Genomic DNA, 230,686 nt, shown 5'->3' on the forward strand with positions numbered 1-230,686 from the left:
CGGCGTACCCGCCGTAGGTGGGCATCCCGCCTAGTGGCTCGTAGCCACTTTGCACGGCCAGCTCATCGCCAAAAATGTAGCTCCGAATCACGTTGAACCCCGTTTTGTGCAGGCCATTGGCAATCAGTGACTTGGCGGCGTCCAGCATCGTGTCGTCAAACTGTGTTACGTAATAGCCAACCACCTCTTCGCCAAACAGTTCCGCTGCAAAGGATTCTGCCATGCCTTCTAGCACGATGTACTCGGCCACGGTTGTGGTTTGCGGATTGAAAGGGAAGACACGGAAGCGCACCAGATGGTGCATCTCGTGCGCGACCAGCCCCGCCAAGTGGGGCAAATTGCGCTCGTCCGGTTCCCAAAATTGGCCAATGTAGCGGGGTGCAAACCAATCCGTTGCTCCTGTGTAGCCCGGTTGCGGGTCGTTGGCAAAGAAAGCCGGATCGGCTAAAACCAGCCAACCCTCAAACGTGTCAAAGTTGAAACGGTCTGCGTAAGGAGCGAAGCGGGCAGCAGCTTTGGCAGCGGCAGCTTCACCGATTTCCCAGGCGTTTGCATGCTCCATTTTTTGCAGCAGTGCTGCGATTTGCTCAGTTTGGTGGGGCAGCAGCCAGCCCCAGGTTTTGGCACCGGCAAAGGAATCGTTTGAATCCATGCCGGGGCGTTGCATCATGTTCATCATTTGTTGCCACGGCCGTATGAACAAATCCAGGTATAGCTGCTCACGTTTGGCAACGTCTGGTTCTGTTAGGAGACGGCCGTAATAATCGTTGGTCGGTATCCAATTGCTTTTCATGATTTTTCCTCAAGGTGGACGAGGACTGGCAGTCCTTCAACTTAATCAACGGACTCGATAGAACTAGGACTGCCAGTCCTCTGCAAACTAGCTATTGTTGTCACAGTAGACGGTAATTGCCGCTTGCAAAAAGTCTGGCAAATCGGGGTGCATGGCTTCAAACTTAGCGCGGAAAGCGGGGTCATTGGCATACCCTTGCCCCAAACCACGCAGGGTGGCAAAGCTCGGCTCGTAGAAGTGCCGTGTGTGCTGATGCCAGCGAGCCACAATCGCCTGAACGTCTTCACTGTCTGGTAGATTGCCTAGCTGCTTGACCATGTCCAGGTAAATCTGGTTGCCCTCTTGCATGATGGCTTTTTGTTCATCTTTGCTGAGCCGGCTCCAACGCTGGTTGGATTCACGCACTAATTTGGGATCCCAGCGGCGCTCCGCCTCTTTAGCGTACTCTTTTTGTTTGGCTTCATCGAAGCCTGCAAATAAATCTTTATTGTCCATCTCAATTTTTCCTTCCAAATGCAAAATTGTATTGTCAATCGTTTCGATGAGCTGATTCAGCCGTTCCGCCTGTTGCTGGAGCGCTGCTTTTTGCGTTTGTAGCGATTGCAGCGCGTTAAAATCGGACCTGTCTAGAATTGTCCGAATTTGCTCCAGGCTGAAATCCAACTCCTGGTAGAAGCGGATTTGTTGCAGCCGCAGCACCGTTTCCTGGTTGTAGTAGCGGTAGCCGTTGTCGGCAACGGCCGTTGGCTTCAAAAGATCAATCTGATCGTAATACCGCAAGGTGCGGCGGCTCACGTTGGCCAAATCGGCGAGCTGTTTGATTGTGTACATGTACATCTCCAAAACGAATCTGGCACTATGATAAGGTATGACGTTACGTCAATGTCAAGGGGGAAAATACAAGTGCCAGTCACGGGGCGGACAGATTTGCAATAACCAAGTCCGTTCCGCCCTGTGACTGGCACTTTGAAAGCTAATCAGCAACCTGGCAGAAGCGGAGGATGGTGAGAGCCAGGGTTTGGGTACAAATTTTGAGATCGGCCAGGGAGACGTGCTCGTCCGGCTGGTGGGCTTTTCGCACGTCGCCGGGGCCAAATATGATGGTGGGAATACCACCCACATTGACCAGCAGGCGCATGTCGGCACCGTAAGGCATTCCCTGTAGCTGTGGCTCTTTGCCCGAGATTTCCTGGAAGGAAGCGGCCGTTTCCCTCACAATCTCATGCGTCACCGGAATCTCGGTTGGGTCAAACTGTGCCCCCCACCACTCAATGACGGGCGGGTTTTCTCGCAGCCAGGGGTCAGATTGAACGGCCGTTTGTACCCACTCCTCCAACTCTTTTTTGGCTGATGCTGGCTCTTCCCCAATCTTCACGCCGTACCGCCCCTCGAAGGTGAGCGTTTCCATCACGGTAGATGCCCAAACGCCCCCTTGAATCTTGCCCGCGCAGATGGGGTACGGCACGGGATAGCTGGCAAATAGCGGGTGATCTACGTCTGCGTTGCGGACTTTCTCTAAATCCAAAATGGCTTGGTAAACCAGCAAAAACTTCTCCAGCGGATCCACGCCTTCAAAGCGCATAGCGCCATGCGCCGCCTTGCCGGGGATGGTGATGCGAAAGTTGTAGGCACCTGCCTGCGCCGGGGCAATCGTTAGCTCCGTTGGCTCCACAATGATGGCCGCATCGGCTCTGGGCGCTTGCAAAACGGCCGCTAACGTCCCCGCCCCGCCATCTTCCTCACCAATCACCGCCTGGATAGTCACCCGCCCCTTGAGCTGAATTCCAGCGTCAATAATCGCCTTGACGGCAAAAATGGCACAGCAAAGCCCGCCTTTCATGTCCAATGTGCCACGGCCGTACACTTTGCCATCCGCCGGGTTGTAGGTGGCACGCCAGGGCGGGAAATGCCAGCGGCCTAGCTCACCCGCAGCCACAACGTCGGTGTGGCCGTTGAGGATGAGGCTGGGGCCGTTCCCCTGGCCGTAGCTGCCCAACACGCCCAGCCCGGAATCGCGTTCCACCTCGGCGGTGTAATCTGGGTGCTGGGCAAGTTTGGGGAAATCAATTTCCCAAGTGTCTACCTTGAGGCCGAGGGATTGCATGAGAACGGCCGTTTCCTCCTGAACCGTCCGCTCTTCCACCGACCCATCCAGGCTAGGAATCTGCACTAGTCGGTCTAATGCTTGCAGAAGACCGTCAAAATCTAATTTATCGAGCACATTTTTTTCAATTTGGTTCATAGTGGGTGAAGGTTGTTTTGGAACACAGAGTCAATGGAGAATACAGAGTGACACAGAGATTCACGGAGAAAATCTCTGTGTCTCCTCTGTGCCTCTCTGTGTTCCTATTTTTATAGTTCCAGCTTCCGCCGCTCAATGAAGTCACGCAGGGCGTCGTCGGTGGCGGGGTCTAGCTGGGGTTGCTCGTACTGGCGCAGTAGCTGCTTGTATTTGGCGTTGGCACGCTGAATCGAATCAATGCTGCCGTTGGCTTCCCAAGATTCGGCCGAATCATAATCAAACAGACCCGCACGGTAAAAAGCGGTGCGATAGTGACGCATGGTGTGGCTGCTGCCCAGATGATGTCCGCCGGGCGGAACCTCGTTGATGATGGCTTCCATCGCCCACTCATCATCCTCCCAACTAACATTTTGCAGATAACGATGGTACATGCCTAGCAGTTCACAATCGAGGACGAACTTTTCATACCCAACCGTCAGGCCACCCTCTAGCCAGCCCGCTGCGTGTAGAATGAAATTCGGCCGTACCAACAGCGAGGGGAACATCGCCATGACGCTTTCGTACGCACCTTGAGCATCAATAATTTTGGAGCTAGCGTAGGCGCCCGCCGCACGGAAGGGCAAATTGTACATGCGGGCAAGCTGGGCACTCAGGTATTGTGCCAACTGGCTCTCCGGCGCACCAAAAACAGGCGCACCGCTTTGCAAATCCAGCACCGCCTGGAAAGAGCCATAAATGCAGGGCGTGCCGGGATTCACCATCTGGGCAAAGACAATGCCGGCCAACGCTTCGGCATTAAGCTGGGCCACGGTGCCTAAAATAGAAACCGGCCCCATCGCCCCAGACAAAATGAATGGCGTCACGTCTACAATTTGGTTGTGGCGGGCAAACTCAATGAGCAGCCCCAACATGCGGTCATCCAGGCGGCGCGGGCTGCTGACGTTAACCACGCCATGCAAAAAATGGTTTTGGCGCATCGCCTCCTCGCCATGCACAACTTGAGCCATCTTCACCGCATCGGCCGAAATAGGCCCAGTGTGGTAAATGCCCATGACAGGCTTGTCGCCAAAGGCCAGCAAAGCGTACATCGTTTCCAGATGGCGGTAGGCGATGGGAATATCTGACGGAACCACAATTTCGGCTCCCAGGCTGTGCAGATAGGGCGAATGCTGACTCAGCTTGATGAAGTTTTGCAAATCGGCCAGCGTGCCGTCGCGCCGCCCCCGATCCAAATCGCGCACAAAAGGGGGGCCTACCACCGGGGCAAAGATGACGTTATCGCCGCCAACCACCACGTTGTGCGCCGGGTTACGCCCTGACCAAACAAATTGAGAGGGCGCTTTGGCCAGCCATTCCATCACCTGGGCGCGGTCAAAGTAAGCAATCTGGTTTACAACCTTGACGTTGTGCTGCTCTAAAATGCGAACCGCCTCGTCATCGTAAAAAGCGATGCCACCTTCTTCTAAAATCTGCATGGATTTGTCGTGGAGGAGCTGGAGTTGTTCAGTGGAGGCAATTTCGTAGGGGGGCAGGGTCCATTTGGGCTGGGTGATTTTGGCGACTTTTTCGGGGTTGGGGCCGTGCGGGCGGGGGCGGTTGCGCCGACGCTTTCGGGTCATGGGGTTGTCTCCGGGAGGTGGGTAATGAGAAAAAGATTTCAAAAGTCTTTTTAGCTAATCGTTTTACACCATAGAGAAGCAAGACTTTTGAAATCTCACCATTTTTTAGGCGGGTACGGCCGTATCCAAAAAGCTATCCATATCCAGTTTCATCTGCATGAGCGAGGGAAGATGCGCGTACATCATGTGCCCTGCTTCGTAGTAGTGCATGGAGATGTTGTCCATCAGCGTGGCGTCAATATCCAGATGGTTCATGGTGTACTCTGTGGCCAGGAACGGCGTGGCCAAATCGTAGTAGCCGTTGGCGACGTACACCTTCAGGTAAGGATTGATGGTCATCGCCTTCCGCAGCGTTTCGGCGACGTTGGCAAACTCGTTCATGTGCGGCTCATAGTTCCAGGGCCATACTTTGCCGGTTAAAATTTCGTAGGGCAGGTCACTCTCAAATTTTAGCTCCTGGCGCACGTAATCGTTGAAGGTGGCGGTGTACGGTCCCTGGATGACGGCGTAGCTGGGATCGTACTCAAAATATTCACCCGCCGCGTCTCTGTCTATGCCCAAAAAGCGGCTGTCTAGCCGCCCGACGGTGCGGTGCTGGTCACGCAGTAGCTCTTTGCAGAAGCGGAAATATTGGACACGCAGGTTAGATCGCTTGACATAATCCAGTGAAATACCAAGGTAGCGAGCCAGCTTCCTCTCGATCTTGACCTTTTCTTTTTCTGGCAAAGCTGCCCCCTGCATCAACGCGAGCGTGTACTCTTTCATAGCAAATTGGCGCACCTCTTCGATGGTATCTTCCAGGCTGGCCTGGAGCTTGGCATCGAGCTTGTTATGATACCAGGCGGTGGCGGTCATGGTAGGCAGGTATAAAATGTAAGGCAAATCGTTGCCAACGGGAAAGCGAATCGTCTGGAAGTTGAGCACAACGGAGATGAGCATGATGCCGTTGAGGTACATGCCGTGCCGCTCTTGCAGGTAGCCAGACAGCCCAGCGGCGCGGGTGGTGCCATAGCTTTCGCCTGCCAGGAATTTGGGGGAGGTCCAACGGCCGTACCGCGAACAGTAAAGCCGAATAAAATCACCCACGTACTCAATGTCCTTTTTGAAACCGTGAAAATCACGCGGCTTTTCGCCTTCGACGGCGCGACTGTAGCCCGTGCTTACCGGATCAATAAAGACCAGATCGGTTTTATCTAAAATAGAGAACTCATTTTCGATCAGCTCGTAGGGCGGCTGGAGCAGGTTCCCCACGTCATCGGTGACAATGCGGCGCGGGCCAAGCACGCCCAAATGCAGCCACACGGACGAAGAGCCAGGGCCACCGTTGAATGAGAAGGTAAGCGGCCGCTTCTTTTGGTTCTTTATGCCATCGCGGGTGTAGGCAATGAAGAAAATCTCGGCCTTCGGCTTGTGCCCCTCCGCTTTACCATCTTTTTCGGTTTCCTCTTTCAGCACGATGGTGCCAGTGGTGACGGTGTAGTTAACTTTACGGCCGTTTATCGTCACCACATGATTCGTTTCAACCAAATTGTCTTTCGGTTCCGGCTTTTCTTTGCCGTTCTCTTTTTTCTCTTCGTTTTTTGACTCGTCTGCCATCTTTCACGCTCCTTAGGATTGGGTGGGTAAATTATACCATTTTGCGATTGCTTGCCAGAACAGCGATAATAGCCACACACGCCCAGAAGGAGGCATCAAATGCGAATTGCAATTTATTCTGACGTTCACGGCAACTTGACCGCGCTGCAAACCGTTTTGGCCGACATCAAAAAGCAAGCCCCCGATCTCATCGCTTTTGCGGGAGATTTGTGCCTGATGGGGGCGCGGCCTCGCGCTTGCCTGGAACTGGCCCGCAGCGAGACCGATATCTTCGTGTATGGCAACACCGACGAGGCCATTCACACGCCGCCCCAAATGCCGGATGATGTGACCGAAGCACAGCAAAAACAGTGGCAAACCTTTTTGGATGCGGCCGTTTGGACCCACGAAAAATTAGGCACAGAGAACGTGGATTGGTTGGCTCGTTTGCCGTTTAGCCAGCGCATTGGGCCAACGGCCGTTCCCAGCGACGATTTGCTCATTGTTCATGCCAATCCGCTGGACGTAAACCGGATGATTGCCCCAACAGATGAGTTCCAGCAGGAAGTTTTGGGGGAAGTGCAATGGCCGGAAAATGATTGGGATATACGGCCATTGCTGGAAAGCACCACCGCAGGCATCATCGCTTTTGGTCACCTGCACGTACCCAACGTGCGCCGCTGGGGCAAGATAACATTGGCCAACATCAGCTCCGTAAATTTGCCTAGCGATGGTGACAACCGGGCCAAATATGGCCTGCTCACCTGGCGCAAAGAGGAAGGCTGGACGGTAGAAAAGCAACTAGTCGCCTACAACACCCACCAAGAACGGGAAGTTCTCTCCTTCATCAAGCCCCCCAACTGGGAATATTTGCGGGACAGTTTGCCAAAATAGAATCGTAAGTGCGTCATTGGATGATTAAGTAATTCCGTAGAAACCGCAAGAAAAGTCAAGAAACGGCCGTTCTTCTACCGTATAATCCCCTTATGACTCGCCCAAAAACGTTTAACCCCAACCACCAAACGGCCGCACTCTTGCCCATTCTGGCTCACATTCAATCCCACCTGGATGAAGATTTATCGCTGGCACAACTGGCAGAAAAAGCGTCACTGTCGCCCTACCACTTCCACCGCCTGTTCCACGACACCATTGGCGAAACGCTAAAGCAGTACACTCAGCGGCTGCGGCTGGAGCGTGCCGCGTTTGACCTAAAAATTCGGGATGCAACGATTTTGGAAATTGCCCTCAACTGGGGCTTCAACGCACCAGAGACCTTTACCAGAGCCTTCAAGCGCTGGTTCGGGGTAACGCCGAGGCAATATCGGGTTTCATACGGCCGTATCCTCGATCAGCAGCGGCAAATGAACCCCACCTTACTCAATGAGCTGGCTACCGAAACCACCTGCTCCCGCGTTACGATCCAAAAATTGAAGCCCATCCCGGTGGCCTTTGTACGCAATTTGGGCGCCTACGAAAACGTTGCCTTCCAACAATATGATCGTCTCATCGGCTGGGCAGATGCCAACGGGCTGTACACAGGAGACAACCTGCTGCTGGGCGTTGGCCACGACGACCCCAGCATCACGCCCACCGAAAAAGTGCGGTTCGATATGTGCCTCAGCGTGCCAGAACCGTTCCAGCCAGACGGCAACATTGGCTTCCAAACCATCTCTGGCGGCTACTTTGCCACCATGAGCTACATCGGCCCACTGGATGCCACCTTTAACCAGGTGTACCACCACTTTTTTAGCCAACTGGTGCAATTCAAAAAGATCGAGATCATCGGCCTACCCGTCATCGAGATTTACCGCACCACCCGTATCAACCCAGCCTACGCCCTCAACGAGACGGATATTTACATCCCCGTAAAAAAATTAGACTCGTAGGGGCGAGGCGACCGGAAAAAAGTCTGCTTAAGCGGGCAATCGTCTCTCCGGTCGCCTCGCCCAAGTTCACCCAAAAAGGAGAGCAAAATGAACTACACACAATTAGGCGGCATCCACCCAGAAACCGCCACGATGACCAATGTATTAGCCAACCAGGGATTTGTGTCGCCGCACAACGGCCGTCCGCTCAGCGAGGCGATGGTGCTGGGTATTGCCGGGGGCTTGGGCTGCGGCTACATCCTGTGGGAGTTCAAAAAGTACGAGGCGGCCATTTTGGTGATGGGCTTCCAAAACAAATGGAACTACACCACCCAATTCATGCAAAATTTTTGTGACCGCGTGGGCGTGAAGGCGGAATTTCTGGAGACTGGTGGGGCAAAAACGGCCGCAAAACATTTAGACGATGCCCTGGCAGACGGCCGTTTCCCCATCGCCTGGGTGGATCAGGAAAAGCTTCCCTACTTTTACCTGCGCCCCATGTACAGCGGCTGCTTTGGTCACTTTGTCACCGTTTTTGGGCAGGAAGACGGCCGTTACCTACTGGATGACCGCTCCCAAAAGCCACTTACCGTAGATGGCCAAACATTGAGTGATGCACGCAAACGCATTGGCTCTTACAAAAATCGGCTGCTGCTGCTGGAAGCCAATGGCAGCGCGTTTGACCTGCCTGCCGCCATCATGGCCGGGCTGGAAGATTGCGTAGATTACCTTAGCCAAAGCTCGCAAACATTTGCCCTGCCCACCTACAAAAAGTGGGCCAGGATGATGACCCACACGAAAAATAAAAAAGGGTGGCCCGTTGTGTTTAAAGAAAAGGTGGGCTTGTACAGCACGCTACGCTCGTTACACGAAGGGATCAAGCTCTTTGGCACGGCCGACGGTGGCCTCCGTGGCGTCTACGCAGACTTTTTGGACGAGGCCAGCGCGATTTTGAACCAGCCCTCTTTAAGCGAAGCGGCAGAACAGTATCGTGGGGTAGCAACCTTGTGGCGCAATTTTGCCGATGCCGCCCTGCCCGATGAGATCGCCCCGCTCAAGGAAACGAAAGCACTGTTGGCCAAAAAATATGACACCTTCCTCAAACACGGCACCGAGGCAGACACAGAACTGCGCCAGTTGAGCCAGCAGTTGCAGGATATGGAGGTGGAGCTAAACGGCCGTTTCCCCATAACAGACAACGCCATGCACGCTCTCTTTGCCGAGATGCAGGGCCATTTGGAGCAAATTTACATTGCTGAGAAAGAGGCGTTGGCCACTCTGGCTGGCGCCATTAGCTAATAAAAGAAGTTGGAGATTGGAGACTAGAGACTGGAGATTAAGCACGCAGTCTCCAATCTCCAGTCTCCGTTTTTACCGTGTAACAACTGGCAAATAGGTGTAGAAATAATCTGAGAACATCACCATCACGCTGTCGCTGCCCATGACGATGACCTGACTTTGCACCGTGCTGCTGCTCTTTTCCCCACCGGGATCATCTGGGTCGGCGGCTTGAGCCACGTTGTTAATGGTAAGTTCTCCCGTGGCTGTGGCCGTCGTCGGGCCTTCTGTACTGCCTAAGTTGTTCGGACAAATATAAACTTGGCTAGCACCTGGCCCTAATGTCTGTGGCACATTGAGAGCCGGTGTGCAGTTAATCAGGTTGGGCGTGGTGGCTACTTCAACATTGTCTAGGCTCAAGCTGCCGTGGCTGTTGGTTACGGTGATGGTGTAGGTGGTAATTTCCGTGCTGGAAATCACGGTGGGAACGGCCGTAATCTCCACATCCAGCGCCAATGAAGGATCAACAACGGCCGTACAGCTATAACTCATACTGCTAGATGGATTGATCGCCACCGTGTCCATCAAATCGCCGGAAACGCCGTTACACGATGGATTGGTTAAGGCCGTTGCAAAAGTATCGGTGATGACAGCGTTGCTGGCCGGTGCCGTCCCCACATTTTCAACCGTAATCATATAGGTCAAGCTATCTCCAGGCGAAACGCTGCCAGTAGGATCAACCGTTTTGTTCACCGTCAGCGACGGATCGCCACCTGCACCCAACTGGATGGTGAAATTTGCGTCAGAAATATCAAAGAAGATATTGTCGGCGCAGCTAACGCGTACGCGGGCGCTGCTGGTGCTGATGTTGGGAACGAAGACAGCCTGATCTCCGTCGTTTGGGGTGTTCATCTCTAAAACGGTGGGGTACGTAAAGCCACCATCTGTAGAAAGCTGAATGTTGACGTTGGCACAGCTAATAGGAGCCTGATCCGTGCCGGCGATGTTCCAACTGACGGTTTCCATCGTGTTGCCCGTCCACGTCTCATTTGTGTTGGGATCCGTTACCAGGAAAGGGCCCGTGCCGGAAACGGCCGTTACCGTCGTCGAATCATACGCCACCCCACCGGCAGGCACCTGGTTGTCCCGCACCGTTAGCCGGAAGTTCATGGTACGGCCGTAGCTCGGCAAAATCTCCCCAATGGTCTGCGTATTATTCACAATGTCAGAAATTTGCGGGAACGTGCGCGAAGGCGAAGTCGTCGCTGGGAACGAGCGGAAAATCGGCGCATCGCCAACAGGTGCATTAGGATGCCCCGCTGGCCCCGTATCAAATTGCTCCCAATTGTAACTAAACACCGCATCGTTATCAGGATCAGTTGCGGAACCTGTGAGCGTGAAGGGGGTGTTCAGAGGGATATTGTAACTGGCACCAGCCTCAACCGTGGGTGGTGTATTGCCGGTAGCTGTCACAGTGCCGCAACTGCTGCCCGACCCCACAGTTGTGTAAGTAAACATTTCTTCAATGCTGCTTCCATGAAAGTAATCATCACTATTCAACTGAATATTTTGTGTAGGGCAAATACCAGCATAGGCCATGATCGTCGTACCGCTGCCTGGCTCAAACGCGAGGTGTGGCCAAATCGCCCCCGAACATATTGAGCTGTTAAATGTATGACCTGCCCCTAATTGATGCCCTATTTCATGGGATACATAATCAACATCAAACGGATCGCCGATGGGATCATCAGTAGACGTCATGCCCTGTGCCTTAGAGCCGCTAACACAGGTGTCTCCCGGCGCATACCCCCCATCCCCAGTGCCAAAAACATGGCCAATGTCATAATTTGCATCAAGAATTACTGAATCCAGCCTGCTTTGGTTTTGGCTAACCATTGCGACGCTGTCACCGTTTGTATAGCCATCCGGTTCGGCCGTGTGAATAATCAGATCATTATTGGCAATAAGTTCAAAAGTAATCGCCACATCTCGCTCATAAATACCTGTTACACGATTAACTGTGGTTACGACTGCCGCCAAACCTTCCGCAACCGTCGGGCTGCCTGCGCTATGGTAGGCTGTGTATTCCACAGTTGTAGCCACTGCCAAACGGTATGTCCGGCGCTGAGAACCTGAAACTATCGTTCCCATGATTGAGCTAAATTCTTCCACTTCTGAAAGATCGGTATACGGTGGCTCAATAATCCCGGATTTTGTTGTCGCAAAATCATCTTTGAAATAGCTGATATAAGCTCCAGTTTCTTCTTTGCTATAAGGATCAATAAAAATTGTACCGTTTGCCGATAAAATCATGGCGTGAAACCCTTTGGGCGTGGTGTCCAGCCGGGCATAGGCGGTGGGATCATCCAGACCAACGCCTGCGTATGTTTTAATTTCTGGGAATTTGGCGGCGAGGTCGGGGTGCATGACGGCCGTTTGGTAAATTTGGAAACGGCCGTAACTCCCATCCGGCAACGGCAGAGCCAGAACAACCTCATCCGCCACCGCAGCGCTTTCTGGCGCATTGGCCAATACGCCATCCAGGGCATCCCAATTGAGCGAAACGGTGCGGTACGCCGTTGGCACAATCACCCGCTCATCCGCCACGCGCAGCAAAGTCTCATCCACGTCCTGCCAGATGCCGTCTGCCGATTGGGTGCCAGTCGGTGCGGCCGTTGCGTTGTGCTGCCTGCCAGCCATCGTTAGCAAAATCAGCAGCAAGATTAACCCAACGAATCCTAAAAACAGTAATAAATTAAAGTTCCTCTGATTTGTGAAATTCATAAAATAGCTCCTTAGCTCAGTTTTGGCCTACGCTGCTGCCAAGTTACGATAATGACACCCGCAAGAACGGCCGTTCCCCCAATAAATCCTTGCCACGTTGGGCCTTCGCCAAACAGCAGCAGCGACCATAGAATGGCAATGACCGGACTAAGCGTTAGCAAAATGGCGTGATGGCTCATCTGCAAACGGCGCAATGCCAAATAGTACAAAACGCGGCTGCACACCACATCCACTGTGGCCACCAGCAGCAGCACCAGCCAGGCCGTGTTGCTGGGCGTTTGCCAACTTTCCTCCCCCTGAAGCAGTACAAAAATGAGCAAAAAGAACGTAGTGCCCCCTACTCGAAACAGAAAAAAGTTGGCAAAATCAAGTTCTTGCCCGTACCGTTTCACCACAGCCGCATGGAGCGCATACAAAAAAGATGAGGCCAGCACAATCAGCGACCCCAACCGCAGCACGTCCCCTGGCTGGAAGCTAACGACAAAAATACCCAGCAGCGCGATACCTGCCCCAAGCAGCTCTAGCCGCTGCAGCTTTTCACGCAGCCAAAACAGGCCAAATCCTAAAGCAAACAGGGTGGTCGTTTGGGCCAGCATCGAGGCCGTACCGGCATCCACATAACGCACCGAGGCAAAACTGAGCGAGGTTGCACCAGCCACCAGCAACCCAACGGCCGCAAAAAACCAGATGTTGTGGCGCAGAACCTTTAGCTGAATTTGGCGCTTCCAGGTGAGGAAAACGGCCGTTTCCAACGTGGCAAATCCCAAAACAAAAAGCGCCGCCTGCACGGGTGGCAAATAAATCCGCAGTAGCCGGGCAAAGACAAAATGCAGGCTATCCAGCAAAAGCAAAATGGTGAGCACCAGGGGAACGTTGTTTAGCAGGGGGAATGCGCCTGGGGGGGAGTTTTGTTGTACCATTGCGGGAAACAGTGTAGCGGTTGGCGGAACGGCCGTCAACAAGAGAAAGTAATAGCGGCTGGTGGCTAGTGGCTAGTCATCAGTACCAACGACTAGCTACTAAAACTATCCACACTGGAGGCAAATGAATATGACCCATTGGCAACCAGATATGCTGCGGGGGCAAACGGCCGTTATCACTGGCGTGAGCCGCAAAATTGGCATTGGTGCGGCCATTGCCCGCGCTCTGGCCGAAGTGGGCTGCAACATTTTCACCACCTACTTTCGGCCGTACGACGCCACCATGCCCTGGGGCAGCCAGGCGGACGAAGCCACCGAAATCATTGCGGACTTGCAGCAAATGGGGGTAGAAGCTGCCGGGCTGGAGCTGGATTTGAGCCAGCCCACTGCCCCGGCCGAACTGTTTGCTATGGTGCAGGAGCGGTTTGGTCAGGCCAACATTCTGGTTAACAACGCCACCCACTCGGTGAACGGCAACATTGAAGAGCTAACGGCCGTCTCCCTGCAAAACCATCTTGCCGTCAACGTGCAGGGGATGGCCTTGCTGTGCCAGGCGTTTGTGCAGCAATTTGATGAGGGAGCTTGGGTGGAAAACGGCCGTATCATCAACCTCAGCTCTGGGCAAAGCCACGGCCCCATGCCCGATGAACTAGCCTACGCTGCCAGCAAAGGCGCGGTTGAAGCGTTTAGCCTCAGCCTGAGCGCAGCCCTAGTCAACCGAGGCATCACCGTCAACGCCATAGACCCCGGCATCACCGACACTGGCTGGATTCCCGACGATTTACACCAGCAATTTGTGGCCCAGGCCCCAATGGGGCGCATTGGCACGCCAGAAGATGCCGCTCGTCTGGTGCGGTTCCTAGCCTCGCCTGAAGCAGGCTGGATTACCGGCCAGCTTATTCGCTCGCGGGGGGGTCTATGAGGCAGTACACATCAATCCGCACGTTAAACGGATCGTCTACGCAACAAAAGCGCATTGGGACGTACATTTCTGTGTCTTCTGGCGTATGGCACGGCTTGCAGCCAGCAGCAATGAGCGCATCGTACAGGCGGTCTACCTCGCCCGGCTCCGCCACCTGAACGGCAAACTCCGTATTGGCCGGCCCCTGCCTCGGCACAGTGCCACCCCTGCTTTCAAATAGCGTCAGCCAGGTTGCCCCCAGCTTCCAGCCGTAATGTGGCCCCTCTTTGTAGATTTGATCTGCTGGGCCGAAAATGCCTGTGTAAAAAGCGGCCGCTTCCTCCAAATCCAAAAAGTAGAGCGAGACAAAGTTCAAATCTACAATTTTGTACGGTTTATCTGCCATATCTGCTATTTCTCCTTATACGCACCACGCAATACGCTTTTTTTATCAGCCAATAATCCGGTCATTGGTGCCTGCAAGTTGGCGCAGAAGCTCTAGCTGGCCCGTGTGGTACGTTTCGTGCCAATGCAGGCCAGCAATCCGATCAGCTACCGTTTGTTGATGCTCTTCATTAAATATCTCGGCTAACTTTTCAGCAGAGACTGTTTTTAGGCCAGCTTCAATGCGAGCCTGAGATTCCCGGATGGCGTCTAGGAGCTTATTGCTGTGTACGGCCGTTCCTACCTCAATCACTGGTTCCGAACCTGTCTTGTACAAAGCCACCTCATCTTCACTAAAAATGGCTTCCTGCCCCAGCAACGTCAGCACCTGATCGCGGTTGGTGGCAATATGACCTAGCACCCAATTGAAACAGTTGCCCCGAAACGGTAGCTGCAAAAGCATCTGTTCGTGGCTTAAGCCCTCGGCTTGCTTGTTGATAATCCAGGTCGTCGTTTGAAATGATTGAATCAATTTCTGTACAGCTGACATCTTTGTCTCCTTTTGTAAAAGCGGGATAGGTCTTGAAAATTAGCAAACAGCTTCTACATAAACGACGCGCAACCCGCCTCAGAATCGACAATTTTGATTCTCATGCTCGCATGAATTGCTCCATTCAACTGCACAATCTACAATCTTCCCTATACGCTCCACAATAGTAGACCATACGTTCTGATTCCGCAACCATTTTCCTGCCCTTTAGGTGCGATTATTTTTTGTGTAAGCAGGCAGACTACAAAAGTCTCTGGCTGAATTTTTTGCCTAAAATCACTGTTTCATAAGACTTTTGTAGTCTTTTACACAACTTTTCATCGCACCCCTGCCCTTTTGGACAGGTTATTTACGGCCCCTTTGACCAATGCTAAAATCGAATACTTTTACAACAATTACAATTTGTGTGAGAGTCAAAAGTAATCTGAGGTAAACATGACATCCAAACTTACTGACGACCAATTTATCCAGCTAATGACGCAGCTTGCCAATAGTTGGACAACGCAAAACAGCCAAGCAGCACTCGATTGTTTCACGCAAGATGCCATTTACATGGAGCCACCTAATAGTCAACTTTACATGGGGCATGAACAGTTACGGCCGTATTTTGCTGCCCTCACCCCAGGAACCTACATGACCTTTCACAATCTATGTTTTAATGAGGCGACACAGGTGGGCATGGGCGAGTTCAGCTTCGGGCTGCTCGGCAAGGAACTGGCTGATGTAGGGATTGCAGTTGTACAAATTGAAAACGGCAAAATAGCCCATTGGCGAGAGTACCACCGCAAAGGGCCAGCCAATTTTGCTGAATTTATTGCCCATGAAGGGAAAGAATTTGAGTGGCACATTGGCAACTATCCATAGGGCGGAAAAAACCATGTCAAACATACCCTTTCGCGTACAACAAATTGATCACGTAGAGCTGTTCGTACCAGACCAGTACGAAGCAGCCCAATGGTATGCTGACGTTCTCGGCCTGCACATCATCCCAGAGTTTGAATTTTGGGCAAAAGATGGCCCGCTTATGCTGACCACAGCCAACAGCAACACCAAATTGGCGCTGTTTCAGGGCGAACCAAAAGGTAATCGGCCTACGGCTGGGCATCACCGCGTCGCCTTTGGCGTGGATGGTGCTGGCTTTATGCAGTTTCTAGCTCGGCTAGAAGAAATTGTCGTGTACAATCAGCAAAATGAACGGCTCACCCGCGAGCGTGTGGTTGATCACGGCCTCGCCTGGTCCATCTACTTTTGCGATCCATACGGCCACCTTTATGAAATAACCACTTATGATTACGACTTAGTAAAACACACTTTTAGCCCTCGGAGAAATTCATGAACCAAGAACCGCTTACCCAAGAACAAATTCGCAATTTTGTCCTGCCCGCACACGGCAATCTGGAAGTTGTGCAGCAAATGTTGGCCGCCGAGCCGCGTCTGCTCAACGAAAAATATGTAGAATTCGACGAAACTGCGCTGGAAGCTGCCTCCCATGTGGGTAACCGCGCCATTGCTCAATTTTTGCTTGATCAGGGCGCACCCATGAACATTTACACTGCCGCCATGTTTGGCCTAAAAGAAGAAGTTGAAGCCTTTCTGGATGCCTCTCCTGAGTTGGCGAATGGCAACGGCGTACACGGCATTTCGCTGCTGTTTCACGCCGCCCTCAGCGGCAATGTGGAGCTGGTGGAGATGCTGGCAGCGTGCGGCAACACGCAAAGTCCTGACCAACCTTTGCTCGCGGCGGCGATGTACGGCCGTCACGCAATGGCAAAATGGCTTCTGGAACGCGGCGCAGACAAAACGGCCACTAACTTCCGTGACCAAACCGCCCTGGACATTGCTGAACTACGGGAAGATGAGGTGCTGATTGCGCTTCTTTCTGCGTAGCTTTAGGGGTAGCAACGGCCGTTGCAACCTGAGCATCCGGTGCAAGGACATTAAGCGTCTAATACTTTCAAATAATCAGCAAGAACTTCGTATGGGCAGCCGGTGCGGTTGCCCATCCTCTTTCCCACCCCGTGCCACCCACCGCCCCATTCGGTACAATTGGCTTTTGAAAATAACAGCGTGGCAACGCATACTTGCGCCTTAATGCACATATCATGGGAGGTAATAATGAAAACAATTACGTTCACCGACTTTCGGAAAAAAGCTTCTGGGTTTATTACCCTGGTTGAACATGGTGAGAGATTTGTCATTGTACGGCATGGAAAACCAGTTGCCGAAATGATTCCGTTCTCAGATAAGCCCGCAAAGACACCTGCCTGGAAACAAAAAGGGGTTCAACTTCAGCTCCAAGGAACTGATTTGTCTTACGCCATTCTTGAAGACCGAGCCGATAGCACATGAAATTGACCATAGACTCTTCAGCGGTCGCAAAAAGGTATATCCAAGAAGTTGGAAGCGGCCGTTTATTTCAAATTCTGCAAGATGCTACCGAACTGGCAATTTGTGTGATTGTCGTTCCTGAGATTATTTCTGGAAGGAGTCATCATGAAATTAGGTCATCTGGAAATCTTTGCCCAAAATCCCCTTGAATTACAGGCATTCTACCGGGATATATTGGGGTTTGATCTGGTTACCATTCAAAATGAACAATTTTTTTGGCTCAAGAATGGCCAATTAGAAATCCTGATTCGGCCTGGGCACAAACAGACAGCGGCCAATCGGTATGAAGATACGAATGTTGGCTTTGTTATTTATACAGATAATGTTGAACAACGTTTGGCGCATTTGCAAGAAAAAGGTGTGAAAATGAAAGGCATAGTGGATTCAGAGAAATGCTACACGTTTACAGACCCTGCTGGAAATTGGTTTCAGCTTGTAAACCCCAACGATCATTGAGCCGTTTATTTCAAATTTTTAACGTCTACCAAAACCAATTTGATGCTGCAATGAAGGCTGAGATTCGTTCGGAACTAATCGGCCAACAAATACATTAAGACGGCTACGCTGTAGCCAACGCCCCGCCGTGCCACCCACCGCCCCATCCTGTACAATTGGCTCTTGAAAATAGCGGCGTGGCGAGACGCCATGCCGCAGCCAAATAAAGTTTTTCGCTTTCTAAAGACCATGTCGAAGCGCAGGAAAACTAATCATGAATCGAAAAACCCTCGTCGCTCTCGTTACAAGAGGTTTTGATCTCCAAGTAGCAACCCAGCTCTCAAAGGATGGCTATACCCTAACTCGACTGAAAGCCATGGACGAATCAGCTCTTAAGTCGATCGGACTCCCTAGTGAATATATTGACATTATTCTTCGTGAACGAAGACCACCTATACCCTTGGCGATTTTAGGCAAGATACTATACGAAAGCAGAATGACTTGCTGTGTTTGCCGTGACCGGACTCAAGGGATAATTGTCCATCACATCAGAGAATTCAGTGATTCACGCAGTCACGATGAAGAGAACTTAGTTGTTCTGTGTTTAAATCATCATGGCGAGGCTCACACTACGCGGGAACTTCAACTCAATCTGACCGCAGAGCGTTTGATCGATCTCAAACAACGATGGCTGGCAGATGTCAGGAAACACGACATACAGGAGGCATTGAAATTCAAATCAGTTTGGTCCCAAGATATGCAAAGGGAGATTGCCAATGCAATTCAATACCTAACGTCTTTCAAAAGTGAACAGAGCACGCTCAAATTTAACCTCAAATCCGTAGAACAGGAATCTGGACGAATATTGCGTTCACTCGTCGAAGAGAATACTGAAGTAACTGTCTGGGAATTGATTCAGTTTCCTGACAATGGGTATGCAAGTCAAACACTGATCTATAGAGATCAACTCGTCATCAGCAATTTTGGGTCAAGTAGCTTATCATTCTACAATCTCGAAGAAAAGCATTTCTCCAAGATGACATTAGATAGTTACGAGCCTGAAGCTCTTGGCCTAGTACCAGAACGGAGGGGACCAGACAACCCGCCCACCATCAGATATTTTCCGCCTGGCGACATCATGATGGTCGGCGATAAGCTATTTGTAGGACAGACTTTTTCAGAATTTGTTGTAGTGATCGATTTAGCCACCAAGCAGATTGTCAAGCGAATAGGTGTGGGAGGCGAAGGTAAGCTAGCATATTGTAAAAAATCTGGCTTAGTTTTTTTTGCGAGTAACAATCTAGATCATCTTGCCATAATTAATCCAAAGGATTATCGATTCAGGATTGTATCCTACCCAGAGGCAAGGCTCCGTGTAGGTGCGATATCGTGCCATCCAGAAACAGGCATGATTTACATTGGCTTACACAGGACAAGCAAGACAGATAAAGTACAACGACTAGGAGAACGGCTTGATGTTCCAAATAGTTTTGTAGCTGTCTACGATCCGATTAGAGAACAATTTATTTCAAAAATCGATCTTGTATTAGAAGGCGATGACAAATGGGAGCGTGGATGGCCATGTGCCATGGCTTTAGCTAAGAAAGGTCATTTACTTTATGTGGGGATGCTCGGTTTGTCAAAGAACATTCTCGTCATAGACTTGCACATGAACAAAGTTGTGAAGTTTATCCACACGCAACCAAAAATTAAGAACAAGCGACGTGGCGTAGATACTTTGTCTTTAGCACTTCATGACAATTATTTATTTGCTGTAAATCGAGCAAATTTTGAATTAGCCATTTACGATCGGAATGATTTAATTCACCAGCTGAGTTTGCCGTTGGGTGGAGTGAACAATGGTCCAAGTCACATTTCGGTTTCAGGGAACCACGCATATATAAGTCACTCTGAATACGATGGAGTGATAGATATTGATCTCTCTGCAGTGATAGACATGATTCCAAAATGATAAAGAAAAAAAGAAAAGCCCATTAGACTAGATTGCCAACAGGCTTTTTGTTTACACATGCTCGCAGGAAACCACTACGCTTGGTCTGCTTGGGCGGCGGCGAGGGTGAGGAGCTGCTGGATGCGCGGCAGGATGTCGGCGGGGTTGGGGTGCAGCCCTTCTTGGATGAGCGCGCTATCGTAGAGCTGCTCGATGCCCAGGTTAATGAGCGCGTTGTCGGGATCGTTTTCCACAAGATTGGCTAGATTGGCAACCAGCGGGTGGCTGCGGTTGACTTCCAGAATGCGCTTGGGAATTTCGTAATCCTGGTTGAGCAGCCGCTGGATGCGATCCATCTCCTTGTTTTGGGCGTCAACGGGGGCAACTAGGCGCACGGGGCTATCCTTAAGCACCTTCGAGGCACGCACTTCGATGACTTTGTCGCCTAGCGTGGTAACGCAGCGACCTACAAATTGGTTGAATGCTTTCTCTGGCAGCGTCTCTTCGCTTTCTTCCTCTTTGGCTTCATCTTCCGTTTCTGGCAGTTCAATATCGGCGTCGTCAATGTTTTTAAACGGCGTTTCTTTGTAATCCATCAGGCCGGGGGCGATGAGTACGTCCAGCGGGTCTACCCAGTAGAGCACCTCTAAATCCCGCGCCTTGAATGGGTCCAGGTGGGGGCTGTTGGCGACGGAGGTGACGGAATCGCCGGTGACGTAGTAGATTTCGGTTTGGCCGTCTGGCTTGCGCTCCAGGTAGTCGTCCAGCGAAGTGAGTTCGCCATCGGATTTGGAGGTGTGATAGCGGAAGAAAGGCAGCACGTCGTCTTTGGCGGTGGGGTCTATGGCGATGCCTTCTTTGAAGTAACGGCCGTATTCGCCCCAAAACAGCGCATATTTCTCTGGATCATCTTTGGCCAGCTTTTTGAGCTCACGCAGGATGCGCCCCTTGATCATCTTACCCAGTTGACGCATGAGGCGGTTGTTCTGCACTGTCTCGCGGCTCACGTTTAGGGGCAAATCTTCCGAATCCACCACGCCATCCACAAATTCCAGCCATTTGGGCAGCAAATCGGTGCAATATTCCTGGATGAGGACGTTGTGCGAGTAGAGCATCACGCCAGGGTCTTTGCGCGAGGCCAAAATGCCCGGCTCTCGCTTGGCGGGGATGAAGAGCAACGCCCGCACATTCACTGGCGCATCAGAGCTAAAGTGAACAGTGAGCAGCGGCTCTTCAAAATCCATCGTCATTTGGCGGTAAAAGTTACTGTAATCTTCGGCTTCGATTTCGGACGGCCGTTTCCGCCAAAGCGGCGTCTGCTGGTTCACCTGCTCCTCGCCAATGTAGATGGGGTAGCGTACAAAGTCAGAATGCTTTTTGATGATTTGTTTCAGCTTCCACTCGCTGGCCATCTCTGCGGCATCTTTCTTGAGGGTGATGTGCATTTCCGTGCCGCGATCTGCTTTGTCGGCGGGTTCGATGTGGAACTCGTCAGAGCCGTCAGAGACCCAGGCGGCAGCTTTGGCCCGCTTTTTGTGGCTGCGGGAAACCACGCGCACCTCATCGGCGACCATGAACACGGAGTAGAAACCGACGCCAAACTGCCCAATCACGTCGCTGGGGTCTAGCTCATCGTTTTCATCCAGCCTGGCCAAAAATTCGCGCGCGCCAGATTGGGCAATCGTACCCAGATTGGTGATCAATTCATCTTTGGTCATGCCGATACCGCTGTCTTTGATGATGATCTTCTTTGGCTCATCATCACCCACCTCGGGGATTTCGATGCGGATGGCAAGCTCGGCGTCGGGGTCTAGCACGTCCCTGTTGGTGAGCATTTCAAAGTGAAGCCGCGTCATGGCGTCGGAGGCGTTCGAGATGAGTTCGCGCAGGAAGATGTCTTGCTCTTTGTAGAGGGAGTGGACAAGGATTTGCAGTAGCTGCTTCACCTCGGCCTTAAAGCGATAATCAGCAGTTGGGGTCTTCTCAGCAGTTGTCATTTGGCATTCTCCTCTAAAAAAGTGATTTTGCCACAGAGGTCACAAAGAAAAAAGAGGAAACCTCTGTTAGCAGTCCATATAGTTTTGTGAATTATTCAGTGGTTGGGTTCCGTTAGGCTAATTTGCCAAGAACGGCCGTAATAATACCCCGCTTCTGTTAGACGTGCATAAGAGAATTGACGGCCGTTGCAAATATTGAACCACAGAGCCCACGGAGAACATTGAGGAAGGGAAAAAACTCTGTGATCTCTGTGCCCTCTGTGGTAAATTTTGGTTGTGGCTTCGCCACTTTATGCAATACGCAATATTTTCGAAGGAGAAAAAAATGAGCCGAGACAATCTTAAAGAAGCCGTTGCCAACTATTTTGCCGCCATTCGCAACATGGATACCGATGCGTTTGTGAACGTTTTTGCCGCCGACGGCGAAAGCCACGACCCGGTCGGTGCACCGCCATTTCAGGGGCATGATGGGCTGCGGAAATTTTTCAGAGGGATTGAAGCCACATTTTCCCAACTTACCATGACAGAAACGGCCGTCTACATCAATAAAAACGAAGCGGCCGTGCATTGGCAGGCAGAGGGCATTGGCAAAAATGGCAAAACAGCCCAATTTTCTGGCATCAATCTGTTTGTCTTTAACCCGGATGGCGAAATTAGTAACCTGCGCGCCTACTGGAACCCCCGCGCAATGATGGCTCAACTAAAAGAGTAGTTAACGGCGCAGCAAAAGCGCCAGGAAGCAAAAGCTAGCCAGAACCAGCAGTAACCAGAGGCCATTTTGGTTCAAAAAGGTACGCCAGGCAGGTGTAGGCGATTCGGCGGCCAGCCATTCCACATTGAGCTCTGCCGACGACATTTCTAGCGTTTGGGTTAATCCAGCTTCGCAGCTCGCCCCTGCCAGATAAGCAGCACCCAACTGCCGCAGTGCTTGATCCCCAAACTGGGCCTGAATGTAGCGGAGCAGCGAAACGCTCTGCGCCTGTGCCAGTTCAATCGTGTTGTCATCTGCCAAAGCACCTAGACACAAGTTGAGCAAGGGCAAGGTTTGTTGGTTGGCAACGGCCGTTGCCACCAATTCATCCCCCGCAGTTAGGTTTGCGGCTAGCAGCGCCATCCCTTCCTCGTACCAAAGCGGCACGTCTGCGTCTTCGTTGCTTGCCGCCAGTTGGTACAGCCGCAGATGGGTTAGCTCATGGGGGATGGATTGGCTTAGGTCGTTGGCGGCAGTGAGGGGATTTACGGCCGTAACCAGCAGCACACCCAAATCGGGGTCAGCGTGGCCATCTTGCCAATCGCGCCCTGCCAACCGCAAGCCTGTCCGTAAATCGCCAGCAGCAGGGTAAATGTAGACGTTGAGGGGAGAAACGGCCGTTTGCGGCAAAATATCGTCCAGCAATTGGCGGCTATCGGTGACAATTTCTGCTGCCACCTGCCCCAATTCAGCATCGTTGCCCGTCCAGTGAATCGTCACATCCCCTATCGCCAGTTCGCGCCAGGTAAACCGGTTGTCTTCGTAAAAGAACGTTTCTTCGGGAACGATGATGGTGTCGCCACCGCTGGTTTGCAGCTCCCACCAAAAGCGCACTTGGGCAAAGGGCGGCAGTTCCGCCACGGTGGGGTCTATATCCACAGCGGCTTCTAGCTGGCCACCGGTTTGATTAACACGGATGGCTTCTACAGTGAACGGCCGTTCCACCTGTGCCGCCTGAATAAACAAATCTACCTGCTCAATTGGCGCAGCCATCTCACCGTGTAAGGTAAATGCAATATTTTGAGCATATTCCACAACGGCTGTGCTGATAAACGCATCGCTTTGTGCCCTGACAACAGGCTGGCCGCTCCAAAGCAGCAGCAACAAAAATAGCCCGGAAACCCAACCGACCAATCGCTTCATGTCAAAATTGTACACGGCATTAGGGTTTTGACCTATTGCAACTAGATACTGTGCTTAATTTTTCGCCATCTCAGTATTGCGTATTCCGTTAATTCTCTAAGCTACGCAATATAATCATAAATTTAAGAGGGTAATGGCGGTGGCAATGGTCAGTGGGCTTAACAGGGTAGAAAGCAAAACGATACTGGTAACGGCCGTTGGTTCCAAATCAAATTCGGTTGCCAAAATAATGGTAAACACAGCCGGGGGCATACTGGCTTCAATAATGGACGTGGAACGCCCCAAGCCAGACAATCCAATGAGGGTAGCAAGCAACAGCCCAACCAGCGGCCCCAACAGTAAGCGTAGCCCCAACGCAGGCAACGCAAAGCGCAAAGAGGCCACCGTTTTGAGATCGGCCAACTGCATTCCCAGCACCAGCAGCATCACCGGAATAGCTCCTGCGCCAGCTACCTCAATGCCACGCAGCAGCGGGACAGGCAGTGGAATCTGGAAACTGTACACAATAATGGCAAGAACGGCCGCATACACCGCCGGGAATCTTAGCAAGCGGCGCAACGCCGTCCGCCACGGCATCTTTCCCATCGAAGAAATAAAAATGCCGATGGTATACAGCATGATAGTGCTGGTGGTGTAATAAACCACGGCTCTCACCAACCCTGGATCGCCGTAGCGGAGTTGATTGAGGGTCATGCCGTAGTTGCCGCCATTGACAAACATGGTAACAACCATGAGCGCAATCGTTTGGCGACGCGGCAGCCGCAGCACCCTGCCAGCCAAGTACGCCACGCTTCCCATCAGCAGCACGTTGGACACTGCAAACAGGGCCAGGCTCGCCAGCTCATCCCCAGGCAATTGAGACCCAACCAGTGAGGAAAACACGAGACAAGGACTCAACACATTTAGCACGATGGTGGATAACGGCCGTTTGTCCACGCCAAGCCACCGCTGCAAGGCAAACCCAAACCCTGCCACCACAAAAATGGGCAGGATGTTTTGGGTTAAAACAAAAATAATGTCAGCCAAGAGGGGAGCCCTTAGAAGAGGTAATTGGGTAATTAGCAATCGGGAATAATAACTATTTACCCAATTACTTAATTACAGATTATCAATTGGATCGCCATAGGGGAAATCGGCAAAATCGAAATCGCCAGCCATCATCGCCGCCTCTTCCATGGCGGCCTCAACGACCTCAAGCAGCTCCTCGTTTTCCTCAACTTCAGAATCATCTAGCATATCAGCCAGAATGCGCTGCACTTCATCGCCACCAATTTGGCCTAAGGCGGTGACTGCGGCCGTTTGCACAGCCAAATCTTCATCATAGGCCAAAGCAGCCAACTGCGGCACAAAATCGCTGTTGCCAATGGCACCAGCAGCACGGGCAGCCTCGGCACGCATCTCTTCATACGGGCTTTCCATCTCACCCAGTATGGTGACCGTCCAACGCCGGTCGGCGGAGTTGCCCATGGCAAAAACAGCGCTTAGCTGCATCGCCTGATCGCCATTTTCATACGCTTCGGCAATGAGCGTACCAATGCGGGGATGATCTGCAGCACCCAATCCTTCTAGCAAAACACGCTGCACGGGAACGGCCGTTTCCACATTTTCATACGCCGCTAACATGGTGCCAACTAATTCTGGCAAAATTGATTCTGGTAGCTGCCCCCACTCGGCCAGTAACACATAATGCCCCAGTGAACCAGCAGCTGCTACCCGCACCTTTTCATCAGGATCAGACTTCATCATCTTTGTCAATGGGGCAATCAAATTCAGGTCGGTTGAGTCCCATAAACCATCCAGTGCCGCGATCCGCACGCCCGGCAACCTGTCTTCTAAAGCAGAGACAAAAATTGGCGAAAAATCTACCACAAAATTATCTTCACAAATATCTGCCAGATGGCGCACAATCGCTTGCCGACGCTCATCGGAAACAGAAACCCAGCTCTGCCAAAACTGCTCGGCACCCTCATCTGGCATATCAGACAGCCGGTAAAGTTGGGCAATAGGCAGCGGATCTGCTGTAAAAATCTCATTCAGCACAACCTCAATTGGCTGTTCTTCTTTATGTTCTTTTATCATATTCATTTTCACTCCAGGCAAATACAAACCGCGCAAAATAATACGAGTCAAGCGAACTCTACGGTTTGCTTGTGTAAAAGCCAACTTTGTTCTAAAACCAAGAAAAGTTTTTCGGGCTTTTACAAAGAATGCCCTTCTAATATTTAGAAGGGCAAAATCTACAGAAACAATACTGATTTGTCAATGACGTCAACGGGGATGAATGATAAAAGCATCTGACGGGTTACGATACCTTACCCTTTATCAGATGCTTTGTGGTGTGCAATTCTTACGCTTTTCGGCTAAAAGATGGGGTTCACAATATCTTGCACAATGAGCAAAACCATCAGCCCGAGCAGCACCAACATGCCCACAATGTGAACCATCCCTTCCCGCTCTGGCTCAATGCGACGACCACGCACTGCTTCGATAATCACAAACAGTATGCGACCACCATCTAATGCGGGGATGGGCAGCAAGTTGGTAAAGCCCAATGCCACGCTAATGAAAGCCACCATGTTCAAAATTGGGAACAGGTTGCTATTGGTCACTGAAACTTCTGCTGCCTGGCCTGCAATTTGGCTAATGCCAACGACGCTCACGGGGCGAGCCTCGCTGGGGGAGATTTCGCCATTGATGAGCATCGAGGGGACACTCACAGTAAGGTACACAATTTCCCACATGGAGCGACCCGACTCCACGAATGCTTCGCCTGGCCCGCGCGTGATGCGACGGCCGTCTGGATCAGCCATCAGGCCAACACCAATCGGGCCCTCTTCTATTGGATCATATTCATCCAAAGTGCGAGGAATGACGGTGAGCAAAGCGGTGCCCTCGCCACGCGCTACCAGCACTTCCACTGGCTCGCCCGCATTGGTACGCATAATGTTGGCAATAACGCCAGACGATTCAGCCCGGACGCCGTCCACTTCTAAAAACACATCCTCTGCCTGAAAACCGGCCACATCTGCGGGCGTCTCTGGCACAACCTCTGAGATGGCAACCGCAGGCATACCGATCATAAACGCAACCCAAAACACCACAAAAGCCATCAAAAAGTTTGCGCCAGCTCCGGCAAATAGCACAAACAGTCTGGCACGCTTGGAGGCAGAGGCCAAGCCGCCCTCAACGGTGGGATCATCTTCCCCAGCCGGACGTACAAAGCCACCTAGCGGTATCCAATTTAAGGTGTAGATGGTGCCATTCCGTTCAGCCAGCTTGGCGGCGCGTGGTGGAAAGCCCAGGCCAAATTCCTCAACCCGAATGTTTGACAGGCGGGCGGCAAAAAAGTGCCCCAGCTCATGCACCAGGATAATAGGGGTCAATACGATAAAAAAACCACCAAGTGACCATAAAAATGATGAAGACATATTTTCACCTATTCAGTAAAAAAATTGGTCAGGGCAATTAGCCCTGAGCCACGGGCTGCATTATACGACTGGATAAATGTGAATCGCAACCAATCTAACCACTCTCTAACGGTACAATAGCCCCGGGGTCAATGGCTAGCTGGATGGTTTGGCCGATGGGGGGGAGGGTAACGGCCGTTTCCAGTTCAAACTTCAGCCTGAGCGGTGGCTGGTGGCTGGTTTCGATAGTGATGAGCTGATAACGGCCCCGGAAGGAGTGTTGGATGAGACGGCCGTTTAGTATATTGGCTGCTTTTGTTCCAGGTTTTATCAAGCGGGCGGCTTCGGGGCGAATAAGGAAAAAGCTAGAATGGTTAATTGTTAATGGTAAATGGTTAATGGTTAACAGGTCAGTCTCTAGTCCCCAGTCTCCAATCTCCAAGACAGCCGGATTAGTCGCTATCACACGCGCCTCAAAAATATTCTCCATGCCCAAAAAGCGAGCCACGAAGAGGGTGGCGGGGCGGCGGTAGACGGTTTGGGGTGAGCCAGTTTGTTCGATACGGCCGTTATTCATCACCACCAGCTTATCTGCAATAGCAAATGCTTCGGCCTGATCGTGGGTAACGTAAACGGCCGTCATTCCCTCAGGCCGACCCAACACATTCCCGGCATCCTTCAAAATTTGGCGCAAATCCAGCATAAGCCGCTCACGCAAGGCGCGATCTAGCGCACCTAGCGGCTCATCCAGCAGGATGAGCCGGGGCGCAGGAGCTAGCGAGCGTGCCAAGGCCACCCGCTGCTGCTCCCCGCCAGACAGTTCATGAATGGGCCGCTGGCCAAAGCCAGATAAACCCACCAACTCCAAAACCTGCCCAACCCGATTTTGAATCTCTGCTGGCTGCCAATTCAGCATTAGCAAGCCAAAGGCCACGTTTTGGAAAACGTTTTTGTGCGGGAACAGAGCATATTCCTGAAACACCATGCCCAACCCGCGCTGGTGGGCTGGTTGATTGGTAATGTCTTGATCGTTGAGATGGATACGGCCGTTATCTGGCACCGTCAATCCCGCGATGATCCGTAGCAATGTCGTTTTACCACAGCCGCTCGGCCCCAGCAGCACCCCGATCTCCCCGACCTGCAAGGCAAGCTCAACCTGGTGCAAAACCTGCTTTTTTCCATAAGATTTTTCGACATTTGCGCAGCGCAATACCATGCACGCAACTTTACCCCGTTTGGCGTGCGTGCCAAGAATTTGAACGGGATTGTGCTAGAATTAGGCTGCATCATTTGGATGATATGGCAAGAGGGAAATTATGAAAATCGCAAAAATCATCTCGTTTTTAGGCGTAGTGGCCATGAGTGCAGCCATTGGCTACGCTTTTGCCGTCGGCGATTTTGGTGGCGAAGGCAGCCAACTGCTGGCAATGCCCTGGGGGATTGTTTCATTAGTGGATTTGTACGTCGGCTTCTCCCTCTTTGCTCTGTGGATTTTCTACCGTGAATCAAACAAGTTAACTGCTACCGCGTGGATCGTGTTGCTGATGGTGCTGGGCTTTTTCACTGGCAGCCTCTATGTGCTTTTGGCGTTGTTCAGAAGCGAAGGGGATTGGGATCGATTTTGGCACGGCCGTTCCACCTAAAGGGAATAAGTAGATGAGCAAAATAGTCAGGGCAAGTTTATGGGGTACGGCCGTCTTTTTTACCTACAGTCCATCGGCCTAATGGCTGAACTCGGCCCCGGCTACCTGTACGACCCACAAGACAACCCGGAAGAAGTCTGCTTCCAAAGCACACGCATCGTCGAAAACTGGTACGATTGCAGCTTGAAATAAAAAAAAGAGCACAATTTTCACCCTTCAGACGGACACGAAACCATGAAATTAGAATATCTGATAATAGTTAAGCAAGCCGACACATTTTGCAATTCTAAGAAAGCCTTTTTGAATTTTCTTGGGGTTGATTCTAGCATAAAAATATCTGGTAAAAATATTCGATTCCATAACTTACAAAAAAACTTTGTAATTAATGCAGAACTATATGTCACAACAGGACTAATACCTGCAAAGAAAGAAAGGTATTTTCACCTAACACTAGTCTCAGACCAAGAGAATGTAGAGCAAGAATTTACAGATTTAGCCTTAACATTAAAAAGTATTGCTTCAAAAATCAAACCTGGATTAACTCGCATAGATACGCTTTGGAACGACGTTGGAAGAAACTATGCAATTCAAGCCTACCCACTCATCTATGAAATAGAAAACTTGATGCGAAAGTTAATTTCAAAGTTTATGCTTATTAATGTAGGAATGGATTGGTCGCAAGAAACTATACACAGCGATATTCTAGCAAAAATTGAAAACCGACACGGAAAACAGAATTCATATCTAGATATTTTGCATAAAACAGACTTCATACATTTGTCAGACGTTCTATTTAGAAAATACAGAACCCTTGCTCTAAATGATCTCGATAGAATATTGCAAAAGGAAGAATCCTCAACAGAAACCTTCGAAAAAATCAAGAAAATATTACCTAAGTCAAACTGGGAAAGGCACTTCTCAAAGATAATAGATTATGAGGAAGAAAAACTAAAAACGAAGTGGCAACTGTTATACGAATTACGCAACGATATTGCTCACAACAGATATATTGACCATTCTGATTTCGCAAAAATTAAAGGTCTTGCAACAGAAATAAAGCAAGTATTGATAGAAACTATAAATAAATTAGATAAAATCGACTTAACCGCTGATGAGAAGGAAAACATCATTTCCTCGTATGAACCAAACTCTTTATCTGCACAAAACATCCTTGCGGAATCATCCGTTACAGATTGGTATATAAATAATTACGAACCTGTATCCCTAGAACCCTCATCACACCCTATGGATCACTTTGATCTTCTCATTGAGTCAGATGCTAGTAAAATTGCTGTTGAAATTAAGCACGTTTTCCCTAAGCAAGTAAACAAAATGCTCAATCTGATTAGAAATAGATACATTGGGCGAGCAAACAAAATGCTCAATGAAAGCGTTGTTTCAGAATTTCATGTTGTATTGGTTATCAGAAATTTAGAATTCATAAATGAGGAAAATACGAAAAATATTCTTTGGCACATTGCAGATTTGCAGCGTACGGTCAATTCCCAGATCAAAATAATTCCTGGATTTATCAATGATGAAAACAGGTTCACGCCCCTTCAATATTGATATGCGTATTATAGTCTTCTGATTATTTTGTCAAATTCGCCAACGGCCGTTTGGCTGTTATAATTGCCCTTCGGTTTTCAAAAGAATAGCGAGAAATAGGAGCAAGGTTGGTAGACCCCGGCACGGTGGCTTACCAACCTTTCATGCGTATGAAATTATCGGTGATTATTTGTTGCTACAACGAGATTGCAACGATTCAAGATGTCATTGCCCGCACCCAGGCGGTGGATTTGGGCAATGGCTGGACGCGCGAAATTATCGTCGTGGACAACTTTTCCACAGACGGCACCCGTGAACTGCTGCAAAAAATTGATGATCCAGAAATCAAGGTCATTTACCATGAGCGCAACATGGGCAAGGGAATGTCCATTCGCACCGGCATCAACAACATCACGGGTGATTACCTGATCATCCAGGACGCTGACAAAGAGTACGATCCCGCAGAGCATCCCAAATTTTGCCGAAAGGTAGAAGAGACAGGGGCAACGGCCGTTTACGGTTCCCGCATTTTGGGCGGGGATGTCAAATACGAATATGCCCATGCCTACCTCGGGGTTCGCGTTTGGACGTTCGTGACTAACCTACTTTTTGGCAGCAAGCTCACCGACGTCGGCACCGGCACCAAGATGGTCAAAGCTGATGTTGCTAAATCGCTCCACCTAACGCTTACTGGCTTCAACCTGGAGTTTGAGCTAACCAACAAAGTGCTACTCAGCGGCCACGAAATCGTCGAAGTGCCCATCAACTACGATCCGCGCACCTACGCCGAAGGCAAAAAAATCACCATCGCCGATGGCTTCAAAATCATCATGACCATGCTGCGCGACCGCCTAAAACTCAGCCCCATATTAAAAAAGGCCACAGAGAACACAGAGTCTGAAGAGAAATATAGACAGCAGTCTGCGTAATTTAGAAACCAAATTAAAAGTGAAATGTAGCTAGAAATGAAAATTGTTGTAACCGGCTCCATTGCCTACGATTATCTCATGTCCTTCCCCGGCAAGTTCACCGACTCGCTGGTGGCCGATCAGCTTCACACCGTTAGCCTCAGCTTTTTGGTAGATTCACTCAACCGACAGCGGGGCGGCACGGCCCCCAACATTGCCTACACGCTGGCTTTGCTAGGCGGCAATCCCACCGTCATGGCCACCGCTGGGCAAGATTTTGGCGACTACCGCACCTGGCTAGAAAGTCACGGCGTAGACACCGGTGCCATTGTCGAAATTGAAGACGATTTTTGCGCCTCCTTTTTTGTGAACACAGACCAAGCTCAAAACCAGATCGCCAGTTTTTACACGGGCGCGATGGCGCACGCCGGGCGTCTCAGCTTTGCCAAGCACGCCGCTGATGCTGACCTGGCCATTATTTCTCCCAACGCGCCAGACGCAATGGGCAATTACGCCGCCGAATGCCGCCAGTTAGGTATCCCCTTCATTTATGATCCCAGCCAGCAAGCCGCCCGTTTTAGTGGCGACGAGCTACTTCACGGATTGGAAGGGGCGCACATGCTCACAGTCAATGAGTATGAACATCAACTCATCCAGGAAAAAACTGGCTTAAATGAAGACCAGATTTTGCAAAAGGTGGGCATTCTGCTGGTTACGCTGGCTAGTGAAGGGGCGCGATTAGTAATTGATGGTGAAGAAATTCGCGTTCCGGCCGTGCCGCCTGAAGCTATCACCGATCCGACAGGCGCGGGTGATGCCTTCCGGGCTGGCTTGATGCGTGGAATGCAGCTTGGGCTGCCCTGGGAAGTGGCGGGGCGCATGGGCTCCCTGGCAGCCACCTACGTTTTGGAACAGATGGGACCACAAAACCATCATTACACCCCTCAAGATTTTATGGCTCGTTTTCGGCAGCATTTTGATGATGACGGGGTGTTGGATGTTTTATTAGTTGATTAATTTACCCTCACCCTAGCCTACGAGGGAACTGGCTCCCTCTCCCTCGTAGGGAGAGGGCTGGGGGGAGGGTCATTTTTTGCAAGGAGACTTTTTCTAATGGAATTTGATATTAAAAATCCTGATCTTGCCCCCGGTGGGCGATTGCGGATTGAGTGGGCATCGCAGGAGATGCCGGTTTTGCAGGGTGTGTATGATGAGTTTGAGAGTGAACGGCCGTTCACAGGACTACGAATCAGCGGTTGTATGCACGTTACCACTGAGACTGCTAATTTGGTAGTGGCACTGCAAGCAGGTGGCGCAGACGTGATGCTGTGCGCCAGCAATCCACTCTCAACTCAAGATGACGTGGCCGCTTCGCTCGTTTCTCATTACGAAATCCCCGTTTTTGCCATTAAGGGCGAGGACAATGAAACGTACCACAAACATATTCAGGCGGTGCTAGACCATAAGCCAAACATCATCATGGATGACGGCTCTGACGTCACCAGCACCATACATAAAGAGCGCCGCGATGTGATGAGCCATGTCATTGGCGGTACGGAAGAGACCACTACGGGCATCATCCGCCTGCGGGCGATGGCCGCTGACGGTGCACTGGAATTCCCCATGATGGCCGTAAATGATGCCCAAACCAAGCATCTTTTTGATAATCGCTACGGCACAGGGCAATCCACCATGGATGGTGTGGTGCGTGCCACCAATTACCTCATCGCCGGCAAAACAGTTGTCGTGGCTGGTTACGGCTGGTGCAGCCGGGGCATTGCTATGCGCGCAAGTGGCTTGGGCGGTAATGTCATCGTAACGGAAGTTGATCCGCTGAAGGCACTGGAAGCGGTCATGGACGGCTTCCGCGTCATGCCGATGCTGGAGGCTGCCCCTATTGGCGACATTTTTGTGAGCGCGACGGGCAATATCCATGTCTTTGATCGGCATCATTTTGAAGCAATGAAAGATGGTGCCTTGCTGGCCAACTCTGGCCACTTTGATGTAGAGGTAAACAAGGAAGCACTGCTCGACATGGCAACCGGTGAACCAAAGCGGGTACGGCCGTTTGTAGACCAATATGTTATGAAAGACGGCCGTAAGCTCAACCTGCTGGGTGAAGGCCGCCTCATCAACCTGGCTGCTGCCGAAGGGCATCCCGCCTCAGTCATGGACATGAGCTTTGCTGGGCAAGCTCTCAGCGCTAAATATTTGGTAGACAACAAGGGTAATCTGGAAAACAAAGTATATACCGTCCCCGAAGAGGTAGACCAACGCATTGCCAGCCTCAAACTGCAAGCGATGGGTGTGAACATAGACACCCTCACGGAACGCCAGACACGGTACCTGAACTCCTGGCAAGAAGGCACATAACGGTTTTCAGGTGAATAAGTGATCAGGTTTTCAGGTTGAAAATTCACTTGAAAACCTGATCACCTGAAAACCTAAACAGTTCTTCAATGAATCTCCCCCCTCTCGACCAACTCGCGCAAAACCGTACCGGGCTGGTTAAAGCCGCTCGTATTTACTCCAATGTGGTCAGTCCGCCGGTGATGTTTGCCGTGGTGGGGCTGGCTTTTGGTTTGTATGCGCTACCTAGCTGGATCGGTTTTTTCTGGGCGGCCGTTTACGGCCTGCTTGTTTCCCTGGCACCGATTTTGGTGGTGCTCTTTTTGCTTAAAACGGGTCGCATCGCCGAACTACACATGAGCAACACCCGCGAGCGCAACATTCCATATATTTCTGCCATCTTGTTTGCAGCAATCGCCTACGGCCTCATCGCTGGGTTTGACGGGCCGGAGCTGTTGCGTTGCTTAGCACTGTTCAACGTTATCGAGCTGTCGGCTTTGGCACTCATTAACCATTTTTGGCTGATTAGTTTGCACGCAACTGGGGCAATGGCAACGGCCGTTTTGCTTTGGCTTGTGTTTGGCTCGCAGGCAGGACTAATTGTAGGGATTCCGCTAGTTGGCACGGTTTGTTGGGTGCGCCTCTTCCTCAAGCGGCATACGGTGGCGCAAGTCATTGCGGGGCTGGTGCTAGGGGCAGCCGTGGTTCTTAGCCTCACACCCTTTGGCTGCTTTATTTCTTAATCGGCCTATCCTGCCAACTGCGAATCACGCTCACGGCGGCGCAACATTTTATCAATGAGCGTCTCAGACACACCGGGCTGGCCGTAGGGGCAAACGGCCAAACAGATACCGCAGCCCATATTCTCATTAAAGTACGGCACGCATTTATCAAAATCCACATACCACTTTAATTCACCCCGCACCCACTGCTTCTCGTTAAAGATTGCGCCCGGCGGGCAGGCCTTTGTGCAAAGCTGGCAAAGTTTGCAAAAATCATCTACGGCAATATCAACTGGCTCATCTACAATCAGCGGCAGGTCGGTGAGCACGTAGGCCATACGAAACATTGGCCCAAATTCCGCATGAATGAGGGAGCCATGCTTGCCAAGCTGCCCCATGCCGCCGCGTTGCGCTGCATGAACGATGTTGAGCGGCGTCCCCATCGGCGTGCCAAAACCGCGCGCATCGTAGCCCTGTTCACGCAGCCAATTGGCCAGCTTCTTGGCCTTGACGTTGCCCTGTAAATAAACCTGCATGGCTTCTAAAAGGCTGGGGCGGAATTTACGCTCAGTGCTTTTATGAATCTTCTCATAGCGCATTTGGCTTGCCAAAATGATGGCATATTTTTCAGGAATGGTGTCGCGGTCAAAGATTAAATCTTCCGTTATGCGGACAACACGAACATCGCTCACGCCTAGCGCTTCGGCTTTTTGGCGAATGCGCTCTGTCCACTCATGCGGTGTGCCCGGCACTGGCTTGGCAGCAATGGGTACTGGTTCACGAGCATCCAGGATATTGCTCTTGATGAAACACATAAAGGCGGGCATATACAAGGCAATACGGCCGTAAAACGCTTCTTGCACCCACCGCCAGGGATGCCACCAATCTTGCCGATGGTAAACAGGTGTCGGCCGTCGTTTTTCTTTTTCCCCCAGCCCATTAATCTCATTGCCAGTAATGGCCGGCTTCATCCGCCGATGCCACCATGAGGGTGCATAACCATCCTCTGTTTCCTTGCCCCAAATGATTCCCATGATTTTTACCTCTTTCCATTATCAGAATTAGTTCTGTAGAAAAGAAAAATTTCCTCTATTTCAACTTCGATTTGAGAAGGTGATGTCCCAGAAAACCTTTGCTCACGTCCAAAAAAACAATTCCACCGTTTGTCAGCACATGATGTTAAGATATATTTAGCAAGTTCATAAATAGTAATTGAAGACATATGATTAGTATACAAAAAATATAGTCTCCTCAAAGGGACATGAACATGAAAGTTGCCATTTTGAATGCAATCGATCCTGCCAAAAGCCAGGTAAATTGGGGCGGCTCGCCCATTGATGCTTATATTCGCTTCTTGCAAAATGCCCCCGATGATTTTGCTTTTACTGGCTACACCGTCGCCCTAAATCAGTTCCCAGCCGACCCCGATTTGTACGATGGGTACGTCATCACCGGCAGCCCTAGCGGTGCATATGAAACCGATCCATGGATATTGACGTTGATGACCTTCATTCGCCAATGCTACCATTTGGGCAAGAAGTTAGTAGGTATCTGCTTTGGGCACCAGATCATCGCTCAGGCACTGGGTGGACACGTAGAAAAATCAGCCAAAGGATGGGGTTTGGGGCTAAAACCGTTTGCCGTGAACAGCAGCAAACCGTGGATGACAGAGCCGTCGCCCCACTGTTCGCTATACTTTGTGCATCAGGATCAGGTGATTGATTTACCACCGGGAGCAGAGCAATTGGCTGGTAATGATTTTTGCCCCAATGTGATGTACGCCATCGGCGAGCAGGTGCTCGGTGTGCAGGGGCATCCCGAATTTACGCCGGAAATTATGGAAGGCATATTGGCCAGCCGCAACGAGATGGAGAACTCTGAGGTATACGAAACGGCCGTTGCTTCGGTAGCAAACGGCCGTCCCGATAACCAACTTTTTGCTCAATGGATTGTAAACTTCCTCCAGGAGTAAGATTTTATGTTTGAACAAGATCGGGTGCTGGGACGATTGCAGCAGCGGGTGATGAGTGAAAGTGATATTGTGGCCTGCTTTTTGTCAGGGTCTTACGGCCGTCGCACAAACGATCCCTACTCTGACATGGATGTGGCCCTCGTGTTTGCTGATGAAGCCGCTCGCGAACGCGCCTGGCGGCAGCGGCGCGACTTTGTTCAGTCGGTAATGCAGTACGTGCCTGCCAAGTCGTTTGATGGGGAGCATGTACGGCCGTACTTTCACATCGCCCTCTACAGCAACGGCACCAAAGCCGACTACCGCTACGAACTACAAACTGAACTGCGACCTAACCCGTGGGACCGCGATATTCGCATCCTCAAAGATCAAGATGGCTGGGCGGAGCAGTTCCAGGCCAACTGTGGTCGCGCTTTGATGCCACAGCCCCGCCTCACCGCTGCCGAGCTGGCTACGCTAGACGAACGATTCTGGGTGATGCTGTGGGACTCATTCCGGCTGCTGCTGCGCGGTGATAACGATAAGCCGTTCACCATTTATCTAGAACTGCTGCATTTTACCCTGCCGCCTTTGCTCCATGTGCTGCCACCGGAAGACCCAGCCCGCGCCCCGCTGCTGCATGCCCAATTTAACCAGGACACGCAGGGAACGGCCGTTCACCTTGCCAACCTGCTCCAAGCATATTTGAATGCCCGCACGGCCGTCGTCGAACGCCTGCACCTAGATTTTTCACCCGACACGCGATTTGAAACGGCCGTGCAAAACCTAATCAGAAGCAAATTTTAAAGAGGCTGGAGATTCCGAGACTGGAAATTAGAACTCCTCCAGTCTCCAATCTCTAGTATCCAATCTCCTCATGACGCTAATCCTCTCCTCCCAAGACCAGGCCATGCTCTACGGCCATTTTGGTGACGCCACCAAAATGGCTATGCGAATTTTAACCACAATGGCCAACGTCTACGGTGCAACTAAACTGCTTGATATTGAATCGGCACACATTGACGGTTGTCTGTATCACGGGCAATCCGGGTTAGATTTTGCCGAGCGGCTGGTAGCTGGCGGCGCACAGGTGCGCGTACCCACCACCCTCAACGTTGGCGCAATTGACCTAATGCACCCAGAGCAATTCCAGGGCAGCGCTGATTTAGCCAGCCGTGCTAGCCGACTAATGGCAGCGTACCAGCAGATGGGCTGCGCGCCAATTTGGACCTGCGCTCCGTACCAGACTATGCACCGTCCCACCTTTGGCACACAAATCGCCTGGGCCGAGAGCAACGCTATCGTTTTTGCCAACTCCGTGCTTGGTGCACGCACCAATCGGTACGGCGACTTCATTGACATTTGCGCCGCGCTTACGGGTCGTGCACCCGCTGTTGGCCTGCATCTGCCGCAGAACCGGCGCGGCCAAGTTGTATTTTACCTGGATAGCATTCCCAAGAAATTGCTACACGAAGATGTATTTTTCCCAGTGCTGGGCTACTACATCGGGGCCAATAGCCAGAATCAGATTCCGGTGCTTGTGGGCTTACCGCCAGAAACGACTGAGGATCAGCTAAAGGCGCTGGGGGCGGCGGCAGCCTCTTCTGGCGCGGTGGCCTTGTTCCACGCGGTGGGCATCACGCCAGAAGCCCGCACCCTGGCTGAAGCCCTGCATCATCAGCCACCCACAGCGGAACGCACCGTGACGATGGCTGAGGTTCGGGCAACGCTGGGAAAATTGGCGACGGTTGCGGACGGCCGCATCCAAGTTGTCGCTCTCGGCAGCCCCCACTTCTCGCTACACGAATTTGAGAAGCTATTGCCACTCATCGAACAGCATCCGCCCCATCCCAATGTGGATTTCATTGTGTGTACCAACCGACTGGCGCTGGGGGCTATGCAACAGCGGGGCTGGCTGGCGCAGCTACACGCCGCTGGCGTGCGCGTGATTGTAGACACTTGTGTGGTGGTTACGCCCATCGTGCGCCAGCATGGCGTGCTGATGACTAATTCTGGCAAGTTTGCCCATTACTCCCCGGGCAACATTGGCCTGGAGGTGGTGTTTGGCAGCCTGGAAGAGTGTGTTCGTTCGGCAGCACAAGGCACGGTGTGGCGGGATGAATCGTTGTGGATAAATAAAGAGAGTGGAGATTAGAGATTGGAAATTGGGCAAAAGTTTCAGGCGACGGTTTTGGTGGCGGGTACGGCCGTTGGCGAGGCGTTGGTTCTAACAGAGCCGCTCAGTTTGTGGGGTGGCTTAAACCCGGAAACGGGGGAAATTATTGACAAGCGACACCCCCAAGTGGGGCAAATTGTCACAGAGCGGGTGCTGGTTTTGCCCGCTGGCCGCGGGTCTAGCAGTGCCAGCAGCATCTTGCTGGAAGCAGTAAAGCAGCAAACTACCCCCGCAGCCATCATCACCGCAGAGGTGGATGGCATTTTGGCCTTGGGTGCAGCCGTTGCCCGTGAAATGTACGACCAATCGCCGCCCGTGCTGGTTTTGGCGAGTCATGATTACGCCCAAATTCAGACGGGTCAGCAGGTAAGCGTGGAAGCTGATGGGCTCGTCACGCGTAAGCTTTAGCCATCTGAATTGAGCGTGGCAGCCAGCGCTTTGGCCTCATCTAGCCAATCCTGAATGTTTACCGATTGCCAGTTGCGCTTTTTGATGATACTGGCCACCTGCTCCGGGTCACAGTCGGCCAAATCGGCAAAGGTTTGGATGCCAAACTCATTAAGGCGTCGGGCGTAGGTGGGGCCAATGCCTCGGATGAGCTGTAGCTGGTTTTTGCCGCTATAGCTCATTTTAGTCTGCACGTCATCCATCTTGGTTTGCAGGTTTTGTAAATTGGAATCGGCCGTTTCCAAATTTGCCTCAGCTTCAGACAGTTTATCACGCAGCAAATCCATCTCAACAAGTCGCTGCTGCAAATTGGCCAGGTGTGCGCTTTGCTCAACGGCCGTCTGTTCCGCTTGCTCAAGTTCCCCCAGGGCTGCATCTTTTTGGCTTTCAACGGCCGTTAGCTGCGCTTCAACCGCTACAATTTTTTGTTCCAAATCGCTCGATTTGGCTTCAGCCACAGTTAAATCATTTGTCAGGGCTTCGGCTTTTTCTTCCAGCAGGGCAACTTCGCCCTGTAGCAGCTGCAGGTCGGTGGCAAGCTGGCTGTTTTCGGCAACGGCCGTTGCCAACTGCTCCTCCGTAGCAAGATGTAAACTATCTAGCTCTTCCAGCCGCTCCTGCGCTTCTTGTGCATTTTCTTTGAGTGCTTCGGTGGTTTGGATGGTGGTTTGTAGCTGGCTGCGGCTGGCTTCAATCTCTTGCAGCTGCCGAGCGATGGTTTCTTCGAGCTGAGTACGTTCAGCAACGGCCGTTTCCATGTCAGCCTGGGTCAATTGCACCTTTTGTACCATCGCCTGCTGCTGAATCTGCGCTTTTTGCAGCCCAGCATGTGCCTGCTGCTTTTCAGCATTCGCCTCCTGGATGCGCCGCACCAGCGTCTGGTTGTCAATCAGCAACGCCACCAGCACGCCGATGATAAAGCCAACAACGAGTGCCAGAATCAGTTCAAAAGACATAGATTACCCGCCTCACTGGTTTACAGTTTGCGCTTCTGCCAAAATGTTTTCGGCACGTCCCAAGCGCACCTGCAAAATGTCGGCCAGCTTTTCTGCCGAGAGCGCTTTGAGCTGCTCTATGGTTTGCACCCCTGCTGCTCGCAAACGGCCGTTAAACACGTCGCCAATTCCCTTCACCCGCGTCAGATCGTCTACCTGGATCGTAGCGCGACTTTTTTCTAAAAATGACGGGTATCCAGTCGGTTGATCGGGTAAGGGAATGCTGCGTAAAACTTCCGGCACCGCACCACGGCCTGTCATTTCCGTTTTCAATTCACGAACCCGCCTTTCGGTTGCAGCCAGTTTATCCAAAAGCGCCAGCGCACCGTCCTCGGCAGAGGTGCTTTTTTGCCAATACCAAAACAGCAACCCCACCAGCCCACCAATCAACAGGCCTATCATGAAGTTAAAAGAATGTTTTTGTTTCATAGGGAACACCCAAATTTGCTAAACATAACACACGGCTTTAGGCTGATTCTAATTGTTTCCGGGGATTGACGCAATATGTATTGCCAACTGCGTCTTCCGTAAAAAAACGCAATATGGAGTACGCACTACACTCAGGTTACGAAAAATCGCTATTTGCCTTGATCGCGTAGAAGGTGATTCAGCGCTTCGCGGGCGGCGGGGAGGTGCTGCATAGCACGCCAATTGCCCAGGATAGCGGCCGGGGTTTCCAAATTGAGGAGCAGTTGAAAGGGATCGGTTTGGGTTTGTTCACCGGCGGCTTTGGTTTGTTGCCAATACGGCCGTAACGTTTCTTCCCACCCCTCATAGTGCCGTCGCAGCCAGAGCCACACCTCGGCAAAGATAGGCTCCGCCTCCTCAATTGTCATCTTTTCTCGATACACCTGCACCACAACTGATTCCAACTGATCCCACCACGCCACAAATTCGTTGAGGGGGCGGTTTTTAGACCATTGTTTTAAAAATCCTGAAAATGGATTCATAGCAACCAACTAGCAGAAAAAATACAAAAATCCTAGTGACGGCGACTAAAAATCAAAGATAGCTCAAACTTTTGCATTCTCGATTCCAGTTATCGGCAAATGAGGATGGGCTGCTTATATTCCAGCAATACTTGGTTGAGCGTGCTGCCCAACATCAAGGTTTTCATTGAGCTGTTGCCAAAGCCGCCCATAATCATGAAATCGGCCTGTTGGCTGGCGGCTGCCTCAATTAAAGCTGAGGCAGCAGGCTCACCAGGCAATATATAATCTGCTTTCACACCAGCCACGCTCAGGTACGTTTTGGCACGGGACTGAACACGGTTGGCCGTATCCAGTTTGCCATTGCCGCCGCCAACAGTAACAACAGAAAGCTGAATTTGCCAACGGCTGGCTAGGTAGGTGGCTACAAACAACGCTTCTTCTGCTTTGGGGCTACCGTCATAGGCCAGCAGCGCGTGCTGCATGGGCGAAAAAGTGGGCACCACCAGCACTGGGCGCGGTGTACGCTGCAAGATCGTTTGCACACCAGAAGCAAGTCGCTCCAAAATGGAAGAACCCGGTGGACAGTTTAAGGCCAACATCATTAAATCGGCAAAAGCAGCCCGTGCCACAACTTGGCGAGCTACATTCCCCCACTCCACGCTAAAGTCGGCCTCAATGCCGGCCTCAGCCGTAAGCCACTCAAATTTATCCCGAATTTCTGCAACAGTAGCCTGATCCTCATCTTCTTTTTTCTTTGCAGCCACATGCACACCGAGCAAACGGCCGTTCTCACGCTGCACCATCATAATGGCCTGATCCAGAACCCGCCAATCCTCTGGTTCACCAGAGATCGTTACCAGGATGTCATTAAACAGATTGCTTACTTCGCGCTTGGCAAGCCGCTCCTCCCGCCAAAGGCCAGGGGCCGGACCAGATTCCAGCTCATCGGGTACAACAGCCTCAATCACGCGAGCGATGGCCGCACCCGGTTTTTTCTTGCGCTGGATGTCGGAAACGGCCGTTTCCGTGCCAACATCCCAGCCCAAAGCCTCCTTCAACTCAGCCCGATGCTCGGATAGCAAAACGTACATATCCGCTTCAGTCCGCTCTGGAAAATGACGCATAATGCCCTGCTCGCGCACCATTTGCACCACTGGCAAATAAACTTCATCGTACCAATGAGCCACTGCATCCTCGTAAGAAACATTTTGCTGCAAATCCAACCCCATATAATATTTGTGTCCGTCAATATGGTCTAGCAATAACGAATAATGGGCGCAAAAAGTCATCAGCAAATCTGCCTCAGGCCTTAATTTGTCCAGGTTCGTTTTCTCTAAAAATTCAGCATACCGGCTCTTGCAAATAATTTCTTCTGGATCATCATCTGCCGTAAAGGGAACGCGCGTTTTCACCTCTGTTACGTACGCAGAAATGGTAGGGACTTCTAAACGCTGGGCAATGGAGACACGATGATTGCCATCAATCACAAAGTAGGCATCACCTAATTGGTACACTTCAATTGGCGGCAAGCCAACCAAATCAGATGTAGCTGCCTTTACGCGCGCCCATCGTTCACCGCTGATTGTAATTGGCAAAAAACTGCGCGTGAAATCTTTATATCGTCCAACGCTGCCCACAATTTTATCAACAGGGATCTCTTGCAGACCTCGCTTACGCATGTTGGTTGCTTTAAGTTTTTGCCGGATGTCATCATACGAAAGCAGCTCAGTTTGCTCGCCGGTAAATCGGGCCAACAATTGCTGCATTGCCGCCTGACGGCGCGCCTGATGAAAATCCTCAAGCGCGGCTTGATAATAAGTATTTTCCATAGCTTTTTATTTCTTATTCACTCATCCTACATAGAACAGCCACTTACCGACAGATCAATATCGGATGTTTAAATCGTCTTAAAATAGTGTCCACCGTGCTGCCCAGCATTAAGTGCATCATTGGCCGAAAACCAAATCCGCCCATAATTAAATAATCTATGTTGTGAGCAACGGCCGTTTCCAAAACCGCATCAGCAATGGGCATCTGGCGCAAAACAAAGTTCGCATCGTTTACACCGTTCTCTGTTAAATACGTGCGTGCCCGATCCAACGCCTCTGCTGATGTATGCTCCGTTTCTACCGTTACCACAGTTAACGACAAAGGCCAGCGGCTAGCCAAATAAGTGGCTACAAACAGCGCTTCATCCGCTTTGGGACTGCCGTCGTAGGCTAACAGCGTCCGCTCCATCGAGATTTTAGCATAGCTGGGTACAGCCAAAATGGGGCGCGGGCAGCGCTGCACCAGTTGGCTAAAGCGGTTACCCAGCCGCTCGCGCGGTTGCGGCCCCGGCGGGTGCGCCAAATTTAATACTACCAAATCGGCAAAGACGGCTCGCTTCACAATCGTGTCGCTAATAGACCCAACTTCGATAGCAAACTCACCAGCTAGCCCAGCATCAGCACAGGTTTGCAAAAAGCGTTCCCGTATTTGGGCAACGGTATCGCTTTGGCGCTGGCTCTCCTGGCGTACCACATGCAGCCCTAGCAGACGGTCGATGTCGCGCTGGGCCAACCGAATAATTTCATCCAGCATCAGCCAATCAGTTTCGCTACCGCGAATGCCTACCAGGTAGTCGGCAAACAGGCGTCCTCTTGCTCTGGTTTCCTGAAACTCTCGCCAGCGACCAGGCGGTGGCCCTTCAACAAGCTCCGGCGGCACAAGTGATTGCAGCCAGCCGGCAAAGCCTTTAGGGCGTTCTAGCTCATCGCTCACTAGCTGGGAAACGGCCGTTTCCGGTTCAATCTCCCAACCCAACGCAGACTCCAGCTCGGCCCGCCGCTCAGAAAAAAGAATGTACATATCGGCGTAGGTCCGCTCTGGAAATAGCCGCATGATCCCCTGCGCCTGGATGTGACGCACGACGGGCAGGTACACTTCATCATACCAACGGCAAACGGCCATTGCCTCATCCACTGGCTCACCTTTTTCTGCCAAAAGCGCTGCGTGCGCCTCAATCTGATCTACAAATTGATGGTATTGGCCACAAAAAGTCATCATCAAATCAGCCTGCGGGCGTAAATTGTCAAGGTTTGTGCGCTCCAAAAACTCTGCGTAACGTGCCTTGCAGATGATCTCGTCTGGATCATCATCCGCAGAAAGCGGCACGCGTAGCTGCACTTCAGTCACGCGGGCGGTGATGGTGTCGCTCCCCAACTGCCGGGCAATGGAAACCCGGTGGTTGCCATCAATGACAAAGTAGACTTCACCTACCTTGTACACATCAATGGGGGGCATACCGACCATATCGTTGACGGCCGTTTTCACCCGCACCCACCGCTCTTCGTCGCTATCATTTTTAGGCCAAAAAGCACGCGTAAAATCTTGATAGCGTCCCACACTGCCCACAATGGCGTCTAGCGGGATTTCATAGACGCCCTGAGTAACCTCATCAGCAGACTTCACGGCGCGACATACATCTTCATAGGCTAGTAAATCAGCCGACTTTCCCGTCAGACGCGCCATCATCTGCTGCATGGCTGCCGACCGACGCGCCCGCTTGAAATCTTCAACGGCCGTATTGTAAACAACTGTTCCAGGAATAGACACGGTTCAACCTACCTAAAAATTAGTGAGAATTTTCGCACATTATACACATGAGCGCGAAATCTTTGATTAAAAATCTAAGTGATGCACCAAGCAAAGCCCCCATCAACCCATTAAGGACAACTGCTATTGCAAATTTTTTCATATCGTTCCCTCTCTAATTTTGCCCAAAATTTGTAACGCCAATCCCATTAAGTAACATTTTAACCGAAATCAACTACCATAGGGCAAAAAATTCAGGAGACTTTAGATGAAACGAACTGATATTCGCTTGGCACTTCCCAGCAAAGGTGCCTTGCACAAAGATGCGTTTGAATTTTTAGAAGCGTGTGGTCTAAAAATTTTCCGTCCCAATCCCCGCCAGTATGAGGCCAAAATTCCCAGTTTGCCAGAACTAACCGTCATGTTCCAACGCCCCGGCGACATCGTCACCGGGGTGCGGCAGGGGAGCATTGATTTTGGCATTACGGGGTTGGATATTCTGTCTGAGAAGGCTTACGGCCGTTCCCACACCATCCTCATTTTGCACGACGCACTAGGGTTTGGTCCCTGCACCCTCAACTTGGCCGTTCCCGAAGAGATACCTGTCCGCACCATGTCCGATTTGGCAGCATGGGCCAAGGAATTGGGGGGAAACGGCCGTTCCCTCCGCATTGCGACCAAATTTATCAAAATCACCGGCGCGTTTTTGGAAAAACATGGCGTCGTCCCTATCAAGCTCATCAATGTAGAAGGCACCCTGGAAATTGCCCCCAAAATTGGGTATGCCGACGTCATTGCCGACCTCGTTTCCTCCGGCATCACCCTACGCGACAACCACCTGCGCCAAATTGATGATGGCCTCATTTTAAGCTCCCAGGCATGCCTGGTTGCCAACAAAGCCGCCCTGAAAGAGCGTCCAGAAGTGCTGTCGGTGGCGCGGCAGCTAATTGAGTACATCGAAGCTCACTTGCGGGCAGAAAACTCTTATTTGATCACAACTAATGTGCGCGGCAGCTCCCCAGAAAGCATCGCCGAAAAGATGCTAAACCAGCCCCACCTGCGCGGTTTGCGCGGCCCCACCATTGCCCCTGTTGTAGCCCGCCACCACGTTCCAGACGGGCCCGACTGGTTTGCTGTAAACATTGTGGTACAGAAGCCGAATCTTTTTCAGGCAATTGCAGAACTGCGGCAGATTGGCGGCAGCGGCGTGGTTGTTTCCCCCTGCAAATACATTTTTGAAGAAGAGCCAGAGCGGTATCGGGCGATGTTGACGGCGCTGAACGGTAATCAGTAAGTTGGTAATTGGTAATCAGTTATGCTTATTTTGTCATTCCCGCTTGCGCTGCTTTATTGAAAACATCTTATCTTTACGATTGCGCTTTGGTGTGTCACTAGTATGATAAAGCAAAGACGAAAGGCCGACTGTCATTAGGTGCAAGAAACCGTGCGGGAGATGTGGCCCATCGTGAAAAAGATAAAACAAGCAGCCAAAAAAGCGACCATTTGTTAGGATTGCTCCAGCTTGGTAGGCCGATGTCATTGGCAACCAGCCGCGCAGGAGCGCAGGTCACCGAGCCAAGAGATTCAGCGAGAACCCGAACAGTTGTTGGGACATTGCAGTCCGTATCATTGCTAGTGCGGGTCACAAAGGAGTACCTGATGGCAAAGCAAACCGAAGAAACCTTTTTTGGCATTGACGTTTCCAAAAACCACCTGGATTTAGCCCAGTGGGGAATCGAAGAAGTGTTGCGACACGATAATGACGCAACCGGTATCGCCACCCTGGTGGAAATAATGTCAACGAAAACGGCTGTCACCTTGATAGTGGTTGAGGCCAGCGGTGGATTCGAGCAAGTTATGGTTACAGAACTGGCCGCTGCCTCTCTGCCCATTGTCGTCGTCAACCCGACACGAGTGCGTAACTTTGCTCGTGCCAAAGGGCAAGTAGCTAAGACAGACAAGATCGATGCCCAGATGATTGCCAGCTTTGCCCAGGCGGTCCGTCCAGAGGTACGTACTTTGAAGACGCAAGACCAGCAGCTCATCAAAGCATTGGTCACGCGTCGTCGCCAACTGATCGATATGCAAACAGCCGAGAAGAATCGGCACACCACGGTCAATCCAGAATTGCGGCCTCGTTTGGAGAAGCACCTGGATTGGTTAGCTACTGAATTAGCTGAAATTGAGGAAGACCTCAATGATTGGATCAACAAAAATGCCCAATGGCGCGAAAAACGAACCAGTTTAGAAAGCGTGCCCGGCGTGGGCCAGGTCACCTCCTTTACGTTGCTGGCTGAATTGCCCGAATTGGGTACATTGTCTCGACAAAAAATCGCCGCCTTAGTTGGCCTGGCTCCCTTCAATCGGGACAGCGGCTGTTCTCGCGGACGACGCCATATTTTTGGCGGACGTTCAGATGTTCGTTCTGTTTTGTACATGGCTGCTCTTTCAGGCATTCGTTATAACCCGGTTCTCAAAGCCTTTTATGACCGTTTGATTGCGAAAGGAAAACTCCCCAAAGTCGCTCTCACGGCCTGTATGCGTAAATTGTTAACCATTTTGAATGCCATCGTCCGTGATGGCTCTGCTTGGATATCAGCTTAACGAAATGCGCTTTTTGCTCTTGACTTTTATCACAGTTGCTCCCGCGCAGGCGGGAGTCCACTGGGTGCCCGCGTAGGCGGGCATGACATTTATCATATTGGCGCATCTTTTCAACAGAGCAGCTTGCGCGGGAATCCAGGAACTGTTTTTGATGATTAAACTTTTTAATGTGCAAGAAGCCAAAAAAACGATTCTGCGGCGGGACGGTTCGCTAGAGCCAGATGTGCCGCCCGCACTCCAGGCCAGCCTGGGCAAACTATTTGGGGATGGAGCCACACCAGAGACGGCCGTTACTATCATTCTAAAAGATGTGCAAAAGCGAGGCGACACCGCCCTGCACCACTGGACAGAAACGTTAGACGGTGTGCAGTTGGCAACTTTGCAAGTAGGCAAGGCCGAGATTGATACGGCCGTTTCCCGCATTCCCACCGATTTAAAAGAAGCACTGGAACTGGCCGCTCACCGCATCGAGGCGTTTCACCAGCGGCAGCCGCTGCCCAACTGGCAAACTCGTGAGATGGGCGGCATTTTGGGTCAACGCGTCACGCCAATTGACCGCGTGGGCGTCTACGTCCCCGGCGGCACGGCTCCATTGCCCTCATCCCTGCTCATGTCCGTCATTCCCGCCAGAGTGGCAGGCGTACGGGAAATTGTGGTGGCTACTCCGCCTGGGCATGCGGACGGCCGTATTCCTGACGTCATTTTAGCGGCAGCGACCATTGCTGGCGTAGACACCATCTACACGCTGGGCGGCGCACAGGCCATTGCTGCACTCGCTTTTGGCAGCGAAACCGTCACCCGTGTAGACAAAATTGTTGGCCCCGGCAACCTGTTCACCACCCTGGCCAAGCGGCAGGTGTACGGCATTGTAGGCATCGACGGGCTGTACGGCCCCACCGAAACAGTGGTCGTGGCCGACGAGACGGCCGATCCCGCCTGGGTTGCCGCCGACATGCTCGCCCAAGCTGAGCACGACGTGCTGGCAACCGCCATCCTGTTCACACCGTCCCACAAGTTGGCTGAGGCGGTACAGGTAGAAATTTCGCGCCAAATGGAAGATTTGAGCCGCAGCGAGGTCATTGCTATCTCGTTAGCCAACAGAGGTGGCATCGTCATTACGGCCGATTTAGATGAAGCGTGTCAGCTCGCTAGCGATTTTGCCGCCGAACATACTTGCATTGCCACTGCCAATCCAGAAGCATACATTGGCAAAATTCCCCACGCCGGGGGGCTGTTTGTCGGCGAGCGTAGCTTTGAGGTGCTGGGCGATTACGTCGCCGGCCCTAGCCACGTCATGCCCACTAACGGCACGGCTCGCTTTGCTTCGCCGCTCAACGTGCTGGACTTTGTGAAGATCAGCAGCATCGTGCAGCTAGATGATCAAACATCTGCCCAAATTAGCGCGGCGGCGGCTCGCATTGCCCAAGCAGAAGGGCTAGATGGCCACGCCAACGCCGCGCGTAAACGAATAGGATAAAATTAACCGCGGTTAAAAAATAAGGAAGCCATTATGAACCACAAATTTGTGCGCCCAGAAATTGCAGAGATGGAAGCGTACACGCCAATTGTGCCGTTTGAGGTGCTTTCGGCGCGATTAGGGCGCACTCCAGAAGAAATTGTGAAGCTAGATGCGAACGAAAATCCGTATGGCCCTTCACCAAAAGCGTTAGAAGCGTTGCGAAACGGCCGTTTCTTCCACATCTACCCCGACCCTGAATCCAACCAACTGCGGGATGCTCTGTGCGACTATGTACAAATGCCCAAAGAGCGACTGCTTACCGGCATGGGTGCTGATGAGCTAATTGATTTGGTGCTGCGCGTGGTGCTCTCCCCCGGCGATATGGTGATTGATTGCCCGCCGTCGTTTGGCATGTATCCATTTAGTACGGCCGTCAACAGCGGCCAATATGTGCAAGTGTGGCGCAAGGATGATTTTAGTTTGGATGTAGCGGGGATAGAAACAGCCGTCGCCCAAAACCCCACCGCCAAAATCCTCTTCCTCTGCTCCCCCAACAACCCAGACGGCAGCACCATCACAGACGCCGACCTGCGCCGCCTGCTGCAACTCCCCCTCCTCGTTGTGCTGGATGAGGCTTATGTAGATTTTGATTTTGGCCACAGAGAGGAAAGAGATAAAAACTCAGTGTCCTCTGTGGTAAATTCTTCCAGCCGAATTCATTGGACGCTGGAATACGACAATCTAGCCGTGTTGCGGACGTTTAGCAAACTGGCAGGATTGGCTGGGCTGCGCGTGGGCTACGGCGCATTCCCGGAATGGCTGCTGCCCCATATGTGGAAAATCAAGCAGCCGTACAATATCAATGTCGCCGCCTCGCTAGCAGCAATGGCTTCAATAGAAGACAAAGCATGGCTCCATGAGAAAGTACAGCTTTTGGTGGCCGAAAGAGAGCGTCTTTTTGCTGAATTGGGTACAATTAGCTACCTGAGCCCATTCCCAAGCCGCTCAAACTTTGTTTTATGCCGAGTCATTGGCCGTGATGCCCAACAGCTAAAGCTGGATTTGGAGCAAGCGGGCATTCTGGTGCGCTACTTCAACAAGCCAGGTGTAGATAACTGCATCCGCATCAGTGCCGGACGGCCAGAGGAAACAGACAAACTCTTAGTAGCTTTAAAAAATCTATTATGAGATTGGAGACTAAAATCAATCTCCAGTCTCCAGGCTCTAAAATGAGTAGAAACGCAGAAATCCACCGCAAAACTTCAGAAACAGATATTTTGCTAACAATCAATTTAGACGGCCGTGGGCATCACAAAATTAGCACGGGCGTAGGTTTTTTTGATCATATGCTTACGGCCGTTTCCGTCCACGGCCTGTTTGATTTAACGGTGCAGGCCACGGGCGATCTGCATATTGACACCCACCACACCATCGAAGACGTGGGCATTGTGTTGGGACAGGCACTGAACCAGGCGTTGGGTGACCGCAAGGGCATTACGCGCACGGCGCACGCTTACGTACCAATGGACGAAGCACTCGGTTTTGTGGCCATTGATCTGGGCGGACGGCCGTACACCGTCTTTCAAGGCTCCTGGCACACGCCTGCCATTGGCCAGATGCCTATCGATTTGGTGCAGCATTTCTTTGAGACGGTAGCGATTCATGCCAAAATGAACCTGCACGCGCGGATTGCATACGGCCGTAACGACCACCACCAGGCCGAAGCATTGTTCAAAGCCTTTGCCCGCGCCCTGCGAACGGCCGTCACCCTTGACCCTCGCCGGATAGACGTGGCCTCGACAAAGGGAACGCTTACGGAGTGAGCAGTAATCGGTGTTCAGTAAGTCGGTAAACGGTTTACCGTTCACGGATTACCGTACGCGAAGCGGTCGTGCAGCGACATTGCGGATTACGGAAAATGACAAAGATCACTATGATTGACTACGGTGCGAGCAACATTCGCTCCGCCCAAAAAGCATTTGAGCACATTGGCGCAGAGGTGCATCTGACCAAAGATCCAGACGTGGTGCGCCGCGCCAGCAAGCTGGTGCTGCCTGGCGTTGGCGCGTTTGGCTCTGGCATGGCGGGTTTACGGCAGCACAACCTACCTGAAGCCATTCACGAATCCGTAAAGCGTGGCGTCCCCTTTCTGGGCATCTGTGTAGGGATGCAGCTCATGTTCAGCGAAGGCCACGAAATGGGCGTTCATCGTGGATTAGATTTGCTGCCTGGCAAGGTGGTGCGTTTCCCGGAAAAATTGCAAATAGTTAATGGTAAACGGTTACTGGTTAATAAAGCCGACGAGCTAACAATTAGCCATTCACAATTAACCCCTAATCATTTGAAAGTGCCACACATGGGTTGGAACCAGCTAGAACCTGCCTGGGGAAATCCGCTGCTGGACGGTGTGCAGACAGGCGATTACGCTTACTTTGTACATTCCTACTATTGCGATCCAGCGGAGGCAACGGCCATACTCGCCTGGACCGATTACGGAATTCCTTTTGCATCTGTGGTCGCCAAAGACAACATCTATGGCCTACAGTTCCACCCCGAAAAAAGCCAAAGCATAGGGCTGACCATCCTGAAAAATTTTGTGGAGCAAATTCATTAAACCATCAATCAAAAAAGAGAAGCATTTTATGAAGTTCACCATTTTCCCGGCAATAGATCTGCGAAACGGCCGTATCGTGCGGCTAGAACAAGGCGACCCCGATAAAGAAACCGTGTTTGGCACTGATCCAGTAAAAATGGCCCAAAGATGGATTGAGGCTGGTGCAACCTGGCTACACATTGTCAACCTAGATGGCGCATTTGACGAAGCGGGTGCAGCCAATTGGGAAGCGCTACCAGCCATCTGCAAACTAGATGCAAAAGTCCAGTTTGGCGGCGGCATTCGCAGCCTGGATGATATTGAACGCGCATTGAAAGCAGGTGCCAAGCGCGTCATTTTAGGCACCGTAGCCATTGAAAAACCAAGCCTGATTAGCAAAGCAATTGATAAATTCGGCAAGAACAAAATCCTGGTGGGCATTGATGCCCGGAACGGCCGTGTAAAAACACGCGGCTGGCTAAAGGATACGGCCGTAAATCCTGTGGGGCTAGGGAAAGATATGTTCAATCGCGGCGTTCGCACCATCGTTTATACCGACATTGGCCGGGATGGGCTAATGAGCGGCGTTAACATCTCAGCCACTGCCCAGTTAAGCCGAGCCACGGGACTGCAGGTCGTTGCTTCCGGCGGCGTAGCCACCCTTGAAGATATCCAACGCAGCCACGCACAAGCCGCCAACGGCGTTGTTGGCGTTATTACGGGGCGGGCTATTTATGACGGCCGTATTGACCTGGCAGAAGCCATCAAAATTGTCCGCGATGCTTAAATCTCAAAACTCTCTGTGGCAAAACAAAAAAAGGAACAACCCACCATGCCCTACAAATGGCTCCTTTTTGATCTAGACAACACCCTGCTCGACTTTGACAAAACCGAGGCGTTGGCCCTGGAAGCCAGTTTTGCCCAACATGGCCTTGCTTTCTCCACCAAAGCAAAGCAAAGGTACCATGAAATCAACCAACGCTACTGGCAACGCTTGGAGCGGAAAGAGATCACGCCTGAAACCTTAAGAACCGGCCGCTTTCAGGATTTATTCGATGAGTTGAGCATCCGCTACGATGCCGCAGCCTTTGCCAGCAGCTATTTGGCCCACCTGGGTCAGCAAGCCCCGCTGGTTGATGGTGTTGCAGACCTGTTAGAGAAGTTGAACGGCCGTTACCAACTCGGCATCATTACCAATGGCCTGGCAGACGTACAGCATCCCCGATTAGAAAAATCCGGCCTCAAACGACAGTTCTCACCCATCATCATTTCCCAGGAGATTGGCATCGCAAAACCCAACCCAGGTATCTTCGACGCCGCCTTTGCCCAGATGAACCAACCTGCCAAAAATGAAGTCCTCATCATCGGCGACAGCCTCTCGTCAGATATGATCGGAGGCATTACCTATGGCATCCATACCTGCTGGTACAATCCCAACGGCAAAACCACTAACCTCCCCATTACTCATGAAATCAGTCAACTCAACCAGCTATCTCACATTCTCAACGGGGCAGCTGTATGAGGATCGAGCATATTGCCATTTGGACTCAGCAATTAGAAACGTTGCGTATCTTTTATGAAAAATTTTTTAACGGCCGTTCCTCATCTCGTTACACCAATCCTAAAACTGGATTTACCTCCTACTTTTTGTCCTTTGAGAGTGGTGCCAGGCTGGAACTCATGCAGCGCCCAGATATTATTAGCGCAGTTTCGCCAGCCGAACAGATGGGGCTTGCTCATTTCGCAGTGAGTTTAGGGAGCGAACCGGCCGTTGATACATTAACCAAGCAACTACATGAAGCTGGCTATCAAATTGTCAGCCAGCCACGCACAACAGGCGACGGCTACTATGAAAGTGTCGCATTAGATCCAGACGGTAATCGCCTTGAACTAACGGTGTAAGGCTAAGACAAAAAAGAGAGCATCTCATGCTAGCCAAACGCATTATTCCCTGTTTAGACGTAAAAGACGGCCGTGTTGTCAAGGGCATCAACTTTGTAGAGCTGCGCGATGCAGGTGACCCTGTGGAGCAGGCCAAGCTGTACGATAAAGCTGGAGCCGACGAACTCGTCTTCCTGGACATCACCGCCACCCACGAAGCCCGCAAAACCGTCATGGAGTTGGCCCGCGCCGTGGCCGACCAGGTGTTCATCCCCTTCACCATCGGCGGCGGCATCTGCACAGTCGGCGACATGCGCGGCATCCTCCGCGCTGGAGCCGACAAAATCAGCATCAACTCTGCGGCCGTTCGCAACCCAGAAATCATCAGCCAGGGCGCAGAAGCGTTTGGCAGCCAGGCGATTGTGGTGGCCATTGATGCAAAAAGGAGACTAGAGACTGGAGATCGGAGATTAAAAAGCGAACCAATCTCTAAATGGGAAGTTTATGTAAGCGGCGGGCGCACCCCAACAGGGCTAGACGCCGTTGAATGGGCCAAAGAGGCCGAACGGCGCGGCGCCGGTGAAATTTTGCTCACCAGCATGGACGGTGACGGCACGCAAGAAGGGTATGACATCGAGCTCACCCGCGCCATTACCGATGCAGTCGGCATTCCCGTCATTGCCTCTGGTGGTGCAGGCACGCTGCCCCACTTCACCCAAGCGCTGACAGAAGGTGGCGCAGACGCAGCCCTGGCCGCCTCACTCTTCCACTACAAACAACTCACCATTGCTGAGGTGAAGGATTACCTTGCTCAAAAAGGGATTCCAGTGAGGCAGTAAAACATTATGCTCATAGACAATTTGAAATTTGATGAGAAGGGGTTGATTACGGCCGTTCTCCAACACCACACCACCCGCGAAATCCTCATGGTTGCCTGGATGAACGCCGAAGCATTGGCACTGACGCTGCAAACCAGCGAAGCTCACTTTTGGAGCCGCAGTCGCCAGGAGCTGTGGCACAAAGGCGGCACCTCCGGCAACGTCCAGCGCGTTACAGAAATTCGCGTAGATTGCGATGGCGACACCCTGCTGCTACAAGTAGACCCCGTTGGCCCCGCTTGCCACACTGGCGTAGTAAGCTGCTTTTTCAGGAAAATAGAGATTTGAGACTGGAGATTGGCGACTAATCTCCAATCTCTAGTCTCCAGTCTCTCTTTGTAACGGAGCAATCCCATGAGTGATTTTATTGACCAACTATTTGCCACCTTACAAGACCGCAAAACCAGCCCAAAACCTAGCAGCTACACAGCCAGCCTACTGGCCGGTGGCGAGGATGAAATTGTTAAGAAAATTGGCGAAGAAGCAGTCGAGGTAATTTTGGCTGCAAAAGGCCAGGGCAATCAGCGAATTATCGAAGAATCGGCCGACCTTATTTATCATCTGCTCGTCTTGCTGGTTTCTCGTGGCCTTAGCTGGGACGATATCTGCCAGGAGTTGGCGTCGCGCCACAAATAAATGCCTATTGTGTGTTAAAATCGCCGCAAATAAACCTCTGGAGAAGATTTGAGTAACGTGCAAAAGCAATGGGAACGAGTAGTTGATTTAACGCAAGGGCAGGCAATGGTCGTAACAGACCTGCATGGGGATTGGGACGCCTATCAACGCTACCGAGACAAATTTTTTGAGCTGCGCGCCCTGGGCCAGGCCGATTTCCTGATCATCAATGGCGACATGATTCACGCCAGCACACCTGCCAACCAAGATAAATCTGTTGACATTGTGCTTGAGTTGATCCGGCTCAAGGAAAAATTAGGCGATAGTTTAATTTGTGTGCTGGGTAACCATGAAATCCCTCATATTTACAGCATCACCCTGCAAAAGGGAGATGATCTGTTCACGCCTCGTTTTGAGTTTGCAATGGGCAAACACCGACAACAGGTTGTTTCATTTTTCCACAGCTTGCCTTTTTATGTGCGTACGCACGGCGGGGTTTCCATCTGTCACGCGGGGGCGAGCACGGCACTGGGCGAAACCAACGGAATAAAGCGGCTGTTTAACCTTTCTCATCAGGAAGTTTTAGATCGCACACGCGCTCAAATTACCGAGGAGGAACGCCCAGAACTCATCCGGGCCATGCGTAGGAAACACGGCCGTACCTACAATGAAATGTCTCGCAAATGGTTTGCTGTCACCGGGCTAGAGGATCCTCGCTATGATGATTTCCTCGTCGGCACACTCGCAACGTCAGATGAAGATTTTGAGCTTCTTTGGCCTGCTATGTTTTCCCGCAATGAAAAAGAGTACGGCAACAACAGCTATGTGGTGTTGCTAAATACCCTGTTAAAATCATTATCCACTGGCTATGAACGGCAAACGGTCTTGGTAACAGGGCACATTGACGTGCGCGGAGGGTACAAGATTGTCAATCGGCGTCAGCTTAGAGTGGCAAGTGCCAAGCACGCCTCACCGCGCGAAGCCGGCCTTTACTTGTTGTTCAACACGCGGGAGAAGTTTGACAAAGCGGAGGATTTGATACCCAATCTCCGATCAGTTTTCCGTAAGTAATCGCCATTACGACTCTAGCAGATTTTGGAAGAAGCCGGTTGACTTCCCCTTGTTGTTTTTAATGCGTCGCAACATTGCTTCGGATCGGTCCTGCATGGTGGTGTCATTGATACGGCCGTACAGCTTAAACGCCAGCTTGGCATGCGGCTCGGCCTTATCCCAGCGGGCTTGCTTGCACATCACCAAAGCCAAACGATAGCTCACATTGGCCACAACCCGGCTACTGCGAGACTTTTTTGCCGCCTCCAGACTGCGCTCTAGCTCCCGCACCGCCTGCCGCTTCTTGCCCGTCTCAAAAAAGCTCATGCCCATCCCACTCAAAGCGGCCGCTTCTTGCAAAGCAAGTCCATGTTCCTCAGCCAACTCAAGCGCGTCTTTATAAAAATCCATCGCCTCAGAATGCGCCCCCATAACACGAGACAAATCCCCCAAGTCAGACAATGTTTCTGCAACCACTCCGTGCTCATTTAATGATTGAGCCAGCTCCAGGCGCTTTTCATATGCTTCCTCGGCAGGTCGGGGCTGGTTTAGCTTGCGGAATAGCTGTGCCAGTTCACCCCAATGCAAAATTTGGGCCAATACGTTCTCATCAGCCTCCACCATCGCCAAACTTTGCTCCAAGTAAGTAACAGCGCGGCTAAAATCCCCCCACAGCTCATACGCTTTGGCCAGCTTTTGCAGCATGAGCTGCTCAACTTCACGGTTGTTCCGCTCGCGCGCCAACAGCAACCCTCGCTTATACATTCGCCCTGACTCAGTGTAATTGCCTTGCACATCAAACGCTTCACCGAGCTTGCCAAAAGCAGTTAACTCCTGAACCTGATCGGTAATCTCCTGAGCCGAAATCAACCCATTTTCATAATGAGCCAACGCCTCATCAATGTCACCATTTCTTAGATAAAGATCGCCCAAACGGAGCACGTTTTTGATTGTTTTACGGCGATCATTGCTCTCGTGGGCGATGGTGAGTGCATACCCATAATATTCAATAGCCCTATCTATATGACCAGACGCAAAATAAAGTTCTGCCAAATTGCTCAATACTTCACCTTCACCCACACGATCCCCAATTTGGCGAGAGATGGTTAAGGTTTGCTTGAAAAGCTGGGCTGCTTCTTTAAATTCGCCAGAATCCAGAAACACTTTGCCCATGCTGTTGAGAATGCGCTCCAGGCGCGTTCGGTCACCAATATCGCGGGCAATGGCCAATGATTGCTTATAATAATCCTCGGCACGAACGGCATCCCCAAGCTGCCGGTAGGTTTCGCCCAGATTGTGCAGCGCCTCAGCTTCTTTGAAGCGGTTTGCCAGGCGTTGAAAAATCTGCAACTCTTTTTCATGAAAACGGACGGCCCGTTCAGGTTCCCCTTTTTGGCGATAAACCAGCCCCAAATTCCCCTGCGACCGTCCCTGTTCAGCACGATCTCCCAGCTCGCGTGCGATGGCCAAATGCTCCTCGTGAAACTCAATGGCGCGCTCGGTGTAGCCCAGAGCGGCGTAGGCCAAGCCTAAGTTGCCCAGCCCTTTGCCTTCCAATTCGCGGATATTTTCAGCACGCGCCACGTTGACTGCTTGCTCAAAGTACATGACAGCGACGTCTAATTTGCCAATATCCAAGTAAGATAGCCCCATTGTGTTATATGAATTGCCAGCAGCACGCCGTTCATCGGGGGTTTCTTCAGCGCCATCCCATTCTGGTGGAGATGGTTCGCCTGTGACTTGGGTATAAACGGCCGCTAATGCTTTCTCTGCCTCTGCCCAATCACGATACCGCTGTTCGCGGGGGATTGACAGGACGCGGTTAATAAAGTCGCGCAGTGGCAATGGTAGGGCAGCGTCTAACGGGGGGATACGGCCGTTCAGATGAATCTCGCGCAAATCCTCCCTGGATTCCCCCTGTGCAGCAAACCGTCCGGTCACCATCTCATACAAAATGCAGCCCAGAGCATAAATATCGGCGCGGGCATCGAGCCCTTGATGCTGCCACTGCTCCGGTGCCATGTAGAGTGGCGTTCCGGCAACGCCCTGCGTCAACTGGGTACGGCCGATGTTCTCGCGGCTGTTCTCCAATGAACCCACGGTAGACCCAGGGCTATGACCCGATAATGTGCTAGCTAGGCCAAAATCAGTCACACGCGCCACATGGTCGTACCCAATGAGAATATTCTCTGGCTTGAGGTCTCGATGCACCAGGCCAGGAATTTTTTGCGTGGCAAAGCGCATCCCCCTGGCAACGTGCAACGCAAAAAGGATAGACTCTTCCACCGGCAATGGGGATCCCTTTTTTAGCCAGGACCGCAAGGAAGGTGTCTTCTTATCCTGCGGCTGCACAATCCACTCCAGCACCAGGTAAACTTCCCGCCCATCCCCCACACGCTCAACGCGATACGCCTGGACGACGTTGGGATGACGGCCGATTTCCACCCACATAGTTCCCTCACGCAGAAAAAGGTCGCGGGCGGCACGGTGCGATAAATATTCAGGTTTGAATGTTTTCAGGGCAACAAGCTCAGAGGTGAAATGGTCTCGGCACAGATAAACCAGCCCCATGCCGCCTTCCAGCGTGTTCACAACCTCGTACCGCTCGGCGATGTACCGCTTGGCTTGCTTGCGGTTTGGCTCTGTCTGCCCGAGGTCTTCAATTGGGGAGCGGGTGGCAGTTTCTGACATGGCTTGGATTATCGTTTTGGATACGGCCGTTACAAAAGCAGTACGTTTTCACCGTAGTATATCATCGCCGGTGGCATCTTGTCATTGTTGGCCTAACAATTGCACAAGATAAGTAAATCTTATGATTTTTTCCCATAATTGCACAAAGTAGGATACAATTTCGGCACATGCCGCAACTTGATAGGAAGAGAATGCAGCAAACTGGAAAACCCACACAATGAAAACCTTTTTCATTATTTGGCTGATCTTGGGGCTAATCGTCTCAGTTTTTGTTGTTGCTGCCCTGATGCGCTCTTCTCAACTGAGTCAGCAAGAAGGAATTTCTGAAAGCTACGAAGATTGGAAAGCGCCAGAGCAAGCCCAGGAGCTTTATCCCAGGCAAGCAGAATAGCAACAACTATAGGCCCACTTAAAAATTCCCCACCTCCGCGCAGCCCGATACCTGGCAGGGTGCTTGTGGTTGCATCCACGTTATAATCCCAACTTATGTGGCCAAAACGATTAGAAAAAGTGCTTGCCTTGCTGGCGCCACTCAGTTTGGGGTCATTTGCTGGGCGGCTGCTCAGTGAACAATGGGCAATCCATTACGCGGTTAATTCGGTGGCTGCCAGTTGGGGTATTGCCATTGGGCTAACGGCAATGCTCTCTGGTTTGGCACTTTTTAGCTTACGACGCCACACCATCAACCAAACCTGGCCGTTGCTGCTGCTGCTTGGCTATGTTTTTTATCCTTACCCGGACTTTCGTATCGTGGCGCTGGTTGTTTTGCTGGTAACGGCCGTCCTCCTGCAAATTCTCCCCGTTCCCGCCCAAATAGTTGCCCCCGCTCACCGCTTAAAAGTGGGATTGGTCGGCACATGCCTCATATTTGGCCTGCTTTACTTTTTCACGTTGGCGCCAGGTCTGTTGCCCGCCGACAATGGCGAGTTTCAGCTCATCGGCACAACGTTGGGGATGGCACATCCGCCGGGCTTTCCGCTTTACACATTGTTGAGCAAGCTGATGACCTGGCTGCCAATTGCCGCTTCTGCCGCCTACAAAATCAACCTCCTTTCCTTGCTAACCAGCACAGCCACCCTCGGTTTGGTTTACCTGATTGTGTTTGACCTAACACAAAAGCAGTTCGCGGCGGGAACAGCCGTACTCGCCCTGGGAACCGCTACTACTTTTTGGGCACAGGCCACCACTGCCAACATTCGCAGCCTGACGGCACTGTTTGCTGCCCTGGCTATCTTTGCCCTCATCCACCATCAGCGCCAAAAAGCCAATACAGACCGCTACCTGGTTCTGTTTGCCGCTGCCCTCAGCTTTGGCTTTACTCACCATCTTTCTCTGGCGTTCATGGGGCTGGTTTTTTGCGTGAGTTTGCTGCTTATTGATCCCGCATTTTTGCGAACGCCATCACGTTGGAAACGGCCGTTGCTAGCTGCACTGGCTGGTCTACTCCCCCTACTCTATTTACCCTTGCGTGCCGGGGCCGATGTTCCCGGTGCCAGCGACGGATTAAACACGCTTTCTGGCTTTTTAAACCACTTTTTGGCGCTAGGCTTTCAGGGAGATTTCTTTTATTTCATTGAGCCAGTTGTTCTTTGGCCTCGCCTGCAAGTGATGGGCAACGTCCTCACCTTCCAATTTTCTCCCTGGCTGCTGGCAGGGGCAGTTCTAGGGCTGATTTGGCTGCTGCGGCGGGATTGGCGGCTGGGGCTACTGCTGGGCGGCTCCTTCGCCTTGCATACGCTCGTTACCGCCACCTACCGCGCTCCGCAAACGGTGGAGTACATGTTGCCTGCTTACTTGCCTGTGGCTATTTGTGTAGGCTTGGCCAGCGGCTACTTGAGGGAGCTTGTAGCACAGCGACCAAATTCGTGGCGCGAGGTGCTGCTGGTGGCAACGGCCGTTCTCCTCACTGCTGCTATCTTCCAGGGCTGGCAGCGTTGGCCCAGCTTTCGCTGGCTGCACACCAATGAAGATGCTCATGACTACGCGCAAACAATTCTCGATGGTGCACCACCAGACAGCCTGATTTTGGCAAATTGGCATTGGGCAACGCCGCTGTGGTATTTGCAAACAGTGGAGGGCCAACGCCCTGATGTGGAAATTGAATACGTGGCACCCGGCGAAGATCCCTATAGTCAGACGTGGCTGCAGCGGATTGAGGAGGGGTTGGGAAACGGCCGTAACGTCATCACCACCTACATAGACGAAGCCGCCTACAGCACACTCCGCCCCGCCGAACCGCTAGGCGAAGCCCTGCTATTCCGCCAAACGCCACGCACTGAGCTACCCGCAAACTTCACCACCTTAGGTGCCACGCTAAACGAAAACATAGAAATAGCAGGCTATCATATAGAGTTGCCAACCGTTGAAATTGGACAAGAAACTACCATCACGGTTGCCTGGCAAACGTCTAACCCTTCAGTCCAGTTTTATTTACACCTACGGGATAATAACCAGAATATTGTGGCTCAAGATGATGTGACCGTACGCTCACAGCTAGGTGGGCTGACGCTTACCCGATTCCGCCTAACGCCCCGTAGTCGAGAGGGCTTACATATATTGCATCTGGGCAGCGATTTAGAAACTGTCGAGTTAGGTGAGGTGGTTGTTGTCCCCACCGCTTTGCCACCGGCTACAAATCACCCAATTCACCGCCCAGTTATACGAGGCGACTATAATTTGACGCTAGTAGGGTATGATTGGGACACTACCCTACTGGGGCAACCTCGCCTTTACTATCACTGGCAATCTAGCGTTGGATACATCAGCACTGTCGCGGATGAACCTAACCTGCAAACTATGTCCGAAATTGTTATGCCCTGGGGCATTCCTCAACCGTACTGGATTGTGCCACCACCACAGCCAGATGACCATTATGTGCCGCTGGGTCAGGGCATTGTGTGGACGGGGGGATCATTGAGTGATTTGCAAACGGCCGTCTCACCAGATCAACAATTCGCAATGCCAATACAATTTATAAACGGCCGTCCCCTCCTGCGAGATTACGTAATTTCTACTCGTCTAGTGGGGTATGAGGAAGACAATTTCACTTGGGCCTGGTGTGATTTAGTAGATGGCGTCCCAGCAATGGGGGGCATTCCTACCTTAAAATGGATAGGTGGTTCGCAGGTTCAGTCGCCACGCACCATCATTTTTCCGCCGCACACGGAGCCAGCAAACTTCACCGACTTTTGCCAAAGCGAAAAGCCCGCCCCTGGTGCACCTATCTTGTACGTGGACAACAGGGCCACCGATAGCCAAACGGTTGGCGGGTTGCTAATTCTCTACGACGCCTTCACCAACCGCCCCTTACCCATTTTGGACGAGCGGATTACGGCCGTTACAAGCTGGATACCATTTGGAGAAATTACAATTACAGATGAGTGATAAGAGTGAAGAGGAGATGGGCCTGCCAGGATTCGAACCTGAAACCGATCGGTTATGAGCCGACTGCTCTGCCATTGAGCTACAGGCCCGGTTTCAGTAAACAGTAATCAGTATTTTGATCCACTGATTGCTATTTACTGTAAAAGAGCGGCAGACGGGATTCGAACCCGTGATAAGAGCTTGGAAGGCTATTGTGTTACCCCTACACCACTGCCGCATTGTCGGGGCGGCCAGATTTGAACTGACGACCTCTCGGACCCAAACCGAGCGCTCTACCAAGCTGAGCTACGCCCCGAAATGCGTAACGACGGAATAGTATACTGTTGCTGAATGGCTGCGTCAATAGCAGCTAAGTAGCCGTTTGGAACGAACCTAGGACTAAAATTTGTAGCCGAATGGGTGCTAATCGCCCTCATAATGTATATAGGGTTTGGGCGAATTATCTTCCTGGCTTTGCCGCCACTGGTGTGTCACCATTCTAAAAATGTCAGATTCAGTGATGATTCCCACCAAGTTGCCTGCGCTGTCCACAACGGGCAAACCGCTGATTCGATGAGTCAGCATTAGATCAGCCGCCTCGCCAATGGTTGCATCTGGCAAAATGGACACAGGTTTCTTGGTCATTATTGCTGCCAAGTTCAAGCTAGCCAGCAAGTAGTTCATCTCCCAAGCGCTTGATGAGGTCGCGTCAGGCGGCTTTGCTTCACGGATATCCCCGTAAGTGACAATGCCCACAAGACGGCCGTTTTCCAAAACAGGCAATCTGCGAATTTGATGCTCTTGTAATAACGCATCTGCCTCCAAAAGACCCATGGTAGGAACGGCCGTTACCACATCCCGGCTCATCCAATCCTTCACCAACTCAAGACGCATCTTCTGCTCTCCCCGCCCTGGCACGGCGCAGGTAACTTAACGCCAAGCCGAACAAAACCACCACCAAAACGGCCGAAACCACACAGTATTGGCAAAAAGCATGGATTATAACTGCCTCAACAATGGTAAGCCCCAACGAAAACAAAAAAGCAATCCCTGTCACCGCCACCATAATTTCTGGTAAATAATCCATCAGGGGATGATCCCAATCTTGCAGCCAGGTGAGCAAAAAAATGGTTGCATACCCTACTAAACCAATAAACGCAACCGGCACCGGCCCAATTGAGGCATATGGCGCACCAGGCCCACTCACTGCCCCGCAATCAAAAATGCTCCCTACCTTGCAACCGACAATGAGAACGCCTTCATGGAACAGAAACAGATAATAAGCCAGCAACATGCCTGGCACAGACAACAGTTGAATAAGACGGATCTGCCAATCTTGTTTCATATGCTTATGATCCCAACAAAGAATTTAACCGTTGTTGAAAAACAGACAATGGCTGATTGCCTGGCAATAAATTGCCATCAACGAAAAAACTTGGGGTTGAACTAACGCCAGCTTGTTGAGCCATTGTTATATTTTCCAAAATAATATCAGCATACTGGTTATCATCTAGGCAGCTACTAAAAGCGGCCGTATCCATTTCCACAGAATCTGCCACCTGCAAAAACCCAGCTTCTGTGTTGAAGCTGGCCGTTCCCTGAAGCGCAAATAACGACTCATGAAACTCAGAAAAGGCACCTTGTTCATTGGCACACATGGCCGCTACTGCAGACGGCATGGTTGTGAAACCACCAGCCTGGTTTTGTAAGGCAAAAGGCACCACAATCCATTTTACTTCACCAGGTTCTACATATTGTGCATTCAGCAAAGGGCCGGTTTCAAGATTAAAATCGCGGCAATGGGAGCAACCATAATCAGACACCTCCACAACTGCAACATCTGCATCTACATCCCCCACAACAATACAGTTATCGGGATTATTATTGCAGTAACTCAGTAAGCTTAACCGATTTGGTTCACGAAAAGCCAGGGCAACCAGCCCCACAAAAATTACAATGCCGCCAACAATCAGGCCACCAATAACAAGCCAATTGGTTTCCTTTTTGGCCGATTTGCGAGTTCTTGCACGTTTTGCCATGAATCTAGTTCCTTTTCTAAGCTATGCCGCTTATTCTAAATTTTCTTTCTGTAAATTGTTTACCATCAGTGTATCTCGCTGATTATAACTAACGAGTGTTGGAAGTAACAATTCAGTCCTGACATCTGTCATCGCTGGTAGATTTTTTATAAATCGGCTAACATTCAGCACGAGGAGAAAACAATGACAGATTTAACGACAAGATATCTCGGCATAACGCTCAAAAACCCGCTAATTGTTTCTGCATCTCCCTTAACGGCTTACATTGACAATATAAAACGAATGGAGCTGGCAGGCGCAGCGGCCGTTGTGCTGCCGTCGCTTTTTGAGGAGCAAATTGAGCTTCAAGGGTTGGGTGTGGATAAAGTCACGCCTATGAATCAAGGAACGTTGCCAGACGCGCTGCAACATTTACCAGAAATGAAGGGGTATAACCGGGGGGCGAATGGCTACTTAGCCCATATTTATCAGGCTAAAAAAGCGGTGAACATTCCGGTCATTGCCAGCTTAAATGGATATTACAGCGGCGGTTGGGTGCAATATGCTCGGCTACTTGAAGCAGCCGGGGCAGATGCCATGGAGCTAAATATTTACTACCTGGCAACCAAGCCAAACATTAGCGGGCAAGAGATTGAAGAGATGTATTTGCATCTGGTTCGTGATGTGAAAACGGCCGTAAAAATTCCGGTTGCCGTGAAAATAAGTCCTTACTTTAGTGCCCTAGCCCACATGGCCAGCAGCCTGGACAAGATTGGGGCTGACGGATTGGTCCTCTTCAACCGCTTCTACCAGCCAGATATTGATTTAACCACACGGGAAGTTGTATCGAGCCTGGATTTGAGCACACAGGCAGAATTACGATTGAGGCTACGCTGGACGGCCGTTTTGTCCAGCATTATCAAGGCAGACCTTGCGGTTACAGGGGGTGTTGAAGCCGGCACCGATATTATTAAATGTATGATGGCGGGGGCAAAAGTAACGGCCGTTGCCTCTGTGCTGCTAAAACATGGCATCGAACACATCAAAACCATGTTGGCAGAAGTTGAGCAGTGGCTAACAGACAATGACGAAGAGAGTATAGCTGCGCTTCAAGGAGCAATGAGCCAACAACAGGTCTCTGATCCAGCCGCATTTGAACGAGCCAACTATATGAATGTTCTAAAATCCTTGGAAGAGTAAAAGGAGTATTTAGAAGCGGTCTTGCCGCTCCTGGTGGTGATTTTCTGCCAACAGCCTGATTTCTGCAATCAGTTCCGGTGTGTTTATATTTTTCAGACGATAATCGCTGGCACCTGCAGCCAAAACCAATTCACGCGCCATAACATCTATATAAGACGACAGAGCTAAAACGGCCGTACCCCCTTGCACAAGCTGTTCTACCAACTCCACCATCTCTTTCAACTCATCATTCTGGCCAGTCAAACCAAGCAATGCAACATCTGGCTGCAAATCACTTTGAGCCAACTGGCGAGCTTCATCTGCATTTACAGAGCCGACAATAGTGATGCCTAACGCTGAATCTAATCTTACTCGTAAAGCAGCACGAACGCCTGTATGTTGGTCTATGATGATGAGGCGAATTGGTTCCATTAAACTAAGCATTTTTACTATAAAGCCTACTTATCCATATTAAAAAAAAGAATAAGTTCTTGTGATTGTAGCAACCAGTGACAATTGTCACGAAAGTGCAGGCACATTGTCACCCAGCTCCATAAATAGCCATAAACCGACTAAACGTTTTATACCCCAAAAGCTGGCCAACATTTTCTCATTTTAGTAGGAAAAAGGTGAAATTTCTGCCGAAGAAAGTCATCTGCCATTCATGACATTTGCCACAAGTTACCATAATCGCAATCATTTACACTGCACTTACTGAAGAATCCCACAAGAAGCCAAACAGGAGAGTGGCATGGTTACCGTAAATGATTTGATGACTGTCATTCCAAGTAGTATTGCCCCAAACACCCCGATGCGAACCGTGATTGGTGTCATGAAAACAGAAGGATGCCGCCAGCTACCCGTGTTAGAAAATGGGAAATTGGTTGGCATTATTACAGATCGGGATGTGCGCCTGGTGATGAACTCACCCGTTGTGCTGCACGGCCGTTGGCAAGACGAAGATTTACTAGATAACGTAACGGCCGAAAGCTGTATGACACCTAACCCAATTACTGTAACGCCAAGCACCCCAGCTTACCGAGCAGCAGAAATGCTCAGTATCTATAAATTTGGTGCTTTACCTGTTCTGGAAAATGACACAGTTGTGGGGATTATTACGGTGACAGACTTTTTGGATTATGCTGCACGCGTCTTGGCAGAAGACGTAATTCCTGGCTAAACTTTTAGTCTGTCATCAAATCAGTAAGCGGAAACGCAATTTTTAGCTGAGTTCCTTTACCTGGCGCAGACTGAATGTCGAAGGAACCACTCATATCCTCGGCACGGGCGCGCATGTTAGACAAACCATGCCCTACAGAATAATTTTTTGAGGCCATATCAAAGCCACGCCCATCATCAGAAACCCGCAAAATCACATTCCCCTCTTGCATATCAATATGAATGAGAACTTGCTCTGCATTGGCATGGCGAGCAATGTTGGCCAGAGCTTCTTGCGTTGTCAAAAAGAGCGAACGCGCTACAGAAGCTGGAACCTGTGATAAATGATCTTGCTGGGCAGAGAGTGAAACAGCCACCATCGTGTTGGCCTGAAATTCACGAACCAATCGGCCCAACCCTTGCTCCAAGTTTCCTTGAAAGCGATGCGGCCGTAAATCTAATATGAAGTTACGAATATCACGAATGGTGGTGTTCAGCGCTTCAATTGCGTGAGTCAGCAAATAATCGGCATCATCAGGGTTAGTGTGCAAGGATAGTTTTGTAGACTCTAGCGTCAGCCCAACGGCAAAAATAGATTGGATAATGCCATCGTGTAAATCCATACCAATGCGGGTACGCTCTTCCACAATAGCCAATCGGCCAACTTGCTCATACAAACGCGCATTCTGAATGGCAACGGCCGCATGTGCAGCCAGCAGTTCCACCAAATCTTGATCCGTCTCAGTAAACTCATTGGCTCCAATTTTGTTGGTTAAATACAGGTTCCCCAATATCTCTCGTCCGGCAATAACTGGCACGCCCAACAATGGCACCATGGGCGGATGCCCTTCTGGGAAGCCTACAGACCGAGGATCGTCAGAAATCCGGGGAATCCGAATGGTCTTCTGCTCTTTAATAATGGCACCCAACAAGCCCAGCCCTTTAGGTAAATGTGGGATTTGTGCAGATATTTCCGGGTCTATGCCGCTATCTACAAACGTATCCAAAGAGCCGTGGCTGTTCGGAACACCCAAAGCCGCATATTGAGCATCGGCTAGCTCACGGGCAGCATCTACAATTTGCTGCAGCACCTTATCTAAGGTTAGCTCACCAGAGATAGCCATTGTGGCTTTGTCTAGGGCTGCTAGCTGCCGATTCTTTTGTTGTAGCTGCTGTCGGTCAGCGCGGTTGGATTCTATGAGATGGGCATTTTGAATGGCAACGGCCGCATGTGAGGCAAATAGCTGCAAAACTTGCTCGTCGGTAGAGGTAAAAGGTTCCTCATCGAGCTTATCGGCAAGGTAAATACGGCCGTAAACAACCCCACCCTTCACAAGCGGCATCCCCAAAAAAGCGTTCATCTCTGGATGTCCGGCAGGAAATCCACTAAAGCGGGGATGCGCTTTCAGATCATCAATACGAAACGTCTGTTTTTTTTCCGCGATATCGCCTAACAAACCAATCCCCATAGGCAAATGAGCAATTGCTTTCGCTTGAGCAGGATCAATGCCAGAATAAACAAAGCTAGACGATATTTCACCTTCGTTAAAAGTAGCCAAAACAGCATATCTCGCAGCCAGAAGCTCACGGCCAGTATCTACTATCCGCTGCAACGTTTCCGGCAAATTACCTACCTCAGAAATTTGTAACGTCGCTTGGCAAACGGCTTCCAGAAGCGAATCAATCGTTCGGCTATTTTTGAACATATAGATTCTTTTCCTTAATTACCGAAGTTACTAATTTAGATAATCTTTTAGGTGATGCTGAATAGCGTAAGCAGCTGCCTCGGCACGGTTAGAAACCTCCAGCTTTGATAAGATACCGCTTACATAGTTACGCACAGTTCCCTCACTAAGATATAATGCCTCAGCGATCTCCCGATTTGTTCGACCTTCAGCAATTAACGACAAAACTTGCATTTCCTGGGATGTTAAATCGCTAAAAGCCGCAGACTCCTCTTGCTGAATGGACCGACGCATTTCGTTAAAAATTCGTTGCGTGAGCGAAGGGTCTAGGGTTGCCTCGCCACGAGCCGCAGCTTCAATTGCCCTAATCACGTCATTACTGCCCACCTGCTTCAACACATAGCCAGAAGCGCCCGCCCGAATAGCTGCAAACAACATATCATCTTCTGCATAAGAAGTTAACATAATGACTTTAGTTTCTGGCAGGTTAGCCATGATTTGTTCGCAAGCTTCAATACCGCTACCACCGGCCAAGCGTATATCCATTAGCACAATATCTGGTTTATGTGCTAGCGCTTTATTTACAGCTTCTTGCTGGGCAGAAGCTTCAGCGATCACTTCAAAACCGGGATTTCTCTCAATCAGGCTTTTTAAACCCAAGCGAACTACTTCATGATCATCTACTAGGAGGATGCGTAATCGTGACATAAGCATAAGTATAGCTTTTTCTATCTGGTTCAACAAAATAAGGCTTCGTGCTCTATAAACAAATGAACATTCGCAATGATGCGTATGATGTTGTTCACTATTCATTTCATCTCCAGCGAGATATTCTTTACAACTGAAAATGAACTACCCCGCTGCAAGCAGACGGGGTATCCAAAAGCATTAACAAAAAAGACGCAGCAAGCTGCGGGGAATTAGACCCCCGCTATTTATTAAAACTGAAATGATTGAGGTCGAATGTTTTCACAAGCCACACTACAAATCCCACCCAAACCTGAATTATTTGCGCTAATGAAAACCAGCACCTTATTTAAATCGCTCGACGATTCGGCAATAAAAGCAATCTATGAAGCTGGAGTTTTAGAGAAGTTCCGCAAAGATAGCTTTATTTTCCATCAAGATGAGCCTGCAAAAACCATTTCTATTCTTGTTCATGGCGTTGTCCATTTAAGCCAGCTTACGGTAAAAGGGCAACAAGTCATCATGCACTACCTTGCCCCTGGCGACGAGATGGGTATTTTGGCTCTGTTTCCAGACCAAGTGTATCCGGTAACGGCCGTTTCTGCCGCAGACTGCCTCCTCCTGAGCTGGCCCGATAAAATATTAGCCGCCCTCATCAAGCAATTTCCCCAGCTAGCCCTCAATGCGCTACAAATGATGACAAATCGCTTTGTTGTATTGCAAAACCAGTATCGTCAACTGGCAACGGAGCGAGCCGAACAACGTATCGCCCGTACATTGCTGCAAATTGCCCAGAAAAGTGGTAAAAATGACTCGCAAGGCAGTTGGCTATCCCCACCGCCATCCCGACAGCAAGTTGCCGAAATGACAGGTACAACGCTTTACACAGTTAGCCGAATTTGCAGTAAATGGGAAAAAGAAGGGATAATTGTAACCAGCAGAAAGTGGTTGCAAATAAAAAAATATGATACTCTCCAAGTGATCATTGAAGATGGTTCCCCTTTGTCACAGTAATGTCTGACTCCTTTGGAGTTTCACTTAAATTCACCGGTAGATTCTAAACAGCTTCATAAAGTACGGCCGTTCATTGCGCCACCGCAAAGAAAAAAATTCACAAACCCCTTAAACTGACCCCTACGGGGCATTTTGCCTTTGGCGATTTATGAAAAATATCCACAGGAGGATAGTTTATGAGTCAAGAATCATCTACCAGTAGCAGCTCATCCAGACTGCTCGTTCTCGGTATTATTGCTGTGGTGATTGTCGCAGGGCTAACCTTGGCAATCATGGCTATAAGCAATTCCGGCGAGCGTGCAAGCAGCGATGAGCCAGTTAACGTACTCGCAGACAGTAATGACGAATGCGTTGTTTGCCATGCACGTAACACACCAGGCATTGTTGAACAGTATGGGCACAGCACCAAAGCAGCCGCAGAAGTCACCTGCCGCGACTGCCATGAAGTTGACGCCGATTACCCCGGTGCGGTTGAGCACGAAGAAACATACGTGCTTGGTTCGCCAACCAGTGCAATGTGCGAAACCTGCCACGAAAACGAAGTAGCCCAATATAACCAGAGCCGTCACGGGCTACCTGCATACGTGGCATACGCCGGGCAAGAGGTTCTTTCAGAAGACCTGCTAGACCTTTATTCGTCCATTCCAGAAGGTGGCTATAACGATGAAAAAGTGCGAGCCAGAAACTCGCTGCACGCCATCGAAGGAGCAGCCATTACCAAATTTGCTTGCGAAAGCTGTCATGACATCGGCAAGCCAGCCGAAGACGGGTCTGTTGGCCAATGTCAGGATTGCCATTTGCGCCATGAGTTTAGCCTAGAGCAGGCACGCCGACCCGAAACGTGTAACGCTTGCCATATCGGCCCAGATCATCCGCAGTGGGAAATTTATCAGGAATCACCGCATGGCATTGCTTATGCAACAGATGGCCATACCTGGGACTGGGAAGCAGAACCAGGCACGCTAGATACAACCAACTTCCCCGCGCCTACCTGTGCCACTTGCCACATGAGCGGTTTCGGCCCCACGGCAACCACACATGATGTCGGAGACCGTCTCACCTGGAATTTGGCTGCGCCAATTAGCAGCAGACGACCTGCCTGGCAAGACAATATGACCCGGATGCAGGGCGTATGCTCTGAATGCCACAACAGCAACTTCATTGAGACATTCTACGATGATGCTGATCGCGCTGTGGAACAGGTTAATGCCTGGGTGATTGAAAGTGACGAGATCATTCAGCCATTAAAGGATAATGGATTGTTGACAGCCCAGCCATTTGATGAACCAATTGATTTTGTCTACTTCAATTTGTGGCATCATTGGGGGCGGACAGCCAAATTTGGCGTGTGGATGCAAGGGGCAGATTATGTGCAATGGCACGGTGCCTATGAAATTCTGCATGACCGGGCAGAGCTGATCGAAATGGTAAATGAAAAGCTGGAAGAAGCTGGCATGGAACCAATTGATCCCGGCCCACCAGGCCCTATTGAGTAACAATCTTTAAGACTCAGACCTGTCAGGTTTAGAAAAACCTGACAGGTCTCCTTTTGACGACAACTTATATGAACTATTTAGCAACTGTTTTTCCAAGGGCGCGGCGGCGGCGTTTTCCTATCTCCAGAGATCAGGCGATGCTGCTTATGGCTGCGTTTAATGAAGTAATGCTGGGGCTGGACACGTTGTTGGCACATGTGCTCAACAATACAATTCAACCCCGTGAATGGATTCCGATAATCTTTGGGCCGGTGGCCGGGGTTTTGCTGCTGTTTTCAGGGCTAATTGCTTTGCGAAACCGAAAGCAGGCTACCTGGATAGCAACGACCGTTTTTCTCGCCAGTATCGTTGTGGGAATTTTAGGTGCCTACTTCCACCTGGTTCGCGGGATATTGCCGACTGCACCTCTTGGGTCGCGTGTGACACTAAACCTGCTGGTCTGGGCACCCCCTTTCCTTGCTCCGTTTGCTTTTGCCGGTATTGGTTTATTGGGCATCAGTGCCGCCTGGGAGGAAGTGCCTACAGGAAGTGGGCGACTCCGGTTGCCATTTGGGCGCACTGTGCAAATGCCTTACAGCAAAACCCGTGCTTATTTCTTTTTAGTAAGTTTAGGTACGCTTGTGGCGCTAGTGAGCAGTGCACTGGATCACGCACGCCATCCGTGGGAAAACCCGTGGTTGTGGGCACCGGTTGTGGTTGGCGTTTTTGCTACGGCCGTTTCTGCTGGTATGGGTGCGGCCAACCGAAAACTCACAGCCGATGATGTGGCTATCTACATGGCAGCCATGATCTTGCTAATTGTGGTGGGACTTATCGGCACGTATTTCCATGTTCAGGCAGATTTAACCGCGCAAAGCACCATCGTACCAGAACGCTTTTTACGTGGTGCGCCGTTCATGTCTCCGCTGCTGTTTAGCAATATGGGCATGGTTGGACTGCTGGCACTGTTCTCGCCGCGGGAAGAAATCGAATAACAATTTCTTTCCATCATGTTTTTTCAAGGCAACGGTCAATTACGGCCGTTGCCTTTTTTATTAGAATGTGAAGCGAATGATGAGCGGCACGACAACGGCCGTTAACGCCAGCGTAATGATGACCCCAGCCGCCCAGCAAATAGCGCGTGCCATAGTTAGACACCAGTTGCGAATCATAATATTTTTCAACCTCATTGTCGTGGTACATGCCCACCAAGCCATTCAGCAGTAGACTGCGCGTACGCCGTCCCAAAAACAGCGCCGACACAGCAATGATATTCAGCAAAATGGTCATTATCATGAAGACAGCCAAAACGAGATCGGCTGCCGCTGGTGCATCTGTTTCGGTGGCTCCGGTTGCTACCCAGAATTAACCCCCAGCACAATGAGGTTGAAGACAACGGCCGTTACCACAAAAATTGTGTCCGTCCGGCTACTCTGCCCCAGCTCATTCACAATATGATTGTGGAGTTCGTTTAGCATGAGCATCTCCCTGTAGCCTTATTCATAAATGGAAAGGCTACATGTTCCCTAAACTATATCCTACACTTTTTGAGGTAAAAATATAGTGATAAAAACCATCACTCATGTGGATAAAAATAATAAATCAAAAACTGGCAACAATTTGAACCTATCCTCACAATAGAATAAAATTCTGCAACGATCACCCCTTCACTTTTAGGATTTACCATGACACCGCAACGAATTGGACGCTACAAAATAATTGAAGAAATTGCCAGAGGCGGCATGGCCGCCGTCTTTTTGGCAGAAGATCCACTCATTCGGCGCAAAGTGGCTGTGAAAGTACTGTCAAACAAACTGCTGGAAGATGACCCTAACTATTACGATCGCTTTCAGCAGGAAGCTGAAACCATTGCTGCGCTAGAGCACTCAGCCGTCATTCCCATCTATGATTTTGGGCATCAGGGCGAACTCACCTACATTGTGATGCGCTACATGCCGGGTGGCACGTTGGAAGAGCGACTGCAAAACGGTGCACTGCCGCTGGAAGAAGTTGGTTTTGTCATGGAACGTGTTGGCTCGGCGCTAGCGGAGGCGCATGAAAAAGGCATCCTGCACCGGGACATTAAGCCAGCCAATATTTTGTTTAACGGCCGTAACGAACCCTTCCTCTCTGACTTTGGCACAGCCAAAAATTTGCAGGCAGCCAAAGGAATCACTGGCACAGGTGTGATGATTGGCACGGTGGAATATATGAGCCCTGAGCAAATACAGGGGACGAAGGAATTGGACGGCCGTACCGACATCTACGCCCTCGGCATCGTTCTCTTCTTCATGCTCACTGGAGACCTCCCATTCAAAGGCGATTCCATCGTTAGCATTGTAATGGCCCACTTGAACAATCCCATTCCTAGTGTGCAAGCAGCAATCCCCATTCTACAACCACCCTGGGACGAAATCTTGCATAAAGCACTAGCCAAAAAGCCAGAAGACCGCTATCAAACCGTGGACGAATTGGTACAGGCGGTAAGAGAACTGGTAAAGAGAAGTTAGCGAAAGTAAAGTGAGGAAAACGGCCCGCTTTTACTCTTTCACCTATTACTTTTCCTAATTTGACACCAAAATCCCCTAGAAAATATGGTCTCATCCGAATTCAGACAAATACCTTATAGCTTAGTTTATTGCACTAGCAAAGACGTCTTTGGCTATTCTCTAAGTTTCAGGAATATCCCCAATTACCTCCGACGACTGGGCTTGAAAAACGCAATGGCGTCATTGATCAGAATAGCTTGGTTTCTGGATGAATCTGGTGAATCAGATATGATTGCACAGCTGGAACTTTCAAGACAATTGTTACCTTCACATAGGCAGAATGCTGCTAAACAGTTGATTTTAGAGCAAGGTAGAATCATTTTCTTTAGAGCACAGGTTTATATTCTTCTCAAATACCTCATCTTATACGGAAATGACGAAGATAACGATGTTGAATCCAAAGAACTTCAGTCTATCGGCTCATGCCTCCTTTCTGTAACAGAATTGATTAGTAGCCAAGTTAAAGAAAGAAAGAGCATTCAGCGCAATGAAACACAGTCTCTAAATGCTCTTACACATGAAATTGTTACGAACTCGTTTATTCTAGGTAAGTTTAGTATTCCAGCAGTAAGGCTCCTAATGGTTCGTGCAAGATATATGTTCAAAACCATCCATCTACGACTGAAAAATAATTCAAAGGCAGAAATTGACTTTTTAGATATAGACCATTTTTTTCAAGAATCGGTAGGAATCCAACTAACTGAGTATTTAAATTTCGGGACATCATTAATCGTCTATTTTTTACAGTTTCTGCAAAAAGATTCGGCACTCCAGGAAAAGGGGTTCCCTTACATTTACCCTCAAAAGCTATTTGAGAAGTCTAATGTACATAGGGAAAAAGTTAACATCTTCTTTGACCTTCTGAGTATAACTTTATCCCAAGCAAAGACAGACTTGCAGGCTTCAATTGCTCTTGAACATAGAAGAGAATTTATTTATGATTTTCTCTTCATGAAATCCAAACCTCTCGTGCAATTCAGTTCCGATTTTTTAATTCCATTCTCTATTCCGTTTCTATTCGAAAGAATTACTAGTGGAATATTCTGGCAACTATTAGATCATTTAAATCAGAACTATGATCGAACAATTTCGGATCAGTTCACAAGGTATCATGGAAGGATCTTTCAAGAATACGTTGAAGAATTTATTCAGGAAATTCACAAACAACACCCTGTTGAAGGTGAGCGAATAGTCCAAGAGCAAACTTACAGAATCGGGAAACAAGAAGGCAAAACCTCAGACATCATGATTTTTGGCTCAGATTACGCAATTTTCGTTGAAGCTTCAGCAACCCGAATGCAAGCAAAGGGGACAATTAGCCAAGGTACAAGGACAGCCTTTGACAGCGATTTCAAAAAAATGATTCTGCATAATGCAAAATCGTTAGACAATTTCATCAAAAAATTTAGGAGTGGCTCGATAACAATTGAAGGCATTGAGTCGGAGAAAATTGCAGTCTACTATCCCGTTATTATTACAATGGAGACCTTCGCCGGACAAAATTCGATCATTCACCCTTTCCTAAAAAGCACATTGGAGAGTGACAAACTATTTGCCAACAAAGACATTGCAGGGCTATCAGTTCTTGAAATCGACGATATTGAATATCTAGAAGGTTACATCAATGCTACTTTGATTAGTATATTGAAATCTTGGCACGGCCAGTCAAATGATCTTTTACCAAAAGACCACTTCAAAGATCACCTGAAAAATTTCCCTGAAAAAGATGAATTGTCTAAAACTTTGCTATTGAAGATTACTGGCGCTGCATTAGACGAAGCAACACAGTTCATGTTCAATAAAAGCTCATAACGAATTAAGCACAATGGAGACACCAAATGTCTATTTTACTGAATGTCAACAATAAAGATCATGAAATATCAGCCAATCCCACCGATACCCTGCTTTCCGCTTTGCGCGGTGCAGGCTTTTTTAGCGTGCGCTTTGGCAGTCATGATGGGCAAACGGGGGCTGCGGCCGTTTTGGTTGACGGCCAATTAATGAACAGCGATGTGATGCTGGCCGGGCAAGCTGTCGGCCACAAAATTGAAACGGTAGAGGGATTAAATCCAGGTGTGAATGAACTGCACCCAATTCAAAAAGCGTTCGTTGAAACGGGAGCCATTCAATCTGGCTACAGCACCCCCGCCATGATTTTGGCAGCGAAGGCATTGCTGGAGGAAAACCTCAACCCCACCGAAGCCGACGTGCGCGAGGCATTTTCCGGCGTTTTGTGCCGCGAAACGGGCTACGTGAAGCCGGTAGAAGCCGTTCTCCGCGCCGCTGCTTACCTGCGTGGCGAAGACGTGCCACCTTACGACGGCCCCCCCATTGTTGATGCCACTTTCTTTGCCGAACAACCACCCGCCCCTGAAGATGATGGGCCAGAGCTAGCTGGAAGTGGCAACCCTACAGCCACGCAAACGAAACCCCAAACTGACATTCTTTTGACTTCTGGCGTGCCGGAAACGGCCGTTGTCGGTAAACCAGAAACCAAAGTAGACGCGGTTAAATTAACCAAAGGCAACCCCGCCTTCGTGGATGACATCGAGATGCGCGGAATGCTGTACGCCAAGCTGCTCACCAGCCCGCACGCCCACGCCCGCATTTTAGATATAGATGCCAGCGAAGCCGAAGCATTGCCTGGCGTCCATGCCGTCATCCATTACAAAAATGTCAAGCGCGTCAAATATGCCTCTGGCGGACAAAGCTACCCCAACCCGCCCCCACTCGATCAGGTCAGCTTTGATAACAAAGTGCGCTACGTGGGGGATCGCGTTGCGGCCGTTGCCGCCGAAAGCGAAGCCATCGCAGAAGAAGCCCTTAAGTTGATTAAAGTGGAATATGAAATCCTACCTTCTGTCTTCGACGAAAACAAAGCTATCAAGCCCGGTGCCCCCATCATCCATGATGAAGATGACACCGAAAAAATCCACGACGCCAGCCGCAACATTGTGCACCACATTCAGGCCGAAGTGGGCGATGTGGAGCAAGGCTTTGCCGAAGCCAATCACGTTTTTGAGCACACCTACTACGTCCATCAGGTGCAGCAAGCACCGATTGAACCCCACGTCGCCATTAGCTGGTGGGACGCCGACGAGCGGCTGGTAATTCGCACCAGCACCCAAGTGCCGTTCCACGTGCGCCGCATGGTGGCACCGCTGCTGGATTTGCCCGTGCGCCGCATCCGGGTCATCAAGCCGCGCATCGGTGGCGGCTTTGGCGTGAAGCAAGAGATGCTCATCGAGGACATCGTAGGCCACCTCACCATTGCCACAGGTCGGCCGGTGCGAATGGAGCTAACCCGCAGCGAGGAGTTTCGCAGTAGCCGCACGCGCCATCCCCAAACTATCACCTGGAAAACGGGCGTCATGGCCGACGGCACGCTGCACAGTATGCGAATGACCGTCATCGGCAACACGGGTGCTTATGGCACGCACGGCCTGACGGTACAAACCGTCACCGGGCTGCGCGGTCTGAGCAGCTACAACTGCAAAAATCGGGAGTTTGACTGCACCGTGGCCTACACTAATTTGCCTGTCCCTGGTGCATACCGCGGCTACGGTGGACCGCAGGCGCTCTTCTCGTTAGAGTGCCACATGGATGAGATTGCCGCCATGCTCAAGCTTGATCCGATTGAGTTTCGCCGAAAAAACTGGGTGCAGGCTGGCGACCCCATGCCCATCGCCCCGCTGCTGGGCGAAGGCGAAAAAGATACCGTCATTACCGTGCCACTCATTGAATCGTGTGGCCTGAATGAATGTTTTGAGCAGGGGATGAAAGCAATCGGTTGGGAACGGCAGTTTGAGTCGGGCTGGTACGAAGTGCCGGGCAAACCCCACCTGCGGCGTGGCTTAGGCGCGGCCATGTGCATGCACGGCACGGCCATCCCTGGCCTGGATATGGGCGGTGCATCGGTCAAAATAAATGACGATGGCTCGTTTAATGTCCTCGTCGGCGCGACTGATTTGGGTACAGGGTCAGATACGGTACTGAGCCAGATTGCGGCCGAGGTGCTGGGTGTGCCATTAGAGGACATCATCATCTACTCCAGCGACACGGACATGACGCCGTTTGACACGGGGGCTTACGCCAGCAGCACGACGTATATTTCGGGAACGGCCGTAAAACGCGCTGCCGAACAAGTAGCAGACCAAATCAAGGAACGGGCAGCCCTCATGCTGGAACTGGATAGCTGGCACGATATTCGGTTGGAGAATAGACATGCCGTGGCGGGAGACGGCCGTAGCGTCAGCATGGAAGCAATCGGCCTACACAGTTTGCACCAAGACCAGCAGCGGCAAATCATGGCCACCGCCAGCTACGTCAGCATGGATTCCCCTCCCCCCTTCGCCGGGCAATTTGCCGAAGTGGAAGTGGATATTGAAACCGGGCAGGTCACCGTCACCAAGCTGGTGATGGCCGTGGATGCGGGCGTACCTATCAACCCCATCACCGCCAGCGGGCAGGTAGAAGGCGGCATGGTGCAAGCATTAGGCTACGGCCACTGCGAAGAGATGATTTACAACGAAGCGGGCAATTTGGTCAACGATCAGTTTGGCCCCTACCACATCTACCGCGCCGACGAGATGCCCTGGATGCAGACCATCCTGGTGCAAACCAACGAGCCTACCGGCCCCTTTGGCGCCAAAGCCATCGCCGAAATTCCCAAAGATGGCGTGGCTCCAGCCATTGCCAACGCCATCACCAACGCCACCGGCTCCCGCCTCCGCCGCATTCCCTTCACGCCGCCAAAAGTGTATAATGCTTTGCAAAGGATCGTCTAATTCAAAAACCTCTCGCCCAATAAAAAAGAGCATTGCGCTCAAGCTACTTATCAAGTGCGACGCACCTCGCACTTTTGTTTTGGTAGTTTGGCAAGAAAACTTTGAGGCAATTTCGGAAAGTGGCAAGGTAGGACGCCTGCCACAGCACAGAGAGAAGACCCACCTATAGCTACAGCTCAAAAACCAGCAACAAATTGACATAACCTTGCAAGTCTTGAATTATTTTCTGTGGCTTGCATATTCTGGTATTATTGTCGTTATTCATATGGCAATATGTAAAAGCCAAAAAAAATCTTGAATTAGATTGAGCGCATAGTTGGCTTTTGCTTGAGCAAACCACAGAGAAATCGCGCTTAGGTTTTCAAAATATTTTCTGTGGTTTGCTTAATCCCACTGGGTAAAAATCTGACGCATGTCCAGCGACCGACTTTATTATCAGAACGCATACACAACCCGCTTTGAAGCGTCTGTTGTGGAACGCCTAAGAGATGACAAGCAAACGGCCGTCATCCTGAACCAAACCTATTTCTATCCCACCTCAGGCGGTCAGCCCTACGACATTGGCACGCTCAACAATATCCCCGTTTGCAATGTAACCATCCGTGAAAAAGATGCGGCCGTTCTGCATTGGCTAGACATTGCCGATTTATGGCAAGATGAAGTCAGCGGTCACATCAATTGGGCGCGCCGCTTTGATCATATGCAGCAACACACCGGGCAGCATATTTTGTCCCAAGCCTTCATTCAGGTAGCAAAAGCTGAGACCGTTGGTTTTCACCTAAGCGACAATACGCTCACCATAGACCTGCATACAAGCAAACTAAGCCCCAAACAGGTTGAGGACGCTGAATATTTAGCCAACCAGATCATTTGGCAAAATCGCCCCATTCACATTCGCAATGTATCGTCGGTGCAAGCCAAAAAGTTACCGCTGCGGAAGCTACCACCCATGCACGAAGGGAAGCTGCGCCTGATCGAAATTGAACAGTTTGACCTGACGGCCTGCGGTGGCACGCATGTGCAAAATACAGGCGAGGTTGGCGTTATCAAAATTGTGAAGTTGGAACGCCAAAACAACCAGCTAAGGGTATCTTTTGCCTGTGGGCAGCGGGCCTTGCACGATTACCGACTCAAAAATAGCATCGTCAACCAGCTTTCTGCCGAGCTAACCACCGGCATTGATGAGATTGTGCCCAGTGTGCAGCGCGCAAAAGAAGAAAATAAGGATGCCCGGCGACGGCTGAAAAAGCAGCAAGGGCAACTGCTCTTTTTTGAAGCAAAATCATTAATTGAACAAGCCAAAACGATTGGCAAAACGGCCGTTGTCACCCGCGTTTTTAACCCAGACGAGATCGATCCAGGGCAACTGCGGGTTTTGGGCAGCCGTCTCACCCAAAATGACCAGGTCATCGCCTTACTCGGTTTGGCAGGCAAAAAATCACAACTGCTCTTTTGCCGCTCAAAAGATGCCCCAGGCGAAATGAACCAGCTTATCAAACCCGCTCTCAACATACTCGGCTCCGCCGCTGGTGGTGGTTCTGCCATAATGGCTCAAGGCGGTGGGCCTGGTACAGATCGGGCACGCGTTCAGCAAGCCATTGACAAGGCAGAACGGCTGCTCATTGGCCAAATTCGTTAAGCAAAAGTTGTTTTTGCAAACTACAGGAACGTTATGCAAGAAATCGCGGAAAATGTTTTCATAGAAACTGAGTACGACGGTGTGAACGTTGGCGCCATTCGTACCCGACGTGGCATCATCGCTATTGATGTGCCCTCGTACCCACGGCAAGCGCGTGACTGGGCCATGCGGCTCCATGCACTTTCCCCCCGCTCAGTTCAATACACCATTCTCACTGACTATCATGGCGACCGCATTTTGAATGCCCGCTGGCTAAATGCCCCTGTCATCGCCCACGAGGCAACGGCCAACAAGCTACGCAGCTATGACAAGCGGTACCCGCAACTATTGCTAGAAAGTCTTTCCAGCCGCAACCCGGAGTTTGGCCGCGAATTGAGCCAAAGCCCAGTTGAACATGCCAGCCTGAGCTTCACTAAATTTATGCAGCTCTGGAAAGGCGGCACGCAGGTTCAACTAATTGCCACACCTGGCCCCACAACGGGCAGCATTGCTGTTTACCTGCCAAAAAGCGGGGTTTTGTTTGCTGGGGATTGCGTGGTGGCAGATATGCCCCCGCTGCTGGTTGAAGCGGATACGGCCGTCTGGCTGCAAACCATCAACCACCTTCAAAATTGGCCAGACCCGATCCACCACATCGTACCGGGTCGAGGAAAACTGTGCGACTTAGCGGGGCTAACGGCCGTTGCCAACTACATCGAGGCCATGCGTCAGCGCTTGCAAAACCACATCATAAATCAGCTTCCCAGAGAAGAAATCTACAGCTATCAGGCAGATTTTTTGAGCCAATTCTTAAACCCGCCTTTGCCAGTAGAATGGCTAAAAAAGCAAGTAAAGTATAGTTTGGATCATGTGTATGATGAGATACAATTGGCAAATGAATAACCCACAGGCACAGGAAAGAAGCCATGAGACACAAAAAATACGCTGCTAAACAAGCACTCCAGCTTGTTCCATTTTTCAACAATTTGCCGGATGATGAGGCGACCAGCCTCTCAAAGCGGCTTGTTTTACGCCGTTTTGGGCCTGATCAGGTCATTTTTCACCATGGTGATCCCGGTGGATTGCTCTATATCATCATCAAGGGGAAGGTGAAAATCACCCACTCCACCCTAGATGGACAAGAAGCAATGCTGGCGATCTTTGGGGCCGGGGATTTCTTCGGTGAGCTGGCTCTGCTAGATGATTCTCCCCGTTCGGCAACGGTTGAAGCGTTGGAAGAAACGGAAACGCTCACCCTGCATCGGGAAGAGTTCATCCGCTACATTGGCGACAACCCCGACTTTGCCCTGCATGTGCTGCACACGCTGGCGCAACACATTCGTCGGCTCAACAACCAGATTAGCGATATTTTCTTCCTCGATTTGCCTGCACGCCTGGCACGGCAGCTGCTCCAGTTGGCTGCTCAACACGGTAAAGAAACCGACGATGGCATCCGCATTGAGCTTTCTCTGACCCAAACCGACTTGGCCGAAATGACAGGTGCCACTCGCGTAAGCATTAACAAGGCACTTGGTCGCTTCCGGCGGGCGGGCTGGGTAAAAGTGGGCGGTCGCAAATTCACCATCCTGGATGAAGAAGAGCTGCAAAACCTGATCCAGATTTCCGGCGGATCCATCTAGACGGTAATCAGTGATCGGTAATCCGCTCACGGTGTTTTTACTGATTACTGATAACGGTTTACTGATTACGGCTCAATGCGTTTGCTCGCCATTAGCGACCTGCACCTGAACCACGCCGAAAATTGGGCGGCATTAAGCCGAATGCCCGCCCACCCTAACGATTGGCTTATTGTGGCGGGGGACATGGCCGACAAGCTCAAGCATTTCCGGCAGGGAATGGATTTATTGAGCCATCGCTTTGGCAAAATTTTCTGGACGCCCGGTAACCACGACCTGTGGACAATCCCCTCTGATAAAGAAAGCAAACGCGGCTTGGCCAAATATTTGCAACTGGTGGAAATTTGCCGAGAATTTGGCGTTCATTCGCCGCAAGACCCTTTTGTGCAGTTGCCAAACACAGATCCGCCCTTGTTTATTGCCCCTACATTTACGCTTTACGATTATAGCTTTCGGCCAGATGACATCCCTGCGGATGAGGCGCTCGCTTGGGCAGAAGCATCTGGCGTGGTGGCGACAGATGAGATTATTTTGCACCCAGACCCGTATCCATCGCGGCGAGCCTGGTGTGAGGTGCGCTGCCGCTACACGGAGAAGCGTTTGGCAGAAACGGCCGCACACGGCAATATCATCCTCATCAACCATTACCCCCTGCGCTACGATCTGGTTAACTTGCGCTGGATTCCCCGCTTTTCGCTCTGGTGCGGCACAAAACTGACGGAGGATTGGCACACGCGCTTTCCGGTAACGGCCGTTGTTTACGGCCATCTGCACATTCGCGGCACGCACTACCGGGATGGTGTGCGTTTTGAGGAAGTGTCGCTGGGCTACCCGCAAAATTGGCAACCAGAGCGCGGCATCGAACCATACCTACGCCAAATCTGGCCGTTTATTTCTATTTGAAGAAGGTACATGTCCGTAAGTATGCTATTAGAATTGTTAATCATTTGATCCGCTCTTCCTCTTACGAACCAATCCAATGATAGAAAAAATCACACCGCTCCCAAATAAAATGCCGATAACTTCCCAAAACGTTATCTTATAAACTTGAGAACTAAAAATAATCTTAATGCTATCTAAATTCTGCGTACCTATTTTCATTGCATCATATGCTGTTCTAACCTCAGAATAAGGCCTCCCTACTGCAATTTCGATTTCTCTTTCAAGTTGATCAATTTGTAATGTAATATCATCAATTGCATCCGCTTTTTCTTCCGAGGACAAGTCAGCATCCGAATCAGTGATTTGTTGGATCTCATTCTCATAATAAGCTATCAACGTTAACCATAAAACTATGTCTGTTTTGGAATAGTCCCAATTAACAATATTTGTTTCACTGTCCCAGTTAATGTTAACCAAGGTGAAGAAATCAGATGCTGCAGTAGGCTCCGTCTTTACCTCCTGAACACTTCCAGGAAGGACTATTCTTATTCTCCTAAAATCCTTCAAAACGGGGATGGCCACTCCTGGCTCGCTAAAATAAAGTTCGTTATCAATCTCTAAATCTACTTCTAGTTTATATGTGTCGAAAATAATGCCCTCGTCAACTTTAAGTGGCTGAAATGTAAGCGAATCACTAAAATTCCCCAGACACTCTAGTGTGTCAGCAAATCTTCCTTGGGTTGAGTTAATCGCCGTTGCAGTCAAGACATATAAGCTACCGCCAACTGGATCGGGTCTACTAACCTGGTAGTAGCAAGATTCCGCATAAAACTGTGCTTCATTTAATTTATCTAATATTTGCTGGCGATATTGCTCGTTTATAAACTCATCCAGGGTGCCATCTTCGTTGTAAAAAAGCGTAAATTCCTCATGCAAAGAAAAACTGATCGTGGTTTCATGCCTATTTTTTACATCAATTGTTAAATCTTGATTACTTCGAATTTGTTCAGTCTCCCCCCCACACCCTATAAATAGGATTAGTAAAACTATATACAGCCAACATTTTTTTGCTTTCATACTAACTACCTCATCAAAATAAAGTAAAAAACAACCTTAAGGGTTTGAACGCACAGAAGGCTTTCTAACGAACGACGTTATTAGCCTTCTCAATAGAAGGGTATTTCTTAATCAAGAAAAGTTATCCACAATACAAACCCAACAATTGAAAATGCCGAGCATTGGATATGAACCACCTACATTAAAGAATTTATATTTTGTTCAAAGGATGAACTTAGTTGACAGTATGAGCACTTAGATTGTACCAACCCTAGCATAATAAAAAGACAAATGTCAATTCAACTCGGCATAACGCAACGATTTCGCTAAAATAACGTCTTTGCTTAACTAAATCTCAAATTAAGGTAAGCAAACTGTAAGGGTAACTGTGTATAAAAGATGAATGCCTTCTGGAAAATTGATTACCTATGACGATTGAGGAAGAAAACAAGCAGGAACCGACCCCTGAAACGGCCGTTCCAACCCCAACCGACACCGAGGAAATGGCGGTGAAACGGCCGTTCTCCTGGGAATCAATCAGCGTACTGCTTTTGCTGCTTATCCTGGTGATGGCAGGTTATTTTCGCTTTACCGGGCTAACCTGGGGCGAAGGCAACTTCCTCCACCCCGACGAATTCTTCCTGATGGACGTGGCTAGCCGCATCCGCCCGGCTGAGAGCTTTGGCGAATATTTACGCACCTCAGAATCCCCGCTGAATCCGTACAACGTGGATAAGGGGTTTTACGTCTACGGCAATTTCCCCATGACGTTCACCCGCTACTTTTCGGAGTGGGCAACCTCGTTCTGCAACAACTATGCTGATTTGTGTACCCAAACCTATAACAGCTTCTACGGCTTGCAGCAGAGCGGCCGTTTCCTGTCTGCCCTGGTTGATTTGTTCACCGTTTTCCTCACGTTTTTAATTGGGCGACGGCTTTATAGTTGGCAGGCGGGCTTGCTGGCAGCCTTTTTCCAGGGAACGGCCGTCATGGCCATCCAGCAATCCCACTTTTTCACGATGGACAATTGGGCGGCATTTTTTGTGGCGTTGGGGGTGTATACGGCCGTTCGCGCCGCCGGATTTGGGGACGAAAAGCAAAAGTGGCAGCTACAGTGGTGGATACTGTTTGGTCTCAGCCTGGGGCTGGCCGTCGCCTCCCGCATCAACGTCGCACCGCTGGCAATCATTATCAACATTTCGGCCGTGGCCTGGCTAGTGCGGCGCGGCCACACCTGGCGCAGGCTGCGCCAAACCAGCCACGGTGCGCTCGATTTTCAGCGCGTCTTTTTGGGCGTGCTGGTCGCCGCCACCGTCTCGCTGGTGGTCTTCCGCCTGGCCCAGCCCTACGCCTTTGCCGATGCCACCATCGCCCGCAACGAGGTCATTAGCCAAACTGGCGAGGAACCGGGTGCAGTTTCGGTCTGGCTGCGCTCGATTATCGGTTTCAACCCGCAGTGGCGCAGCAACCTGGATGAAATCCAGCAGCAGCAAAGCCCGGAGGCGGTCTTCCCCCCCGCCCTGCAATGGACAGATCGGGACGCCATCGTCTTTCCGTTTACCAACATGATCCTGTACGGCATGGGCATTACCGCCGGATTGGCAGCCTGGGCGGGCCTTTTTTGGGCGCTGTGGCGCATTGTGCGCGCTCGCCCAGACTGGCTGGTTCACGCCATCCCGGTTAGCTGGAGTCTGCTCTACTTTTTGTTCATGGGCACGCGCTGGGTCAAATCAATCCGCTACTTTTTGCCAATTTACCCCACCCTCTTTTTGCTGGGCGGCTGGGCATTATGGGTCATCTGGCAGCGGGCGCGGCAGAGCGAACAGCGGCGCAACCTCAAGCAAGCCCTCGCTGCTGGGCTGGTTGCCCTGGTGATGATTCCCAGCTTTTTGTGGGCCAACGCTTTTGTGCAAATTTACAAAGAGCCAATCACCCGCATCGCCGCCTCGGCGTGGATGTTTGAGAATATTCCCACAGGTGCCACGCTTATTTATGAAGCCAACGGCGAAACCAAAGCGTATGCCTTGCCACTCAAAGGGTACGATTTTCAGGTGGAGGGTAACCCGCTCTTTCTGCCCGTCATTTTGCCGGAGGATGGGATGTTAACAGCCGTTCGCCTCAACATGCTGTCCATCCCCACCGACCCGGCTGGCGTTCGCACCGGGCAAAGCGAGCCAATTACCCTGCAGGCCGGGCTGCACAATGGCCCCACCGAGACAACCGATTTGGTCATCACGGAAACGGAAGCAAGTTATCTGCTGGATTTGCCGGAGACGGCCGTTGCCGCCAATAGCCCCCTGCAAATCGTGTTAGAAATGACGGCGGGCAGCACACCAGTCCGCGCCCAAACCAGCCTGCTCATGAACGAACATTGGGATGGCATATTGCCTTACGACGTGAACGGCCGTTCCGCCTACGGCGCCCACTTCACCGAAGTCACGGGCGGGCAGCGCCCCATCACCAATCCAGATGACCCAATCAAGCGGGACGAGATGGTGCAGTGGCTGGAAGAGGCAGATTACGTGGTGTTGAGCAGCCAACGCGCCGTCTGGTCGCTGCCGCGCCTGCCGCTCACCTACCCCATGACCACACGCTACTTCGAGGCCCTGTTCAGCGGCGAGTTGGGCTTTGAGCTAGTGGCTGAATTCCACGCGCCGCTAAAAATTGGGCCGCTGCACATCAGCGACACCACCGGGCAGATTGGCTGGGGCGAAATGCCAGAAGTTGGTTGGCCGCCACCGGGCGATTTGGCGGCGGAAGAAGCGTTTAGCGTCTACGACCATCCGCCCGTCTGGATTTTTGCCAAGACCGACGCATACAGCCGCGAAAACACCGTTGCCATTTTGGGCGAGGTGGATTTGAGTCAAGCGGTGTTTATGAACCCCGGCCAGGCCACGGAAGCGATGAATGGGCTGATGCTGTCGGAAACGGCCGTAACCACCCAACGCGCTAACGGAACATTCAATGACATCTTCAACCCAGACGGTGCACTCTCGCAAAATCCGGGATTGGCGGCGTTGATTTGGTGGCTGGCAGTCATCGCGTTGGGATTAGTCACTTTCCCGCTGACCTTTGCCATCTTCCGCTGGCTGCCCAGCCGGGGCTACGTTTTGTCGCGCATCCTCTCCATTTTGCTCATTTCTTACTTTGTTTGGCTGACGGCCAGCGCAGAACTGTTCCAAAATTCGCGGGGTACGCACCTGCTAGCGCTGCTGGTCATCATCATTTTGAGTGGGCTGGTGCTGCTGCGGCGCGGTGGGGAAATTCGTAGTTGGGTGCGGCGTAATCTGGCGTTCATCGGCGTGGTGGAGCTGATTGCGGTGGGTCTGTACCTCATCGCTATCCTCATTCGCGTACGCAACCCGGACGTGTGGGACGTGATTTGGGGCGGCGAAAAACCGATGGATCTGACTTATTTTACGGCCGTACTCAAATCCACCAGCTTCCCCCCCTACGACCCCTGGTTTGCAGGCGGCTACATCAACTATTATTACTACGGCTTCGTTTACACAGGTGTGCTTACTAAGCTGCTGGGCATCATCCCCACCGTGGCCTACAACCTGAATTTGTCCATGCTGTTTAGCTTTACGGGCATGGCGGTGTTTAGCATTGCATATAATCTTGTTGTTTCATGGCGAACTGACCCCCTCCCTAACCCTCCCCCTGACAGAGGGAGGGAACAAAGCCCCCTCTCCCATGAGGGAGAGGGCTGGGGTGAGGGTAGATTCCTTCACAAAAAGGGAATATACGCTGGCGCAATCGCCATCACTCTTGCCATCCTACTGGGAAACCTGGGGCAAGTTGGGGTGTTGGTGGATGCCTGGTACAAGGCGGGCAATCCGACGCTGGAAGAGAGTGTGCCGCTGGTGGGTACGGCCGTTCGCATCTTGGATGGCGGTTTCAAAGTGATCAGCGGTACGCCTGCCCCCATTTATCCTGGTGACTGGTTCTTCCTGGCCTCCCGCGCCCTCAACTTTGACGAAGGTGAAGCCGGTCCCATCACCGAATTTCCCTTCTTCACTTTCCTTTACGGCGATTTACACGCCCACATGATTGCCCTGCCGCTGACGATGCTGGCATTGGCGTGGGCGATCTCACTGGTGTTCAAGGCAAGGCAAAAGTCGGAAACGCAGACAACTGCCTGGTGGGAGACGGCACTCATCTGGTTCGTCGGGGCGTCGTCTATCGGCGTACTGCAAGCGACCAACATTTGGGATTTGCCGACTTACGCAGTCATCGGGGTGCTGGCAGTGGTTTATGCGGTTGTGGAAGAAAACGGCCGTACCCTCAACCTCCAAATTCTGGGGCAAATTGGATTGAAAACGGCCGTGCTCATTGGTCTGGCCTTCCTGCTTTTCTGGCCATTCAGCAGCAACTTTGGCGCAGGCTTCAGCTCCATTGTCCCGTGGGATGGCTCGACCAGCTTCCTGGGCAACTACTTAGTTGTCTACGGTCTGTTTTTATTTTTCGTGCTTACGCATCTGGCCCGCGAGTTCCGCGCCTGGACGCGCACCTGGACGCAAGAAGGCTTGCGCCAGTGGGAATCCGCTGCCGCACCGCTGCTGTTAGCCCTCGGTTTATACATCATTTTGCTGCTCATTTTGTTCCGCATGGGGTATTGGATTGCTCCGGTGGTGCTTACGCTCACCGTCGTGGCCGGACTGCTCGGGCTGCGCCCCAATTTACCCGCTGCCCGCCGCATCATCCTCATTTTGATCGCCTCGGCGCTGGGCATTACCCTGTTCGTAGAGTTTTTTGTGGTGGAAAACACCGTAGGGCGGATGAATACCGTCTTCAAATTTTACATGCAGGTATGGCTGATTTTGAGCGTGGTTGGGGGCGTTACGGCCGTTTGGGCGTGGCCCTCCATCCAAAAGAAAGAAACGAGTCGCAAAGCATGGTTGGCGGTGCTGGGCGTGCTGGTCGCTGCCGCTGCGCTGTATCCCATCCTGGCCACCAAAGCCAAGTGGGACGTGCGCCTGAGTCAGGAAGCCCCCATTACGCTGGACGGCATGGCCTTCATGCCCTACGCCAACTACGCCGAAAGCCAGGGAGCCGGGGGCAATGTGCCGCTCTCCTTCGATTATGAAGCCCTGAAATGGATGCAGATGAACATACCCGGCTCGCCCGTGGTGGCCGAAGGCTACAGCGACAACTATTATCGCTCTATCACCAATCGGGTCTCCATGTACACGGGTTTGCCCGGGATTATTGGCTGGAGCGGCCACCAGCGGCAGCAGCGCGCCATTTTGCCCGGCCAATTTATTGACCAGCGTCTGCGTGATGTGGCCACGCTGTACAACACGACCAACGTGCAGGAAGCGCAAAACATCCTGGCAAAATATGATGTGGGCTACGTCTACGTGGGGCAACTGGAGTGGGTGCTGTACAGTCCGCCCGGGCTAAATAAGTTCGACCAAATGGTGGAAATGGGCATTTTGGAAGAACTGTACCGGAATGCTGGGACGAGTGTTTATAAGGTTTTGGATAGTGGGAATATTTCTTTGAGTAATTAAAAGGTTATGTGTTGAGGTGTTTAAGTGTTCAAGTAATCATTAAGCCACTTGAGAACTTGAACACTAAAACCATCAAGGTTTTTTATGCTAGCTTGGGCAGACATTTTTGCGGCAATTAGATGGTGGAGCGTGCTGTTTCTGTTGGGAACGGCCGTAACCCCTCTCGCCTTCTCCCTCTTCAAAAAACTGCCGGATCGGGGCTATGCTTTTGTGAAGATGCTGTCGCTGCTGTTGGTGAGCTATCTCTTTTGGTTTTTGGGTAGCCTGGGCTTTTTGCAAAATAACCTGGGCGGCATTCTGGTAGCTATTGCACTAGTCATCGGTCTTTCTTACTGGGCGTATCGCCGCACCGGAGCGGAGCTCCGCGCCTGGATTTGGGGGCGGTGGCAGCACATCTTGCTGACGGAGCTTGTATTTGCCCTGCTGTTTGGCCTGTGGGTGTGGGTACGCGCCCAAAATCCGGCCATCGTCGGTACCGAAAAACCAATGGAATTTGCTTTTCTCAATGCTGTCGGGCGCAGCACCAGCTTCCCGCCAGTTGACCCCTGGCTCTCTGGCTTTGCCATCAGCTACTACTACTTTGGCTATGTGATGACATCGGTGCTGGCGCGGTTAGCGGCCGTTTCTGAACCAGTCGCCTTTAATTTAGGTATTGCCTGGCTACTTGCAGGTACGGGCGTAGGTGCATTTGGGCTCGTTTATAATCTTGTGCTCAGTTATGGGCAGCACCTCAAGCAGGCAGCATCTCGCCTGGCACTAACTTTGGGGTTAATAGCGGCGATTGCTTTGCCTATAGCCGGAAACCTACAGGTCATTCTGGAAACGTTACACGGGAATGGTATAGGTTCCGCCGAATTTTGGGCATGGCTCGACGTACGCAACATTAACGGCCCGGCAGTTGATCTAGAAAGTCCACGATATTTATGGTGGTGGCGCAGCTCCCGTGTTATTAATGAATATTCCTTGTCTGGTCAGATGATCGAAGGGCTGGAACCCATTGCGGAATTTCCCGGCTTTAGCTTCATTTTAGGCGATATGCACCCGCACGTTCTGGCCTTGCCGTTTGCTTTTTTAAGTTTGGCGGTGGCCTTTTTGTGGTGGCTGGAAGAAGAAAGGGAGATTGGAAATCGGAGATTGGAGATTAAACGAAATCAATCTCTAATCTCCAATCCTTCGGCTACGCTCAGGACAAACCTGCAATCTCTAATCCCCAACAGGCCTTTGTGGCTCATCACTGTGCTAATTCTGGGCGGATTGTCCTTCCTTAACACGTGGGATGTGCTGATTCACCTGTTTGTGGTGTTGGGGGCGTTTGTGCTAAACCGCTGGCGACGGTTTGGCTGGCGCAATCAATGGATCACGGAGGCAATTTGGCTGGCCGCTTTGCTGGTGATTCCGGCAGTTTTGCTTTACTTGCCATTTTATTTGGGCTTTCGCTCGCAGGCAGGCGCACCCTTTTTGCTGCCAACGCTGGTACGCCCCACCCGCCTGCCTCACTTTTTGATTATTTTTGGCCTGCCGCTGCTGAGTATTTGGGTATTGGTGTTGAGTTTGGTTAGTCGGTATAAGTTTAAGCAGTGGAAGTCTGGGCTGGTTACGGCCGTGACCCTTATCGTTGGGCTGATGATTGTGGCCATGTTGTTGGGGCTCGTTGTGGCCAGCAGCGCCGACGGTGCCGGACGCATCCTGGGCCTCGCGAATGAACTTGGCATCTTACTGCCCGATCGACCGGAAGGATCCATAGCCTTTGGTTGGGGATTTACGGCCGTCTTTGCCATCTTGCCCACCGTTTTAAGTGCCAAATTTACTACCCCTAGCGTCACGCTCATGCTGGCAGCACTGCTTGGCTTGGTCGTGATGGTTTGGCAAGGCTTACTAAATAAAAGCGGAACACAGAGTGACACTGAGGAGGCACAGAGTTTCACAGAGGAGATCGCCCCTCCCTTCACCTCGTCACCCACTCACCTGGTCACCCACTCACCCAGTCCCTTACCATTTGCGCTACTGCTCATCGCCACCGGTGCTCTGCTCACTCTGGGGCCAGAGTTTGTCTATTTGCGAGATAATTTTGGGGTGCGGCTGAACACAGTGTTCAAATTTTATTATCAGGCTTGGGTGATGTTTGGCGTGGCTGGACTGTTCGGTTTGTCTTATTTATGGCTAGCGGCGCGGGAAAGTGGTCGCAAATTGATTCCTGCCGGGGTAACAGTGGTTTATACGGCCGTTTTCGTTGGCACTTTACTCTTCCCCTACTATGCCGTCCAATCTCGCGCCATTGAGTTTCGTGGCCCAGTGGAATCGGCCAGTCGGCAACCACCAACGCTGAACGGATTAGCACAAACGGCAGCTTTCAACCCGGATGAGTATGCGGCAATTATGTGGTTGCGCGACAATGTTGATGGCACACCAACCATTGTTGAGGCGGTTGGTGGGCAATATTCGGCATACGGCCGTATCTCCGCCAGCACTGGAATCCCTACCCTGCTGGGCTGGGCTGGGCATGAGTACCAGTGGCGCGGCTATACCACACCAGAACCCGCCGAGCGCGATCCGGTAGTGCGCGACATTTACACGTTACCCGGCTGGGATAATAACAATATCGCCAGCGTGCTGGATGTGTATAGCGTAGATTACATTTATGTGGGTCATTTGGAACGCAACACCTATGGGCTGGACGGCCGTTTGCCCGGCAGCAACAAATTCAGCGAGCAACTAGAAGTTGCTTACCAGAACGGCTCTGTTACCATTTACCGCTGGCAGAGCAGACAGTAACCAGTAAACGGTAATCTGTCATCAGTTACTAATTACCGATCACCGATAACTGATTACCGATTACGGATAACAAATGGAGATTTTCCCGACACCCCAAGCAATACACAGGCAGCCTGTAGCAGGTTGGTTGAGCCGCCTGACGGTGGCAGATGGGCTGCTGGGGATTATTTTGCTGGCAGCGGCCGTTTTGCGGCTGGCTAATTTGGGATATTTGCCGCTGTCAGATGCAGAGGCAGCGCAGACGTTGGCCGTCTGGAGCTTTTGGCAACCAGAAACGGCCGTCATTGCCCCCGGCAGCCCCGCTTATTTCAGCTTGACGGGCTGGCTCACGCAGCTATTTGGCTTTGGCGATGGCGTGATGCGGCTCGTCTCGGCATTGTTTGGTATGGGGCTAGTCTACCTGCCCTGGCTACTGCGCCATCGTTTGGGGACGCAAGGGGCGTTGGTAACGGCCGTTCTGCTTACCATTTCCCCGCTTGGCACCCTTGTTTCTCGCACGGCAGGTGGCGATAGCATCGCCCTGTTTGCCTTGCTGCTGCTGCTCATCGCTTTCATTCGCTACCAGGAAACGGCCGCTACCCGCTGGCTCTACACACTTTTTGGCGCACTCGGTTTGGGGCTGGCGAGTTCGGCACTGTTTTACAGCGGTCTGGCCACGCTGCTGCTGGCCTGGTTTGTTCATGCGCGGCTAGGGCTATCGCTGTTTGTGGCGGGCTGGCAGGTGCAGCCCACAGAAACCAACTGGCGCAAGGGAACGGCCGTTGGCCTGGCAATTTTCCTGCTGTTGAGCAGCTTCTTTTTGCTGCTGCCCACAGCCCTGGGCGCGTCCGCCGGATTAGCCGGCGAATGGTTCCAGCAGTTTGGCGGGGAACTTACGCTCGATCCGCTGCTGGCCTTTGTGCGCTATGAGCCAGCATTGGTGGTTTTGGGATTGGTTGGCCTGCTGTGGGCCATTGTGCGCGGCTATCCGCTGGCGCTCTTTGCCGTCTACTGGTTCAGCGGTGGCCTGATTTTGCTGCTGCTCCAGCGCAACTTTATGAGCAATGCGCTGCTGCTGACGCTGCCAACTGCGCTGCTGGCCGGGATTGTGGTAAATGCAGCCTGGCGGCGGCGCTGGGGCTGGTTTAGCGGCATCACGGCGATGGTAACGTTAGGTGGCATCTTCGTACTGCTGGTCAATATAGCCAGACTGGGTCGCATCGCACAAATCAACCCGCAAGAGAGCACCCTTTATTTAATTGTGATTTTGCTAACGGTTTTGTTTGTGGGGCTGGTGCTTTACTTTGCAGCTTCTGAGGAGGCAACGGCCGTTTCGCAAGGCATCTTGCTGGCGCTGTTGGGCTTTGCTATTTTTTACCAGTGGGGGGCGGGCTGGTGGTTGGGGCAGCAGGCGGCCAACGATCCGCGTGAACGCTGGGTGCAAACCGGCACCGACCTGGCCATTCGTGAATTGGATGAGACTGTACAAACCTTGTCTCGCCAGCTAGCCAACTCTGACACTGCGCTACAAATCGGCACGACGCTGAATGTTCCAGCCTTAAACTGGTATTTGCGTGAATATAATCAGCTTGAGCAGCTCGATGCGCTGCCGCTTGCGCCAAATCAGCAGGTCATTATCACCGATTTCAACCCAAACTCACGGCTGGCAACAGGCTACAGCGGTACCGATTTTGCTATCCGGCGCAGCGAACCGATTCCGCCAGACGAACGCCCGCCAACGGCCGTCTACGACACATTCCGCTGGTGGTTTTTCCACGACAGTACGGCCGTTGCCCCTGCGGAACGCGCCATCGTTTGGGTACGGGCAGATTTAATTAACGGACAACCGTAAGATGAATTTTATTTTTTGGAACACAGAGTTACACGGAGGAGGCACAGAGCTTCACAGAGCAAAAACTCTCTGTGAAGCTCCGTTTATCTCTGTGAAACTGTTCCTGCTTTTTACTCATGAGTAACTTTTCTGAGCAAACCTTGCAGCCGTGGCAGGTTGATCTGCCCACCTATGCCGACCCGCAAAGTCAGGCGCTCATTCAACGCTGCCTGGCGGGTGAGGAAAGTGCCTACGTAGCGCTGTATAACGGGTACGCCGGGATGATTTACCGACTGTGCATCAGCCTGCTGCAACACCGGGAAGATGCGGAAGAGGTGCTGCAAGACAGCTTCGAGTACGCCTTCCGCCGCTTGGATCAATATGACGCCAGCAAATCTGCCTTCAAAACGTGGCTGTACCGCATTGCGGTGAGCCGCTGCCACAACAAGCGGCGGCGCAAATGGCTGCCCACCTTTTCGCTGAGCCAGCTCATCCAGCAGGGGCAAGACGTTACGGACAGTGACACCCCCACCCCGGCAGAAACGATGCAGCTTACGGAAAAACAGCAGGTCGTTTGGGCAGCAATTCAAAATTTATCTGGCAAGCTGCGGGAAACGGCCGTGCTGCGTTATTACGAAGGATTTACATTTGTAGAAATCGGCCACATTTTGGGCATTCCCACCAAAACGGCCGAATCCCGAATGCGGCTGGCGCACAACGCCCTGCGTAAAGCGCTGGCGGAGCAAATTGAACGATGACGATGATGCCTCAGGAACAACAGGTGCGGCAGCTAGTGCGTGAGACGCTGACCCAAGTTGGGCAGATTGAAAACGGCCGTCTCACCCAACTGATGCCCGCTATTCCAAAGAAGAAACGGCCGTTTTGGCAAAATTGGCTTGCTCAACCGTTAGCAGGTCAACTAGCTATAGCGGCAATGCTGTTTGTGCTGCTGCTGGGTGGCTGGCATTGGGTCAACAACGGCAGCAATGCCGTTTGGCAAGCGCTGCCCACCAGCGTGGCCGTCACTGCCACCACCACCAACACGCCCACGGCTACCCAAACGCAAACGAGGGTGATGGTCACGGAAACGGCCGTCAGCCAACAACCAGCGCCGGCCATCGTGCAAACCCCGGCACCGCTACCCACGCCGGTAGCGGCCGTACCCATCAATCAGATATTAAGTAATTGAGTAATTGGGTAATTATGTAATTGTCCAATTACCCAATTACTTCCCAATCGAATGCAGAAATTTTATGAGTGAACTAACAACACCTGAACCCAAAACCGACCTGCTATCACGGCCTTTGTTGGCCAGCATGAATATTGATTGGGAAAAAGCCGCCTATCTGCTGATTTTGCTGGCCGCCATCGTTACCCGCTTTTGGGGGCTGGGCGACCGGGTGATGAGCCACGATGAAAGCCTGCACACCCAATTTTCCTACCAATTTTTCATTGGCGATGGTTTCAGCCACACACCCCTGATGCACGGGCCGTTTCTGTTCCACATCACGCCCATTTTTTACTGGCTGTTCGGGGATAGTGACTTTTCGGCGCGGGTGCCGGTGGCTATTTTTGGCATTATTTTGGTGGCCATGCCTTACTTTTTGCGCCCCTGGCTGGGCAAAATTGGGGCATTGGTCACGAGCTTCCTCTTCCTCATTTCCCCCTACCTCACCTACTACTCCCGCTACATTCGCCATGATATTTACGTCATCGTCTGGGCAATGATCATTTTCATTGCCATTTGGTATTACTTCCAAACCAAAGAGGACAAATATTTGTGGTGGTTTGCCGCTGGCAATGCCTTAATGTTCTCTACCAAAGAGGTTTCTTTCATTTATGTGGCAATTTTTGGCAGCTTTTTGATTATTCGGCTGCTGCCGCAGGTTTGGCTGGCTCCCTGGCTGCGGAACAATTTAAGCAAGCTCACCTCGCCCGTGCTGCTGGCACTGCTGGGCCTGCTGATGGTAAGCGGCGGTCTGTTGGCAGAGCAGTTCATCGCCGGGCAAGAGGCATCGACCCTGTCTGAAGAAACGGGCGTTTTTGCGGCCGATCCTGAGGAAGATGCCCTGGTTGTCACCAGTGGCGAAGAAGCCAGTGCGGTAGAAACGCGCCTAGGCTGGGTAGAAATTATTGGCATTATCGCTTTTAGCGCGGGTCTGTTTTGGATGGCGGCTCGGTTTCGGCCGTTTTTGAAGAATTACGCCGAATTTGATCTGATTGTGCTGTTTACCACGCTCATTTTGCCGATGGCCTCGCCGCTGCTTGTGGTGTTGGCGGGCGGCAATCCGCTGGATTACACCAATCAGATGAATGGTTGTTTGGTAGCCGGGCAAGAGACGATGACGGCCGTTCAAATCTTCTTTGCCCGCGTTTTCAGCCTCACCTGCTGGGGCAGCTTCGTCAACTCCTCCCTCTTTTTAACGGCACTGTTCCTCATAATCACAGCGGCAGCTGCCATCTTGGTGGGCCTGTGGTGGGACCAACGGCGCTGGGTTATTGCGGCACTCATTTACCACACCATCTTTTTTGTGCTGTACACTTCTGTTTTCACCAACATTGGGGCGGGCTGGACCAGCGGCACGATTGGCTCGCTGGGCTACTGGCTGGAGCAGCAGGAGGTCCAGCGCGGCAATCAGCCAGGGTTCTACTACTTCTTTGTGGTGCCATTTTACGAATTTTTACCGCTAATCTTCTCGCTGTTGGCCATCCGTTTCTGGCTATTGAAGCAAAAAATCAATCAGGTGACGGGGTATTGGCTGACGGCCGTTCTCCTCGCCTTGTTAGGGTACAGCCTAGGCAACTGGGTGTTCAACTTAGAGAATCTTGCCAACGATTTGCCCACTAACCGCCTGCCGGGAATTTTGATTGGCCTGCTCATTCTGGGCGTGGCAATTGTAGCTTGGCTCATTATCCGGCGGGGGCAAATTTTGCAGGCACATGGCCTGGAAAGCAACCTATTTGGGCTGTTGAGCAAGGACATCATGTGCGATTTTGTGGCCTTTGCGAGCTGGTGGCTGGTTCTCACCTGGGTCGCCTACACTGTCGCCGGGGAGAAAATGCCGTGGCTAAGTACCCATTTTGTTATTCCGATGGGTCTGCTGGCGGGCTGGTACGTTAACGAACGCTTTAAGGAATTTGAATGGCGCGATCTGTTCTCGCGGCAGGCGTTGCTATTTGCCGGATTGACTTTGGGATTGATTGTGGCCATTTTTGTGGCACTGGGGCCTGTTTTGCTAGGCCGCGTGCAGCTTGGCAACCAGCAGCTTGGCAACCTGACCCAGCTTGGGCAATTGCTGGGCGGCATTGCCCTGGCAGCCATCGTCTTTTGGTTTTGGCAGCAGGCGCGGGAGGAGGTAAACGGCCGTCTCCGCCGACCCCTCGTCATTTTGAGCGTCTTCATCTTGCTCAGCCTGCTCACCATTCGCTTTACCTACCTCTCTAGCTGGCCCAATGCCGATTATGCCCGCGAATTTATGGTGTATGCCCACGGCGCACCCGCCGCCAAAAGCATGGTGCTAGACCAGATCGAAACGCTTTCCACGCGGATGCACGGCGACAAAAGTTTGCGCGTGGCCTTTGGTGGCAGCGGCGTTTCCTGGCCGTTTACCTGGTACATGCGCGAATATCCCAACCGCGTCTACTTTGGCGAAAGCCCGTCGGCCACGTTAAACGAATCGCCCGTGGTGATTGTGGGACGCAGCAATTGGGACGAGGTTGATCGGCTGCTGGGGAACAATTACACCTACCGCACCTTCACCTACCTTTGGTGGCCGATGGAGGAGTATCGTAACATTAACTGGGCCGCCATTTTGGGTGATCCCAATCGGGACGCGGGGGTAGAGCGACGCGGCTTGCTCAACCCGGACGTACGCCAGGCACTGTGGGACATCTTCTTCTACCGCGATTTCAGCACCTACAGCCAGGTTTTTGGCGGCACGCTCACCGACGGCCAATGGCCGCTGCGGGACGATTTGCGCCTGTACTTACGTAAGGATGTGCTGGCCGATTTGTGGGATTACGGGGTAGAAACCGTCGGTGCGCCAGGTTTGGAAGTGCCTTACGAAGAGGGTGAAATCCAGATGGTGCCGGAGCTAGTCATTAACCCCAGCGGCATTGCCGGTGTGGCGGATGACCAGCTTTTTGCCCCGCGTGATGTGGTGGTGGGTGAAGACGGCCGTATCTACATTCTCGATTCCGGCAACCAGCGTGTTCAGATTTTTGATGCCACAGGACAACTGGTTGATAGCTTTGGCGGCCCCGGCACGGGCAACGGCCAGTTCAATCTGGAAGGGCAAGGGCCGTGGGGTCTGGCCATTGATGAACAGTTTGTGTACGTGGCCGATACCTGGAACCATCGCGTACAGCAATTTACGCTAGATGGGCAATTTGTGGGCAGCTACGGCCGTCCCGGCAACAGTGTTGATGATCCGCAGGGGCAAGGGCTGGGGCTGTTCTTTGGCCCGCGCGACCTGGCTCTTATTGACGATAGGCGTGTCCTGGTAACAGACACGGGTCACCATCGCATTCAGGTGATGGATGCAAACGGAAACTTCATCGGGCAGCTTGGGGCTGGCAGCGACCAGTTTGGCGCAGCGTTGGGGCAGTTCTACGAACCAGTGGGCATTGCCACCGGATCCGATGGGTTTGTGTACGTGGCTGATACGTGGAACGGCCGTATCCAACAGCTTACCGCCGACTTGATTCCAGTAAACGAATGGCTGCTGGACACTGGCTGGCCAGCCAACACCTCGGTGAACAATAAACCGTACCTGGCCGTAGACAGCGGGGGCCGCGTTTATGTTACGGACCCAGAAGCGGCGCGAGTGCTCATTTTTGACCAGACGGGCAACTACATTGGCAAATTTGGGCAGTTTGGCACGGATACCAACAGCTTTAACCTGCTCAACGGCATTTTCATTGACCAGCAAGACAATATCTATGTGGTAGATGCGGGCAATAACCGCGTACTGAAATACCCTCCGATTTTTGGCCCGGCCATACCCGTTGAAATTCCGCTGGAAGAGTCGGTTGAAGAGGAGCCAGAAGACACCATTGATGAAGAGGCAGAGGACGCGCCACTGGAAGATGCCGAAAATGAGGACGATGCCGAAGAAGAGCCGCTAGAGGAGGAAGAAAGTGAGGATGAGACGGCCGTTGACCCCACCGAACCGCCTGCCGATGAGAGTGACAATTAGACGGCCGTAATTTGATAGGGGTTGGTAGGGGCAAGGCAGTTGGCCACGATCCCCCGATTTTCGACAAAACACCCTCTCCAACTGCCTCGCCCTTACTTCAATCGGAGGACGCATGGATTTTGCAGGCAAGGTTGTTTTAGTCACAGGCGGGTCGCGGGGCATTGGCCGGGCGATCTGCCAACAGTTTGCCCAGCATGGCGCACAGGTGGTGGTCCATTACAACCGCAACCAAGCCGCCGCCGAAGAAACGGCCGCAACCCTTGCAGGCCAAAACCACCACATCGCCCAAGCAGAAATGGCCGATCCCAAAGCGTTAGAGCGGTTGGTAGCAGAGGTGATGGAGAAGTACGGTCGTATTGATATCTTGGTGAACAATGCGGGCATCTATAAAGAACATCCGCTGGCAGAAGTAAGTTTTGCAGCGTGGCAGGCGGCATGGCAACAAACGTTGTCCGTGAATCTGGTGGGCGTGGCAAACCTGAGTTACTTGGTAGGGCAGCAAATGATTCGGCAGGGATACGGCCGTATCATCGCCGTTTCCTCGCGGGGTGCCTTCCGGGGCGAACCCACCGCCCCAGCCTACGGTGCCAGCAAAGCGGGGCTGAACGCCATGAGCCAGTCGCTGGCAAAATACTTGGCACCGTACAACATTTTTGTCGGCGTGGTGGCTCCTGGTTTTGTAGAAACCGACATGGCCGCCGAGCATCTAGCAGGCGACACAGGCAACGCCATTCGCAGCCAAAGCCCCCTTAACCGCGTGGCTACGCCCGATGAAGTCGCCTACCCCGTCCTCTTCTTAGCTGCCGAAGGCACTCAATTCCTCACTGGAGCCATCGTAGACGTCAACGGTGCATCCTACCTCCGCACCTGATCCCCTCAAACCTGTCCGGTTTTTTCCGCTGGCTTGCACAAAGTTGCCCCATTGCCTAAACTCCGAACAGCTCGATTTCTTCAACACAAAGGTGGTTAATGACTGTCAAAAATAATCACAATACAGCCCAGGCAGGACGATTTGGCACGTTTACAGGTGTCTTTACCCCCAATATTCTCACCATTTTAGGCATTATCCTCTTCCTGCGCGTGGGCTGGGTGGTAGGCCAAGCTGGGCTGTGGGGAGCGTTGGCCATCGTGGTGCTGGCTAACCTCATCTCTTTCCTCACCGGTTTGTCGCTTTCGGCCATTGCCACCAGCATGGACGTGCGTGCCGGGGGCAACTACTATCTCATCTCCCGCTCGTTGGGACTGGAAGTGGGTGGGGCGATTGGCATTCCGCTTTATCTCTCTCAGGCAATTTCCATAGCGTTTTATATCATTGGCTTTACCGAGGCGTTGCTGGCCATTGAGTTTTTTCAAGGGATTGATCCCCGGTTGATTGCCACGGCCGTTGCCCTTCTTTTTGCCGTCATTGCCTACATTGGGGCTGATTTTGCGCTGCGTATCCAGTTTTTCATCCTGGCTGTGCTAGTCATCGCCCTGATTTCCTTTTTTGCAGGCGGTTGGGACAGCTTTGGCACGATCAATTTTTCGGCTAACTACACCATAGGCAACAGCTTCTGGACTGTATTTGCCGTCTTCTTCCCGGCTGTGACTGGGATTGAGGTGGGCATCAGTCTCTCTGGCGATCTAAAAGACCCTAGCAAAAGCATCCCCCGTGGCACGATTGCCTCGATTGCAGTAACGGCCGTTGTCTACATCCTTGCCGTTATCTGGTTTGCCACCCACCTCACCGCCGACGAACTGATCAACAATAATTTGGCAATGCAAAGCGTGGCATTTGTACCTGGGCTTATTTTGGCAGGGGTCTGGGCAAGTACCCTCTCATCAGCGTTGGGCAGCGTGTTGGCCGCGCCACGCACCCTGCAAGCCATCGCCCAGGATCGCGTGCTGCCCGTGTGGATGGCCGGCAAAATGGGCAGCCAAACCGAACCACGTGTGGCTGTACTCATCTCTGCCATCATTGCGGTTATCGTCATTTGGCTAGGCGATTTAGATTTTGTCGCACCCATTATTTCCATGTTTTTTCTAAATACCTACGGCATGGTCAATCTGGTGGCCAGCATTGAGAATTTGGTAGGCAATCCCAGCTATCGCCCTCAATTCAAAATCCCCTGGTTTATCTCTATGCTGGGGGCAATTGGCTGTTACGGAGCCATGTTCCTCATTAGCCCAGTGGCCACAATAATCGCCATTGTCATTACCTATGGTGTCTTTTTTGCCCTGGAGCAACGGCAGGTGCGGCACACCTGGGGAGATGTGCAAATTGGCATCTGGATCGCCATTGCACGTTATGCTCTACTGCAAATGGAAAAAGAACGCCCCACCCCCAAAAATTGGCGACCCAACCTGATCGTATTTACGGGCCAACCACACAATCGGGAGCAGCTTGTTGCCGTGGCCGACTGGCTCAGTCGCGGACGCGGCATTGTGACATTCTTCCAGCTCATCATTGGCGATGTAGAGAAGCTGGTTGGCAAAAATTTACGAGAAACGGCTCGCAGGCAAATTCGCAACTACATTCAAGACCATCGCATGACGGCGTTTGCCGAAGCGGAAGTCGTTTCTGATTTCAAGCAGGGTGTACTAACATTGGCCCAAGCACATGGCATTGGCAATCTGACCTCTAACTCCATTTTGATGGGGTGGAGCCGCACCGAAGCAGGGCGCATCACGCAGATGGAGCTGATGCGGCAGCTAGTTGCTGTCCGTAAATCCGTACTCTTCCTGAATTATGATGATGCACGCGGGTATGGCCAAAAGCGCGTTATCAACATTTGGTGGCAGGGGCGCGGTGGCAATGCCGATCTGAAATTATTACTTGCCTACTTAATCCAGCGGCATGGTGATTGGTTTAAGGCGGAAATTCGGCTTATACGAATCATTGATGGTGAGGAAGGTGTGACCCAGACGGAGGCGCATTTGGAGCAGATGCTAGACGATGTGCGCGTGGAGGCAGAGCCAGTTGTTATTGTACGTGAGGATCCACAACAATCTATTGCTAACCTCATTGAAGCAAATAGCTATAATGCCGATTTAACTATATTGGGAATGAAAGTTCCCTCACTCGAAGAAACGGCCGAATACAGTCAGCGCCTCAATGAGCTAGTAAAAGCGGTGGGAACGGTACTGCTGGTACGCAATGCCGAGCTGGGCAAAGATTTGCTGACGACGGGTGGCGAGTAGTTGACCCTGGCAAGGGCAACTCAATCTGGGCTAAGGATTGGAATGACACAACATCCAGATGCGGTGCGGTGGAACGGCCGTTACCAAAACAACGGCCACTATCGGCAGCAAGGCAGCGCCAGCCAATTGCTGCCAGATTTTGCCCATCTGCTGCCCAAAAGTGGCGTGGTGCTGGATGCGGCAGCGGGCGTAGGGGTAAACGCGCTCTATTTGGCTCAACGCGGTTTCTCTGTAATTGCGCTAGATATTTCTGAGGTGGGGCTGCAACTACTGCGGCAGAAAGCAAATGCGTTGAAGGTGGCGGTGGAAACGGCCGTTTTCGACCTCACCAAGCCCACCTTTCCCGCAAACTGCGTGGATGCTATCCTAAACTTCCGCTTCCTGGAGCGTGCGGCCTTCCCCGCTTACAGGCAAGCACTCCGTCCTGGTGGGCTGCTCTTTTTTGAGACCTTCGTCCACACTGGCGCGGGCAGCACGCCCAGCTACTTTCTGGAATCGGGCGAACTGCACCGTGTCTTTGCTGATTTTAAGATTATTCATTCCGTGGAAACGGCCGTGCGCGGCCATCGCTCTGGCAACATGCGCCCCATCGCCCAACTCATCGCCCGCAAACAAAAAAATAGCCACAGGCTTGTGCTGAGCGCAGCCAAAGTAGAACCCAGAGATAAAAGAGAAAAGCTCTAAACTCTCTGTGTCCTCTGCGGCAAAAATTATTAAATCAGACCCATTTCTTTGGCTTTGAGGGCAGCCTGGGTGCGGTCACGCACGCTCAGCTTGCCCAAAATGTTGGTTACGTGGTTCTTTACTGTACCTTCCGTGATGTAAAGCTGATTGGCGATCTCCCGATTGCTAGCTCCGGTAGCCAACACCCCCAAAATTTCCATCTCCCGATCAGAGAGAGGTTCAACGAGTTCTTGCTGTAGCACGGCTTTCCTAGGTTCTGTCATTCGTGAAAATTCAGCTACCACTTTGGCCGCCACCGATGGCTGCAAAAACGATTCGCCTTGTGCCGCTGCACGAATCGCCTCTACCAGCTTGGCGGAGGGTACATCCTTAAGCAAATAGCCAACCGCACCGGCCCGCAAGCCATCAAAAATGTAGTCGTCATCGTCAAAGGTGGTCAACACGATCACGCGGCTGTTCGGGGCCGATTCACTGATTTGGCGGGTGGCGGCCACGCCGTTTAGCACGGGCATTCGCAAATCCATCAGCACCACGTCTGGCACCAATTTTCTCACCGCCTTTATTGCTTCCTGGCCGTTGCTGGCTTCGCCCACCACCTGTAAATCGTCGTGCACCGAGAGCAAGGTTTGCAACCCTTCCCGAAACAAAGCCTGATCATCCACCAACAAAATCCGAATCGTCATAAAAACTCCTGGGCGATCATACCACATTCGGTTCGGTAAGCGTCCTCGAATCAAAACTCAGGCAGGGTTTTTCAGTTGTCGCATTTTTAGGACGCCAACGAGTGCGGGTGACGCGGAAAATTGCTAATAATCTGCGCTCGTCCGCGTTCATCCACGTCCCATTGGGTTGCGAATCGGACTTTTGAAAAACCGTGAAAACTCAGGGACGGACAGCTAAAGGGACAAAGGTGCGGTGAACCTCATCCCAGAGGTAGACAGTGACCGGCACACTGTGACTGCTGGCTACGCCGTTGGAGTATGTTTCGATTTGCAAAGTGCCAGGGTAACTACCGATTGGCTGCCCGTCGAGGCTAAGGTGGAGGGGAACGGCCGTTTCCATCCCAACATCCAAAGAACCAGTCAAAGGCGCGTTCAGGGTGAGGGTCAATGGCAAGGTGGTTTGCAGGGTCATAGTGTAGGCGAGTGGTGCCGTGCCAACATTTTGCAGCGTCACGGAAACCGTTTCGGTGATAGGCTGCTGGGTGGGTGTGTAAACGGCCGTTACTGCCCCCGGCACCACAATCAATTCCCCAACGCCCGCACCCGCCACTTTGGGCATCGCCGCCAGTGCTGCTTCCGCCGGGCGATTGACCATAGCATAGTAGCGCATCTGCTCACACGGGTCGGTAATCCAGGGAGCCACGTTGAAGTTTAGGTTAAAAATGAACATGCCGCCCATCCAGGGGTAATGTGTAGTGGCATATTCGTAAGCGCCAACGAGGTTATCCGCTTGCTTTTGCTCGCTCACAATTTGCCAGGCGCGGCCAGACCAACTGGGGCTGCTCAAACAGTCAGCAGGCGGCTCCACAATCCAGCCAAACTCAGTGGCAAAGATTTGCCTATCCCCCAACCCGTTGGCCTGCAAGATGCCGTAAATCTTCTCGACACCACGGAAACAAAAGCCGTTGGCACAGTTTTGGGTAGGATCGGCCGAAGCTACGTCCGGCGCAGCATCAAAATCGGCACTGTAACCATAGGGATGGTAGCCAAACACGTCGAAGCAGGGGCCGCTGTTGAGGGCTTGCATGGCATCTAGCATCTCCTGCATAAAGATACGTTCATCCTGGAAGAGACCATTGTGCCCGGCATGGCCATTCCACGTTTCGGGCACACGCCCGGTGGGAGCCAGCCCAGCAGAAACGACCACTGCCTCTGGATCGGCAGCTTTGATACGGCCGTACGCTTCACACAGCAGCCGGGCATAATCGGTAGCGTTGGGCGAGACGCCCCAGCCGTAAGAGGCATCCAGGTTGGGTTCGTTGCCAATTTCATAGGCATCCACAAACCCTTTTTGTGACTCGGCCAGGGTTTGTACGCTGTTGCCGAAACCGTTCACGTCGTTCAGGTGGCTGGCATTGGCCTCAACCCGCAGCAGTACCTTCAGCGGCAGGCGGCTACCGGGGCCGTTGAATACCTTGATCCAGTTGAAGCCCATATCTTCCAGCTTGGTGATGTCCCACTCGGCCACGTTAGCACCATAGGCGAAGAGGGGTACGGTCGCTTCGGCCTGGCGTAAATTGTGTAGCAGCAATATGGGTAGAAGAAAAGACAGGGCAAAAACGAAAAGCCGCCTGCCCTGCCAATGATGTTTTTTAGTCTGCTTTGGCTCAATCATGCCCCGATGATAAGCAAAGAAGTTGTGTTAAACCATGAGAAATGAGTAAAAGTTTTGTGACTGTGAAGTTCAAATTCTTCGGTGTAACACAGCTAAGCATCTCATTAATTTGATGATTTTCAGGTGATGAAGAACGGAAAAGCAACTAAAATGCTAAACTTCTTCAATGCGATAGCTGCTGTTGATTTTGGTACCGGAACGATGGAACATCTGGCTGGCAGAACAGTAAATATTCTCCGATAGTTCAATGGCGCGGGCTACATTTTCTTCCTGGATATTCTCACCACGTACAACAAAGGTAATTTCTACCTCCGTATACACTTTGGGATGATTGTCAGCCCGAACCCCAGATATTTCTACCGAAAAATCATGGACGTTTTGGCGCATCTTCTGCAAAATGGAGATGACATCCATCGCCGTGCAGCCAACCACGCCTGCTAGCAAGAATTCCATAGGGCTGCCGCCATGTAGCCCAGCATTGCTGTTCAAATCAAATTCATAACCCGACCCCAACGTGCCATGAAACTGCAATTCCCTGCCTGTCCAGACAACTTTCGCTCTTTTTGCATCGTTCATTTAATTGACTCCTATTAAGTAAGTTGATGTTTAAGGATGCGGAACCAGCCCCGAATCTGGATTCCTGCGAGGACGACGGCCGTTACTAACCACGGATAGTCCTGCCGATAAAATTTGCGGTAAAAAATCTTCATGGCCCGCACCGACTCTTTAGCCACTTTGACCCGCGTTTCCTTCGGCGGCTTGGCAATCTCGGCAGACTCTTTGCGTAGGCCAGAGCTGGCTCCCTTGTAATGCAGTACCTCCACATGCGGGTAATAAATAATCTGGTAGCCCCCCTGCCGGATTCGGTAGCAAAAATCAATATCCTCGCCGTAAAAGAAGTAGGTTTCATCCCAACCACCCAGTTCGCGGCACAAATCCAGCGGCATCAACATATATGATCCGGCAATAACATCCACCGGATGCGTTTGGGTCATGTCTGCGTAGATTTGAAAGTAGCCGTTAAAGCGCGGCGTGTTGGGGAACAGCTTGCTGAGGCCAGAAAAGTGACAAATCGCGTTCCACGGTGTGGGGAAGCCGCGATGGTTGTCTGGGTCGCGCTCGCCATTCGGGTAGATGAGGCGCACCGTGAGGGCACCAATTTCGGAATGCTTCAGCAAATACTCAACTGGTTCGGCCAGGGCATTTTTGCCTACGCGGGTGTCGGAGTTGAGGAAGAGGACAGTACGGCCGTTTGCTACCCCCACCCCCAAATTATTCGCTGCCGAAAAGCCCCGATTGACCTCGCTGACAATGAGCTGCACAGATGGATATTTTTCTTGCACCATCGCCTGGCTACCGTCGCTGGACGCATTATCCACCACAATAACTTCCATGCCGTCAGCCGGAGCCTCTGCCGCAAAAACAGATGCCAAACAGTCGTCTAGCAACTGCCTGGTGTTGTAATTCACAATGACGATGGATAGATCGAGATTGGGCATTTGTTGGCTCAAGGCCAATTACTAGCTAGCAAATAAGTAATTAGTAATTGGGCAATCATAAATGTCGCAAATATTGCTCCGGATTATTCAAAAATGAGCGGGTGATGGTGACGTGTTCTAGCGAATCATACTCGACCAGTTGCGCCGGACTGTAATCGAAACTGAGCAGGGTCGCGCCGGGAAAGGCCATCAAAATGGGCGAATGGGTGGCAATGATAAATTGGCAATTTTGCGCCGCCATCTCCTTCATCATGGAAAGCAGGGTTAGCTGGCGCATGGGCGAGAGCGGAGTTTCTGGCTCATCCAGCAAGTAGAGGCTGTTGGGCTGGAAGCGAGATTGGAACAGCTCTAAAAAACTTTCGCCGTGGGAGTAGGTGTTGAGATGACGGCCGTATTGCCCCCGCAGCGCATTCAATTCCGTCACGTAGGGCATCTTGGCCAGCCCTTTGGCATGGTCAGAGCGACCCACGTAGGTTTTATCCACCTGCTGGATCTCGGCCAAAAGCTCGGCTTCCATTTGGCTGAGTCGCTTGATGTAGCCAAAAAAGTCCTCAGCGCGCAAGAAAAAACCGCTGTGGGTTTTTATTGACCAGACTAGTCGCAAACAATCAGCCAGCCGTCGCACGGGAACCAGCGTGGCGTCGTGGCTAATATCTTCACTGCCAACGGTGTAGGCGGAAACGGCCGTTGCCAACGCCTCAATCAAGGTAGACTTCCCCGACCCATTTTCACCTACCAAAAAGGTCACGGGAGTGGTTAGTTCAATGCCATCTTCCCGCTGCAAAGCGGGGATATTAAAAGGGTATTGCTGCCGTTCAGCATCGTCCAGGGAATCCAGATTGAGGCGAATTGTCCGCAAATGAAGCATGAACGTATTGTCCCACAAATCCAAATGGCTTCCCAATTCAAACCGTTTTTCGGGGGAAAATGAAAAGCAAAACACGAATGCGACGAATATTACGAATGAAACAAATCCTATAGAAAAATTCGTGCTATTCGTGATTCATCTTCTAGCTTAGAGGGAGCAGCACTTTGACCAGTTCGCCTTCTGGCGGATAGCCATAAGCAAAGGAAAGCAGCTCGATGGGATGGACGGAGGCTTGCCCGGTGGCGGCGGTGATTTGCCAGCGGCACGTTTCGCTGTCGCATACGTTGACCGGGCCACCAATTTCCTCGATGAACTCAAATAACGGCCGTCCCACATCCATCGCCACCTGGTACTTTTCTTCTTTATAGCCGTACGTTCCGGCCACGCCGCAACACGTTGCCTGGCTTTCAATAATTTCTAGCTCTGGAATCAAATCCATGATCTCCACGCTGGGGCGACCAATGCGGTGAGCCTTGAACTGGCAGGGCATGTGGTACGCCAGCCGCAGTGGGATGGATCGCAGCCCGTCAGTTTTCAGTTCGCCAGCGTCCAGCAGCATCGTCAAAAATTCGTTCAAATCGTAGGTGTTGGCCGCCAGCAGTTGGGCATCTTCCGTGAAGAAATCCAGCAGTTCTGGCGCTTCTTCCTTGAGCGTGAGGGTGCAGCTTGTGGAGGTGCCAACAATGACATAGCCCTGCTTCACATACCCCACCAGCTTTTCGATGTTGCTGCCGTGGTAAGCACGGGCGGCATCAAATTCGCCGTTGGAGAGCAGCGGCAGGCCGCAGCAATTTTGCTCTGGCACCAGCACTTCAAAACCGTTGGCTTCCAGCACCTGAACGGCCGCTTTGCCCACACGCGGCTCAAAATATTCGGTTGAGCAGCCCCGAAAGTACACAACTTTGCGGGTCGCATTGGCTGGGGAAGGCCGCCCTTTTAGCCAATTACTAAACTTCTCGCGGGAAAAGACGGGCAGTGGGGCTTTAGAAGCAAAGCCGAACAGTTTGTTGGCAAAAAAGCGGCCCACGCCACCATGCAGCAGAAAGTTTGCCAATGGTGCTACGGGCTGGCCAAATTTTCCTAGCAGTTCTGGCCGGGCAATCAAATTGTTGCGGAGTTTGTTGCGGCCAGACTGGTTGCCTTCGGCCACAATGTCGCCACGGGCGCGGGCGTTGATTTCGGCAATTTTTACGCCGGTGGGGCATGCCAAATTGCAGGCACGGCAGCCGCTGCAATAATCTACTGAGTAATCTGGCGTGGGCTGCTTTCTCTGGCGAAAGCGACCCGCTTGGGGTGCTTCGTATTTGGGGCCAGGGAATAGGTCGGTAACGGCCGTTACCGGGCAAGCCGTGACGCAAATATTACATTTAATACACGCATCCAGCGTCAATTCCACCGGTTCTGCCTTTTCAAATTCGATTACTGTATTTGCTTCCCAAACGTCCCGCATCATTTTTTCCCATTTTCGGTAGAGGCGTACCCTCGTGTCTGCCCAAGCATGGGCAGGCACGGGGTACGCCTCTACTTGGCCAACAAATTGCCTACGGCAAACCCTGTTGCCAGTGCCACGCCTTCAAAGGAGCGTTCCCGAATCACTTCGCTGTGGCTGAGCGTGGTGCCAGCGGCATGTACATTTTGGTACACGGGCTGGCCGCCGCCGTTCAAGGGTTGGAATTTGTCATTCACCGTTAGCCCCGCTCTGTAAACCGGATGCCCCTTCGGAGCCATGAAATCTTGCTCAAACCAGTTCGGGCGGCTTTCTGGCAGCGTCACGGGCAAATCAAACACCGCTTCCTGAGCCGTGCCGTCTTGCCGGGTGACAATGCCCCCGCCCAGAATGCCCCCCGTGGCCACAACGTAACGCGCAAACCTGTGCGGCTTGTGGCGGGCGGCGGCTTCGGTGAGTACGGCCGTTACCAATCCCCCCTCACTTTCAATCCCCACACCTTCCAAGCCGTGATAGACGCGGCCACCCGCTCGTTCAATCGCCTGCAGCAAAATGGCGTGCAGCCGCATCCCCGGCAAGGACGGTGGCAAGCCTGGAATCTCGAACACAGGCACGCCAATCTTCACCTGCAAATCATTTTTAATTGCCAGTGATGGCTTGCGCCCCAAAATCGCGGGCAGCCCGACACGCTTGGCTTGGCCTAACTTCGCCTTGATCTGCTGCGCCAAAGCTGCTCGAAAATCGGCACTTTCCATGAGGCTGCCAATGCTAACTGGCGTGTTGAAGTTGCGCTGCGCCAGTTCTGGTAAATCGAGCATCAAATCAGTTGCATCAATGCCTTGTTTGCTTAAATTTGCGGCGATGATGTTGGGGTAAAAATCTACCAGTTGCTTGATGCCCACGATCAGCATGGGGTCATCGCTTCGCAAATCACCAGCAATCATCGTCTCTGGCGCCAGGCAAGTGGGGCGGAAAGTACCAACGGCCGAAGGCAACAGCCAATTTTTATCCAGCGAGCCATGCAGCGGGTAGCCAGCCTCGGCACACAACGCTTGGAAGGCCGTCAGTGCAGCCTCCACACCTGCCACGCCCACCAGTGCGTAGGGATGCTGGGGCTGGTCGGCAATGAGCTTGGCTAGCGTCACGCCGGGGGATTCCACAGGCTGTGGTTCAGCGACTGGATAGTAGCCCAGCACGTCAATGCAGCCGCTGTGCCAATGGGTTGCGCCCCAGCCTTTGCTAACCAATCGCACCTTTTTTTGCTGGGTGGCAAGCTGCCAAACGGCCGTCAACCCCGCCAACCCCGCACCCATAACTAACACATCATTATGTCTACTCATATTACTGCGTCCGGGTTCTCTTCAACGGTGCCTTTCTCATACATGGCAGGCCCCAGCCGCGACGCTTTCTCGCCGGGCAAATGGTCTGCGTTAAGCACCGATAGATAAATCAGTTCGTCCAGGCGTTCCTGCTTTAGCTGCGCCCCCCAGAGGATGGGCAGCAGCCCTTTCCACCGCTCTTGCAAAAAGTCCCGCAGAGCCACATTGGCCTGTTCAATGGGTAGCTTGTGCAGTTCGTGCCAAATGCCAATGGCGCGCAGCGTGCAAAAGCCACCCTGGCATGGCCCCATCCCCAGCCGCACGTCGCGGCGGATGTCGTCCAATGTCTTGGCCTCGCCTTCGTTTATCGCGCGTTCGATGTCGGCACGGCTAGCCATCTCACATTCACAAATGAGATCGCCAAACGACTTTTGCTGCTCCGTGCGGGCCAAACGCGCCCCCAGCGTGTGATAATTTTTGTTATGGCCTGGCTCAAACGGATGGGGCAACAGCTCCTCGGCAGTGCGGCATTCGCGCTGGGTCTTTAGCTTCTCGCAGACGCGATCGGCCGTCACCTGGGCCATCTGCCGGAAAGTGGTCCATTTGCCGCCAGTGATGGTGATGAATCCTTGCAGGCCGTCTCGCGTTTCATGGTCTAGTAAGGTGTAGGCGCGGGTGACGTCGCGGGTGTCAGCCACTTTGGTTTCCTGGTACAACGGCCGTACCCCACCCCAGGCTCGCAGCATCCGCATCTCAGAAAAGCCCGGCACCAATTTGTCTGCTTCTTGCAGCATCAGCTTCACTTCCCACGGCTCAATGGCAAAATGCTCTGGGTCTGGCACGCTCTCATCCGTCGTGCCAATCACCGAGACGGTGTGGATGGGTACGAGAATGTCGCCGTCGGCCGGCATTTTGCAGCGATTCACCACCGTGTTAACAATGCGGTAGCTCAAGGCAATCATCGTGCCTTTGCCTGCTTGCACGTTCACCTCCACATCGGCCGTTTCCGCAATTTTGCCTGCCCACGCACCGGCGGCGTTCACCACCATGTCTGCCAGAATGGTTACATCTTCGTCTGCTACCAAATCGTAGCAAACCGCACCCGTCACGCGATCTCCTTCACTGATCAATGATTTCAATTCATGGTAGGTGAGGATTTTCGCCCCGTACTGCCGCGCGCCTTCGGCAACAACCTGCGTCGCTAAAAAGGAGTCGGCCGAGCCATCGGGCACGCGGAAGCAGCGGCTAATTTGAGGATTCAGATGTGGCTCCTCGCGCAGCATCTGAGCCACGGAGATTTCTTCGCAGGGGACGGCCGTATCGCGGCAGCCCTGCATAAATTTGTCACCGAAGTCGGGATCGTCCCACGGGGTAGAGACAAAAAAGCCGCTTGTATCTTCCAGACAGTGGGGCATAATTTTACGAAGAATAATGTTTTCTTCGATGCACTCAGTGGCGGCTTTGGGGTCTTTAACCACATACCGCCCGCCACTGTGCAACAGCCCGTGGTAGCGACCAGTGGTCCCATGAGTAAGGTCTCGCTTCTCAACCAGAACGGTTTTGAAGCCACGCTGCGCTAAATCGTAAACCACGCCTGTGCCAGTTGCCCCTCCACCAATGACAAGCACTTCGGTTTCTATCTTTCGCATATTGTATCCTTCTTCATCCTTCAACAAGAGCAATCACAGCTTTTAAGGCTCAACCGTTTTCACTAAGGTGACAGCGGGGCTCCCATCTTACGTCGTTAACTGATTTTGTCAACCAAAATTAGCAAGATTTGACTGATTTCTGTCAGAAACGGCCGTATGCTATTTGTCACTACTCACAGTGAAAGTAGCTAGTTATTTCGTGAGAAATTTTAGTTATGTTTAGGATGGCTCCTCAAGTTGAGAGGGCTTGTCTTGTTGGCTGGAAACGGCCGTTTCACAATTTCGGGAGTTTTTAACTCTATGCAAAACTTAACTGGTTCCATTCTGGTAGTAGATGACAATGTTGTCATTCGCCAAATCATGAAAATGGCACTAGAGCAAAATGGCCATCATGTAACAATGGCCTGTGACGGCCACGAGGCCCTAGCATTGATGAAAGCCCACTTTTTTGACCTGGTTTTGCTCGACATCATCATGCCAAATATGGATGGTTTTGGAGTATTAGAAGCGATGGCTCAAATACCTGACCTGGCTAAAATCCCAGTCATCGTTGTTTCAGCCGACAGCCAGATTGACAGTGCCATTCGCTGCATTCAGCTTGGCGCAGAAGATTATTTGGTAAAGCCTCCGAACCAGACCTTGCTGCGTACGCGAGTAAATTCCAGCTTGCGTAAAAAGTTTTTGCACGACCAAGAACAGGCGCATCAGGCAGAGATGGAACAGTTGTATGAAACCGTTAAAGAAGTCATTGCTGCCAAATCTGAATTTGTTGCCATGGCGGCGCATGAATTGCGGAATCCCATCGCCCAAATTTCCACGACAAATCATCTGCTTGGCAAAGTTGGCCCGCTCAATGAGTTGCAAAAACAACTGCTTGAAAAAGTCAATTTTAGTTTAGAGCGAATGCAGGCACTCATCGTGGACCTGGATGATATTTCCCGACTGGAAGCCGGCAATATACGGTTGGAATTTAGCGAGGTAAATTTTGGGGCACTGTTGGCTAAAATTGCAGAAAGCTTTTCGCAGGATATTAAAGCACATCGGCATGAACTAACGCTAATGATACCTGAGGATTTGCCACCTATTTGGGCTGACCGCCAGCGTATGATTCAGGTAATTACAAACTTGTTGGGTAACGCAATTAAATATACGCCTGATAGGGGAGAAATTACGATAACCGCCGTCCACTTACCACACCATCACACCATCCACCTCACCATTAAAGACACGGGGCTGGGCATCTCACCTGAAGAACAAAAACAGATTTTCTCCAAATTTTTCCGTTCAGACGATGCAAAAGTCCGCGCACGCCCCGGCACTGGCTTGGGTTTGTACATCACTAAATCGCTGGTTGAAATGCAGAACGGCCGTATCTGGTTCGAGAGTGAATTTGGCAGGGGAACCCAGTTCCATTTGATGCTGCCAGAGGCTTCTGCTGAATTAGACAACACAGCAGAAGCCACATATGATATGAGACTGCCCCTCTGAGTTAAAGGAACAAACGCCCCACGAAGACAAAAGCTGCCAGCAGACCCAACACAGCATTCGGCACTAGCATTTGCGTTTCATTGCGCCGAACGTGCGTAACAGCAGCCCCAATCATGGTCAAAACCAGACCTAGGGCGGCAAAACCGGTAAGTTCGGGCACAATATTCAATGCCCAGGGCAAAATGAGGCCAATTGCCCCCAGAATTTCCAAAGCCCCAATCCCCTTAACTGTATTTGCAGAAAAATCTTCAACCCAGGCCATATTTTCAGCTAACTTTTCTTTGGGTTGTGTCAACTTCATGCCCCCAGCCATCAAAAATGCGATTGCCAACAATCCCTGAACGATCCACAATGCTATATCCATCATTTTCTCCTTTTCTTTTCTCAACAAACCCTTAAAGATACTTTGCCTCGATTTTAGCGGACTGGAGTCCGATTCGCAAACCAATGGACGCGGACAAGCGCGGAAAACGCGGATTATTCACTTCTATCCGCGTCATCCGCGTCCATTTAGTGACAACTGAAAACCGTGATGTAGCCCCTCACTTGCAGGGCGAGCCTTACACTTTGCGCTATCATAGAGGGTAGAAAATCCATCTGGAGCAATAAATTGAGTAACTCAACCTCAAAACCAAACGGCCGTTCCGCACATAGTATTAGCAAAAAAGAATTGCGTGCCAGCCTCATCCTCCCTATTGTCATTACCATCATTATTTGGGTGGTTGGGGTGCTGCTTTATGTGGTGACGCCTAGTGAATTTAATACGGCCGTTGCCATCTTCATTAGCCTCGCTCTACTGGCATTCTTACTGTATTGGACTCGCACTGCGGAAAAACGGCTGCGGATGACGGCCGTTGTCATCGCCATTCCCGCCCTCATTGGCATCAGTTTGGGCATGATACAAGGCAGCACCAGCACAACATTGATTGGCATAGGAATCACGTTTCTTTTGCTCTTCCTATACCGTACCTTCAACACCCCCATTTCCTACCGCGTTGCCTTCCGCCGCTTCCGTGCAGGCGACACAACCACTGCGCTGGACCTGGTGAACAAAGCCATTGATGCCCGCCCCGATTTTTGGGAATCTTACCAGCTACGCGCCCTGATTTACCTCACCGAAATGGACTTTAGCCGCGCTGAACGCAGCGCCAAAGAAGCCATTGCCCGCAAGCCCAACGCCCATCCTGTCTACAACACATTGGGGCAAGTTTATCTGGCTGAAGCCAAATTCACTCAAGCGCAAGAAGCATTTGCCCAAGCATTGGCTTTGGAGCCAAGCAATGCGCTCTATCGCTACCACCTGGGATTATGTCAATTTCGGCAAAAAGAATCTCGGGAGGCGGCTGGCAGCTTTTTAGAAGCAATTAGCAGCTCGCTGCGCTTTTTAGAGTATGAATTGCAGGCTCACTACTATTTGTGGCGCAGCCTCATGGAGCTAGGAGAGGATGAGCAGGCCAAAACCGTGCAGGAAAAGATGCAAGCCTTTGCCGAAGGTGTGCCGCTCGTGCAGGAACAACTTTCGAATCAGCCAGATTATCCGCATCTACCTTACTTGCAAGCAGATGCAGCTGATCTGAGTAAACAGTTTGAGTGATAGGCTACGGCATCTTGAAGGTATCAGCACCATGAGGATTGTCTGGGGAAGCGACGCAGCCAGTAAAGGTAAACGCATACAGCGCCAAGCCACGCGCCTGAAAAATGAGGCGCAACGTGTGGCTTTCAAAATCGGGATTGGTGACGAGGTTAACCATTCGAGGGCGATCAATATGGACATAGCTACAGCCGTCCTTGCCCCACATCACATCGCTACCTGCTGCCATTTTTGTAAGGTAACGGCCGTCTTGCACCACTTCAACCACGGGCTCTGCCTCCGTTGGCCGCAGTTCCAGGGCCGTTTCTACTGGATCGGCTGTAGGAGCTAGTACCGCATTTACCGAAACGGCCGAATACGGCAGCACAACCTCTCCACCCTGCTCCCCGGCAAATGCCAACGCCTCCGGCCAGGCACGCCAAATGCCATCTACGTAAAAACGCCCCGCTTGCCACGTTTTCACTGGCGGCAGTTGATAAATGACAGAACTGTTGGGAATATACCCTTCCGGATTACCCAGCGCCCCGCCAAACAAACCGCCACCCTGAAACCCAGCGTGCAGCTCCGGCGTTGGCCGGTAGCACACCGCCCCTGCGCTATCTTCGGCACGCAGCGGCGGCAGCAAATCTGGCAATGGCAAATTGGGCTGACTCAACCGCAGCAGCGTCTGGATCGCTCGCTCCGTTTCCTGGTAGTATCCTTCGCCCTGCCGCTGAAAACGTACATAGCCATCGGCATCAACCAGGAATTTGGTTGGCCATGCTTTGGCCGCAAACTGTGACCAATTTTTCTGCTGATTGTCTAGCAAGATGGGGTACGGTATCTCGAATTCGACAACGGCCGCTTCTAAATGATGCCGAAACTGGGCAAAGCGAAACTCTGGCGTATGGATACCGATGATTACCAGCCCATGTTCAGCATACCGCTGATGCCACTGTTTTAAGTAAGGGAGCGTCCGCAAGCAGTTAATGCAGGTATAATCCCAAAAATCAACCAGAACAACCTTGCCGCGAAGTTGAGAATTGGTGAAGGGACGGCCGTTTAACCACTCTCCCTCTGCCAACGGCGGCATACGGACAATGCGAGGTTCAAGCAAACCACCAATCATAATTTAATTTTAGCACGATACAATGCGGGGGAACACGAAAAGCGTTGCTGGCAAGCGTGATGAAGGTGAAATTAGCAGGACAAGCTATCGTTGGATTCTTCAGATTTTGGGGTGGGGATAAAGGTTATAACCAATATGGTAAGCAGGACAAAAATGGGTAGCCAGTTCATCATAATTTCTCCAAATGTTTGTTGCTGAATCTGTTTGCATTCTCACATAGTTCTTACCCTAATGCACTAATGTGTAAATCAATCTAACGGTAAAATTGTTTACACACCGGGTCTAACGTATTTTGGGAAAAACCTGACAGGTTTGCGTAAGCCCCGTACAAAAGGATTCAAAGATGAGTCGAAAAAAAGTAACTATTCTGGACATTCAAAAACGCAAAAAAAACAAGACGCCCATCACCATGCTAACAGCCTATGATTTTACGGCCGCTCTCCTAGTTGATCAGGCAGATATTGACATTATTCTGGTGGGGGATTCTCTGGGGATGGTGATGTTGGGCTACGATGGCACCACCCAGGTAACAATGGCGGAGATGCTGCTCCACTGCAAAGCGGTGGCGCGGGGCACAACGGCCGCATTTTTGGTGGGAGACATGCCCTTTATGAGCTACCAGGCAGATGTAGCCGAGGCGGTTCGTAACGCTGGGCGCTTTCTTAAAGAGGCAGGCATGGATTGTGTAAAGGTAGAAGGTGGCCGAGAAATAGCCGACACGGTGCGCGCCATCGTGCGGGCGGGCATTCCCGTGATGGGGCACATTGGCCTCACGCCACAGACGGTTTCTCAGCTTGGTGGCTACCGCATTCAGGGCAAAACGGCCGTATCCGCCCAATCAATGCTGGAAGATGCCCTGGCTCTGCAAGAAGCAGGCTGCTTTTCCATTGTGCTAGAAGCCGTCCCTGCCCCAGTTGCTACCGTCATCTCTGAGCAGTTGACAATTCCCACTATCGGCATTGGCGCGGGCGTGGGCTGCGACGGCCAGGTGCTGGTTTACCACGACATGCTGGGGCTGTATGACCGATTGCAACCCCGTTTTGTAAAGGAATATGGGCAAATTGGGCAGGCGGTGGTGACGGCCGTACAAACCTACGCTGAAGAAGTCCGCAATCGCCAATTCCCAGCCGAAGAACATATCTACCCCATGAAAGAAGCAGAAGAAGCCGCCTTTTTAGCGGCGGTGGCCGGGCGGTAAGATGCGCGTTGCCATCATTGGCATTGGGGCGATGGGCTGCCTTTTTGGTGCCAAACTCAGCCCAGTGGCGGACGTGACGCTGGTGGGAAATTGGCCTGCCCAGCTCATGGCGTTGCGTGAGCGCGGCCTGCACTTCATTGCGCCAGACGGCCGTTCCCAAACCATCCCGCTCCAGGCAACGAACAATCCGCAAACGGCCGCCCCTACAGATTTAGCCCTGATTTTGGTAAAAAGCCACCAAACGCCGCAAGCAGCAGAAGCAGCACAGCAAATATTGTCGCTCAACGGGGTGGCATTGACGCTGCAAAATGGATTAGGCAATTTAGAACAGTTAACGGCCGTTCTCGGCCAAAATCGCGCCAACCTGGGCATTACGTCTGAGGGGGCGGCGTTGCAGGAACCGGGCGTGGTGCGCCATGCGGGCATGGGGCATACGCATATTGCCAATGCAGTGGGAACGGCCGTTCCACCCCAAAAAATCGTTGGTTTATTTCAGGAGGCCGGTTTCCAAACCAGCCTAGCCGCCAATGCCGAGGGACTAGCGTGGGGCAAGCTGGCAGTCAATGCTGGTATCAATCCGCTAACGGCCGTTTTGCAAGTGCCCAACGGTTTTTTAGCGGAAAATGCAGCGGCGCGGCAGTTGATGATGCAAGCGGCAGGAGAAGTAGCCCGGGTCGCCGCCGCGCAAAAGATTCAGCTTCCTTTTGCCGATGCCGCCGCACAAGCGTTGGCCGTGGCGCAGGCAACGGCCGCCAATCATTCATCCATGCGGCAAGATTTGGCCAACGGTCGTCCCACCGAAATTGAGGCAATTTGTGGCGCAGTAGTGGCAGCGGGGCAGCGATTGAGTGTGCCAACACCGCTGAATTTGGTTCTGCAAACGGCCGTGCAGCAAGCGGAGCTTGGCATTTGGCCAAAGGCAACCACACCGGAAACAACCTTAAAACTGCTCTGGAACATCTTAAATCAAATTGTGGGATGAAATATGTAAATCACAAAAAGTATCTTGATAAAAAATGAGCCGCGACATTGTGATTTACTCAAGTAAAAGCCAAATTCGCGCTCAATCTTATTCAAAGTTCTTCTTGGCTTTTACATAGAACGCAGATTTTCCTGATAATCCTGATCAGGAAAATCAGGGGGATCAGCGTCCTATTGAAAAGGAAAAATCATGATTGTGACCGACAAAATTGACGAAGTGCGGCAGCATCGCTGGGCAGACCCCGGCTTGACCTGGGGCTTTGTGCCGACGATGGGCTACCTGCATGAGGGACATCTGTCGTTGGTGCAGCTTGCTTTGGCGGGGAATGAAAGGACGGCCGTTTCCATCTACGTCAACCCCACCCAATTTGCCCCCTCTGAGGATTTAAGCAGCTACCCGCGCAATTTAGTAGGCGATCTGGCGATGCTGGAAACCGCCGGGGTAGACTTGGTCTTCACGCCCAGCGATGCCATCATGTATCCGCCAGATTTCCAGACGACGGTAAGCTTGAGCCGAATAACACAGCCGCTGGAAGGCAGCTCGCGCCCGACCCATTTTGCGGGCGTCGCCACGATTGTGACCAAGCTGTTCAACATTGTGCAGCCTAGCCGCGCCTATTTTGGGCAAAAGGACGTACAGCAAACAGTTGTGCTGCGCCAAATGGTGCGCGATCTCAACTTTAATGTGGAGATAGTGATTGGCTCTACCAGCCGGGAACCAGACGGACTGGCGATGAGTTCACGCAATGCGCGGCTTTCTGAAACTGATCGGGCGGCGGCGGCGGTGCTGTACCGGGCGCTTAGCGCGGCAAAAGCAGCTTATGAGGCAGGGGAGCAATCTGGTTCGGCGTTGCGAAAACTGATAGTGGATATGATTACGGCCGTTCCCCAAGCCAAAATTGATTACGTTAGCGTGGCCGATCCGAACACCTTGGAAGAGTTGGACGTGATTGCGGATGGGATGTTGCTGTCAACGGCCGTCTTCTTCGGCAAAACACGGCTCATAGATAACATTCTGATTGAAGCCACAGAGGACACAGAGTAGAAAGAGAAAAAATCTCTAAAATCTCTGTGCCCTCTGTGGCAAAAAAATCTAATCAACCAGGCTGCGGCCTGTCATTTCTTTGGGCTGCTCAACGCCCATCAGGTCGAGGACGGTGGGTGCCACGTCGGCGAGAATACCACGTGGACGCAGCCAGATAGGATCGTTGCAAATGACGAAGAAGGAGACAGGTTGGATGGTGTGGTAAGTGTGCGGCTCCCCCGTCTTCTCGTTGATCATGATTTCGCAATTGCCATGATCGGCCGTGACCAACGCAGCGCCACCCTTTTGTACGATGGCCTTCACCAAGCGACCAGCACATTCATCCACAGCTTCTACGGCACGAACAGCCGCTGCCAAAACGCCCGTATGCCCCACCATGTCTGGGTTGGCATAGTTCACCAGGATGAAATCATCATCATGGCTTTGAATGCGTTGGATGACTGCTTCCGTTAGTTCATACGCACTCATCTCCGGCTGGAGGTCGTAAGTCGCCACTTTGGGCGAGGGCTGTAAATGGCGTTCTTCACCGGGGAATGGGGTCTCATCACCACCGTTGAAAAAGTAGGTGACGTGGGCATACTTTTCCGTCTCGGCGGCGTGAAATTGCTTGAGACCTGCCCTGCTTACCACCTCGGCCAGCACGCTGGTCAGCTCCACATCGGGGAAAATCACATCGGCCGGGAAACCATCTTCGTAGTTGGTCATCGTCACCAAGTTCAAACCGGTAATGAAATCGCGCTCAAAGCCATCAAAATCCTCAAAGGAGAAGATTTCCACTGGCTGGCGCATCCGGTCGGCGCGGAAGTTGTAAAAAATGAGGCAGTCGCCGGGCTGCACGGTCACGTCCCGGTCGCCCACGTCAATGGCAACGGGTAAGATAAACTCGTCGGTCACATTGTTGCTATACGAATTTTTCAGGGCTACAGAGGCGGAAACGGCCGTTGCACCTTCGTGACCTTCATGGTTAGCAATAACCCGGTATCCCATCGCCGTGCGCTCCCAGCGCTTGTCTCTATCCATGGTGTAATAACGGCCGCTTACCGAGGCAATAACACCGGAGTGGTCTGCCAGGTATGCTTCCAGCTTTTCTACAAAGCCCAGCCCACTTTGCGGGGGCGTGTCGCGCCCGTCGGTGATGACGTGCACAATTGGATCAATGTCGGCTTCTTCGGCCAGACGCAGCAGGGCGTAAAGGTGATCCTGGTGGCTGTGAACACCGCCATCGCCCATCAGGCCAATCAGGTGCAGCTTGCTACCCTTCTTTTTGACCTGCGCCACAGCGTTTTGTATCGCTACCTGCTGGGCAAAACGCCCTTCCTGAATGGCAAGGTTGATGCGAGTTAAATCCTGGTACACAATGCGGCCTGCGCCCAAATTTAGGTGACCCACTTCAGAGTTTCCCATCTGGCCGTCAGGCAAGCCCACGGCCTGACCTGAGGCGTCCAAAATGGCGCGTTCGCGGGTTTTTAGCCAGTTATGGAAGTTGGGCGTGTTGGCCTGCACCACGGCATTGCCATGCACCATTTCACGAATCCCCCACCCATCCAAAATGATGAGGGCGACTGGTTTGTAACTCATTAAATGACTCCTTCATTAAATAGAGCGTATTGCGTATTCCGTAGAAAATGACGGAATACGCAATACGCTCTACACGCTAGATTTTTATTGACTGTGTAAAACTCGCGTCCGTTTTGTTAAACAGTGGAAAATATGGTGGCTGAAGTGTACTCAAGACCTGGCGGGTTTCCAAAAACCTATTCGGTCGGTCTGTGGTGGCTGAAAGCAAAAACGACAAGCAGATTGCCTGTCGTTTTTTGAGGCTCCTCAGGTTGGATTCGAACCAACAACCCCGCGGTTAACAGCCGCGTGCTCTGCCGTTGAGCTACTGAGGAATGCAGCGACGGGAATTATAACAAAACAGGTGGTCGTGTCAAGGAAATTTACGGCCGTTCACTAAACCAACTGACAAGCTAATTCCCACCATTGGGCCAACTGGCAAGCGCATAACATTGCCAAACCGCAGGCAGCATTTTATACTGTTTTCATGCTACAAATCGTCAGCTTTGGAGGGTTCCTTGGAAGAAATTACCGAGACAAAAAATACGCACACACCGGTCACTTTGATGGCCGTTTTTGCCAATGCCTTCAAAATTGATCCCAACAAACAACTGTTTTTTCTGCGAGGCCTCTACCAGGATCGCCAGCGTAACAGCTACAAGGGTTACTACTTTGACCGCCTCAAGGATGAGCGCGGCGGGCAAATCATCACCCTGAAGCTGCCAGAAAAGTTAAAGCAACAAGTTGAGAATGGTGGCTTTTACTGTTTCCAGGGGCAGCTACACAAGGATGTTCGTTGGGATGGGGTGATTGAGCCTGTTTTTCTGGCTATAAATCTCGTGCAAGAATTAACCCACGACGACGAAGCCAGGTTAGACATCCGCGCCGCGCTGCGGCAGGCCAAAGCTGTGCAAGGGTATAGCGATTTGGAATCAAAGTTGCGGAAAATCTTGTCTGAGGGTCAACGGCCACACATCGTGCTCATCAGCGGCAAAACGAGCATTGTGCTGCTAGATTTGTATGCTGCCCTCAAGCAAGCCCGCAGCAGCTACCAGTTTAGTGAGCAGCGCATCAATCTGTTGGACAAACAGGCCATCATCCATGCCCTGTTGGCAGCCGACGAGAAATTTGATCTCATTGCGATTATTCGGGGCGGCGGGCCAGGGCTGCAAATATTTGATGATGTGGAGATTGCCGAGGCTGCCCTTCAGCTAAAGTCGGATTTGGCTACGGCCGTTGGCCATGCCCAAGACGAAACGCTACTAGAACAGATTGCCGACCAGCAGTTTACAACCCCAACGGCGTTTGGCACCTTTTTGCGAGAAACGGCCGTTGCCAGGCTGGAGCCACCCAACGCCCAAACAACCCAACTCACCCAAATTTCCCCTGCAAATCGTCTTGTTATTTGGATACTCTTGGCGGCAATCTTGTTAATTTTAGGTGTTTTGCTAGGCATGGCACTCGGTTGAGGCTAAATGAATCAACAACTATCTGGCGAAAATATCTTTTTTGAAACTGACCATTTGCTGAGCAAGTGGGGCTTTGCCGATGGCACGCTGCTGGACGATTTGCTGCGCCAAAATGGGTACGATCACGTGGCTGAAAGCAGTGAGGAATGGTACGAGTTTTCGCGGCGCGTTTTATGCGAAGTGGTGGAGATATTCGTCTGCACAAAAATTCACAACGCTATCAAGCCGTACCGCATGGCTACCAGCCACAACCCAATTCGCATCTATGAAGTAGACGGCCGTCACGTCTCTGAGTGGGAAGAACTCCCTACCCTCCAGCCGTTGACGATTTTTGTGCCGAAAGATGTGATTTTGGAAACGGCCGTTCACCTCTACGCCACTCGTTTTACCGACACAGATGAGATTGTCTCGTACATGGTTAGGTCTGAGTGGGCAACGGCCGTTGCTAACCAACACGGCTGGGATGAGTAAGAATTTGACGTCCGCTATGCTAGCAAGGAAAATTCATAGGGTTCGCGTATCGGTAAGCACACTATGAAAAGCTAATAAATAGCTTGGATGATGTGTCTATGATGTATCTTTAGAAAGATAAGAGCTTTTCTGGCTGAGCGAGAAACGGCAGTATCTTATCTGAGGAAGACTAAATAAACGAGGTTGTCTTCCGCTTAGAGAAAAGAATTGAAGCAAACAGTTCATAGAAAAAGAAAACTGTTGGGTGCACTAGGAAATGCTGCGCCAGTCAATAATAAAGCACTAGTAAAGCAGAATATTGGACTATGTTAACGAAATGAGCAAGAAAGATGATCTTAGATTATTTGCAGGCATTCAATACATGGGTCTTAGTGGAATTTCCGCTGCTTGTCTAGATGCTATTGTAAAACTGCTTAATTATGGTGATGAGATAAATAACGCCAAACTTTTGACGTGCTCTAAGAGTCATTGTTTTATTCTCACTGTAGATATTCATGACCTAGTTGCTGTCAAATCCGGTTTCTCGTCAGGTTATAATGGGGAGGGACCACGGGCATTGGCAACTGCATTGCTAATTTTCCAAAGACATGGCATAGATGTCGAAGAATATGAAGTTTCAAGTGATATTATTGAGAAGATTGATCGTTCTTGCCTCATGGCTAATGATATAGACAAGATAAATAATTCTTCACCTATTAGTTATGAACCTTGGTACAAATATTCTGACGCTCTGGAATTTACATTTAGAAATAACACCGATTGGCTCAATAGATTATTTCCTCAGACTATACCTCTAGGAATAATAGATTCTCGATTAACCGATCTTGCCCTCAAGTTTCAAGAAGATCCAGATAATGCACTGCTTTCTGGATATCGTCGGCTCGAAGACATCATACGAGCACGTACTGGACTAAATCGGGAACATAGTAAAAAATTATTTGCCAAGGCCTTCCATGGAGAAAACTCTTTACTCACTTGGGACGATATCGATCAAGGAGAACAGGCAGGTAGAGCACAACTTTTTACTGGTACATATATGGCGTTTCGCAATAGGAGAGCACATCGAGAATTAAACCATTCTATACGTGAAGCTTTACAAGAATTTCTGCTCATCAATCAATTATATCTTCTTGAGAAGCAATCAATCATGCGTGTTGAAGAGTAGATTTTGCAAAAAGTGGATGCTGGTTTCAATGCCTCGGTAGAAGTTGGGCAGGTAAAACCGCTCGTTGGGGGCATGAATTTGGTCGCCGGGCAAGCCAAAACCCATGAGCACCGTTTCCAATCCCAGCTCGCTTTGGAATTGGGAAACCACTGGAATCGAGCCACCCTCCCGCATGAAAACAGGTTCCTGACCAAAGGCGGTGGCGTACGCCTTGGCCGCGGCCTGCATAGCAGGGATGTTGAAGTCGGTGATGCTGGCGAGTGCGCCATGTTCAAGGGTTACCGTCACCTTTACCGACGGCGGAGCCAGTTTGGCAACATACGCCTTGAGCAAACGGAAAATTTCATCCGGGTCTTGATCTGGCACCAGACGCATACTCAATTTGGCGTGTACTTTGGCCGGCAGCACCGTCTTGGCGCCTGGCCCCGTGTAGCCGCCGATGATGCCATGTACATCTAGCGTGGGTCGTGCGCCTAGTCGCTCGACGAGCGTGTAATCCGGGTCGCCCCACGGCTCTGGTGCGCCACTTTCGGCTAGCCACGCCGCTTCGTCCAGCGGAAATTGTGCCAGAATATTGCGCTCCTGCTCGGTTAACGGCCGTACCGCATCATAAAAGCCCGGCATGAGAATACGGCCGTCTTCATCCTTCAATTTGGCGATGATGTGACCCAGCACATTGAGCGGATTGTTAATGCCGCCGCCAAAGCTGCCAGAGTGCAAATCGCGCTTTGGTCCCTCAATATCAATGTAGGCGTAGCACATACCGCGCAGCCCGTACACAATGGCAGGTTGCTGGGCGCTCACCATCGCCGTGTCGGACACCAAGGCCACATCAGCAGCCAGCTTTGCCTTGTTTTGCGGAATGAACGCTTCTAAACTCTCACCGCCGCTCTCCTCTTCTCCTTCCACAATGAATTTCACGTTAACGGGAAGACGGCCGTTGCTCTGCAAAATTGCTTCCACTGCCTTCGCGTGAATGTACGCTTGCCCTTTGTCATCCGAGGAGCCACGCGCGTACAAATAGTCGTCCCGCACCGTTGGCTCAAACGGTGGCGAGTCCCACAGCTCTAGCGGCTCAGCGGGCTGCACGTCGTAATGGCCGTAGATAAGTACCGTAGGCGCATCGCCTGCGTGCAGCCAATCTGCATAGACCAGCGGATGCCGCTGTGTGGTAATGATTTCCACATTTTCCAGCCCGGCCTGCTTCATTTTGTCTGCCAGCCATTGGGCAGCAACGGCCGTATCATCCGTCCGTTCTGGCTGGGTGCTAATGCTGGGTATGCGTAAAAAATCAATCAATTCGGCCAAATAATCAGCCTGGTGTGCACGGGCATAGGTTATGGGGTCAGACATCTTTGCCTCCTGCGCCTAGAGACTTTTGAAGTTTTGCACATGAGTTTGCTACGAAAACAAGCCTTGGAAACTTCAAAAGTCTGAACGCTTACAATTTGTGAAAATAGCCGGCTCATTTTCTGCCGAATGCCACTTTCCGTGTATAATCCACTCGTTTTGGGTCAATTTGAAAACCCAAACGAGATTATAAGCAACAAGGCAAAGTTAGCCACTATGAGTACATCCAATTCAACCCAAAGTAAGCCTATGAATTTGACAGCGTTGCTAGAAAGTATGCTGTTTGTTGCTAGCGGCCCTGTTTCAACAGGCCGATTGGCTAAGGCATTGGAAACAACGCCCGCCGTCGTGAAAAATCTTCTGAGGTCATTGGAAAGCGAGTACGCTACGCGCGGCCTTCGCCTGCAATGGACCGGCAACGATGTGCAACTCACCACCGCACCAGAATCTAGTGATGTGATCGAGCGCTTTCTAGGGCTGGAGCTAACCACCCGGCTTAGCCAGGCAGCACTAGAAGTGCTAGCAATTGTGGCCTACATGCAGCCTGTTACCCGGCCACAAATTGACCAGATTCGTGGCGTCAACTCAGACGCCTCACTGCGAACGTTGCTGAGTAAAGGACTCATTGAAGAAATTGGCCGGATGGAAACGCCCGGACGACCAATCTTATACGGCAGCACCCCGGAATTTTTGCAACATTTTGGCCTTACCAGCGTGGCGGAATTGCCGGAGTTGGAAGAAGTTGAGGAAGAAGAGGAAAAGGAGATTGGAAACTAGAGATTGGAGACTAAAAATCTCCAATCTCCTTTTGAAAGATGGAAGAGCGCATCCAAAAACTAATGGCCCAAGCCGGAATTGGCTCCCGCCGCGACTGTGAAAAGCTGATTGCCGACGGCCGTGTGACGGTAAACGGCCGTCGCGCCAAGCTGGGTAACAAAGCCAACCCTGCTACCGATACGATTGTGGTAAACGGCCGTGTCATCAAGCCACAAAAAACCGAAGCCATCTACGTGGCGCTGCATAAGCCCAAAGGCGTCATCTCGTCGCTGGATGACGAGCTGGAAGAAGGGCGCACCACCGTGCGAGACCTGGTGTCACTGCCGGGGCATCTTTACCCGGTTGGGCGGCTAGACAAGCAAACCACTGGCCTCATTCTGATGACCAACGACGGTGATTTGGCCCACAAGCTCACTCACCCCCGCTACGGCCACGAAAAAACGTACAAAGTCGTGGTGGAAGGGCGGATTAGCCAGGAGGCACTGGCCAGGTGGCAGGAAGGGGTGTATCTGGACGGCCGTAAAACTATCCCCGCCAAAATCACCGTCATCCAGCATGATGTGTCGTTTACCCGGCTGGAGATTGTGATGCGCGAGGGGCGTAAGCGGCAAATTCGGCGCGTAGCCAACATGCTTGGCTACCCTGTACGGCAGCTTGTGCGTGAAAAGATCGGCACCCTGATGCTGGGCAACCTAAAGGCGGGCGATTGGCGGCATTTGACGATGAAAGAGGTGGCTGCGCTAAAAACGGCCGTTGCCTCCGTAAAAGCAAAACGGCCGTATCGCAAATCAGCCAATCGTGCCGGGAAAAAGTCCGGGAGGCGCAAATCGCAAGGAAGGCGAACCAAATAGAATTACGATTTTTGGCAGAAATCGTAATTCTGGAACAATGAGGAACTTGTATTGGCAAACCAAACCACAGAACCCATCCCTTTGATCGCCATTGACGGCCCAGCTGCTTCCGGGAAATCTACCGTTGGGCGATTGCTGGCAGAGCAGTTGAACTATTTGTATTTGGACACCGGCTGCATGTACCGGGCCGTTACCTGGGCCACTTTGCAGCAGGAATTTGACGTTGAGGATGAAACGGCCGTTATCCAACTGGCTCAAGAGATTGAAATTGAGATTTTTCCTGTGCGTGATGGAGAAGCAGACGGCCGTCACTACACCGTGTTGGTCGCCGGGCAAGATATTACCTGGCAGCTTCGCACCCCCGCCGTGGATGCCAACGTCTCCCAGGTCTCCAGCTACCTGGGCGTGCGGCAAGAGATGGTGAAGCGGCAACGTGCGTTCGGAGAACGCGGCGCGGTTGTTATGGTAGGCCGCGACATCGGCACGGTGGTTATGCCCGACGCGCCCCTGAAGCTGTACATCACCGCCAGCGCCGAGGAGCGCGCCCGCCGCCGCACCCGCGACCGCCAGGCGCAGGGTCACACCGCCAGCTACGATGACATTCTGGCCGACGTGCTGCGCCGCGACCAGATTGACAGCAATCGGGAACATTCCCCCCTGCGTCCCGCCGCCGATGCCATCCTCATAGACAGCACCGACCAGCCGCCAGCGGCGATTGTGAACGCTATTTTGCAAATGCTCAAGGAGCCGGTGAACGGTAACTAGTCACCGATTACCAATTACGGAAAAAATGCCTCTTTTTCAGGAAATTGACCTCAACACCTACGCGGGTGGCCAAATTGTGGCCATTGAGCCGGGCAGCGTGGCCGCCGAAATTGGCCTGCGTGCTGGGGATGAGCTGTTAGCCATCAACGACAATCCGGTAGAAGACGTGATTGATGTGCAGTTTTACGCCGCCGAAGAGTTTTTGACCCTGCAAGTGCGGCGTGATGGCGAGATATTGAGATTTGCGGCGGAACGCGCCTACAATCAGCCGCTCGGCTTGGAATTTGATCATCCCACGTTTGATACCGACATTCGCCGCTGCAACAATTTGTGCGAATTTTGCTTTGTGCTGCAAATGGCCCCTCGCTTCCGCCGCACACTTTACATAAAAGATGACGATTACCGCTACAGCTTCCTCTTTGGTCATTACGTCACCCTCACCAACCTGAGCGACCACGACTGGTGGCGCATTGAACATATGCAGCTTTCGCCACTCTACGTCTCGGTTCATGTTACCGATTTGGAAGCCCGCCGCCGCTACTTACGTAACAAAACCGCGCCAGATATTTTGCAGCAAATTCGCTGGCTGGGTGAGCGTGGCATTGAGGTTCACACCCAAATTGTCGTTACGCCAGAGGTGAACGACGGCCGTTGGTTAGAAAAATCCATCGCCGATTTAGCGGAGCTATGGCCCACGGTGCAATCTGTGAGTGTGGTTCCAGTGGGGCTTACCAAGCAGCACAAATACCAGATGCGAACCCACACGCCGAAGGAAGCGGCCGTTACGCTAGATTATGTCGAGTCGTTGCAGCCAAAATTCCTGAAACGGTTCAGCGTGCGCTTTGTCTACCCCACCGACGAATGGTACCTAGTCACCAACCACCTCGTACCAGCGTTAGACGCTTACGACGGCCAGGAACTGCACGAAAATGGCCTGGGCATGGTACGGAACTTTTTGGATGAGTGGGAAGAAGTTAAAAAGGAAATTGGAGATTGGAGATTAGAGGCTCGAAATCAATCTCCAATCTCCGGTCTCAAATCTCTCACTTTCGTGACAGGCACTTTGTTTGCACCCACTTTGCGGGAAACGGCCGTACAGTTCCAAAATCTCACTGGTGCAAAAGTAACCGTGCGGGAAATCAAAAACGAACGGCTAGGCGGCACCATCACGGCGGCTGGTTTGCTCATGGGGCAAGATGTGCTGGCGCAGCTTAAAGCGGTGGGCGTAGGCGATTTACTGCTGCTGCCTCGTGTCATGTTCGATCACCCCGATCGCATCGCCCTGGACGACATTTCGCCGCAGGATATAGCCAATCAGCTTGGCCGACCCATCGTCCTCGCCGACACAATGGGCGACGTTTGGGACGCACTCATTGGAGAATCACAGGTGGTTTACCAACCTGGCACACCCGCTGGCGACAACATCCCCCTCAAGCTCCTCCCCCCCGACGAACTCGAAAACAATCAACACTTTTCTTGATTTTTTTGCCACAGAGATCACAGAGAATTTAGAGAAGGTAACCGCGCTTTCTTGGCACGCTCCGATTAGCCTCGCGGTTGTAGGCCTAGGCGGGTTCCACGAGTACTATCAGGATTAAGCAATGTTCCCACCAAATTGCCCGGCTCCAATCCCGAAAAAATGCGAATTGATAATTGTGGAAAGTGGTCAACCAGAGCCAACATACTTTGCACTTTGCTGGCCATGCCGCCCGTCACGTCGATACCTCGCGAACCGCCCAGAGCGGTTTCAATTTCGGCATAATTGGCTCGGTTAATGGTGGGAATCACCTGCCCGGTTTGGTCATAAACGCCCACCGTCTCCCCCGCCAGCAACAACCACGACGGCCGTATCTCCACTGCCAACGCCATCATCACCTCTTCCGTAGACACAATCGTGCCACCACGAACCGAATCAAAAGCCACATCCCCGTACACTACGGGCACAATGCCCGCCTCCAGTGCAGATTGTACAGGCTGGCTGGCGATGGTTTGGATACGGCCGTCTACACACACCACCGACGCCGACGGCTGCAAACTGACGGCAGGCACATCGGCCGCCAACAGTGCCGCCAGCACCTGCCGGTTTAGCCGCGCCGCTGTGTCGCTCACTGCGGCAAAGGCACGCCAATCTGCCTCATCGGACACACCCTGCCGTGTGCTGCGTTTAGCAGCCGCGACATGCCCAAACGAACCGCTACCGTGCCCCAGCACCAGCCGCAGTGCCGAATTTTCTCGTCGCGCCTGGGCAATTTCAGCCGCCAGCCGGGTCAACACATCAGCCCGAATGGTTTCTATCTGCGTTTTGTCGGTAATCAGCGAACCGCCGAGTTTCAAAAATAATGTTTCCATAGTTATTATCTCATTTTCATTTGTCATTTCGAGCCGCTTTTTGGCGAGAAATCCCACGAAATTTCAAAAGTAGTAGCTGGCAAACTTGGGAGGGATTTCTCGCTGCGTTCGAAATGACAATTGCAGAGTGGCTGGCATTCTGAATCTAGCTTCCGGAAATAATCCAGGCTACATTTCCTCTCTTGCGAAGAAACCACACGGCCGTTCCCACCAAAGCCAACCCCAACAGAGACAAAATCCCCCCAAGGGCGTAGCTGCGCGGCTGGTAGCGCCATTCGATAATATGTTCTCCGGCCGGGACGCAGGTGGCCCGTACGGCCGTATACGCCACAAACCACTCTTGCTCCACCCCATCCACATACACCCGCCAGCCTGGATACGCTGTCTCGCTCAGAACCAGCAGCGCAGGCATGGGGCTGCTTGTTTGAATTTGCCAGTAACCGTTCGATTTTTCAGTAATAACGGCCGTTCCCTCACTGTCTCCACCAGCCAAAGCACAATCCGGTTCTTGTTCCAAAATCGCAGTTGTCGCGGGGTCAAAATCTGGCTGGTGGACGCGGGCTGTCGCCTCCGCTGCGTCTGGGATGATTTCCGTTTGGCTCACCAAGCGAGCCAGCGACAGCGTGCGACCCCGCTGATAAACCCAGACCTGCTCCGTGTTGCCCAGCAGCTGCAACGGCCGTTCCCCCTCTTCCACACCTTGCAATGGATTTTGCGCCACCACGTAGCCCGCACCCAAAATGTCGTAAGCTGACGAGCGTGGGTCTGGCACCGATGACGCAAAGGCGATATTGGCCCCCACCTCCAGCGCATTGTAGCCAAAGACAGAGCCAAGCCCCACCTGCACCGCCCCATTTTGCTCAAAAATTGAGATGCCCCAGGGCAGCACCCGCTGCTCCGTCTCACCGATGATTTGTTTGGCGTCGATCCAAAATGGATCAACGGCCGTTTCGCCCACCTGCACCAGCTTAAAGCCAAAAATCCACAAATCCGCCACCAGCAGCAACGTCAATCCACCCAACCACCATTTTTTCTTCGAGGCATCTACTTCCGCAAAAAACCGAACCAGCAACCAGCCACTAACCACTACACCCACTAATGCCAATCCCCAGCCACCCAACTGATGCCACAAACGGCCGCTCGTCTCCGTCGGATGCTGGGCGGCAAATACGGCTCCGGTGGCAGCGAGGGAAGTTAGGATGGCAACGGCCGTTCCCCCCACCAGCCAGCGCAAAAACCCAGCTTGCTTTTCATCCCAATCCCGCCGTTCCCACTGGGCAACGGCTTCGCCCAACAGTGCAGGCAGCGCAAAAACCAGCAAAAAGGCGGCGCGACCCGGTGCACGAGCCAGGCGAAACGGCGGCAGCAAATCATAAAAAATGCCGTACAGAAAACCATAGCTGCCCAACGCCAGCAAAAAGCCCAGCACGACTAACACCAGATAAAACCAACTTAAGCGAGACGGTTTACGCAGTGCCAACGCCAATCCCAACAGCGGCAGCAGCCCCACGTAGTAAGTCAGCTCGTCAAAAGCGGGGACGCTCCAGTAACCAGATCGCGTCGGCTCGCCAAAAAATTCGGGCAGCAGCCAGGTGATGATGTGCGACGGCGGCAGCGAGAACGCCGTGGCAAATTCTAAAGTTGGCTCAGCAGCACGGGAGGAAACGGTGGAAAATTCAGCCAGCGGCACAAGCTGCACCCCAGCCAGCAAAAAGCCCAGCACCGCCATGATTGCCATTTGGCGAACAACAAGCCAACGGTCGGGCGTGCTCCACAACAGGTAAATGGCAAACAGCCCCCACGCCAGCCCAATGTACAGCAGCGACGTCGTGTGGCCTGCCAAAATGGCCAAAGCCAGCGGCACGCCACCAATAATTGCCGCCCAAACTGTACGCCGTTGGACACTCCAGAAGGTGCCCAGCAGCAGCCAGGGCAGCCACACATCCGTGGCGATAAGGCCAATGTGCCCTGCCCAAATCCGCGCGGAGATGAAGCCGCTAAAGGCAAAAGCCAACGCCGCCAACCAGGCTCCCGCTTTGCTGCCACTCAGGTGCCGCACCAGCAAAAACATTCCCAAACCGGCCACAACCAGATGAACGAGGATGTGCCAGCTCAGCGCAAAGCGCACTGGCAGCAGGAGCAATGGCCAGTTCAGTGGGTAAAACAAGGCCACTTGCGGATTGCTCAAAAAGGGATAGCCGCTAAAGCTGTTAGCATCCCACAACGGCAGCTTGCCAGCAAGTACGGCCGTTCGCGCAAACTCCCACCACGGGTAAAACAAACTGCGGGCGTCTAGCCCGGCCAAAGCCATCCCTTCTGCTGGAAACAGTGCCCGGTGCAAAAACAAAGCGCCCAACACAAAAAAGGCAAGAGTCAGGGTGAGCAACGGCCGTTTGGGGAAAAAGTTCATCATTTGCCACCAGATTCGTGAATTTTCCGCTTCATGAAAATTGCCGCGTTCTGCTTTGGCTCATAATCTTCATTGGTGTAATAAGAGAGATCGATGCCATCCAGCACAAAGCCCATTTTGCGGTAAAACCGAATGGTAGGCACATTGTGGCTTTGCGTTTCACAAACGATAGCTCGTAATTTGCGGGAAACGGCCGTTTCAATCAACCGCGTCATCAACAATCGCCCCAACCCCTGCTGCTGAAAAGCGGGGGCAATGTGAAACTCCCACACCCACAGCGTTTGGTTCCACGCTCGCGGTTCTGCAAGTGCTGCGCCAGCGAACTGGCCATCCGCCATCACCGCAAAACAGCAGCCATTACCGACCAATCGGCTGTACCGAGCCATATCCTCATCGCTTATCTCGCCGTAAGAAATGTCTACGGGGGCAGGCAACTGGGTCAACCGCAGCCGAAAAATCGTTTCTTCGGGCGTTTCCTGGCGCAAAATGCTGTACTTCTCGCGGGCTGTGTATCCCACAATGATGTCGTGCAGTTGGGGCAACTGTGCAGCGGTTAATGGTTCAATCGTCATTCTCACTCACCAGGCGATTTTACGGTCAGCGATGCCAGAACAGCTTTATCGTCCAATTGACGGCCGTTTTCATCCAGCAAAGGGAGCCGCCACCCTTCCGTCTGCACCCACAGGCCAGCGGTGATGGCATAGTCACCAGGGGGCAGATCAGCAGGCAGTTGCAGCACATGCACATCCCGCACGTATTTGTCCAGCGGCCAACGCCGTGTCGGGAAATCTCCCGGATTCAGGCGATCCGATTGGGCAGCAATTGTGCCATCGGGCCGCAAAGCGTGGACAAAACTTTGGAAGTTGATGTCTAGCTCTGTTTGTGCCTGCCAATAGAGCGTGACCGCCACTTGTTCACCCGACGCAGCCGTTTCTGCCGAAACATCCACCCCAATCAAGGCAATCTGCCCGCCAAAATCATCAAAACGAGCCATCTGGGCCGGTTCGGCCACGTAATCGCTGGAATTGTAGTGAAGCAACTGCAAAGGGCCAAGAATGAGGTTGGTAACGGCCGTTACCAACCCAGCCGCAGCCAGCACCCGCCAATCGGCCGCAGCCAGTCGGTTTGGGATGACGGCAATGGCAGGTTGCCGCCGCAAAAGCCAACCGCCGAGCAGCATGAACAGAAGCGAAACGGCCGTCATCCCCCAAGCCATCTGCCGCGCAGGCGTATCCCGAAATTCCACCTCAACCAGATGCTCCCCCGCAGGAATCGGCACGGCAATAAAACCTTCCGGGCGCGCCAACTCCGGCTCCACAACTTCGCCATCAACGGTTACCGTCCAGCCAGGGAATTGGAACAAAAAGAGACGCAGCAAGAACTTTTCCGGGGTACTCACCGTGTAGCGAAAATAGAGCGGCGTGATTTCTTCACCAACCACCTCCGCGCCGCCGGGCAGCGTGAGCCGATTCACCCGATCCAGCGGCTCGTCTCTCAGAAAGCCTGACACAACCGTGCCGTTGCGCGAGGGCACGGTGTCTACCGTCGCTGGCACATAATCGGCGGTGGAAGTCGTGCCCAGCCAGCGGCCAGAATGCTCGATGAGCGACATGCGGAAGGTGAAGACATCACCAAAATCAGGCCACGGGGCGGGCTGGGTGAGTGGCAAGGCAGTGAGTAAACAAAAAGTGATGGCAACGGCCGTTCCCCAGACGCGCACCGTCGGCCATCGAGCCAAGACAGCTTCCAGCCCCACGCCAGCCAAAATTGCCAGCATGGCCACCGTGCCGCCCAGCAGCCGCCACGGAAATTGGAAAAAGGGCAAGATGGGCGTGGCCTCCCACAAGAAGGTGGAGGCAGGCAGCAGCATAAAAGTGAGCAAAGCCGCCGCCAGGGCAAAAAAGAGCGCTTGCCCAGTGTGCTTGACGCGCCGCAAAAGCAGCAAAATCAATCCCACACCGCCCAACAACCATTGGGCGATGCCCAAATTAAAGCGGAAAACTGGCTCCGTGGCTCCCCAATCCAGCCGCAAAGTCGGTGCCAACATCTCACCCCAGCTTAAAAAGTGGGTGCGAAAGTCGTAATTATCCCCCGCGCCGATGAGCGTGTTCAGGTTGACAGCATTGCGCTCTAGCAAAACCGGCAGCCAAAAGAATGCGGCCGTTCCCAAACCCAAACCCAACGCGCCCCATAGCCAGCGCCAGCCGGGGAAATCAACTCGCCGGGTAATGGTTTGCCACAAAACCCAGGCCGCCAGCAGGCCAAAAAAGAGCAGTGCCATCAGGTTGTGGCTCAAAATAACGGCGGCAACGAGCAAAACGGCCGTCCCCCACCGCCCCCAGGTTGGCTGCCGCCGCAAGCGGTCTAACGCCCACAGCGCCAGCGGAAATACCCCCAGGCTAAACGCTTCCGCCAACGCACCACGCGCGATTGGGTCCACATATTGCACGTAGGGCGCATAGACGTACACTGCCGCCGCCAAATAGCCAGACGGCCGTCCCCAATTGTCGCGCACAAAGCCATACATCCCAAAGCCTGCACCCAGCAGCCCCAGCACAAACACGGCTTTCACCCCGGCCACCGCATCCAGGCCGGGCATCAGCTCAAAAATGAGGCCAACGTAGTAGGTCAGCGGCGCGTAATAATTGAAGATGGGATAGCCGTAGCCGTGATAAAAGTTGGGTGCCCAGCGGGGGTAAAATTCGCCGCCGCGCACCAGCGTGCTCAGCTCCAGCAGCCGAAAAATGTGCAGTTCGGCATCTGTTTCCTGCGGCAAGCTGGCCCGGCCAATGAACGGCCACAGTGCCAGCAAGCAGATCACCAACACGACCCAATAGCCGGGGTCAATACGCTGGATGGCTTGCTTGAATCGTTTCATCTGAAGAGACTGGAGATTGGGAACAGGAGATTAAGGCAATCTCCAGTCTCCAATCTCTAATCTCCACCCTCCAAAAGTGCATAAACGATGTGGGATTGGCTGCGGCGAACGGCCGTTAGCAAAAAATGTTCCAGCCGAGCATAAAAACCTAATCCCCACATGGCAATTGCTTCAAAACGGCCGCTTGTCGCCTGCTCCCGCTGCTCGTCGCTGCGGGTAATGCCCGGCGGGAACGGCGGCATATCAATGTAGCCCGTTTGGGCATTCTGCCTTGCCAACTGCTGCATCTCCGCCAGCGTGATGCCAGCCAGCCCGCTGATGTTGGTGTGGGCCACGTTGTCGCCGTTAGGGGCAAACAGTGCCGCTCGGCTGGCCAGTCGCCGCACATGCCGCATGTACGCTGGTCGGTCGCTGGCGTCCAATCGCTGCAACCCTTCTGACCCCAAACAGAGGTCAAATTCAGGCGCAATTTCTCCCAAATCTGCCAAATGGTGTACGGGGATGAGTTTGGGCGAAGCGGCCATTAACCATCCTTCTTTTTGTGCCGCCACTAATGATTTTTGTAGTTTTTGTAGAGCAGACGGCCGTTCATCAACAATAGTTACCGCCGCGCCCAACTCCTCTGCCAATAGCAAAAAATCTAGGCTGCTGCCGTACTTCTCTGGCAAGCCAGCAATGAGCAAATGGGCAGGTTTGGGTTGATTCTTAAGCCAGCGAGCTAGCACCAGCCGCTTGGCAAAATATTCATACGCCGTGCCCACGCCCTCGCCTTCCGCTAGCGCAGGCACGTAAAGTGATTTAATGGACAATGTTCTCAGCATAATATTATCGAAAGCAAATCACGAATTTTACGAATAGACGAATGAATCGATTTGTATTTGTGTTATTCGTTCATTCGTGATTAAAACTCACTCGCACTTTAGCAACGGCCGTTTCCTCAAACCAATCCATTTTCCCGATACCAGGCCACCGTTTCAGCTACGCCCAGCTCGAGGTCAAATTGAGGCGTGTAGCCCAGTTCGTCATGGGCTTTTTGCCAGGAAAAGCGGCGATCTTCACTAAAAAAGGCGACTCCGGTGCGGCTTAGTGGTGGCCGTTTGTTAATCAGCCCCATACCGATTTCTAATCCGGCAGCTCCTAGCCAAGCCAGCCAGTGAGGCAAATTGAGCTTTGGCGACGGCACGTCTAGCGCGGCGGCAATCCTTTGCCCCAGTTCGCGAAATGTCACCGGTTTTGGCCCGGTGATGTGGTAGATTTCACCAGAACGGCCGTTCCGCAAAGCTAACAGCATCCCCAAAACCGCATCGTCAATGTACGTTGGATGACAGGTATTGTGCCCCCCGTTGATGGTGAAGAAACGGCCGTCTCGCACCGCCTTAAACAAGCCCAACACATGCAAATCCGTCGGCCCGTAAATAAACTCTGGTCGGGCAATGATGACGGGCAGGCCCGCACTGGCGTAAACCTGCGCCACCTGCTCGGCGGCTGCCTTGCTGCGCTCGTACGGATTGCTGGGTGCGAGCGGCGTGGTTTCGTCCGCAGGAGAGCTGCTGATTGGCCCCAGCACGCCGGGGCTGCTAACGTACAAAACACGCCCGACGCCCGCCTTCTCAGCTTCGGCCAGGATGTTATAGGTACCCTGTTCGTGCAGCTTGAGATAATCGCTTTCCGGCACGCCCGCCTGCCCCAACATACCCGCCGCATGAATAAGTGAATCAGCTTCGTCAAACAAGCTGCGCAGGCTGGCGGGATCGGTCACGTCGCCGCTGCGCCAGGTGAGGTTTGGGTGTTGGAGAGTTGTGGTGGCGGACGGCCGTTTCACCCCCACAACCTCATGCCCATCAGCCAGCAAAGCGCGAACCAACGCCCCACCAACAAATCCCGTCGCCCCTGTAACAACTACTTTCATGTGAATTTTTTATCGCAAAGCAAGTGAAGAACGCGGAGGTTTTCCCCTAATTCCTCTGTGTCCTCCGTGGCCAAAATCCTTTCATTCATCATTTTGCTGGTAAGTCATCACGGGACGGTAAACGCAGCGGCAGCGACGCCCTTTACTGCACTCTAGCAGCGGCAAGTGTGGCGCATCATCCGGGTGGTAGACAGCATCAGCAGGTAATGCACGGCACGCTTCGCAACCATCTTCATCCACCCAAATAGCGACGCCCGCGATAGAGCCTTTCGCTTTCATCCCCAGCCGGTATTGCGCCAGCGTCTTTTCAGCATAATCCTCTGGTTTTTCCATATCTTTATGAAATTTATTCAACCATTCAAATGACATCGCAAAACCTCTACGAACTGTCATTCCGAACCCTTCGACTTCGTTCAGGACAGGCTACGTGAGGAATCCTTCTACTCACAAAGATGAAAGATTCCTCGTTGCACTCGGAATGACAAAACAAACCGTGAATTTTTCGCCTCTCATCAGCTTCGTACTCGAATTGAATCTCGCTTGATGACTTTGGTTGCCACCCGGCTGGCCGTGGGCACATCCATCAACATATTGGTGTAGCTGGCGTTAGCCAACGGGCAGTGGCACTCTTTATCATAAATCGAGCGGCGCACGTCTCTAATCTTCTCACCAAACCAGATTTCCTTGAAATCATAGTTGTACTCGCGCAAATTGCCTAAATCGTCGGCACGGACGCAGCAGGGCCAAACGGTGCCATCAGCGTAGATTTGGGCACTGGCCCAGCCTGCGTAGCAGCCAATTACTTGGTCTTGCTCATCCAAAATGCGCTTCACTAGCTTGTAATATTCCACCCGGAACGCTTCCGTGATTTTGGCGACGCCTCTGTACTGCTTGCTGTTCACGTAGCCGATGAGCTTGTCAATCGCCTCGGCATATTCCTCTGGACTGGGGGTGATGGGCAAGCCCACCGTGTCTAATTCCACACGCGGCTCGGCAATCTCGGTGATAAATTGGTCGGCGCGGGAATTTTCGGCGTAGGCAATCAGCTCGTCCAAATGCCCTACGCTAAACACAGACACGACGGAGTGAATACCCACTGCCAGATTCGGAAACTCATCCCGCAGGGCTAAATATTGTTCCAGGCGTTCTTCAAACTTCGCAAAATTTCCCGCCACGCCGCGAATAAAGTCGTGCTTCTCACCCACGCCATCCAGCGAGAGGTTGATGATGAGCTGCGAATCGGTGCAATATTCCAGAATCTCACGCACACGCTCTGGGCCGCTTTTTAGGATGCCGTTGGTGGGGATGTTGATGAGGCCCGGCTGGCAATGTTTGTAAGCCAGCTTGGTCAGCTCAACGATGTGGGGAAACATGAGCGGTTCGCCACCGCTGATGGTAAACCAGTAGGGAGATTTGCCCAGAGAAGCCAACACTTTGTCCCACTCGTCCAGGGTTAGCTCATTTTCTCGCTTCATCCAGATGTTGCAGGTGAGGCAGCGGGAGTTGCACTTGGGGGATGGTGAGAGAGTGATGTTGAGCGGCATCAGTTTGGGCCAGCCAAACTGCCGGTATGTCTTGAATAAGGGGATGCGTGCAAGGACGCCTAGCATTGAATTCATTTTCTTAGGGACTGGAGACTGGAGATTGGAGATTAAATTAGTCTCCAATCTCCAGTCTCTGATCTCCTTTTAAGATTCTTTGGTGGGAGAGAGTTCTTTGGTAGTGGTGGCAATTTCCCAGACGGTGTGGTCTTTGCGGTTTTTGAAGTCGCGTTTGCCCAGGAAACGGCCGTACACTTCCAACCCAATCACCGCTGCCGTCCAGATTAGCTGCTTGGGTCGCCAATTCATGTTGCGCAGCAACGCCTTCAAAATCACGCCCCCGCTCATTGTGCTAACGGAGTAGCCAAGAAGCTCTTTAATGTCCAGGTGACCAGAGTAAATGCGCCGCCGCTGCCGTAAAAAGTCAGCGACGGTGTCTGGTCCTTTGTTGTTCACGATGGCGTCGGGGATGTATTGCACTTTGTACCCTTGGCCACGAATAACTGGCTCGATGCTAGCCTCATCTACGGAGGTGCGGTACGGAATCCGCTCAAAAATCTTGATGAAGGCGATCATCTCGCCTGCCTTGAAGCCGCCGGCGGCGTTGATAGCGTGATGCAAATCCCATAGCATGTGGGCAGCAAAGCCCATGAACGTGCTTTTATCGTTTACGGGAACCGGACGGCAGCTTGTCATCCCCATTTCCGGGTCGGCAAAGGAGGCAGCGAGCTTCTCGATAGCGTCTAGCTGAGGTTGCAAATCGGCACTGCACAGCACCAGCACCCGCTCGGTCTGGTGCTTGAGGAACAGGTTAATAGCGGACGCTTTGCCTTCACGTTTTTCTTGGACTAACAGGCGGATACGGCCGTCCTGCTGCATCATCTCCCGCACAATCTCCTCGGTACGGTCGGTGCAGCCGCTGGCCACAACGATAATTTCGCGCGGTTCAACCGTTTTTAGCTGCTGACGCTGCATTTTTTGCAGCAGTTGGCCAATATTGGCCTCTTCATTATGGGCAGTTATGCCAATGGTGATAGGTACCTTTTCCATGTTACTCTTCCCGGTGCCAGCGGCCAGCTTTGGCGCGCCACTAGCACAAGTCGGCAAGTATAACACAGCACAACTGAGGTGACAGTCACTTTCTAGTAAAGCTTATATGTAAATCAGGCAGATAAGGGACTGTCTCCTTTACCTGCATTCATTCAAGGTAGCCAAGTCCGCGCAAGGTATTTTTGAGGGCTTCTTCATCTTCGGGGGTCATTTGGTCGCTGGTTGCAGCAGTGGGGAGGGCAATTTCAATCGTCTTGGCAGGATGGTCCAGCGTAAAGCAGTCGGTGAGGATACGGCCGTCCATATACGTCGGTACCGGTTGATCCAGCAGCCACAAAAAGGTTGGCGTCAAATCGAGCAAATCGGCATCTACTTGTAGCCCCTCGCGGACACCTGAACCGTGCCAGACAAACATCCCATCGGGGCGATGGCTGGCGTAATCGTTAGGCACCGGCTTGATGAGATGATGGCTGCTAAAGCGGGTTTGGAAGTAGCGGGCATCGGTTGTGTCTGCTGCCCAGCGAACGATTATGTCTGGCGCGTCGGTAAGCTGCACCCCCTGCCAAACTTCCTCGCGGAACAACACCTCACCGACAGCCCCCCACTGGCGCAGGGCAGCGGCAATCTGTTGGCGGGTTTGCTCGTAATCTTCACCGATTTGAACAATTCCCTGCGGATCACGCCCCGCCACGTTGAGCCAAACATAGCCAACGGCCGTTGTACCTGTAGAAAACGCGCAGGTCTGCGACCAATCCAAATCGTAAAAATCAATTGCCAGCCGCTCAGTTAGCCGATCCAGTAAACCTTTTTTCTGGACGGCGTTGTCCGCCTCAAGCTCGCTGGCCAGAGCGCGCCCCTTTTGCCGCTCAAAAAATTGCAAAATGGCCAGCTTGAGCCGTTCTGGAGCCGCCTCGCGGATGGTGGCGGGCGACAGGCCGAGGCGGTACAGCATTTGCTTGAAGCGCACGCCCAGGCCGGGCTTGAGGGCAAGAAAGCCATTCTGGTGCAACCAATTGTTTAGCCAGACTTGATGCCGCGTTGGGCCAAAACCGTGGTCGGACATCACGCAGAGGATGGTGTCATCATCTACGGCAGCCAAAATTTGGGCCATTGCCTGCTCCACGACGTGGTAGAGGCGCAAGATGGCGTCGGTGTGGGGGCCGTTGGGGTCGTGGCGGGGTTCGCCTTTCATGAACTGCCAGAAGCGGTGCTGGGCCTGATCGGTTTCCAGGAAGTGTAAGGCCGTAAAATCTGGCTGGTCCTGCTGCAAAAGCCAGGCACCCGCCTCGCCGCGCGTTTTGACCAATTCTATCAATCCAGCAAAGTAGTCGGCGTAGCTGCCGCCCAGGTCGTCGGAGGCATTGCGGGCTAAATCCCAGCCGTGGTCGGCCAGTTCGCGCAGCAAGTTTTGTGGATGGCACAGCTGCGGACTGCTGCCAGGGTACGGAATGCCAGCGACGAGACGGCCGTTTATCGCTTCGGCTGGGTACGTCATGGGCATGTTGATCACCAACGAACTCAGCCCAGCATCCGAGAGCAGTTTCCAAAGTGAGTGGCCGATGATGTGACGACCGTTTGTGGGCACAAAGGCTGTGTAATCGCCGCCAATCAACTTACCAAAGTCGTAAATGCCATGCTGGCCGGGATTGGTGCCGGTAGCCAGCGAGGCAAAGGCGGTAGGGGTTGCCCAGGGCACAGTGCTGAGCAGTTCTCCCCCTGCCCCCTCATCAAAAAGTCGCTTGAGCAAGGGCAATTCACCCCCAGCCATCCAGGGGTTTAACAAATCCAGCGTGGCCCCGTCTAGGGCAATCATTAAAATCTTGGGCATGAATTTGAGTTTTTAATCAAAGATTTTGCAGATTTACCAGATTTTTCAATCTTTTTAATCTGCGAAATCTTTGATGAGATCATCCTTCTTCAAGACAAAGTAACAATGCGCTGACTGATTATTGAAGAACTTTGCCAGCAGCAGGTCCAGATAGACAAAGATGGGTGTGAAAATTTCAAAGGGCCAGAACGCCAGCGGCAGCATTTCCCAGAGGAAGAAGAGGATGTTGTAACGGCCGTCCCGCTCCACAACAAAGCCTGCTTCCTCAAAAATAGCCGTCAAATCGGCAAAACGCCAGCTTGCTTCTACCTCATCTCCCTGCCACACGGGGTTGATTTTGCGGCCCAGCCGCAGCAGCGGGTTGTCAGTCACGGTTTCAACGATGAAGATACGGCCGTTTGCCACCAAACATCGCTTCATTTCTGCTAACACCTGCTCGTAGTTTGCGACGTGATGCAAAACGTGGGCAATGTAAATCATATCAAACGTGGTGCTGGGCAGGGGCAGATGGGTGCCGCTGGCCTGCATCACGTCTAATCCCAAGTGACGGGCAGTTTTCAGGCGCGACATAGAAACTTCCAGCCCTGTTCGCCGCAAAACCACATCATCAAATCGCAGCATATTTTCGCCGTCGCCACAGCCAACGTCCAGCAGCCTGGCCTGCGGATTTTGGCTGGCCAAATTTTGGGCAACTTGCTGCTCTACCCGGCGGTATTTGAACAATTTGTAGCGAAAATAGAGTAACTTGGGGTGCATAATACCTTAAAAGACCCGAAGGGTTTTCATTCTTCGCACCTCAATCGCTACGGGGCAAAACCCTTCGGGTCTGCTGAATGCCGCCGCCAGAAAAAGATGATAAGACCCGCCAAATTGAGCCACAAGCCAGTTGCCACCATTGCCGCTGGCAGTTGCCAAAGCGCGTCATGAAACAAGATCATCGTGCCAAGCTGCAAAACAATGCCCAGGCCAATCAGGTAAACGTAGGTCGTCCATTCGGTGGACAAAAAGTAGTTGAGCCAGACGTTGGAGAGCGACAGCAGCAGCATCGCCAGCCCAACCAAGCCTAAAACAAGCCCTTCAACTTGATACTCGCTGCCTAAAACCAAATTGACGATGGGTTCGGGGAACAAACCATAAACCAGCGCAATGCCGCCGCACACCAGACCGACAATGCCCATCGCCAGGAGCAAAATTTTGCCTGCATCCTGCTGTGCCGCCTGCCGCCGCGCCGCCTTGGGGAATAAAATCATAATAATAGCAACGGGGAAAAATTGAATCACCTTGCCCAGCGTGATAGCCGCGCTGTAGTTGCCCGCCACGTCTGGCTCAAACAGGCGGCGCACCAAAATAGCGTCCATGTTGATGAGCAAGGCGTAGCCGATGAGCCCAGCAGCGGTGTAGGTTGAGTAGCGGAACATCTCTGGAAGTTGGACTTGGTGATGCACGGCCGTTTTCTGTTTTACGGCCGTATCCAACAAAATCCACCCCACAACCAGCGCAACCGCACTAGCTAGCGGCAAAGACAACATCGCTCCAAATGCACCCCAACCGAGCCAAACCAGGAGTGCCCCCAGCAGCAACCGCAACAATGCCTGCGTAATCTGCACCGCGCTGAGTGCAGAAAATTGCTGCAAGCCCTGCAGCGCACCGCCTACCACTGGGCGCACCACCATCAACAAAGTAGCAGCCGCCAATGCCTGCACGGGCCAAATCTCATCAATTTGTAAAAATGCAGCCAGCGGCCAGCTCAACAAAGCCAAAATGACCCAGGCAAACACGCCCCATCGCCACGAGGCTCGGAACATGGATTGGAAGAAGGAAGCGATACGGCCGTCCGCCTCATCCCCTACCTGAAAGCGCGAAATGTAGCGCGTGACCACCGTTTGAATAACCCGCGAGGAAACAACCAGCACCTGCCCCACTCCCGCCAGCGCCACCACAATGCTGAATTCAACTGGTGCCAACATGCGGCCAATAACTAGGTTGAATAAATAATCCAGCCCGTAGGCAACCGTGACTCCGGCCACCAGCGCCACACTTTGCCAAAGAGACGGCCGTAACTGTGACCGCAGGCGAGCAACCATAAATTAAGCCACCTCAGCCTGACGTTCTTGCAAATGGCGGTATCGCCAAAAAATTTGCCACACGCGCCAGACAGCTTCCACTTTTACTGGGACGCTCATCTTGCTTTGGCCAATGCGCCGATCTTCAAAGTAGATGGGCAGTTCCAAAATAGAAAACCCCATCTTTTGGCACAAATAAGCAATTTCAACCTGAAAGACGTAGCCGTTGCTCACCACACGGCTAAAATCAATTGCTTCCAGCACAGAGCGGCGAAACGCTTTGAAACCAGCCGTGGCATCCTGCGCCTTGATGTTCAGAATAAGCCGCGCGTAAGCATGGTTAGCCCACCAGGAAAGCAAATAACGCCACCAAGACCAGCGCTCATCTACCTGACCGCCGGGGACGTAACGTGAGCCAACGACAACGTCGAAGTTTTCAAGCTGCTGTACCATCTCTGGAATGTATTCGGGAGAGTGAGAAAAATCGGCATCCATTTGCACAATCACGTCTGCCCCCATGTCCAGCGCCATCTGGAACCCTTTGGCATAGGCTGTTCCTAAGCCCAATTTGCCAGTGCGGTGCATTACGGTCATCTCTTGTGGGTGTTGGGCGGCCAGCTTGTCAGCCAGCTCACCCGTGCCGTCTGGCGAGGCGTCATCCACAATGATGAGATGGCGATCTGCAAAGGGCAAGGCAAAGAGGGCTTCGGTAATTTTTTCGATGTTGTCGGCTTCGTTGTATGTGGGAATTACAATGATTATCTTCACAAAATGCTGTCCTACGGGCTTGGCCGTGCTGGGCACACACGGGGGTTCGCCTCTAACTTACCGCTGCACCAATGGCAGGTATGTTTTAAGGCCGTTTACGGCAAAAACCATCTCCAACGTTTCCGATTTTCCATCATAGGAAATGTCGCTTTGGTTGGTGATGAGTGTGAAATCGGTCAAAGCTGGGTTGACCTGCACGGTATAGCTGATAATCACTTCCCCTTCACCTGGCACGTTGCCTGTCCATTCTACAGCATCCGCGCTGCCATTGTAGCTGGCACCAGAAACACTGCCAGAAACGTAGGTGGTGTTGGTGGGGATGGGACTGCTAAAGGTGGCAACGGCCGTTTCTGTGCCAATATTTGTTAATGTAACCGTGTAAGTTACCTCTGCACCCGCCTCAAAATTACCAGAAGCGGTCAATTGAGATGGTTCCAGGTTGGCTGGAATCACAATATCGCCCACAAACAGATCGCGTTCACCATTATCGTCGCCAACAATCAGGTTGCCAGCGTCTGTCGCAAAACCAATGGTACGGCAGTCGGCAGAGAGGATCGAGCGATGAGCACGGCCGTTGCCCATAAATGTTTCTGTGCCCGTTGCCAAAAAGGTGGTTTGGGTCAGACGATCATGCACGTACACCTGCCGTTCCCCATTGTAAGTCAGCGGCACCAGGGTGGTTGCCTCTGAGGTGAAGGAGATGAAACGGCCGTTGCCACAGATGGCCGGGTCTTTGCTGTCTGCATCGGACTGAACACCGCTTGTTGAGACGCTTACCATCTCCAGTTCGCCCGTTAAACGATCATAAACAAAGATATCGGGCACGCCATTCGTATCGTTTGGCACCAAATTATCGGCAAAGGAGCGAAAGGCAATGTAACGGCCGTCTGCCGAGATGGCGGCGGGCGAACTTTTACCATTGGACTGACCACCGCCAACAGGCTTGCTAATCAACGTTGTTTCACCAGTTTGCTGGTCGTAAATCATCACGTCTGCATGGCCGTTGGTGTCTGGCACCAGGTTGGTGGCGTTAGAGATGTACACAATGAAACGGCCGTCATAGCTGGAAAATGCACGCGCCACGTTCCCATCAGGAAAGTCGCCATTGGGTGCTTTGGTAATGCGTTCAACTACGCCGGTTTGCAAATGACGCACATAAATGGCCGCGTCGCCAGCCACATTACTTTCTCCCTGTGCCACCACCAAACCATTCGATGAAAAAATGGCGTACTCGCCATTTGGCGAAATTTGGCCAACGCTGTTGCCGTCAATTTGTTCACCCTTCCAGGTAAGGCTCACCCGCTCCAGGCTACCAGTTTGCCAATCGTACAAAAAAACGTCTAGCCCATTATCCACATAAGGTAAGCGGTTAGTATCGCCAGGCACCAGGTTCGTGGCGTAGGAAATAAATGAAATGTAACGGCCGTCTGCCGACACAAAAGGATCAAAGCTGCGCTGATCGGCAGGATCGCCATTGTATCCCACGGTCAATTTGCGAGTGACATCGGCGTTGCGGTCGCGCGCAAAAATATCCACAAAATTTAGGTCTATCTGGTCTGGCCCCCAATTGGAAGCAAATGATTCAAAGGCAACAACAGACCCATCTTCAGAAAGTGACAGATAAAATGAGTCGTGATTGCTCTCAACATCCCCCGTGCCGACGCTAACGCGCTCAAAATTGGTAACTGCACCCAAACTACTGCTTACAAATATCACCATGAGCAACACCAACAGGCTACCCAGAACAAACATTATTTTGAACATGCCTTGTCGCGGTTGCGGGCATGCCTCACTATTCTTTATTTCATTCACCATCTACAACAAATCCATCCTTCTTACAAATTTGATTTATTCCACTTCACAACGTTTTCCAGGCCAGTAACCGAAATCGAAGCATAGAATTTTACTAAAATTGGGCAGCAAAACCACTGCGGATTGAAATTCCGCAGCTAGCCAGGAAAGTGCATCAGGGAAAAGGTAGCTGTATTGGTTCTCCTAGCCGCTCCTGGGTTTCCCCGTCATAAACACCGACCAGAAAATGGTCGGGTATTGATCCTGTAGCCCAATTTAATTGATGGAGCTGCACAAATTGATCACCGGGTTGCCAACTGGTGGCATCTACAGTTAGGCCATCCCATTGGCCAATTATCTCCCCGTCGGCGGCCACGGCGTGAACAAACAGTTTTAACGACCGTTCCGTTTCCCCCAACACCCGCCACCAAGTCATCAGCCTCACCGCATTTGCTTCCGCTATATCTGTGGTAACAAAAATCGTCTCGCGTAGTTCAAGAATATCAGCAAATGGACGAACATCTGACTCAAAGGTTTCGGCAGGTGCAGGCAAACGGTAAAGTTGCTGATTATCTGCCACCACTGGTTCAATCTGGAGGTACGGTCGTAACGTCCCTGCAATCTCATTCTCCTCTACCAAAGCCAAAAATCCCCCGCCAGCAGGCCACAGCAGAGCATTTCCATCATTTAACCAGCGCACCCGCAAATCATTGCTCTCCAATTCGGCGCGACTATCTGAAGACAGTTGAGCAGGTTCCATCCCAAAAAGCACCAGATCAACAGGAGCGGCCGTTGGCACAACCTCATACAAAAAGATGCTGCCTCCAAGCCGAGCTAACGGTTCCTGCTCACGGAACCAGGCAAAGGCATCCCGCTGCTCGCCCAGCACCACGCCATGCAAACTGGTCACGCTCAGCGCATACACGCCCGGCGCGGGATTTTGCGGATCATACAGTTGGCGACCAGGCGGCGCAGCTTCCGGTGCGGGCGGCCACATCGGCATTGGTACAAAATCTATGCCATAGGCAGATGCGTGTGCCGTACCAAAGTAGCTCAGGTTCACAGCCCGGCCAGTCTCTTGCTGCCAGGCAGCCAATGCTGGCAAATCCTGCCCCCAATCAATATTGCTGTCAGAAAGCAACTGCCATGACTGATCATCCCCACCCGCCAGCAAATTGAAAAAGGGAATGTAATCCGGCCAGATGAAAACCGCCTGGATTGCCAGCCATACAATCACCCCGCCCCCCACGAATCGGGCATTTTTTACCCAGCTGGGCGCAACGTTTTGTAGGGAAACGGCCGTAAACAACCACAAAAACGGCAAAATTGGCAACAAATGACGATACCCAATGTTCAACGACGAGGTAAGGCTGACACTCAGATACACCATCGTAGGCAGCAGCAAAAAAAGCAAATCTCCATTTTTCTCTGTGCGCCTCTGTGTTCCGCTTTTCCGCCTCGTCCACCACCAATTCGCCAGAAGCACACCAACGGCCGCCAGCAAAAGCAACAGCGTAGGCAAGGGTGTTTTTAGCAAAAAGACAACCGGAAAATAATACCACCAGCCAGAGGTAGAAACCTCTCCCGCTAAATAGGCTCCGTGTGGCTGACCAAAATAGCTTAATACCCAGAACAGATCGTCCCAAAATGCGCCGCCGGGCAACGGCCGTATCCCAAAACCATTCACCGCCCAAATAATCACTCCGCCGACTGCGCCCACTAACAACAAAACCAGCAGTGGCCGCCAACTACGCCGCCGCCATGCCCAAAACAGCCCCAGCAGCCCCAAAATCGGCAGCAGCAGCCCCGCATTAAATTTGGAAACGCTGGCCAAACCAAGCCCAGCGCCAGCCAGAAGCAACGCTTTCCAGCCCCCGTCCTTCACTGACCAACGCCAAGTGCCGTACAGCGTCAGCACAAAAAAGAGGGTCATGGCTACATCGCCAGAGATGATACGGTCGTGTGCCAACAAATTCGGATCAAAGGCCAGTAGCCCCGTGGCCAACAGCCCTGCCCATCGCCCAGCCAGCTCACGCCCCCAGCGGAAGACCAACGCCAGCAGCAGCAAACTCAGCCAGATCACTGGCAGTCGCCCCAAAAAGAGCAGCCGCTGTGGGCTATTGCCCAGCCGCCACATAAACAGATCACCCGCCACCGACCAATTCCCCGCTTCCCAGGCAGGCGTGTCCAGCGGCAATGCCAAATCCGGTTCCGTAAGCACAGGCATCGCCGACAGCGCACTCGCCCCCAGCGGATGCCCCAACAAAAAGTGGGTCGCCCCCTCGCGCAAATAAGCCACGCCCCGAAAAAGGTGGCTTTGCTCATCCACCGTGGCACTTTTCTGCAGTGCACTACTCGCCATCAAGGCAAACGCCAGCAGCAATACAAACACCGCCAACCACCAGATTCCGGTACGGGCAGACCTCCGTGTCTGCCCAAAATTCGTCCCTACCTTACTGCGTAACATGCGTTATTGCGCCACATCCACAGATTGTAGCAGCAGCCGATCCAGGCCGTCTGCGGTGAGGCGCGTACCCGTCAGTGGATCATACACGCCCATTTGCAGCCAGTAACGACCAGCAGGCACCCCCTCCAGATTTAGCGTCTGTTGTTGAAAAAACAGATCCCCCGGAAACAGCGTTTCATAAGTCGCGGCAAAAAAGTCATTTTGCGCCACAATCGTGCCATCCGCTGCCAAAAGATGGATAAAAATCTTGCGCTCACCCGCCGGGTATTCACGGGTTTCAATCTCCCAGGCGGTCAGTAACGTCAGGTTGGCCCCACTTTGTTCAATCTGGTAGCCACGCAGAGCCATGCTGTCGCCATCGTCTGTAAACGTGAGAGGGAGGGATATGGGGGTCACGGCCGTTTCGCCAACAGGCACAAGCATTTCACTTTGGTACACCTCATTGGCAAACGTCCCTATCCATTGCCGAGCCGTTGCCGTCAGGTCAGCATTTAGCGCATACGTTTGCGGAACATCTAGCCCAAAAGGCGCGGCCAGGCTAGGTGGCAACGGGGTAGATTCATGAATAAACCACCAAGCCTCGCCCTGCGGCACCACTAAGCTGGAACGCGCATCAAACCAGCGGCGGTGTACCGTATTGGCGCCAAAACTGCTGCGAATTTCCGAGCTAACATGCTCATAACTGCCGTAACCCGACAGGGCTACCGGAATGAGCTGGCGTTCTTCTGGCGCGGCATACGTCAGCCGGAACAGCGGATAAGCTGAACGCCAGGGATTGAGCGCACCAGGGTAGGTGTTGATGATAGAAATTGCGCCAACCAGGACGAGGACGGCCGTTTTCAAAACAACCTTGCTACGATAAAGCGACGGCTCCAGCGCAAAAAGCGCCATCGCTGGCACCGGGTTAATCAGCCAGCGCGTGCCAAAACCAAATCCACCAAAGCTGTGGGTACGAAACACGAAATAAGCTAAATAAAGCAGGCTAGCACCGGCATATGCCCAGGCCAGATGGCGCGTTCGCAAATCTACGGCGCGAACTGCCTTCACCAATCCGTACACAAACCAAATGACAATGGGATAAAATGAAAAAAGGCCACGATCCCCGACCAGCAGATGAAAAGCGTACTCGCCCACGTTGCTCGGCGTGCGATGCCCGCCAGGGTTTGTCAAAAAGGCAGAGCCTTCATAATCGTACCCTTGTGTAAACAGTTGCGGCGGCAGTGGCGTGCCCACTATTTGCCAATTCAGATAGATGGCCAATAAGCCGGGAATCAGGCTGCCGAGAATAAAGTAAACGGCCGTTTGCCGATAAACCAGCACCACGTACCCAAAAATGCCCACCAGGTAAATACCAGCCGATAAATCCACTGTACCCGCCAACGTGGCTGCAAAACCAGCCAACCCTAGCTGAAACGGCGTCGGGTTCGGATTCAGCAACAAAATGTAAACCGCCACAAAAATGCCAGCCGACGACAAAATATGGTTGGAAAACACCGTGCTGTACGGAAAAAGTGCAGTGCCCAGGCCAAGAACGGCCGTAAACAGCAGGCTAGACCAATTCGCAAACCCGTGCCGTCGGGCAAAGCGATAGGTAAGTGCCAAAATGAGCGTGGCGGGCGTACTCACCAGAAGCAAAACCAGAATAAAGTGAACCCAATCTACTTCGCCCAATTCCAAAATAGCACGACAATTTGTTTCCAGCAGATCTGGAATACATTCTCGCCAAGTGAGCGTCTGGCCAAAACCGTGATGCAGCACCGCATACACCCCCGCCCCCAAAAACGAAAGCATCGGCGGCTTGGTGGAATAAAATTGGCCGTCTACCTGAATTTTATCCAGCGTGTGGGCAAATGAAGAGTCTTCAATAACCCAGGTTCCCCGATGCACTAGCGATTCAATGGAGGCCATACGAGACGCTTCATTGGTGGAGTAGGCACGGCTGTGGATGAACAAAATCCACACAACGGTAAAGGCCAAAACTACCAACCAAGTCAAATCGTTGGGAATCTTCGATTTTGTCTCAAACTTTGTCATAACCGGGTAATTCTAGCGGAGTTTTAGATAATTGGCAGGCCGATTGACAAAGGGGAAACGCTCTTGTATCTTTCGCGGCGATGGATAAACGTCGTCTTTGGATTCTGGGAGTCTGCGGCATTACGGCCGTTCTCATCATCGTCCTGTTAACAGATGCAATGCCCCACCTGCGCGGGCCGCTGCCAGGTAGCTCCGTGTGGCATTGGCCTTACCAGTTACGGCCGTTTTCCCGCTGGTGGCTGGTCATCCTAGCCGGGGCTGCTTTTCTAGCAGTGCTGGGTTGGTGGCTGCGGCAAGAAAAAGTGGCACGATGGCAAACGGCCATTACCCTCATCCTGCTATTTGCCAGTTGCCTGGGAATGCAGTGGGGGCTGCTCTACGCCGACCGAGCCCAGCCGCTGGCCGAACTGGTAGATCGCACCCTGGCCGTGAAAACCAACGGCTACTACTGGACAGCCGCCAATCTGGACGACGTAAACAGTACCTTGCAAAATTACCCCGCCGCCATGCCCCAATTTGAATCCGACCACGCCCGCACGCACCCGCCAGGGCTGGTTCTGCTCAACTGGTTCACCATTCAACTGCTGCAAAGCACTCCTGAACTGGCTCAAGAGCTGGGCCAACGCATTTACCCACAACGCTGCACCGACCTGTGGCTGCTGGAACAACCACCCGCCATCGTCGCCACCCTCGGTATCTGGGCCATTCTGCCCATGATTTTGGCCGCTTCCACCATTTTCCCCACCTATTTTGTCGCTAAAAATCTCACCGCAAACCCGCGTGCTGCCAAACTAACTGTAGTGATCGCCGCCATTCCGGCTCTGCTCATCTTCGCGCCGCTGTCTGACCAGCTTTTTGCCTTGCTGACCGTGCTGATTGTTGGGACGTTTTTGCTGGGCTGGCAGCGGCAAAGTGGCGTTTGGCTCTTTGTATCGGGCTTGTTGCTGTCGTTCACCACCTTTTTGTCCATTGGCAACGGCACACTTGTGGGCGTTCTGGGCATTTACGCCGTCATAACTTTGTGGCAAACACAGTGGTCAATCCGCCAACATGTGCTGCCGCTGGCCGTTTTTGGTCTGGGCACCATACTTGTCTGGCTCATCTTCTGGCTAGGATGGCAAGCACCTCCTTGGGAGATCGTTCAGGTTGGGCTGGCGCAACATTATGAGCTGGTAACTGCCAAGCGCAGCTACGGCACTTGGCTGCTGTTCAATCTGGTTGATGTACTGATTTTTACCGGATTGCCCATCATTGCTGCATTTTTAAGCACTCTCATCGTGGCTACACGCAATTTCAGGCGAAGGCAGCTAACGCCGATGCAGGCTTTAGCCGTGAGTACGGCCGTTCTCCTCCTTATCCTCAACCTTTCTGGCTCTACGCGGGGGGAAGTCGGGCGCATCTGGCTCTTTCTCATGCCTCTGCTGCTCATTCCAAGTGCCACTTGGCTAGCAAAGTGGCTTCCCAACTGGCGTTGGCAATGGCTTTGGGCGGCTGGGCAACTGAGCTGGGCGATTGCACTTGGCCTTAGCTGGCGGCCCGTTGGCGCCACCATTGTCGCCATCAACGAACCACTCATCCCCTCACTGCCCAACGAGGCAGAAAACGTGAACGTTTTGCTTGGCGACCAAATTGAACTTACACAGTTCGCCCTGAAACAATCAGCAAATGCTCTCGATTTAACATTGGTTTGGCAAGCTGAGAACCCAACGGTACGGCCGTACACCGTCTTCAACCATTTGCTAGATTCGCAAGGCAATCTGGTGGCCCAAGCCGATGGCTGGCCTGTCAACGGCCAGTGGCCCCCCACCTGCTGGCAAAGCAGCGATCCAGTTGTGGATCAGCACCAAATTTCCTTGCCAGCCGACCTCCCCGCCGGCAGCTACATGCTCTACACAGGCCTCTACGACGTTCGCGACGGCACGCGCCTGATCACCCCAACGGGTCAAGATGCCATCCTCATCAGGCAAATTGAGCTACCGGAATAGTGTGTAGTGCGTAAAAACGGAATACGCTATACGCAATACGATTTTCATTGCCCATCGGGCAGGCAAATGGTGGTGAGAACGGCCGCTTCCCCCAAATTTGTTAGCGTGGGCAAATGGTAAAATCCAGTTTGCACCGTGTACGTCCCCGGCGGCAAATTGGCGGGGAGCTGGATTTGGTAAGTATCCTGCACAAGCTCCCCCGGCTGCCAAACGCTGGTAGGATAGCCATCTGGCGGTCGATCCAATTGGGTTACTAAATTGCCCTCCGCATCCAGCAAATGCACAAAAGCGGTGTAATCGCGCGTCATCTCCGCCAACGCTTGCCAGGCCAGCGTCACCCGCACCTGGTTCCCCGCCACCTCAGCGCGATACCCGGCTAACGCAATATTCTCCCCAAAAACCGCCTCCGACGTCTGCAATCCGCTCAGTCGTGGTGCCGCAGCCGGTACAAAATACGGAATCGCATCATCCAGCAGTTCGCCCACTTCGCCTTGCGGGAACGCAGTTTGCAAACGGGCCAGGGTTTCTGGCGTGGACGGCCGTACCAAATACAAAATCGGCTCATCCGCAAACCCCAGCGGCAATAGCTCCCCGGTGCCGCTAAAGCTGCGAATGCCGTCTGGGTTGGCCAGGGCAAAAAAGATGGTTGCCATTTCTTCTTGGGTAGGCGTGAGGTAAACGGCCGTTCCTTCCGCCTGATCCGCCGCCAACTGCCCTAGCTGCCAATCCGGCAGGTAAAAATCGGTGGCAAGCTGGGGATGATTGGCGTAGCGACCAAAATAGTCACGCACGGTAAAGGCGAGACTGCCAAATAACAGTAAGCAGTAACCAGTAATCAGTATTCGGTGAACAGTGATCGGTTTACTGGTTACTGAAAAAAGCCAAACAGCCCCTACCGCTACCAAAATCGCAAGCGGCCCGGCCGCGCCAGTCATGCGGCCAAAGTGGGGGGCGTCGCCGCTCATGATGGTGGGCAGAAGCATCACCAGCAGCCACAGTAGCAAAAAGACAGCGCGCGGGTTCAGCTTTTGGCGCACGGTTTGCACCACGCCCAGTGTAAAAAAGGTGGCTTGGATGGGATCTAGATACGGCCGTCCCGGTAAATTGTGCCGAAAATGAGTCTCGCCCTGCCAATACAGCCCGCGAAAAACACGCCCTACGTTTAGCAGCCAGGTCAGCAGCGGCTGGTCTGCTACCGTCCCCCGCCCCCGGTTAGCCACGTAAGCGATACGAAAAACAAAAAAGTAAGGGTATCGCCAGAAGAAAAGCAGAATTGGCAGCGCAGTTAAAAGCGAAACGGCCGTCATACCGCCTACATTCAACAAATTTCTTCGCAGGCCAGACCAATCCTGCCACGCCCAAAACAGCACAAACAGCACAAACAGCAGCGGGAACAGCCGCGCCGCCGCGTAAATGTAAATGCTCAGCCCCAAAAAGAAGCCAGCAGCCAAAAATGACACGGTGATGGCGTTCTGCGAACGCCGGTGACGGGGTGACAGGGTGATCTGGCTGAGGTTGTAGCCGCGCCAGAAGAAGATGATGGTAAGCATCTCGACGGGCACAAAGACCATTGCCCGCAGACCAAAGCGACTGAAATGGATAGCAGGCAGCAAAATTGCCAAAAAAAACGCAGCCACCAAGGGTATCCATTCTGAAGTGATGCTCATTGCTGTGGCCGGTCTCCTGACCGTGCCACCCATTTCCCCCACTGGCTTAGATTCACCACCCCCTAAAAGTTCTTTGGCGGCAAAATAAGTCAGCAGCACCGCCAGCACGCCAAAGATGGCAGGCACAAAACGAATGGCAAACGGGGTCGCGCCAAACAGCCAAATCGAGACGGCCATCAGGTAAACGTGCAGTGGCTCACGGCCGTAATTTCCCTCAAAAAAGATGGGCCAGCGAGTGGGTTCAGGGGGATTGTCGCCGTGGGCTTCTTCCGCATACAGCTCCCATCCTTCGTAAAATTTGGGAAACTGTTCGCCCTGCACCAGTGAGAGCGCGTCCAGGCCGTTGTATGCCTCGTCGTGGTAAAGACCGGGCGGGAAGCTATCTAGCTGCCAAAGGCGCAAAAAAGCAGCCAACAGCAGGATTAGCAGAAGCAAAACGCGCTGGCGGTTCATTGCCCAAGCTCCAGCGTGGCAATGTGGGCAAAATCTGCGCCATCTGGCGTGACCCAGCGGCTGCCCATCGCCGGGTCATACAGCCCCACGCGCAAATCATATTCGCCAGCGGGTAGCTGCGGGGGCAGCGCAATCTCATGCTGCTGCCATAGCAGATCGCCCGTGCGCCACCCTTCCCAGGCAATGTCTAACCCATCCCATTGCGCTACAATCTGCCCCGACGCATCTAGCAAATGCACGTAAATTTGCAGCGGCACGGCGCCAGTTTCGTTTCGCCAGCGAGTGGTAAGCTGGATCGCATCTTCCCGAACCGCAATCTCTGAATCTGCCAGCAAACTAATTTGGTACTCATCCTGGCTGAATTGGTGGGCTACGGCCGTTTCTATCCCACTATTGTGCACACGATACATTGTATACAGGTCGGTTTGAGTAACTAGATCGGCTTCAACCCAACTTACCTCGAAATCAGGCGTGGCAACTAGCCAAAACGCAGAGGCTGCGGGTTGTAAAAAGACGGTTTGGCTCCGCAACCAGTGAGGGATCACCTGGTTAGTTTGCAAGCGGGCAAAATCGTTTGGCGCAATTTCATCTAGCTGCACTCCGGCTAGCACCACCTCCGCTGGTTCGCCGTGCGGCAGCACCTCGTAAATGAAGATGCTGTAGCCAATTTTGTCCAACGGCTCTTTGTCGCGGAACCAGGCAAAGGTGTCGTGGTTGGCAAAGTGAACGCCCTGCAGCGTGGTGGCACTGATGGCGTAGATGCCGGGGGCGGGATCATGCGGATAAAACGGCCGTGCCTGCGGGTTCATCAATCGCGGCGGGAAGCTATCCAGACCCGTGAAGTTGATGCTGTAGTAAGACGGCCGTCCTTCGCCAAAATAACTCAGCCAAACGTGCTCCACCTCGTTTTCCACCATCCACGCCTGCAAACCAGCCAAATCCTGCCCCCAATCTAAGTTGCTGTCTACCAGATAATGCCAGCCACCGTCTGGGCCACCGGCAAAAATGTTAAAGAAGGCCAGATGATGAGGATGCAAGGCTACGGCCGTACCGCCCAACCAAATCACCAACCCCAGCAACACCCAGCGGCGCAGCCCAAAGTTAGGCAACCAGGCCACGACGATGGCGATAAATACAAAGAGAAAAGGCAAAATCGGCAACAAATGACGGTAACCCAAATTGATGTCTGTGGTGAGGGCAAAGCCAAAGTAACCCAGCGGGGGGATGAGCAACGCCGCCAGCGTCAGCCAACGCCTAGCCAGCCTGCCTCGCCACGCCAGCCAAAGCAGACAAACTCCCGACCCCAGCAGCAAAATCAGCGTGGGCAGCGGCGTCTTTAGCAAAAAGGCAACCGGAAAGTAAAACCACCAGCCGCTGTCGGAATAATTTCCGGCCAAGAATGCAGGCGTACTTTTTTGCAGCCGCCCGCCAATATCCAGCAACTGCTCCAAATGATGCGACAGCGGCAGCGTGAGGCCAGAAAGCTGCGGCAGCGTGGGCAAACTATCGGGCAGCGTGCCAATCTGGAAGCCATACGCTGCCCACAGCGTTAAAAATGCGGCCAGCGGATAAGCAACCAGCAGCATGACCAGCAGCGGTGATTGGCGGCTAAAAAGCGCAGGCTTGGGGGAAGATTCCCGCCACCAACGAATAAGAATTACCAGCAACACAAGGGCAAACAGCGGCACAAATAAGCCTGCCGTAAATTTTGTGTTCTGCAGCAGACCAAAGCCAATCCCCGCCCAGATGGCTCGCGCCCAGGACGGCCGTTTGCCAAACCGCCACAGCAAAAAACCTGCCAAAAAGGCAAAGGTCATTAAGCCAAAATCGGTGGTGGCAAGACGGCCGTGTGCCAGCAAATTAGCATCAAACGCCCCCAGCGACAAAGCCAGCAACGCCGCCCAACGCTTGCCAGTTAGCTCCTGTACCCAGAGATACACCAACGCCAGCAAAAGCAGTCCCAGCCAAACAGTCGGCAACCGTGCCAAAAACATCACACGCGTCACGTCGTTGCCAATCTCCCACAAAAATAGCTCCGACGGGCGATGAAAATTGGGAAGCTGCCACGATGGATCGTCTACGGGAAGCTGCACGGCATCGTCAGCAACCAGCAGAGAGGCGTTGAGGGCGTTCAGCCCCAGCGGATGCCCTACACGCATCCAGCTATTTTCGCCGCGCAGGTAGCCTAGGCCGCGCGTGATGAACCCTTGCTCATCAAATGTGGGGCCAAGCTGGGTAAGGTTGACAATGGAGAGAGCAAAAAACAGGAGGAGAACGGCCGTTTCCAGCCACCTCCCTTTACGCAAATCAAACCTGCTTTTCATACCATCATCCATCACAACAAAATAAAAATGACTGACACTAACAGCATCAGCCACCTTTACCTTATTCGTCTGTCATTCCCGCGAATGCGGGAATCCATGCTGATAAACAAGATGGATACCCGCCTGCGCGGGTATGACATTGCCCTTACCAAGTTTACACAGTGAGTTAATCAATACGCGTAACTTGATAGTAATCATAGAACCAAATGGAGGGCTTGTACTCATCTGTGGAGGCGAATACGCCAAAATAAGGTTCGTTGATGTAGGTCGTATCGCTAAACGTCCACTTATGAGCACCATCCAGGAAGAATTGAACGCCGCTGTTTCGCACTTCAATTCGGTACGTGTGCCACTCCAATGATGGACCATTGGCCAAAATGGGATCCACATCAACCGTGGGTCCAATGCGCTTGATGGGGCTACCGCCGCAGGTGGGACACCAAACCAGGCTGTTCACCTGCTCATGCAGCAGCTTGAGCGGCCCGTAAAAGATAAAATTGAAGTTGTAGAAATGGTTGAAGCAGTTATCTGTTTCGTACACATTGCCAATTTCTGGGCAGGCATCGCCGTTCCAGTCGCCACCGAAAACAGCGCCACCAGAGACCAGATTCGAGGCATCGTGCACCCGCGCCCGGAATTCAATGGCGTAAGGTGGCTCTGGGGCAGGCATGAGCGGGCTACCAATCAGCCAATCCCAGCGATCGGCCACGATGATGATAAGGTTCCCCGCCTCGCTGCCTTCGCCATAGCGAACCACCGTTTCTTCCAAGAAGGTCATGCGGCGGGTGGGCACCCAGCCAGAGGTATCGTCGCTAAAATCATCCCGATACCCACCAATTACCATAACAGAATCTGACCAAGCACCGTTGAAATCAGGATACACAGACCGCACGCGATAGTAGTAAACGTTGTTAAATGAAAGCGGCAGGTCAAACTGGTACGAATCTACATCTCCTACCGTCACTTCATCGGTCACTGTGGCAAAATCGGGGTCTTGTGATTCCTCAATAATGTATCCAGTCGCGCCAGATACTTTATCCCAGGAAACTGTCCACTGATTTGAGGAGTTTGGCAAAGAGATGTCAATTTCAAACGGGGTAAACACCAACGGGAAGTAGATGATGTTGCTGGAAACCACCCCGGTTGCACTGATTGTCTCTGTTGCAGTGATGGTGCTGGCTTGTGGTGCGGCTATGGCAGGAACGGCCGTTCGCTCTGCATCTGCTGCCATAAACCCCACCGCCGAAAATATGACCAAAACGGCCAACACAAAGCTAAAAACAATCACGCCTTTCCGGGATGATTGACTTTTGTTTTTTACAAAATACATAGAGAGTGCCCTCCGAAAAATATATGTGACAAACGTGTGGAATAATAGCGATGGTGCTATCTTTCGTCAACGAAAACCGTCGTCAACCAAAACCGCTCTTCAGAAGTTGTGCCAAAACGAAGCCGCTCGCCGCTGCCCCGCAGGTACAAACCGAGATAAAGATCGAACTGCGTCGCAGCTCCAGCCGATTCCACAGGTAAAACATGCCGCTGCAAAACAAGGTCCCCCGACCGCAAGGTAATCGGGGCGGCGTCAAAGCCATCGTGCTGGGCCACAATTTGGTCTGTATCATCTACCAGGTGCATAAAAGCAGCCAGATTTGACGGCAACGCCTGTTCTACCCGCCAAAGGGTGTAGGCTACCAGTGGCTCACCCACTATGGGTGGCAAAATCTCATAACCCATTAAGGTAATTTGCTCATCAAAGTGGGTTGGCTCAACAGTTTGCAAAGTAGGCGGTGTGTCCGGCAAGGGATAAATGGCAAAGGATGGCACGTTTTCGCTGCGGAACTGTGGCGTTGTGCCAATGCCTGCCACTGCTAATAAATCAGGCGCGGGGGCGGCAAATTCCGGAATGTAAAAACGGCCGTCCCCCCCCCCAGGCCACACCACAGCCCCCGTCGCACCTTCGCCCGTCTGTACCCAGCGGGCTTGCGGATCGTAGCCCAGGTTGCGAATGAGCGAATCCCGGTCAATCGGTTCAAAAAAGGCTTCGGCCACAACAAGCTGCTCGGCAGGATGGGCCGCCATGTGCCAATGGCGGGCCACGTCTAGCAGAACCGTTTGGTAATGGTTCAGTCGGGTGGTTTCTGCCTGCGCCCAGGTGACAAAACTATCTTGCACAGTGCGGTAGCTGTTAAAGATGAGCATCCCCAGCAGAAGCGCAGCCAACGCCGGACGCACAATCGTTTGCCAGCTGGCTAATTTTTGCTGGCGAAGACGTTGGTAAACGGCCGTACCCGCCAGTGCAGGCAGTAAATAAACCACAGGCAACGCCCCCACCAGCCGCACCGTGCTAGGTGCCTGCGGCGTCACCGCGCTGGGAATTAGCCCCACGCCCAGCCAAATGAGCACAAAGGCATAGCGGGGTTGCCGCCAGCGCCACAGGACAATGCACAAACCAGCGTAGAAGAATACGGCCGTCCCCCAATCAAACAGCGGGCGGCCGGGCAAGCTGTACGTCCAGCGCGGATCGCCTGTAAAGCTGAACACGCCCAGCGTCTGCACGGTGGTTTGCCAAATGGGTTGGAAATCCCCGTTTTGCAATGCCTCTAGAGGCCCCAGCAGCTGATCAACGCGCTGCTGCAGGGTGGGGTCTGCCCGCAGTGTGAGAAACAGGGGCAACGCTACCAGCAGCGATACGCCCAACGTTAATAAAGCGGCTTTTATCTGCTCGTTGCGCCATTCCGTGTGCTTCTGCGCCAGGAAAAAGTAGACGGCTAGCAGTACAGGAATAGCAAAAACCACCCGCGCCCCCGTGTAGCTGTAGACGCTCAAGCCTAGAAAGAGTCCTGCCAGCCACGGCCGTTTCGGCCAAAACCAGGCAAAAACCAGCAGCAGCACCGGCTCTAAAATGGGGCGGATTCCTACGCGGCTAAACACAATTGGCCACCAGCTAATGGCCAAACCGATGCCCGTGAGAACGGCCGTACCCACCCCAAACGCTCGCTTTGCCCAACGCAGCGTTAGCGCCACCAGCAGCAGCCCCAGCGTCACCGCAGGCAGCCGTATCGAAAGCACATTGTCGCCCAACAACAGTTGAAATGGCACAGAAAAGTAATGGTAAAGTGGCTCATGCCCAAAGCCTTCGCGGAAAAAGAGCGCGTGGGTGCCACCGCGAATAAATTGCACGATGTCGGCGTTTAGCACTTCATCCTGCGCCAGCCCTGGCGGCACGTCGTGCAGCAAAATAAGGCGGAAAGTGGCAGCAATGAGGAGGACTGCCGTTCCCCACCATACAAATCGCCTCTTTTCCGTGGAACTCTGTGTTCCTGTTCTAACGAAGGTCATAAATGTAAATCGAATACCCAATTCGGTCAGTTGGTTCCTGAGTGCGGAACCAAGCGTAGACGTGCCGTGCCTCCCAGTGGCTCTCCCACAAGCTGCTGGCACTGATAGCGTACAATCCTGGCTCTGGTGCCTCTACGTCAAACGGTGGATTGTTCCACAAGCTTAAAAATTCGGCGCGGGGGAAGCCCGGCAGCGGTTCAAACTGCATTCCGTAATAAGCCGGATCACCAATGCCAAACCAGCCCAATCGAACCGAATCTTCGCCATTTTCAGCGAGCCAGTTCTGCAATCGCAGCAAATCCTGACCCCAATCGTTGCTGCTATCTGCCAAAATGGCCGCGCCATTGGCTGGGCCGTCTGCGGCCAGGTTGAAGTAGCTCAAATAGTGCGGATGAATGAACAAGCTGGGCAGCAAGATGCCGCCCGCCAAAATCATAGAAATTGCCAAGCTGTGGCCGGTGTCCTCACCGTGCCACGACTTGCCCTTACCCTGAACTTCCCCGGCAAAGAGAGTAGGCAACCCACTCACCCCCACGATGATCAGCGGCAAAATGGGCAGCAGATGCCGGTAGCCAATGTTGATATTGCTGATCACGCTAACGCCAAAGTACAGAGCAGCCGGGATGAGGAGATAGAGCAGTTTGGGACGGCTGGACGGCCGTTTCCATCCCAGCCAGACCAACCCCAACAACCCAACCAGCAAAACCAGCGGCGTCTTCACCAAAAAGGCCACCGGGAAAAAGAGCAAAAAGCCCTCGGTCGTCGTCTCACCTAGCAAAAACGCTGCCCGCCCGCCCCGGCTCACGTTCACAATCTGGTCAATCCCCGCCCAAAAGGTGGGCATCGGCCCGCTAAATTCATTCAAGCCAGCCAACACCTCCGACGGAAAGCGAAACGCCCCCCACTCAAAGCCAAAAATCACCCACACCACTACGATTGAGATCAAACCGGCTACGCCAAGCTGCGTTAATCGCCTGAAAACCCCTCTGCGCCTTTGCGCCTTTGCGTTAAAAATTGGGAATAAACTCATTACCAGCAAAATTGGCACAAAAACCAACATGGAGAGCTTACTGCCAAAAGCCAGCCCCAGCCCCACACCTGCCGCCAGCAGTCGCCGCCAGTCCCAGCCCGGCACCGCCCACATGCGCCACACCAGCAGCAGTGCCAACGTGATGAACAACGCGCCACCCAAATCTGTAGTAACGAGACGGCCGTTTGCCAAAATATTCGGTTCAAACAACAGCAAGAAAAAGGCCAGGTAGCCAGACGGCCGCCCCCAAAATTCACGCGCAAAATGGAAGCCCACCAGCGCCAGCCCCAACGTCAAAAACACGATTGGCAGCCGCCCTAAAAAGATCATGCGCGTCACGTCCTGGTTGGCGTGCCACAAAAATTGATCAGCAAAGACGTACCAATAGACATCTGGCGGTTGCAAATCTGTCCAGCTTGGATGGTCTAGCGGCAGTTGCAAATCGGGCAGGAGCAGCAGCGGCAAAGCGCTAAGGCTGTTCACCAGCGGTGGATGCTCCAGGCTCAGTCGCGGATCGCCCGTCTTTACAAACGCCGCCCCCCGCGCCAGATGATTTTGCTCATCCATCGTGGGGCTGTCGTGCACCATGCTGTTCAGTGCTAAAAAGAAAAAGAGCCAAACGGCCGTAACCACCAGCACCAAACGCCCCAACTTCTTTTCCAAAAATTTCATAGCTGGCTGATTATAAGAGATGGCAACACGGGGGCAAAACAGATAGAATTTCGTGATGCGAAAACATCTCGGCACCATCCTCAAAATCGGCATCACGCTGCTGGCACTGCTGTACGTTTCTACCCGAGTTGATTTTGCGGATATTGGCCAGCGGCTGCTGCAAGCCAAGCTGGGCTGGGTGTTGGTGGGCTTTGTGTTGGTAAACAGCAGCCTGGTGGTGCGGGCTTTTCGCTGGCTGCTGCTGCTGCGCGGCATTGGTGCGCCCATCGAGTTTCGTCGGCTGGTGTCGCTTTATTTCGCGGCCAACTTCTTTAACTCCGTGCTGCCATCTGGCTTTAGCGGCGACGTGGTGCGCGCTGTGGAAGCGGCCCAGGACGTTCCCGCAGAAACGGCCGCAGGCACTGTCCTCGTAGATCGCGCCACTGGGCTACTGGCACTGTTCATGATTGGATTGGCCGCGCTGCCGTTCCGTCCAGACAATTTCCCTCAGACTTTGCTTTGGCAAACAACGGCCGTTTGCCTCATTGGCCTCATTGGTGGGTTTGCAGTGCTAGAGGGGCGACTCGTACACACGTTTGGCCGCTGGGTGCCAGCCAGGCTGCAGCCCATCTGGGCAAAAGTGGCGGGGGTGATTACGGCCGTACAAGCCTGTGGCTGGACGGCCGTTTGGCAAGCTATCGGCGTCTCTATTATCTTTAATTTGATGCAGATTAGCTGGTTTGCAACGGCGGGGCTGGCGCTAGGATACAGTGTGCCATTCAGTCATTACTTTTTGGTAACGCCATTCCTCTCTATTGCCATCTTGCTCCCCTCCATTGGCGGATTGGGCATCCGTGAGAGCCTAGCACCTGCGCTTTTTGCCAGCGCGGGACTGGTTGATGAACAGGCCGTTGCCCTCACGCTGCTCGTCTTCGCCATCGAGCGGCTCTCTGGCTTCCTCGGCGCGCCCATCTACATCTTGGACACTTTGCGCCGGAGTAGAAAACGGCCGTAACTGCCAAGTTTAAAATTTTCTCCTCCCAGTTGACAAAAAGTACCCTTTCAGCTTAAATTTAACCGATCCGTGTCTGATCATCATCTGCTTTGAATCAAAAAAAGGCGCATCTAACTTGGGAGAGATTGGTGCAAGTGAGATAAGTTGTTCATCTTTGCTGCTTCATCGTGCCATATGAAGCCAGAGAAAGAGGAGAATTGCCATTTCCCAAGTTAAAGCAATATAGCCCAACCTCATCCCAAAGTGGAGCTTCACAGCTTCAAACTTTGCCTGTCCAAATCAAATCATCGAAGAAAGAATGGAGTAAACAATGCAAAAACATCTCAAACCAACAATCATACTGCTGCTTACAGGGTTTTTGGGGCTTGTTGTTTTAAGCTTCTGGCAAGTTAATTTTGCCAGTGCCGATGGCGACCCTAATGCAACACGGCCGTCTGGGAACCAAATTGTGACCCAATTGACCCTGGACGTCTCCTGTGAAAGCGGAAGCCTCACCGTAGAAAACCTCTCCGACGTAGCTGGCGAAGAAGCGATTCGGATAATCGTACTTGGCCAATACTTCATCATCACAGTGCCCCTAGAAGCGTTCGAGACAGTAGTTATTCCGCTAGATTACGTCGCTTTGGGTATATCCTTTCCGTTAACAGATACCATTCGCATTGGGGCGCAATCCAATGATATGAAAGTCACTGGCGAGCTAGGCCCGTGCGATGGCCCGCCGCCAACACCTACCAGCACGCCAACAAATACGGTTGTGCCACCAACGCCAACCAACACACCAACTAACACCCCAGTGCCACCAACCAGCACGGCAACCAACACGCCTCCACCATCAACAACGCCAACCAATACACCAGTGCCACCAACACCTACCAACACACCAACCAATACACCAGTGCCACCAACGCCAACCAATACACCGATTCCGCCAACACCAACCATTCCAGCAGAACCCTGCCTGGCACTTTCCAAAACGCTAGATGGGCCATTCCGCACATCGGATGATCTGTTCTTGTCTGACGCCATCATTCCAGTAGCGGTACAGGGCGAAAACAACGGGGATGAAGAAAATCTCTTCTACTTCTTGGTGACCATCGAAGTTGAAAACTGTGGCGGTACGGAATTGACAAATGTTGTTGTGGAAGACACGTTTAGCAACGAAGCACAACCATTTGAGACGGACGATCCAGGCAATGTTGTCATCGTGCCAAATCCTGATCCGTTCGATGGCATGGTGAAAGAGACACTCACTTGGACCGTTGGCTCCATTGCAATTGGTAATACGGCCACGCTAAATGTTTTGGTTGGCACTGAGTTCAACCCGGCTGGCTTGTTAGAACCCACTAGCTTTGGCCAATCAGTCTTCTTCAATGGTCAAGACGATGGCACAGGCAGTGCATCCGTCACGGCCGATGGTGGGCTGAGTGCCTCAGTCGGTGCTATGCAAATTACCTTCGGGGATGAAATTAGCTGTGTAGGTTCAGAAGGTGAATGGGATTCACTCGTGTTTACCTCTGGACCAAATGTTAGCAACCATGACAAATGTGCAGAGGTTGTTACAGGTCTGCCCATTTTGTTCACGGCAACAGCCCCGTAAAGTCTAAACCTGGCTATCGCCTAGCCAGATATAGATAAAAAAGCCCTGTGAGATTTGCATCCCACAGGGCTTTTGATTTGGTTTGTCTGCGGAACGCCGGAGCAGATAAGCTAGAAGAGGCGAACTTCCACCCAATCCCCAGCCAGCAGCCCTCCTTTGTTGAGCGGTACTTTGATCAACCCATCGGCGTTGACGAGGGTGTAGATAAGGTTACTTTTGCCAAAAACCGGGGTGGCCAGCAAACCTTCAGGCCCGTCTTCCAAACGGGCAGGCACATAATCTTCACGACCACTTTCGCTGGCAATATTTTGGCCCAGCTGCGCCCATACCAGTCCCCGGCGCAGCATCTTTTTGACGCCCTGCAAATGGTAAATGGCTGGTACGCCGAACATATCAAACTGTACCATCGCCGAGACGGGGTTGCCAGGCAGCCCTAGCACGGGCTTGCCAGCCACCACACCCACAATCGTTGGTTTGCCGGGGCGGGTAGCTACGCCGTGCAGCAGTACGCCGGGGCTGCCCAGGCGGTCAATTACCTGCACGGTCATATCGCGCACGCTTACGGAGGAACCCGCAGACATGACAAGCATGTCGCAAGTGGCTAACAAATTGGCAGCGGCCGTTTCCAACGCGACAAAATCATCGGGAATAATGCCACCCAGCACAGGCACGCCACTAGCCTGCTCAACCAATCCAGCCACCGTGTAGCTGTTGATGTCCCGAATTTGCCCTGGTCGAGCGGTTTGCTCTGGCTGAATCACCTCATCTCCCGTGGCTAAAATGCCCACGCGCGGGCGGCGCGCAACGTCTACCGATACAATCCCCAACGCAAGCAACCCACCCAAATCCTGCGGCCGCAAAATATGTCCGGCAGGCAAAATTTCTGCGTCCAACTGCACATCTTCACCCACCTGAAGCACATTCTGCCCCACGGCCACCGATTTAAGCACCTCAATCTCAAAGGGAAATATTTCATGCTGAAATTCAGGAGATTGGAGATTAGAGATTGGAGACTGTCCACTGCTTACTGATAACTGATTACTGACCATCTGCGTGTGCTCAATCTGGACCACAGCATTGGCCGTTTCGGGGATCATGCCGCCAGTGTGTACGATGGCTGCTTGCCCAACACCAAGCGCGACGTCGGCGGGTTGGCCCATTGGCACTTCGCCCACCACCTGCAAAAAGGCGGGTAAACTTTCTGACGCGCCAAAGGTGTCGGCGGCGCGGACGGCATAGCCATCCATCGTGCTGCGGCGAAATTGGGGCAAGGCGTGTGGGGCGGTAACGGCCGTTGCCAACACGCGACCATTGACTTTATCTGTGGGCAGGGTTTCTGGGGTAAGGACGGCCGTTAAATGCTCAAACAACAGCGCACGAGCCTCATCAGGTGGAAGTACATTAAAAAATTCAGGCATGTGCCCAAGTGTATCAAACTGTTGGATGGTGGCTAGGATTAGCGACTGGCAACGACGCCAATCGCCTTCATCGCGTCGTGGGTGGTGAGATGAACAAACTGCTCACCAAGATGCGTGACAAAGCCAATAGCCCGCAGCCTGTCTAGCACAGGACCCTTGATAGCCGCTAGATGAAGCTGCACCCCGGCATCCTTGAGCTGGTGCAGCAGCGATTCTAACGTTTCTAAGGCGCTGGCATCAATGAAATTAACGGCCGTACCAATCAACACAAAATGATCCATCTCCGGCTGATCAGCAACGAGCCCCAGCATCGTATCCTCTAAGAATTTACTGTTGGCAAAATAGAGGCTTTCATCAATACGTACGGCCACCACGTTAGGCCAACAGGTCACACGATGGCGCAGCACGTTACGGTAAATCTCGCTCTCGCCCAACCGCCCCACAACAGCAACATGTGGCCGACTGCTGCGCCAGATGAACAGTAGCATCGCCACCCCCACGCCAATCAGGATGCCATTTTCTACGCCCAACGCCAGCACCGCAACAAAAGTCACCATAAATGACGCCCCATCTGCCTTGTTGTACCGCCAAACGTGCCGGAATGTTTTCACATCCACCAACCCAGCCACCGCCACCATCACAATAGCGGCAAGCACCGCACGCGGCAAAAAGTAAAATACGGGGGTGAGGAAAATGACGGTGAGGGCAACGAGTACGGCCGTAATAATCGAAGCCAGCCCACTATTCGCCCCGGCATCAAAATTAACCACCGAGCGACTAAATCCACCCGTCACCGGATAGCCGCCAGTAAGCATCGCCCCCAAATTGGCCACACCCAACGCCAAAAGCTCCTGATTTGCCCCCACTTTTTGCCGCCGCTTGCTGGCCAACGACTTCGCCACGGCGATGCTCTCCATGTACCCCACAAAGCTAATCACCAGTGCCGTGGGCAAAAGCTGCTGCCACAATGCCAAATCCACCGCAGGTAGGGTCAGCGGTGGCAAACCTGCAGGCACATTCCCTACAATGGCTACCCCCGCCTGCTCGTCCAGCCGCAAGCCCCACACCAGCACCGTTCCCAGCACCACAATCACCAGTGGGGCTGCTTTGGTAATGGGCAGCACCCAGCTCGATGGCATGCCCAATCGCGTGAGCTGCTTGTCCAGCCCCACCTTAAAGTAAAGCAGGATGAGAATGCCCCCACCCCCCAACGCCAGGGTAATGAGATTGGTTTCTGTGATGTGAACGGTCATATACGCCAACAACTCAAAAAATTCCAAACGAGGTATCGAGATGCCTAGCAAATGCTTAAGCTGGCTAAAGCCAATCACTAATGCCGCCGCGCTGGTAAAGCCAGCCAGCACCGGATGGCTTAAAAAATTCACCAAAAAGCCCAACCGCACCAGCCCCATCACCAGTTGGATAACGCCCACCAACAAAGCCAATACAATCGCCAATTGCACATAAGCCGCGCTGCCAGCCTCTGCCAGCGGCGCAATGCCTGAAGCTACCAGCAACGACACAATGGCCACTGGCCCCACCGCCAATGCCCGACTGCTGCCCAAAACACCATAAATAATGAGTGGCACGATGCTGGCATACAGTCCAACTTCTGGCGGCAAGCCAGCCAAAAGGGCATATGCCATCCCCTGCGGCACCAACATTACCGCCACAATAAAACCTGCCAGCACATCCCCCACCAACTGCTCACGAGGATAATTTTGCAACCAATGATTTGCCGGCAGCAGGCGGCGCATACGGTTTGGAAATGGTTTAGATACCAATAATTGTTCCTGGGATTTTGTCATGGCTCTTTCAGAGGGCTAGAAAACAAAACACGGACAAACGCGGAACGCTAAAATTGCGTTTTCGACGTTTGTCCGCATCCTAAATTTTCACAGGTTTGCGACACAGCCTAACGAGGCATCTTTTACTGATGGGGCAAACGCGCACGCTTCCAGGCAATCATGCCACCGCCCAGGTTAGTGACATCAGCAAACCCCTGGCTTTGCAGCAGTTCGCAAGCGGTGCGGCTGCGTGCCCCTGAGCGACAAACGCAAACAATTGGCATGCCGTGGGGTAGTTCGCTCATGCGGTGGCGCAAGCTACCCAGCGGCATCAGCCTTGACCCTTCAACATGTCCCTGATGAGCATACTCTTCCGGCTGACGCACGTCTAAAACAAGAATGGGTTGCTTGTTGGTGATTTTTTCTTGCAATTCGTTTGGGGTGATATTTTTTACGGCCGTTCCCCCTGTTACCTGGCCAAATAATGCTCTAAACACAATCTTAACCTCTACTTGATAACTTTTTCACAATACGCCGCTAGCATATCAACCGATTGCAATAGCACCGTAAAGAGGATGTAAGGATTGCGTAAAGAGAGAAACCATCTACACGGGAATGCCCAAGTGCTCATCCAGCAGCCCGTCTTTCTCCCACCATAGGTCGCGAACCCATGCTTGGAACGCTTCACGGAACGGCTCGTCATTCTGGTAATCTTGATTGCAAAATTCGGTAGGGATCGGCCGTTTTTGGATGATCACCTCAACTTCTTTTAGCTCACCGCGCATAAACGCCCACGCATCTGGCACGCCCTGCGGGTAAATGATCGTAACATCCAGCATCGTTTGAATCTGGTCGCCCATAGCCCCCAACACAAAGCCAATGCCGCCTGCTTTTGGCTTGAGCAAATGGCGGTACGGAGAATCCTGCCTTTGGTGCTTGGCAGCCGTAATGCGCGTACCTTCCATGAAATTCATCACAGAGACGGGCGTAGTTTTGAAACGCTCGCACATCTTCCGAGTTGTCTCCAAATCTTTGCCGTGCAGGTCAGGATTTCGTGCAATTTGCTCTTTTGAGTACCGCTTCATGAAGGGAAAATCGAGGGCCCACCAGGCCAACCCAATCACCGGCACCCAAATCAGCTCTTGCTTGAGGAAAAATTTGAGGAAGGGGATTTTTTTGTTGAAGACATGCTGCAGCACAAAAATGTCTACCCAAGATTGATGATTGCACACAACCAAATACCAATCATCATAGCTTAATCCTTCAAGGCCAGAGATGCGCCACAGAGTGCGCTGGGTCAACCGCATCCAGGCACTGTTGCAACCAATCCATGCCTCCGCTAGCCAGATGGCAACTTTAGTGCATTGGGTGCGCCACGCTTTGATGGGAATGAGTAGCTTGGCAATGGCAACCAGATACAAAACGGGGCACCAAAAGAGGGTATTCAGGGCAATGGCCAACGACGCCACGCCACCAATGATTGGCGCTGGCAAAAAATTTAACATTTTAATTTGCTCCGTTTGGGTCTATTTCGTCCGGCGTCTAAGTGCCTGTTCGCAGAATAAAGGCTCATAAATATACTATCGAATTGGCGAACGGGCTTAAAGTAGCCGTTGGGTTCCAAACCGTTATTTTAACTCCGAACGGCTACTTAGGGTATCGCAAACGGCCGTACTTTCCAACTGAATTTTAACTGGGCAGACACGGGGATCTGCCCCAACCAGATTACGCCAATAGCAGGGTGAATGTAAAACAGCTACCCTGGTTCAGGCCATCAGAAACGGCCGTTAACTCCCCACCCATCGCCCACACCAAATGGCGAGAAATGGTCAGGCCAATGCCGGTGCCGCCACTGGTGCGGGCGCGGGATTGGTCTACCCGATAAAACCGTTCAAACAAAAAAGGCAACGCATCCGCAGGAATACCAACGCCATTGTCCTGTACGCAAATTTCAGCGAAACGGCCGTTTGCCTGCGCCGTTAACCACACGCGCCCACCCTCTGGCGTGTAGCGAATGGCATTGCCCACCAAATTGATCAATACTTGCGCCGCCCGATCTGCATCGGCCAAAACCAACAGCGAGTCGGATGGGGGCTGGCTCTCAAGCGCGATTTGCTTGCTCTGCGCCTGCACGGTTAGCTGCGCCAAAACGCGCTGCACCAATTGGTTCACCGCCACAGGCTGAAAATCTAGCTGAAACTGACCCGACTCAATGCGAGACAGGTGTTGAATGTCGTTCACCAGCCGCCCCAATCGATCTACCTCTTGGGTCATCCAGGCAAACGTTTCTTCGTTGGCGGGGAACAAGCCATCCATGAGCCCTTCCAGGTAGCCTTTCAGGCCAGTTAGCGGGGTGCGTAGCTCATGGGCAATGTTGCCCAGCAAAGCCACACGCTGCTGCTCCACATCTTCCAGGGCGGTGGTCATCTGATTAAAACTGGTAACAAGCTGGGCCATCGCTTCTCCACTGCTTTTTGGCACGGCGACGCGCTCGTCGAAACGGCCGTCGGCAATGCGCTGGCTGCTGTCTGCTACCTGCCGCAGCGGATTGATGATGGTGCGCCATAGCAAAAATGAAGAATACGCACCGGCAATCACCGCGCCCAGGGCGGCAAATAGCACCGACAAGAGCACCGCATTACGAAAAGCGATAATGAGATCGGCTTCTACCTGCGCCAAATTGCCGGGGTTTTGCAAGAGGGTATTGAGCAACGGCCGTAAAACCACCGGCGCACTGTTCAAAATAATAATGCGCGTGGCCAGCATCATAATGCTCACACCCACCAGCGCCACCAAAAATTGGGAGCCAATCAGTCGCCAGCGGAGTCGTTTGTACCAGGGCATGAAACCTCACAAAAGGAAGCTAGGAGACTGGAGATTGTCCCAATCTCCAGTCTCCTAGCTTTTTAAGTCTACAAACTTATACCCAATTCCCCGCACCGTTTCGATGAGTAACTGGCCGGTGACATCTTGCAGCTTGCGCCGCACCTGCCCTACGTACACATCCACCACGCGGTCATTGCCGTAATAATCGCCCCCCCAAACCAGGGAGAGAAGCTGCTCCCTGGTAAGCACGCGGCCGGCGTGTTTGGCCAACTCCAGCAACACCTGAAACTCAGTAGCGGTGAGGTCCAGCGGCTGCCCAGCTGCAATAGCTTCGTGGCTTTCTGGGTTAATGGTGAGATGTTGGAAGGCGTAGACGGTGGCGGTAGAAACGGTCGTTTCTCTCTGTCGCCTCAATACAGCCTCCACCCTGGCCACCAGCTCGCGTGGGCTAAATGGCTTGGTAAGATAATCATCCGCGCCGATACGCAAACCAGCCACCCTGTCTGCCTCTTCACCCCGCGCCGACAGCATAAGAATGTACATGCCCGACTCTTCCCGCAGCCGTGCCGCGACTTCCATCCCGTCCATTCCCGGCAGGTTCAAATCCAGCACTACCAAATCGGGCTGAATTAATCGTGCCTGAGCCAGAGCTATACGGCCGTCATCCACAACTGTCACGGTAAAACCCGCACTTTCCAAATAAGTACGGACGATAGTTTGAATGCTACGTTCATCTTCAACAACAAGGATATGTGGTGATTTCATTGGCTCTCGTAGATAGCTTTGTAAAGATTTGGTAATAATGGCGCAAGGGTTCAGTAAAAACAAAATAGCTGGGTTGTCATTCAAACCCGACCCTCGCATAATACCTGACCAAACAGAATCATCTGCCACTCATTTGTCCTTTGCAAAGACACGCCTGTAAGGTTCAGTTAACGATATTATGACAGAAATTTCTCCCTCCACCAGTCATGCAGCCGCCAAAAATTACGGTTTTATCATAGACAACCGCAAGTGCATCGGCTGTCACGCCTGTTCTACCGCTTGCAAAAGTGAAAACGAGGTGCCGCTGGGCGTCTATCGCACCTGGGTAAAATATGTTGAGACTGGTGCATACCCAGACACGCGCCGCCATTTTCAGGTGACGCGCTGCAACCATTGCGCCAACCCGCCCTGCGTACGCATCTGCCCCACGCAAGCCATGTACCAACGCGCCGACGGCATAGTCGAATTCGACAACAGCGTCTGCATTGGCTGCAAAGCGTGCATGCAAGCCTGCCCCTATGATGCTATCTATATTGATCCAGAAGACGGTACGGCCGCAAAGTGCCATTATTGTGCCCACCGCACCGACATTGGCCTGGAACCAGCTTGCGTGGTGGTTTGCCCGGAACATGCCATCATTGCTGGTGACATGAACGACCCGCAAAATGAAATTAGCCAACTGCTGGCGCGACAAGACGTAACCGTACGTAAGCCAGAGCAAGGTACGGCTCCCAAGCTGTTCTACATCGAAGGCAATGACGTGGTGATGCACCCCACCGCCACGGAACGCACGCCAGAAACATTTATGTGGGCAGACGTGATGCCGCTCCACGAAACCACCCAAAAAGGTGAACACCCTTCTACGCCACACGCAACACGCAATACGTACCACAGCAACGGCACACCGATTCGCACACCGGGAACACAGGGGCAACCGTGGGCCGGGCCGATCCAGATTGGAAACGGCCGTATGGCAGAGCAAATGGTTCAAGTCGGCTACAACGCCCAACACAAAATTCCGTGGCATTGGCCCGTTCCCGCCTATTTGGTCACCAAAGGCATCGGCGCAGGCATTTTCATGGTGCTGGCGCTGGGCTGGGGTCTGGACTGGTTCCGCTTTGATCCGGTTGTGGCCGTGGGCGCAGGCTTCCTCTCGCTGCTGTTCGTCGGCCTCACGACTGGCCTGCTCGTTTACGATCTGGAGAAGCCAGAGCGATTTTTGTACATTTTGCTACGGCCGCAGTGGAAAAGCTGGTTAACGCGCGGCGCGGTGCTGCTCATTGGTCTTAGCACCATTACAGGCCTGTGGTGGCTCTTGGAACTGGGCGGTCTCATTTTTAATTACGACGCGCCCGGTTTCCGTGCTTTTTATTTGTGGCTTGGACTGCCGTTTGCCATTGGAACTGCCGTTTACACCGCATTCCTCTTTGCCCAAGCCGAAGGGCGCGACCTATGGCAAAGTCCGCTGCTGCCGTTCCACCTCGTGGTGCAGGCAATGATGATGGGTTCTGGCATGATGTTGCTGCTTGATTTGTTTATGGATTTGCCTCGCGACATGCCCGAAGTAAGCGCAACCATCTTCATCGTGGCTTTGATTGTGGATTTGTTCATCACCCTGGTCGGTGAATTTTCAATCCCCCACGCCAGCGAAGTTGCGGCGAAGGCCGCGCACGAAATCAGCCACGGACGTTACAAAAATCATTTCTGGTTCGGCAGCATTGGGCTGGGACACGTATTGCCCTTGCTCATGGTTTGGTTGCTGGCAGATATGGCGGTGGTTGGGGCGGTAGCGGCCGTTTGCGCCGCAGTTGGTCTTTACCTGTACGAATACACCTTCGTCATGGCACCACAAGAAATTCAGAATAGCTAAAATTATGCAACGGAAGAACAAAAAGCTTGATGCTGCTTACAAAATGCTTAGTGAAGAGTTTGAATTGCCGCCTAAATATCTGCGACAAGCACAAATCAATGGCAAAGTAACTGAACACCAAGTTTATGAAACCCTCGAAAAATATCACTTTGAATGGAAACATGGCAAATGGAAAAAATCAGAATCCACCCCCGAATGGATTCTTGAATCAATACAAGAATTCGATGCTGATTTAATCGAAGCAATTGAAGGTTCTGTTTGGATTATTCAGCCTTACTCTAGAACCCCAATTTTCCGAGATTATTTGACAGCTTTAGAGTACTTTATCGAAACAGAGCTTGAAAGTCGGGAAGAAGCATTGGAAACAGCAAAAGCTAAGTTTGAATTCAGTGAATTTGGTGAACCCCCTGAATGGATTTATGCAAATAGCTCTTTAGAAAGTGCTGAAGAGTTTGCGTACATTCTGAGAAACTCCTTTTTCATAAATCTATGCAGTTATATTGAAATATTTTTGGCCGACCGTTATCCAAATCAGGCACCCAGAAACGATGTTGTCAAAACCATGACGAAAAACCTAATTTACCCAATAAAAAAAGAAAGAATTCCTGGATGGTTACATATTCAAAAATACAATCAAATCAGAAATAACCTTGTGCATAATGATGGGTTTCTTGATAACTCAAACAAGCAAGACAGCCTGACAAAATTCTTCGAGCAAAATCCCCCAAAACTAGAAACTGCAAACATGAGCGACGAGATCGGAAAAGAAAGTAATTCTCACATAAAAATATTGTTGACAAGTGAATTTTGTAGGAAGGCAGTGGACATCGTAGAGCAGTTTTTATTTGCTGTAGATTTTGTTGCAAATCAACTTGAAAATTCAGACAAGCCAACTAAAACAAGCTATTTACAACAAACAAATAAAGATAATTAGCAAAACAATTATCAAAGGCAAACAATTGGAACATGAGTGAAAATCGTTCAGTAATCAAATTTTTAAGCAATATGCTTAAAGTGGGCGCGCCACCAGAACGGAAACGGCCGTTACCCACCGAACAAACCAACGTCGCCGGACTCGGCCTGCCAGATTTCAACGAGGCACCCCCGTCCGACGTCCACATGCTCACGGTGAAACAGCCAGACGGCCGTCTCAGCCAATATCCACCTGCTGAATATTGGGACAACTGGGTGGAGTACGACGGCAAATCGTGGCCGCAAAAAATCGCTCGCCGCTACATGCTCGTCCCTACCGTCTGCTTCAACTGTGAATCCGCTTGCGGCCTGCTCGCCTACGTGGACAAAACCACGCTGGAAATCAAGAAATTTGAGGGTAATCCAAAACATCCCGGCAGCCGAGGGCGCAACTGCGCCAAAGGCCCCGCCACCCACAACCAAATTTACGATCCAGAGCGCATTCTGTACCCACTCAAGCGCGTCGGTCAGCGCGGCGAAGGCAAATGGAAGCGCATCACCTGGGATGAAGCCGTCAGCGAAATCTCCGCCAAAATGCGCGCGAGCCGCCTGAAGCGCAAAGATGGCATCATGTACCATGTCGGCCGTCCCGGCGAAGACCATTACACCAACCGCGCCATTCAAGCCTGGGGCGTGGACGGCCACAACAGCCATACCAACATCTGCTCCAGCGGGGCGCGCCTGGGTTACTATCTCTGGGGCGCATTTGACCGCCCCAGCCCGGACCACGCCAACGCCCGCGTCATCCTGCTCATCTCCAGCCATTTGGAAACGGGTCACTACTTCAACCCCCACGCCCAGCGCATCATCGAGGGCAAGATGGATGGGGCCAAGCTCATCACCTTCGATCCGCGCCTGAGCAACACCGCCAGCCTGAGCGATGTCTGGCTACCCACCTGGCCCGGCAGTGAGCAAACCGTCCTCCTCGCTATTGCTAATCACCTCATCCAAAACGACCTGTACGATAAGGAGTTTGTGCGGCGGTGGGTGAATTGGGAAGAAACGCTGGAAGCGGTAGCCAGTGATCAGTTATCGGTAAGCAGTAATCAGTTAGCGGACGAAATACGCAATACGCAATACGAAAAACGCGGGTTTGAGTTATTTGATCGTGTTCTCAAGGATTTGTACGCTGAATTCACCTTTGAACGCGCCGCCGAAGAGTCTCAGGTGCCTATTGAGCGAATTGTGGAGACGGCGCGATTGGTTGGGAATTGTGACGGCCGTCTGGCAACCCACACCTGGCGCAGCGCATCAATCGGCAACCTGGGCGGCTGGCAGGTGGCACGTTGTCTCTTCTTTTTGAATGTGTTGACGGGCAGCGTCGGCACGCCCGGTGGCGTGAACGCCAATAGCTGGAGCAAATTTGTACCCAAACCGTTCAGCAGCCCGCCCGCCGGCGACGCCTGGAACGAGCTACATCTACCTCACGAATGGACCTTTGCCCATTACGAAATGAGCTTCCTGCTGCCCCACTTTTTAGAAGAAGGGCGCGGCGACATTGATGTCTACTTCACCCGCGTTTATAACCCGATGTGGATCAACCCCGATGGCTTCATGTGGCTCAAATCGCTGCGCGATGAGAAACAAATCAAATGCCACGTTGCCCTTACCCCTACCTGGAACGAATCTGCCTGGTTTGCCGATTACGTTTTGCCGATGGGCCACTCTGCCGAGCGGCACGATTTGATGAGCCAGGAAACCCATTCCGGCCAGTGGCTGGCCTTCCGCCAGCCCGTCCGCCGCGTGGCGATGGAAAAGCTCGGCCAAAAAGTGAAGCACACTTGGGAGGCCAATCCCGGTGAAGTGTGGGAAGAAAACGAGCTGTGGGTCGAACTGTCTGTCGCCATGGATCCGGACGGCCGTCTGGGCATTCGCCAATATTTTGAAAGCCCCTACCGTCCCGGCGAAATCATCACCCAGGATGAATACCATCAGTGGATTTTTGAGAACGGCGTACCCGGCCTGCCAGAAACGGCCGCTGCCGAAAACCTCACTCCGCTGGAATATATGAAAAAATACGGCGTTTTTGAGGTGAAATCTCACAACTACGTCCCGTATGAAAAAGAGGTAGAGACTGGAAACCAGAGACTAGAGACTGGTTCACAATCCATAATTCATAATTCTCAATTCATAATTGATGAGCAGCAACGCATCCACCAAGACAACAAAATCATCGGTGTGGTTGTAGATGGCAAGCCAAAAGTCGGCGTAGGAACACCCAGCCGCAAGCTGGAGTTTTTCAGCCCAACGATGGCCGAGTGGGGCTGGCCGGAACGTGAATACACTATCCCCTGGCCGCTCAAAAGCCATGTGCATCCCGACAACATTGACCGCGGCAAAGGCGAAATGCTGCTGCTGCCCAACTTCCGCCTGCCCACGCTCATCCACACGCGCAGTGCCAATGCCAAGTGGCTTTACGAAATTAGCCACAAAAACCCGGTCTGGATGCACCCCAGCGATGCCCAGCGGCTAGGCGTAGCCACGGGCGACCTCATCCGCGTGGAAACCGAAATTGGCTACTTTGTAGACAAAGTTTGGGTGACGGAAGGTATCAAACCGGGTGTAGTGGCCATGAGCCATCATCTGGGTCGCTGGCGGCTGCAAGAAGATGCTGGTGTGAATCCGGGAATGTCTGCTCTAGCGCGGCTAGAAGAAAATGGCACAGAGCATAAGCTTAACATCCTCAAAGAAGGCTCTGCCTGGAGCACATTTGACCCAGACACCGACCGCATCTGGTGGAAAGACGTGGGTGTACACCAGAATTTGACCCACGCCGTACATCCAGACCCACTGAGTGGCGCGCACTGCTGGCTGCAAAAGGCGATCAATGTGCAAAAAGCCAAACCACACGACAAGCATGGCGACGTCTGGGTAGACACCACAAAATCTATGGAAGTTTACGAAGAGTGGAAGGGTTTGACCCGCTCGGCTATTGATACAAGCCCAGATGGCACGAGACGGCCGTATTGGTTGAAACGGCCGCTTAAACCCATCAAGGAAGCATACAAACTGCCTGAAAATCCGTTCGGACGCGAATAGAGGCTACGAAGCTTCATGAGTTGAATGTTTTTCCCTGACCTGATAAGTTTCCAAAAACATGTTGCTTCCTTACCAAATCTTTACATTGTCCTTACCAGCAATTTGTACCAAATTAGTACATTGATACTCACTTCATAATATTTTGTAGAAAAGAGGAAAGATCGCATGTGGTTTGAAACCTTAATCCGTGAAGAGACGGGTTGTGCAGCCTACATGATTGGGTGTCAACAAACTGGTGAATGCGCCGTTTTTGACCCACTGTGGGACATTCAGCCCTATCTCGATATGGCCAAAGAGAAAAAGTCCAAAATTCGGTACGTGATAGATTCACATAGCCATGCTGACCATGTTTCCGGGGCAACCTGGCTGGCCGAAGCAACAGGTGCCGAACTGATTCTGCCTGAATTGGCAGACATTACCTATGAGGCAACGCGCGTGAAGCACGGCGACATGATTCGCATGGGTGGTGTGGGCATGGAGATTGTTCATGTACCTGGCCACCGCCCAGAGCAAATCAACCTGCTCGTGTATGATTTTCCTCGTGGGGACGAGCCGTGGTTCATTCTCACGGCCGATTTCGTGATGGTTGGCGATGTGGCACGACCCGACCTGGCACAGGCTGGTGACGAAGGCGCGCCTGTGCTTTTTGATGTTTCTATTCCCCGCTTTTTAGGTCTGCCCGACCATGTAGAGGTTTATCCCGGCCATCTTGCCGGGTCTACCTGAGGCCGCGTAACAAGTGGCAAGGTTGCCACTACGGTTGGGTACGAACGACGCTATAACGATTCCCTAAAGTTCAAAGACAAAGATCGATTTGTTCGCTACATGCAGGATGACCAGCCGCTGAAACCAGCGAATATTCTCAACATTGTAGCCACAAATCAAGGTAAACTGCCGCTCACCAAGGAGTACCCCAAAGCAAAACCTTTAACGGCCGTCCAGGTTGCTAAGATGATGGCGGAAGGAGCTGTGGTTGTGGACGGCCGTTCCTCGGCAACATTCGGCGCAGGGCACATTCCCGGTTCTATCAACGTGCAGCTTTCCAGTGGTGAATTTGAGCAACGCGTTGGCTGGATGACCCCGGACGACGCCCCGCTGATTTTGCTGATGGACAGTGATGAAGAAGCTCAAGAAGCAATTTACAAGATGGCCTTCATTGCCCTGAATACCCGCGTAGTGGGCTATTTGGCTGGCGGCCTTAATGCCTGGATGGAAGCAGGCAATCATGCAGAAACCGTGCCGCAGATGAACGTTCATGACCTGTACCACAAACTGTCTGTCAATGGCCTGCAAGTGCTGGATGTACGAGATGACGAGGAGTGGGATGAGGGGCATATCGAAAAAGCCCATTTCCTACCCTATACGCGCATGGTTGAACAGCTCACAAGCTCCGCCATGCTCGGAACGCTGTCGCTCAGCAAAGATCAACAAGTTGCTGTCACTTGCGCCACTGGCAAGCGATCCAGCACCGCCATAAGCATTATGAAGCGTGAAGGCTTCAAGCATCTATACAATGTAACCGGCGGTATGGAAGCATGGGAAGCTGCTGGGTTCCCTATGCTGGACGGTGAAGGCAACGTCTGTAATATCTAGATGCTCGTTATCACTGAAAAAGGAGAGAATGATGTTGGAATGGCTTCTTGAACCATGGCCCTGGTACGTCTCTGGCCCCCTGATTGGTCTTACAGTGCCCATTTTGTTGCTGCTAACTGGTAGAAATTTAGGTATCTCCAGCAGTTTGCGCCACATCGGTGCTGCTTGTTTGCCAAACACAAAATTACCTTACCTCAGCAAAAATTATAATTGGCGCGCTCATACCCGCACTATCGTTTTTGTAGTGGGCGTGTTAATTGGTGGTTTTATTGGTAACTTCCTGCTTTCTGCCGAACCGGGCAACTTTGTTCCGGGGTTTTATGCTTCTCCGCTGGGTGTGGTTGGCCTGTTTGTGGGCGGCATTATGATTGGTTTTGGCACACGGTATGCGGGTGGCTGCACGTCTGGTCACACAATCATGGGTATTTCGGCGCTTAATCTGGGCAGTCTTATTGCCACTGTCTTCTTTTTTGTGGGTGGATTGATTTCTACCTGGTTTATTCTGCCACTCTTCATTCCTTAGGAGATAACCATGAACATTACTGTTAAAAACAAATTGTGGACGCTGCTGGTTGGTATTTATTTTGGCATTGTTCTGATTAAATCGCAGGTGATTTCCTGGTTCCAGATTAACGATATGTTCTTGTTCAAGGATCCATACATGTATCTGGTCATCTGCTCGGCTATTACGGTTGGGGCTGTTTCTGTCTTCCTAATTAAGCGATTTGAGACACGGACAATTGAAGGGGAAGCGATTCAGATTAAGCAACGGCCGTTTCATCCAGGAAACGTTGTCGGCGGCACTATCTTTGGCATGGGGTGGGCCATCACTGGCGCGTGTCCAGGGCCTATCTATGCCCATATTGGAGCGGGCAACTTCATTATGCTCGTCACCTTTTTAGGCGCACTTACAGGAATGTATCTTTATGCCTTCTTCCAAACCCGGCTTCCGCACACAGAATGGATCCGGCTTAAACCTAGCTCAACAAGCGCGAGCTAGAAGCTACAGCTATCGTCTATTTAGCGCGCTTTTTTTAGATGGGGTTACGGCCGTTTCTTTACCCTATCTGCAACAAATTCCAGAATTAACAGCCGTACTCCCCCAACAATTCAATCTCGACACGGCCGCAGCCAGCCATCATGAACTGTTTCAGTTCAACATTTTTGCCTACGAAAGCTTCTTTTTGGGTGAAGATGGGCTGGTGGGGGGTGATAAAACGGCCGTTGTGAATCAACATTTTTTTCAACTGGGCTATCAAACGGCCGGGCCTGACAATCAGGCAGATGAGCTAGGGCAGGAATTGGCCTGCCTCGCTTTTTTGGTGGGGCAAGAAGCCTCAGCATGGGAATCTGACAACAAACCACGGGCGCAGGAATGGCAAACCAGGCAGCGTTTCTTCCTGGAAACCCATCTGCTGCGCTGGGTACCCATTTGCTTGTTAGCAGTTGAAAATCAAGCAGACCCTTTTTTTGCCGAATTAGCGAAGCTAACGTTAGATTTGTTGCTAACCCACGTTAGTGAGTTGGTGAAAACGACCGTTTCGCCCCCGCCTAGCTTTCTTCCCCCAACACAAAACATTTTGGCTAATGAGAAAACTGGCTTCAAGGAGATTGCGCGTCATCTGCTGCTACCTGCGTTTAGCGGCATTTACCTTAGCCGAGACAACATTGGCCAGCTTGGGCGGCAATTTGACCTGCCACGCGGCTTTGGCAGCCGGGAAATGATGCTGCTGAACTTGTTGCGAACGGCCGTTCAGTACGACGCCCTTCCTTCACTCCTCGCTGCGCTACAAGAAATCGCGCGAGAATGGCAAACTAGCTACCAGCAAATCATTGAAAACTACCCTAAAGCAGCTTTGTTCATCCAGCCGTGGCAAGCAGTTGCCGCTGCTACTGAACAAATGATGATCGAGTTGGTGGAATCGTCAATTGCGGAATAAAAAATGAGGAGCGGCTGGCAACGGCCGTTCCCCATTCTCTTAAACCTCTGAGTCCTCTGTGGCTAGAATTTAATCAAAAATCTCCCGCTCAACCCGCCGCTTGCCCAACGCCGCAATGAGCCAATATCCACCAACGATGATAGCTGGCCCTAAAATCGCGGGCAGCACATTGTTCGTCCAATCCGATAAATCGGGCAAGCCCAACCACAAACTCAACACCACAAACAGAAAAATCGTCAAGCCCATGTAGGCTATGATTGCTTGCTTCATCGTAGGCACAGGCATAATGCCACCCAAAAATGACCGAAGCACAAAATAGCCCACAATCGAACCCAGCAGTACCCACTGAAGATCCCGCAGTTCGGCATCTGGCTGGTCTAGCACGTACAAACGAACCAACAAAACAACACCCAGCGCCACTTGGGTCAAACCCAACATGATCATAGCACTTTGCCCTGCAATCTGCTGTGAACGTTCATCAAAATTCATCTCAATCCTCCGCAAACCCATCAATCCAAAACAGCTCATCCAGACGCTTGCCCAGCACATGCGCCAGCATCAGGCATAGTTTGATCGTTGGGTTGTACTTGTCACTTTCAATAAGGCCAATCGTCTGCCGGGTGACGCTTACCCGATCCGCTAACTCCTGCTGGGTCAGGTCTGCCTCAATCCGAGCCAATCGCACCTTATTGCCTATCTGAATATCACGCATGGCAATATTGTAAAATATATATTGCACAATGTCAATTATATTTTGCATCTGGGTGTATTTTGATGATGATGTGCGAGGGTACGACTATTCCATATCGAATTTTCTCCCAAACCCTAAACCAGACCTAAATCTGAAAATGAACTACCCCGCTGCAAGCAGATGGGGTATCAAGATCGGGAAAAGGATTTTTCTCGCAGCAAGCTGCAGAGAATTTGACCCAATCTATGAATTAAATATCCAAAATACGAATGTAACCACCTTGTTCCAAATCTTCCAGCCTAAATCCAAAATTAGCAAAATAACCGGCTATTACATCAACGCCATCAGTTAAATCGTGGTCAGGCCCCTCGTACTTGTCTTTCAAATACTGAATCAGATCATTAGTCCTTTGATTCACAAATTTTGACTGTGATAAAAGAGAGTCTTCATCATCATTCTTAAAACTGTGAAGAACAGCAAACAGATGAATTGTCGACAATGATATTTCATCCATAATCTGATTTATTGATATCATAAGCGTGTCTACGTTTTCTATCTCACCTACACGGAACTTTTGAATTCTATCTAATAGCAGTTCGTAATAAGTATTGTCCGAAAGCAACTCAATAAATCCTTTGATTGAATTTGACCAATACATGTCCCAATGAGTGGACTTTTTAGGCACAATGTTGTCAACTATTTGAAAGGCGAGTCTATCCGCAAAGTATTCGTCGTAAAGTACATATAGATTGGCAAGATAGGTTCTTATCGCAAAAATATTTGTAATTAGAGATGGGAAAATATTTTTAGTTAGAACATGGCAAATTTCGTGAAAAAATACGAAAGTTCTAATTTGGTCATCCATAAATTCATTGTAAATATCCCGTGAGAGCAGCATCGTTATTCCGCTCTCAGATTCAACGACTTTCGCCAGTGCATTTACCTTATTGAGACCGATTCCGCGATGGGAAGAATAATTTACTGTACCTTGAGCAGCATTTGTTGCTCTACTAAAGTCGTCGGCAACAATAATCTTCGTCAACTTACGGTTCAATTTCTGCATCAAAGGCAAGCCTTCTAAAATGTCTACTAGAAAACTTATTTCGCCCCGTATCAGCTCCTGTTGCACTGTAGTACCAATTTCTACAATGATTTCCATATCAAAGCCCTCAAAATCAAGACATACATAACTTAAACTAGCTGATTGTACCCTAATGCCTTACCTATGAAATATGCTCTTCCGCTCATTTCCCTCTGTGCCCGACTTCGACTGCACTCAGCACAAATCTGTGGCAAAAACTAATCAAAATCGGCACGCCATTTGCATTCGTACAGCGATTGCGATAGTTTCCTAAATCATCGAGTCATATTGTGAATCTATGCTATGAATCAAAAAATTATTGGGTCAAAGAGAACCACAGTGAGACGGTTTATTTTGCTGCTGCCGCTGTTGTTTTTGGTCGTCTTCTTTTTTTACCCGCTAGGGAACATTTTGCGCCTCAGCCTAACGGCCGATGCGCTGGGAGAGTTGTTAATACGGCCGTCTTTCCGGCGTGTGATTTGGTTTACAGTGTGGCAAGCAGCACTCTCTACTGGATTAACGCTGCTGCTGGGGCTGCCAGCAGCGTATCTATTTGCTCGGTATGAATTCAGAGGCAAAACGGTCCTGCGGGCGATTACTACCATTCCCTTTGTCATGCCGACGGTGGTGGTTGCCGCCGCCTTTCGCGCCTTGCTGGGAGCCAACGGGTCGCTGAATCGGCTGATGGTAAGCAGCTTCAATCTACCGTCCCCACCCATCCAGCTGGAGCAAACGTTGACGATTATTTTGCTGGCGCACGTTTTTTACAACGTAACAGTCGTAGTGCGGCTAGTGGGTGGTTTTTGGGGCAATCTAAATCCGCGATTGGTGGAAGCGGCGCAAACGTTGGGGGCTTCACCACGCCGCGCTTTTTTGGAGATCACTTTGCCACTGATACGGCCGTCGCTCATCAGTGCCGCCCTACTCATTTACTTGTTCACCTTCACCAGTTTTGGCGTGGTGCTCATTTTGGGTGGGCCGTCGTTTAGCACCATCGAAACCGAAATTTATCGACAATACATTACTTTTTTGCGTCCCGACGTGGCGGGTGCGCTTTCCCTGTTGCAGATTGTGTTTACGTTTGGTCTTATGTCGCTATACGCAAGATGGCAGCGGCAAACGGCCGTTTCCCTCGATTTTCGTCCACAAGAAAGCGGCTTGCGCCAAGCCAAAACTACAGGCCAAAAGCTGATGCTGGGCAGCATGGTGCTGGGGCTCTTGCTCTTTTTGCTGACGCCGCTGCTGGCATTGGTCTGGCAATCTTTAGTTGACCGCGAAGGCCAGCTTACCCTGGCGTATTACCAAGCCCTGCCCACATTGCGACGGGACAGCGTCGTTTTTATTCCACCATTAGTGGCATTACGCAATTCGCTGGGGTACGCTTTGCTAACAGTGCTGGTGGCTGGCATATTTGGACTTCTGACAGCGACTTTGCTCGCACAGCCCCAACGCTCAGGACAGGCTTTCCGCTGGCGTAGCTGGCTCGATCCGGTGTTTATGCTGCCGCTAGGGGCCTCGGCCGTGACGCTGGGCTTTGGCTATGTTGTCACCTTTCGCTGGCTGCGTACGTCACCGCTGCTGGTGCTTATTGCTCACGTACTGGTGGCGTTTCCTTTTGTGGTACGGACGCTGCTGCCTGTTTTGCAAGGGATCAAGCCCAACCTGCGTGAAGCGGCGGCGGTGCTGGGCGCTTCGCCCACCCGCGTTTGGCGGGAGGTGGATTTGCCGATTGTCGGGCGAGCCTTGCTGGTCGCCTCTGTGTTTGCCTTCACGGTGAGTATGGGGGAATTTGGGGCCACCAGCTTTATTGTGCGGCCTAATAGCGGCTACCTCACCATTCCCATCGCCATAGAACGGTTTTTGGGGCAGCCTGGGGCATTGAATTTTGGACAAGCGTTGGCTATGAGTACCATTTTGATGTTGGTTACGGCCGTTGGCTTCACTGCCATCGAGCGGTTCCGGTACGCGGATATTGGGGAATTTTAGCTTTAGCCGCAGATTTCACAGATTTTTTGATCTTGAATAGATTTTTCTCTTCTTCCTCTGTGGTCTCTGTGGCAAATATATTATTGAAGGAGAAAATCATGAGTCGTGTGGAATTGATGGAGCTAGTACGCGAATTTCAGGTAGGTGGCGTAAGCCGACGCCAATTTTTACTGCGGGCAACGGCCGCTTTGGGCAGTGTGGTCGCAGCAAACACATTGCTGGCGGCCTGCACCGCCAACCCCAACGACAGTCCGCCCCCGGTGGTTGATGAAAGCCAAACCCCTGCTACAGAATCGGCAACGGCCGTTCCTGCTGCAGATGAACTCATCACGGGGATTGCCACCTACACCAGGCCAAACGGCGAGGAGTTGATGGGATACTTGGCATATCAATCGGGCAACGAACCACGGGCAGCAATCATCGTTATTCAGGAATGGTGGGGGCTAAATGACCACATCAAGGACGTGGCACGACGCTTGGCCGCCGAGGGATATGTGGCTCTGGCGCCAGATTTGTATCACGGCGTGGTCACCACTGAGCCGGATGAAGCGCGCAAGCAAGCGATGGCGTTGGGTAGAGAGGAAGCGGTTGCTGAAATTCAGGCAGCAATTGATTATTTGAAGACAGAGGCATTTACAAACGGCCGTTTCGGAATCACTGGTTTTTGTATGGGCGGCGGCCTAACGTTGCAAACGGCCGCAAATAGTCCAGATGTTCATGCGGCCGTACCATTTTACGGTTCGCCACTCTCGGCCAGTGAAGCTGGCCAGGTAACCGCCCCGGTGTTAAGCTTTTTAGGCACGCGAGATGGCATTCCTGCCAGTGGCTACGAAACGATGCACGCCGCGCTAACGCAGGCAGGCGTTCCCAACAAATTCCAGCTGTACGACGGCACACAGCACGCTTTCTTCAATGACACCCGCGCTAGCTACGATGCCGAAGCAGCAATGGATGCCTGGCTGCAAATGTTGGCCTGGTTTGAGACGAATCTCTAATCTTTCCGTATAATGATAGTATGACAGCACAAGCCGTTACCCAAAAACAACAAAAAGCAGTTAATCTAAACTTGGCCCTTTACTGTGCAGGTCTCTTTTTTGGCATCGCCGTCGCTGTGTTAGCCATTTGGGGCGATTTAGAGGCATCGCTGTTTGATAGACTTTTCCAGGCAGAGCAGCAGTTGCCGAGCCTAAGCTGCCCCGTGCTGATGATGACGGATGAGGAAGTCACCATCCAGGCCTCGTTTACCAACCGGGGCGAGCGAGATGAAAATCTCTCGGTACGAGCCAGAATTTCGCAGGGATTTGCCAGCCTAATCCGGGAGGAGCGCGTTGAGTTCACCTTGTCACCGGGCGACAGTGATACGGCCGCATGGCAGGTAACCGCCGATGATGCCGCCTGGAATCGGGTTGTGCTGGCTCGTGTTAGCACAGTTCGCAACTCTCCGTATCGTCGGCTGGTAGGTAGTAGCTGCGGAGTACTACTGGCTCCCTTTCGCGGCGGTGGCATCACGGGCGGGCAAATTGTGACGGGTATGGTCATCCTCAGCCTGGTGCTGACTACTTTAGGCAGTTATTTGTGGCAAAACGGCCGTCCTCGTCCCTTCCCGCCACACATCCAAAAAGTGTGGCGATTGATGCTTGCTTTTGCTGGTTTGGTAGCAGCGGCCGTCGTCGCCAGCTTGCTGCAGCAGTGGCTCCTGGGCGGTGCCTTGCTCGTCATCTTGTTCCTGCTTATCATCAGCGCCACCGACAGCTTTACAAACGTACCGCCTGGTTGAGCTTAAAGGAGCGCAATTATGGCAGACGCTGTGGCTAGTTGGGATATTGAGTGTCGCTTTTCCAAAACCAATTTGTCTGACCGCCTGTCGCTAGATGCGACGTTTACAAAAACGCGCTTTGCTGAGCAACTAGCTGATACCTTCACCCGCCTCAGCAGCCTGGAACCCATCATTGAGGAAGGCCTGACACAGCTATAACTCTTAAACGACCAAATTGATTATTCTTGTTTTGCAGGGTAAGCTACTAGCAAACATGTAACTTACGTTGGTGTTTGCTTATGATTGACGACAAAAGTTCCTCTCAACCGCTCTTGACTTGGCTGCTCGTGATCGGTGGTGCAATGGTGGTGTTGGCTTTTTACTTAGGATACGTGCTGCTCAACCGAAACAACCTCAAGCCAGCTAGAGTGGAGGCCACTACCGTGGCTCTCATCGCTACGCAAATTGCCACTTTGCAGCCAACGTCGCTGCCGCCAACCCGGTTTGCCACCGTCACGCCATCGCCAGTGCCATTACCAAGCTCCTGCGCCATGCTCAAGCAGCAGCAGCCCAACGCCGCAGATGGTGAATACACAATTTATCTTCAGGGGAAAACGGCCGTAACCCTCTACTGCCATAACATGGCAACCAATCCACAAGAGTACCTCACCCTACCCGCCACCGCCTCTGGGAGCAACTTTAGCCTCATCAGCTACCCCGAAGGCGCAATTGTGACGCAATATGAAAAAGTACGGCTCAACCCCAGCACGCTCATTGTAGACCCAACCGATATGACATTTGCCATGCTGGCAGATAGCTTTGGCGGGTACAATACTATCTCTGGCGAACAGCTTGCCATCTACCCGGTTGCTCGCTCAGACTTTGCCCAGGCAACCGGCTGCAACCGGAATCAGCTAGATGCACCGCTGGGACGTGCCAATATTGACCTGACGGGTACACCGTTTATTCTCGATTCAACCATTAGCTTTAGCAGTCTTGGCGGAGAAGTGAGTGAGACTGTAAGTGAAATAAGTGAGGATGGGGAAGTGATGAATCTGGCGGTAAACGGCCGTTGCGGAATTATTCAGCCCAGCAGTCCCATCCAGCTTGTTTACCAACAACCATAACGTTGTTCTGGAGGTCATGATGTGTCGCAGTATTAAAAAATTACGCAGCGCTGAAGCACCTGCCACCCCTAATGAAATCGAAGCGGCAGCCCGCCAATTTGTACGCAAGGTTTCTGGTTACAGGCGGCCGTCTCGCGCCAACGAAGTCGCCTTCGAACAAGCTATCGCCGAAATCAGCACCGCCACAGAAAAATTGCTCAGTAATTTAGTAACTCGTACATAAATTTTAGTGGTTGGTGGCTAGCGGTTTGTGTAGCCAGCTACTAGCCACCAACCACTATTTACCAATTGGAGTTGCCATGCCCACTGGCCCACTCAGAACCGTTACCCCCACTATTGATGTCTACATTAAGCTAGCCCAATACCCCATTTTGTGTGACCGGATTCGTCTACGAATGCGCGAAGAGTTGTTCCGGCGCGGCATTATCGAAAAAACCGACTTTGAGCAAGAAGTAAAAGACCTGGCCATCGAGTCGCAACGGCGTGAAGGACTTAATAACCCTACCGTGCAAGAAGATGAAGCTGCCTGGCAACGACGCTTGGAAACAGTACGCGACCTGCACACCGACAACTACTTTGCCAATAATCTGGGCATCACCCTGCTAGAGCAGCTCATCAACGAGGTGTTGAACAACCAGGACAAAGCTACCAAAGGGATTGAGCTGACATTTAACCCGGAAATTGCACCCTGGGCGATGCTTTTTGAACAAGGTGAAATCTACGACGCGCTGCCACCACCTGAAAAAGAAAATGTGAAGCACCATCTGGAAGAGATCAAGGTCGTGCTTATCAAGCGGCTGCTCAGTGACCAACTCGCTTTTATTCGCGTTGCCAAGAAGGTATTTGCCATCAAGGACCTTAATTGGATTTACGAACGGCTTATTGGGAGCGGCAAAATTGGCGGCAAATCGGGGGGCATGTTGCTGGCCTGGCACATTTTGGAGCGCGCCACCCATGACTTTGGGCCAGACTTGTCTAACCATGTCACCATTCCCGATACATTTTTCATCGGCTCTGAAATCATCTATGAATTTATGTTGCAAAACAAGATGGAGCGGTTTGTTAACCAGAAATATCTGTCTGTTGAAGAGATGAGGGAGCAGTATCCAGAAATTATCCGCATCTGCAAGGAAGGAAAAATTCCCAACTACATTATGGAGCAACTGCGGGATGTGTTGGCGCGATTAAACGGCCGGCCCTTCGTTGTCCGGTCTTCCAGCTTATTAGAAGATCATTTGGATTACGCTTTTGCAGGCAAATACACCTCTGTCTTTTGCGCCAACCAGGGTAACCATCAGGAAAATTTTGCGGCCTTATTGGCTGCGGTACGCAAGGTATACGCCAGCATCTTTAATCCAGAAGCGATGCTGGAACGCCAAAAGCACGGCCTCATTGATTACGACGAGCGGATGGCAGTGATGATTCAAGCGCTCATTGGTCATAAATACGGCCGTTACTACCTACCAACCATCGTGGGCACAGGCCTCAGCCAAAATCCCTGGTTCAATGCCAACGACAGCCGCGCTAAAGATGGCTGCCTGCGGCTTACATTGGGGCTAGATAAGCGCGTGCAACGGCCGTTGGAAGATGGCAATGCCTGCATCATTTCGCTCAATACGCCAACTTATCTGCACAACAGCCAAGATTTCATCCAAGACAAGGTAAAAATGGTAGACCTGCAAGAAAACTGCTTCAAGGTTTTGCCCATTTCTGATATTTTGCGCGAGGATTATCCATACGGCCGTTTCCTACTAGACCCCCAAACCAACCAGCTAACCTACGATCACCTCATCAATGACGAAAAATTTATACGGCTCATGCGTACCGCCCTCACCAGGCTAGAAAATACCTACGGCGTTCCCGTCCAATTTGAGTTTGCCGTAGAAATCATGCCCACACCCGGCGGTGCTGATTACAAACTATACATCCTGCAATGCCACACGGCTCAGTGAACGGTAAACGGTATTCAGTAATCAGTTTTCAGTTATCGATAATCAGTAAACTGGCCTTCACACTAACTGACCTACTGTACGCGAAGCGGTCGCACAGCGACATTACCGACCACTGACTTACTGATCACGGTTCAGGATGGCTGCAAGCGTGCCGCCAAATGCGGCCAGAGCGTGCCAGCAAAGCATCCGCCTCGGCGGGGCCCCAACTACCGGGACGGTACGTTGCCATCGGCGGGGCATCATCGTCGTTTTCCCAACCGTGGATTACCGGGTCCATTAAGGCCCAGGCCGCTTCGATGCCGTCGGCACGAGTAAACAGCGACGCATCGCCCCGCACCGCATCCAACAACAGCCGTTCATACGCATCTGGCAGCCGGTTTCCTTTAAACGATGAGCGGTAATGAAACTCCATATCCACTGGCTGCGTTTTGTGCGAATCCGGCACCTTTGCCTCTAATTTTAGGTGAATCCCTTCATCTGGCTGAATGCACAGCGATAAAATATTTGAGGTGAAATCTTCGTCCTCGATGTCGTCGAACATGAGGTGAGGGGGCTGCTTAAACTCAATCACGATCTCTGTGTTTTTGGCGGCCAACGCTTTGCCAGAGCGCAAGTAAAACGGCACGCCCTGCCAGCGCCAGTTATCAATGTACAGCTCCATGGCCGCGTAAGTGGGTACCTGTGAACCTTGTGCAACGCCTTCGGCCTGCAAATAGCCATCGTATTGGGCACGGACGGTTTGGTGCAGGGGCAACGGCCGTATCGCATGGAACAGTTTTGCCTTCTCATTTCGCACCGCCACCGCCTTGAACGAAGCAGGTGGCTCAATGGCCACCAGCGACAGTAGCTGCATTAGGTGATTCTGGAACATGTCGCGCACCACACCTGCCTGGTCGTAATACCCTGCCCGATGCCCCACATCCACACTTTCTGTCACCATAATTTGCACATTGTCTACGTAATTACGGTTCCAAACCGGCTCAAAAATGGTGTTGGCAAAGCGAAAATACAAAATATTTTGCGCCGTCTCTTTGCCCAGATAATGATCAATGCGGTAAATCTGCTCTTCCTCAAACACTGCCTGAATCTGATGGTTTAACGCTTTGGCTGAGGCCAAATCATGCCCAAATGGCTTCTCTACCACCACGCGCCGCCAGCCAGCCGACTGCTCGACCATATCCGCTGCCCCCAAATTTTCAACGATGGGTACAAAAAAGCGGGGGGCGGTTGCCATGTAGTACAAGCGGTTGCCTGCGCCCTGTTCAATCGCTTCCAGGTGGTTCTTCAGTGCGAGATAATCCGCCTGTGTGGGCAAATCGCCCCGTGCATAGCTAATTTTTTGGGAGAATGGTTCCCATTTTTCAGCGATGTATGTTTCGGGAGCCAGCTTCTGCATCCCTTCCTGCAATATCTGGCGGAACTGGTCGTCGTCCCACGGCCGTCTAGCAAAGCCAACAATGTTAAAGTGCGCGGGCAGGCGTTCCTTGCAGTAAGAGTTGAACAGCGCAGGAATTAGCTTGCGCCGCGTCAAGTCGCCAGACGCACCGAAAATGACGAAGGTGGTTGGTTTTTGATCGTTGGACATGGGAGTTCCTTTGGAACGGTAACTAGTTGTTAGTGGCTAGTGGCTGGTTGAACTAACAACTATCAGCTAATCAATTTTTGCAGCTTTTCATTAACGGCCGTTCCCAACTCAAAACGAATCAGGCGACGGTTTTCATCCAGCAGGGCTTGGGCATCTCCCAACGCTTGGGATTGCTTCAAGACGCCAAAGTTCATGCCGCTGGCCGCTTCGCCTGCCTCATCTGGAATGGCCACATCTGCCACCGGATCAGAGGTGAACTGGATGAACAGGCCATTGCCGCCGTCTCCCTTGTGTAGCTGCCCGGTGGAGTGTAAAAAGCGGGGGCCGTAGCCCACGGTGGTGGCACATTTGGTTTGTTTGAGCAGTTGGGTGCGTAACGTTTGCAACAGCGCATCCGTTTCTGGCGTGGGCGGCACGTAGGCGTGGATGGAGATGTAATCGCCCGGTTTGGCCTGCCGCGCAAACGCTTGCAGATTCGCGGCCGTCGGTTCGGCACTGTCTAGCTGGGGCAGCTTGCCAGTCTCGTGGTAAGTGGCCACCATTTTGCGCGCCAACACCTTCGCCGATTCTACGTTGGGCTGGTCGAACGGTTGAATGCTGAGGATGTGCCCGGCAACGGCCGTTGCCAATTCCCAAATGAAAAATTGCCCACCCAAATCACACAAATCTGCCAAATCAAAACGAATGACGGGTTGATTGGCGGCTTTTAGTTGGGAAACGGCCGTATCCATCGAATCATCGCCCGCCAGCCGCAAATGCACAAACAGGCGATCGTCGCCGTAACCAACAGGTTTCAGCACCGGCTCTCCCACCACGGGCAAGATACCCACGCCATTTTTGCCCGTGCTTTCCGCAATAAGCTGCTCCACCCAATCGCCAAAGCTGGCAATCTGCGCGGAGGTGATGAGCGTCACCTTGTCACGACCCTGCTGGGCCAGCGTACCTAGAATCGCGCCGAGCCTGGTGGCTGTGGGCGCCTGGCTCACCGCCTGTGCCCGCTCCAACAAGCAGGCCACATCTACGCCTACCAATGCCGCAGGCACTAAGCCGAAGAAGGAGATGACGGAGTATCGTCCACCAATATTGGGGTCATTTTGGAATGTTTCGCGGAAGCCATACTTTTCGGCCAGCGTCACTAGCTTGCTACCGGGGTCGGTGATGGCGACAAATTGGCGTCCTGCTTTCTCTGCACCTACCAAATCGGCCACGCGGTTGTAAAAATATGTGAAGAAGGAGAGCGTTTCTACCGTGCCGCCAGACTTGGTGGAGACGATGAAGAGCGTGTGGGCTAAATCGGCCGTTTCTGCATAATGTTGCACAACTGTTGCGTCTGTACTGTCAAAAACGCGCAGGGGCAGGCCAGAAACGGCCGCGCCAAATACGTTGGCAAAAAGCTCAGGTGCCAAACTGGAGCCGCCCATACCCAGCAGCAGCACCTCCGTAAAGCCCTCGGCTTTTACTTGCGCCACAAATTGGTTAAGGCGTGGCAGCTCCGCCACCATCGTCTTGGGGGTGTGCAGCCAGCCCAGCCGATTTGTGATTTCGGTCGGTTCTGGATGCCAAACGGTGTGGTCGTGCTGCCAAATGCGCTCAGTTATCTTTTTTTTTGCTAAATCAGCTTCTGTGGCAGCAACGGCCGTATCTAAATCCCCCAAACTTGCGGCAAAACCAACCGCTTCCGCCAAAATAGCTGCCCGCTTGCCAGCTATGCTGTCTATCAACCCTTCAAATGATTTAGCAAAGGAGTCTACCCCTGCAACCTGCAGCTGATCCGTAATCTCGTCCAAGCTGATGCCCAAATTAGCCAGCGCGTCTAGCTGTCCGGCGGCATCTTCCAGGCCCTCGGTGAGCGTCACCGCCACCGTGCCGTGCTCCTTAAAGGCGTCTACCGTGGCAGGCGGCACGGTGTTCACCGTGTTTGGCCCAATGAGCGTATCTACGTAAAGCGTGTCTGGGTAAGCTGGATTTTTGGTGCTGGTGCTGGCCCACAACGGCCGTTGTGCCCGCGCTCCATTTTCTGCCAACTTTTGCCACCGATCGCCGCTAAACATTTGCTGGAACCGCGCATACGCCACTTTGGCGTTGGCAATGGCAATCTTGCCCTGTAACTCACTATTTCCTTTGGCGGCGAGGGCTTTGTCAACGGCCGTATCCACCCGGCTCACAAAAAAGGAAGCCACCGAGCTAATATTGTTGATTGGCTGACCCGCCGTCAAACGCTTTTCTAGCCCAGAAATGTACGCATTCATCACGTCCTCGTAGCTGCTCAACGAGAAAATAAGCGTTACGTTGATGTTGATACCGTCGGCCGTCAACGTTTCGATGGCCGGAATGCCTTCCGGCGTAGCGGGCACCTTGATCATGATGTTGGGACGATTGAGCGTAGCAAACAGCCGACGCGCCTCAGCAATGGTGCCTTCAGTGTCCCGCGCCAGCGTTGGGCTAACTTCCAGGCTAATGTAGCCATCCAAACCACCTGTTTTGTCGTAGACCGGACGAAACAAATCGGCCGCTTCACCAATATCTTCTAGGGCCATCGCCTCATAAATTTCATTGGTGGATTTGCCCGCTTGAGCCAGCTCCCGAATAGCACCATCATAATCGCTGCTTTTGGCAATGGCTTTTTCAAAAATGGAAGGATTGGACGTGACGCCAACCACGCCGTTATCGATCAGGGCTTGCATTGCGCCAGAGTCTAACAAGGCGCGGCTGATGTTGTCGTACCAAATAGATTGGCCGAGATTAAATAGTTCACGCAGTTTACTCATAAGGTTTTCCTTTATTTTATGTCAAATTTAATGGTTGAATTTGCACCCGCAGGCGCGTTTTGGCTAGAAATGAGGGTTGTGTGAGGCAATTGGGACATTGCGGCCTAAGTATAGCATGTTTCATTTCCAGTATTGTTCACAAATTCTCAGCTCTTTCCCTGAGACGTGGCCAGTCTGATGAATGTTACCAACCAATTAAGAGCAGGCCTGAACGGCCGCTGCTGCTTCGCAATTTCCAACGAACTCTGTAAGATAAAGAGGAATTGGCAAGTCATTTTGTCATGCAAATCACAGAAAATATCTTGAAAAACAATGAGCGATGGCTCTGTGGTTTGCTCAACTGAAAGCCAAAATTGCGCTCAATCTAATCCAAGATACTTCTTGGCTTTCACATATGCACAAGCCAAACAGAAAGGAGTAAATGCCGATGTCAACCCAACTGATTCAACAAGCGATTATCGACTTGCTCAAAGAGGCCGGGCAGGCTCATCATCAAGCTTTTTTAGCCACAGATGGCGCTGATCCAGAATGGCCAATCTGGTACGCAGACTATTTGCACAAAACGTTAGGGGAATTGATCAATGCTGCTTTTGCTAAAAGCGAACTCACCTATTTGTTGGTAAAACTGGATAAAGAGATTCAACTGATAGCCCCTGGCCACCAAAGTTGGCCGAGCTATTATGCAAAACGAATCATTGAGTGGTACGGATAAGCGTGAAAATGAAAAAAACGGCCGAACAGCAACGCCTCATCGATTCAGAAAACCGCCAAGCAGATTGGAAAAATTGGGGGCCTTACGTGAGCGAACGTGCCTGGGGCACAGTGCGGGAAGATTACAGCGCGACAGGTGAGGCGTGGGAATATCTGCCACACGACCATGCCCGCAGCCGCGCTTACCGCTGGAACGAAGATGGGCTGGCCGGAGTGTGCAATCGGTTCCAGAATATTTGCCTAGGCGTGGCGTTGTGGAATGAGCAGGACTCCATCCTGAAAGAGCGTTTGTTTGGCCTCACGGGCAACCAGGGCAACCACGGCGAAGATGTGAAGGAGTATTACTTTTACCTGGACAGTACGCCGACGCACAGCTACATGAAGATGCTGTACAAATATCCTCAGGTGGCTTACCCGTACGCGGAATTGGTGGCCGAAAACGGCCGTCGCGGCAAAACCGATCCCGAATTTGAGCTAATCGACGCCCTGCCCCAAGCCTTTGCCGAAAACCGCTACTTTGACGTGTTTGTGGAATATGCCAAAGAGGGCGAAGAGGATATTCTGTGCCGGATTACGGCCGTTAACCGCGCCAACACCCCTGCCCCCATTCACATCCTGCCCCAAATTTGGTACCGCAACACTTGGTCTTGGGGATACGGCCGTCCCCGCCCACGCCTTGAAGCCATTGATGAACAAACTGTCTACACGAAACACCGCCATTTGGGGGAACGCTGGTGGTGGGTGAACGGCGCGGAAACGTTGATGTTTACCGAAAATGAAACAAACATGGCTCTTTTCAACCAGCCAAACGCCACGCCGTACGTGAAAGACAGTTTTCATCGGGTAGTGATTCAGGGCGAAAACGAGGCCGTCAACCCAAAGCAGGTGGGCAGCAAGGCAGCGGCGCACTTCCAGGCAGTGGTGCCGCCAGGGGAGCAGTGTGTGGTGCAGGTGCGCTTTAGCCCCATGCAGCACGCCGCCCCATTTACCGATTTTGACGCCATTTTTGCCCAGCGGCTCGCCGAAGCAGACGCATTTTACGAAACAGTTCACCAATCGCACCTCACCGAAGACGAGCGGTGCATCCAGCGGCAGGCGTTGGCCGGGCTGCTATGGTCGAAGCAATTTTACCATTACGGTGTGCAGCTTTGGCTCGATGGCGATCCGGCTAGCCCACCCCCGCCCGACGTGCGGAAAAACGGCCGTAACCACACCTGGCCTCACCTCTACAACCTCGACGTGCTTTCTATGCCAGACAAGTGGGAATATCCCTGGTATGCCGCCTGGGATTTGGCTTTCCACACGCTGCCGCTGGCGTTGGTAGACCCGGAATGGGCCAAGCGGCAGCTCATCCTGATGCTGCGCGAATGGTACATGCACCCCAACGGCCAAATTCCGGCTTACGAATGGGCCTTTAGCGACGTGAATCCACCTGTGCATGCCTGGGCCTGCTGGCGCGTCTACAAAATTACCCGCAACGTCACTGGCCACGCCGACACCGAATTTTTAGAGAAGGTGTTCCACAAGCTGCTGCTCAACTTCACCTGGTGGGTCAACCGCAAAGATGCCGACGGCAACAATGTATTCCAGGGCGGCTTTTTGGGGCTAGACAACATCGGCGTGTTCGACCGCAGCCAGCCACTGCCCACCGGCGGCCACATGGAGCAGGCAGACGGCACGGCCTGGATGGGCATGTTCTGCCTAAACATGCTGGCCATTGCCCTGGAACTGGCACGCACCAAACCCGCCTACGAGGATGTCGCTACCAAATTCTTCGAGCATTTCATCTACATCGCCGACGCAATGAACAGCTTTGGGGATGGTGGTTTGTGGGATGAAGCGGATGGCTTTTTTTACGACCAGATTCATTTGGCAGACGGCCGTTACTTCCCCCTCAAACTGCGCTCATTTGTCGGCCTCATTCCGCTCTACGCTGTAGAAACGCTGGAGCCAGATTTGCTAGAAAAGCTGCCCCGCTTTCGCCGCCGCATGAACTGGTTTATCAAATACCGGCCTCAACTCGTTAGCCACATCGCCTCGCTAACAGAACCGGGAGAAGACGGCCGTTTCCTGCTCTCACTCGTCAACCAAAGTCAGCTTACCCGCATTTTGCAGCGCATGTTGGATCCAGCCCAATTCCTGTCGGACTTTGGGATTCGGTCGCTGTCTAAAGAGTATGCGGAACAGCCGTACCAACTGCCTATCAACGGCCACGTCCACACCGTGCGCTACACCCCCGCGGAATCAGACATCTACCTCTTTGGCGGCAACTCCAACTGGCGCGGCCCCATCTGGCTGCCGGTCAACTATCTGCTCATCGAGAGCCTGGAGAAGTTCCATCATTATTACGGCGATCGGTTGAAAGTTGCGCTGCCTGCTGGGTTGGGAACGGCCGTCAATCTAGACCAAGTAGCTGATGAGCTAGCCCAGCGGTTGGTGAATTTGTTTCGGCGAGATGATGGGGGGAAACGGCCGTTTTACGGTGGCGTTCAGCAGTTCCAAACCGATCCACTTTGGCGCGATCACATCCTCTTTTACGAATATTTCCACGGCGACAACGGCGCAGGCATTGGTGCCAGCCACCAAACTGGCTGGACGGCGCTGGTGGCCAAGTTATTGTAATCCATTTACACCACAAACACGCTCTGCAAATTTGCTGTATTTTGTTACCAAACGTATGATTGCCTCTCATACAAACTATTGCTCAGGATGGCATACATAAATGATGATCTGATTGAGATTTCAACTGTTTTTTGTATACTGTTTGTGCGCGTTTTTGTTTGTCCTGGCAGGTTTATCATGCAAATGTGCCGAATAAACCTAAGAAATAAGGCTTATGCCGCAAATTGTGCAGATATTTGTTGAGAATTACCGGTTTATACTGCAAAACGCGCCGTATAACAATAAATTCACAGGTTTATCATGCACGGGTGCAGCCTAATATATGTTGGGGCGGCTAAATATATTTTTAGGTTCCTCTAATGCAAAGATCGCCTCCCCAACAAAAGCATAAAGCTGACAAAACTGCCCACAGATTTTGCAGCTTATGCAACTGAAAGGGGCGACAAAAAGATGATCAAACAATATGAAACAATACCGTCCATTTAGCGATATACGACATAATTCATATTGTGCTGGTTGCAATAGACCTTCTATCGCCTTAACTCGTGAGCACATACCACCAAAAATCTTTCTGGACAAACCATATCCAGAAAATTTACAAATTACAGAAACTTGCTCTTCTTGTAACGTTGGGATGTCTCTAGATGAAGAATATTTGGCTTGTTGGATTGAATGTGCACGGGTTGGTACAACAAATCCAAATGAACTGAGACGCAGAAAAATTCAGAAAACGCTATCTAGAAAACCTGCCTTGCAATCAAAGATTGAAAAAGGAATGATGGATGGGCTAATTTATCTAGAAATGGATAGGGCAAAAAAAGTTATCGAAAAACTTGCACGGTGTCATGTAGCATATGAGTTAAGCAACCGGGCGCCTGATGAAGAGCCTGAAATTGGTATAGAAAGCCTGAATTCCATAAGCGGCGAATTGAGGCGTGAATTTGAATCTGCATTTTATCGGCATACTGTACCAGAGATTGGAAGCCGGGCTTTTCAGAGGCAATTTGACTCAATAAATCCCAGCCTGATTAACTGGGTAACGGTTCAAAACGAACGCTACAGGTTTATTGTCTATGAAGAGACGATAACAATCGTGCGTATTGTTATGTCAGAATATTTGGCTGCGGAGATAGTTTGGCCAGAATAAACATTTTGCGATCAATTAACAATGCAAACCTTACCGTAAAATACTGCTCAAGTTGCGCCCCAACAAGGCTTGCACCTGACCTAACGGCAGGTGAAGCGGGCGTTATGTTTCAATGAAATCGCTAACAAAGCCTTGAATTTTGCGTCTAAGTTGCGGATAGTATTGAATTGCCCTGCTTTCTTCAATTATTTAGAGCAACGCAATAGGAGACGATAGGGATATGAGCACGGAACTAGACATTATTGGAATTACATACGTTTTTGACTATGGGGACTACTCATTTGATATAACAATCAAGTCTGAAGACATTCTCCATTGGGAGCTTTCGGAAGGTACTATTGAGGAACCTACAAGTGGAGAAAACTCTTATATTGCAAGCAAAATTGCTAAAGATATTATTTTCCTTTCCTGGAAAGAGGAAAGTGGGTTTCAGGTGTTTAACGTTATGAACTTGAACACCGGAGAATTGATTTCTCACGCGAGCGCAGACGAAATATTTTTAAACCCCGGAAAAGTAACAGTAAGGAAAAAGTGATGAATAAAAATCCTGAGGTTGATAACTGGTTTGAAAATTATGACAATCCCATGAAAGAGCTTGTTCAGGCCGTTCGTGAAAAGATTCTGGCCGCAGATGAACGTATCGAAGAAACCATCAAGTGGCAAGCACCCACCTTTGTTTACCGTGGTAACCTGGCGAGCTTTTTCCCCAAATCTAAGAAGCATGCCAGTCTCATGTTTCATAAAGGCAAATTTATCCAAGGTGACTTTCCTAACCTTGTGGGTGATGGCAAAGAAGCCCGCAGCATGAAATTTACCAGCTTTGCAGATCTTGAAACGAAAAAAGATGAGCTTTCTGCTATTGTCGTCGCCTGGTGCGATCAACAAGATAGCAAATAACGAGGAGGAATCCCTTACCCAATTACCAGACCTGATTCATTAGGCCATTGGTTATGTCCTAAGCAAGTGTACGCCAATGAACAGGTAACTGATTGCCAACAGAAGTCCCAGAAAATCTTCTAATGGCGTGAAGGGGTTGAAGATTTTCAAAATCACCACAAACAGCGTCCACACGCCCATCGCCAAAACCAACCAGCCAACTACTCTTGAGCGATTTGCATCGAGAAACAAATAGCCCACAATGGTGAGCCATATCCCCAAAATCACTTCAGAAAAGAGGCGAATTTCTTTGGGAATATCTGTTAATAATTCACTGATGATTATGGTGAGAGATTGGGCTTCGACCTGGCCACTGAATTCTACATATGCCTCAGCGGTAATGGGGGTAATGGCATAAAAAATAACGGGGCTAATAATTGCAATAGTAACAGAAGCTGTGCCTAACAGTTTGCTCAGCTTTGCCAAGGCTATCTGCTTCTCATCGCCACCGCCAAAGTAGTGCGCTAGCGTAAGTGGCACCGGTAGAAGGAAGAGCTGTGTGAGGAAGTAAAACAGCCAGGAGATTTGGTACAATCGCGTATGTTCGGCAACCCACGGATGCAGCAGGGTGTGATCGTCAAACATTTCTGGCACAAATCCAAATGATCCCAATACGCCAAAAATGTAAATCGTGACAACGACGAAGAAAATACCTGAAAGGATTGCGCTCCAGCCGCCGATTTTGAGCAGATACCGATTTAAGGACGAATTTGCGGGCAAAACAAGACCCCTTTTTGTGCCAACCACAGGCCTGAGCCAAACAATGGAGAGTTAAAATATACCTCCAATAGCACCATATCGCCAAGCCCTCAAAAAACGAGAATTTATCCAGGCAAGAGCTCTCCAGTAATTGCAATTATAGGACGCAGACTAGCGCGGATGACGCGGAAAATCACTCTCCAACTTGGAGGGTGGTCAACCAATACGCATCGGTGATGCCTTCGGGAGTGGTGATGGGCAGGCGATTAGCGGGATCGGCCAAATCGTAGAGGCCGAGTAGCAAACGATAGCTGCCGGGGGGCAGGTCGCGGGGAATGAGCAGGCCGTGATTGTCTAGAACCTGTTCGCCTGGTTGCCAGGTGGTGGTGAGGGCCAACCCGCCGCCCGGTTCGCTGTCTCGTTGACTAACCGGAATGCCGTTTTCATCCACCAGGTGCAGGAAAACTTTGTACCGATTTTGCAGGGGAACGGCCGTTTCCCAAAATAAAGTCACCGCCACAATATCCCCTGGACGCAAACTGGTTTCGCTGAGAGTGTAGCCATTCAGCCTAATATTTTCACCAAATGGCAGGGAGACTGCCGTTGCCATCTCCGTGGCGGGGGCAGAGGGCACGGCATACGTTACAAAGCGCACGTCCCCGTACCACTCATCCGTCGCCTTGAAGGCGTGGGCATCTAGCCAACGCTCAATCAGCCGCTCCGGGTCGCGCTGGGCTTCCCCCCAGAAAATGGCGTAAAGACGGCCGTGCTGCGCCGCAATTTGGCTCAATGTGGCGTCTATTTCGTCGGGACTGGGGCGACTGCGCCCCTCCGGCAACGGGTAGACGTTTCCACTGTCAAGGTAGTAGTAAGTGAACGCCTCCCACTGGTTGGCGGCGTTCAAAATCACCCCCGCATTGGGATAGTCCTCCGCCAAAATACGATTAGCCATTGCCCGGTAATCGGCACGGGCGTAGGCGGGGTCTGCATACATATTTTGCAGCGATTGCCATTCCCCCCACGGCAGCATCAGCAGGCAAATACCCGCTACCAATTGTAAACCCCGCTGGTTGGCTTCGGTAAACGCTGCGCCCAGCCAGATGACCCAAAACGGGACGGCCACTATTAAAAATTTGTAGAATTCAGCGTCAGTGGTTCCTGTAACAAACATCATCCCCAGTGGCACAAGGACGCCCAACAGTGGCAGGATGAGCTTGGCACGGCCGTACGCCAACCCAATCACCAACAAACCAGCCACCAACCATAACAAACTAGCCTCCTGTTCAATGGTAGCCCCAAATGTGAGGAAGTGGGAAACGGCCGTTACAAATTCCCCAACCCCCGGACGGTTAACCGGATCGCTGCCAAACTGATCCAGAAAAATAGGTAGCCAGGGGGCATAGAGGAGGAGAGTGGCGAGCATGAGGAGAGACCAATATTTAATTGTGAATAATGAATTGTGAATTGTGAAGTTGGTGCGATAGGCTTGGATGATTTTGAGAAGAACAAACAGGTTGTGGACGAGGAGAACCGTCGGGAAGAAGTAATGCGTATACAAACCCGCCGCAGCGCACAGCACATACGCCCCACCCCACATCCAACTCCGATTACTGTTTACCGATAACTGATTACTGTCTACCGAAAACCAGCGTAGCAGCAAAACCGTCGTCAGCACCGCTAAAAAGCCCAGCAGCCCATACATTCGTGCTTCCTGGCTATAATAAACCATCGCCGGATTGATAGCGACCAACGCCGCCGCAATTAAGCCAAGCCTCTGTGAACCTCCGTGCTTTCTCCGTGTAGCTCTGTGTTCCAGCTTTTTTCCTAAAACAAATGTCAACGGCACGGTTAGCAGCCCGGCAAACAAGGACAGTGACCGCAACCCAAATTCACTATGACCCACCAGCTTGCGCCACTGGTTTAGCAGCAAATAGTACAGCGGCGGATGAATATCGCTGGCTGTTCCTTCGATGATAAGCGGGATGGAACGCTCGCTGAGCCGGGCACTGTTTCCTTCATCGTTCCAAAACGATTGCACTTCCAGGTTGTGCACCCGCAGGCCATAAGCCAGCAACAAGACAGCAACCAGCAGCCAACGCCTACGATTGACCCCAATCTCCAATCTCTAATCTCCAGTCTCTTCTTTTGGGGTTAACCAGCGGAGCAGGGCAAAAAAGAGGACGGCGAGCGAGGGGATGAAGAGATACGGCCGTAACCACATCCAATCATAATGCCAGGCGGTTTTTGGGGATGGCTCAACGCGCTCCGGCACATCTGCCACCAACGCCTCGTAGGCTGGCTGAGGCGTAAAGTCTGCGTCCAGCAGCCGAAAATAGTAAAAAGATTGATCCAGCTCCGTCTCATCCTTGCGCTTGAGAAACCAATAATTCACCACCCCCACCCAGGGCCACTCCGATTGCGCCCGCTCGTATGCTTCCAGAGCAAAACGCGCCTGCTGCTCTGGCGTCACCCGGCCAAAACGGTCGTCCATCCCCTCTGGCACCACATTCCAACCCATTTCCGAAATCCAGATGGGCTTGTCGGCGTCGCCGTGCCGCACCATCACATCCCGCAAATACAAATTGTGTGGGTAGCTGATGACGTTTGGCTTCAGCCGCTGGTCCAGCGCGCCAGACCACAAGCCATACCCCTGCGCCGACATCACGTCAAAGCAGTCGCCTGCCCCAGCCCCATACATCCGCTCCAAAAAGATGAGATCATTCAGGTTGGCCTCGTTGATGGCCACCGTGGGCGTGAGCGCACCCGCCAGCACCACCGCTCCCGGATTCACCTCTTTGATGCGCCGATAGGCTGTGCAAAGCAGTTCGGTATATTGCTCCGGGCTGACGGGTTGGTGAATGCCCCACTCCTCGTTGCCGTTGGGTTCGTTCCAAAGCTGGTAGTAGCGAATACGGCCGTTGTACCGTTCCGCCACCACCGCCGCAAAATCACCAAAATCCTCGTAATTATCCGGGGGTGCCAAAGAGCCAGTTGCCTCGATGGGCAGTGCGCGACTCCAAGCAGGCGGGTTACTCAGGCGGGCGATGATTTCAATGTCAAACGACTCTGCCAAATCCACAATGTTGTCGTACTTTTCCCAGGCCGAGCGGAACGGCTCGTGCCGCCGATCTTCAAAATCCCCTTTGCCGTGAATCTCAATATCTTCCCACACAAATTCCTGCCGAATAAAGGCAAAACCCGCCTGGTTGGCCATCTGCAGGCTAAGAGCACGCTTCTCAATTTCGGCTTCCTGCTCTAAAAAAGTGTTCACGCCAAATGGAGAAACGTTTACATGATTGGGAATGATCTCAGGGGCAAGTTGAGGCTGGGGACGTACGGCCGTATTCAGCCAATGCACTACGCCACGCAGTTGCGCCAATAGCTCATCCTCTCCTGTGAGTTCATACAAAGAGCCAACTGGCGGCCACAACGCCCCTACCAGCAACAAACCACTAACCACTAAAACCAATCGCCTCCACATGGCGGCGATTATAGTCTAGCCTCAAGTGACAGTCACCTAATGACCCCTTTTTCATAAGAAGGCCGTTTCAAGGTGACTGTTACTTTTTCATGATGCACTGCGTCAGATAATCATGTAGAATGTCACTGCTTTTGCGGGTGAAACGGCCGTATGATAGACTTTTCCCCAAGCGCAACGGCACGTTGTGTCGGCGGCTTTCCAACAATAAATACAAGAGGGACACGCATGTTATCACCAACTGAGAAGGTACTATTTGCATTTTTAGTTCTTGTTTGCACCGTAGCCACCATCAACACCTTTGGTCAGATGGCCAAAATCATCGGGCGCGGGCAAGGCAAGCTAAAGTTAGATGAACTACCGCGCCGCGCCATGACTGGCCTCGCGGCCCTCTTTTCACAAGGGCGCATCATCCGCCACCGCAAACTCTCCTCCATCTTCCATTACGCCGTCGCCTGGGGCTTCATCTTTTATCAACTAGTGAATGCTGTTGAGGTCGCCGAAGGACTCATCACCGGCTTTGAATTTTTACACAACAACATTGTAGGGGATATTTTCCGCTTAGTGGCCGACATTTTGGGAGCATTCGTTTTTATCGCCGTCCTTTACTTCATTTTACGCCGCTTTGCCTGGGGCGATACAGCACTCGTTACTCGTGAAAACGTCACCTTACACCCTAAAGCCCGCGAGGGCGGCATCAGCAAAGATTCCTTAATTGTTGCCCTGTTCATCCTCGTCCACAGCGGCTTCCGCATCATGGCCGTTGCTTTCCTCATTGCTCAACACAGCCCAGACCCCTTCCAACCAGTTTCCAACTTCGTCGCCCAAACCTTCTTGGCAAACGGCTCCGCATTTGCCCTTGATTTTGGTTGGCATCTTAGCTGGTGGTTTGCCATTGGGTCGTTGGTTTTGTTCTTGCCCTACTTCCCCTACACCAAACACGCCCATCTGTTCATGGGGCCAGTCAACTTCATGACCCGTCCAGATCGCACCTATCTGGCACAAATGCACACGCTAGATTTTGAAGATGAAGAGATTGAACAGTTCGGTGCTGCCAGCCTGTTTGATCTAGAACAGACCCAAATTGTGGATGCCTTTGCCTGCATCATGTGTAATCGCTGCCAGGAAGTGTGTCCTGCTTACAACACCGGCAAAGAGCTCTCCCCAGCCGCCATCGAAATCAACAAGCGGTACCATATCCGCGAAAATATGGACGCCTTTGCCAACGGCGGTGAAGCCACTATGCCCCTGCTCGATTTTGCCATTAGCGAAAGCGCGGTGTGGGCCTGCACCGCCTGCGGCCACTGTGTTGATGTTTGCCCTGTTGGCAACACGCCCATGCTAGACATCATGGATATTCGCCGCGACCAGGTGCTAATGGCCTCTGCTTTCCCCAACGAGTTAAAAGGGGCGTTTGTGGGCATGGAGCGCATGGGTAATCCGTGGCAATCTACCGAAGATCGCATGGAATGGGCCAAACCGCTCAATTTTGACGTTCCCACCGTGGAGGAAAATCCCGATTTCGAGTATTTGCTTTGGGTGGGCTGCGCTGGTGCCTTTAACCCAGACGCGCAAGAAGTCGTTCGCGCTGTAGCCACCATTATGCACCACGCAGGCGTCAGCTTCGCCGTGCTGGGAGATGCAGAAACCTGCACGGGCGACTCTGCTCGTCGTGCTGGCAACGAATACCTGTACTATGAAATGGCACTGGGCAATATCGAAACGCTCAATGCCGCCGGAGTGGACAAGAAACGCGTTGTTACCAGTTGCCCTCATTGTTTCACTACCATTGGCAAAGAGTACGGTGAGCTGGGTGGCCATTATGATGTATTCCATCACACACAGCTCATTTCTGACCTGGTTGGTCGCGGCAAGCTGAGACTAAACGGCACCAAGCTAGAAAGCGTCACTTTTCATGATCCGTGTTACCTGGGGCGGCACAATGGCGTCCTCACCGAACCACGAGACGCATTGGCCAAAGCAGGTGCCACGCTGCTAGAAATGGATCGCAGTGGCTCCGATTCATTCTGCTGCGGCGCAGGTGGCGCGCAATACTGGAAGGAAGAGGAGCATGGCTCTGAGGCCGTCAACCTCAATCGCTTTGCCGAAGCCCAAAGTACAGGTGCGACTACGCTAGCTGTTGGCTGCCCCTTCTGCGCCACGATGATGATTGATGCCAACCGTGAAAAGGGTGAACCGATGCAGGTGAAAGATGTGGCCCAGGTTGTGTTGGAAGCGATGGATTAGTTTTCCAATTTCTCAATTTAGAGCATCACAGCCGCCTGAGCTACTCAGGCGGTTGTTTTTTGTAAACAACTCGCCAAAAAAGTGCAGCCATTGTATTATCAACATTGCGTCTCAAACATATGGAGAAATCAGGGAGATATGCACAAAATATTTGCAAGATTTTTTGTTTTTCTGTGGATTACGGCCGTTTTCACCGCCTGCACAGGGCCGCAATCTTATAGCGAAACATTTGACGCCCCAGGAAGCTGGCGCGTAGAAAGCAGTGGCGATGTCGAAGGTGAAGTACATGATGGCGTCTACGACTTTATTGTTCATGAATTTGATCTGACGAGCTGGACCACTGCTGGCCAAAGCTTTAGCGACGGCATTTATTCTGTAGAAGCGACCCAAGTGGCCGGGCCACCCAACAATGCCTTTGGCATGTTGTTCCGGGTAGATGATGAAGAAGACAACTTTTACTCCTTTCAAATTTCTGGCGACGGGTTCGTCTGGATTGGTAAGTATGAAGGTGGTATATCAGAGGTAGAACCGATTGTAGATGATTGGTGGTTCAAATCTCCCGTTATCAACCAGGGACATGCTACCAATAAGCTGTCGGTGCAGGCTGAAGGGCAAAATCTCATCTTTTTTGTGAACGACCAGGAGGTTGGCCGCGTTACTGATGATGCTTTTAGTCGTGGGGACATTGGCCTGATGGTGCGGACGCTAGGCGAAGGTGGGGTGCAGGTTCAGTTTGATAATTTTACCGTAGAGCCATTGCCTTAGGGTTGATTGCTAAAGAACAGGACTTACGCGGTTGCTCAGGCCGATCTCCTGACCGAGCCGGCTAGGTGGCACGGCGAGACGCCGGCCACAGCCCCAAAATGCGTAGGCCCTAAAGAAAATAGGTGAAGTCGTTATGTCAAGTTTGTACATCAGCTATGTTTCCAGGGACAAAGAGTTTGCCCACGAATTGGAAAGTGCGTTAAACACAAGGGGTATTCAAACCGTTGACGGCCGTTTAGGATTAGGCGACAGTCTCTCCACCAACGTTCGGCAAGGGCTGCAGCAAGCAACCTACGCTGTGCTCATTCTCAGCGAGGCGTTCTTCGACAAATCGTGGCCCCGCTTTGAATTTGAGGAGCTGGACAAGTTAGACAGAGATTTTGAAGGTGGCACCAAGCTGCTGCCTATTTGGCATGAGATCGATCCGCAGCGAGTTTCTTACTTTGCCCCAGAATTGGCACAACGGATGGGCGTTTCCACTGCCAGGCACAGCCTCGAAATGATTGTAGATGAAATTGCCGATGTGGTAGAAGAGGAAGAGCATCTCGAAGAGTCTGGGGCTGACACAGCAATCACAGAAGCAGCACAGTTCCAAAAAGGATTTATGCCCGATCCCATCGTCAAGCAACAATCCTTCTCGTCGCCCCAGGTTGCCTTGCGTGAAAATCTCAACAACTATTTCAGCGAGACCGAATTGCGCGTTCTTTGTTTTGATTTAGGCATTGATTACGAAGATTTAGGCGGGCGAAGCAAAGCAGAAAAGGTTCTAGAACTTATTGGCATGATGCAGCGACACGGCCGTTTAGATCAGCTTATTGATATTGTACGTCAGCAACGGCCGCACAGCAGTTGGTAAGCTCATGACCAACGCCATCATTCCCATGTCCACCCTGGCCGACAACCTGAAAACGGCCGTAAAATCTGAAGAACCCGACCAAATTACAACGGCCGTTCAAGCCATTGCCACCCAGCAAGCAGAACAGGCAGTTGTGGCTGAACTGGGGCAAAAATTGACCGCTAGAGGCGTTACCAACGCCGAACAAACCATCATCGCCTACGCTCTGGATGCCATAGAACATCCAGATACGATTGACCATCTCGGTAAATTTCTACTCAATACCAAGCATGAATTTCGGCTACGCTCCACCGTTTTGGGCTTTTTGCAAAACCGGGTTCACATTCATCCAACGAAAACACTCTCCTACCTGCGCCAACTATTAGATCGCACCGACCCGGCCTTTCGTGAACGGCTGCCAGCCACATTTGAATACGCCATCACCAACATCATCGTGCCCGAGGCCGATAGCAGCGTTGCTAATTTTGATCGCAAACAGATCCTCCTCGATGCAGGCATTAAATCCAAGCATCTGCAAACAGCCTTGTTCAAAGAGCTAGACAAGCTCGACGCCACCCCCATTCCCATCCCCAGCATTTTTGCCGAGGCACTTGGCCTGCTGGGTGACCAAGAAGCGATTGATCTACTGTGCCAGCTACTAAGCCAGCACCAACAGGCGCAGCTTGATGAGGAGCAGCGGGCCGGACGAAACGGCCGTACCGCAGAAAATCAGCTAGACCTCGGCCCCATCCGGGAGCGGGTGATGCTGGCGGCCGTAGATGCCTTACGCACCACAAAATCAGAAGCGGCCGTTAACTGCTTGGCCAACACGTTGGTGAAAAATCTCAATTACAAAGTGCAGCGGCACGCGGCAGATGCCCTGGGTAAGCTGGGCTTCAAATCCTGCATTCCGCACCTACTATCTGCTCTGTTTGTAGAAAGCAACCAACCGCTCAAAGAAAAGATTAGCAAATCTTTGAGTGAAATTGGCAATTGGCAAGAGAAGGCCTCCCAGCTTGTGGTTCAGCTAACTCAAATGCCTGTACAGCGAGGCCAGCTAGATGCCAAATCTTTATTAACGGCCGTTCAGCCCAGCCAAGAAGAGCAAGCCCAAAATCCCCATCTGCTCACCGACTTCTTGATAGAGGCTGCTATTCAGCGGTTCAACGACGAGCGTCTGCTGCAAATCTTTGCCGACCTCATCAAAGCCAGCACCAACAATAAAAGCACCCTTATCAGAGAGCGGCTTGAGCTTTACCAAGAAAACGAAAAAGTCTCTGAAGAGGTTCTAAATGAGTTACGAATAGAAATTGGGGGAAAAGAGACATTAAAACCACTGACAGACAGGCTCGAAAAAAATCTGCTCAAATTTTTTCAGGAGCCAATAGACAAACTGAATACAGAGACACAAACCGTTTGGCAGCGCACCATCTTTTTGGCAAATTTGGGCTTCATTTTACGTATTTCCCTCAACCTAGCCATCTTCGCCATTGGCGCTTACTTCATGATTGATTCATACGGCCGTATTGTTAATAATGAACTAACCACCCAGCAGCTCACCACCCTCATGGCCGTCTTCATTGGCGGCGGGGCAACCATGTTTGCCACTTTTTTCACCTTTCCGCTCAAGCAAATCAAGCGAGCCGTCACCGATGTGGGGCTGGCCAACGTCGCCTTTATTTCCTACATTCACGGCGTGCTGCAGATTAGCCACACCTTTTCCTACTTTTACCTGAATGGCGACATTACCTTTGACGAAATTGAGCTAGCCGCCAAGCAAATCGAAGAAACCTCACACGAGGCAATCTTAACCCTCAGCATCGCTGGTTCAGAGGGGGATCAAACCCAGTTTGACAAAGCGCTGCTGGATCGGATTAGTGGTCTCAACAAACCGCCAGAAACTGCCAATCCCTCTAGCACACCGCCCACAAATTCTGGTTAAGTCCAAATTGCCACCTTTTATGTCAACTGTATGTTAGCTCACCGCCAAATTCGCTATAATAACTGTATCGTTTAAGAATAAACTGGCCGGTTCCCACCTTCCCACACAGCGAACGGCCGTATCTTAATTTGCAAAGAAACTTACACATCGTAGCCTAAAAATAACCACTTTGAACCGTCATTACCAATTTGCACAAGGAGTTCCCACACACCCATGCTAGAAACAAAACAGGAGATTGAACCTGAATTAGAAAGCGGCAGTGATTCTGAACCCATATTCATAAGCACTGCCGAGATTTTAAGAGATTACACCCTCGCCAACGAAAGCCGCAACGCCAGCCTCATTGGGCGGCGCGAAGTGCTAAGTGGCAAAGCCAAATTTGGCATCTTTGGCGATGGCAAAGAAGTGGCCCAATTGGCGATGGCCAAAGCGTTTAAGAAAGGTGACTTTCGCTCAGGCTACTACCGCGACCAAACCTTCATGTTTGCCATTGGCGCGGCCACCATTCAGCAATTTTTTGCCCAACTGTACGCCATCGCCGATGTTTCGCTAGAGCCACACTCAGCGGGGCGGCAGATGAACGCCCACTTTGGCACCCGCAGCCTAAACCCAGACGGCACCTGGCGTGACCTCACTCAGCAGTTCAACACCTCATCAGATATCTCTCCCACCGGCAGCCAGATGCCCCGTCTCGTTGGACTGGGCTATGCTTCCCGGCTGTATCGTGAGCTGGACGAGCTAAAGCATCTCACCCAATTTTCCCGCAACGGCAACGAAGTTGCCTTCGGCACGATCGGCAACGCTAGCTGTGCCGAAGGCATGTTTTGGGAGGCAATTAACGCTATCGGCGTGCTAAAAGCCCCCGTCGTGCTATCCATTTGGGACGATGGCTATGGCATCTCCGTGCCAAACGAATATCAGCACACCAAAACCAATCTGAGCGACCTACTGACAGGCTTCCAGCGCGAACCAAATAGCAAATCCGGCTTCGATATCTACACCGTCAAAGGGTGGGACTACATGGCGTTGGTGGAAACCTACCAAAAAGCCGCCAATATTGCCCGGCGTGACCATGTGCCCGCCATTATCCACGTTGTTGAGATGACCCAACCGCAAGGGCATTCCACTTCCGGTAGCCACGAGCGGTATAAATCTGATGAGCGCATGGCGTTTGAAGAAGAGTTTGACTGCATACGCAAAATGCGTGAATGGATCATCGAGCAGCGCATTGCCACTGCTGGTGAGCTAGACCAAATTGAGCGGAATACCCGCAAATCGGTAGAAAATATTCGGACCAAGCTGTGGAAAACCTTCTCGCTGCCCATTTACAAAGAGCGGCAAGAAGTTGCCAATATCATCGAGGAAATCGAAGCAACGTCGCCGCAAAAAGATGAATTGGCCCGTCTACGACGCAAGCTGATGGAGAAAAAATCGCCCTTCCGCCGCGACAACATGGAAGCAATTCAGCAAGCGTTGCTGCTGGTGCGCGGTGAGCAATCGCCCGCTGTCCAAAAGCTGGCGCAGTGGCGCACCAACCAATTGGCCATCAGCAAAGAGCGTTACGGTTCTCACCTGTACAGTCAATCTAGCAAGACGCACAAAAATGTGTTGGAAATCAAGCCAGTTTACAGCGAAAAACCCGCCACGCTAAAAGGGTACGAAGTGCTCAACCGGGCGTTTGACGCGATTTTGGGCCGAGACCCTCGCGTGATTACGTTTGGTGAGGATGTCGGTCAGTTAGGTGGCGTTAATCAGTCTATGGCGGGGATGCAGGCAAAGTATGGCAAATTGCGCGTTTCAGACACAGGTATTCGTGAAGTCACGATTTTGGGGCAGGCCATTGGGTTGGCACTGCGTGGGTTACGGCCGTTAGCCGAAATCCAATACCTCGACTACCTACCCTACGCGCTGCAAATCATGTCTGACGACCTGGCTACAATCCAGTGGCGCACGCGCGGCGGGCAAAAAGCCCCCGTCATTGTGCGGACGCGCGGCCACCGGCTGGAAGGCGTTTGGCACGGCGGTTCACCGATGGGGGCCGTGGTGCATCTGCTGCGCGGAATTCACGTTTTGGTGCCACGCAACATGGTGCAGGCAGTCGGTTTTTACAATACGCTTTTGCAAACAGATGAACCGGCTCTGGTAGTGGAAGTGCTGAGCGGCTACCGATTCCGGGAGCGCGTGCCGGAGAATTTGACCGAGTTTACCATTCCTTTGGGCGTGCCGGAGGTAGTACGCGACGGAGACGATGTGACGGTGGTCACCTATGGTGCGATGGTGGGCGTGGCAGAACGGGCTGCCGACATGCTGGCCCGTACAGGGATCGAGGTCGAGGTGATTGACGTGCGTTCGCTGCTGCCGTTTGATGTGAACGGCCGTATCCTCGAATCGCTCCAGAAAACCAGCCGCATCCTGTTTTTGGATGAAGACGTACCCGGTGGGGCTACCGCCTACATGATGCAGGAAGTGATTGAAAAGCAAGGCGGTTTTTACTGGCTAGATAGCGAACCAGCTACGCTAGCCGCCACTGAGCACCGTCCAGCCTATGGCTCTGACGGCAATTACTTCTCTAAACCCAACGCCGAAGACATTTTTACGGCCGTTTACGACATCATGAACGAAGCCGAACCGGCTAGTTACCCAAATTTTTACAAGTAAAATTACTAAATTACCCAATTACCAGACCTGTCAAGTCTAAAAAGTAATTGGTAATTGGGCAATTATTTTGAGGAGCAAATGGCAACCAAAGTCATGATGCCCGAAATGGGCGAAGGTGTCGTTGAAGGAACCGTTTCCCGCTGGCTAAAGCAAGTAGGTGACCCAGTAGACCAATATGAACCACTGCTGGAAATTGAAACGGACAAAGTGACCACCGAGGCAACGGCCGAAGAAGCCGGAACACTCTTGGAAATCTTGATTCCAGAAGGGGAAACGGTGGATGTGGGCACTGTTCTGGCCTACATTGGCCAGGCCGGGGAATCGGTGCCACAAAATGGCGAGGCGCCGGCTAAAGCGGCAGATCCCCCCCCAGAAACGGCCGTTCAACCAGAGCCAGAACCCACGATTACGGCCGTTCGCAACGAACCCAAGCGCTACACCGGACGCATCAGCCCCGTCGTTAGCCGCATTGCGGCCGAACACGATGTAGATTTGAATAGAGTGAATGGCACGGGGCGAGACGGCCGTATCACCAAAAAAGACATCCTCGCCTACATTGACCAACGCCAAACCCAACCAGCACCTACACCTGCCCAACAAACCGAGGCACCCAAACCAGTCACCAGGTCACCCGGTCACCCAGCGATGTCCTCATCGCCCACCGGGTCACCCGCCGCAGGCGAAGTTGTGCCCCTCACCAACATGCGCCGCGCCATTGCCGAGCATATGGTACGCAGCAAGCAGACCAGCCCACACGTGACCACCGTGTTTGAGTTTGACTTTACGGCCGTTGCCAAACATCGCGCCGCCCACAAAGTCCAATTTGCCCGCGACGGTGCTAATCTTACCTTCACCGCCTACATCGTCGCCGCTACGGTGGAAGCGCTCAAGCAGCACCCGATGGTTAACAGCACCTGGACAGACTTGGGTGTTGAGCTAAAGCGACAAATCAACGTCGGCATGGCCGCCGCCATTGACGACGGTCTGATTGTACCCGTCATTAAGGGGGCAGACGGCATGAACCTACTTGGCCTTGCCCGTACCATCAACGACCTCACCCAGCGGGCACGGAACAAGCAACTACAGCCCGCCGATGTCCAGGGTGGCACCTTCTCCATCACCAATCACGGCACGTCCGGCAGCCTCTTTGCCACGCCCATCATCAACCAGCCGCAGTGCGGCATTTTGGGCGTGGGCAAAATTGAGAAGCGGGTGAAGGTAATCGATGACGCAATTGCGATACGGCCGTTGGCCTACGTCAGCTTCACCTTCGATCACCGCATTTTAGATGGCAAAACGGCCGACGATTTTGTCAGCAGCATCAAGCAGGGGATTGAAAACTGGCATTAAGCTGACATTTGGTAACTACGCAACCAAGCCATCCATAAAAATCATGGATGGCTTTTTTATTTTTACGGCCATTCTGCACAAAATCTTCACCAATTTGCACAATGTATCAATAATCTTTTGCAAAATATCATATTTTTCAATAATTATCTTGACAATCTTAATGTCAAAGATTATTATTCTTGGCATTCAGCTAAAGATTTTTCATTGTCATCGTAATTTTTTGCACAAAACAGGCCAATTTTATGAATAATTCTAAATCGTTACGGCCGTTTTTTATCATCTGGTCCGGGCAAGCATTGTCGTTGGTGGGCAGTGCGGCAGTACAGTTTGCCCTCGTCTGGTGGCTAACACAGGAAACCGGCTCCGCCACCATTTTGGCTACCTCCTCGCTGGTTGCCTTTTTGCCCCAGGTGCTGCTCGGCCCCTTTGCCGGGGTGCTAGTAGACCGTTGGAGCCGCCGCTGGACAATGTTTCTGGCCGACAGCGTCATTGCGCTGGCCACCCTCCTGCTCGCCTATCTATTCTGGATCGAAGCAATTGAAATCTGGCACATTTTTGCCCTGGTGTTTGTTCGCTCGTTAGGCAGCGCCTTCCACGGCCCGGCGATGCAAGCCTCTACCTCGCTGATGGTACCCCACGAGCACCTCACCCGCATTCAGGGCATCAACCAAATGTTGGAAGGCGGTTTAGGCATCATCGGTGCGCCGCTGGGGGCGCTGCTGCTGGCCACCTTGCCCATGCAGGGCATCCTGGCCATAGATGTTGTGACTGCGCTGTTTGCCATCATTCCCCTACTCTTCATCTTTGTGCCGCAGCCAGAAAAATCGGCCGAAGAGCTTGCCACCGGGCAAAAAGAGTCCTATTGGACGCAAATGCGGCAGGGGCTGGCCTACGTTTGGGCGTGGCCCGGCATCTTGCTGCTGATGCTGCTGGCGATGCTGGTGAACTTTGTCCTCACCCCCGTCATCTCTCTGCTGCCGCTGCTGGTGTCTGATTATTTTGGTGGCGGTGCCTGGGAATTTGGGCTGATGCAATCCACGTTTGGCGTGGGGATTATTGTGGGTGGCTTAATTTTGGGTGCCTGGGGCGGCTTTAAAAAGCGAATCTACACCTCGCTCATGGGACTGGTTGGGCTGGGGATAGGCATTAGTCTGACGGGCTTGGCACCTGCTAACCTGTATTGGCTGGCTGTTGTTGGCGGCTTCATCAGCGGCAGCATGATTGCTATGGTTAATGGCCCGGTGCGGGCGATTTTGCAAGCGGCCGTAGCTCCCGACATGCAAGGGCGCGTCATGTCCTTAATTGGCAGTTTGGCGACGGCGATGACACCCATCGGCCTGGTGTTGGCTGGCCCTTTGGCCGACCAGTTTGGCGAACGGCCGTTGTTTATTATAGCGGGATTGGCAACCGTGCTGGCGGGCATTGCTGGCTTCTTCATTCCCGCGCTGCTCACGGTGGAAGACGGCCGTTCCAACACCCCGCCTAGCCCCGATGAAGAAACGTCACCCGAAGAGATGCAGCCAGAAACTGGAGTCAGCAGCGCATGATAGTGCAAGATGAGCTCGGCCAGCGGCTGGATGAGTATCTGAGCCGCATCACCCCCTTTGGCTTTGCGGGGGCTGCATTGCTTTCCCAAGATGGCAAGATTGTGCTTAACAAAGGGTACGGGCTGGCCAATCGCGCCCAAAACGTGCCTAACAGTGCCCAAACCGTGTTTAGCCTGGGGTCTGTGACCAAGCAGTTCACCGCTGCCGCCATCATGAAGTTAGAGATGCAGGGCAAGCTAAATAGCAGCGACCCCATCCACAAATTTTTCCCTGGCGTGCCCACCGACAAAGCCGCCATTACCCTGCACCACCTGCTTACCCACACGGCTGGCTTGCTTAATTACACGGGGGAAGATTATGAGATGGCCGATAAAGAGGAAACGGTACTCAAAATATTAGAGTCTGAGCTACTTTTTCCACCTGGCGGCGATTATGATTACTCAAATGCGGGGTACACCCTGCTAGCCGCCATCGTGGAGCAGGTGGCGCAACGGCCGTATGAGCAATTTCTGCAAGAAGAGCTGTTCACGCCCGCCGGAATGCTGCACACCGGCTACCGCCTGCCAAATTGGTCAGAGATGAACGTGGCACATTGGTACAACGGCCGTAACGAGTTCGGTACCCCGCTAGAAAAAGCGTATCCGTCCTGGAATTTATTGGGCAACGGCGACATGCTCTCCACTACCGAAGATATGTTCCGCTGGCACATCGCTTTGCAGGGCGACGGGATTTTATCGGCCAAAGCCAAGCAAAAGATGTACACGCCGGAGCAGCGGGAGTACGGCTATGGCTGGCGCATTCTAGAGACGGAAAACGGCCGTTGCATCCAGCATAACGGCGCCAGCAGCTACGGCAGCAGTGCCCTCTTCCGCCGCTGGGTCGATGCGGGCGTCACGCTCATGCTCTTTTGCAACACCGATTACCACGGCGATGTGCTCATCATGACGCTGCAAGACCCGCTAGAAGCACTCATTTTTGGTGATGAGGTTCCGTCGCCACCAAAGCTACCAGCTTCTCCGCCAGTTTCGCTGGCTGCGTTGGCTGGGGATTACCAATTGCCGGATGGTGGTCTGGTTCAGGCCGCCGTGCAAAACGATGCCTTGCAGCTAACCTCAGCCAATCAGGCGGGGCTAAACTGGCTGTTGGGGCTGGATGCGGTGGAAACGGCCATTTACAACCAAACCTTTAGCCAAACCGAAGAAATCATGACGGCCGCACTAGCAGGCGACACCGAACCACTTCTGGCCTCACTCAACGACCGAGGGAGGCGCACGCCCGGCGTGTTACGCACCTGGGAAACGCTCGGACAAGCCATTCAGCCCACCGAGATGACGGTTTTGGGGGTACGGCCGTCTCTCTACCTACCAGATGCGTACGAAGCAATGACCCAATTTAGCGGCTCGGCGGAAAGCCTCTGCTTTGTAACCATATGGCGCGACGGGCAAAACGTGGGTGTGTTGCTTACAGAACTGGCAAATAAGACGATTTTTACGGCCGTTGCCCAACCACTCACCCCAGACAGCCTGGCAAGCTACCATTTAGCCTACGCCCAAACCCACCCATTTCAGATTTTGCGCGAAGATGATACCCTCGGCGATAAAATCACTGGTCTTATCTCTGAGCAAAATATTTTGGCTCAGCGTCAATAACATACCCTTGTCATTTCGACCGCAGGGAGAAATCTCCCAAGCACAATGTAAAACTGGTTAGCGAAGCCGAACGGGATTCTTCGCTTCGCTCAGAATAACAAATCACAAGGATCTTTCTCAATGAGTGACGACACAAAACGCCCCGCAGGCATGACTGGCTTTACCGTTGTCTGGGTTGGTCAATTGGTTTCCCTGCTGGGCACCAGCATGACCAATTTCGCCCTCACCATTTGGGCATTTGAGCAAACAGGCCGCGCCACCGACCTGGCGCTCATCGGCTTCTTCTTCCTGGTGCCGCTGCTTGTTGTTAGCCCCATGGCCGGTGCCATTGTAGACCGCAACGACCGCAAGCTGATGATGATGGTGAGCGATTTGGCCTCTGGTGTCGTCACCATCATCGTGCTCATTTTGTTTGCCACAGGAACGCTACAAGTGTGGCATCTGTACATCACTGCCGCCATTTCCGGCACCTTCCAAACCTTTCAATGGCCTGCCTACTCCGCCGCCATCAGCACCATGCTGCCCAAAAAGCAGTACGCCCGCGCCAACGGCATGATCTCACTGGCAGAATCTGGCTCTGGTATTTTTGCCCCGGTTTTAGCGGGCGCGCTGCTCAGTTTTTTCGGCATGAACGCCATTTTCGCCATAGACATCATCACCTTCACCGTCGCTATCGGGGCTCTGCTGGTGGTGCATATTCCCAACCCCAAACAAACCGAGGCGGGCAAAGAGAGCCAGGGCAGCCTGTGGCAAGAATCTGCCTATGGCTTCCGCTACATTCTGACCCGCCCCAGCCTGCTGGGATTGCAACTCCTCTTTTTTGGCGCCAACTTCATGGTGTCGCTGGGATTCACCGTTTTTGCCCCGATGATTTTGGCGCGCACTGGCAACAATGAGCTGATCTTCGGCTCGGTGCAGTCCGCCTCGGCCATTGGGGGCGTGGTGGGTGGCTTGGTGATGAGTGCCTGGGGCGGCCCCAAGCGGCTGGTGCATGGCGTGGTGATTGGCTGGGTCATTTCTGGCGTGGCTCAGGCGATTTTTGGCGCAGGGCAAATTTTGCCGATTTGGTTGGTAATGGGCTTCATCATGTCTGCACTGGTACCGCTCATCAACGGCTCGAACCAGGCCATCTGGCAAGCAAAGGTGGCCCCAGACGTGCAGGGGCGCGTTTTTGCCATTCGCCGTCTCATCGCCTGGGTGTCGGCCCCGGTGGCACAGCTCATCGCTGGCCCCCTGGCCGATTTTGTAATGGAGCCGGCCATGCAGGAAGGGGGTGCGTTGGCAGGCACCTTTGGCTGGCTGGTCGGCACGGGCAGCGGTGCAGGCATGGGGTTGATGATGGTCTTCTCTGGCGTGATGGCCAGCCTCGTGGTGTTAGCAGCGTTTTCGTTCAATGTCGTCCGCAATGCGGAAGATTTGCTGCCCGACCATGAGCAAATGGCACCGGAGGAGCCTGAGGGCAGCGCCGAGCCTGCTGAAAATCCACAAATTGAAGCTGCCTAGATGAAGGATGAACCGTGTATTACGTAGTGCGTATTGCGTAAGAAAAACGGAATACGTAACACGCAATATATTATGAAGGAGAGCCTAAAAAAATGCTGCAAACATACGAAGGGTATTACAGTTTAGACACATTTTTGCTGGATGTGCGGGTGCGAAACGGCCGTCTCACCAGTGCTGCACCAGGCGTGCCGGAAGGGTATGAAATGATATTGGAACCCACTGGGGAGCCTCATGCTTTTACCCTCGTTCGAGGACCGATGGCTGACGCACCCGTTGTTTTCAATTTCGATGACGGCGGTAAATTGACTAGCGTCACAGTTGGGGGTGATTTTGAACTGGCTTACAGCAACTCGCCGCCACCCAAACCTGATTACCCAACGGGGCAAGGGTTGCTGCCCCCCGAAATGCAGTTGGATGCTGGCAAGGAAGCTGATTTTGCTGCGCTGCTGGATGAAGTTTTGGGAGGAAACGGCCGTATCCTCACCTACACGCTCCCCTACCCCAAACATGAATTTCTGCGCTACCTGGCCGCGCAGGAAAAGTTCATCTTCCACGGCTCCGCCAAACCCGACATCGAGGAATTTAGCACCCGCCGCACCTCGATGGAGCTAAAAGACAGGAGCGGGCGCGGCAACGTGCAGGGCATCTACGGCACCCACGATGGCCTTTGGCCCCTCTTTTTTGCCGTGGTCAACCGCAGCAAGCTCCCTGGCTCCATTCGCAACGGCGTGCAATATTTCCAAAACGACGCTGGTGATGAAATTGGTGTGTACAACTTTTCCATCAATCAAGAGTGGTTAGATAAAGAGCCCTGGCACAGCGGCACGCTGTACGTGCTGCCGCGTGAAACATTCCGCCGCATGCCCTTGTCGGCAGCAGGTGGCCTCTCCAACGAATGGGTCAGCGAAGTGCCTGTGAAGCCGCTGGTGCGTATCCCCATCTCGCCAGAAGATTTTCCTTTTTTGGATCAGGTTGGTGGACACGATGATTCTGAGTTGATCAATCTAGGCGCACTGGGCAAGCAAATTACCGAGGCCACAACTAACGCAGACTTAGGTGAGGATTGCCTGAAAATGAAGCTGGATTACACCGCAGAACTGGGTGAAACCATTTTGCAATACATTCCGTTGGCGCAGAAATATATTCCCACCGCTCGGTTTGTGCTGCGGTTCGAGCCTGAATCAGACGTCTGGCTAGAGATGAGCGGGCCACCCGCCGTGATGCAGGTGATGCGCGATCGGGTTGAGAAGCATCTCAATGACTAACCCTTAAATTTTGCCTCTTCTTCTCAAGACGGCCGTTGCCCCATCCCCGGTGCAGCGGCCGTTTTATGTTTTATTGTGTAGAAGTTCCGCTATGTCCTTGCTCCTGGATCAAGCCTGTGGGAGATTATTAGAGTTGTTCCTTTATAAAAATTTCGGCTCATCTATGAAATGTGTGCGAATTGCCCTTATGTGACAGTCACTTCAGAAGTGACTGTCACATTGACGCACACTTTCTACTCATGAGCCAAAATTTCTACCCTGTCATACCCGCGAATGCGGGTATCCACTCTTACAATTAAATGGATTCCCGCCTGCGCGGAATGACAAGTGCAATGAGAGGTTAAGCTTGTGAGAGGGTGTTGATCAGCCGCTCGGCTTCGTCGAGGGCGGATTGGTAGGCGTAGGGTGGGCCGTCGCAGAAGGCGTAGTCGCGGGCGGTTTGGGCATGGGCGCGTGCCTCGCTGCGCGCGGCGGCGGTGTCACCCGCGTCCAGAGCCAGGTGGGCCAGATGGTTGTGGCAGTCGGCCAGGTCGAGGACGTAGCCGGCGCGCTGGGCAATGGTGACCGCTTGCTGGGCGTAGGCGTGTGAACGGTTTGCTTGCCCCGTAGCGCGGGCCAGGCGGGCCTGGGCTAGCAGAATGGCTGGTTCATGGTGTACCATGTTGATAGCCCGGCAGCGGCGCAGCGCTTCGTCGAGGCGGGTTTGGCTTTCTGGATAGTTACCCTGTGCCAGCGCCGCACAGCCCAGCAGCCAATGTGCCCGCACGTAATCCCGCTCAACTGGATAGCTGGTGCGGGCAGTTTCGTCGGCGAGGCGCAGTGCTTCCTGGGCTGCGGGCTGCGCCGCCACACCATCTCCTTGCAGCAAGGCGGAAAGTGCCCGGTAAGCCCAATCAAGACATAAACCTTGATAATCGTCTGTTGAATCCCAGCAAGCAGTAGACAAATCCAGTTCAGCAGCGGAATTGGCCCAATCGCCGCAGGTGGCTAGCAAACGGCCGTATGCCTGATGCCCCACCGCCTCCCAAAAGCGATCTTCAATTTCCTGGCAGAGCGCAATGCTGCGGCGCAGGTTGTCGGCCGCCGCCGCCAGCGCGCCAATTTTTGTTTGATCGTCTGCCAGATCGCCGAGGCCAACGGCAGTACTCTTTTTGTCGCCCTGTTTCTCGTAAATGTCAACGGCTTGTTGGCAAAGCGGAACGGCCGCTTCCGGCTGTCCCGCCGCACTATAACTAATGGCTAGCAAATTCAGCGTCCACGCCTGGTCACCTTCCTTATTCAAACGCGACGGCTTAGCCTCCCCATCGGGAAACAAAGCCCGCAGCAACTCAATCACTTTTTGATACGCACCCAATTGAAAATACAACGGGTTTGCCAGCCGGTCGCGGAAAAGGACGACGGCTTCATCGTACCGTTCGGCGCGGGTCAGGTGGTGGTACAGCTCAATTGTTGGTGCCAGGTCGCCCAGGCTATTTATCTTTTGTAGCTTGGGCACGGCTTCAAAATAAACAATCAGTTGCATATGGACGGCTACGCGGTCAGCCAGACGCTCGTAGGCGCGCTGCAAGATATGCTGCCGCCGGCCCAGCAGGTCGTGGGTGGGGTCGTAGTTGGCCACGGCGCAGGTCGTTGGGGGCCACAAAATCGTGAGCGGCGGTCCCGGCCAGCAGGGCCATGCAAAAGGGGTGGTACTCCAGCGGTTCGCAAACCACCTTCACCTCGGCCGGTGTCGTCTGGATGCCCCATTCGCTGAAAAAGCGCACGGCGTCGTCCGGGTCCAGCCCGGTCAAATCGCGACGGCCAATGCGGCTGGGCAGCCTGTTGCCCCGCCCCAAAAGCTCTTGCGGCATCAGGCGGGTGGTCATCAACGTTTTGCTGCCGTTGGTCAGTTGGGACAACCCCAGCAGCAGTTCGCCAGCAACGGGATCGACACATTCAAGCGCCCGCTGCACCTGTTGTTCTTCATCCCCTTGGTAGGCGGCGTTCATCCCGCTGTAGGCCCGCAGCAGTCGCTCCGCCCCATCCAAAACGATGAGGGCAGGCACGGCGGCCAATCGTTCCAGCAATCGGTTAAGCTGCACCCGCTTGCTGCCCAGTTCTTGCGGCTTCTCGCCCAAAAACTGAAGCACGTCGGTCAGAAAGGTGTCTACCTGCCCCGTCTCATAAAAGCCGTGCCAGATGATGAGCTTAAACGGCTGCTCGGCCCGCGCTTTAACCGTTTCCAGCCAATGCCAGGTCAGGGCGCTTTTGCCCGTGCCGCCCAGGGCGACGATGACAAACATGGGGCGGCTGGCATCGGCCTGCCAATCGTCCAGCTCTTGCAGTTCCTTTTTCCGACCTACAAATTGGCTGGCGAGATTGTAACGGCCGTGTTCGTAGACACGCACGCTTTCTTGAGTTTCGGGGTCAGCAGCGGGTTGGTTCGGGGCGGGATAGTTTATGTTAAAGGTAATCTTGTCACCCTCAAATTTATCGCCGCCAACCTTATCCCCGACCATATAATCCCCTTCCGTGTGAGTGGAAGGGGCCGGGTCGGCCTGTCCGCTGCTTGTTTGGCGTGATGGGTCTGGTTTTTGCGATTCATTCATGCTGCTGGTTCCCTGAAATTGGCGATTGGCACAGGATAACGATGACAGAACTTATGCAATGAAGACTACAAAAGTCTCGTTCTCTCTGGAATTTACCTCATGAGTCTCAAGACTTTTGTAGTCTAGTTAGGGCAGATGCGTAAGTCCTAGATGATTTACATTGTAGCCAGAACAGGCGCAAACTTCAATGCAGCATCGAGTATCCGTTTTGTGCAGACCCTAAACTGCTTATAGAATTTGGACTATGAAAAGCAAACCTTTTATTTTCGGGCTGCTGGCTATTCTCCTGGCAAGCTGCGGCCCAAATCGCCCCACCGCCGCCCCTAAGGAAATCACCGTTTTTGCCGCCGCATCGCTCACCGATGCCTTCAACGAGCTAGCAGAAACGTTTGAAGCACAGCATGACGGGGTGCGGATATTGCTAAACTTTGCCGGATCGTCCCAACTGGCGGCACAGCTACGAGAGGGCGCGGTGGCAGACCTGTTTGCTTCGGCCAATCCGGCCCAAATGCAAACTGCGGTAGAGGCGGGGCGCATTGCGGCGGGCAGCGAGACGCTATTTGTTGCCAACCAACTTACCCTGATCGTCCCGGTTGACAATCCGGCGGGCATTGTTGCCCTCGAAGATTTAGCCCAGCCCGGTGTGCAGCTCATTCTGGCAGTGGAGGGCGTGCCGGTGCGCCAATACAGCGACGAGATTATCGCCAGCCTACCCGCCGAACTTCAGCCGAAAATTTATGCGAATCTGGTTTCTGAGGAAGATAATGTGCGCCAGATTGTGGCCAAAATTGCGCTCGGCGAAGCGGATGCGGGTCTCGTTTACACGTCGGACGTGACACCGGATATTGCCAGCCAGGTGCAGCAAATTCCTATCTCAGCGGCGCAAAACGTGGTTGCCAGCTACTTAATCGCCCCGCTGGCGGACGCGCCCTCGCCTGAATTGGCGCAAGCGTTTATAGTCTTTGTTCTCAGTGATGAAGGACAAGCCATCCTGGGCAAGTGGGGCTTTGACCCGCCGTGACTGAACTAGCTTGTGCTCAAGGGGCATACTCCCGTGTCTACCCTGATTTGGGCGACCACGGGGAGTCGCCCCTACTAAACAGGACTTACGCAGTTGCTCCGGCCGGTCTCCTGACCGAGCCGACTAGGTGGCACGGCGAGACGCTGGCCACAGCCCGAAAAATGCGTGAGTCCTGCTAAATTAACCTCGAACGTCGCAAAGATATTTTATGTCAACAACTAACTTGAATGATGAACTAACAAACAAGGTACTGGCTTTTTTGGGGATCAAAAAGCGAGTGCCTGCTACCCTGCCCACGCTAGAAAAGCTGCTGGCTGCCTATTATCGTACTGTACCATGGGAAAGCGTATTCCGCATCGTGCGGCGCGCCGACAACCCAGCCCCCCGCTGGCCAGAGCAGTTCTGGCAGGAAACGATGGCCCAGGGCGCAGGCGGCACCTGCTTTGAGAGCAACTACGCCTTTTTTGCCCTGCTGCAAACGTTGGGCTATGAGGGTTATCTGACTATCAACAACATGAGGGAGTCCATTGGCTGCCATACGGCCAGCGTGATTGTGCTGGACGGGCAAAAGTGGCTGGTGGACGTAGGCATTCCGCTGTATGCGCTGCTGCCCATTAGCAGCCGGGGTGTCATGCACCGGCGGTCGCCCTTTTTGCAGTATGCGGTACGGCCGTCTGGCCAGGCCACGTACCAAATTGAACAGCGCCCTCATCCCAAGCCCGTCGTCTTCACCCTGATTGATGAGCCGGTAGACGATGCCACTTACCGGGCGGCGACAGAAAATGATTACGGTGAAAATGGCCTGTTTCTCGATTTTGTCATCATCAACAAAGTGATCAACAACCAGCAGTGGCGTTTCAACATGGCAGAACGGCCGTGGGTGCTCAATCGCTTTGACTGGGGACAAAGGTTTGATACAGTTCTCGTGGGTGATGTGGCGACTAGCGTCGCCTTGCATTTTGGGATGGATACGGCCGTTGTGCAACGCGCCTTTGCCCTCACCCAACACAACTACCCAAATTAAGGATTTGCCACAGAGAACACAGAGGAATTGTAGTTAAATCTCTGAGGCCTCCGCGCTCTCTGCGGTAAAAAATTTATGCGAAAACCAAAACTATACAAAAAGAAACCGAAGAAGAAAACCCCAATGCCGCGCCAGCGCAGCGGCGATTATCGGATTTTTGTGGGGGCATTCCCCGCAGGTGAGAAAATCGAACAGATTCAGCAACTGCGCGAACAATTTGATTGGAAAACGTCCCAAATTACGCCGCCGCATGTGACGCTGGCAGGGACTTATTGGCGCACCGGGAAACCCAGCGCCGCCAATGAAGGCGTGCTCATTGAAAAGCTCACCAGCCTGGCACCCTATCTCAAACCGCTGACGCTGCACCTGGGTGGCATCTACACCTTTGGCCAGCGGGTAATTTATTTGGGCGTGCAGTCAACAGAGAATATGCTGGCTATCCGAAACTCGCTTTTGGGCGTGATGGGTAAGGACAAGCACCGCAAATTTCGGCCGCACCTCACCCTAACGATGCGGCTAAAAGGTGCGGCATTTGGTGAGGCATTGGCAAAATTGGAGCAGACTGAATGGACAGACGGCCGTTTCGCCACCCCCATCCATCAGCTACAACTGATGCAGCGCGGCCCCAACGACCCCGCCTGGCGCACCATCCACACCATCCCGTTGCCCAGCCATGTGCAGCTACGCGACGTGCAAGACGACGATTTGCCCATCTTCTTTGCCCAGCAGCAAGAGCCTGCCGGGGTGCAGATGGCCGCCTTCACCGCCAAAGACCCCACCAATCGAGCAGCATTTGATAGCCATTGGGCCAAAATTCGGGCGGATGCGGGCGTGATCCTCCGAACAATTTTGTACAACGACCACGTGGCGGGCAGCATCGCGTGTCACAGTTGGTTCGGCGAACCAGAAATTACCTATTGGCTGGGGGAATCTTTCTGGGGCAAAGGGATTGCCACCGCCGCGCTGCGCCAATTTTTACAGCAGCACCCCGCCCGCCCGCTTTATGCACGCGTCGCGCAAGACAATGTTGGCTCACTGCGGGTGCTGCAAAAGTGCGGCTTTGTCATCACAGGTGAAGATAGCGGCTTTGCCCACGGTCGCGGCACAGAAATCCCCGAATACATTTTGACTCTGCAAGATGGCTGAGGCGCGTGATTATTTATTGAATGGCGTGCGCTACCATGCAGTCCGCCACGGGAATCCGACGAAGTCATCGTTGTTGCTGCTGCATGGGTTTACGGGCAGTGGGGCAAACTGGAGCGAGCACGTTTCAGTTTTCAGTAAACAGTATTCGGTGCTCAGTGTAGATGTATTGGGACACGGCCGTTCCGCTTGCCCCCCAAATCCTAATCGCTACGCCATGCCCCTGGTGGCTACCGACATCATCGCCTTGCTAGATGCGTGGCAAATTGTGCAAACGGCCGTACTTGGCTACTCAATGGGTGGCCGATTGGCACTTTACCTGGCCTGCAACTATCGTGAGCGATTCAGCCACCTTATTTTAGAAAGTAGCTCGCCCGGACTGGCAACCGAGCCAGAACGTGCCGCCCGCCGCCAAAGTGATGAAGCATTGGCCGACTGGATTGAGGTCAAGGGCATCGAGGCATTTGTAAAACGATGGGAGGCATTGCCACTCTGGGCGAGCCAGGCGCAGCTTCCTGACGGGGTTCGCCAGCGGCTGCGCCAGCAGCGGTTGCAAAACAGCCCGGTTGGGCTGGCCAATTCGCTGCGAGGCATGGGCACGGGGGCGCAGCCATCGCTCTGGCCTTGCTTGCCCACGCTTACCTTGCCCACACTGCTCATTGCTGGGGAACTAGATGCCAAGTTTATCAGCATCAATCAACAGATGGCAGCTCAGTTACCAGACGGCCGTCTCCACGTCATCCCCCACGCTGGACACACCACGCATTTGGAACGGCCATCTGCCTTTGCAACGGCCGTTACCCACTTTTTAGGGTAGCTTTAGGCAAGTTCAGCCATCTGGAAAAACATTGGGCTAAGGTAAGGAATGAGCCAAATGACCCACACAATTACACTAAAGCGATGAAAACTGGTGAGTGCCTGTTCATCCTTGCGTACCAAAACGACGGTTGCCCACACTGCATGAATGAGCATAAGAAGGATGGCCAACAAGCCACTGATGCCGTGGACATCAAAGGTCAAGCCACCAGCCATGTCGAACATAAGGCCAGTCCCCCAAGTGTCGCAAACAATCCCTAGCCAAAAGAAGGCCAGGTGCCAGGGCTTTAGTCGCCCGGCGAACCGCTCACTCCACACGCCAATCGAGTAAAAAATGAGGGCAAGGTTGATGACAATAAAAGCTGTTCCACCCATAGTTACCTCTCCAAAACAATTAATTCAAATCGCAGCAAATTTCGTATGGCAATTGTAGTATGCCAACATCCGGTTTTCTTGGCGCATTGTCATCGGATTTGCAGTATTTTCTGCTAATTTCGTCCAAAAAAGTGTGAGCGGTTTGTAAATGTCGGTTGCCATCATGCCAATTGTTACCCTCTCTCGCTATAATTCAATTATGGATGCGTTGAATCAAACATACCCTTTGCTCATTTATGATGGTGACTGCGGCTTTTGAGAGAAGTCGGCGCGGCTCGTGGAGTCGTGGACCAACGGCCGTATCAATTTGCAGCCCTGGCAAGCCATCCCAGATACAATGGCGGCGCTGGGCCTAACGGATAAAGACGGCATGACCCAGGCGTGGTTTGTGGATGCCAACGGCCGTCTCACTGGCGGCGCGGAGGCAATCAACCAATCGTTGCGGTATTGTTGGTGGTTACGGCCGTTTACCTACCTGTATTCCCTACCCGGCATCCGCCAGGTGCAAGATTGGATGTACCGCTGGGTAGCCAACAACCGCTACCGCCTACCCGGCAGCACGCCACAATGTGAACTGCCCACCGAAACCGATTCATAAAATGATCGCCCCCCTCTCCCCCAAAGATTGCCACCTCTTGGCCCACCACCTGCCAGACAGCCCCCAAACCGTCATTTCACGCGCCCATTTGCTATGGGGAACCGCCAGAGCCTACGCCGTTGGTCTGGGTGATGATGGGTTTGAAACGGCCGTCATCGAAGACCCCGGCTGCCCTGGCAAACCGATGATTTTTGGCCGTAACGCCCAGCAAATCGCCGACCTGCTATCCCAAATCCCCAACTGGTTTTGCATCAACGTAGCCCAAGACATAGCTGATGAACTCGAACCGCTGCTAACCGCGCGCCTGGGTTGCCCCTTGCGGCGGCTGGCAGATGTTTACCACACACTTACCCAACCCCCGCCAGCCAATTTGCTCACGCATCCCAACGTGCGGCTACTCGCCCAAGAAGATTTGCCACTCCTCACAGCTGCGCCGCCAGAGCTGCGCGGCCCAAACCCGGAACATTTACTGCAAGAAACGGCCGTATCCCCGTCTGGAGCTGCGGCGAGCAAAACCAACCCAGCTTGCGCGTAGCAGAAAAGTTGGGGTTTGTGGAAAACGGCCGTCGCGTGTATCTCATCCTCGATCAATAATCTCAAAGCTAGTCGCTGCGTCTAAATACACCAGAAACATGATAAAAATCATCTTTTTATCATGAGCTTGTCAAGTACCTAAAAAATGGCAGTTTTTTTACACTGTCTTCGCGTAAGAGCGTTGCGTCCATGCGACACCAATCATCCATCAATTCCAGCAACCTTCAGGAGGGTTCAATGTCTCGTCCATTTACCACTGTCGTCCGCTTTTTCCTGTTAATTTTGGGGATTACCTTCCTCACACTCACAGTTCATGCAGCACCACCCAATCAAGACCTAGCTACCTCCCGCCCCCGCTTCAACCTAGAGCAAATCCCTCACCAACCCGGCGAGGAACCGGAAGCTGAATCTGCACTTGCCGTGACGGCACCAGACGCCCTGTTACCTTGGAGCAAAGTAGCCTTTCAATCCTATCGCAATGGCAATTGGGATGTTTTTGTGGGGAATGATGATGGCACTGGGCAAACGGCCGTGGTGAGTACAGGTAAATCAGAAATACACCCCCATCTTAACCGAGGCAATACCAAGATTGTTTACGCATCCAACAGCGGTGGCGATTACGAAATCTATTCAATAGATGTGGATGGCTCTGGCAAGACAGCGCTCACCGACAATAGCACAACCGATGGGAATCCTTCCTGGTCGCCCGATGGCAACAAAATTGTTTTTGAAGCGTACCGCAATGGCGAAGCCGACATTTATGTTATGAACGCCGATGGCAGCAATCAAACTCGACTCACCACAAGTAGCGATTTTGACGGTATGCCCACCTGGTCACCCGATGGCAGTCAAATTGCCTTTGTCTCCCGGCGCACAGGCGGCTACCGTATTTACGTCATGAATGCCGATGGCAGTGGCCAAACGCAACTCTCTAACCAAGCGTACAGCTTACGACCCCAATGGTCACCCGACGGAAGCCAAATTGCCTATGATGCCGATGGCGATGGCGACGGTTGGCAAGATCTGTGGCGCATGAATGCGGATGGCTCCAGCCAATCTCAAATCTATAACCCTAGTGGCCAAACAGATGCCTGGGCTTCTAGTTGGTCACCAGATGGCAGCCGGATCGTATATACCCAAATATCTTTTATCAATTATCAGGGTAATTGGTACTGGACGGAAGCCTATCCTGATGCCTGGGGACAAAATGCTGGCACCAAACGGCTCAGCACATCCGGTTTGGATTGGGATGCCGCCTGGCAAACCAGCGATATTACACCCCCAATATCACAAATTAACCCATTGGCAGCAGAATCCCCAGGCCCAATCCCTGTTAGCTGGACTGGTAGTGACACAGGCGGCTCAGGCGTGGCCCGATATTCAGTCCAGGCAAAAGTCGGTAACGGGAGCTGGGAAGATTGGACAGATACCGCCAGTGCCTACGGCAACTACCCCGCAAGCGGTGGCGAAACCGTTGCTTTCCGCGTTCGTGCTAGAGACAGTGCATTCAACTATGAAACTTGGCCCATTGGTGCAGAAACTTCTACATCGGTTGAAACCTATCCACCGAGCACTACTTTAACCATTACACCTGAGTACAGTCGTTACAATCATGAACTAATAATTAGTTGGGGAGGTACAGATCCTGGATATTCTGGCATCAAGCATTACGTGGTTCAGTATAAGATTGGCCAAAGTGGGAGTTGGGTCAATTGGAAAACAAATACGGGTCAGACAACGGCCGTCTTCAATGGCGGTACAGCAGGAGAAACCTACTACTTCCGCGTCCGCGGCACAGATAATGCAAACAACGTTGAAAGTTGGCCCGCAGACGATGGTGATGATCAGGTTACATTTTACCGTTGGGCCTCATATGGGTATGCATTTGATAACACCCATACCCCAATCACAGGAGCAACCAGCACGACCACCCCAGCTGCTGACGGCATTGTTCCCAGCAACTCAGATGGTAGCTATATCTCCTACGTTTTGGACGACAGCACGCTCTATTCTGCCACATGGAGCAAATCTGGTTACGGTACCGTGCCTATAACCCTTTTTGAGCCTGAACCAGACGGCTACCATAATGTAGTTCTGCCTCCTGCTGATAATATCATTAGCAATTGGGGGTTTGAAACTGGAACACTTTCTCCCGCATGGGAAAATGCCGGAGGATTATCTCAAGAAATAGTCACAAATACTCAAACAAGCGGAAGTTACAGCGTCAGGCTTGGTGAACTAACCACCTTATCAAATTATGATTTAACCGAATTGATGGATACAACCAATGCGCCTCAAGTTGCGGTGGGAGCAAATGGTGAAGCCCATGTAATTTGGCGTGAATCAAATGGGCAACGCATTTTCCACATCTCCCTCTTACCAAATGGAACATGGACTAGTCCAGAAGAAGTACCAGTTGACGACCTTAAGAGCCTTGGGGTACTTGAATTAGAAGTAGGAAATGATGGTTCCTTGCATGTCATTTTCACTAAAGGCGTAACAACTAGTACTATGGAAAAAGAAGACATTTACTATCTTTATCGCAGTCCAGATAATATTTGGGATTCGCCCGTAAGAATATTCCGCAACAACGAGGAATATGAAAATCAAAATCTGAGTGCTAAACTCATTGTCAAAGACTCTGGTGCATTACATTTAGTTTGGAGCGTAGATGGTTGTGACGATCTTTTTTATGTTCATAGGACAAATAATGGTATTTGGCAAACACCAATAAACGTTTCAGACAGCTGTCATTTAGATCCATTCGATGATTTTGAAGTACTAGAATATCAGGGAAGAGTGGACCTACTTTGGATCGATGATGATGTTATCAGGCATCAATCACGAAACCCAAATGGCACATGGACAGCAAAGGTTAACGTTTTTTCTGGCGGCGTACATTCACACATCGATTCTGTTTTCGTAGATGCAGAAGGCGTTATTCATCTGCTTACTTCAACAATAAGCACGCAGCCTATCTATTATCTAAGCAGCAACAATGGATGGCACTACTCCGAGCCGTTAATATCTAATGGCAAAGACGCAAGGATAGTAGGAGATATTAGTGGCAATTTGCATGTTGTTTGGGATGAATTAGGTTCTGCAGACATTAACTATATGAAACGAGATGCAGATAATGTCTGGCAACCTCCCCAAACTATTATTGATGATTTTATTTCACCTGTAGAATTATTAATCGATCAATATAATAAAATTCACCTTTTTTGGTTAAGTGCTTCGACTGGAAGTAGCAACATTTATTATTCGTGGCTAAATAGCCAAGGGAATTGGGAACCAGCTGCAAACATATCTGAATCATCGTCCATCTCACTGATCGATGAAGTTATGTTTGATGCCTATGGGAATTTCCATATTTATTCAGTAAAATATGGTTCCCTTAAACGCTTCTTTATTACACCCTCTTATGTTGATCAAGCAAACATTGGAACACTTTCTCAGGAAGTTGTATTAACGCCCGATTTAGCCAATCCAATCTTATCTTTTATGTATCAATTGGGAGGTGTGAGCTCATACGGTGAATCTGTATTCAAGGTTAGCTTAAACGGTGCCAGTGATGATGCTCTATTGTTCTCCACTAAGCAAAGCTCACCAAACTGGGTACATGAATGGATCGACTTATCGCCCTGGGCAAATGAAACGATTACCTTGACATTTGAGTTGAACCAATCGACCAACCAACCATCGGCGTGGGTCTATTTGGATGAAG

At 52.2% G+C, this 230,686-nt stretch carries 192 protein-coding genes and 4 tRNA genes (2 of these 196 cut by a window edge); 111 read left to right on the forward strand and 85 right to left on the reverse strand.

Annotated features, from left to right (window positions below; all coding sequences use genetic code 11):
* From ACOQPM_RS19060 to ACOQPM_RS19080, 5 genes are all read right to left on the reverse strand, one after another.
* Nucleotides 1-793, reverse strand: partial view of a DUF2268 domain-containing protein gene (locus tag ACOQPM_RS19060; RefSeq protein WP_420631847.1) — the 5' portion only. The gene continues 110 nt to the left of window position 1, outside the view; 793 of the gene's 903 nt are visible here — the first part of the coding sequence; the start codon lies at nt 791-793; the stop codon falls past the left edge of the window.
* Between the two features lie 87 nt (nt 794-880).
* Nucleotides 881-1,624, reverse strand: a complete 744-nt coding sequence (locus ACOQPM_RS19065) for a MerR family transcriptional regulator (protein ID WP_420631848.1) — start codon at nt 1,622-1,624, stop codon at nt 881-883.
* 142 nt (nt 1,625-1,766) lie between these two features.
* The gene (locus tag ACOQPM_RS19070) at nt 1,767-3,014 is read right to left on the reverse strand and encodes an ArgE/DapE family deacylase (protein ID WP_420631849.1); all 1,248 of its coding nucleotides are present in this window, start codon (nt 3,012-3,014) and stop codon (nt 1,767-1,769) included.
* 131 nt (nt 3,015-3,145) lie between these two features.
* On the reverse strand, nt 3,146-4,654 hold the full coding sequence (locus ACOQPM_RS19075; RefSeq protein ID WP_420631850.1) for a trimethylamine methyltransferase family protein: 1,509 nt from the start codon (nt 4,652-4,654) through the stop codon (nt 3,146-3,148).
* Between the two features lie 105 nt (nt 4,655-4,759).
* On the reverse strand, nt 4,760-6,250 hold the full coding sequence (locus ACOQPM_RS19080; protein ID WP_420631851.1) for a S10 family peptidase: 1,491 nt from the start codon (nt 6,248-6,250) through the stop codon (nt 4,760-4,762).
* Nucleotides 6,251-6,349: 99 nt separating this feature from the next.
* On the opposite strand from ACOQPM_RS19080, the gene ACOQPM_RS19085 reads away from it, so the two are divergent.
* The 3 genes from ACOQPM_RS19085 (at nt 6,350) to ACOQPM_RS19095 (ending at nt 9,393) form a co-directional block, all read left to right on the forward strand.
* Complete coding sequence (locus ACOQPM_RS19085) at nt 6,350-7,123, forward strand: metallophosphoesterase family protein (protein ID WP_420631852.1); 774 nt, start codon at nt 6,350-6,352, stop codon at nt 7,121-7,123.
* Nucleotides 7,124-7,215: 92 nt separating this feature from the next.
* On the forward strand, nt 7,216-8,115 hold the full coding sequence (locus tag ACOQPM_RS19090) for an AraC family transcriptional regulator (protein WP_420631853.1): 900 nt from the start codon (nt 7,216-7,218) through the stop codon (nt 8,113-8,115).
* An 87-nt stretch (nt 8,116-8,202) separates the two neighbouring features.
* The gene (locus tag ACOQPM_RS19095) at nt 8,203-9,393 is read left to right on the forward strand and encodes a BtrH N-terminal domain-containing protein (protein WP_420631854.1); all 1,191 of its coding nucleotides are present in this window, start codon (nt 8,203-8,205) and stop codon (nt 9,391-9,393) included.
* Between the two features lie 72 nt (nt 9,394-9,465).
* On the opposite strand, the gene ACOQPM_RS19100 is transcribed toward ACOQPM_RS19095, so the two are convergent.
* Together ACOQPM_RS19100 and ACOQPM_RS19105 are read right to left on the reverse strand one after the other, a co-directional pair.
* The gene (locus ACOQPM_RS19100; protein WP_420631855.1) at nt 9,466-12,156 is read right to left on the reverse strand and encodes a reprolysin-like metallopeptidase; all 2,691 of its coding nucleotides are present in this window, start codon (nt 12,154-12,156) and stop codon (nt 9,466-9,468) included.
* An 11-nt stretch (nt 12,157-12,167) separates the two neighbouring features.
* Entirely contained in the window at nt 12,168-13,076 is a 909-nt protein-coding gene (locus tag ACOQPM_RS19105; protein ID WP_420631856.1) for a DMT family transporter, read from the reverse strand.
* A gap of 130 nt (nt 13,077-13,206) precedes the next feature.
* On the opposite strand from ACOQPM_RS19105, the gene ACOQPM_RS19110 reads away from it, so the two are divergent.
* Nucleotides 13,207-13,998: an SDR family oxidoreductase gene (locus ACOQPM_RS19110; protein ID WP_420631857.1), complete on the forward strand. Its 792-nt coding sequence runs from the start codon at nt 13,207-13,209 to the stop codon at nt 13,996-13,998.
* Here ACOQPM_RS19110 and ACOQPM_RS19115 read toward each other — a convergent pair.
* Both ACOQPM_RS19115 and ACOQPM_RS19120 read right to left on the reverse strand, forming a co-directional pair.
* Nucleotides 13,973-14,383, reverse strand: coding sequence for a VOC family protein (locus ACOQPM_RS19115; RefSeq protein WP_420631858.1), 411 nt, complete (start codon nt 14,381-14,383; stop codon nt 13,973-13,975). The genes ACOQPM_RS19110 and ACOQPM_RS19115 overlap by 26 nt on opposite strands.
* A 45-nt stretch (nt 14,384-14,428) precedes the next feature.
* Nucleotides 14,429-14,911, reverse strand: coding sequence for a DinB family protein (locus tag ACOQPM_RS19120; RefSeq protein ID WP_420631859.1), 483 nt, complete (start codon nt 14,909-14,911; stop codon nt 14,429-14,431).
* Nucleotides 14,912-15,346: 435 nt separating this feature from the next.
* On the opposite strand from ACOQPM_RS19120, the gene ACOQPM_RS19125 reads away from it, so the two are divergent.
* The 6 genes from ACOQPM_RS19125 to ACOQPM_RS19150 all read left to right on the forward strand — a co-directional run bounded on the left by ACOQPM_RS19125 (nt 15,347) and on the right by ACOQPM_RS19150 (nt 19,706).
* Nucleotides 15,347-15,775: a nuclear transport factor 2 family protein gene (locus tag ACOQPM_RS19125; protein ID WP_420631860.1), complete on the forward strand. Its 429-nt coding sequence runs from the start codon at nt 15,347-15,349 to the stop codon at nt 15,773-15,775.
* Between the two features lie 13 nt (nt 15,776-15,788).
* Nucleotides 15,789-16,247: a VOC family protein gene (locus ACOQPM_RS19130; RefSeq protein ID WP_420631861.1), complete on the forward strand. Its 459-nt coding sequence runs from the start codon at nt 15,789-15,791 to the stop codon at nt 16,245-16,247.
* A complete protein-coding gene (locus ACOQPM_RS19135) occupies nt 16,244-16,798 on the forward strand; it encodes an ankyrin repeat domain-containing protein (protein ID WP_420631862.1) in 555 nt (184 codons plus the stop codon). The genes ACOQPM_RS19130 and ACOQPM_RS19135 overlap by 4 nt, the downstream gene beginning before the upstream one ends.
* Before the next feature lie 228 nt (nt 16,799-17,026).
* Nucleotides 17,027-17,260: a type II toxin-antitoxin system Phd/YefM family antitoxin gene (locus ACOQPM_RS19140; RefSeq protein ID WP_420631863.1), complete on the forward strand. Its 234-nt coding sequence runs from the start codon at nt 17,027-17,029 to the stop codon at nt 17,258-17,260.
* Between the two features lie 144 nt (nt 17,261-17,404).
* Nucleotides 17,405-17,755, forward strand: a complete 351-nt coding sequence (locus ACOQPM_RS19145; protein WP_420631864.1) for a VOC family protein — start codon at nt 17,405-17,407, stop codon at nt 17,753-17,755.
* Nucleotides 17,756-18,008: 253 nt separating this feature from the next.
* On the forward strand, nt 18,009-19,706 hold the full coding sequence (locus ACOQPM_RS19150; RefSeq protein ID WP_420631865.1) for a hypothetical protein: 1,698 nt from the start codon (nt 18,009-18,011) through the stop codon (nt 19,704-19,706).
* Between the two features lie 74 nt (nt 19,707-19,780).
* Here the strand turns inward: ACOQPM_RS19150 and htpG are convergent, their stop codons facing one another.
* Entirely contained in the window at nt 19,781-21,682 is a 1,902-nt protein-coding gene (gene htpG / locus ACOQPM_RS19155) for a molecular chaperone HtpG (protein WP_420631866.1), read from the reverse strand.
* A 325-nt stretch (nt 21,683-22,007) separates the two neighbouring features.
* Between htpG and ACOQPM_RS19160 the strand changes: the two genes are divergently transcribed.
* Nucleotides 22,008-22,394: a nuclear transport factor 2 family protein gene (locus ACOQPM_RS19160; RefSeq protein WP_420631867.1), complete on the forward strand. Its 387-nt coding sequence runs from the start codon at nt 22,008-22,010 to the stop codon at nt 22,392-22,394.
* Here ACOQPM_RS19160 and ACOQPM_RS19165 read toward each other — a convergent pair whose 3' ends face one another.
* The 5 genes from ACOQPM_RS19165 to ACOQPM_RS19185 form a co-directional block, all read right to left on the reverse strand.
* Nucleotides 22,395-23,576, reverse strand: a complete 1,182-nt coding sequence (locus tag ACOQPM_RS19165) for a peptidase MA family metallohydrolase (protein ID WP_420631868.1) — start codon at nt 23,574-23,576, stop codon at nt 22,395-22,397.
* A 114-nt stretch (nt 23,577-23,690) separates the two neighbouring features.
* Nucleotides 23,691-24,602, reverse strand: coding sequence for an AEC family transporter (locus tag ACOQPM_RS19170; protein WP_420631869.1), 912 nt, complete (start codon nt 24,600-24,602; stop codon nt 23,691-23,693).
* Between the two features lie 72 nt (nt 24,603-24,674).
* A complete protein-coding gene (locus tag ACOQPM_RS19175; RefSeq protein ID WP_420631870.1) occupies nt 24,675-25,661 on the reverse strand; it encodes a HEAT repeat domain-containing protein in 987 nt (328 codons plus the stop codon).
* Nucleotides 25,662-25,936: 275 nt separating this feature from the next.
* Nucleotides 25,937-27,004 carry a M50 family metallopeptidase gene (locus ACOQPM_RS19180; protein WP_420631871.1) on the reverse strand — a complete coding sequence of 356 codons (1,068 nt, stop codon included), beginning with the start codon at nt 27,002-27,004 and terminating at the stop codon, nt 25,937-25,939.
* 94 nt (nt 27,005-27,098) lie between these two features.
* A complete protein-coding gene (locus ACOQPM_RS19185) occupies nt 27,099-28,148 on the reverse strand; it encodes an ABC transporter ATP-binding protein (RefSeq protein WP_420631872.1) in 1,050 nt (349 codons plus the stop codon).
* Nucleotides 28,149-28,299: 151 nt separating this feature from the next.
* On the opposite strand from ACOQPM_RS19185, the gene ACOQPM_RS19190 reads away from it, so the two are divergent.
* From ACOQPM_RS19190 to ACOQPM_RS19220, 7 genes are all read left to right on the forward strand, one after another.
* Nucleotides 28,300-28,626 carry a DUF1475 family protein gene (locus ACOQPM_RS19190; protein ID WP_420631873.1) on the forward strand — a complete coding sequence of 109 codons (327 nt, stop codon included), beginning with the start codon at nt 28,300-28,302 and terminating at the stop codon, nt 28,624-28,626.
* Between the two features lie 39 nt (nt 28,627-28,665).
* Complete coding sequence (locus ACOQPM_RS19195; protein WP_420631874.1) at nt 28,666-28,818, forward strand: hypothetical protein; 153 nt, start codon at nt 28,666-28,668, stop codon at nt 28,816-28,818.
* A gap of 42 nt (nt 28,819-28,860) precedes the next feature.
* Entirely contained in the window at nt 28,861-30,195 is a 1,335-nt protein-coding gene (locus ACOQPM_RS19200; protein ID WP_420631875.1) for a hypothetical protein, read from the forward strand.
* Between the two features lie 107 nt (nt 30,196-30,302).
* On the forward strand, nt 30,303-31,103 hold the full coding sequence (locus ACOQPM_RS19205; RefSeq protein ID WP_420631876.1) for a glycosyltransferase family 2 protein: 801 nt from the start codon (nt 30,303-30,305) through the stop codon (nt 31,101-31,103).
* A gap of 36 nt (nt 31,104-31,139) precedes the next feature.
* On the forward strand, nt 31,140-32,099 hold the full coding sequence (locus ACOQPM_RS19210) for a carbohydrate kinase family protein (protein ID WP_420631877.1): 960 nt from the start codon (nt 31,140-31,142) through the stop codon (nt 32,097-32,099).
* 96 nt (nt 32,100-32,195) lie between these two features.
* The gene (gene ahcY, locus ACOQPM_RS19215) at nt 32,196-33,455 is read left to right on the forward strand and encodes an adenosylhomocysteinase (RefSeq protein ID WP_420631878.1); all 1,260 of its coding nucleotides are present in this window, start codon (nt 32,196-32,198) and stop codon (nt 33,453-33,455) included.
* A gap of 86 nt (nt 33,456-33,541) precedes the next feature.
* The gene (locus ACOQPM_RS19220) at nt 33,542-34,174 is read left to right on the forward strand and encodes a phosphatase PAP2 family protein (RefSeq protein WP_420631879.1); all 633 of its coding nucleotides are present in this window, start codon (nt 33,542-33,544) and stop codon (nt 34,172-34,174) included.
* A gap of 5 nt (nt 34,175-34,179) precedes the next feature.
* Here ACOQPM_RS19220 and ACOQPM_RS19225 read toward each other — a convergent pair whose 3' ends face one another.
* Nucleotides 34,180-35,187 carry a 4Fe-4S dicluster domain-containing protein gene (locus ACOQPM_RS19225; protein ID WP_420631880.1) on the reverse strand — a complete coding sequence of 336 codons (1,008 nt, stop codon included), beginning with the start codon at nt 35,185-35,187 and terminating at the stop codon, nt 34,180-34,182.
* A gap of 233 nt (nt 35,188-35,420) precedes the next feature.
* Here ACOQPM_RS19225 and ACOQPM_RS19230 point away from each other — a divergent pair, with 233 nt between their 5' ends.
* From ACOQPM_RS19230 to ACOQPM_RS19245, 4 genes are all read left to right on the forward strand, one after another.
* Nucleotides 35,421-36,125, forward strand: a complete 705-nt coding sequence (locus ACOQPM_RS19230; protein WP_420631881.1) for a glutamine amidotransferase-related protein — start codon at nt 35,421-35,423, stop codon at nt 36,123-36,125.
* A gap of 6 nt (nt 36,126-36,131) precedes the next feature.
* A complete protein-coding gene (locus ACOQPM_RS19235; protein WP_420631882.1) occupies nt 36,132-36,908 on the forward strand; it encodes a nucleotidyltransferase domain-containing protein in 777 nt (258 codons plus the stop codon).
* Between the two features lie 70 nt (nt 36,909-36,978).
* The gene (locus tag ACOQPM_RS19240) at nt 36,979-38,256 is read left to right on the forward strand and encodes an aconitase X (RefSeq protein ID WP_420631883.1); all 1,278 of its coding nucleotides are present in this window, start codon (nt 36,979-36,981) and stop codon (nt 38,254-38,256) included.
* Between the two features lie 3 nt (nt 38,257-38,259).
* A complete protein-coding gene (locus ACOQPM_RS19245; protein WP_420631884.1) occupies nt 38,260-38,685 on the forward strand; it encodes an aconitase X swivel domain-containing protein in 426 nt (141 codons plus the stop codon).
* Here the strand turns inward: ACOQPM_RS19245 and ACOQPM_RS19250 are convergent.
* From ACOQPM_RS19250 to ACOQPM_RS19270, 5 genes are all read right to left on the reverse strand, one after another.
* A complete protein-coding gene (locus ACOQPM_RS19250) occupies nt 38,682-39,680 on the reverse strand; it encodes a helix-hairpin-helix domain-containing protein (RefSeq protein ID WP_420631885.1) in 999 nt (332 codons plus the stop codon). The genes ACOQPM_RS19245 and ACOQPM_RS19250 overlap by 4 nt on opposite strands.
* Before the next feature lie 12 nt (nt 39,681-39,692).
* Nucleotides 39,693-40,148 carry a hypothetical protein gene (locus ACOQPM_RS19255; protein WP_420631886.1) on the reverse strand — a complete coding sequence of 152 codons (456 nt, stop codon included), beginning with the start codon at nt 40,146-40,148 and terminating at the stop codon, nt 39,693-39,695.
* A gap of 149 nt (nt 40,149-40,297) precedes the next feature.
* Nucleotides 40,298-40,669, reverse strand: coding sequence for a hypothetical protein (locus tag ACOQPM_RS19260; protein ID WP_420631887.1), 372 nt, complete (start codon nt 40,667-40,669; stop codon nt 40,298-40,300).
* 89 nt (nt 40,670-40,758) lie between these two features.
* A complete protein-coding gene (locus tag ACOQPM_RS19265; RefSeq protein WP_420631888.1) occupies nt 40,759-42,480 on the reverse strand; it encodes a universal stress protein in 1,722 nt (573 codons plus the stop codon).
* Between the two features lie 43 nt (nt 42,481-42,523).
* Entirely contained in the window at nt 42,524-44,248 is a 1,725-nt protein-coding gene (locus ACOQPM_RS19270; RefSeq protein WP_420631889.1) for a universal stress protein, read from the reverse strand.
* A 247-nt stretch (nt 44,249-44,495) separates the two neighbouring features.
* Between ACOQPM_RS19270 and hisG the strand changes: the two genes are divergently transcribed.
* The 13 genes from hisG to ACOQPM_RS19335 all read left to right on the forward strand — a co-directional run bounded on the left by hisG (nt 44,496) and on the right by ACOQPM_RS19335 (nt 55,328).
* On the forward strand, nt 44,496-45,521 hold the full coding sequence (hisG, locus tag ACOQPM_RS19275; protein ID WP_420631890.1) for an ATP phosphoribosyltransferase: 1,026 nt from the start codon (nt 44,496-44,498) through the stop codon (nt 45,519-45,521).
* Nucleotides 45,522-45,886: 365 nt separating this feature from the next.
* Entirely contained in the window at nt 45,887-46,831 is a 945-nt protein-coding gene (locus ACOQPM_RS19280) for an IS110 family transposase (RefSeq protein ID WP_420627234.1), read from the forward strand.
* 151 nt (nt 46,832-46,982) lie between these two features.
* Complete coding sequence (hisD, locus tag ACOQPM_RS19285) at nt 46,983-48,308, forward strand: histidinol dehydrogenase (protein ID WP_420631891.1); 1,326 nt, start codon at nt 46,983-46,985, stop codon at nt 48,306-48,308.
* Nucleotides 48,309-48,341: 33 nt separating this feature from the next.
* Nucleotides 48,342-49,478, forward strand: a complete 1,137-nt coding sequence (hisC, locus tag ACOQPM_RS19290) for a histidinol-phosphate transaminase (protein WP_420631892.1) — start codon at nt 48,342-48,344, stop codon at nt 49,476-49,478.
* Between the two features lie 41 nt (nt 49,479-49,519).
* Nucleotides 49,520-50,113 (forward strand): imidazoleglycerol-phosphate dehydratase HisB, encoded by a 594-nt coding sequence (hisB, locus tag ACOQPM_RS19295; RefSeq protein ID WP_420631893.1) that lies wholly within the window; start codon nt 49,520-49,522, stop codon nt 50,111-50,113.
* A gap of 95 nt (nt 50,114-50,208) precedes the next feature.
* A complete protein-coding gene (hisH, locus tag ACOQPM_RS19300) occupies nt 50,209-50,904 on the forward strand; it encodes an imidazole glycerol phosphate synthase subunit HisH (protein ID WP_420631894.1) in 696 nt (231 codons plus the stop codon).
* A gap of 28 nt (nt 50,905-50,932) precedes the next feature.
* Complete coding sequence (gene hisA / locus ACOQPM_RS19305) at nt 50,933-51,670, forward strand: 1-(5-phosphoribosyl)-5-[(5-phosphoribosylamino)methylideneamino]imidazole-4-carboxamide isomerase (RefSeq protein WP_420631895.1); 738 nt, start codon at nt 50,933-50,935, stop codon at nt 51,668-51,670.
* A 45-nt stretch (nt 51,671-51,715) separates the two neighbouring features.
* Nucleotides 51,716-52,405 carry a YjjG family noncanonical pyrimidine nucleotidase gene (locus tag ACOQPM_RS19310; RefSeq protein WP_420631896.1) on the forward strand — a complete coding sequence of 230 codons (690 nt, stop codon included), beginning with the start codon at nt 51,716-51,718 and terminating at the stop codon, nt 52,403-52,405.
* Nucleotides 52,402-52,785: a VOC family protein gene (locus tag ACOQPM_RS19315; RefSeq protein WP_420631897.1), complete on the forward strand. Its 384-nt coding sequence runs from the start codon at nt 52,402-52,404 to the stop codon at nt 52,783-52,785. Before ACOQPM_RS19310 ends, ACOQPM_RS19315 begins: the two co-directional genes overlap by 4 nt.
* A gap of 26 nt (nt 52,786-52,811) precedes the next feature.
* Nucleotides 52,812-53,603 carry an imidazole glycerol phosphate synthase subunit HisF gene (hisF, locus tag ACOQPM_RS19320; RefSeq protein WP_420631898.1) on the forward strand — a complete coding sequence of 264 codons (792 nt, stop codon included), beginning with the start codon at nt 52,812-52,814 and terminating at the stop codon, nt 53,601-53,603.
* 6 nt (nt 53,604-53,609) lie between these two features.
* On the forward strand, nt 53,610-53,930 hold the full coding sequence (gene hisI, locus ACOQPM_RS19325; RefSeq protein WP_420631899.1) for a phosphoribosyl-AMP cyclohydrolase: 321 nt from the start codon (nt 53,610-53,612) through the stop codon (nt 53,928-53,930).
* Between the two features lie 66 nt (nt 53,931-53,996).
* The gene (hisE, locus tag ACOQPM_RS19330) at nt 53,997-54,278 is read left to right on the forward strand and encodes a phosphoribosyl-ATP diphosphatase (RefSeq protein WP_420631900.1); all 282 of its coding nucleotides are present in this window, start codon (nt 53,997-53,999) and stop codon (nt 54,276-54,278) included.
* 57 nt (nt 54,279-54,335) lie between these two features.
* On the forward strand, nt 54,336-55,328 hold the full coding sequence (locus tag ACOQPM_RS19335) for a metallophosphoesterase family protein (RefSeq protein ID WP_420632429.1): 993 nt from the start codon (nt 54,336-54,338) through the stop codon (nt 55,326-55,328).
* Between the two features lie 6 nt (nt 55,329-55,334).
* On the opposite strand, the gene ACOQPM_RS19340 is transcribed toward ACOQPM_RS19335, so the two are convergent.
* The gene (locus ACOQPM_RS19340; RefSeq protein ID WP_420631901.1) at nt 55,335-57,998 is read right to left on the reverse strand and encodes a tetratricopeptide repeat protein; all 2,664 of its coding nucleotides are present in this window, start codon (nt 57,996-57,998) and stop codon (nt 55,335-55,337) included.
* 217 nt (nt 57,999-58,215) lie between these two features.
* Between ACOQPM_RS19340 and ACOQPM_RS19345 the strand changes: the two genes are divergently transcribed.
* Together ACOQPM_RS19345 and ACOQPM_RS19350 are read left to right on the forward strand one after the other, a co-directional pair.
* Nucleotides 58,216-58,389 (forward strand): hypothetical protein, encoded by a 174-nt coding sequence (locus ACOQPM_RS19345; protein ID WP_420631902.1) that lies wholly within the window; start codon nt 58,216-58,218, stop codon nt 58,387-58,389.
* Between the two features lie 95 nt (nt 58,390-58,484).
* Nucleotides 58,485-61,382, forward strand: coding sequence for a protein O-mannosyl-transferase family (locus tag ACOQPM_RS19350; RefSeq protein WP_420631903.1), 2,898 nt, complete (start codon nt 58,485-58,487; stop codon nt 61,380-61,382).
* A 17-nt stretch (nt 61,383-61,399) separates the two neighbouring features.
* Here ACOQPM_RS19350 and ACOQPM_RS19355 read toward each other — a convergent pair.
* From ACOQPM_RS19355 to ACOQPM_RS19380, 6 genes are all read right to left on the reverse strand, one after another.
* Nucleotides 61,400-61,471 (reverse strand) — tRNA-Ile (locus tag ACOQPM_RS19355).
* A gap of 57 nt (nt 61,472-61,528) precedes the next feature.
* Nucleotides 61,529-61,599, reverse strand: a tRNA-Gly gene (locus tag ACOQPM_RS19360).
* Nucleotides 61,600-61,603: 4 nt separating this feature from the next.
* Nucleotides 61,604-61,677 (reverse strand) — tRNA-Pro (locus ACOQPM_RS19365).
* Between the two features lie 107 nt (nt 61,678-61,784).
* Nucleotides 61,785-62,255: a CBS domain-containing protein gene (locus ACOQPM_RS19370; protein WP_420631904.1), complete on the reverse strand. Its 471-nt coding sequence runs from the start codon at nt 62,253-62,255 to the stop codon at nt 61,785-61,787.
* Entirely contained in the window at nt 62,245-62,706 is a 462-nt protein-coding gene (locus tag ACOQPM_RS19375; protein WP_420631905.1) for a vitamin K epoxide reductase family protein, read from the reverse strand. The genes ACOQPM_RS19370 and ACOQPM_RS19375 overlap by 11 nt, the downstream gene beginning before the upstream one ends.
* Before the next feature lie 4 nt (nt 62,707-62,710).
* A complete protein-coding gene (locus tag ACOQPM_RS19380) occupies nt 62,711-63,400 on the reverse strand; it encodes a DsbA family protein (protein ID WP_420631906.1) in 690 nt (229 codons plus the stop codon).
* Nucleotides 63,401-63,583: 183 nt separating this feature from the next.
* Between ACOQPM_RS19380 and ACOQPM_RS19385 the strand changes: the two genes are divergently transcribed.
* Nucleotides 63,584-64,579: a dihydroorotate dehydrogenase-like protein gene (locus ACOQPM_RS19385; RefSeq protein ID WP_420631907.1), complete on the forward strand. Its 996-nt coding sequence runs from the start codon at nt 63,584-63,586 to the stop codon at nt 64,577-64,579.
* 9 nt (nt 64,580-64,588) lie between these two features.
* Here the strand turns inward: ACOQPM_RS19385 and ACOQPM_RS19390 are convergent, their stop codons facing one another.
* Nucleotides 64,589-65,002, reverse strand: coding sequence for a hypothetical protein (locus ACOQPM_RS19390; RefSeq protein WP_420631908.1), 414 nt, complete (start codon nt 65,000-65,002; stop codon nt 64,589-64,591).
* Nucleotides 65,003-65,309: 307 nt separating this feature from the next.
* On the opposite strand from ACOQPM_RS19390, the gene ACOQPM_RS19395 reads away from it, so the two are divergent.
* Complete coding sequence (locus tag ACOQPM_RS19395) at nt 65,310-65,738, forward strand: CBS domain-containing protein (RefSeq protein WP_420631909.1); 429 nt, start codon at nt 65,310-65,312, stop codon at nt 65,736-65,738.
* Between the two features lie 4 nt (nt 65,739-65,742).
* Here ACOQPM_RS19395 and ACOQPM_RS19400 read toward each other — a convergent pair whose 3' ends face one another.
* Together ACOQPM_RS19400 and ACOQPM_RS19405 are read right to left on the reverse strand one after the other, a co-directional pair.
* Nucleotides 65,743-67,422: a GAF domain-containing sensor histidine kinase gene (locus ACOQPM_RS19400; RefSeq protein WP_420631910.1), complete on the reverse strand. Its 1,680-nt coding sequence runs from the start codon at nt 67,420-67,422 to the stop codon at nt 65,743-65,745.
* A 30-nt stretch (nt 67,423-67,452) separates the two neighbouring features.
* Nucleotides 67,453-68,214, reverse strand: coding sequence for a response regulator (locus ACOQPM_RS19405; RefSeq protein WP_420631911.1), 762 nt, complete (start codon nt 68,212-68,214; stop codon nt 67,453-67,455).
* 150 nt (nt 68,215-68,364) lie between these two features.
* On the opposite strand from ACOQPM_RS19405, the gene ACOQPM_RS19410 reads away from it, so the two are divergent.
* From ACOQPM_RS19410 to ACOQPM_RS19420, 3 genes are all read left to right on the forward strand, one after another.
* The gene (locus ACOQPM_RS19410) at nt 68,365-69,102 is read left to right on the forward strand and encodes a Crp/Fnr family transcriptional regulator (protein WP_420631912.1); all 738 of its coding nucleotides are present in this window, start codon (nt 68,365-68,367) and stop codon (nt 69,100-69,102) included.
* A 176-nt stretch (nt 69,103-69,278) separates the two neighbouring features.
* Nucleotides 69,279-70,598: a multiheme c-type cytochrome gene (locus ACOQPM_RS19415; RefSeq protein ID WP_420631913.1), complete on the forward strand. Its 1,320-nt coding sequence runs from the start codon at nt 69,279-69,281 to the stop codon at nt 70,596-70,598.
* A 68-nt stretch (nt 70,599-70,666) separates the two neighbouring features.
* Nucleotides 70,667-71,572 (forward strand): hypothetical protein, encoded by a 906-nt coding sequence (locus ACOQPM_RS19420; RefSeq protein ID WP_420631914.1) that lies wholly within the window; start codon nt 70,667-70,669, stop codon nt 71,570-71,572.
* A 13-nt stretch (nt 71,573-71,585) separates the two neighbouring features.
* Here the strand turns inward: ACOQPM_RS19420 and ACOQPM_RS19425 are convergent, their stop codons facing one another.
* Nucleotides 71,586-71,873 (reverse strand): hypothetical protein, encoded by a 288-nt coding sequence (locus tag ACOQPM_RS19425; protein WP_420631915.1) that lies wholly within the window; start codon nt 71,871-71,873, stop codon nt 71,586-71,588.
* 59 nt (nt 71,874-71,932) lie between these two features.
* Nucleotides 71,933-72,055 carry a hypothetical protein gene (locus ACOQPM_RS19430; protein WP_420631916.1) on the reverse strand — a complete coding sequence of 41 codons (123 nt, stop codon included), beginning with the start codon at nt 72,053-72,055 and terminating at the stop codon, nt 71,933-71,935.
* Nucleotides 72,056-72,262: 207 nt separating this feature from the next.
* Between ACOQPM_RS19430 and ACOQPM_RS19435 the strand changes: the two genes are divergently transcribed.
* From ACOQPM_RS19435 to ACOQPM_RS19465, 7 genes are all read left to right on the forward strand, one after another.
* Nucleotides 72,263-73,087 (forward strand): serine/threonine protein kinase, encoded by an 825-nt coding sequence (locus ACOQPM_RS19435; protein WP_420631917.1) that lies wholly within the window; start codon nt 72,263-72,265, stop codon nt 73,085-73,087.
* 213 nt (nt 73,088-73,300) lie between these two features.
* Nucleotides 73,301-74,938 carry a hypothetical protein gene (locus ACOQPM_RS19440; protein ID WP_420631918.1) on the forward strand — a complete coding sequence of 546 codons (1,638 nt, stop codon included), beginning with the start codon at nt 73,301-73,303 and terminating at the stop codon, nt 74,936-74,938.
* Nucleotides 74,939-74,964: 26 nt separating this feature from the next.
* A complete protein-coding gene (locus tag ACOQPM_RS19445; protein ID WP_420631919.1) occupies nt 74,965-77,913 on the forward strand; it encodes a molybdopterin-dependent oxidoreductase in 2,949 nt (982 codons plus the stop codon).
* A gap of 412 nt (nt 77,914-78,325) precedes the next feature.
* On the forward strand, nt 78,326-79,552 hold the full coding sequence (locus ACOQPM_RS19450) for an alanyl-tRNA editing protein (RefSeq protein WP_420631920.1): 1,227 nt from the start codon (nt 78,326-78,328) through the stop codon (nt 79,550-79,552).
* Between the two features lie 33 nt (nt 79,553-79,585).
* Nucleotides 79,586-80,434 carry an MBL fold metallo-hydrolase gene (locus tag ACOQPM_RS19455; RefSeq protein WP_420631921.1) on the forward strand — a complete coding sequence of 283 codons (849 nt, stop codon included), beginning with the start codon at nt 79,586-79,588 and terminating at the stop codon, nt 80,432-80,434.
* Nucleotides 80,435-80,457: 23 nt separating this feature from the next.
* A complete protein-coding gene (locus tag ACOQPM_RS19460; RefSeq protein ID WP_420631922.1) occupies nt 80,458-81,171 on the forward strand; it encodes a Crp/Fnr family transcriptional regulator in 714 nt (237 codons plus the stop codon).
* A 75-nt stretch (nt 81,172-81,246) separates the two neighbouring features.
* The gene (locus ACOQPM_RS19465; protein ID WP_420631923.1) at nt 81,247-82,071 is read left to right on the forward strand and encodes a metallophosphoesterase family protein; all 825 of its coding nucleotides are present in this window, start codon (nt 81,247-81,249) and stop codon (nt 82,069-82,071) included.
* A 36-nt stretch (nt 82,072-82,107) separates the two neighbouring features.
* Here the strand turns inward: ACOQPM_RS19465 and ACOQPM_RS19470 are convergent, their stop codons facing one another.
* Nucleotides 82,108-83,127, reverse strand: coding sequence for a hypothetical protein (locus ACOQPM_RS19470; protein ID WP_420631924.1), 1,020 nt, complete (start codon nt 83,125-83,127; stop codon nt 82,108-82,110).
* 407 nt (nt 83,128-83,534) lie between these two features.
* Here ACOQPM_RS19470 and ACOQPM_RS19475 point away from each other — a divergent pair, with 407 nt between their 5' ends.
* From ACOQPM_RS19475 to ACOQPM_RS19515, 9 genes are all read left to right on the forward strand, one after another.
* Nucleotides 83,535-88,622 carry a DUF2298 domain-containing protein gene (locus ACOQPM_RS19475; protein WP_420631925.1) on the forward strand — a complete coding sequence of 1,696 codons (5,088 nt, stop codon included), beginning with the start codon at nt 83,535-83,537 and terminating at the stop codon, nt 88,620-88,622.
* 84 nt (nt 88,623-88,706) lie between these two features.
* Entirely contained in the window at nt 88,707-91,394 is a 2,688-nt protein-coding gene (locus ACOQPM_RS19480; protein WP_420631926.1) for a DUF2298 domain-containing protein, read from the forward strand.
* 73 nt (nt 91,395-91,467) lie between these two features.
* Nucleotides 91,468-93,225 (forward strand): glycosyltransferase family 39 protein, encoded by a 1,758-nt coding sequence (locus tag ACOQPM_RS19485; RefSeq protein WP_420631927.1) that lies wholly within the window; start codon nt 91,468-91,470, stop codon nt 93,223-93,225.
* A gap of 116 nt (nt 93,226-93,341) precedes the next feature.
* On the forward strand, nt 93,342-93,962 hold the full coding sequence (locus ACOQPM_RS19490) for an RNA polymerase sigma factor (protein ID WP_420631928.1): 621 nt from the start codon (nt 93,342-93,344) through the stop codon (nt 93,960-93,962).
* Nucleotides 93,959-94,393 (forward strand): hypothetical protein, encoded by a 435-nt coding sequence (locus ACOQPM_RS19495; protein ID WP_420631929.1) that lies wholly within the window; start codon nt 93,959-93,961, stop codon nt 94,391-94,393. The genes ACOQPM_RS19490 and ACOQPM_RS19495 overlap by 4 nt, the downstream gene beginning before the upstream one ends.
* Nucleotides 94,394-94,457: 64 nt before the next feature.
* Entirely contained in the window at nt 94,458-98,402 is a 3,945-nt protein-coding gene (locus ACOQPM_RS19500) for a flippase activity-associated protein Agl23 (protein ID WP_420631930.1), read from the forward strand.
* A gap of 112 nt (nt 98,403-98,514) precedes the next feature.
* Entirely contained in the window at nt 98,515-99,273 is a 759-nt protein-coding gene (locus ACOQPM_RS19505; RefSeq protein WP_420631931.1) for an SDR family NAD(P)-dependent oxidoreductase, read from the forward strand.
* A 98-nt stretch (nt 99,274-99,371) separates the two neighbouring features.
* A complete protein-coding gene (locus ACOQPM_RS19510) occupies nt 99,372-101,582 on the forward strand; it encodes an amino acid permease (protein WP_420631932.1) in 2,211 nt (736 codons plus the stop codon).
* A 42-nt stretch (nt 101,583-101,624) separates the two neighbouring features.
* Complete coding sequence (locus ACOQPM_RS19515; protein WP_420631933.1) at nt 101,625-102,266, forward strand: class I SAM-dependent methyltransferase; 642 nt, start codon at nt 101,625-101,627, stop codon at nt 102,264-102,266.
* 29 nt (nt 102,267-102,295) lie between these two features.
* Here ACOQPM_RS19515 and ACOQPM_RS19520 read toward each other — a convergent pair whose 3' ends face one another.
* From ACOQPM_RS19520 to glpA, 8 genes are all read right to left on the reverse strand, one after another.
* Complete coding sequence (locus ACOQPM_RS19520) at nt 102,296-102,949, reverse strand: response regulator (protein WP_420631934.1); 654 nt, start codon at nt 102,947-102,949, stop codon at nt 102,296-102,298.
* Between the two features lie 199 nt (nt 102,950-103,148).
* A complete protein-coding gene (locus ACOQPM_RS19525; RefSeq protein WP_420631935.1) occupies nt 103,149-104,603 on the reverse strand; it encodes a hypothetical protein in 1,455 nt (484 codons plus the stop codon).
* Between the two features lie 153 nt (nt 104,604-104,756).
* Nucleotides 104,757-105,179, reverse strand: coding sequence for an OsmC family protein (locus ACOQPM_RS19530; RefSeq protein WP_420631936.1), 423 nt, complete (start codon nt 105,177-105,179; stop codon nt 104,757-104,759).
* Nucleotides 105,180-105,193: 14 nt separating this feature from the next.
* Nucleotides 105,194-106,102 carry a glycosyltransferase family 2 protein gene (locus tag ACOQPM_RS19535; RefSeq protein ID WP_420631937.1) on the reverse strand — a complete coding sequence of 303 codons (909 nt, stop codon included), beginning with the start codon at nt 106,100-106,102 and terminating at the stop codon, nt 105,194-105,196.
* Nucleotides 106,103-106,157: 55 nt separating this feature from the next.
* Nucleotides 106,158-106,970, reverse strand: coding sequence for an AAA family ATPase (locus tag ACOQPM_RS19540; protein ID WP_420631938.1), 813 nt, complete (start codon nt 106,968-106,970; stop codon nt 106,158-106,160).
* A gap of 142 nt (nt 106,971-107,112) precedes the next feature.
* Nucleotides 107,113-108,480, reverse strand: coding sequence for an anaerobic glycerol-3-phosphate dehydrogenase subunit C (locus tag ACOQPM_RS19545; protein ID WP_420631939.1), 1,368 nt, complete (start codon nt 108,478-108,480; stop codon nt 107,113-107,115).
* An 11-nt stretch (nt 108,481-108,491) separates the two neighbouring features.
* Nucleotides 108,492-109,757 carry a glycerol-3-phosphate dehydrogenase subunit GlpB gene (gene glpB / locus ACOQPM_RS19550; protein ID WP_420631940.1) on the reverse strand — a complete coding sequence of 422 codons (1,266 nt, stop codon included), beginning with the start codon at nt 109,755-109,757 and terminating at the stop codon, nt 108,492-108,494.
* Nucleotides 109,754-111,385, reverse strand: coding sequence for an anaerobic glycerol-3-phosphate dehydrogenase subunit GlpA (gene glpA, locus ACOQPM_RS19555; RefSeq protein ID WP_420631941.1), 1,632 nt, complete (start codon nt 111,383-111,385; stop codon nt 109,754-109,756). The genes glpB and glpA overlap by 4 nt, the downstream gene beginning before the upstream one ends.
* Nucleotides 111,386-111,685: 300 nt before the next feature.
* On the opposite strand from glpA, the gene ACOQPM_RS19560 reads away from it, so the two are divergent.
* Entirely contained in the window at nt 111,686-112,873 is a 1,188-nt protein-coding gene (locus ACOQPM_RS19560; RefSeq protein ID WP_420631942.1) for a hybrid sensor histidine kinase/response regulator, read from the forward strand.
* Nucleotide 112,874: 1 nt separating this feature from the next.
* Here the strand turns inward: ACOQPM_RS19560 and ACOQPM_RS19565 are convergent, their stop codons facing one another.
* Nucleotides 112,875-113,237, reverse strand: a complete 363-nt coding sequence (locus ACOQPM_RS19565; protein WP_420632430.1) for a DoxX family protein — start codon at nt 113,235-113,237, stop codon at nt 112,875-112,877.
* Nucleotides 113,238-113,483: 246 nt separating this feature from the next.
* Here ACOQPM_RS19565 and ACOQPM_RS19570 point away from each other — a divergent pair, with 246 nt between their 5' ends.
* Nucleotides 113,484-114,467: a tetratricopeptide repeat protein gene (locus tag ACOQPM_RS19570; protein ID WP_420631943.1), complete on the forward strand. Its 984-nt coding sequence runs from the start codon at nt 113,484-113,486 to the stop codon at nt 114,465-114,467.
* Between the two features lie 4 nt (nt 114,468-114,471).
* Here ACOQPM_RS19570 and ACOQPM_RS19575 read toward each other — a convergent pair whose 3' ends face one another.
* Nucleotides 114,472-115,560, reverse strand: coding sequence for a redoxin domain-containing protein (locus tag ACOQPM_RS19575; RefSeq protein ID WP_420631944.1), 1,089 nt, complete (start codon nt 115,558-115,560; stop codon nt 114,472-114,474).
* Between the two features lie 355 nt (nt 115,561-115,915).
* Between ACOQPM_RS19575 and panB the strand changes: the two genes are divergently transcribed.
* The 3 genes from panB to panC all read left to right on the forward strand — a co-directional run bounded on the left by panB (nt 115,916) and on the right by panC (nt 118,796).
* Nucleotides 115,916-116,770 carry a 3-methyl-2-oxobutanoate hydroxymethyltransferase gene (gene panB / locus ACOQPM_RS19580; protein WP_420631945.1) on the forward strand — a complete coding sequence of 285 codons (855 nt, stop codon included), beginning with the start codon at nt 115,916-115,918 and terminating at the stop codon, nt 116,768-116,770.
* 1 nt (nt 116,771) lies between these two features.
* Complete coding sequence (locus ACOQPM_RS19585; protein ID WP_420631946.1) at nt 116,772-117,752, forward strand: ketopantoate reductase family protein; 981 nt, start codon at nt 116,772-116,774, stop codon at nt 117,750-117,752.
* A 189-nt stretch (nt 117,753-117,941) separates the two neighbouring features.
* Nucleotides 117,942-118,796 (forward strand): pantoate--beta-alanine ligase, encoded by an 855-nt coding sequence (gene panC, locus ACOQPM_RS19590; RefSeq protein WP_420631947.1) that lies wholly within the window; start codon nt 117,942-117,944, stop codon nt 118,794-118,796.
* Nucleotides 118,797-118,844: 48 nt separating this feature from the next.
* Here the strand turns inward: panC and gpmI are convergent, their stop codons facing one another.
* Together gpmI and ACOQPM_RS19600 are read right to left on the reverse strand one after the other, a co-directional pair.
* The gene (gene gpmI, locus ACOQPM_RS19595; RefSeq protein WP_420631948.1) at nt 118,845-120,374 is read right to left on the reverse strand and encodes a 2,3-bisphosphoglycerate-independent phosphoglycerate mutase; all 1,530 of its coding nucleotides are present in this window, start codon (nt 120,372-120,374) and stop codon (nt 118,845-118,847) included.
* A 242-nt stretch (nt 120,375-120,616) separates the two neighbouring features.
* A tRNA-Asn gene (locus ACOQPM_RS19600) sits at nt 120,617-120,688 on the reverse strand.
* Between the two features lie 183 nt (nt 120,689-120,871).
* Here ACOQPM_RS19600 and ACOQPM_RS19605 point away from each other — a divergent pair.
* The 3 genes from ACOQPM_RS19605 to ACOQPM_RS19615 all read left to right on the forward strand — a co-directional run bounded on the left by ACOQPM_RS19605 (nt 120,872) and on the right by ACOQPM_RS19615 (nt 123,458).
* The gene (locus tag ACOQPM_RS19605) at nt 120,872-121,822 is read left to right on the forward strand and encodes an exodeoxyribonuclease VII large subunit (protein ID WP_420631949.1); all 951 of its coding nucleotides are present in this window, start codon (nt 120,872-120,874) and stop codon (nt 121,820-121,822) included.
* A gap of 6 nt (nt 121,823-121,828) precedes the next feature.
* The gene (locus ACOQPM_RS19610; protein ID WP_420631950.1) at nt 121,829-122,293 is read left to right on the forward strand and encodes a hypothetical protein; all 465 of its coding nucleotides are present in this window, start codon (nt 121,829-121,831) and stop codon (nt 122,291-122,293) included.
* 316 nt (nt 122,294-122,609) lie between these two features.
* Nucleotides 122,610-123,458, forward strand: coding sequence for a TIGR02391 family protein (locus ACOQPM_RS19615; protein ID WP_420631951.1), 849 nt, complete (start codon nt 122,610-122,612; stop codon nt 123,456-123,458).
* On the opposite strand, the gene ACOQPM_RS19620 is transcribed toward ACOQPM_RS19615, so the two are convergent.
* Nucleotides 123,435-124,811 (reverse strand): dipeptidase, encoded by a 1,377-nt coding sequence (locus tag ACOQPM_RS19620; RefSeq protein WP_420631952.1) that lies wholly within the window; start codon nt 124,809-124,811, stop codon nt 123,435-123,437. The two genes, ACOQPM_RS19615 and ACOQPM_RS19620, sit on opposite strands and share 24 nt — an antisense overlap.
* A gap of 246 nt (nt 124,812-125,057) precedes the next feature.
* Here ACOQPM_RS19620 and scpB point away from each other — a divergent pair, with 246 nt between their 5' ends.
* Genes scpB through ACOQPM_RS19640 form a run of 4 tightly spaced genes read left to right on the forward strand, consistent with a single transcriptional unit; the run spans nt 125,058 to nt 128,681 of the window.
* A complete protein-coding gene (scpB, locus tag ACOQPM_RS19625) occupies nt 125,058-125,585 on the forward strand; it encodes an SMC-Scp complex subunit ScpB (RefSeq protein ID WP_420631953.1) in 528 nt (175 codons plus the stop codon).
* 38 nt (nt 125,586-125,623) lie between these two features.
* Nucleotides 125,624-126,436 carry a pseudouridine synthase gene (locus ACOQPM_RS19630; RefSeq protein WP_420631954.1) on the forward strand — a complete coding sequence of 271 codons (813 nt, stop codon included), beginning with the start codon at nt 125,624-125,626 and terminating at the stop codon, nt 126,434-126,436.
* 51 nt (nt 126,437-126,487) lie between these two features.
* Nucleotides 126,488-127,201 carry a (d)CMP kinase gene (gene cmk, locus ACOQPM_RS19635; RefSeq protein ID WP_420631955.1) on the forward strand — a complete coding sequence of 238 codons (714 nt, stop codon included), beginning with the start codon at nt 126,488-126,490 and terminating at the stop codon, nt 127,199-127,201.
* Nucleotides 127,202-127,226: 25 nt separating this feature from the next.
* Nucleotides 127,227-128,681, forward strand: a complete 1,455-nt coding sequence (locus tag ACOQPM_RS19640) for a DUF512 domain-containing protein (protein WP_420631956.1) — start codon at nt 127,227-127,229, stop codon at nt 128,679-128,681.
* Nucleotides 128,682-128,746: 65 nt separating this feature from the next.
* Here ACOQPM_RS19640 and ACOQPM_RS19645 read toward each other — a convergent pair whose 3' ends face one another.
* The 16 genes from ACOQPM_RS19645 to ACOQPM_RS19720 form a co-directional block, all read right to left on the reverse strand.
* Entirely contained in the window at nt 128,747-129,550 is an 804-nt protein-coding gene (locus tag ACOQPM_RS19645) for an isopentenyl phosphate kinase (protein ID WP_420631957.1), read from the reverse strand.
* 145 nt (nt 129,551-129,695) lie between these two features.
* Nucleotides 129,696-131,963: a hypothetical protein gene (locus tag ACOQPM_RS19650; RefSeq protein WP_420631958.1), complete on the reverse strand. Its 2,268-nt coding sequence runs from the start codon at nt 131,961-131,963 to the stop codon at nt 129,696-129,698.
* Complete coding sequence (locus tag ACOQPM_RS19655) at nt 131,960-132,532, reverse strand: GNAT family N-acetyltransferase (RefSeq protein WP_420631959.1); 573 nt, start codon at nt 132,530-132,532, stop codon at nt 131,960-131,962. Before ACOQPM_RS19655 ends, ACOQPM_RS19650 begins: the two co-directional genes overlap by 4 nt.
* Nucleotides 132,533-132,534: 2 nt before the next feature.
* Complete coding sequence (locus ACOQPM_RS19660) at nt 132,535-134,838, reverse strand: 6-pyruvoyl-tetrahydropterin synthase-related protein (RefSeq protein WP_420631960.1); 2,304 nt, start codon at nt 134,836-134,838, stop codon at nt 132,535-132,537.
* A 56-nt stretch (nt 134,839-134,894) separates the two neighbouring features.
* Nucleotides 134,895-135,659 carry a hypothetical protein gene (locus ACOQPM_RS19665; protein ID WP_420631961.1) on the reverse strand — a complete coding sequence of 255 codons (765 nt, stop codon included), beginning with the start codon at nt 135,657-135,659 and terminating at the stop codon, nt 134,895-134,897.
* 116 nt (nt 135,660-135,775) lie between these two features.
* Nucleotides 135,776-136,747 (reverse strand): NAD-dependent epimerase/dehydratase family protein, encoded by a 972-nt coding sequence (locus ACOQPM_RS19670; RefSeq protein ID WP_420631962.1) that lies wholly within the window; start codon nt 136,745-136,747, stop codon nt 135,776-135,778.
* Between the two features lie 81 nt (nt 136,748-136,828).
* A complete protein-coding gene (locus ACOQPM_RS19675) occupies nt 136,829-137,116 on the reverse strand; it encodes a hypothetical protein (protein WP_420631963.1) in 288 nt (95 codons plus the stop codon).
* Between the two features lie 143 nt (nt 137,117-137,259).
* On the reverse strand, nt 137,260-138,366 hold the full coding sequence (locus ACOQPM_RS19680) for a radical SAM/SPASM domain-containing protein (RefSeq protein WP_420631964.1): 1,107 nt from the start codon (nt 138,364-138,366) through the stop codon (nt 137,260-137,262).
* Between the two features lie 69 nt (nt 138,367-138,435).
* Nucleotides 138,436-139,338, reverse strand: a complete 903-nt coding sequence (locus ACOQPM_RS19685; protein ID WP_420631965.1) for a glycosyltransferase — start codon at nt 139,336-139,338, stop codon at nt 138,436-138,438.
* A gap of 148 nt (nt 139,339-139,486) precedes the next feature.
* On the reverse strand, nt 139,487-141,166 hold the full coding sequence (locus ACOQPM_RS19690) for an alkaline phosphatase family protein (RefSeq protein WP_420631966.1): 1,680 nt from the start codon (nt 141,164-141,166) through the stop codon (nt 139,487-139,489).
* A gap of 54 nt (nt 141,167-141,220) precedes the next feature.
* A complete protein-coding gene (locus tag ACOQPM_RS19695) occupies nt 141,221-141,922 on the reverse strand; it encodes a class I SAM-dependent methyltransferase (protein ID WP_420631967.1) in 702 nt (233 codons plus the stop codon).
* Nucleotides 141,923-141,969: 47 nt separating this feature from the next.
* Nucleotides 141,970-143,250: an oligosaccharide flippase family protein gene (locus tag ACOQPM_RS19700; protein WP_420631968.1), complete on the reverse strand. Its 1,281-nt coding sequence runs from the start codon at nt 143,248-143,250 to the stop codon at nt 141,970-141,972.
* Nucleotides 143,251-143,253: 3 nt separating this feature from the next.
* Nucleotides 143,254-143,997, reverse strand: coding sequence for a polyprenol monophosphomannose synthase (locus tag ACOQPM_RS19705; protein WP_420631969.1), 744 nt, complete (start codon nt 143,995-143,997; stop codon nt 143,254-143,256).
* A gap of 57 nt (nt 143,998-144,054) precedes the next feature.
* A complete protein-coding gene (locus tag ACOQPM_RS19710) occupies nt 144,055-145,761 on the reverse strand; it encodes a hypothetical protein (RefSeq protein ID WP_420631970.1) in 1,707 nt (568 codons plus the stop codon).
* 202 nt (nt 145,762-145,963) lie between these two features.
* Complete coding sequence (locus ACOQPM_RS19715) at nt 145,964-148,255, reverse strand: phospholipid carrier-dependent glycosyltransferase (protein ID WP_420631971.1); 2,292 nt, start codon at nt 148,253-148,255, stop codon at nt 145,964-145,966.
* Between the two features lie 3 nt (nt 148,256-148,258).
* Nucleotides 148,259-150,289: a hypothetical protein gene (locus ACOQPM_RS19720; protein WP_420631972.1), complete on the reverse strand. Its 2,031-nt coding sequence runs from the start codon at nt 150,287-150,289 to the stop codon at nt 148,259-148,261.
* Between the two features lie 80 nt (nt 150,290-150,369).
* On the opposite strand from ACOQPM_RS19720, the gene ACOQPM_RS19725 reads away from it, so the two are divergent.
* Complete coding sequence (locus ACOQPM_RS19725) at nt 150,370-152,274, forward strand: hypothetical protein (protein ID WP_420631973.1); 1,905 nt, start codon at nt 150,370-150,372, stop codon at nt 152,272-152,274.
* A gap of 44 nt (nt 152,275-152,318) precedes the next feature.
* On the opposite strand, the gene ACOQPM_RS19730 is transcribed toward ACOQPM_RS19725, so the two are convergent.
* Both ACOQPM_RS19730 and ACOQPM_RS19735 read right to left on the reverse strand, forming a co-directional pair.
* Nucleotides 152,319-154,394, reverse strand: coding sequence for a hypothetical protein (locus ACOQPM_RS19730; protein WP_420631974.1), 2,076 nt, complete (start codon nt 154,392-154,394; stop codon nt 152,319-152,321).
* A complete protein-coding gene (locus tag ACOQPM_RS19735) occupies nt 154,391-156,718 on the reverse strand; it encodes a phospholipid carrier-dependent glycosyltransferase (RefSeq protein WP_420631975.1) in 2,328 nt (775 codons plus the stop codon). Before ACOQPM_RS19735 ends, ACOQPM_RS19730 begins: the two co-directional genes overlap by 4 nt.
* A 27-nt stretch (nt 156,719-156,745) precedes the next feature.
* Between ACOQPM_RS19735 and ACOQPM_RS19740 the strand changes: the two genes are divergently transcribed.
* Nucleotides 156,746-156,883, forward strand: coding sequence for a hypothetical protein (locus tag ACOQPM_RS19740; RefSeq protein ID WP_420631976.1), 138 nt, complete (start codon nt 156,746-156,748; stop codon nt 156,881-156,883).
* Between the two features lies 1 nt (nt 156,884).
* Here the strand turns inward: ACOQPM_RS19740 and ACOQPM_RS19745 are convergent, their stop codons facing one another.
* From ACOQPM_RS19745 to ACOQPM_RS19755, 3 genes are read right to left on the reverse strand one after another with little or no spacing between them, the layout of a single operon-like run.
* On the reverse strand, nt 156,885-158,048 hold the full coding sequence (locus ACOQPM_RS19745; RefSeq protein WP_420631977.1) for a hypothetical protein: 1,164 nt from the start codon (nt 158,046-158,048) through the stop codon (nt 156,885-156,887).
* 56 nt (nt 158,049-158,104) lie between these two features.
* Nucleotides 158,105-160,057 (reverse strand): ArnT family glycosyltransferase, encoded by a 1,953-nt coding sequence (locus ACOQPM_RS19750; RefSeq protein WP_420631978.1) that lies wholly within the window; start codon nt 160,055-160,057, stop codon nt 158,105-158,107.
* Nucleotides 160,044-161,759 carry an ArnT family glycosyltransferase gene (locus ACOQPM_RS19755; RefSeq protein WP_420631979.1) on the reverse strand — a complete coding sequence of 572 codons (1,716 nt, stop codon included), beginning with the start codon at nt 161,757-161,759 and terminating at the stop codon, nt 160,044-160,046. Before ACOQPM_RS19755 ends, ACOQPM_RS19750 begins: the two co-directional genes overlap by 14 nt.
* A 55-nt stretch (nt 161,760-161,814) precedes the next feature.
* Here ACOQPM_RS19755 and ACOQPM_RS19760 point away from each other — a divergent pair, with 55 nt between their 5' ends.
* Entirely contained in the window at nt 161,815-162,753 is a 939-nt protein-coding gene (locus ACOQPM_RS19760) for a lysylphosphatidylglycerol synthase transmembrane domain-containing protein (RefSeq protein WP_420631980.1), read from the forward strand.
* A 310-nt stretch (nt 162,754-163,063) separates the two neighbouring features.
* Nucleotides 163,064-164,350, forward strand: coding sequence for a hypothetical protein (locus ACOQPM_RS19765; protein WP_420631981.1), 1,287 nt, complete (start codon nt 163,064-163,066; stop codon nt 164,348-164,350).
* Between the two features lie 110 nt (nt 164,351-164,460).
* Here ACOQPM_RS19765 and glp read toward each other — a convergent pair whose 3' ends face one another.
* The 6 genes from glp to ACOQPM_RS19795 form a co-directional block, all read right to left on the reverse strand.
* Nucleotides 164,461-165,768, reverse strand: coding sequence for a gephyrin-like molybdotransferase Glp (gene glp, locus ACOQPM_RS19770; protein ID WP_420631982.1), 1,308 nt, complete (start codon nt 165,766-165,768; stop codon nt 164,461-164,463).
* A gap of 38 nt (nt 165,769-165,806) precedes the next feature.
* A complete protein-coding gene (locus ACOQPM_RS19775; RefSeq protein ID WP_420631983.1) occupies nt 165,807-167,576 on the reverse strand; it encodes a SulP family inorganic anion transporter in 1,770 nt (589 codons plus the stop codon).
* A 122-nt stretch (nt 167,577-167,698) separates the two neighbouring features.
* A complete protein-coding gene (locus tag ACOQPM_RS19780; protein ID WP_420631984.1) occupies nt 167,699-168,052 on the reverse strand; it encodes a rhodanese-like domain-containing protein in 354 nt (117 codons plus the stop codon).
* Nucleotides 168,053-168,160: 108 nt separating this feature from the next.
* Nucleotides 168,161-169,060, reverse strand: a complete 900-nt coding sequence (locus ACOQPM_RS19785; protein WP_420631985.1) for an acyltransferase — start codon at nt 169,058-169,060, stop codon at nt 168,161-168,163.
* Nucleotides 169,061-169,280: 220 nt separating this feature from the next.
* Nucleotides 169,281-170,399 carry a sensor histidine kinase gene (locus ACOQPM_RS19790; RefSeq protein ID WP_420631986.1) on the reverse strand — a complete coding sequence of 373 codons (1,119 nt, stop codon included), beginning with the start codon at nt 170,397-170,399 and terminating at the stop codon, nt 169,281-169,283.
* Nucleotides 170,400-170,453: 54 nt separating this feature from the next.
* Complete coding sequence (locus ACOQPM_RS19795; protein WP_420631987.1) at nt 170,454-171,146, reverse strand: response regulator transcription factor; 693 nt, start codon at nt 171,144-171,146, stop codon at nt 170,454-170,456.
* 178 nt (nt 171,147-171,324) lie between these two features.
* Between ACOQPM_RS19795 and nrfD the strand changes: the two genes are divergently transcribed.
* The 8 genes from nrfD (at nt 171,325) to ACOQPM_RS19835 (ending at nt 180,560) form a co-directional block, all read left to right on the forward strand.
* On the forward strand, nt 171,325-173,016 hold the full coding sequence (nrfD, locus tag ACOQPM_RS19800) for an NrfD/PsrC family molybdoenzyme membrane anchor subunit (protein ID WP_420631988.1): 1,692 nt from the start codon (nt 171,325-171,327) through the stop codon (nt 173,014-173,016).
* Nucleotides 173,017-173,020: 4 nt separating this feature from the next.
* Nucleotides 173,021-173,950, forward strand: a complete 930-nt coding sequence (locus ACOQPM_RS19805; RefSeq protein WP_420631989.1) for a hypothetical protein — start codon at nt 173,021-173,023, stop codon at nt 173,948-173,950.
* A 185-nt stretch (nt 173,951-174,135) separates the two neighbouring features.
* The gene (locus tag ACOQPM_RS19810; RefSeq protein WP_420632431.1) at nt 174,136-177,027 is read left to right on the forward strand and encodes a molybdopterin-dependent oxidoreductase; all 2,892 of its coding nucleotides are present in this window, start codon (nt 174,136-174,138) and stop codon (nt 177,025-177,027) included.
* 165 nt (nt 177,028-177,192) lie between these two features.
* Nucleotides 177,193-177,753, forward strand: coding sequence for an MBL fold metallo-hydrolase (locus tag ACOQPM_RS19815; RefSeq protein ID WP_420631990.1), 561 nt, complete (start codon nt 177,193-177,195; stop codon nt 177,751-177,753).
* Nucleotides 177,754-177,852: 99 nt separating this feature from the next.
* Nucleotides 177,853-178,620 carry a rhodanese-like domain-containing protein gene (locus tag ACOQPM_RS19820; protein ID WP_420631991.1) on the forward strand — a complete coding sequence of 256 codons (768 nt, stop codon included), beginning with the start codon at nt 177,853-177,855 and terminating at the stop codon, nt 178,618-178,620.
* A 31-nt stretch (nt 178,621-178,651) separates the two neighbouring features.
* Nucleotides 178,652-179,143 (forward strand): YeeE/YedE family protein, encoded by a 492-nt coding sequence (locus ACOQPM_RS19825; RefSeq protein WP_420632432.1) that lies wholly within the window; start codon nt 178,652-178,654, stop codon nt 179,141-179,143.
* Between the two features lie 9 nt (nt 179,144-179,152).
* On the forward strand, nt 179,153-179,620 hold the full coding sequence (locus tag ACOQPM_RS19830) for a DUF6691 family protein (RefSeq protein WP_420631992.1): 468 nt from the start codon (nt 179,153-179,155) through the stop codon (nt 179,618-179,620).
* Nucleotides 179,547-180,560 carry a TorD/DmsD family molecular chaperone gene (locus ACOQPM_RS19835; protein ID WP_420631993.1) on the forward strand — a complete coding sequence of 338 codons (1,014 nt, stop codon included), beginning with the start codon at nt 179,547-179,549 and terminating at the stop codon, nt 180,558-180,560. The genes ACOQPM_RS19830 and ACOQPM_RS19835 overlap by 74 nt, the downstream gene beginning before the upstream one ends.
* A 69-nt stretch (nt 180,561-180,629) precedes the next feature.
* Here ACOQPM_RS19835 and ACOQPM_RS19840 read toward each other — a convergent pair whose 3' ends face one another.
* The 3 genes from ACOQPM_RS19840 to ACOQPM_RS19850 form a co-directional block, all read right to left on the reverse strand.
* Nucleotides 180,630-181,049, reverse strand: coding sequence for a hypothetical protein (locus ACOQPM_RS19840; protein ID WP_420631994.1), 420 nt, complete (start codon nt 181,047-181,049; stop codon nt 180,630-180,632).
* Between the two features lies 1 nt (nt 181,050).
* Complete coding sequence (locus ACOQPM_RS19845; protein WP_420632433.1) at nt 181,051-181,272, reverse strand: helix-turn-helix transcriptional regulator; 222 nt, start codon at nt 181,270-181,272, stop codon at nt 181,051-181,053.
* 229 nt (nt 181,273-181,501) lie between these two features.
* The gene (locus ACOQPM_RS19850; RefSeq protein WP_420631995.1) at nt 181,502-182,410 is read right to left on the reverse strand and encodes a hypothetical protein; all 909 of its coding nucleotides are present in this window, start codon (nt 182,408-182,410) and stop codon (nt 181,502-181,504) included.
* A gap of 261 nt (nt 182,411-182,671) precedes the next feature.
* Between ACOQPM_RS19850 and ACOQPM_RS19855 the strand changes: the two genes are divergently transcribed.
* The 7 genes from ACOQPM_RS19855 (at nt 182,672) to ACOQPM_RS19885 (ending at nt 189,153) form a co-directional block, all read left to right on the forward strand.
* On the forward strand, nt 182,672-184,318 hold the full coding sequence (locus tag ACOQPM_RS19855; protein ID WP_420631996.1) for an ABC transporter permease: 1,647 nt from the start codon (nt 182,672-182,674) through the stop codon (nt 184,316-184,318).
* A gap of 98 nt (nt 184,319-184,416) precedes the next feature.
* Complete coding sequence (locus ACOQPM_RS19860) at nt 184,417-185,313, forward strand: dienelactone hydrolase family protein (protein ID WP_420631997.1); 897 nt, start codon at nt 184,417-184,419, stop codon at nt 185,311-185,313.
* A gap of 20 nt (nt 185,314-185,333) precedes the next feature.
* Complete coding sequence (locus ACOQPM_RS19865; RefSeq protein WP_420631998.1) at nt 185,334-186,095, forward strand: hypothetical protein; 762 nt, start codon at nt 185,334-185,336, stop codon at nt 186,093-186,095.
* An 18-nt stretch (nt 186,096-186,113) separates the two neighbouring features.
* A complete protein-coding gene (locus ACOQPM_RS19870; RefSeq protein WP_420631999.1) occupies nt 186,114-186,293 on the forward strand; it encodes a hypothetical protein in 180 nt (59 codons plus the stop codon).
* Between the two features lie 80 nt (nt 186,294-186,373).
* Nucleotides 186,374-187,201 carry a GON domain-containing protein gene (locus tag ACOQPM_RS19875; RefSeq protein WP_420632000.1) on the forward strand — a complete coding sequence of 276 codons (828 nt, stop codon included), beginning with the start codon at nt 186,374-186,376 and terminating at the stop codon, nt 187,199-187,201.
* A gap of 16 nt (nt 187,202-187,217) precedes the next feature.
* Nucleotides 187,218-187,424, forward strand: a complete 207-nt coding sequence (locus ACOQPM_RS19880) for a DUF2277 domain-containing protein (protein ID WP_420632001.1) — start codon at nt 187,218-187,220, stop codon at nt 187,422-187,424.
* A gap of 76 nt (nt 187,425-187,500) precedes the next feature.
* Nucleotides 187,501-189,153: a PEP/pyruvate-binding domain-containing protein gene (locus ACOQPM_RS19885; RefSeq protein ID WP_420632002.1), complete on the forward strand. Its 1,653-nt coding sequence runs from the start codon at nt 187,501-187,503 to the stop codon at nt 189,151-189,153.
* A gap of 124 nt (nt 189,154-189,277) precedes the next feature.
* Here the strand turns inward: ACOQPM_RS19885 and zwf are convergent, their stop codons facing one another.
* Both zwf and ACOQPM_RS19895 read right to left on the reverse strand, forming a co-directional pair.
* The gene (gene zwf, locus ACOQPM_RS19890; RefSeq protein WP_420632003.1) at nt 189,278-190,738 is read right to left on the reverse strand and encodes a glucose-6-phosphate dehydrogenase; all 1,461 of its coding nucleotides are present in this window, start codon (nt 190,736-190,738) and stop codon (nt 189,278-189,280) included.
* 62 nt (nt 190,739-190,800) lie between these two features.
* On the reverse strand, nt 190,801-193,506 hold the full coding sequence (locus tag ACOQPM_RS19895) for a bifunctional transaldolase/phosoglucose isomerase (RefSeq protein WP_420632004.1): 2,706 nt from the start codon (nt 193,504-193,506) through the stop codon (nt 190,801-190,803).
* 427 nt (nt 193,507-193,933) lie between these two features.
* Between ACOQPM_RS19895 and ACOQPM_RS19900 the strand changes: the two genes are divergently transcribed.
* The 5 genes from ACOQPM_RS19900 to ACOQPM_RS19920 all read left to right on the forward strand — a co-directional run bounded on the left by ACOQPM_RS19900 (nt 193,934) and on the right by ACOQPM_RS19920 (nt 198,883).
* Nucleotides 193,934-194,218 carry a hypothetical protein gene (locus ACOQPM_RS19900; protein ID WP_420632005.1) on the forward strand — a complete coding sequence of 95 codons (285 nt, stop codon included), beginning with the start codon at nt 193,934-193,936 and terminating at the stop codon, nt 194,216-194,218.
* An 8-nt stretch (nt 194,219-194,226) separates the two neighbouring features.
* The gene (locus ACOQPM_RS19905) at nt 194,227-196,839 is read left to right on the forward strand and encodes an MGH1-like glycoside hydrolase domain-containing protein (RefSeq protein WP_420632434.1); all 2,613 of its coding nucleotides are present in this window, start codon (nt 194,227-194,229) and stop codon (nt 196,837-196,839) included.
* Between the two features lie 463 nt (nt 196,840-197,302).
* On the forward strand, nt 197,303-197,986 hold the full coding sequence (locus ACOQPM_RS19910) for a hypothetical protein (protein WP_420632006.1): 684 nt from the start codon (nt 197,303-197,305) through the stop codon (nt 197,984-197,986).
* 220 nt (nt 197,987-198,206) lie between these two features.
* The gene (locus ACOQPM_RS19915; RefSeq protein WP_420632007.1) at nt 198,207-198,521 is read left to right on the forward strand and encodes a MoaF-related domain-containing protein; all 315 of its coding nucleotides are present in this window, start codon (nt 198,207-198,209) and stop codon (nt 198,519-198,521) included.
* Nucleotides 198,521-198,883 carry a DUF1801 domain-containing protein gene (locus ACOQPM_RS19920; protein WP_420632008.1) on the forward strand — a complete coding sequence of 121 codons (363 nt, stop codon included), beginning with the start codon at nt 198,521-198,523 and terminating at the stop codon, nt 198,881-198,883. Before ACOQPM_RS19915 ends, ACOQPM_RS19920 begins: the two co-directional genes overlap by 1 nt.
* Nucleotides 198,884-198,934: 51 nt before the next feature.
* On the opposite strand, the gene ACOQPM_RS19925 is transcribed toward ACOQPM_RS19920, so the two are convergent.
* The 3 genes from ACOQPM_RS19925 to ACOQPM_RS19935 form a co-directional block, all read right to left on the reverse strand.
* The gene (locus ACOQPM_RS19925; RefSeq protein WP_420632009.1) at nt 198,935-199,642 is read right to left on the reverse strand and encodes a DUF4386 family protein; all 708 of its coding nucleotides are present in this window, start codon (nt 199,640-199,642) and stop codon (nt 198,935-198,937) included.
* A gap of 172 nt (nt 199,643-199,814) precedes the next feature.
* Complete coding sequence (locus ACOQPM_RS19930; RefSeq protein WP_420632010.1) at nt 199,815-201,743, reverse strand: hypothetical protein; 1,929 nt, start codon at nt 201,741-201,743, stop codon at nt 199,815-199,817.
* Nucleotides 201,744-201,746: 3 nt separating this feature from the next.
* Entirely contained in the window at nt 201,747-203,081 is a 1,335-nt protein-coding gene (locus tag ACOQPM_RS19935; protein WP_420632435.1) for a hypothetical protein, read from the reverse strand.
* A gap of 246 nt (nt 203,082-203,327) precedes the next feature.
* Here ACOQPM_RS19935 and ACOQPM_RS19940 point away from each other — a divergent pair, with 246 nt between their 5' ends.
* From ACOQPM_RS19940 to ACOQPM_RS19985, 10 genes are all read left to right on the forward strand, one after another.
* A complete protein-coding gene (locus ACOQPM_RS19940; protein WP_420632011.1) occupies nt 203,328-205,346 on the forward strand; it encodes a (Fe-S)-binding protein in 2,019 nt (672 codons plus the stop codon).
* Nucleotides 205,347-205,484: 138 nt separating this feature from the next.
* On the forward strand, nt 205,485-206,111 hold the full coding sequence (locus ACOQPM_RS19945) for a hypothetical protein (protein ID WP_420632012.1): 627 nt from the start codon (nt 205,485-205,487) through the stop codon (nt 206,109-206,111).
* 133 nt (nt 206,112-206,244) lie between these two features.
* Entirely contained in the window at nt 206,245-206,967 is a 723-nt protein-coding gene (locus ACOQPM_RS19950) for a TIR domain-containing protein (RefSeq protein ID WP_420632013.1), read from the forward strand.
* Nucleotides 206,968-206,971: 4 nt separating this feature from the next.
* On the forward strand, nt 206,972-208,888 hold the full coding sequence (locus ACOQPM_RS19955; RefSeq protein WP_420632014.1) for a HEAT repeat domain-containing protein: 1,917 nt from the start codon (nt 206,972-206,974) through the stop codon (nt 208,886-208,888).
* Nucleotides 208,889-209,101: 213 nt separating this feature from the next.
* The gene (locus tag ACOQPM_RS19960) at nt 209,102-211,546 is read left to right on the forward strand and encodes an alpha-ketoacid dehydrogenase subunit alpha/beta (protein ID WP_420632015.1); all 2,445 of its coding nucleotides are present in this window, start codon (nt 209,102-209,104) and stop codon (nt 211,544-211,546) included.
* A 78-nt stretch (nt 211,547-211,624) separates the two neighbouring features.
* Nucleotides 211,625-212,896, forward strand: a complete 1,272-nt coding sequence (locus ACOQPM_RS19965; protein WP_420632016.1) for a dihydrolipoamide acetyltransferase family protein — start codon at nt 211,625-211,627, stop codon at nt 212,894-212,896.
* Between the two features lie 242 nt (nt 212,897-213,138).
* The gene (locus ACOQPM_RS19970) at nt 213,139-214,443 is read left to right on the forward strand and encodes an MFS transporter (protein WP_420632017.1); all 1,305 of its coding nucleotides are present in this window, start codon (nt 213,139-213,141) and stop codon (nt 214,441-214,443) included.
* The gene (locus tag ACOQPM_RS19975; RefSeq protein WP_420632018.1) at nt 214,440-216,092 is read left to right on the forward strand and encodes a serine hydrolase domain-containing protein; all 1,653 of its coding nucleotides are present in this window, start codon (nt 214,440-214,442) and stop codon (nt 216,090-216,092) included. Before ACOQPM_RS19970 ends, ACOQPM_RS19975 begins: the two co-directional genes overlap by 4 nt.
* A gap of 120 nt (nt 216,093-216,212) precedes the next feature.
* Nucleotides 216,213-217,595, forward strand: coding sequence for an MFS transporter (locus ACOQPM_RS19980; protein WP_420632019.1), 1,383 nt, complete (start codon nt 216,213-216,215; stop codon nt 217,593-217,595).
* A gap of 92 nt (nt 217,596-217,687) precedes the next feature.
* On the forward strand, nt 217,688-218,860 hold the full coding sequence (locus tag ACOQPM_RS19985; RefSeq protein ID WP_420632020.1) for a hypothetical protein: 1,173 nt from the start codon (nt 217,688-217,690) through the stop codon (nt 218,858-218,860).
* A 340-nt stretch (nt 218,861-219,200) separates the two neighbouring features.
* Here ACOQPM_RS19985 and ACOQPM_RS19990 read toward each other — a convergent pair whose 3' ends face one another.
* Nucleotides 219,201-220,478, reverse strand: coding sequence for a tetratricopeptide repeat protein (locus ACOQPM_RS19990; protein ID WP_420632021.1), 1,278 nt, complete (start codon nt 220,476-220,478; stop codon nt 219,201-219,203).
* Entirely contained in the window at nt 220,399-221,448 is a 1,050-nt protein-coding gene (locus ACOQPM_RS19995) for a hypothetical protein (RefSeq protein ID WP_420632022.1), read from the reverse strand. The genes ACOQPM_RS19990 and ACOQPM_RS19995 overlap by 80 nt, the downstream gene beginning before the upstream one ends.
* A 244-nt stretch (nt 221,449-221,692) precedes the next feature.
* Here ACOQPM_RS19995 and modA point away from each other — a divergent pair, with 244 nt between their 5' ends.
* The 4 genes from modA (at nt 221,693) to menH (ending at nt 225,453) form a co-directional block, all read left to right on the forward strand.
* A complete protein-coding gene (gene modA / locus ACOQPM_RS20000) occupies nt 221,693-222,469 on the forward strand; it encodes a molybdate ABC transporter substrate-binding protein (protein WP_420632023.1) in 777 nt (258 codons plus the stop codon).
* 208 nt (nt 222,470-222,677) lie between these two features.
* Complete coding sequence (locus tag ACOQPM_RS20005; RefSeq protein WP_420632024.1) at nt 222,678-223,493, forward strand: arylamine N-acetyltransferase; 816 nt, start codon at nt 222,678-222,680, stop codon at nt 223,491-223,493.
* 75 nt (nt 223,494-223,568) lie between these two features.
* Nucleotides 223,569-224,639, forward strand: a complete 1,071-nt coding sequence (locus tag ACOQPM_RS20010) for a GNAT family N-acetyltransferase (RefSeq protein ID WP_420632025.1) — start codon at nt 223,569-223,571, stop codon at nt 224,637-224,639.
* Nucleotides 224,632-225,453 carry a 2-succinyl-6-hydroxy-2,4-cyclohexadiene-1-carboxylate synthase gene (gene menH, locus ACOQPM_RS20015; protein ID WP_420632026.1) on the forward strand — a complete coding sequence of 274 codons (822 nt, stop codon included), beginning with the start codon at nt 224,632-224,634 and terminating at the stop codon, nt 225,451-225,453. The genes ACOQPM_RS20010 and menH overlap by 8 nt, the downstream gene beginning before the upstream one ends.
* Nucleotides 225,454-225,455: 2 nt before the next feature.
* On the opposite strand, the gene ACOQPM_RS20020 is transcribed toward menH, so the two are convergent.
* The gene (locus ACOQPM_RS20020; protein WP_420632027.1) at nt 225,456-225,827 is read right to left on the reverse strand and encodes an HsmA family protein; all 372 of its coding nucleotides are present in this window, start codon (nt 225,825-225,827) and stop codon (nt 225,456-225,458) included.
* Between the two features lie 277 nt (nt 225,828-226,104).
* Between ACOQPM_RS20020 and ACOQPM_RS20025 the strand changes: the two genes are divergently transcribed.
* The 3 genes from ACOQPM_RS20025 to ACOQPM_RS20035 all read left to right on the forward strand — a co-directional run.
* Nucleotides 226,105-226,425, forward strand: a complete 321-nt coding sequence (locus tag ACOQPM_RS20025; RefSeq protein WP_420632028.1) for a thiol-disulfide oxidoreductase DCC family protein — start codon at nt 226,105-226,107, stop codon at nt 226,423-226,425.
* Between the two features lies 1 nt (nt 226,426).
* A complete protein-coding gene (locus ACOQPM_RS20030; RefSeq protein ID WP_420632029.1) occupies nt 226,427-226,960 on the forward strand; it encodes a hypothetical protein in 534 nt (177 codons plus the stop codon).
* A gap of 236 nt (nt 226,961-227,196) precedes the next feature.
* Nucleotides 227,197-230,686, forward strand: partial view of a hypothetical protein gene (locus ACOQPM_RS20035; RefSeq protein ID WP_420632030.1) — the 5' portion only. It continues 410 nt past the right edge of the window; only the first 3,490 of its 3,900 coding nucleotides appear in the window; the start codon lies at nt 227,197-227,199; its stop codon lies off the right edge, out of view.

This window comes from Candidatus Leptofilum sp. (genome assembly GCF_965223525.1).
Classification (GTDB): domain Bacteria; phylum Chloroflexota; class Anaerolineae; order Promineifilales; family Promineifilaceae; genus Leptofilum.

Coding starts and splice junctions, on each gene's coding strand:
- ACOQPM_RS19905 (WP_420632434.1), top strand. CDS start 194,227: ATGAAAAAAACGGCCGAACAGCAACGCCTCATCGATTCAGAAAACCGC.
- ACOQPM_RS19520 (WP_420631934.1), bottom strand. CDS start 102,949: ATGACGATTCGGATTTTGTTGGTGGATGATCAGGCTTTGTTTCGGGAA.
- ACOQPM_RS19475 (WP_420631925.1), top strand. CDS start 83,535: ATGACGATTGAGGAAGAAAACAAGCAGGAACCGACCCCTGAAACGGCC.
- ACOQPM_RS19405 (WP_420631911.1), bottom strand. CDS start 68,214: ATGAATAGTGAACAACATCATACGCATCATTGCGAATGTTCATTTGTT.
- ACOQPM_RS19665 (WP_420631961.1), bottom strand. CDS start 135,659: ATGCTGAGAACATTGTCCATTAAATCACTTTACGTGCCTGCGCTAGCG.
- ACOQPM_RS19685 (WP_420631965.1), bottom strand. CDS start 139,338: ATGGAAAAGGTACCTATCACCATTGGCATAACTGCCCATAATGAAGAG.
- ACOQPM_RS19675 (WP_420631963.1), bottom strand. CDS start 137,116: ATGTCATTTGAATGGTTGAATAAATTTCATAAAGATATGGAAAAACCA.
- ACOQPM_RS19465 (WP_420631923.1), top strand. CDS start 81,247: ATGCGTTTGCTCGCCATTAGCGACCTGCACCTGAACCACGCCGAAAAT.
- ACOQPM_RS19560 (WP_420631942.1), top strand. CDS start 111,686: ATGCAAAACTTAACTGGTTCCATTCTGGTAGTAGATGACAATGTTGTC.
- ACOQPM_RS19280 (WP_420627234.1), top strand. CDS start 45,887: ATGGCAAAGCAAACCGAAGAAACCTTTTTTGGCATTGACGTTTCCAAA.
- ACOQPM_RS19965 (WP_420632016.1), top strand. CDS start 211,625: ATGGCAACCAAAGTCATGATGCCCGAAATGGGCGAAGGTGTCGTTGAA.
- ACOQPM_RS19690 (WP_420631966.1), bottom strand. CDS start 141,166: ATGCCCAAGATTTTAATGATTGCCCTAGACGGGGCCACGCTGGATTTG.
- gpmI (WP_420631948.1), bottom strand. CDS start 120,374: ATGAGTTACAAACCAGTCGCCCTCATCATTTTGGATGGGTGGGGGATT.
- ACOQPM_RS19460 (WP_420631922.1), top strand. CDS start 80,458: ATGAGACACAAAAAATACGCTGCTAAACAAGCACTCCAGCTTGTTCCA.
- ACOQPM_RS19815 (WP_420631990.1), top strand. CDS start 177,193: ATGTGGTTTGAAACCTTAATCCGTGAAGAGACGGGTTGTGCAGCCTAC.
- ACOQPM_RS19775 (WP_420631983.1), bottom strand. CDS start 167,576: ATGACAAAATCCCAGGAACAATTATTGGTATCTAAACCATTTCCAAAC.
- ACOQPM_RS19340 (WP_420631901.1), bottom strand. CDS start 57,998: ATGTCAGAAACTGCCACCCGCTCCCCAATTGAAGACCTCGGGCAGACA.
- ACOQPM_RS19470 (WP_420631924.1), bottom strand. CDS start 83,127: ATGAAAGCAAAAAAATGTTGGCTGTATATAGTTTTACTAATCCTATTT.
- ACOQPM_RS19760 (WP_420631980.1), top strand. CDS start 161,815: ATGCGAAAACATCTCGGCACCATCCTCAAAATCGGCATCACGCTGCTG.
- ACOQPM_RS19225 (WP_420631880.1), bottom strand. CDS start 35,187: ATGGGAATCATTTGGGGCAAGGAAACAGAGGATGGTTATGCACCCTCA.
- ACOQPM_RS19150 (WP_420631865.1), top strand. CDS start 18,009: ATGAATCGAAAAACCCTCGTCGCTCTCGTTACAAGAGGTTTTGATCTC.
- ACOQPM_RS19865 (WP_420631998.1), top strand. CDS start 185,334: ATGACAGCACAAGCCGTTACCCAAAAACAACAAAAAGCAGTTAATCTA.
- ACOQPM_RS19640 (WP_420631956.1), top strand. CDS start 127,227: ATGCCTCTTTTTCAGGAAATTGACCTCAACACCTACGCGGGTGGCCAA.
- modA (WP_420632023.1), top strand. CDS start 221,693: ATGAAAAGCAAACCTTTTATTTTCGGGCTGCTGGCTATTCTCCTGGCA.
- hisB (WP_420631893.1), top strand. CDS start 49,520: ATGAGTAGAAACGCAGAAATCCACCGCAAAACTTCAGAAACAGATATT.
- ACOQPM_RS19715 (WP_420631971.1), bottom strand. CDS start 148,255: ATGTTACGCAGTAAGGTAGGGACGAATTTTGGGCAGACACGGAGGTCT.
- ACOQPM_RS19765 (WP_420631981.1), top strand. CDS start 163,064: ATGCAAAAACATCTCAAACCAACAATCATACTGCTGCTTACAGGGTTT.
- ACOQPM_RS19130 (WP_420631861.1), top strand. CDS start 15,789: ATGTCAAACATACCCTTTCGCGTACAACAAATTGATCACGTAGAGCTG.
- panB (WP_420631945.1), top strand. CDS start 115,916: ATGAGTCGAAAAAAAGTAACTATTCTGGACATTCAAAAACGCAAAAAA.
- ACOQPM_RS20010 (WP_420632025.1), top strand. CDS start 223,569: ATGCGAAAACCAAAACTATACAAAAAGAAACCGAAGAAGAAAACCCCA.
- ACOQPM_RS19075 (WP_420631850.1), bottom strand. CDS start 4,654: ATGACCCGAAAGCGTCGGCGCAACCGCCCCCGCCCGCACGGCCCCAAC.
- ACOQPM_RS19315 (WP_420631897.1), top strand. CDS start 52,402: ATGAGGATCGAGCATATTGCCATTTGGACTCAGCAATTAGAAACGTTG.
- ACOQPM_RS19680 (WP_420631964.1), bottom strand. CDS start 138,366: ATGAATTCAATGCTAGGCGTCCTTGCACGCATCCCCTTATTCAAGACA.
- ACOQPM_RS19950 (WP_420632013.1), top strand. CDS start 206,245: ATGTCAAGTTTGTACATCAGCTATGTTTCCAGGGACAAAGAGTTTGCC.
- ACOQPM_RS19350 (WP_420631903.1), top strand. CDS start 58,485: ATGTGGCCAAAACGATTAGAAAAAGTGCTTGCCTTGCTGGCGCCACTC.
- ACOQPM_RS19370 (WP_420631904.1), bottom strand. CDS start 62,255: ATGCGTCTTGAGTTGGTGAAGGATTGGATGAGCCGGGATGTGGTAACG.
- ACOQPM_RS19110 (WP_420631857.1), top strand. CDS start 13,207: ATGACCCATTGGCAACCAGATATGCTGCGGGGGCAAACGGCCGTTATC.
- ACOQPM_RS19630 (WP_420631954.1), top strand. CDS start 125,624: ATGGAAGAGCGCATCCAAAAACTAATGGCCCAAGCCGGAATTGGCTCC.
- htpG (WP_420631866.1), bottom strand. CDS start 21,682: ATGACAACTGCTGAGAAGACCCCAACTGCTGATTATCGCTTTAAGGCC.
- ACOQPM_RS19425 (WP_420631915.1), bottom strand. CDS start 71,873: ATGATAATGACCATTTTGCTGAATATCATTGCTGTGTCGGCGCTGTTT.
- ACOQPM_RS19410 (WP_420631912.1), top strand. CDS start 68,365: ATGTTTTCACAAGCCACACTACAAATCCCACCCAAACCTGAATTATTT.
- zwf (WP_420632003.1), bottom strand. CDS start 190,738: ATGTCCAACGATCAAAAACCAACCACCTTCGTCATTTTCGGTGCGTCT.
- ACOQPM_RS19750 (WP_420631978.1), bottom strand. CDS start 160,057: ATGACCTTCGTTAGAACAGGAACACAGAGTTCCACGGAAAAGAGGCGA.
- ACOQPM_RS19740 (WP_420631976.1), top strand. CDS start 156,746: ATGACTGACACTAACAGCATCAGCCACCTTTACCTTATTCGTCTGTCA.
- ACOQPM_RS19565 (WP_420632430.1), bottom strand. CDS start 113,237: ATGGATATAGCATTGTGGATCGTTCAGGGATTGTTGGCAATCGCATTT.
- ACOQPM_RS19850 (WP_420631995.1), bottom strand. CDS start 182,410: ATGGAAATCATTGTAGAAATTGGTACTACAGTGCAACAGGAGCTGATA.
- ACOQPM_RS19790 (WP_420631986.1), bottom strand. CDS start 170,399: ATGCCCTGGTACAAACGACTCCGCTGGCGACTGATTGGCTCCCAATTT.
- ACOQPM_RS19145 (WP_420631864.1), top strand. CDS start 17,405: ATGAAATTAGGTCATCTGGAAATCTTTGCCCAAAATCCCCTTGAATTA.
- ACOQPM_RS19845 (WP_420632433.1), bottom strand. CDS start 181,272: ATGCGTGATATTCAGATAGGCAATAAGGTGCGATTGGCTCGGATTGAG.
- ACOQPM_RS19390 (WP_420631908.1), bottom strand. CDS start 65,002: ATGCTTAGTTTAATGGAACCAATTCGCCTCATCATCATAGACCAACAT.
- ACOQPM_RS19375 (WP_420631905.1), bottom strand. CDS start 62,706: ATGAAACAAGATTGGCAGATCCGTCTTATTCAACTGTTGTCTGTGCCA.
- ACOQPM_RS19535 (WP_420631937.1), bottom strand. CDS start 106,102: ATGCCCAATCTCGATCTATCCATCGTCATTGTGAATTACAACACCAGG.
- ACOQPM_RS19795 (WP_420631987.1), bottom strand. CDS start 171,146: ATGAAATCACCACATATCCTTGTTGTTGAAGATGAACGTAGCATTCAA.
- ACOQPM_RS19115 (WP_420631858.1), bottom strand. CDS start 14,383: ATGGCAGATAAACCGTACAAAATTGTAGATTTGAACTTTGTCTCGCTC.
- ACOQPM_RS19940 (WP_420632011.1), top strand. CDS start 203,328: ATGTTATCACCAACTGAGAAGGTACTATTTGCATTTTTAGTTCTTGTT.
- ACOQPM_RS19085 (WP_420631852.1), top strand. CDS start 6,350: ATGCGAATTGCAATTTATTCTGACGTTCACGGCAACTTGACCGCGCTG.
- ACOQPM_RS19810 (WP_420632431.1), top strand. CDS start 174,136: ATGCTCACGGTGAAACAGCCAGACGGCCGTCTCAGCCAATATCCACCT.
- ACOQPM_RS19455 (WP_420631921.1), top strand. CDS start 79,586: ATGCAAGAAATCGCGGAAAATGTTTTCATAGAAACTGAGTACGACGGT.
- ACOQPM_RS19515 (WP_420631933.1), top strand. CDS start 101,625: ATGACACAACATCCAGATGCGGTGCGGTGGAACGGCCGTTACCAAAAC.
- ACOQPM_RS19620 (WP_420631952.1), bottom strand. CDS start 124,811: ATGTCTGACCCCATAACCTATGCCCGTGCACACCAGGCTGATTATTTG.
- ACOQPM_RS19725 (WP_420631973.1), top strand. CDS start 150,370: ATGGATAAACGTCGTCTTTGGATTCTGGGAGTCTGCGGCATTACGGCC.
- ACOQPM_RS19735 (WP_420631975.1), bottom strand. CDS start 156,718: ATGAAAAGCAGGTTTGATTTGCGTAAAGGGAGGTGGCTGGAAACGGCC.
- ACOQPM_RS19960 (WP_420632015.1), top strand. CDS start 209,102: ATGCTAGAAACAAAACAGGAGATTGAACCTGAATTAGAAAGCGGCAGT.
- ACOQPM_RS19615 (WP_420631951.1), top strand. CDS start 122,610: ATGAGCAAGAAAGATGATCTTAGATTATTTGCAGGCATTCAATACATG.
- ACOQPM_RS19140 (WP_420631863.1), top strand. CDS start 17,027: ATGAAAACAATTACGTTCACCGACTTTCGGAAAAAAGCTTCTGGGTTT.
- ACOQPM_RS19985 (WP_420632020.1), top strand. CDS start 217,688: ATGCTGCAAACATACGAAGGGTATTACAGTTTAGACACATTTTTGCTG.
- ACOQPM_RS19610 (WP_420631950.1), top strand. CDS start 121,829: ATGAATCAACAACTATCTGGCGAAAATATCTTTTTTGAAACTGACCAT.
- ACOQPM_RS19200 (WP_420631875.1), top strand. CDS start 28,861: ATGAAATTAGAATATCTGATAATAGTTAAGCAAGCCGACACATTTTGC.
- ACOQPM_RS19860 (WP_420631997.1), top strand. CDS start 184,417: ATGAGTCGTGTGGAATTGATGGAGCTAGTACGCGAATTTCAGGTAGGT.
- panC (WP_420631947.1), top strand. CDS start 117,942: ATGATTGTGACCGACAAAATTGACGAAGTGCGGCAGCATCGCTGGGCA.
- hisA (WP_420631895.1), top strand. CDS start 50,933: ATGAAGTTCACCATTTTCCCGGCAATAGATCTGCGAAACGGCCGTATC.
- ACOQPM_RS19955 (WP_420632014.1), top strand. CDS start 206,972: ATGACCAACGCCATCATTCCCATGTCCACCCTGGCCGACAACCTGAAA.
- ACOQPM_RS19510 (WP_420631932.1), top strand. CDS start 99,372: ATGACTGTCAAAAATAATCACAATACAGCCCAGGCAGGACGATTTGGC.
- ahcY (WP_420631878.1), top strand. CDS start 32,196: ATGGAATTTGATATTAAAAATCCTGATCTTGCCCCCGGTGGGCGATTG.
- ACOQPM_RS19655 (WP_420631959.1), bottom strand. CDS start 132,532: ATGACGATTGAACCATTAACCGCTGCACAGTTGCCCCAACTGCACGAC.
- ACOQPM_RS19530 (WP_420631936.1), bottom strand. CDS start 105,179: ATGAACGATGCAAAAAGAGCGAAAGTTGTCTGGACAGGCAGGGAATTG.
- glpB (WP_420631940.1), bottom strand. CDS start 109,757: ATGAGTAGACATAATGATGTGTTAGTTATGGGTGCGGGGTTGGCGGGG.
- ACOQPM_RS19480 (WP_420631926.1), top strand. CDS start 88,707: ATGCTAGCTTGGGCAGACATTTTTGCGGCAATTAGATGGTGGAGCGTG.
- hisE (WP_420631900.1), top strand. CDS start 53,997: ATGAGTGATTTTATTGACCAACTATTTGCCACCTTACAAGACCGCAAA.
- ACOQPM_RS19910 (WP_420632006.1), top strand. CDS start 197,303: ATGAAACAATACCGTCCATTTAGCGATATACGACATAATTCATATTGT.
- ACOQPM_RS19440 (WP_420631918.1), top strand. CDS start 73,301: ATGGCGTCATTGATCAGAATAGCTTGGTTTCTGGATGAATCTGGTGAA.
- ACOQPM_RS19995 (WP_420632022.1), bottom strand. CDS start 221,448: ATGAATGAATCGCAAAAACCAGACCCATCACGCCAAACAAGCAGCGGA.
- ACOQPM_RS19920 (WP_420632008.1), top strand. CDS start 198,521: ATGAATAAAAATCCTGAGGTTGATAACTGGTTTGAAAATTATGACAAT.
- ACOQPM_RS19915 (WP_420632007.1), top strand. CDS start 198,207: ATGAGCACGGAACTAGACATTATTGGAATTACATACGTTTTTGACTAT.
- nrfD (WP_420631988.1), top strand. CDS start 171,325: ATGACAGAAATTTCTCCCTCCACCAGTCATGCAGCCGCCAAAAATTAC.
- ACOQPM_RS19525 (WP_420631935.1), bottom strand. CDS start 104,603: ATGATTGAGCCAAAGCAGACTAAAAAACATCATTGGCAGGGCAGGCGG.
- ACOQPM_RS19415 (WP_420631913.1), top strand. CDS start 69,279: ATGAGTCAAGAATCATCTACCAGTAGCAGCTCATCCAGACTGCTCGTT.
- ACOQPM_RS19885 (WP_420632002.1), top strand. CDS start 187,501: ATGCCCACTGGCCCACTCAGAACCGTTACCCCCACTATTGATGTCTAC.
- ACOQPM_RS19975 (WP_420632018.1), top strand. CDS start 214,440: ATGATAGTGCAAGATGAGCTCGGCCAGCGGCTGGATGAGTATCTGAGC.
- ACOQPM_RS19730 (WP_420631974.1), bottom strand. CDS start 154,394: ATGAACCGCCAGCGCGTTTTGCTTCTGCTAATCCTGCTGTTGGCTGCT.
- ACOQPM_RS19540 (WP_420631938.1), bottom strand. CDS start 106,970: ATGCTTCATTTGCGGACAATTCGCCTCAATCTGGATTCCCTGGACGAT.
- ACOQPM_RS19500 (WP_420631930.1), top strand. CDS start 94,458: ATGAGTGAACTAACAACACCTGAACCCAAAACCGACCTGCTATCACGG.
- ACOQPM_RS19745 (WP_420631977.1), bottom strand. CDS start 158,048: ATGTATTTTGTAAAAAACAAAAGTCAATCATCCCGGAAAGGCGTGATT.
- glp (WP_420631982.1), bottom strand. CDS start 165,768: ATGCCTGAATTTTTTAATGTACTTCCACCTGATGAGGCTCGTGCGCTG.
- hisH (WP_420631894.1), top strand. CDS start 50,209: ATGACAAAGATCACTATGATTGACTACGGTGCGAGCAACATTCGCTCC.
- ACOQPM_RS19160 (WP_420631867.1), top strand. CDS start 22,008: ATGAGCCGAGACAATCTTAAAGAAGCCGTTGCCAACTATTTTGCCGCC.
- ACOQPM_RS19970 (WP_420632017.1), top strand. CDS start 213,139: ATGAATAATTCTAAATCGTTACGGCCGTTTTTTATCATCTGGTCCGGG.
- ACOQPM_RS19395 (WP_420631909.1), top strand. CDS start 65,310: ATGGTTACCGTAAATGATTTGATGACTGTCATTCCAAGTAGTATTGCC.
- ACOQPM_RS19485 (WP_420631927.1), top strand. CDS start 91,468: ATGGAGATTTTCCCGACACCCCAAGCAATACACAGGCAGCCTGTAGCA.
- ACOQPM_RS19180 (WP_420631871.1), bottom strand. CDS start 27,004: ATGTCTTCATCATTTTTATGGTCACTTGGTGGTTTTTTTATCGTATTG.
- ACOQPM_RS19805 (WP_420631989.1), top strand. CDS start 173,021: ATGCAACGGAAGAACAAAAAGCTTGATGCTGCTTACAAAATGCTTAGT.
- ACOQPM_RS19830 (WP_420631992.1), top strand. CDS start 179,153: ATGAACATTACTGTTAAAAACAAATTGTGGACGCTGCTGGTTGGTATT.
- ACOQPM_RS19785 (WP_420631985.1), bottom strand. CDS start 169,060: ATGTTAAATTTTTTGCCAGCGCCAATCATTGGTGGCGTGGCGTCGTTG.
- ACOQPM_RS19695 (WP_420631967.1), bottom strand. CDS start 141,922: ATGCACCCCAAGTTACTCTATTTTCGCTACAAATTGTTCAAATACCGC.
- ACOQPM_RS19980 (WP_420632019.1), top strand. CDS start 216,213: ATGAGTGACGACACAAAACGCCCCGCAGGCATGACTGGCTTTACCGTT.
- ACOQPM_RS20020 (WP_420632027.1), bottom strand. CDS start 225,827: ATGGGTGGAACAGCTTTTATTGTCATCAACCTTGCCCTCATTTTTTAC.
- ACOQPM_RS19400 (WP_420631910.1), bottom strand. CDS start 67,422: ATGTTCAAAAATAGCCGAACGATTGATTCGCTTCTGGAAGCCGTTTGC.
- ACOQPM_RS19840 (WP_420631994.1), bottom strand. CDS start 181,049: ATGAATTTTGATGAACGTTCACAGCAGATTGCAGGGCAAAGTGCTATG.
- ACOQPM_RS19945 (WP_420632012.1), top strand. CDS start 205,485: ATGCACAAAATATTTGCAAGATTTTTTGTTTTTCTGTGGATTACGGCC.
- ACOQPM_RS19080 (WP_420631851.1), bottom strand. CDS start 6,250: ATGGCAGACGAGTCAAAAAACGAAGAGAAAAAAGAGAACGGCAAAGAA.
- ACOQPM_RS19650 (WP_420631958.1), bottom strand. CDS start 131,963: ATGATGAACTTTTTCCCCAAACGGCCGTTGCTCACCCTGACTCTTGCC.
- ACOQPM_RS19645 (WP_420631957.1), bottom strand. CDS start 129,550: ATGGAAACATTATTTTTGAAACTCGGCGGTTCGCTGATTACCGACAAA.
- ACOQPM_RS20005 (WP_420632024.1), top strand. CDS start 222,678: ATGTCAACAACTAACTTGAATGATGAACTAACAAACAAGGTACTGGCT.
- glpA (WP_420631941.1), bottom strand. CDS start 111,385: ATGCGAAAGATAGAAACCGAAGTGCTTGTCATTGGTGGAGGGGCAACT.
- hisC (WP_420631892.1), top strand. CDS start 48,342: ATGAACCACAAATTTGTGCGCCCAGAAATTGCAGAGATGGAAGCGTAC.
- ACOQPM_RS19875 (WP_420632000.1), top strand. CDS start 186,374: ATGATTGACGACAAAAGTTCCTCTCAACCGCTCTTGACTTGGCTGCTC.
- ACOQPM_RS19710 (WP_420631970.1), bottom strand. CDS start 145,761: ATGTTCAAAATAATGTTTGTTCTGGGTAGCCTGTTGGTGTTGCTCATG.
- hisF (WP_420631898.1), top strand. CDS start 52,812: ATGCTAGCCAAACGCATTATTCCCTGTTTAGACGTAAAAGACGGCCGT.
- ACOQPM_RS19585 (WP_420631946.1), top strand. CDS start 116,772: ATGCGCGTTGCCATCATTGGCATTGGGGCGATGGGCTGCCTTTTTGGT.
- ACOQPM_RS19670 (WP_420631962.1), bottom strand. CDS start 136,747: ATGAAAGTAGTTGTTACAGGGGCGACGGGATTTGTTGGTGGGGCGTTG.
- ACOQPM_RS19230 (WP_420631881.1), top strand. CDS start 35,421: ATGAAAGTTGCCATTTTGAATGCAATCGATCCTGCCAAAAGCCAGGTA.
- ACOQPM_RS19435 (WP_420631917.1), top strand. CDS start 72,263: ATGACACCGCAACGAATTGGACGCTACAAAATAATTGAAGAAATTGCC.
- ACOQPM_RS19450 (WP_420631920.1), top strand. CDS start 78,326: ATGTCCAGCGACCGACTTTATTATCAGAACGCATACACAACCCGCTTT.
- hisG (WP_420631890.1), top strand. CDS start 44,496: ATGAAACGAACTGATATTCGCTTGGCACTTCCCAGCAAAGGTGCCTTG.
- ACOQPM_RS19100 (WP_420631855.1), bottom strand. CDS start 12,156: ATGAATTTCACAAATCAGAGGAACTTTAATTTATTACTGTTTTTAGGA.
- ACOQPM_RS19490 (WP_420631928.1), top strand. CDS start 93,342: ATGAGTAACTTTTCTGAGCAAACCTTGCAGCCGTGGCAGGTTGATCTG.
- ACOQPM_RS19385 (WP_420631907.1), top strand. CDS start 63,584: ATGACAGATTTAACGACAAGATATCTCGGCATAACGCTCAAAAACCCG.
- ACOQPM_RS19120 (WP_420631859.1), bottom strand. CDS start 14,911: ATGTCAGCTGTACAGAAATTGATTCAATCATTTCAAACGACGACCTGG.
- ACOQPM_RS19345 (WP_420631902.1), top strand. CDS start 58,216: ATGAAAACCTTTTTCATTATTTGGCTGATCTTGGGGCTAATCGTCTCA.
- ACOQPM_RS19720 (WP_420631972.1), bottom strand. CDS start 150,289: ATGACAAAGTTTGAGACAAAATCGAAGATTCCCAACGATTTGACTTGG.
- ACOQPM_RS19900 (WP_420632005.1), top strand. CDS start 193,934: ATGTCAACCCAACTGATTCAACAAGCGATTATCGACTTGCTCAAAGAG.
- ACOQPM_RS19880 (WP_420632001.1), top strand. CDS start 187,218: ATGATGTGTCGCAGTATTAAAAAATTACGCAGCGCTGAAGCACCTGCC.
- ACOQPM_RS19195 (WP_420631874.1), top strand. CDS start 28,666: ATGGGGTACGGCCGTCTTTTTTACCTACAGTCCATCGGCCTAATGGCT.
- ACOQPM_RS19835 (WP_420631993.1), top strand. CDS start 179,547: ATGCCTTCTTCCAAACCCGGCTTCCGCACACAGAATGGATCCGGCTTA.
- ACOQPM_RS19240 (WP_420631883.1), top strand. CDS start 36,979: ATGACGCTAATCCTCTCCTCCCAAGACCAGGCCATGCTCTACGGCCAT.
- ACOQPM_RS19105 (WP_420631856.1), bottom strand. CDS start 13,076: ATGGTACAACAAAACTCCCCCCCAGGCGCATTCCCCCTGCTAAACAAC.
- ACOQPM_RS19660 (WP_420631960.1), bottom strand. CDS start 134,838: ATGAAACGATTCAAGCAAGCCATCCAGCGTATTGACCCCGGCTATTGG.
- ACOQPM_RS19310 (WP_420631896.1), top strand. CDS start 51,716: ATGCCCTACAAATGGCTCCTTTTTGATCTAGACAACACCCTGCTCGAC.
- ACOQPM_RS19135 (WP_420631862.1), top strand. CDS start 16,244: ATGAACCAAGAACCGCTTACCCAAGAACAAATTCGCAATTTTGTCCTG.
- ACOQPM_RS19755 (WP_420631979.1), bottom strand. CDS start 161,759: ATGAAATTTTTGGAAAAGAAGTTGGGGCGTTTGGTGCTGGTGGTTACG.
- ACOQPM_RS19095 (WP_420631854.1), top strand. CDS start 8,203: ATGAACTACACACAATTAGGCGGCATCCACCCAGAAACCGCCACGATG.
- ACOQPM_RS19265 (WP_420631888.1), bottom strand. CDS start 42,480: ATGGAAAATACTTATTATCAAGCCGCGCTTGAGGATTTTCATCAGGCG.
- ACOQPM_RS19495 (WP_420631929.1), top strand. CDS start 93,959: ATGACGATGATGCCTCAGGAACAACAGGTGCGGCAGCTAGTGCGTGAG.
- ACOQPM_RS19125 (WP_420631860.1), top strand. CDS start 15,347: ATGACATCCAAACTTACTGACGACCAATTTATCCAGCTAATGACGCAG.
- ACOQPM_RS19505 (WP_420631931.1), top strand. CDS start 98,515: ATGGATTTTGCAGGCAAGGTTGTTTTAGTCACAGGCGGGTCGCGGGGC.
- ACOQPM_RS19445 (WP_420631919.1), top strand. CDS start 74,965: ATGTCTATTTTACTGAATGTCAACAATAAAGATCATGAAATATCAGCC.
- ACOQPM_RS19255 (WP_420631886.1), bottom strand. CDS start 40,148: ATGAAACAAAAACATTCTTTTAACTTCATGATAGGCCTGTTGATTGGT.
- ACOQPM_RS19260 (WP_420631887.1), bottom strand. CDS start 40,669: ATGAATCCATTTTCAGGATTTTTAAAACAATGGTCTAAAAACCGCCCC.
- ACOQPM_RS19420 (WP_420631914.1), top strand. CDS start 70,667: ATGAACTATTTAGCAACTGTTTTTCCAAGGGCGCGGCGGCGGCGTTTT.
- ACOQPM_RS19430 (WP_420631916.1), bottom strand. CDS start 72,055: ATGCTAAACGAACTCCACAATCATATTGTGAATGAGCTGGGGCAGAGT.
- ACOQPM_RS19165 (WP_420631868.1), bottom strand. CDS start 23,576: ATGAAGCGATTGGTCGGTTGGGTTTCCGGGCTATTTTTGTTGCTGCTG.
- ACOQPM_RS19870 (WP_420631999.1), top strand. CDS start 186,114: ATGGCAGACGCTGTGGCTAGTTGGGATATTGAGTGTCGCTTTTCCAAA.
- ACOQPM_RS20030 (WP_420632029.1), top strand. CDS start 226,427: ATGATCGCCCCCCTCTCCCCCAAAGATTGCCACCTCTTGGCCCACCAC.
- ACOQPM_RS19190 (WP_420631873.1), top strand. CDS start 28,300: ATGAAAATCGCAAAAATCATCTCGTTTTTAGGCGTAGTGGCCATGAGT.
- ACOQPM_RS19250 (WP_420631885.1), bottom strand. CDS start 39,680: ATGTCTTTTGAACTGATTCTGGCACTCGTTGTTGGCTTTATCATCGGC.
- hisI (WP_420631899.1), top strand. CDS start 53,610: ATGCTCATAGACAATTTGAAATTTGATGAGAAGGGGTTGATTACGGCC.
- ACOQPM_RS19090 (WP_420631853.1), top strand. CDS start 7,216: ATGACTCGCCCAAAAACGTTTAACCCCAACCACCAAACGGCCGCACTC.
- ACOQPM_RS19380 (WP_420631906.1), bottom strand. CDS start 63,400: ATGGCAAAACGTGCAAGAACTCGCAAATCGGCCAAAAAGGAAACCAAT.
- ACOQPM_RS19820 (WP_420631991.1), top strand. CDS start 177,853: ATGCAGGATGACCAGCCGCTGAAACCAGCGAATATTCTCAACATTGTA.
- ACOQPM_RS19175 (WP_420631870.1), bottom strand. CDS start 25,661: ATGAATATGATAAAAGAACATAAAGAAGAACAGCCAATTGAGGTTGTG.
- ACOQPM_RS19235 (WP_420631882.1), top strand. CDS start 36,132: ATGTTTGAACAAGATCGGGTGCTGGGACGATTGCAGCAGCGGGTGATG.
- ACOQPM_RS19700 (WP_420631968.1), bottom strand. CDS start 143,250: ATGGTTGCTCGCCTGCGGTCACAGTTACGGCCGTCTCTTTGGCAAAGT.
- hisD (WP_420631891.1), top strand. CDS start 46,983: ATGATTAAACTTTTTAATGTGCAAGAAGCCAAAAAAACGATTCTGCGG.
- ACOQPM_RS19210 (WP_420631877.1), top strand. CDS start 31,140: ATGAAAATTGTTGTAACCGGCTCCATTGCCTACGATTATCTCATGTCC.
- ACOQPM_RS19220 (WP_420631879.1), top strand. CDS start 33,542: ATGAATCTCCCCCCTCTCGACCAACTCGCGCAAAACCGTACCGGGCTG.
- scpB (WP_420631953.1), top strand. CDS start 125,058: ATGAATTTGACAGCGTTGCTAGAAAGTATGCTGTTTGTTGCTAGCGGC.
- ACOQPM_RS19065 (WP_420631848.1), bottom strand. CDS start 1,624: ATGTACACAATCAAACAGCTCGCCGATTTGGCCAACGTGAGCCGCCGC.
- ACOQPM_RS19825 (WP_420632432.1), top strand. CDS start 178,652: ATGTTGGAATGGCTTCTTGAACCATGGCCCTGGTACGTCTCTGGCCCC.
- menH (WP_420632026.1), top strand. CDS start 224,632: ATGGCTGAGGCGCGTGATTATTTATTGAATGGCGTGCGCTACCATGCA.
- ACOQPM_RS19895 (WP_420632004.1), bottom strand. CDS start 193,506: ATGAGTAAACTGCGTGAACTATTTAATCTCGGCCAATCTATTTGGTAC.